This is a genomic window from Nocardia sp. NPDC051833 (assembly GCF_040681225.1).
In the GTDB taxonomy this organism is placed as follows: Bacteria; Actinomycetota; Actinomycetes; order Mycobacteriales; family Mycobacteriaceae; genus Nocardia.
Map to the genome: position 1 here is coordinate 1 of NZ_JBFAYK010000003.1, position 178050 is coordinate 178050.

A 178050-nucleotide genomic window follows, 5' to 3' on the forward strand; every position below is an offset into this window, starting at 1 on the left:
TGTGTGTAGGTGACTGGTACTAATAGGCCGAGGGCTTACTATCGAAGGTGTTACGCGTCCACTGTGCGGTATCTGAAACAACAGACACTGCAGCACACCAGCTGAGAGAGCAATTCTCGATGTTGGGAGCGCTGTCTAGTTTCATAGTGTTACGGCGGTTATAGCGGTGGGGAAACGCCCGGTCCCATTCCGAACCCGGAAGCTAAGGCCACCTGCGCCGATGGTACTGCACTCGACAGGGTGTGGGAGAGTAGGACACCGCCGGAACATCCTTCGCGATAGGGGACCCAGAATTGGGTCCCCTATCGGCGTTTGTGGGCCGTGACGGCCCCGGCACGCCGGGCGGACGATGCCCCGTCCTCCGCCCGTGGTTGAATTCTTGTAGGCGGGGCCACGACAACACTCCCCGAGGTCGGGGAATCTAGAAAGGGATCGCCGTGTCGGAACACAACGACGGACGGAAGCCTTTCCGCCGGGACGGTGACGCCCGCGGCTTCGGCCGGCGCGGCGAACCGACCGATCGCCCCCGTGGCGGACACGGTGACCACCGTGGCGAAGGCGGCGGATTCCGCCGCAACGACGACAATCGTGGTGGCCGAGGCGGTTCCGAGGGCCAGCGTGGCGGCTTCAACCGCGACGATCGTGGCGGTGACCGTGGCGGTTTCCGGCGCAGCGACAGCGGTGACCGTGGCGGTTACCAGCGTCGCGACGACGCCGGTCGCGGCGGCTCGGGTGACCGGGGCGGCTTCCGGCGCAGTGACGACGACCGCCCCCGTGGTGGTGGCGATCGCGGCGGTTACCAGCGTCGTGACGACGCGGGCCGTGGTGGCTACCAGCGTCGCGACGACAACGACCGGGGCGGTTTCCGGCGTGGCGACAGCGACCGTGGCGGGTACCAGCGTCGCGACGATGCTGGCCGCGGCGGCTCCGGCGATCGTGGTGGCTTCCGCCGCCGCGATGAATCCGACCGTCCCGCGGGTGGTTTCGACCGCGGCGGTGATCGCGGCGGATACCGGCGCAATGACGACGACCGCCCCCGGGGCGGGTCGGACCGTGGCGGCGATCGTGGCGGATTCCGGCGCAACGAGGGCGACGACCGCTCGCGCGGCGGTTACGACCGCGGCGATCGCGGCGGCTTCCGTCGTGACAACGATGATCGTCCCCGTGGTGGCTCCGGCTTCCGCAGGAACGAAGGCGACGACCGTTCGCGCGGTGGTTCCGACCGTGGTGGCGATCGCGGCGGTTTCCGGCGCAGCGACAGCGGTGACCGTGGTGGCTACCAGCGTCGCGACGACGCGGGCCGTGGCGGTTCCGGCGACCGGGGCGGCTTCCGCCGCGGTGACGACGACCGTTCGCGTGGCTCCTCCGATCGTGGTGGCTTCCGGCGCAACGAGGGCGACGACCGTTCGCGCGGTGGTTCCGATCGCGGTGGCTTCCGGCGCAACGAGGGCGACGACCGTTCGCGGGGCGGCTCGGACCGTGGTGGCTTCCGACGCAACGAAGGTGACGATCGTTCGCGTGGTGGTTCCGACCGTGGCGGGTTCCGGCGCAACGAGGGCGGTGGTTTCCGCCGCGACGACAGCGACGATCGTTCGCGTGGTTCCTCGGATCGTGGTGGCTTCCGCCGTGGCGAGGGCTCCGATCGCGGTGGATACCAGCGGCGTGACGACAACGCTCGCGGCCCCCGCCGTGACGACGATCGCGGACGCGGTGGATTCAAGCGTGGTGGCGATTCCGGTGGGAAGCGCTACGTCGGCGAGGACGGCGCACCGCTGGACGGCACATACCGCGAGAAGCGGCGCGAGCGTGAGGGCGATGTCCTCGGCGTCGTGTCGTCGGCCGCGAACGCCGATGCCGCAGAGAGCGATTCGGCCGACATCGATTCGACGGTGAGCGACGACAGCGCCGCGTCCACTGAGCAGTTCGACGACACCTCGTCGGCCGAGGATCGCGCCGCGGACGTGGCGGACAGCGATCGGGCGGAGTTCGCGGACGACGACGATCGCGCCGAAGCCATCGAGCGGGCCGAGTCCGCCGACGAGCGGACCGAGTCGGCGGCCGTCGAGTCCGGTGACCGCGACGACTCAGCGGACCGCTCGGATCGTCGCGGCGATTCCGGCTACGGCGCCCGTGGCGGCGACGATCGTGACGACCGGCGTCGTGGCGGCGAGGGTGCCAGGACCGCGGGCGGACGGTCGTCGGACCGGCGTGCCGCGCGTCCGGACGAGCCGGATCTGCCGGAAGACGTGCAGGCCTCCGATCTCGATCCCGCGGTGCGCCGCGATCTGCTCAGCCTGGACAAGAACAACGCCGAGACCGTCGCCCGGCACATGGTGATGGCTGTCGAGCTGCTCGAGGACGATCCCCGCCTCGCCTTGGCCCACGCGCGGGCCGCGCGGCAGCGTGCGGGCCGGATCGCCGTGGTCAGGGAGACCGCAGGCGTGGTGGCCTATCACGCCGAAGAATGGGCGGAAGCGCTCTCCGAGCTGCGTACCGCGCGCCGGATGTCCGGAGGTTCCGGGCTGCTGGCGGTGATGGCGGACTGCGAGCGTGGTCTGGGCAGGCCGGAACGGGCCATCGAGCTCGGCCGCAGTGACGAGGCGCAGGCGCTCACCGGTGACGAGGCCACCGAGCTGCGGATCGTGGTCGCCGGTGCGCGAATGGATCTGGGGCAGTTCGACCAGGCCGTCGTGACGCTGCAGACCCCCGATCTGGACCCGGCGCGCACCGGCTCGGCCGCCGCGCGCCTGTTCTACGCCTACGCCGACGCGCTGGTCGCGGCGGGTCGCACCGACGACGGTCTGCAGTGGTTCCTCAATGCCGCCGCCGCCGATCTCGACGGCGAGACCGACGCCGAGGACCGCGCCGCGGAACTCACCGGCGACGCGTAATCCGGTAGCCAAGGGCCGCCGGGCCGGGAACCCCCGCAGGTTCCCGGCCCGGCGGCCGTTTCGCGTTCGGGGGTCAGCAGTCGCCGAACAGCGGACCGGTCTCCTTCCGGAACGGGTGCTCGAACGGGCACGTCGGCACCAGGAAGGCGGCGAGCAGGAGGCGGGGTGACGGGAATCACCGCACCCGGCGACGCGCGCGAGGGCGGGCGCCGAAAAGCGGTACACCGTGCACGGACGGTTTCCGCATGCTCGATCATGAAGGGTGCGAGCGCGATTCGGCGGTTCCGTGGACGCGGACCTGTCGGTGGCCTCGCCTAGGGTCGGCGCAGGTGCTCGGCCCGGCATGACGACGGAGTGAGGGTGTGTGAACCGGCTACGCGATCAATACGACGCTTTGCTGCTCGACCTGGACGGAACGCTGTACCGCGGTCCCGAGGTGATCGACGGCGGCCCGAAAGCGCTCGCCCCGGACGGTGAATCGGCGCAGCGGCTGGTCTACGTCACCAACAACGCGGCCCGTGGGCCCGGTCCGGTGGCCGAGCACCTGGCGGAGCTGGGTTACCCGGCGACCACCGACGACGTGGTGACCAGCGCGCAGGCCGCGGCCGGGATGCTGGCGCATCGACTGGCTCCCGGTTCCCGGGTGCTCGTCGTCGGTACCGACGATCTGGCCGCCGAGATCACCGCGGTCGGGCTGGAGCCGATCCGGCGCTTCGGCGACACCCCGCCCGACGCCGTCGTGCAGGGCCATTCGCCCACCACGGCCTGGCCCGACCTCGCCGAAGCCGCCTACGCGCTGCGGGCGGGCGCGCTGTGGATCGCCGCCAACACCGATCGCACCCTGCCCAACGAGCGCGGGCTGGCACCGGGCAACGGCTCGATGGTCGCCGCGCTGCGTACCGCCTCCGATCGGGAGCCGCTGGTGGCGGGCAAGCCGTTCGCGCCGCTGATGGAAGACGCGCTGGAGCGCGCGGGCGCCCGGGCCGCGCTGGTCGTCGGCGATCGTCTCGACACCGATATCGAGGGCGCCAACGGGCTCGGGCTCGACTCGCTGCTCGTACTCACGGGTGTCAGCACGCTAGAGGATGTCCTGATCGCGCCGCCGGCCCAGATGCCCACCTTCATCGCCACCTCGCTCGACGCGCTCAACGACGACATCGTGCCCGAGGCGGTCGCGCCCGCAGCGGTCGCGGAACTGTTGCGACAGCACCCCGGCCGGGCGGTACGCGTGCGCGCAGTCGATTCGGAAATCCGATAGCGTTGACGACACGATGAGTACTCCGAGTTCACCGACGCCCGGCGCGCCGCAGCCACCCCGTCCCGGGATCCCCCTGCCCGGCAGTCACCTGCCCGGTGGTCAGGCGCGGCAGGAACCGGCCGACCCGCATCGGATCAAGGCCGAGGTCGACGCGCTGCTGGCCGAGCTCGGCCCGGTACCGGTCGCGACCGGACCGGCCGAGAACACCGAGACGGGAGCCGACATCACCCGGCGTGCGCGCATTCTCGAGCAGGCGCACGACGTACTGGTGGACGCCCTGGCGACAGTGGACAAGATCTGAGGTGGCCAGGCGAGCGCGTGTGGACGCCGAACTGGTTCGCCGGGGATTGGCGCGATCGCGAGAACACGCGGTCGAGCTGATCAGCGCGGGCCGCGTCCTGATTGCCGGCACCGTGGCCGTGAAACCGGCGACGGCGGTGGAGACCGGAACCCCGCTGATCGTGCGGGAGGAACCCGACGAGGTGTCGTGGGCGTCGCGCGGGGCGCACAAGCTGCTCGGCGCGCTCGATGCGTTCGAGCCGCAGGGCCTCAGCGTCGCGGGCAAGCGCTGTCTGGACGCGGGCGCGTCGACCGGTGGATTCACCGATGTGCTGCTCTCGCGCGGCGCGAAGGAGGTGGCCGCGGTCGACGTCGGGTACGGCCAGCTGATCTGGCGGTTGCAGAACGACGACCGGGTCCGGGTGTACGACCGCACCAACGTGCGCAACATCACCCCCGAGATCATCGGCGGCACAGTCGAATCCGTCGTCGGTGACCTGTCGTTCATCTCGCTGGGCCTGGTGCTGCCCGCGCTCGCCGCGTGTGCCGCCGACGGCGCCGATCTGCTGCCGATGGTGAAGCCGCAGTTCGAGGTCGGCAAGGAGCGGGTCGGTTCCGGCGGGGTGGTGCGCGATCCTGCCCTGCGCGCCGAGGTGGTGGGCGAGGTGGCCGCCGCGGCGGGCGCGCTCGGGCTGCGCACGCAGGGCGTCGTCGCCAGCCCGCTGCCCGGTCCGTCGGGCAATGTCGAGTACTTCCTGTGGCTGCGCAAGGTCGGCCCGTTCGACTACGACGCCGCGGCGGTGGCAGCGCTGGTCGCCCGCGCGGTCGAGGAAGGTCCCCAGTGAACACGCACGACGGCGGCAGGGAGATCCTGCTCGTCGCCCATCCCGGCCGCGCGGAGATCATCGAGACCGCGCACCGGGTGGCGAAGATCTTCGCCGAGGCGGGCATCTGCCTGCGGGTGCTGGCCGACGAGGCCGACAGCACCCGGTTCGAGAACGAGCCCGCCGGTTACCCGGTGCGGGTGGTGCCGCACAGCCCCTCCGCGGCGATCGGCTGCGAGATGGTGCTCGCGCTCGGCGGCGACGGCACCTTCCTGCGCGCCGCCGAACTCGGCCGCCCGTCCGGGGTGCCGGTCCTCGGCATCAACCTGGGCCGCATCGGTTTCCTCACCGAGGCCGAGGCCGAGCATCTCGACGAGGCGCTGGCCCAGGTGGTCGACCGCGACTACCGCGTGGAAGACCGGATGACCATCGACGTCACCGTTCGCGTCGACGACTCGATCGTCGAACGCGGGTGGGCGCTCAACGAGGCCAGCCTCGAGAATGCCCAGCGCATGGGCGTGCTCGAAGTAGTGCTCGAGGTCGACGGCAGGCCCGTGTCGTCGTTCGGCTGCGACGGCATCCTCATCTCCACCCCCACCGGGTCGACGGCCTACGCGTTCTCGGCGGGCGGGCCGGTGGTGTGGCCGGAACTCGAAGCGATGCTGGTCATCCCGAGCAACGCGCACGCGCTGTTCGCGCGGCCGTTGGTGACCAGCCCGGAATCGCTGATCGCGGTGGAGACGGTGGCGACCGGGCACGACGCGATCGTGTTCCTCGACGGCAGGCGCACCCTGGCGCTGCCGCGCGGCGGCCGCGCCGAAGTGGTCCGCGGCGAACGACCGGTGCGGTGGGTGCGGCTGGATTCCGCGCCGTTCGCCGACCGGATGGTGCGGAAGTTCCAGCTGCCGGTCACCGGCTGGCGGGGTAGACAGCGAACGGAGAACAGCCGCGATGCTGACAGAGATCAGGATTGACGGACTCGGCGTCATCTCGACGGCCACCGCGCAGTTCCATGCGGGCCTGACCGTCCTCACCGGTGAGACCGGTGCGGGCAAGACGATGGTGGTCACCAGCCTGCATCTGCTCAGCGGCGCCCGCGCCGACGCCGGGCGGGTGCGGCTCGGGGCGGCCAAGGCCGTGGTCGAGGGGCGATTCGTCATCGACGACGTCAACGACGCGGCCCGCACGGCCGTCGGCGAGGTGCTGGAATCGGCTGCCGCCGAGGCCGACGAGGACGGCAGCGTGATCGCGGTCCGCACCGTCAACAGTGACGGGCGCTCCCGCGCGCACCTGGGCGGCCGCGGCGTGCCCGCCGCGGTGCTCGGTGAGTTCACCTCCCGGCTGCTGACCGTGCACGGCCAGAACGACCAGTTGCGGTTGCAGCGGCCCGAGCAGCAGCTCGCCGCGCTCGACCAGTTCGCGGGCGACGGCGTCGCCGGGCTGCTGCGCAAGTACCAGGTGCATCGCCGGACGTGGCTCGACGCCCGCTCGGAACTGCTGGAGCGGACCGCGCGCAGCCGGGAGCTGGCGCTCGAGGCCGACCGGCTCAAGCATTCGCTGGCCGAGATCGACGGCATCGCACCGGAACCCGGTGAGGACACCCGGCTCGTCGCCGAGATCCGCAGGCTCAGCGATCTGGATTCACTGCGCGAGGCCGCGGTCGCCGCGCACGAGGCGCTGTCCGGTCCGGCCGACTCCGCCGCCGACGGTGGCGGCGTGCTCGATCTGCTCGGCGGTGCGCGGGCCCGGCTGGATTCCGCCGACGATCCGGGGCTGACCGCGCTCGCGCCGCGGCTGGGCGAGGCGATCGCGGTGGTCGTCGACGTGACCACCGAACTCAGCGGCTATCTCTCGGAACTGCCGTCGGACCCGGGCGCGCTCGACTCGATGCTCACCCGCCAGGCCGAACTGAAGTCGCTGACCCGCAAGTACGCCCCCGACATCGACGGCGTGATCGCCTGGGCCGACGAGTCCCGCGCACGCCTGGATTCGCTGGACGTGTCCGAGGACGCGCTGGCCAAACTCGCCGGCGAGGTGGAGACCGCGGCGGGCAAGGTGCGCGAGGCCGCGCGCAAACTCAGCGCGGCGCGCGCGAAGACCGCGGGCAAGCTGGCCTCGGCGGTGAGTACCGAACTCGGCGGGCTGGCGATGGGGAAGGCCCGGCTCGAGGTGCAGGTGCGGCAGCTGCCTGCGAACGCACAGGACTCGGCGCCGATCGAGATCGACGGCGCGCGGCTGCACGCCGGGTCGCACGGCGTGGACGAGGTGGAGTTCCGGCTCTCGGCCCATTCCGGCGCGCAATCGCTGCCGTTGAGCAAGAGCGCCTCCGGCGGTGAGCTCTCGCGGGTGATGCTCGCGCTCGAGGTGGTGCTGGCCGGTTCGGATCACGGCGCGACGATGGTGTTCGACGAGGTCGACGCGGGGGTCGGCGGCCGGGCGGCGGTCGAGATCGGAAAGCGGCTGGCGCGGCTGGCGCGCACCCATCAGGTGATCGTGGTGACCCACCTGCCGCAGGTGGCCGCTTTCGCCGACACCCACCTGGTGGTGAACAAGTCCGACGACGGAAAAGGCAAGGTGGACAGCGGAGTTCGCACGCTGACCGACGACGAGCGGGTGGTCGAACTGGCGCGCATGCTCGCGGGCCTCGACGACACCGAGACCGGCCGCGCGCACGCGGAGGAACTGCTGGAGACCGCGCGCGCGGAGCGCACGCCGGCCTGATCGCGCGGGTGGCGTCGCCCGCGCGAGACGCGGGCGACGTCGACGCGATCTACTTCAGGGCTTTGCGGACGCCGCCGATGAGCTGGTTGGTCAGCTGACGCAGGCCGAATTCGAGGACCGGCGCAGGCACGGGCAGCGACGGCTCGGACTCCATCGTGTAGACCACCCGGGTGCCGCCGGAGCTGGTGTCGGCGAAGGTGATGATGCCGACGTGGCGCTTGACCGGCGCGCCCTTGACGATCTTGTACTCCATGCGTTCGCCGGGGACCAGCGCGGTGATCTCCTCAGTGACGCCCGCCTTACCGAAGCCGAGCACGTGCTGTGCGCCGACGCCGGTGGCCGGGTCGCCCTGCTTGATCAGCTTGACCTGGATCGGCAGGTAGGGGCTGACGGCCTCACGCTCGGTGAAAAGGCGGTAGACGATGTCACGAGGTGCGTCGAAAACCGTCTCGACGGTGCTGCGGGGCATGGATGGTCTCCTGTCCGAGGTATCTGTGACCCGCAGCATACGGGTAGATCTCAGCCCCGCTCCGACCTGGCCGCCATCGCATCGAAGAACCAGTGGTATTTCGTGTTGTGGAACGCGGCGAAGCGCCACGCGCCGTCCTGACGCACCGCGACATAGATGTTGTCCTTGGTGTTGCGCCGGGTGCGCGTGCGCTTGCCCTTGACCACCGCGCCCCGGCCGTCGACGACCGCGACATCGGGGGTGAGGAAGCGCAGCCGGGTGATCTCGCCGTCGAGCCGGGTGTTCTTCAGGTACGTGGCGAACAGGTCGGCGTGACAGGCCTCGATGGCGTCGCGACCGGTGTAGTGGCGGCCGAACCAGGTGACGTAGTCGGCGTCGTCGGTGAACGCGGCGGCGAAGGCGCGCGCGTCACCGGCGGCCCAGGCCTCGCTCGTCGCCGTGAACAGGGCGCGGATCGCGCTGTCGTCGGATCGGGTCTCGGTCATGACATCCTCCGGAAACTAGGATCGATCGGTCAGAGGTCGATCCGGGAAGTAGTGTCTTCAGTAATTATCTTACTAAGGAAGATGATTACGGGCGGAGTGGAAGGTGTCAAGAGATGGCCGACAGGAGGGCCGAGCTCGCGGCCGCGTTGACGGTCGCCGCGCAGCGCAGCGCGACCGACGGCGTGATGCTGCACCTGGCCGTCGCCGACAAGCTCGGTCTGCACGTCACCGACCTGCGCTGCCTGAACATGCTGCGGCTGGGCGGGCCGGCGACCGCGGGGGAGCTGGCCGCGCAGACCGCGCTCACCACCGGCGCGGTCACCAAGATGGTCGACCGGCTGCTGGCCGCGGGATATGTGCGCCGGGAACACGATGTCGCGGATCGGCGGCGGGTGATCGTCACGGCGATCCCGGCGCGCATCGACGAGATCGCCCCGCACTACGAACTGCTCGCGCGCAGCTTCGCCGCCGCGCTCGACGACTACTCCGACGAGCAGCTCGCCCTGGTGCTCGACCTGTTCGATCGCCTGCACGCCACCTCGCTCGAGGTCGCCGGGAAGTTGCGGGAGAACGAGGAGGCGTAACCCTCGCGCGGCGGTGTCCGACATACTGACCGGAGATCGTTGGTTAGCCGAACTTTGTGGAATGTCCCCGCCCCGGCGGTGGGCCGACCGAGAGGAAGCGCGAGACGATGCGATGGATCAGCAGGATCGGCGGAACGGCCGCGGTCGCCGCGGCGGCAGTGCTCGGCGCGACCGGCCTCGCCGCCGCCGAGCCGGTGACCACCACGTTCCCCGGGGCCGCGGCCCTGTGGGGCTGGAGTATGAACGGACCCGGCACCGACCACGTCACCGTCACGGCGACGACGGGTGAGCAGCCGGGGCAGACGTCCTTCGGCGTCACCGCCGTGCTGCCCTACAAGGGCGACGGTTCCCCGTGGTTGCGGGCCCGTGTGCAGTGGCTCAACGTGACCACCGGCGAATCGGGGATCGCCGACGTTCCCTATATCCACCCGTGCACCGAGCCCGCGCAGTGCCCGGTCGGTCCCGTCGCAGTGCGCACCGGCGCGGGCCAGGTCGTCGCCGGTGTCTACTCGGTGTCCGTCGGCGGCAATATCGGTCCGAGCGTGACCGTGCTGCCCGGCTACGGCACCTTCCAGGCCCGCTGAATCCTCACTCGGCGACGATGCCGGCGGGTTGCTGTGTTCGCGGATCACAGTGACGAATGTGACCGGTGATTCGGCGCGCCTCCACCAAAGGTTGAGGGTTTGCCCGCATCATCGGCCACATGAAGATGCCGGCGTTGTTGTCGAGGAACACCGAAACGCTGCCCGGTGTCACCGGGATCGCCCGGGTGGATCGCAACACCCGGCGATTGCTGCGGCGCGTCGGTCCCGGGGATGTCGTGGTCCTCGACGAGACCGACCTGGACCGCCACACCGCCGACCGGCTGGTCGAGGCGGGCGTCGTCGCGGTGATCAACACCTCGCCGTCCATCTCCGGTCGCTATCCCAACCTGGGCCCGGAAGTGCTGGTGGCCAACGGGATCGTGCTGATGGACGCGGTGTCGGCCGACGCTTTCGGCAAGATCAAGGACGGCATGAAGGTCCGCATCGACGAAGGCATCGTCTACGCGGACAAGCTGACCAAGAAGGAACCCGAGGTCCTGGTCGAGGGTATCGAGTTCGACGAGTCGGCCATCGCCGACCGGATGATCGAGGCACGCAACGGCCTGGCCGATCACCTCGACGCGTTCGCCGGCAACACCACCGAGTTCGTCCGCACCGAGAGCGCGCTGCTCATCGACGGCATCGGTGTCCCCGATATCGAGCTGGAGCTGCGCAATCGGCACGTGGTCGTCGTCGCCGACGGGTCGGGGCACCAGGAGGAATTGCAGCGGCTCAAGCCGTTCATCAAGGAGTACGCGCCGATCCTGATCGGTGTCGGCCGGGGCGCCGACACCCTGCGCAAGCTCAAGTACAAGCCGGATCTGATCGTCGGCGATCCCGACGAGATCAGCACCGAGACCCTGCGATCCGGTGCCGAGATGATCCTGCCCGCCGACACCGACGGGCACGCCAAGGGCCTCGAGCGCATCCAGGACCTCGGCATCGGGGCGACCACATTCCCCTCGTCGGGCTCGCCGACCGATCTGGCGCTGATGCTGGCCGATCATCACGGCGCGTCGCTGATCGTGCTGGCCGGCGCGCCCGCCTCGCTGGAGGACTTCTTCGATCGCGGTCGCCGTGACAGCAATCCGGCGACCTTCCTGACCCGGCTCAAGGTCGGCGCGAAACTCGTCGACGCCAAGGCCGTCTCCACGCTGTACCGGCAGCGGTCCTCCGGCGCCGCGCTGGCGCTCGTGGTGCTGGCGGCACTGGTCGCGATCGTGGTGGTGATCCTGGCCTCGCACAACGGATCCGAGGTGCTGGACTGGGCCGTCGAGTACTGGAACCGCTTCGTCCTGTGGGTGCGTGGTCTGCTGTGATCTCGCTGCGTCACCATGCCATCTCGATCGCCGCGATCTTCCTCGCCCTGGCCGTCGGGGTGGTGCTCGGCTCGCAGACCCTGGCCTCGGACATGCTGTCCGGGCTGCGGTCGGACAAGGACGACCTGCGCGGCCAGGTCGACGCGCTGAGCGCGCAGAACGACCAGCTCACCGCCCGCCTCGACGCCGCCGACCGCTTCATCGCCGACTCCTCGGGCAGGCTGCTCGGCGGCACCCTGGCCGACCGCAGCGTGGTCGTGTTCACCACGCCCGACGCCGATCCCGGCGACATCGACGGGGTGAGTAGGGCGCTCGAGACCGCGGGCGCGCAGGTGACCGGCCGGATCGCGCTCACCGACGCCTTCGTCGACGCGGGGGAGGGCGACCGGATGCGCTCGGCCCTGACCAATATCGTCCCCGCAGGCGCGCAGCTGCGGACCGGCGCCGTCGACCAGGGCAGCATGGCGGGCGACCTGCTCGGCCTGACCCTGCTGCTCGACCCGGCGACCAACCAGCCGCGCAGCACCGCCCCCGAACTCGCCCTGGTCCTGGAGACCTTGCGCGGTGGCGGTTTCCTCGCCTACGGCGACACTCCCGTGCGACCCGCGCAACTCGCCGTCGTGGTCACCGGCAACGGTGTCGCATCCGACAGTGGGCAGGGCGCGACTATCGCCCGCTTCACCGGCGCGGTCCGTGCCAGGGCGGCGGGCACGGTGCTCGCCGGGCGCGCCGGAGCCGCCGAGGGCAACGCCGCCATCGCCCACGTCCGGGCGCAGGCTCCGCTGGCGACCACGGTCACCACGGTCGACAATGTCGACCGCGAAATCGGCAGGGTCACAACAGCTCTCGCCTTCACCGAGCAACTCTCCGGCGGCGCGGGCCGCTACGGCACCGGCCCGACGGCGACGTCGTTGACGATGGTCGCGATGCCTCGCTGAATCGCTGCTTCAGGCGACGGATCGGGACAGCTGATTTCGATGGGACATGGGTAACTCGCCGGGTACGCCCAGAGGTCCGCGACCGCTGAACCGCCGGCCCGACGCGCGACACGCCCCCTCGCAAACGGCACGCAAAATACTCGGGGAGGCGGACCTGTTACTCTGGAGTTCCGTGGGTCAAACACGGAATCAGGCTCGAAATGCCACCAAGCACATCTTCGTGAGCGGTGGCGTCGCCTCCTCTTTGGGTAAGGGTCTCACCGCCTCCAGCCTCGGTCAGTTGCTGACCGCGCGTGGCATGCGGGTGACGATGCAGAAACTCGACCCGTATCTGAACGTCGATCCGGGCACCATGAACCCGTTCCAGCACGGCGAGGTGTTCGTCACCGAAGACGGCGCCGAGACCGATCTGGATGTCGGCCACTACGAGCGGTTCCTCGATCGCGACCTATCCAAGGACGCGAACGTGACCACCGGGCAGATCTATTCGACGGTCATCGCCAAGGAGCGCCGCGGCGAGTACCTGGGCGACACGGTCCAGGTGATCCCGCACATCACCGACGAGATCAAGAACCGCATCATGGCGATGCAGGGTCCCGATCTCGAGGGTCAGGTGCCGGATGTGGTGATCACCGAGATCGGTGGCACCGTCGGTGACATCGAGTCGCAGCCGTTCCTCGAGGCGGCGCGCCAGATCCGCCACGACGTGGGCCGCGACAACGTGTTCTTCCTGCACGTGTCGCTGGTGCCGTACCTGGCGCCCTCGGGCGAGCTCAAGACCAAGCCGACGCAGCACTCGGTGGCCGCGCTGCGCAACATCGGCATCCAGCCCGACGCGCTGATCCTGCGCTGCGACCGCGAGGTGCCGCAGGGGCTCAAGAACAAGATCGCGCTGATGTGCGACGTCGACGTGGAGGCGTGCATCTCCACCCCGGACGCGCCGTCGATCTACGACATCCCGAAGGTGCTGCACAGCGAGGGCCTCGACGCCTACGTGGTGCGCAAGCTCGGCCTGCCGTTCCGCGACGTGGACTGGGCCGTGTGGGGCGACCTGCTCGACCGCGTGCACTCCCCGCGCGAGACCGTCGAGGTGGCGCTGGTCGGCAAGTACGTCGACCTGCCCGACGCCTACCTGTCGGTGACCGAGGCGCTGCGCGCCGGTGGCTTCGCGCACCGCTCGAAGGTGAACATCCGCTGGGTGCCCTCCGACGAGTGCGAGACCGAGGCGGGCGCCCAGGCTGCGCTGCGCGACGTCGACGCGGTGCTGATCCCCGGTGGTTTCGGTATCCGCGGCATCGAGGGCAAGCTCGGTGCCATCCGGTACGCCCGGCACCGCGGGATCCCGCTGCTCGGCCTGTGCCTCGGCCTGCAGTGCGTGGTCATCGAAGCGGCGCGCTCGGTCGGCATCGAAGACGCCAACTCGGCCGAGTTCGAGCCCGACACGAAGAACCCGGTCATCTCGACCATGGCCGACCAGGAAGACGTCGTCGCGGGCGAGGCCGATCTGGGCGGCACCATGCGCCTTGGCGCCTACCCGGCCACCCTGCAGAAGGGCTCGGTCGTCGCGCAGGCGTACGGCTCCGAGCACGTCTCCGAGCGGCACCGGCACCGGTTCGAGGTGAACAACGCCTACCGCGACGCCATCGCCAAGAGCGGGCTGGTGTTCTCGGGCACCTCGCCCGACGGGCACCTGGTGGAGTTCGTGGAGTACCCGGCCTCGGTGCATCCGTTCTTCGTCGCCACCCAGGCGCACCCGGAGCTCAAGAGCCGTCCGACCAGGCCGCATCCGCTGTTCGCCGCGCTGATCAACGCGGCGTTGAAATACAAACTGGCCGAACGCCTTCCCGTAGACTTCCCGGAGGAAGAGCTCGCGGAGCAGGCCGCGGATCTCTGAGAGAGAGCAGCGACGTGAGCCAGCCCGGTAGTCATGACTTCGAGACGGTCGCCAGCCGGGTGCTCTACAGCGGCGCGATCCTGGCCCTGCGCCAGGATCAGGTCGCGATGCCGGACGGGCGGGTCGCCGAGCGTGAGGTCATCGAGCACCACGGCGCGGTCGCGGTGCTCGCGCTCGACGCGGACGGCAATGTCGTCCTGATCCGCCAGTACCGGCATCCGATCGGTACCCGGCTGCTCGAACTGCCCGCCGGGCTGCTCGACATCGACGGCGAGGACCCGCTCACCGCGGCCAAGCGCGAGCTGGCCGAGGAGACGGGCCTGGCCGCCGCCGAGTGGTCGGTGCTGGTGGACGTCGCGTTGTCGCCGGGATTCACCGACGAGGCGCTGCGGGTGTTCTTCGCGACCGGGCTCTCCGCCACCGACCGGCCGGAGCCGGAGCACGAGGAGGCAGATCTCGAGCTGGTCCGGATGCCGGTCGCCGAGGCGGTCCGCGCGGCGCTGGCCGGGGAGATCGTGAACGCGACGGCGGTCGCCGGGGTGCTCGCCTACGCGGCGGCCGCGGCGGGCACCGTGCCGCTACGCCCGGCCGACGCGCCGTGGCCGGGTCAGCCGACCGCCTTCCTGCGGCGCAAGGCCGCCGAGGCACGCGCCGGAAGCGGATCGTGACAGTGGTCGGCGGGGACTAGGCGGCTCGGGCGTGCTCGCGCGGGAGATCGACGCCTACCTCGACCATCTGGCGGTCGAGCGCGGAGCCGCGCGCAACACCCTCGGCGCCTACCGGCGGGACCTGGCCCGCTACCGCGCCTTCCTCACCGGACGTGGCATCGCGAATCTCGCGGCCGTCGCGCAGGGCGATGTCGCTGAGTTCACCATGGCGTTGCGGTCCGGCGGCGAGGATCATCCGCCGCTGGCCGCCGGGTCGGTGGCCAGGGCCTTGATCGCGGTGCGTGGCCTGCACCGCTTCGCCGCGGCCGAAGGTCTCACCGACACCGATGTGGCGCACGCGGTGAAACCGCCGGCGCCGGGTCGGCGGCTGCCCAAGGCATTGCCCTACGACCAGGTGCTGCGGGTGCTCGAGGCCGCGGGTGGCGACGGTGATTCGGGTGGGGCCGACGGCGGACCGCGGGGATTGCGGGACCGCGCCCTGCTGGAACTGCTGTACTCCACCGGCGCGCGCATCTCGGAGATGGTCGGCCTCGACGTCGACGACCTCGACGCCGAACAGCGGTGCGTGGTGCTGCACGGCAAGGGCGGCAAGCAACGGCTCGTCCCCATCGGCAGGCCCGCGCTCGCCGCGGTCGATGCCTACCTGGTACGCGGTCGCCCGACCCTGGCCGCGGCCGGAAAGGGTTCCGGGGGAGCCCTTTTCCTCAACGCGCGCGGCGGCAGGCTGTCGCGGCAGAGCGCCTGGCAGGTATTGCAGACCGCCGCCGAGCGCGCCGGGATCGGGGCGACGGTGTCGCCGCACACCCTGCGGCACTCCTTCGCCACCCACCTGCTCGACGGCGGCGCCGATGTGCGCGTGGTGCAGGAACTGCTCGGGCATGCTTCGGTCACGACGACTCAGATCTACACCCTCGTGACGGTGAGCACGCTGCGCGAGGTGTGGGCGACCGCGCATCCGCGGGCCAGGTGAAAGCGGCGGTGCGCGGTCGCGTCCAGCGGGTATCGTGCGAACACGCCCGGCGTTGCCATGCTGTACCTCACCGGTCCGAGCGGTAGCGTCTACCCCCAAGAGCTGGACCGTACGAAAGCGAGTCCGGGCCCGAATCGGCCTCGCTACCCTCGACAGGGGTTACCGGTAGGACACGTATAAGGAGCAGCGGATCGTGACGACAGCGGAAACACCGTGGGACGGTGGACCGGACGAGGTCGCCGAGGCCGTCGAGATGGGCCCGACCGGGCGCCCGCTGCGACTGGTACCCGAGCCGCCGCAGGTGCAGCGTCACGGTGACGCGCTGGTGGTGGCCATGTGCAACCAGAAGGGCGGGGTCGGCAAGACCACCTCGACCATCAATCTCGGTGCGGCCCTGGCCGAATACGGCCGCCGCGTCCTGCTCGTCGACCTCGATCCGCAGGGCGCGCTCTCGGCCGGGCTCGGTGTGGCCCACCACGATCTCGACCTCACCGTGCACAACCTGCTGATCGGCGGGAAGGCCACCGTCGACGACGTCCTGCAGACCACCAAGGTCGACGGGATGGACCTGTTACCCAGCAACATCGACCTCTCCGCGGCCGAGATCCAGCTGGTCAACGAGGTGGGCAGGGAGCAGTCGCTGGGCCGGGCGCTGGCGGGCGTGCGCGACCGCTACGACTACATCCTCATCGACTGCCAGCCCTCGCTCGGTCTGCTCACCGTCAACGCGCTGGCCTGCTCGGACGGCGTGATCATCCCGATGGAGTGCGAGTACTTCTCGCTGCGCGGCCTCGCGCTGCTCAACGACACCGTGGAGAAGGTGCGCGACCGGCTCAACCCGCGCCTGAGCCTGTACGGCATCGTGGTCACCATGTTCGACGCCCGGTTGCTGCACTCCCGCCAGGTGATGTCGCGGGTGGTCGAGGTCTTCGGTGACCTGGTCTACGACACCGCGATCTCCCGCACCGTGCGGTTCCCCGACGCCAGCGTCGCCGGTGAACCGATCACCACCTGGGCCCCGAAATCGGCGGGCGCCGAGTCGTATCGGGCGATGGCACGCGAGGTCATCCACCGGTCGGGCCGGTGATCGACGCAACACCCGAGGTGCGTGAGGATCGGCAAGAAGCGGCACCCGCCGCCGAGAACACCGGGTTCCACCTGCGGCTGAAGAACTTCGAGGGGCCGTTCGACCTGCTGCTGACGCTGATCAGCTCGCGCAAACTCGACGTCACCGAGGTCGCGCTGCATCAGGTCACCGACGAGTTCATCGCCTACACCAAGGCGCTGACCGCCGAGCTCGCCGAGAACACCAAGCTGCGCGCGGACAAGATCCTCGACCAGACCACCGAATTCCTCGTCGTCGCTGCGACGCTGCTCGACCTGAAGGCGGCCCGGCTGCTGCCCTCGGGCGAGATGACCGACGCCGACGACCTCGAACTGCTCGACGCACGCGACCTGCTGTTCGCCCGCCTGCTCCAGTACCGGGCGTTCAAGCAGGTGGCCGAACTGCTCGCCGAGCTGGAAGCGGCCGCGCTGCGCCGGTATCCGCGCTCGGTGGCGCTGGAGGAGCAGTTCGAGGGGCTGCTGCCCGAGGTGACCCTCGGCGTCGACATCAGCGCGTTCGCCGAGATCGCGGCGGCGGCGTTCCGGCCGCGCCCGGTCCCGCAGGTCGGCCTCGCGCACCTGCACATGCACACCATCTCGGTCGCCGAGCAGGCCGAGCTCGTCCTGGCCCGGCTCAAGGAACGGGGGCCCGGCGGCTGGACGACCTTCGCCGAACTGGTGGCCGATTGCACGGTCCCGGTGGAAATCGTCGCCCGGTTCCTGGCGTTGCTGGAGCTGTACCGGGGCAAGACCATCGCGTTCGACCAGCCCGATCCGCTCGGCCCGCTGGCCGTGAGCTGGCTCGGCGAGCTGGATCCCGATGCCGAAGCGGCGGCGTTGACGTTCGAGGAGGACTACGGATGATCGAGGTAGTGGCGGAGTTCACTTCCGAGCCGCTCGACGAGGCGGAATTGCGTTCGGCGCTCGAGGCGATGTTGCTCGTCGTCGACGCTCCCGCGCCGGTAGAACAGCTGGCCGCGGCCCTGGACGACACCGCCGAGCGGGTCGAGACCACCCTGCGAACCATGTCGGCGGAGCTGACCGCGCGGGGCAGCGGCATCGACCTGCGTTTCGTCGGCGACGGCTGGCGCTTCTATACTCGACAGGAGTACGCGCCCTATGTCGAGCGTGTACTGCTCGACGGGGCTCGGACGAAGCTCACCCGGGCCGCCTTGGAGACCTTGGCGGTGATCGCCTACCGCCAGCCGGTGACCCGGACCAGGGTCAGCGCGGTTCGCGGGGTGAACGTCGACGGAGTGATGCGCACACTGCTGGCCAGGGGCTTGATCGCGGAAGCGGGTCAGGACCCGGAGACCAACGGCACGCTGTACCGCACCACCGAGTTGTTCCTCGAACGGATCGGGCTCGCCTCACTGGGCGACCTGCCACCGCTGGCGCCGCTGCTTCCCGGCGTCGACCTGATCGACGAGATCAGCGAGAGCCTGGAGACCGATCCACGGTTCACCAGGCTGCAGAAACCGGCCGAGTCCGACATGGACCTCGGCACCGACGATTGACAGGACAGATGAATACTTCCGCTCGCCGAGATGGCACACCGGACCGAAGAAAACGCAGCGACCAGCCCCGTAGCGGCGCGAACCGGACCGCGGGAACTCGCGGCGGCACCGCGCGCACCGGGCAGTCGGGCAGCCGCGGCACCGGCGGATACGAGCGTGGTGAGTCGACCGGCCGCCGCAGCTCCTCGGGTGGCTTCACCCGCGGCGCCGACGATCGGCGCGGATCGACGGGACGCGGCTACCAGCGCGGCGCGACCGACGATCGGCGTGGCGGCTACGACCGCGGTGGCGACGACCGTCGCGGCGGCTACGAGCGCGGCGGCGACGACCGTCGTGAGGGTGGCTACCAGCCGCGCGGCACGCAGCGCGCGGGCAGCACCGCCCGCCCCGCGACCTCGCAGGCGCCCGTGCGCAAGACCAAGTCGGCCAAGCCGCAGCGCAAGGTCGTCGCGCCGACGATCCTGAACAACGCCAAGCCGGCCCGCCACCAGCACGCCGAGAACACCGAGGGCCCGAAGAAGCTGCCCTGGGGCGAGGGCGAACGGTTGCAGAAGGTGCTCGCCAAGGCCGGGGTGGCCTCGCGCCGCGCGGCCGAGGACATGATCGCCGCCGGTCGCGTCGAGGTCGACGGCAAGATCGTGCGCGAGCAGGGTCTGCGCGTCGATCCGGAGAACGCGGTCGTGCGCGTCGACGGCACCCGCGTCGTGGTCCGCGACGAACTCGTGCACCTGGTGCTGAACAAGCCCAAGGGCTGGCAGTCCACGATGGCCGACGATCTGGGCCGCCCCTGCGTCGGCGACATCGTCGCCGAGCGGATCGCCGCCGGACAGCGCCTGTTCCACGTCGGCCGCCTCGACGCCGACACCGAGGGCCTGCTGCTGCTCACCAACGACGGTGAGATGGCGCATCGCCTGATGCACCCCTCCTTCGAGGTCCCCAAGACCTACCTGGCCACCGTCAACGGCGAGGTCAACTACCGCCTGGTGGGCAAGCGGCTGCGCGAGGGTGTCGAGCTCGAGGACGGCCCGGCCAAGGTCGACAAGTTCATGCTGCTCGAGGCCTACGAGGGCCGCTCGCTGGTCAAGCTCGTGTTGCACGAGGGCCGCAAGCACATCGTGCGTAGGCTGCTCGACGAGGTCGGCCACCCGGTGATCCGGCTGGTGCGCACCCACATCGGCCCGGTGGCGCTGGGCGACCAGCGTCCCGGCACGCTGCGCGTGCTCGGCCGCGACGAGATCGGCAAACTCTACGAGGCGGTGCAGCTGTGAACGGAGTGGATTTCCCGGTGGAGTTCGCCGGCGACCGGATGACCGGTGACGGCACGCTCGTCGTCGCGATGGACGGCCCGTCGGGCACCGGCAAGTCCAGTGTGTCGCGTCGGCTGGCCACCCGCCTGGGTGCCCGCTACCTCGACACCGGCGCCATGTACCGGGTCGCGACGCTGCGCGTGCTGCGCGCCGGGGTCGACCTGGCCGATGCCGACGCGATCGCGGAAACCGTTGCGGCGCTGCCGTTGTCGATCGGCACCGACCCCAGCCGCGAGGTGATCGAGCTCGACGGTGAGGACGTCTCCGCCGAGATCCGCGGCGACGCCGTCACCAAGGCCGTCTCCGCCGTGTCCGCGGTGGCGCAGGTGCGCGAGCAGCTCGTCGCCCTGCAGCGCGAGATCGCGGCCGTGTCCGGGCGCATCGTGGTGGAGGGCCGCGATATCGGCACCGTCGTGCTCACCGGCGCCGACGCCAAGATCTACCTCACCGCCTCCGCGGAGGCCCGCGCCCAGCGGCGCAACGCCCAGAACATCCGCGAGGGCCGCGGCGACGACTACACGGCCGTGCTGGCCGATGTGCAGCGCCGCGACACCCTCGACTCCACCCGCACGGTGTCGCCGCTGCGCCCCGCAGCCGACGCGGTGCTCGTCGACACCAGCGACCTGACGATGGACGAGACCATCGACGAGCTCTACCGCGTGGTGGCCCAGCAGCTTTCGGCCACGACAGGAGGGTCGCGATGATCGACGAAGAGGTTCTGGTCGGAGACGGCACCTGGTCCGACGAATCCGATTGGGAGATCGCCGATCTCGAAGGCGAGCACGAAGGCGACGAGCATCTCGCGATGCCGACGGTCGCCGTCGTCGGCCGCCCGAATGTGGGCAAGTCGACCCTGGTGAACCGCATCCTCGGCCGCCGCGAGGCCGTCGTCGAGGACATCCCCGGCGTCACCCGCGACCGCATCTCCTACGAGGCCAGCTGGGCCGGTCGCCGATTCCTGGTGCAGGACACCGGCGGCTGGGAGCCCGACGCCAAGGGCCTGCAGCAGCATGTGGCCCGGCAGGCCGAGGTCGCGATGGCGACCGCCGACGCGATCCTGCTCGTCGTCGACGCGACCGTCGGCGCCACCGCCACCGACGAGGCCGCGGTGCGCAAGCTGCGCCGCTCCAAGATCCCGGTGATCCTGGTGGCCAACAAGGTCGACGACCAGAAGGTCGAACTCGAGGCCGCCAGCCTGTGGTCGCTGGGCCTCGGTGAGCCGCGCATGGTTTCGGCCGCGCACGGCCGTGGCACCGGCGATCTGCTCGACGACGTGCTCGGCGCGCTGCCCGAGACCCCGCGCGAGGGCACCGGGACCGCCGGACCGCGGCGCGTTGCGCTGGTCGGCAAGCCGAACGTCGGCAAGTCCAGTCTGCTGAACAAGCTGTCGGGCGACGAGCGTTCGGTCGTCCACGATGTCGCGGGCACCACGGTCGACCCGGTCGACTCGCTGGTCGAATTGGGCGGCAAGGTCTGGAAGTTCGTCGACACCGCCGGTCTGCGCCGCAAGGTGTCCAACGCCTCGGGCACCGAGTTCTACGCCTCGCTGCGCACCAAGTCGGCGCTGGAGGCCTCCGAGGTCGCGATCATGCTGATCGACGCCTCGGTGCCGATCACCGAGCAGGACCTGCGCGTCATCAGCCTGGTCGCCGACTCCGGTCGCGCGCTGGTGCTGGCGTTCAACAAGTGGGACCTGGTCGACGAGGACCGCCGCTACATGCTCGAGCGCGAGATCGACCGCGATCTGGTGCGGGTGCCGTGGGCCCAGCGGGTCAACATCTCCGCCCACACCGGCCGCGCCGTGGCCAAGCTGGTGCCGCAGATGGAGACCGCGCTCGAGTCCTGGGACAAGCGCATCTCCACCGGCCGCCTGAACACCTGGCTCAAGGAAGTCATCGCGGCCACCCCGCCGCCGATGCGCGGCGGCCGCCAGCCCCGCGTCCTGTTCGCCACCCAGGCGGGCACCCGCCCGCCGACGTTCGTGCTGTTCACCACCGGCTTCCTGGAGGCGGGCTACCGCCGCTTCCTGGAGCGCCGCCTGCGCGAGGAGTTCGGTTTCGACGGTTCGCCCGTGCGCATCTCGGTGCGCGTGCGCGAGAAGAAGGAACGCAAGAAGTAGCGCGTCACCACGCGAGCCCCGGGTCGACCGACCCGGGGCTCGCGGCGTCTCCGGACCCGTGCCGTAGTCGACGAGTTGTGTGGCGACGAGGCGGACGCGCCTGCGCGCTCCGGTGCGGCGGAGGGCTGATAATCGGCTGAGAACCATCGGGGCGGGACACTTCGGCGCGGGCTGGCGCGTTGATCGGGGTACGAGGCCCTGTGCGGCTTCCTAAGGAGTGCGTCATGAGTCTCATCGGAACCGTGGTCGGCTACGCGCTGACGGTGTTCATGTTCGTGTTGCTCGCGCGCATGGTGCTGGACTGGCTGGCGGTGGCGGGGAAGGGTCCGGACTGGGTGGGGAAGGCGCGGCAGGTCACCCATGCCGCGACCGAACCGGTGATCGCGCCGGTGCGGCGGATCCTGCCGCCGGTCCGGATGGGCGGGCTCGGCATCGACCTGGCCTTCACCCTGGTGTTCATCGCCGTGCTGGTCCTGCGCGCGATCGCGTTCAGCCTGTAGCGGCCCTCGCCTCGGCGAGTCGAGCTCAGGCGTCGACCACCCGGTCGAGCAGGTGCTCGACGAGTTGTGGTGCGCGCGCGGCCATGCCGTGGTCGGTGAGCATGCCCTGGGCCAAACCGGCGATCGTGAGCAGCACGACCTCGGCATCCGCGCGGATCGTCGGCTCCGCCGCCGCGGGCCCACGGAGCTCCCGGAGCTGGGTGGCGACCGCGTCGATGATGTAGTTGGGCGTGTCGGCGGTGTCGGCGGATTCGAGATCGGGTCCGGTGAGCGTGGCCGCGTGGAAGATGCCGAGCAGGACGGCATCCTGCCTGCTGGCGTCGTCGAGCGGCAGCAGGCCCATCAGCACCGTGCGGACGATGTCGCGCGGGCCCGCTTCCGGGCCGAGTGCGGTCAGGGCCCGGTGCAGCCGGGCACCCGAGTCCGCGACGACCGCACGATGTGTCGCGAGCAGGAACTCCCTCTTGGTGCCGAAGTAGTACTGCACCGACCGCACCGAGACCCCGGCCTCGGCGGCGACCGATTGGAACGTCGCGGCATCGAGCCCGCCCCTGGCGATGACGCGCCGCGCTGCCCCGGTGATGGACCCGCGCCGTTCCTCGTGATCGGCCAACCGTGGCACACCCGCCTCCTTCTGCTCCAGCTCGTCCCCTCCGATTCTTGATGGTACGCCCATATCATCTTTGTGGTACGTTTATATCACCAACGAAGTAAAGGGGTGGTCATGGCCAAGATCGGGCGGTTCAAGAACGACAAGGCGCGCGAGGAGTACCTGCGGGCCTATCGGGAGCTGGAGAAGTCGCAGCCGATTCCGTCGATTACCGTCGACGTGCCGACGACCTTCGGCACCACCCGGGTCCGCACCTTCGGTCGCGGCGACGGCGTGCCGCTCGTGCTGCTGCACTCGCTCGGCGGAAACAGCCTGTCCTGGAACCACGTGATCGAGGATCTGGCGCGCGATCGGGTCGTCCACGCGCCCGAATTCCTGGGCACGCCCGGTCTCAGCGTCCAGACCGCGCCGATCGACGAAACACGGTTCGGCGCGTGGTTCACGGAGCTGCTCGACGGACTCGGCGTCGACCGGGTGCACCTGGTCGGGTATTCGCAAGGCGGCTGGGAGGCGATGGCGATCGCGGCGGGCGGCGCGCCACGGCTGGCGAGCCTGACGGTGATCGAACCCGGCGGCACCTTGGCGAAGATCCGCTGGGGCGTGCTGTGGAAGATGATCACCGTGGGCGCGCGCCCGACCGACAAGAACCTCCGCAAGCTGAACGCCTGGATGAACCCCGGCGTCACCCTGTCCGACGCCGAATTCGCCGGTGTGAAAGCCGCGTTGGGCTACATCCCCACCATCGGCTACCCCCGGTTGTTCACCGACGAGCGGCTGGCGACGATCACCGTCCCGACCCTCGGCCTGTTCGGCTCGGAATCGATCGCCGCCGACGCGACCATCGCCGCCGGACGCCTGCGCGACAACGTGCCCACCTGCGAAACCGAGATCTACCCCGGGGCGGGCCACGGCATCTTCCATCAGATCCCGAAGCAGGTCACCGCGAGCATTCTGGACTTCACCCGCCGCTACGAACCGACCGAGGCCCGGCGCGGGGAGTGATCGACCGCTGACCCGGAACACATTCGGCGACAGCGAATCTCACGGCTGTACCGCGGGCCCGATTCGCTGCCGCCGGTCGGTATCGAGCAGGCGGAGGCCTTCGCCGATGGCCGCGTCGATCCGGAGTTCGGCGGTCCACCAGGTCGCGGTTCGCAATGGCAGACCACGCGGCCGGTACTTGCGCATGATCTCGACGTGGTCCGGGAGCGAGACGAATCTCCGCAGCCCGGTGTCGTCGGTCCAGATCGACAGTGACCCGACCTGGCGACGGGCCGGGCGCAGATAGGTCATCACGCCGACGGCGCCGTCGATCTTCGCCAGTTGATCACCCAAACTCTCTGCGGCGAGCCAGATATCGGGAATGTCGGTCAGCCGCCGCGGCGTGTACTGGGTCACGCTGATCAGGTAGGGGCCGTGTGCCGAGTCCCGCGGTCCGCTCTTCCACGCCGAGCCGAGCGTGAAGTCGGCCGCGGGCGCGCCGGTCGTGAGATGCCGGCGCCCGCTGCGCAGCAGCAGGGCCGGGGCATGGACGATGTCGGTCCAGGGGATTCGTCTCGTCGTCATCGTTGCCCCAGGTGGTCGATGAGGGTGCCGTCGGCACCGAACAATTCGGTCGTCCAGTGGTCCAGGAGTGCGGTGTTGTCGGTGTCGTCGGGGTGGAAGCCGCGCTGGGTGTAGGCCCGCATCCTGGCGCGGACTTCACGCGTCAAGAACGGCGAGTGCCGAAGCGCGGCGAGGCTGCGGCCCAGCCGGATCGGGTGATAGGTGGCGCGATCGCCGAGGGCCGACAGCGTGGAGTAGGCGATGACGCTCGCGAAGAAGGAGACCATGATCCCGCGCATCGCCCAGATTCGTCTGCGCTCGGTTCCGCCGGCCGCGCGGTAGACATCGAAAGCGACCGCGCGGTGCTCGGATTCCTCGATCGCATGCCAGAGCAGCATCGATCGAACCTCGGTGGCGCCGAGCAGGGCCTGCGCCCGTTCGTCGCCGAGCAGTGTCTCCGCGAAAACGGCGGTGAAGTGCTCGAGCGCGGCGGTGATCGCCAGGCAGGTCAGTGGCGAGGTGAAGCGCTCGTACCGTCCGAGAACGCGGCGCGTCGCGCGATCCGCCCGTCCCATGGGGTAGCCCATCCGCTGCAGGCGTTCGTTGAGCGCGCGGTGCTCCCGGCCGTGGGTGACCTCCTGGCCGATGAAGCCCTGCACCCGCGACTTCAGCTCGGGATCGGTGATCTCGCCGGCGAAGCGGCGAACGGAACGGACGAAGAAGTCCTCGCCTTCCGGAAACGTCGCCGACAGGTGGGCGACGACGTGACTCATCACCAGATCGCCGTCGACGTAGTGGCGGTCGAGTGATCCGGACGGATAGTCGAAGTGGATGCGACGAGCGCGGATGAGACGTCTCGCCGGGTCGGTGGCGTTCATGGAAATCCCCCTCGGTGCGTTGCGGTATGCGGTTGTGCCGGAACAGATTCAGTCGGTGGTCGGTGGTTGTGCGGTAGCGCCCAGGGTGGCGCGGATCATCGTCTTGAAAGCGGCGAGGACGCTGTCGGCCCGCATCGGCTCGTAGCCGTCGATGGACCGCGCTGTCGCCAGGCCGGTGAGCAGCGCGTAGACGACGTGCAAGCCCACCGCCCGATCCGGCGCCGGGTCGGTGCCCGCGTCGACGGGGAACAATTCGGTGTAGAGCCGTTCGCTGGCCCGCATGAACTGCCGGTCGATCTCGACCACGGCGCAGGCCAGTTCCGGATCGGTCCGCGCGGCCACCCACAATTCGTGCCACGCGGTGAAGGTGGGGCGCGCGTACATCGACCACAGCAGGTCGATCGCCGCGTCGAGCCTGTCCGCCGACGGGTCGAGCGCCGCCATCAACTCCCCGTACTCCTCGATCCGGCGCGCGAACGAGTGCGTGACCGCGCCGGTCAGGAGATCGGCTTTGGTGGGGAAGTGGTGCAGCAGCGCCCCCAGTGACACACCGGCACGCTGGGCGACTTCGGTGGTCGTCGTCGCCTTGAAACCCACCTCCACCAAGGCGTCGAACGTCGCGTCGAGCAGTGCGCGTCGCGTTTCGGCTGTGCGCTCGGCTTGTGTTCGGCGGCCGCGAGGTGGCATGTGCCGAGTGTGACGCACAAACCATAAACCGTCAATGTTTCTTGTAAGTGCGAAAGATGCTCCGCACGTAGGGGTTCCGGCTCAGTCGTCGGTGCCCTCGATGCGCCAGCGGGTCGACACCGCGCGGACGCAGGGGGCGTCGGCGAGGGCGTCGATCGTGTCGGTGACGGCCGACTCGCGGGCGCGGTGGGTGAGGACGATCAGGTGGGCGTCGGGGCCCTGGTGCTCCTGGCGGACGCGCGCGATACTCACGCCGTTGTCGGCGAAGACGGCGGCCACCTGGGCCAGGGCGCCGGCGTGGTCGGTGACGCGCAGGTTGAGGTAGTAGCGGGTGGGGGTGTCGCCGAGGGGAGCGATGGGGAGCTGGGCGTAGTGCGAGGCGCGGGGGGCGCGGCCGCCGTGGACGCGGTTGCGGGCGGCGGTGATCAGGTCGCCGAGCAGGGCCGACGCGGTCGCGGTGGTGGCGGCGTCGCCGGAGAACATCAGCCTGCCCGCGCCCTCGGCGTCGACGGCGACCGCGCTCGACGGCGCCTCGACCCGGGCGAGCGGATCGGTCACCGGGAGCAGTGCGGGGTGGACGCGGACCGAGATCTGTTCCTTGCCACCGTCTTCGGCGATCCTGGTGCAGACGGTGAGGGTGCGTAGGCGCAGACCCAGCGCCGCGGCGGCGGCGAGGTCGGCGGCCGCCGCGGGCACGGACTCCTCGAAGTGCACGTCGCCGACCTCCACCCGGGTGTGGAAGGCCAGGGTCGCCAGGATCGCCGCCTGCGCGGCCGCGTGCCTGCTGTGCTCGGCGGGGAACACCCCCAGCACCTGGTTCACCCGGTCACCCGAGAGCGACTGGGTCAGCGGCCGGACCACCGGAACACCGCCCGCCACCGCCGCTTCGAAGCACAGATCGGCGCCGTGCTGCTCGGCGGCCGCGGCCAGCCGGTGCCCGTGCTCGGCGATCAGCGCGGTGTTCGCGGTGATCACCGACCGTCCCGCGCGCAGCGCGTCGAGCACCGCCGTCACCGCGCCGACATGCTCGGTCGCGTCCACCACCAGCTCCACGGGCCCGGCGAGCACCAGCTCCGCACCGGCGCGTTCCCGCAAGTCCCCGCCCGTGTCGCGGATGATCCGCACGACCTCGGCGGCGAGTGCGCCGGTGCCGAGAACGGCGACCCCGAACGAGCCGCGTGGGGAACGAAAGAGCTGATTGGTCATGGGAATTCGCCTCACCGCCGAGAACTGCCGAGCCGGGAACGAACGCCGTGGCCGCCGCCCCCGCCCAGCCAGTATCGCGGCCGGATCGACTCGGCGGCAGCCGTTTTCACCACGAAACAGGACAGCCGTGCCAGAAATGCCGGGATACTCGGAGGGGTCACCCGCGGGTCGCGCGCGGGCGAGCAGGGGAGAGGACGAGGAATGGCCCTGGTTGTGCAGAAATTCGGCGGATCGTCGGTGGCGAGCGCCGAGCGGATCCGGCGGGTCGCCGAGCGGATCGTGGAGACGAAGAAGCAGGGTCACGACGTGGTGGTGGTGTGCTCCGCCATGGGCGACACCACCGACGAACTGCTGGACCTGGCGGGCCAGGTGGCGCCCGCGCCGCCGCCGCGCGAGATGGACATGCTGCTCACCTCCGGTGAGCGCATCTCGAACGCGCTGGTGGCCATGGCGATTCACGCCCTCGGCGCGGAGGCCAGGTCGCTGACCGGCTCGCAGGCGGGGGTGATCACCACCGGCGCGCACGGTAACGCCAAGATCATCCAGGTCGACCCCGATCGGGTCCGGCGCGCCCTCGACGACGGCGAGGTGGTGCTCGTGGCCGGATTCCAGGGCGTCAGCCAGGACAGCCGCGACGTCACCACGCTCGGGCGCGGCGGGTCCGACACCACCGCCGTCGCCCTGGCCGCGGCACTGCACGCCGATGTCTGCGAGATCTACACCGACGTCGACGGCGTGTTCACCGCCGACCCGCGGATCGTGCCCGATGCGCAGAAACTCGACCAGATCTCCTACGAGGAGATGCTCGAGATGGCGGCCTGCGGCTCGAAGGTGCTGATGCTGCGCTGCGTGGAATACGCGCGCCGCTATCACGTTCCGGTGCACGTGCGCTCGTCCTACACCGACGCGATCGGCACCACGGTGTTCGGCTCGATGGCCGACATCCCCGCCGCTCAGGCGGTGCTCACCGGCGTCGCGCACGACCGCAGCGAGGCGAAGGTGACCGTCGTCGGCCTGCCCGACGAACCCGGCTACGCGGCCCAGGTGTTCCGCGCGGTCGCCGACGCCGAGATCCCCATCGACATGGTCGTGCAGAACACCGGCACCGGCCGCACCGACATCACCTTCACGCTGCCCGCCGCCGACGGCGCCCGCGCGGTGGCCCTGCTGCGGGAACGTCGCGCCGATATCGGGTTCACCGATGTGCGCTACGACGATCGTGTCGGCAAGGTGTCGCTGATCGGCGCGGGGATGAAGAACCATCCCGGGGTCACCGCGACGTTCTGTGAGGCGCTGGCCGAGGCGGGGATCAATCTCGATCTGATCGCCACCTCGCAGATCCGGATCTCGGTGCTGGTCCGCGACACCGACCTGGACGCGGCGGTGCGCGTGCTGCACCGGGCCTTCGACCTCGGCGGCACCGAAGTCGCCGTCGTGCACGGCGGCACCGGCCGCTGACCAGATGATTGACGGGCAACTGAACCACAGGTAATTTACCCATCAGTCAATTAGGCCGTCGATCGACCGGAGGGTCCCTTGAGCAACCGACTGACCTCCTACACCCGGGTGGGACTGCGCTTCGACGTGGTGGACTCCGGTCCGATCGACGGCCCGGTCGTCCTGGCGCTGCACGGTTTTCCGCAGACCGCGAGTTCGTTCGGGGAACTCGCCGCGCTGCTCGACGCCCGCGGCTACCGCACCATCGCCCCGAATCAGCGCGGCTACTCGCCGGGCGCCCGGCCGCGCGGTCGCTTCGCCTACCGGATCACCGAACTGGTCGACGACGTCCTCGCGCTGATCCGCGAGATCGACCGTGGGCCCGTCCATCTGGTCGGCCACGACTGGGGTGCGATGGTCGCCTGGTCGGTCGCCGCCGCGCGGCCGGACCTGGTGCGCTCCCTGGTGACGATGTCGGTGCCGCACCCCGCCGCGTTCCGCCGTTCACTGCTCGGCAGCGACCAGCTCGCCCGCTCGTACTACATGGGGTTGTTCCAGATCCCGGTGATCCCCGAGCGGTTGCTGCACGCGCGGCCCGGGATTCTCGACCGCGCGCTGGCCGGCACCGGCATGACGCCGGAGATGATCGCCCGGGTGCACCGCGAGATCGTCGACACCGGCGCGCTCACCGGCGGGTTGAACTGGTACCGGGCGATGATCCTGCTCGGCCAGCGGGCCATCTCGGCGCCGGTCCAGGTGCCGGTGACCCATGTCTGGAGCTCCGGGGATACGGCGCTGGCCCGCCGCGGCGCCGAGCTCACCGGGAACTATGTCACCGGCGACTACCGGCTGGTCGTGCTGGACGGCGCCTCGCACTGGCTGCCCGAGGAGCGTCCGCGAGAGCTGGCCGAGATCATCACCGAGCGGATCGAGTCCGTCCGGGTCTGAGCCGTCAGCCGATCGGAGAGGCCAAGGGCCGCAACGCCTCGGCGGTGGCCGGGATCAGCGGGGCCCGCGGCAGCATGGTGCGGGCGGCGAGCTGCTCGGTGATCCGCAGCCGCACGCCCGCCCACTCGTCGTGCAGGATCGAATAGAACGCGGTGTCGCGGACCGCGCCGTCGAGCCCGCGCGAATGTGCCCGGCGCACACCGTCGCTCACCGCGCCGAGCCGTTCGATCGCGGCGCGGGAGCGCAGGTTGCGGGCGTCGGCGCGCAGGGTCACCCGGCGCACGCCCCAGCCGTCGAAGGCGTGGGTCAGCATCAGCAGTTTGCACTCGAGGTTCACCACGCCGCCGCGCACCGCGGGCGTCAGCCAGGTGTTGCCGATCTCGACGGCGTCGGGGATCGCCCCGCCGGGCAGCGCGGTGACGGGCTCGGCGGCCAGCGGCCAGCTCAGCGGGCCCTGCCAGTAGTCGAGCCGGGTGAACCGGGTGGCTCCGACGACGCAGTCGTCGGCCACGGTGACGATGGCGAAGGCCAGGGTGGTGCCGGCCAGCTGGGCGGACTCGGCCTGGAAGACATAGGTGCGAGCCTCCTGCTCGCCCTGCGGGACGATGGTGAATCCGGCCGGACCGAGCGCGACCGAGGCCGCGGCCAAGCCGGGAACATGGTGGGGTGCCAGGGGTTCCAGCCGTGCGATGCGGCCGTGGAGGATAACGGGTGCGGGCATGGTGACCGGCGTCCTTCGTCTGATGAGGGTCGCCGAAAACACGAGGCGTGGATCTCACGCGGCACGTGATTGCGGCGAAGCGACACGAACGATCCAGCAGCATCGAGAAAACTAGATGCACAAGATAGCGGAACGTGACGCGTTCACCCGTGCGAACAGACGAGATGTCGTGGCCCGAATTTCACCCGGGTCACCGACCCGGACGAACCGCCCTAACGCTTGTCGGCGATGGCCGCGACGATGAGTTCCTCCCACACCGAGAGCTCCCGATCGGGCGAGCCGATGCGCGCCGAATCGTCGTCGTCGGCGGGCACGTTCTGGTGCCAGCGGGCGGCCGCGGCGACGCCGGGCTCCTGCAGTTGCAGATCGCCGAACAGCGCGACGATCTCCGCGTCGGTGCGCCAGCGGCCACGGCCGAAGGTGGATTGCAGCTTGGCTTCGGCCTCGATGGTCTCGGCGTTGTCGCCGGAGCGGAAGTGCGAGATGAACACGCTGCTGCCGACCGGGATCTGCTCGGTCCAGTACTGCACGACCGCGCGCGGGTCCTCGTCGTCGTTGAGGTGGTGCAGGATGGCGCTGAAGATCAGGGCGACCGGCTTGTCGAAATCGATGAGCCGGTTCACCTCCTCGTTGGCGCGAATGCCGACGGAATCGCGGACATCGGCGTGCACGACGGTGGTGTTCTCGTTGGTCGCCAGCAGCGCGCGGCCGTGGGCGAGCACGATCGGGTCGTTGTCGACATAGACCACGCGCGCGTCGGGGTTCACCCGCTGGGCGACCTGGTGCACGTTGTCGGCGGTGGGCAGGCCGCTGCCGAAGTCGAGGAACTGGGTCAGGCCCGCCTCGGCCATCTCGCGGACCGCGCGGGTGAGGGCTTGCCGGTTGGTGAACGCGATCGCCACCGAACCGGGCAGGTTGAGCTTGAAGTGGTCGCCGATCGCGCGGTCGACCTCGTAGTTGTCCTTGCCGCCGAGCAGATAGTCGTAGACCCGGGCGATGCTCGGACTCGACTGGTCGATCACATTCGCGTTGTCGCTCATCGTCGACGACCCCTCACGCTGTTACCGGTGTGTGCCGCCGCCCATCGTAGGAGAACGACGGCGGGTCGGCATGCTTTCCCGGTCGGTGATACCCGAAAACCGTTCCGGGCGTGTCGGTTCCGGTGCGCGCCGGGGTTCGGTCCGGTCGGTGCCCCGGCGAGGTCTCGATGCGGGTAGCGGTGGTGTCGCAGTTTGCTCACGGCGCGTTTTCGCACGTCAGGGCCGTAACGGTTCGGTAAATCACAGGCTTGTCGGCATATTGAGCAAATGTCCAGTTGTGCACGGGTTTTGCCAGTTCCGAGGGGTGTTTGCCGGATATGTAACGTGCGTTATCGACCCGTGTCGCACGTATGTTCTATGTGATGCAGATCACATCGCCTGTCATTCGGCTACCGGGAGTGGCACGCTCGTAATTGCTGAACGTTAACCGTTTGTGATCAACGGCGAGGTCGACGCAGACCTTCCGTCACATTCGCCCTGTCCGTCCGCTCCGGCGTAGCGGGCCTCGAAAGATCCGGTATGGATCAGCAACCGGCCGTGTCGGGACGGCCACCCGGAAGGGGGCTCATGCTGATGAGCAGCATGTACTTCGAATCGAACAGCAATCTGTCAGTTACCGGCCGTGATGGTCGCGTCACCGCGCCCAGGCCCACCGAATCGTCGCTCGGCCCGCTGGGAATGCCCGGCTTGATCCTCGGCCTGCTCCTGCTCGGCCTGGGTATCGTCGCGCTGCTGCGCCTGGGGGAGTGGGCGGGCAGCTACGGCCCCGAGCTGGTCGTGCTGGCCTATGTCCTCTACATGGCCGCCGCGGCGTGGCTGGCCCTGTGGGGCGCGGCGACGGTGCGATCTCTGCACCGCCACTAGGTCCACCCCCGGTCAGCCGTCGTGCAGGATTAGCGCGGCGGCTGTCAGGCTGTCCGCGGACCCGACCACGATGAGGACATCGCCCGCGACGAAGGCGAATTCCGGTCCGGGGGAGGCGAGTACCGCGCCGGCCCGCATCACCGCCACGATCGACGCCTTGGTGCGGGTGCGCATCCGGGTGTCACCGAGTGTGCGGCCGTCGTAGGGCGAGTGCGCCGCGAGCGGGAACTGCCGGGTGCGCACGCCGTCGAACTCGCGATGCTCGGCCTCGAGCTGGGCGACCACCCGTGGCGCGCCGAGCAGGCTGGCCAGGGCCGCCGCCTCCGCCGCCGACAACGCGATCTGCTCGGTGACATCGGGATTGCCCGGCTTGCCGACGATCAGATCGATCGCGCCGTCGCGGTGCTCGACCACGCCGATGCGGCGCCCGCTCTTGCGCACCGCGAAATCCTTGCGTACCCCGACCCCGGGCAGCGGCGTCACGTCGATCTGCACCCTCTCCACTGTAACCGGGCAAAAGGGACGCGGGCTGGTCACAATTCCGCCGCCGGACGGTGTCGAACAGCTATCGCCGATCGGCCACGGGTGTGTCGCTGGATCAGCGCACCGCGGTGGCGGCGAGCTGATCCAGCGCACGGTGTCAGGCCTGCGGCGGGTCGACGAAGATGTCGTACTCGAGGGTGCCCGAGCCGCCGTAGCCGGACAGGTCTGTGATGCCCTCGGCCGCCAGCACGTCGACGTCGAGGAAGGTGTTGCCGGTGGTGGTGCGCGCGTCGCGGCCGAGGATGGCGACGGCGGCGTCGGCCACGATCTCCGGGGTGCGGGCCTTGGCGATGGCCTCGTCGCCGCCGAGCAGGTTCTGTACCGCGGCGGTCGCGATCAGCGTCTGCGGCCACAGGCAGTTCGCGGCGACGCCGTGCTCGGCGTATTCGGCGGCCCAGCCGAGCGTGAGCAGCGACATCCCGTACTTGGCGACCATGTAGGCCGGATGCCCGCCGAGCCAGTGCGGGGCCATGTTCAGCGGCGGCGACAGGCTCAGGATGTGCGCGTTCTCGCTGTTGCGCAGGTGCGGCAGGCAGGCGCTGGAGAGCAGGTAGGTGCCGCGCAGCTGGATCTGCTGCATGAGATCGAAGCGCTTGATCGGCAGTTCCTCGGTGGACGCCAGCGCGATCGCCGAGGCGTTGTTGACGCAGTAGTCGATGCCGCCGAACCGCTCCACCGCCTGGCCGACCGCGTTGGCCACCGAGGCTTCGTCTCGGACATCGCCCACCACCGCCAGCGCCTGACCGCCCGCGGCCTCGATCTCGGCGGCCGCGGTGTGGATGGTGCCCGGCAGGCGCGGATCCGGGACATCGGTCTTGGCCAGCAGCACGATATTGGCGCCCTGGCGCGCGGCGGCGACCGCGATCGCCAGCCCGATGCCGCGGCTGCCGCCGGACATGATCATCGTGCGCCCGGCGAGCGGGTGGGTAGCGGTCATGGGCGAGGCTCCTTGTCGTCGGCGACGCCGGAGAGGCGGCTGATATCCGGCAACGTTACATATCTGCGATGGCCGTGGCAATAGTGAAATATGTAGACTCGATCCGTGCAACCCCCTGTGACCGGCCCCGATACCGAGGTCCGCCCGGTGTCGGCCCGCTCGGCGCTGGTCCGGATTCTCATCGCCGCCGATTCGCCGACGATGACCTCACGCGAGATCTGTGCCGCCACCACCACCGTCGGCTACCCCGAGGCGACCGTCCGCGTCGCCGTGTCCCGCATGGTCGCCGCCGGTGACCTGGTGCGGGAGAACCGTGCCTACACTCTCATCCCCGCGCTGCGCGCCCGCCGCACCGAGCTCGCCGCGCCGGCGACGCTCCCGTGGACGGGTGACTGGGAGCAGGTCGTCGTCACCGCCACCGGCCGCCCCGCCGCCGACCGCGCCGCGCTGCGCGCGCGCCTGCTGTCGCTGCGCCTGGCCGAACTGCGTGAGGGTGTCTGGATGCGCCCCGCCAACCTGGACCGCGCCTGGCCCGCGGACCTCGACGACACCACCTTCCGCCTGCGCACCCGCCCGGTCGAGGAGCCCGCCGACCTCGCCGCCCGCCTGTGGCCGCTGGCCGACTGGTCCGCCCGCGCCAACGCCCTGCTGGCCGCCATCGACACCACCGACCCCACCGCCAGATTCGCCGCCGTCTGCGCCGGTCTCGACCACCTCACCACCGACCCCGTCCTCCCGGCCGACCTCCATCCCGCCGACTGGCCGGTGACCCGCCTGCGCACCGTCACCGCCGACTACCTCGCCTGGTTCGCCGCCCTGCGCCCGGAACCGGTCGCGCCGTAGGCGATCGGGCTCCACGATGTTGTCCGCGGTCGTCCGGGTGTGGTTGCGGGAGAGATCAGCTCGTCCCGTCTACGATGGACCGTGCCGTGCGACGTGGCGGCGCCGCATGGTGCATGGGGAAGGGCCCGCCCCGAGAGTTTTCGGGGCGGGCCGCACCGTCAGCGGGGGATGCCCAGGACGCCGAGGGCGAAGTCGGCGTAGTCGGTGGCGATCTGTTCGGGTGTGGCCGGACCGTCGAGGCGGAACCACTGCGGCAGGGCCGTGCACATGGTCGCGATCGCGCGTCCGGCGGCGCGCGCGTGTTCGGTACTCCGCTGCTGCTCGGTGAGCGCGCTGTCGATGTCGGCGTCGAGCAGATACTGGATCTCGTTGCGGGAGGTCGTGATCCGGCGCCGGTCGGCCGGTTCGAGACTGCGCATCTCGCTGGCGCCGATGAAGGCGAGTTCGCGCCGGTGGGTGTGGAACAGCGCCAGCGCCTCGACGACCCGCGTGACCCGGTCGCGGCCGGTGCCCGCCTCGCGGCGGGCCGCGTCGACCCGCCAGTGCAGCTCGTCCATGGTCAGGTCGAGTGCGCGCACGAGCAGGGCCTGCTTGTCGCGGTAGTGGTGGTACACGCCGGGCACGCTCATGCCGGCGCGCTGCGCGATCGAGCGCATGGTGGCGCCGTGGTAGCCGGTCTCGACGAAGGAGTCGATCGCGGCCGCGAGCACGGGATCGATGTCCAGTGGCGGGAATTCGCGCCACGCGCGGGCGTCCTGGTCCGCCGGGGCGGTACCGCGCGGCCGGGGTTCGGGGGCCCGCGCCGTCGGCTCGCCGATCAGCCACTGGGTCGTGGTGCCGAGTTCGGTGGCCAGCGATCGCAGGCGCGGGACCGAGACGCCGGTCTTGCCGGTCTCGATCGCGCTGAGCGTGGCGGCGCTGACCTCGATCCGGCGGGCGGTCTCCCGCAACGACAGGCCCGCCGCGGTCCTCGCCGCACGCAGGCGGGCGCCGAGCCCACCGTTCGATGTGTTCATGGTGTTCAGAATAGCTGAACATAGCGGCCGGAGGGAATCTGTCGATTGACAGCAGTTATCGGGTCGTGTCACTGTCGTAGGCGTCCGATGCCGAGCGAACGTTCGGCCAAGTGAGTCGAGGAGTGGATCCGTGGCGATCGACCTGTCCCAGCCGCCCGAGGTGCAGCGTCTGGCCGAGCGCACCCGCGCCTTCATCCGCGACCGGGTCCTCCCGCTCGAGGACGCGCACGACGGCGACATCACCGCCGCCGGCGGCGAGGCACTGCGCGTCGACCTGCAGCGCGAGGCCCGCGCGGCCGGGGTGTTCGCGCCGCACGCGCCGATCGAATTCGGCGGCCACGGCCTCGGCATGTCCGACCGCGCCCCGGTCTTCGAGGAGGCGGGCTACTCCCTGTTCGGTCCGACGGCCCTGAACATCGCGGCCCCCGACGAGGGCAATGTGCACATGCTCGCCCACATCGCCGACCCGGAACAGAAGCAGCAGTACCTGGCGCCGCTCGCGCGCGGCGAGGTCCGCTCGGCGTTCGCGATGACCGAGCCGGCGCCCGGCGCAGGCTCGGATCCCTCGGCCCTGGCCACCCGCGCGGTGCGCGCCGAGGGCGGCTGGCGGATCACCGGCCACAAGTGGTTCATCACCGGCGCCGACGGCGCGGGCTTCTTCATCATCATGGCCCGGACCTCGGGTGAACCCGGTGATCGTGGCGGCGCGACGATGTTCCTCGCCCCCGCCGACACCCCCGGCCTCCGGGTCGGCAGGCATATCGACACCCTGGACCGGTCGATGCTCGGCGGCCACTGCGAGGTGTTCTTCGAGGACCTGCTCGTCCCGGATTCGGCGGTGCTCGGCGCGGTCGACCGTGGCTTCGAGTACGCCCAGGTGCGGCTCGGCCCGGCCCGGATGACGCACGTGATGCGCTGGCTCGGCGCCGCGCGCCGCGGCCACGACGTGGCGGTGGACCGGGTGGCGCAGCGGCGCGGATTCGGTTCGCGCCTGGGCGATCTCGGCATGATCCAGCAGATGATCGCCGACAACGAGATCGACATCGCGGCGACCCGCGCGCTGCTCACCCGTGCCTGCTGGGAGCTCGATCGCGGCGAGTCCGCGGCGAACGCGACCTCCATCGCGAAGACCTTCGCCGCCGAGGCGATCTTCCGGATCATCGACCGCAGCATGCAGATGTGTGGCGGTCTCGGTGTCGCGGCGGACCTGCCGCTGGCGCGGCTCTCGCGGGAGGTCCGGCCGTTCCGGATCTACGACGGTCCCTCCGAGGTGCACCGGTGGGCCATCGCCAAACGCGCGGTGAGCGCGGCCGAGCGAGCGCACCGGGACGCCGAATGAGCCTGCCCGGAATGGATGTCGCGGCGCTGACGCGATTCCTGCGCGACAGCGGCGTGCCGGTGCGCGGCGAACTGCGCGTGGAACTGATCAGCGGCGGGCGCTCGAACCTGACGTTCACGGCCGCCGACGACGTGTCGACCTGGGTGGTGCGGCGTCCGCCGGTCGCCGGGCTCACACCGTCCGCGCACGATATGGCACGCGAGTTCACCGTCACCGACGCGCTCCAGGATTCGGCGGTGCCGGTCGCGCGCACGGTCGCCTTCGACGAGCGGGGCACCGCCCTCGGCGCGCCGATGACCGTCGTCGAGTACATCGACGGCCGCGTGATCCGCGACCAGGACGACCTCGCCGCCCTCACCGACGAGCAGGTCGCCGCGAGCGCGACCGAACTGGTCGACGTGCTGGCCCGCCTGCACGCCGTCGACCCGGCGGCGGTGGGTCTCGGCACGTTCGGCAGGCCCACCGGTTTCGTCGAACGCCAGGTGAATCTGTGGGCCTCCCAATGGGATCGGGTGAAGACCCGCGAGCTCGCCGACGTGGCGGTGCTGCACGCGGCGCTCGCCGAGGCGGTGCCGAGTACCTCGGCGGCCTCGATCGTGCACGGCGACTTCCGCATCGACAACACCATCCTCGACGCCGCCGACCCGGGCCGGGTGCGTGCGGTCGTGGACTGGGAGATGTCGACCCTGGGCGACCCGCTCACCGATGTCGCGCTGATGTGCGTGTACCGGTCGCCGATCTTCGACCTGGTGCTCGGCTCGTCGGCCGCGTGGACCAGCGACCGCATGCCCACCGCCGACGCCCTCGCCCAGTCCTACGCGACCGCCTCCGGTCGCGACCTCGGCGACTGGGGCTTCTACCTGGCGCTGGCCAACTTCAAACTCGGCGTGATCGGCGAGGGCATCACCCACCGGGCACTGCGCGGCTCCGACGCGGGCGCCGCCGCCGAGCGCGCCGCGGAGGCCACCCCGGAGTTCATGGCCGCCGGGCTGCGCGCACTGAAAGGGCACCGGAAGTGACCGCGAGCAAGTCCGCCCTGATCACCGGCGCGTCCCGGGGCATCGGCCTCGGGATCGCGAACCGGCTTGCCCAGCAGGGGTATTCGCTGACCATCACCGCCAGGGACGCCGACCGGCTGACCGCGGTCGCCGCCGATCTGCGGGCGCTCGGCGCCCCCGAGGTGGTCGCCGTCGCCGCCGACATGGCCGACGAGGACGGCATCGCCCGCCTGCTCGCCGAGCACGCCGACCGGTACGCGACCCTGTCCGCGCTGATCCTCAACGCCGGTGTCGGCACCGCGGGCGCGCTCGCCGACTCCTCGATGAAGCGGTTCGACAAGACCGTCGCGGTGAACGTGCGCGCTCCGCTGCAACTCGTGCAGGGCGCGTTGCCGATGCTGCGCGCGGCGGCGGCCGCCGATCCGGCCCACGGCGCGAAGGTCGTCGCGCTGTCCTCGATCACGGGCGTGTACGCCGAGGCGGGCCTGGCGGTCTACGGCGCGGCCAAGGCGGCGATGATCTCGCTGCTCGCCACGCTCAACGCCGAGGAGTCCGGCAACGGCGTCACCGCCACCGCCATCGCGCCCGCCTACGTCGACACCGACATGAGCGCCTGGATCCACGACCGGATCCCGCCCGAGCGGATGCTCGCGGTGAACGACGTCGTCGAGATGGTCGACTCGCTGCTGCGGCTGTCCGCCCGCGCGGTGGTCCCGACGATCGTCATGTCCCGCGCCGGCACCGACGGCTACCGCGCTTAGGCGGTGCGGCGGTCGGGCTCGCTGCGGTAGCGAGCCTGGCCGCCGTCGATCTTCAGCAGCTTCCACAGCGGCCTGGTCACCGGGTTCAGCAGGCCGAGCTCGCCGGCCAGGGCGCGCATGTCGCCGAAGAATCCGCTGAGGATCTTGCGGGAGGCCGGGCTGCGCCAGAACGCGTCCTCGAATACCTCGTCCGGGATGTCGAACTTGGTGGCGAACGACTTCGACGGCTTGACCAGTTCGTCGGCCAGCCAGCGCATGGCGATCGGGAAGGCCACGGCGCAGACAGCGGTGCTCACCGGATTCATCCGCGCGAGGTGGTTGCGCAGGAACTCGTTGGCGAAGGAGATGTGCCGGGCTTCCTCGGCGATGTGGATCTCCATGATCCGCAGCAGCGTCGGCTGGGTCGCGTTGCCGGACCGGATCAGGGCCTTCTGATAGTGATCGATCGGCTCCTCGCCGCCGAGGATGCCGATGAACAGGATGGCCCAGAAGTAGCCGCCCGCGACGCCGATGAACGGCGAGGCGACCCGGAACAGCGGCCGCATGCCCGGCACGTCGTCGCCGATGCGGTTGACCAGTTCCTGGAACATCTGGATGTGGTTGCACTCCTCGGTCATCTCGTGGAGGCAGTACCGGAACTCGGGCGACCCGTTGGGCAGGGCCATCGCGTATTGCATCATCCCGCGGATGAGGATGGACTCGAAGGCCAGCCCGACCTTGGCGGCATTGGCCTGGCGCCAGCGGCCGATCTCGATGCGGCGCTCGAGCGGCAGCGACTGGTACCACGCGGTGGCGCCCAGCGGATCGAGCTCGGCCGAGAGCACCCAGCGCGGGTCGTCCCGGTCGATCGCGAATTCCGGTGCGTCCCAGTCGATATCGAGGAAGGGATCGAATCTGCGGTGGACCGACCCCTCCGACAGCGTGAGCAGGGTGTCGGCGTAGTCCGGATCGGCGGCAGCGGTCTTCGAGAACGTCATTGTTTCTCTCCATCGTCACAGGGATCGCCGTCGAGCCGACTCTCCCTGATTTGAATGTAACGCACTGTCTCACCTAAATCCAGGGCTGATTTCCCCGCTCAATCGGCCCGCGGAATCCGGCCGTCGACGTCGGTGAATCCGTACTCGACCGCGAGGTCGGCGACCTTCCACGCGCCGCCGCCGCGGGTCAGCCGAGCTGGGTCGGCGGCCAGCGCGACGACCGCGCGACCGGGGAAACGCGGGGTCTCGGCGGCGTTGAGGTCGAAGGTGCCCTCGCCGGGCAGGGTCACCTCGCGGCGCCCGTTCTCGTCGGCCGGAACCATCTGCAGCAGTTCGGTGTCGACGATGCCGGGCCAGATCGAGACCGCGGTCGCGCCGGTGCCGAGCAGGTCGTGGGCCAGGTCGGCGGTGAGCCGGTCCAGCGCGGTCTTGGCGACGCCGTAGACGGCGTTGTGCATGTACCGCTGGGAGCCGGGGGAGGAGACGTTGACGATCAGCCCCGCCGACTCGATCAGCAGCGGCGCGGCGAACACGCTGGCCACGTAGTGCGAGCGGACGCCGATGTCGAAGGTCTCGTCCCAGGCCTTCGGCGGGACGTCCCAGAACTTGCGGCCGAGCCAGCGCGCCGCGGCGGGGGAGTTGTAGACGTTGTTCACCAGCACATCGAGCCTGCCCTGCTCGTCGCGCACCTGGGCGAAGAGCTTCTCGACCGCCGCGTCGTCGGCGTGATCGCAGACCACGGCCACGCCGTGGCCGCCCAGTGCGGTGATCTCCTCGGCGGTCGCGTGCACGGTGCCGGGTAGCCTGCCCGCGGTGGTGGTGCGGCCGGTCACGTACACGGTGGCCCCGGCCGCGCCCAGTTCCTGGGCGATGCCCTTGCCGATGCCACGGCTGGCGCCGGTCACCACCGCGACCCGGCCGGCGAGAATCTTGGGTGTTCCGCTCATGGCCTCCAGACATTACCGTCAAAAGAGGAACACGTTCTAGAAACGGAGACGGTAGTGGAGCTGACCCAACGATTCCTGGACACCGGCGGCGTCCGGATGCACGTCACCGAGCGGGGGCAGGGGTATCCGGTCGTCTTCTGTCACGGATTCCCGCACACCGGCTTCGTGTGGCACCGCCAGCTCGCGGCGGTGGCGGGCGCGGGCTTCCGCGCCATCGCCCCGGATCTGCGCGGCTACGGCCGCACCGACGCCCCCGCCGATCCCGCCGCCTACACCAACGCGGCGGTGATCGGTGATCTGCTGGCGCTGCTCGACGACATCGGCGCGGAGAAGGCCGTCTTCGTCGGCCTCGACTTCGGCGCCCAGCTCGTGTGGGAGCTGGCACTGCGGGCGCCCGAGCGTGTGGATGCCGTTGCCGTCCTGAACAATCCGTTCTCGCCACGTCCGCCGCGCGCGCCGTCGGAGTACTGGACCAAGGCCGCACAGCGGCACTTCCTGCACCTGGCCTACTTCCAGGAGCCGGGCGTGGCCGACGCCGAACTGGCCGCGCGTTCCCGCGAATTCCTGGCCAGGGTCTACTACTCGCTCTCCGGCGACTACCACTACCTCGACACCTGGAAGAACCCGCCGGGCCTCGGCTACCTCGATGTCCTGCCGCAGGCCCCCGAGCTGCCCTGGTCCTGGCTGAGCGAGGCCGAATTCGACACCCTGGCAGCGGAGTTCGATCGCACCGGCTTCACCGGCGGCCTGAACTGGTACCGCAATCTCGACCGCAACTGGGCGCTCACCGAAGCCTTCGCCGGTGCCCGGGTGCCGGTGCCCACCTACTTCCTCTACGGCGAGAACGATCCGGACATGGAGGGGTTCAGCGGCCGTGACCCGCTGGCCGTGCTGCGCGCGAACGTCCCGGATCTGCGTGCGGTGGTGAAGGTTCCGGGTGCGGGTCACCTGGTGCAACTGGAACGCACCGACGCCGTCGACGAGTTCCTGATCGCGGCTCTGCGTGATCTCGGCGTCGGCGCGCTGCCGAGCGGTCAGCGCACTCGGTCGTAGACGAGCGCGACCTCGCCGAGTTCGCCCACCGCGTGGTGGGTGACGGTCCACCGGGTGGCGGGCAGGCCGTCGTCGAACAGCCGTGCTCCGCCACCGGCGATCTCGGGGCAGATCAGCAGGTACAGGCGGTCGATCAGGTCGGCCGCCAGCAGGTCCGCGATGACGCTCGGGCTGGAGTTGACCAGGATGTCGCCGGTGCCTGCGGTCTTCAGTTCGGCGATCACGTCGGCCGCGGGTGCGTTCACCAGCCGGGTCCGCTCCCACGGCGCGTCGGTGAGTGTGGTCGAGAAGACCACTTTGTCGGTGTCGGCCAGCCACTTCGCGTAGGCGCGATCACGCGGGTCGGCGGCATCGTCGGAGGCGACGGTGGGCCAGTAGGCGAGGAAGCCTTCGGCGTTGCGGCGGCCGAGCACCGCCGTCGTCGCGTCGGCCCAGAGGCGGGAGAGGTGCTCGCGCGCGACCTCGGTGGTCGCGTAGCGCACGATCGCCGCCGCGTCGGTGGGGCCGCCGGGTCCGTGATAGCGCCCGTCGAGGGTGAGGGCGAGATTGGCGGTCACGGTGCGTTCGGTCATGACTGTGCTTCCTTCGTCGTGGTGCCGCCGATCCGGGCGGCGAGATTGTCGAGAACCTGGCCCCAGCCGGTGCCGATTCCCGCGATGTACGGGACGGCCTCGACGGAGGTGTCGGTGATGGTCAGCCCGAGCCGCAGGCGGGTGCCGTCGCGGACGGGGTCGAGCGTCAGGTCGTAGCGGCCGGTGAACGACACCGCCCCGGACTCGTCGAGGACCGCGAGGTCGAAGGCGAGGTGCTCGGGTTCCGTTGCGGCGCCGACCTTTCCCGCCGAGCGGTAGTGGCGGCCTTCGGGGTCGCGATAGTCGAGGACGGCGCGACCGCCCGGCCTCGGTTCGAGCGCGCACTCGGTGATCGTCATCGAGGGCGGGGCCAGCCACGAGCCCAGCAGGTCGGCCTCGACCCAGTGCCGCCAGACGACCTCGCGGGGCGCGGCCAGGGTGCGATCGAAGGTGAAGGCGCGGCCGTCGGCCCACCGATCCCGTTCGGCGACCGCGGTTTCCGCGTCGATGGCCGCGCGGTAGCGCTCGACCACGTCACGCTCGTCGGCGTTCGCCTCGACGGTCTCGACGAGCAGGCGCAGCGCCCGTTCGAGCCCGGTGAGCGGCCCGGCCTCGAGCGCGTAGACGCGCCGCTGCCCGAGTGGGAACACGGTGACGAGACCCGCGCGGGCCAGCGTCTGGAGGTGCTTGGTGGTCTGCGGCTGCCGCAGGCCGGTCAGCTCGGCCAGTTCCCCCACCGAGCGGGGTCGTTCGGCGAGGAGTTCGACGATGCGCCACCGCGCGCCGTCGCCCAGTGCCGCGGCGATCTCGTCCATGTCCAGAAGTATTCCTTGATTGGAATATTCCTGTCAAGGAATACTTATCGGTGGTCGCCGATGATCTCCGGCGGGAGGAACATCGTGGCCAGCTGGGCGGCGATGGCGCTGGTGTGGTCGATGATGCGGTCGGCGTCGACGTCGAGGACGCCGGTGCGCCAGGCCGAGAGCAGTTCGATGAAACCGCCGATGCCGGTCAGGGTGCTCATTCGGATGTCGGTCTCGTCGACGCCGGGGCGCAGGTAGGGCCAGGCGGCGGCGATCAGCAGATCGGTGGCGTCGGTGAGCATGGTCTTGCGGCGCTGCTCGAGTACCGCGCTGCCCGCGTGATCCGCGAGCAGGATGCGGGCGCGACCGCGCGGATCGGCCTGCAACTCGACCGCGCGGGTGATCGCCGCGCGCATGACTTCGAGCGGCGTCCGATTCTCGGTCTCGGCGAGCACACAGGCCAGATCGGCGAAGACCTCGGCGCACACCTCGTCCCAGACCGCCGCCAGCAGTTCGTCGCGGTCGGCGAAATGCTCGTAGAAGTAGCGGTCGTTGAGGGAGGTCCGCTGGCAGACACCGCGCATCGTCACCGCGGCCCAGCCGTTCTCCAGCCAGATCGTCAGGGCGGCGTCGACCAGGCCGGCGCGTCGCTGCGCCCTGCGCTGGTCGGCGGTCAGCCCGCCCCAGGTTCGTGCCGGTGCGCGCACATCCATGGTTGACAAAGTACTCCGTCGCGAGCCTAATTGGTGTCAGGTGCGGCCAATGGTGGCAGATGCCACCAATTCGAGTCGTACCGGGTCGACCCGGGAGTTGCCATGCGACTGTTTCCCTTCGGCGGACGCCGCCGGACCACGAGCGCCGACGCCGTGGTGACCGGCGCGGGCAGCGGCATCGGGCGGGCCTTCGCCGTGGAACTGGGCAGGCGCGGCGGCCGCGTGGTCTGCTCCGACCTCGACCCCGACAGCGCGGCCGAGACCGCCGGACTCGTCGAGGCCGCGGGCGGGAAGGCGATCGGCACCGCCTGCGATGTCACCGCGATCGCCGAGGTCACCCGGCTCGCCGCCACCGCCGAGGACTGGTTCGGCGGCGCGCCCACCGTCGTGGTCAACAACGCGGGCATCGGCGCGGGCGGCCCGGTGATCGGGGAATTCGCCCTCGACGACTGGCAGCGCACGCTCGGCGTCAACCTGTGGGGCGTGATCCACGGCTGCCACGTCTTCGCGCCGATCCTGCGGGCGGCGGGACGCGGGGCCATCGTCAATGTCGCCTCGGCGGCCGCGTTCGGCGCCGCGCCGCGGATGGCGGCCTACAACGTCAGCAAGGCGGGCGTGCTCGCGCTCTCGGAGACCTTGTCGGCGGAGCTGGCAGGCACCGGCGTCGGCGTCACCGTGCTGTGCCCGACCGGCGTGAAAACCAATATCATGCAGGCGGATTCGCCGATGGACGAGACCGCCGAGCGGCTCGGCGGACTGCTTCTGCGCTGGACCGGCCGCGCGCCGTCGACCATCGCCCGCGCCGCCCTCGACGCCGTCGACCACGGCGAGCTGTACGTGGTGCCGCAACTCGAGGCCAAGGTGCTCTGGCAGGCCAAACGCTGGATGCCCGCGACCTACACCCGTTCGGCCGGCCTGCTGGAGCGGGTCGTGCGCTGATCCATCACCGAAGGAGATCGAACAATGACGTTCGCCTATCCCGACATGCTCGCCACGGTGCGCGCCAAGCAGTGGGCGCTGGCCGACATCGACTGGGACGCACCGGGTGCCGACACCATCACCGACGAGCAGCGCCCCCGGCTGGCCACCTTCATGGCCGATCTGGTGTGGATCGAACACGTAGGCGCGCGCGGGTTCGCCGCCCTGGTGCACCAGGCACCGCCGGGCCCGCTGCGCGAGATCTACCGGTACTTCCACGCCGAGGAACAGAAGCACGCCAACGCCGAACTCGCGCTGATGCGCCGGTGGGGGATGCTCGACGGCGACGCGATGCCGGTGCCCAACAAGAACATTCGCCTGGTGATCAGCTGGCTCGACCGCTACGCCGATCAGCTGAGCCTGCCGGTCCTCGGCACCGTCATCCCCTCGCTGGAGACGGCGCTGGACGGCGCGCTGGTGAAGTTCCTGCTCGACGAGGTCGACGACCCGGTGTGCCACGAGGTGTTCCGCCACATCAACAACGACGAATCCCGGCACCTGGCGGTCGGTTTCCAGGTGCTCGAACAGCTCGGGGCCGGTCCGATCCGCCGGATCGCCATCGAGACCGCCGGTTTCGCCGTGCGCCCGTCGTTCGTGCTCGGCGCGCTGCTGTACGCGCCGCTGCTGTCGCGGATGTCGACCAACATCATCGCCCTCGGGCTCGACGAGGAGAAGCTGTGGCAGGCGGTGCGCCGCTACGAGAACGTCGGCGAGCGCAGTCCCGCGATCCGGCGGGTGCCGCTGTATCACGTGGTGAAGACGCACGGTAAGGCCACGATTCACCGGCGCCAGCCGTTCCAGCTGCTGGCCGACGTGTCCAACGCCTGCATCGACCGGTTCCCGGTCCGGATGCTGGGCCGCAGGCCGTCCTGGTCCGACGAGCTCACCTACGAACCGGTGGCGAAATGACCACGCTCCGTTTCGCCGAGACCTTCACCGGCCGCCAGCTGCACCGCACCACCTTCGTCCCGCGCCACGAATTCACCGGCAGGCGGGTGGCGATCGTCGGTGGCGGGGCCGCGGCCGCGCGTCTGCTGCCCGGCATCGCCGCGGAGGCCGCCCGGGTGACGGTGTTCCAGACCGACGCGGTGTGGATCCTGCCGCGCGCGCCACTACCCGGCGCCACGGTCCTGCGCGGGCTGCCGGCGCCGGTGGTCCGCCTGGCCGCGCGGATCAATCTGCGTGTCCAGGTGCGTGATTCGTGGCTGCGGCATCGGCTCACCCCGGACGAGGACGCCGGCGTCGCCGTGCACAACAGCTACTACCGCACGCTGCGTCGACCCCACTGCGCCCTGGTGACCTGGCCGATCGCGCGGCTGGTCCCGCTGGGCGTGCGCACGGTCGACGGAATCGAGCACCGGGTCGACACCATCGTCTACGCCGAGGACACCGGACACGTGGTCCGCGTCCTCGCCCGGCGCGGCCGCACCCACTACTCGCCCGAATTCGCCGGCACGACGAAGGAGATCGCATGACCACCACCGGGATCGACCACGAGATCGTCATCGTCGGGGCCGGATTCTCCGGCATCGGCGCCGCGATCGCGTTGCGCAATGCCGGATTCGACGACTTCCTGATCGTCGACGAAGCCGACGGCGTCGGGGGAACCTGGCACTGGAACACCTATCCCGGTGTGGCCGTGGATATCCCGTCGTTCAGCTACCAGTTCTCGTTCGAGCAGCGCACCGACTGGTCACGGGTCTACGCGCCGGGCCGCGAACTCAAGGCCTACGCCGAATCCTGCGTGGACAAGTACGACCTGCGGCCCCACATCCGCTTCGGCACCACGGTGACCGGGGCCGACTTCGACGAGCGGGACCGGCGCTGGGTGCTGCGCACCGCCGACGGCACCGAGCTGACGGCGCGGTTCGTGATCAGCGCGACCGGTGTGCTCACCCGGCCCAAACTGCCCGATATCCCCGGTGTCGAGGACTTCGCCGGGGTCACGATGCACACCTCGCGCTGGGACCACCGCCAGGATCTGCGCGGCAAGCGGGTCGCGATCATCGGCACCGGCGCCTCGGCCGTGCAGGTCGTTCCCGAGATCGCCCCGGCGGTCGAGCGGCTGACGGTGTTCCAGCGCACGCCGATCTGGTGCCTGCCGCGACCCGATATGCCCCTGCCGCTCCCCGCCCGCCTGGCGCTGAAGGTGCCGGGCGGACGCACCCTGACGCGGCTGGTGAGCCAGACCTACGTCGAGTTCACCTTCCCCCTCGCCGCCCACTACCACCGCTCCCTGCCGACCGCCGCGATCGGCGAACGCGCCGGCCTGGCCCATCTGCGCAGACAGGTGAAGGACCCGGCGATCCGGGAGGCGCTGACCCCGAAATACGCGCTCGGCTGCAAGCGGCCCAGCTTCTCCAACGACTATCTGTCGACCTTCAACCGCCCGAACGTGACCTTGGAGACCACGGCGATCAGCGCGATCACGCCCACCGGGGTGCGCACCGAGGCGGGCGTCGAACACCCCGCCGACGTGCTGATCCTGGCGACCGGCTTCAAGGTGATGGAGTCGGGCAACATGCCGACCTACGACCTGCACGGCGTCGGCGGCCGCGATCTGGAGACCTGGTGGGACGAGAACCGCCTGCAGGCCTACGAGGGGGTCAGCGTGCCCGGCTTCCCCAATTTCTTCTCCATCATCGGCCCCTACGGCTACAACGGCGCGTCCTACTTCACCCTGATCGAGAATCAGACCCGCCACATCCTGCGCTGCCTGCACCACGCCCGCAGTACCGACGCCGAGCGCATCGAGGTCACCGAGGAGGCCAACGACCGCTACTTCCGGGAGATGCTCGCCCGCCGCGGCGGTCAGGTGTTCTGGCAGGACAGCTGCGCCACCGCCAACAGCTACTACTTCGACAAGCACGGCGACGTCCCGCTCCGGCCCGCCTCTACTCTCGAAGCCGCTTGGCGCAGCGGCCATTTCGCCCTCACCGACTACGTCTTCAGCTAGCGGACGGCGCCGCGGCCGCAGGCGGGGCCGCGGCGCCGTGCCGACGTATGCGATGCTCGGGGCGGATGACGCCGGGGGAGCGTCGGAACGGAAAGGGGTGCCCATGCCGATCCGCGGTGTGCTCTTCGACGTCGACGACACGCTGTTCGACTACTCGTCCTCGGAGGCGGCCGGGCTGCTCGCGCACCTGCGCCAGGACGGCTCGCTCGACCGGTTCGCCGACCCCGCGGCGGCGGTGGCGCTCTGGCGCGAGATCACCGAGCTCGAGTACACCCGGTTCGTCGTCGGGGAACTCTCCTTTCCCGAGCAGCAGCGGGCCCGCGCCCGCACGTTTCTGTCCCGGCTGCGCGGCGTCGCGCCCACGGCGGTGACCGATCCCGACGCGCTGGCCTGGTTCACCGGGTTCGCCGCCCATCGCCGGGCCGCCTGGTCGGCGTTCCCGGACGCCGAGCCGGTCCTGCGCCAGCTGGCGCCCGGCTACCGGCTCGGCATCGTCTCGAACGCCGCGGTGCCGCAGCAGCAGCGCAAGCTCGCGGCCGTGGGACTGCTCGACTACTTCGGGGACCGGGTGGTCTGCAGCGAGGAGCACGGCGCGCCGAAGCCGGAGCCCAGCATCTTCCTGGCCGGCTGCGCCGTGCTCGGGCTCGCGCCGGACGAGGTCGCCTACGTCGGCGACAAGTACGCGGTCGACGCCGTCGGCGCGCACGACGCGGGCCTGCGATCGTGCTGGCTCGACCGCGCGAACACCCACTCCCACACCGAGATCCGCGACGGCATCCACGTCATCGCCACCCTCGAACACCTCCCGCCCCTGCTGACGGGCTAGGTCCTCAGCTGCGGAAGTCCGCGAAGTCGAACCCCGGCGCGACAACACAGCTCACCAGGACCTCCTCGTCGGCGGCGGGTCGCGCGGCCTGCCAGTGACCGCCCGGGACCACGTACTGCACCTGCTGACCGGCGTCGACCAGCGGACCCAGGGTCACCACCGTCGCGGTGCCCGGCGCGTCGCCGTCACCACCCAGGCTGAGCTCGAGCGGCCCGCCCCGATGCCACAGCCACACCTCGTCGGAACGCACCGCGTGCCAGATCGAGTGTTCGCCGGGCGGGAGCAGAAACAGGATCCCGGTCGCGGCCGCCCGGGCGCCCGGATAGCCGGCGGGCGCGAAGGTGTGCGCGCTGCGCCAGGTCTCCCGATACCAGCCGCCTTCCGGATGCGGTCGCAGATCCAGTGCCGCCGCCGTCGACGGCCGACGCAGCACCTGGGTGTGGCGTCCGTCCGGTCCACGCCGCACCCAGCGCACGTCCTCGACGGCGTCGACCGGCACGCTCTCGGCGGCCGACCCGAGCCCGGGCACGGTCAGCACCAGCACCTGGGCGGTCGTTGGCAGGGTGTCGGCGGCGCGCAGCGCGGCCGCGTCGTCGGCGGCGTGGAGGACCTCCGCGCCGATCCGCAGCCGGTCATCGGCCGACTGCCACCTCTCGCGGGTCGTCACGATCATCAGAGCTGTCCTGCTGTAAAGAGTCGGGCTGTTTCCATGGTGCGCTCCGGCGCGTGTTCGTGCACGCCGGCGACCGGTCGGCTCGCCACGGCAGCCACCAGTTGGCGGGGCCCATCAGCTGCACGAGGGCGGGGACGAGGAGCATGCGGACCAGCGTGGCGTCCAGGACCAGGGCGATGATCATGCCGAGGCCGAGGAAGCGCATCGGCGTCAGCGGCGAGAGCGCGAAGGCTCCGGTGACCAGCACGAGCAGGACGGCGGCTGCGGTGATGACGCGGGCGGTCTTCACCGTGCCGACGCGCACGGCGGTCGCGGTGTCGGCGCCCGCGCGGTGCGCCTCGGCCATCCGGGAGAGCAGGAACACCTCGTAGTCGGTGGACAAGCCGAAGACGACCGCGATGATCAGCACCAGCATGCCCGCCGGGATCGGCCCGGCCGTGATACCGAGCGGTCCGGCGAGATGGCCGTGGTAGAAGATCATCGTCAGCACGCCGAAGGTGGCCGCCAGGCTGAGGAACGCCATCGCGACGGCCTTGAGCGGCAACATGATCGAGCGGAACGCGACCGTCAGCAGCACCATCGTGGCCAGCACCATCACCGCGATCATCAGCGGCATCCGCCCGACCGTCGATGCCACGGTGTCGACGGTCGACGCGGTATCGCCACCCACCGCCAGCGTCGTGCCCGCCGGTGGTTCCAGCGCCCGCAGGGCGTGGACGGTGGCGGTCGCGTCCGCGCTGCGGTCGGCGGCGGTGAGGAAGGCGTGCAGGACGACGACATCGTCGGCGCGCCCGACCTGCACGACATCGCCGACGCCGGGGACGGCGTCGACCTCGTCGAGCACGGTGGCGACCGCGGCCGACTGCGGCGGGCCGTCGATGCCGCGGAGCAGCACGGTCGCGCCGCTCGCCGCGGCCGGGAAGGTCGCGGTGAGCTCGTCGACCGTGCGGCGCATCTCGCTGTCGGGCGGCAGGGCGCGGTGGTCGATGTCACCGAGGCGGATGCCGGTCAGCGGTGCGGCCAGGGCGAGCAGGATCGCGCCGACGACGACGGTGACCACGCCGGGGCGCCGCAGCACGGCGTCGACCACCCTGGTCCAGAAGTGCTCGGTGCGGGTCGTCGGCCTGGCCCGTCCGATCCGGGTGCCGAACAGCGCCAGCAGGGCGGGCAGCACCGTCAGCGACAGGCCGGCGGCCATGGCCACCGCCGCGATGGACCCGATGCCCAGCGACCGCAGCACCGCCTGCGGGAACACGAAGGTGCCCGCGAACGCGCACATCAGCAGCAGCGCCGACAGTGCGACGGTGCGCCCGGCGGTCGCGTAGGTGCGGGCGATGGCCGCGGGCACGTCGCGGCTCTCGGCGTACTCCTCGCGGAATCGGTTGACCAGGAACAGCCCGTAGTCGATGGCCATGCCGAGGCCGAGCAGCGAGGCGATGTTCACCGCGAAGGTGGTCACCTCCGTGGTCTCGGTGAGCAGCCGGATCACCCCCAGGGACCCGGCGACCGCGAGCGCGCCCACCAGTACCGGCAGGGCACCGGCGAGCAGCCCGCCGAACACCAGCACCAGGATCAGCAAGGTCAGCGGCAGGGAGATCGACTCCGCCACCACGAGATCACGCTGCGAGCGCGCGACGATCTCGGAGTTGAGCGCGCTGTAGCCGGAGAGTCGGGTATCGACGCCGGGCACCCGGAGCGCGTCGGCGATCGCGGGAAAGGCGGCGATGCGCGCGGTGTCGTCGCCCGCGGCGAACACCACCGCCACGGCGTGGCGCCGATCCGGCGAGACCAGGAAGTTCCGCATCGGCGCGGCGGCCTGCCAGTAGCTCTGCGTCGGCCGCGCCAGCAGGGCCGGGTCGATCCGGTCCAGTGCCGCGGTGACCTGCGGCCCGATCTCGTCGACGGTCCGGCCGTCCGGCGCGGTGTAGAGCGCGATCACATCGGGACTCTGCGGACCGAACTGCGCCGTGACCACCCGGTCCACCAGCGCCGACTCGCTGCCCTGATCGGCGAAACCCCCGGCGCTGAGTCGCTGGGTGACATCGGCGCCGAAGGCCGCGCACAGCCCGACGACCACCACGACGACGGCCAGTACCGCGCGCGGCCGGGCGATGACCAGGCGGGCCAGCACCGTCACAGCGTTCGGTCCAGCCGGGCCGGTGCGGATTCGAGCATCGCCACGATCCGGTCGAGCAGTGCCTCGAGCCGGGCCTCCACCCCGTCGCCGTTGCGCGCCGACACCGTCAGATCGGTCCGGCCGTCGAATTCGGTGAGCCCGAACAGCAGTGGCATCGCGACACTGTGCTGGGGCAGTACATACAGCCCCGTCGGCCGGAAGCCGGGCACGGCCAGCTCGTCGGCGGTGAAGCGGCCCATGTGGGACACGGTGGCCGAGGCCAGGTTCCGGCCGAAGCGGGCACCGAGCCAGTTCGTCGTGTGCAGGACACCACGATTGATCGGGTCGGGCACCAGGGTGATCCGGGTATTCGCGAGCTGGTTCAGCTCGCGCCGTTCGCGCAGGCCGGTCGTGATCTGCTCCTTGATCGACGTCCAGTCGCTGCCGGACTCGATATCGAGGAACAGCGGCAGGGCCAGATTGGCGGTCGAGCGCAGCGCCGGATCGTGCCTGCGCAGGTCGACCGGCATCATGATGCGCGAGGTCCCCGGCGTCTCGGCGGCCAGCAGCGCGCAGACCCGGGCCAGCGCGCCGGGGGCCGCGGCGTCGATCCGCCGGTGCCGCAGCAGATGCCGCGCCACACCGCGTCGCTGCCTGCCCCGGCCGGTCGCGCTGCGGTAGCGCGGCACCATCGCCGCGGGCTTGCCCGGTGCCCCGACCCGATCCACGAGTTCCTGATCGGCCACCGGGTCGAGCTGGGGGATCGGATCCTCCCCGCGCAGCGCGCGCAGGACGTTGGTCACCCACAGCACCATGCCCATGCCGTCCATCACGCCGTGGAAGACCCGGAAGACCAGCGTCACCGGTGCGCCGGTCAGCAGCAGCACCTCGACCGTGGTCTCCGGCGTCGGTCCGATCGGGCTGGTGAGCACCGGGTCGGACTCGAGGACGGTCGCGGGGAGCACATGGCCCGGCACCACCCGGACCGCGGGCGCGGTACCGGCGTCGACCCAGTCGGTGCCGCGACGCACCAGTCGCGCGCCCGGGGTCACCGTCGCGGCCAGCGCCACCGCGCGGCGCAGCCGGTCGGGGTCGAGGTCACCGTCGCCGGGGACGACCAGCTGCATGAGGAACGGCGGCGCCAGGTCGCGCATGGGGAAGTACATGCGCTCGGTCGTCGAGATCGGGCGACGGAAGGTGCTGCTGCCGTTCATGATTGCCTCCGGTACGTCGGTCGTGCGGTGACTACCGCAGGTCCCTGGTGAGCGTTTCGATGCCACCCTGGGCATCGAGCCAGGTGAGGAATCCGGCCAGCCCGGTGTCGCGATCGATGACCGGCGTGTAGCCGAGATCGCGGCGGGCGGCGCCGGTGTCGTAGGTGGCACTGCGGGTCATCAGCGCGACGGCGTACCGCGACAGCGGCGGCGACCAGCGAGTGGCCACGGCCGGGATCCGCCACACGGCCTCGACGGCCGCCACGACGGCGGTGAGCACGCGACGGTTCGGCCTGCGCGAGGGCGGCGCGTAACCGAGCCGGGTCGCGACCGCGCCGAGAAACGCCCACACATCGGTCTTCTCGGCATCGGCCACGAAATACGCCCGGCCGCCGACGGATTCCGCCGTGAGCGCGAGCACGCACGCGCGCACGATGTTGTCCACGTGGCACAGCGACGCCTCGACCGTGCGGCCGTAGGACAGATCCGGCAGCGATCCGGTCGCGGTCCGGCCGAGCAGCCGCACGATCGGTCCCGAACGGTCACCCGCGCCCCAGATCGCCCGCGGCCGCAGCGCGACGGTGGTGAAGCTGTCGGTGTTCGCGGCGAGCACGGACCGTTCGGCGGCGGCCTTGGTCTCGGAGTAGAAGTTCAGGTAGCGGTGCGGGTAGGGCAGTGCTTCGTCGACGTCGAGCTGGTCGCCGCCGTCGCGGTCCATCAGCGCGCTCGGACTGGACACGAAGACGAACCGGGCCGCGCCACCGCGCCGGGCCGCGTCGAGCAGCGTCTCGGTGGCGGTCACGTTCTCCGCCCAGAAGCGGGCCCTGGTGCCGCGTTCGTCGACCCGGGCCGCGCTGTGCACCACGACGTCGATGCCCGCGGTCGCGCGGGCCAGCGAGGCCGGGTCGGCGAGGTCGCCGTACACGACCGTGACCCGCTCGCGGGCCGGGCCGAGATCGTCGAGCACGCTGGTGGGCCGCGCCAGGATCGATACGTCGTGGGCGCCCTCGGCGACCAGCGCGCGCACGAGCGCGCCACCGAGGAACCCGGACGCGCCGGTGACCAGGACCTTCATCGTCGTGACTCCTGTTTCTTCGCCGCCCACCTGGCGAGTTCCTCACGACCGATCTTGGCGTTGTGCCGGATGTCGACCGGGAACCCGGGATGGACGAGGAACTCGGTTACGGGCGCCGTGATCTCGAATTCCACGGCGCGGGTGCGCAATCGGGTCAGGGCGGCGGCCGGGTCGGCACCGGGTTCGAGCTCGACGCACAGCACCGGCCGCTGGATACCGCGCGCGCCGAGGCCGACGAGCGCGGTCCGCGCGACCCCGGGCACCACATTGAAGACCTGCTCGACCTGCACGGTGAACATCGGCCCGCGCGCGGTCTCGACGCGCTGACTCTTGCGCCCGCAGAACCAGATCCGGTCCTGCTCGTCGATCCAGCCCAGGTCGCCGGTGCGGTGCCAGGTGCGGTCGCCGTCGGCGATCTTGCCCGCCGCGTTGGCCGCCGCGGGCCAGTAGTACCGGGTGCTGACATTCGGGCCGGTGACGACGATCTCGCCCACCGCGCGTGGCCCGGCCGGGCGAACCGCCTCGTCCCAGTCGGTCACCGGATCGTCGGTGATGGCGAGCAAGCGCACCTCGACCCGATCGGCGGCGCGGCCGATGCAGGTGCCATCCCCCTGGTGGGCGCGCTCGACCAGTCCGTCGAGCAGTTCCCTGGACTCGATGGTCGACATCGGCAGCGCCTCGGTCGAGCCGTAGCCCGCGTAGATCTCGGCGTCGGGACTCAGGACTTCGCGCAGCCCCGCGACGCACCAATCCGGCACCGGCGCACCACCGGAGAACACGCTCGACAGCGTGCTCAGCTCGGCCGGGTGCGCGCGCAGGTGCTCGAGCAGCGGAATGAGCAGGGCGGGGGAGGCGAACATGGTGCGCACGTCGAAGCGGTCGATCGCGTCCACCACGTGCGCCGGATCGGTCGACCCGACCTTGCTCGGAATCAGCGGCGGCAGCACGCAGCGCGCGCCGAGCAGCAGATCGAGCACGCCCACCAGCGGCAGGGTGATCAGCGAGGTCCCCGGCGGGGTCCCGCCGCGGGCCGCGTGCACCTGCTCCACCATCGCGGCCAGGTTGCCGTGGGTCAGCTCCACCGCTTTGGCCGGACCCGTACTGCCGGTGGTGAATCCGATGATCAGCACGTCCTCGGGTGCGGCGGCCACCCGCTCGGGCAGCGGGCCCGACGGTGTCCGGCCCCAGGCCCGCAGCGTGGGTCCACGCCAGAACCAGCGGCGTCCCACCGTCAGCGTGGTGCGCACGCGACGGAAGCTGCGCGGGAACAGCACTCGCAGCGCGTGCGCCGGGGGAATCCCGATGAACGCCTCCGCCTCGACCGCGCGCAGGCAGTGCACCATCCGGCGCACCCCCATGCCCGGGTCGATCACCACCGGCACCGCGCCGATCTTCAACAGCGCGAACAGGATCGCGTACAGCTCCGCGCTCGGCAGCACCAGCACGATGGTCCTGGTCCCGCTGCCCACGCCCGAACCGAGGAGCTGCTCGGCGATCGCGTCCGACCACAGATCCAGCTCCTGATAGGTGATCCGCCGGTAGTCGGGCAGACCGGCGGCGGTCTGCCCGTCGGGGTAGATCACCGCGGCCCGATCGGGTTCGGCCTGCGCGAAAAGCCGGAAGTCGTCGATGGTCCGCCAGTAGGTCGCCGTCGTCACGCGGTGGTCTCCGCGGGTAGTCGGTACAGGGTGGCGGCCGCCGACGGACCCGCGCCCGCCGCGACGAACAGCACGTGGGTGCGGCCGGTCAGCGAGCGCTCGGCGATCGCGCGGTCGTAGGCCAGCGGCAGCGCGGCGGTGTGCGGGTCGCCGTCGGTGAGGTCGGGTGTGCGCACCGCGTCCTGGTCGATGCCGAGGGCATCGGCGAGCCGCTTCGGGAAGTGCGGGGTCGGCGTCGAGGCGATCAGGGCCAGGCCGGCCGGGTCGATCTCGGCGGTGGCGATGGCGGCGCGCGCCGCGTCGCAGGCGACGGCCAGGATCCGGTCCTCGAAATCGGCGTCGCGCTCGATGGTCATCAGGCTGCGGCCGATCGCGCCCATGGTCGCGGTGTCGACATAGGCGACCTCGGCGGGACTGCCCGTCGACCGCGCGGAGTGCACCGGCCCGAACCCCTCCGGGCCGTCGACCTGCTCGAGCAGCAGCGCGGCACCGGCGGTGGCATAGGGGAATTCGGCGTCGGCGGTGCCGCGGGTGAGCGAGGGATGGGTGTCGCCCGCGACGACGAGCACGTGCTCGGTGCTGCCGGTGGCGAGCACCGACTCGGCGACCCGGACGGCGTCGAGTACCCCGACGGCGCCGTTCATCAGGTCGAAGGAGAAGGTCCGCGGATCGTCCCTGGTGTAGTCGAGGCCGATGCCCGCCGCCTTCTGGATCAGCGCGGAGACCGCCGGTTCGACCGTGTTCGAGTCACGGAAGATCCCGGTGTTGATCAGCACGCCCACCTGCTCGGGCCGGATATCGGCTCGCTGCAGGCATTGCCGCGCGGCGCGGCCGCTGTGCTCGACGATGCTGTGGGTGTCGGCGGCCCTGCTGGCGCCGGTGGCTCGGATACGCACGCCCATGACGAACCTCAGACCTTCAGCGAAGAGATGGTGGTGGACAGGAACCCGGCGACGACGCCGGAGGCGGCCGGAACCATGAGGAGCTTGGACCCGGCCTCGATGCTCTGCTCCGACAGCTGGTCGTGCAGCACGATGAAATGCGAGGTGGTCGAGGTGTTTCCGTACTTCTCGATCACATTCAGGTCCGGCGGCATCGGGGTGCCGAACTCGCGGGCCGCGACGCCGTTGATGTACGGCACGGCCGCCGCGCCGAACTGGTGATGAATGATGTAGTCGAACTGCTCGTCGGCGAAGGTGCGGCCCCGCTGCTCGAGGAAGGTGCCCTGCGCGTCCGGCCACAGCATGAACCTGGCCTCGTTGTGCATCTTGCGATTGTCGGTGTAGAGCGCGACACCCGCCGACTTGTCACTGGGCATGCCCAGGCACAGGTGCGAATGCTCGGCGGCGGTGAACAACTCGACGTAGTGGATCATGTCCGCCTCGTCGACGGCCTGGTCGAGCACGACCGCGCACCCCGAGTCGCCCACCGACAGCGAGGCGAACTGCAGGTCGTACTTCTCGGAGATCTCGTTCACGGCGGTGTCGGCGATCGGGGTGATCGACTCACCACTGACGACCATGCCGTTGCGCACCACACCCGCCCGGATCATCCGGTCGAGAATGTAGGTGCCGGTGAGCATTCCGGCGCAGGCGTTGGACACGTCGAAGGTGATCGCCGCGTCGGCGCCGAGCGCCTGGGCGATCGTCGAGGCGAACGAGGGCTCCATGTACATGCGGGTGCCCTGATTGCTGCGGGTGATCGAACAGGAGATGATCACGTCCAGTTCGCTCGCGGCGTAGCGCGACCTGGTCAGGCAGTCCTGCGCGGCGTGCACGGCCAGCGCGAACGAGTCCTGCATGGCGTCGGGCGCGGTGTCGCGCACGCGCCGTTCCTTGATCCCGGTGATCCGCTCCAGGTCGAACGAGGGCGGTACTTTCAAACGGGAAATCAATTCGGCGGTGGAGACGATATTCGACGGAAGATATGCGCCGATCGACTCGAAACGTGAATGCAACACGTGAACTCCTCCAACGTCTGTAAGTGCGCCTGGGATCATTTCCGACCGTCGGTGGGACGGAACCCTACCGGAGAAAAAGCATTCGCCCGGAAGCGATCTGAACGGCCGTGGACGGACGCACGACCATCGATGCACCTATGTGTGACCGAAAGTCTTGGCTATGCGGCTATCGCTGGAGAAGTGATGTTGAGCAGCGGTGATGCAGTCGTTTACGGCGTATGGGCAGAGGGTGGCTATCGCTCCGGTGTGCAGTCGCGGGCGGGTCGGGTGCCGAGTCGGCGAGGGTTCGGAGTGAGGGACCTCACGAATGAACTCCGGACGGAATGTATCGCCGAGGCCACACCTTTTGTCACCGGGGCAAAATGGCCGCCGGGAAGTTTGTCGTGAGAGGAAAACCCGCCGCGCCGACAAACTCTGTGGCCCAGCACACCATCGGCGGCGTAGCCTCGTCGGCACCGTACGGGCGCGGCCCGGTGGCAGCTGTCCTGACCATCGGCCGCGCGATCAGGAAGGGGCTGCCGCGTGACCGGGTCGCTGCCACAGGTCATCGTTCTTCTCACCGGGATCCAGGCCGCGGGGAAGTCGACCATCGCGCAGATGCTGGCCGAGCGGCTACCCCGCTCGGTGCATGTGCGCGGGGATGTCTTCCGGCGCATGGTGATCAACGGGCGCGAGGAGATGGCGCCGGAACCGTCCGAGGAAGCCGTGCGGCAGTTGCGCCTACGGCACCGGCTGACGGCGGCGACCTGCGACGAGTACTTCCGGGAGGGCTTCACGGTGCTGGCCCAGGACGTCGTCCTCGGCGAGCACCTGCCGGAGATGATCGAGCTGATCCGGCATCGGCCGCTGCTGGTCGTGGTGCTCGCGCCCCGGCCGGACGCCATCGCGGCCAGGGAAACCGCCCGGGGCAAGGACGCGTATCACCGGTGGACCATCGACCTGCTCGACGATGGTCTGCGCAACCACACGCCCCGGCTCGGGCTCTGGCTCGACACCTCCGAGCAGACGCCGGAGCAGACCGTCGAGGAGATATTGGCGAGGGCGTGGACCGAGGCCGCGGTCGGCTGATCAGTGGGCGGCGGAACGCAACCCCGCCAACCGCGCCAGCCGCCGATGCGAATCCAGCCGTGCCGTCCGATCGAAAGTGCTCGTGTGGACGAGGATTTCCTCGGCGCCGGTCTGGGTAATCAGGTGTCCCAGCGAGTCGGCGACTTCGGCTTCGGAACCGTGGATCTGGTCGTCGAGTGCTCGCTCGAAGAGCTCACGCTGACGGGCGGTCATCGTCGTGGCGTCGATCTCCTCGGGGGAGAGCAACGCCGGGAACTCGCCCCGGGTGCGTGCGTACGCGCTCGACCACGCCTCGGGGAGCAGGAGCCGGTGTGCCAGCGCGGTCGTGTCGGCGATCATCACGGTCGCCGACACGATCACATAGGGCTGCTCGGCTCGTGCCGACGGCCGGAACTCGGCGCGGTAGCGCTCGATCGCCCGCACCATCGCCGCCCGGCCGCCGACCTGCGCGATGACCAGCGGCAGCCCGAACCTGGCCGCCCGCTCGGCGCCCGAACCGGTCGCCAGCAGAAAGGTCGGCAGGTGCGCGCCCTCGGCCGATCCGGCGTGCACGCCGAAGCGGCCCGCGTCGAAATAGTCGAGTAGTTCGCCCAGGTCGGCGTCGAAATCCTCGGCGTCGGCCCGATCGTGGGCGAGCGCCCGGCGCACGCCGTCGGTGAAGCCCACCGAGCGCCCCAGACCCATATCGATCCGCCCGGGGAACAACGATGCCAGCACACCGAACTGCTCGGCGACGACCAAGGGCTGATGATTGGGCAGCATGACACCGCCGGTCCCGACCCGGATCCGAGCGGTGGCCGCCGCGACCGCCGCGGCCAGCACCGTCGGTGCGGTGCCTGCGACACCGGGCACGCTGTGATGTTCGGCGACCCAGAACCGGTGATATCCCCACCGCTCGGCCAGCTGGGCGAACTCGACGGTGTCGCGCAGCGCGTCGGCGTGAGACTGGCCACGCCGGACACGCGAGCGATCCAGGATCGAGAGGCGGGTCGCCTCGGGTATCGGGGTCATTTCCCTGTCAACGCCGCGTGTCGCGGGGGATTCCCCGGCGGGTCGCGGCTTCGCAAGATTCGATCGGCACCAACGTTGGACCAACCTTGCCCACCCATAGTGTCTGGCGACCCCGACAACCGAGATCTTCCCGAGGAGCGCACCATGCCTTACCAAGCCGGGTCCGGACGCCGTGAGCGGCCTCCGTACGTTCATGCCGCGAACCACCGTCATCGAGCCATCGACACGACCGAGGACGCCCGTCACGTGCTGCAACTGCTGACCGCCATGCACGGACCCGTCGTCCTGTACCTCCCGCCCGACTCCGACGGTCACACCCCGATCTGTGTGCGCCGCACCGATTTCCACGCCGGCGCCGACGACGTCCTGGCGGGCCAGACCGCCTGGCACACGGAATTCTGGCTGGCCGAACGCTTCCACGTCGGGCTGGAGGACCTCGACGTCGGCATCGATGTCCGCACCGCGCCCGCCGCCGATCGCCGGAGCACCTCGCTGGAATCCTCCTGCGGCTTCCGCTTCACCCTGCGCATCGAGAGCGCACAGGCGACGACGGACCTCGTCGAGGAGGCCTCCTAGCACTGCGACGGCCGACGGGGGGTTGTCGGTGGGTGTGGTTACCCTGCCGGGATGGTCGGACTGGACCCGGCGTTGCGCCGGTTGACGCGGGATGTGGGAAAGCTGCTGCAGCCGTATGGTTTTCGTGGATCCGAAGCCAGATGGACGCAGGTGGCGGCGGGTGGGGTGGCGTCGGTCGGCCGCGGCCGGGTCCAGCGGAGCTGGACCGACGGTCAGCAGGAGGTCCGATTCGGGCTGGAGGTGAACGCGACGCCGACGGCGTGGTGGGAGTTCGGCGACTGGTGCGGGCAGCGGCTGGGTGGTCCGCCCACGACGCTCGCGGACGCGACCGGGCCCGGACTCGTCGAACTGCGGGGGATACCCGCCGAATGCACCGAACCGTGGTCGCTGCGCGTCGATCCCACGGTCGACGGACAGCAGGTACGGCAGTCCGACATCGAGGCGCTGCGCGCGGAACTGCCGCGCCGGGTCCACGTCTACGCGCGCCGGGCACTGCGCTTGCTGGAGCCGGACCGCTATCTGGACGAGTTGCTCGCCGACCCTGATCCGGGGCTGCGCACCTGGGAAGCGGTCGTGGTGTTGCTGGCCGAGCGCGGCCCGGGGGACCGGCTCGACGAGGCGCTGGCGCGGTACGAGACGTGTCTTCGGGCCGAGGACGCCCAGCTGGCGCCTGTGAATGCCCTTGCCTACGTGCGTGATCGCGTCGCCACCGCCTGAATGCCGCTGTCGCCGAGTCCCTGCGACCTGTCGGGCGTACCGGTAGCATCGCTAACCGAATCGGAAGGTTCAGTCCAGCAGTATGTTTCGATGCGATCGCCTGCATTGGGGTCCGGGAAACACCGGTGATCGAGAGGTTCATGGTGGAATCGGTAGCGAGTCGGTTGGTAATCGATACAACAGGGGAAGACATCCAGGGGGAGAGCGCGCGCATCCGGGAGCAGGGCCCGGCGGTGCTGGTCGAGCTGCCCGGCGGGGTGCCGGCGTGGTCGGTCACCGACCAGGCGCTGCTGGAGAAGCTGCTGACCGATTCGCGGGTCTCCAAGGACGCCTCGCAGCATTGGCCGTCGTTCGTCGCGGGCGAGATCCCGCCCGACTGGCCGCTGTTCCTGTGGGTCGCGGTGTCGAACATGTTCACCGCCTACGGCGCCGACCACCGCAGGCTGCGCAGGCTGGTGGCGCCCGCGTTCACCGCACGCCGCACCGAGGCCATGCGCGAACAGGTCGAGCGGATCACCACCGACCTGCTCGACGCGCTGGCCGAGACCCCGCCGGGCGAGGCCGTCGACCTGCGGGAGCACTTCGCCTATCCGCTGCCGATCCAGGTGATCTCGGAGCTGATGGGCGTGCCCGAATCGCTGAACCCGGGCCTGCGGACGTGTGTCGACGGCATCTTCGACACCACGCTCACCCCGGAGCAGTCCCAAGCCAACTACCTGGAGATGTACCGGATCCTCGGTGAGCTGGTGGCCTTCCGCCGCGAGCACCCCGGCGACGACATCACCAGCCTCCTCATCTCGCAGCGCGATGAGGACGAAGGCGGCGCGCTCACCGAGGAAGAACTGATCGGCACCCTGCTGCTGGTCATCTCGGCCGGTCACGAGACCACCGTCAACCTCCTCGATCAGGCGATCATCGCGCTGCTCACCCGGCCCGCGGTGCTCGCCGAGGTCACGGCGGGCACGATCACCTGGGCCGACGTCGTCGAGGAGACGTTGCGCTACGAGTCACCGGTCGCGCACCTGCCGTTGCGGTTCGCGGTGTCCGACATCGACATCGACGGCGTCCACATCGCCCAGGGCGAGGCGATCCTGGCGAGTTACGCGGGCGCGGGACGTGACCCCAAGCGGCACGGCGAGACCGCCGACGAGTTCGATCCGACCCGGGCCGACAAGTCCCACATGGCGTTCGGCTACGGCGTGCACCACTGCCTCGGCGCGCCACTGGCCCGGCTCGAGGCGCTGGTCTCGCTGCCCGCGCTGTTCGAGCGTTTCCCCGCGATGAGTCTGGCGGCGCCGGTCGGCGAACTCGGCACCGTGCCCAGCTTCATCTCCAACGGGCACAAGCACCTGCCGGTGCGCGTGCACGGCGAGTAGCCGGCGGTGGTCCCTGCTCGGACACCCGAGCAGGGACCACGTTCACCGCGTCGGCGTCGCGAGCGGCGGCGTCCTCGGGAATCGCACCGGCAGGGCGGCCAGCGCGCGGTGGAACGGCCCGGGACGCCAGACCAATTCGGCCTCGGGCACCGCCAGCTCCAGCTCGGGCAGCGCGTCGAGCAGCTGATCGATCGCCTCCTGCGCGATCAGGTAGGCCGGGGACTTGGCCGGGCAGCCGTGCGGGCCCGTGCTCCACGCCAGATGCGCCCGGTTGTCCAGGAAGTCACCGCTGCCGATCGAGGGATCGTTGTTGCACGCGGCCATGCTGATCACCACCGGCTGGTGGGCGGGCAGCCACACGTCGTCGACCAGAATGGGCTGGCGCGGGTAGGTGGTGCAGAAGTTGGCCATCGGCGGATCGGTGTAGAGCACCTCGTCGAGCGCGTCGCGGGTGGACAGGCTGCCACCGAGCAGGCTGCCCGCGAAGCGGTGATCGGTGAGCATCAGCCGGATCGTGTTGAGGACCAGGTTGAGCATCGGCTCGATCCCGGCGCCGTACATGGTCAGCAGCTGGTTCATCAGCTCTTCGTCGTTGAGCTGCTGCGGGTGCTGCACGAGCCGGGTGGTGATGTCGTCGCCGGGGGTGGCCTGTTTGAGCCGCACCAGGTCGTAGAGCGCGTCCTCGAGCATCTGCGCGCCGCGGACCGCGGTGTCGCCGCCCTCGAACATCTGGGCCATCCCGGTGGCGACCCGTCCGCCGATCTCCTCGGGGACGCCGAGCATGGCGTTGATCGTCGCGAAGACGACCGGGAACGCGTACTGGCTCAGCAGATCCGCCGTGCCGTCGGCGCAGAAGCCGTCGATCACCGGCATCGCGATCTGTTCCACGGTCCGGTGCAGCCGATACAGGTCGACGCCCGCCAGCCCGGCCACGGTCACCTGCCGGTACCGGACGTGTTCGGCGCCGCTGGTGCGAATCGCGTTGGGGCGGTAGCGCATCATCGGATACACCGGGCAGTCCACGGGGATCTCGCGCTGCCACATCCGCGGATCCGCCGGAAAATGGTCGGGATCGTTGAGAATCTGTACCGCCGTGCGATAGCCGATCACCAGGGTGGCCGGCACACCGGGCACGAGATCCACCGGCACCAGCGAGCCGTAGCGGTGCCGCATGGCGCGATAGGCGCTCTGCGGGTCGGCCGCGAATTCCGGCGAGTACAGCGGGACGCGATCCTGGCCGTCGCGCGAGTCCGGTGACACCGGGCAGCGGGCCGGGGCGAGGTCGAGCGGAACGTCGAGCGGCACCGCGGGTTCTCCTCTCGGTGGTACCAGGAAGGGCGTCGGGTCGGCCGTCACGCGGGCGACCGATCGCCACGCCGCGGTGCCGTGCCCAGTTCGCGGCCGACCCGGGCCGCTAGCTCGTTCATCCGGTGCGCGACCAGGGCTAGGTCGACGTCGCTGCTCGTCGCGACCCCGAGCAGGGTGCCGGCGCCACCGGCGGTGATCAGCACCATGCCCTCCTCGTACTCGGTCATGTTCTGGCGCACCGGATTTCCTGGCTTGCCGCAGAACTCGCCGAGCGCCTTGCCCAGGGACCGCAGTCCGGAGGCGGCGGCCGCGAAACGCTCGGCCTCGTCGCGGGTGACACCGGCGGAGTGGGCGATGCGCAGCCCGTCGTCGGACAGCAGCACCGCGAAGCGCACACCGTCGAGCTCGAGGTCGTCGAGTAACCAGGCGAGCCGGTTGGTGCTGTCTGCGAGGGGAGTGCTCATCGGATGTCCTGCCCTTCCGTCGATTGCGCGGCCGCGGCGCGGCCGTGTCGGGAACCGCTGTGCCAGGCGGCGGCGAGTTCGGGCCTGCCCGGGGTGTCGGCGGTGTTCGCGCGGTCGTCGAGCGGGGCGACGTCTCGACGCCTGCGTTTGGGGAGCCCGCCGGTGGTCCGGCTGTCGGCGAGATCGTCCGGCGCCGGCGCGGCGGGCAACGCTGCGGCGGGCCGGTGCCGACCGGTCGTCTCGGTCGCGGCGGCGAGCGCGGGCTGTTCGCGCACTACGGGTTCCGGGTCGATGGGGCGTGGCTCGGCGACGACGAGCAGCGCCGCCGGGATGAAGACCATCGCCCGCGTTCCGCCGTAGATGTTGGGCCCGTCGACATAGGCGGCGAAGCCGTAGCGTCGGGCCAGCGCGGCGACACCGGGGAACCCGACGCGGGGCGACGGACCGAGCGAGTTGATGTCGACGGCGCGCTCCCCGGAGAGCACCTGACGCGCCTCCTCCATCTGCTCCTGGCTCATCCGCACGCCCGCGTCGTCGATGATCAGCGTGACGCCGTGATGCCCCTCCTGGAAGGAGATGTCGACGAACGAGGACGGCGGCGAGTAGCGCAGCGCGTTGTCGAGCAGCGTGGCCACGGTGTGGACCAGCGGTTCGACGGCCCGGCTCACGATCACCTGATCGCAGTTGCCCGACCGGATCCGCAGGTAGTCCCGCACCCGGCTGGTCGCGCCGCCGATCACCTCGTCGACGGTCTGCTGCGGCCAGCGCCTGCCGGGCAGGCCGCCGGAGACGATGACATAGGACTGCGCCTGCCGGATCATCTGCTGCACGGTGTGGTCGATCCGGCTCAGGATCGCGTAGACCTCGTCGTTGCGGTTCTCCCGCAGCGCGTTGCTGACCACCTGGCCGACATCGGCGCCGAGGCTGACGACGGTGGTCCCGAACGAACGGACCGCGCTGTTGGTGGCCGCGCGCGCGTCGCCGGCGACCTGTGCGCGGGTCGCCGCCTCGGCCGCCTCGACCCGCGCGGTGGCCCGTTCCTCGGCGGCCGCTTCGACGGCGGCGGTGGTGTCGTGGCGGACCTGGCGCAGGTCGGCGGCATGACCGACCGCGATCCTGGCCACCTTCTGCGCGAACGGCGAATCCTGGAGCAGGGCGGGAACTTCCGCGGTGACGATCGGTTCGGTGTGCTGGCGGATCGCGTCGGTGATGCGCGGCAGGGTGAGCTCGGCCAGCCGCGTCATCGCCTCCTCGTGGGCGTAGAGCTCACGTTCGGCCGCGTCGAGGCGATGGCGGACGCGGCGTTCGTTGCGCAGCGCCAGGACCGCGACGGTCACCGCGCCCAGGAGCACCAGAGTGGCAAGAGAGAACAGGAGCACCGCGATTGTCGGAGTCATCGGTTCCTTCGTCGTCACCGACCGAAGAGCCCACGTGGCCGGCACCCCGCCGGTCTCTCCGGCGAGCCGCGTCGCCGACGTTCACTGTCCGAAGTGGTTGTACCGCTGCACCATTCGAGACGAACATGTGCGAACTCGGTTCCTGCCCGAGCTCGCTGCCCTGCGCTGTCCGGCGATCCCGGACACCCTAGCAGTGCTTTGTTGGACTATCGAAATATGTTGACGGCGGCCGGTATTCAGCGCACCGGCCAGATCGGCAGGCGCAATGCGGCAGCGGCCGTGGCGGGTACCACCGGACGCTCGGGTGCGATCGGCGCGATGCGCTGGTAGGGCGCTCCGGCCGGTGGGCGCGGGTCGGGCGCACCGTTGTTGGGCCACAGCGCGGCCGCGCGCTCGGCCTGGGCGGCGATCGTGAGCGAGGGGTTGACCCCGAGATTGGCCGAGATGGCCGACCCGTCGACGATGCTCAGGGTGGGATAGCCGTGCACGCGGTGGAACGGGTCGATGACGCCGGTCGCCGCGTCGGCCCCGATGACGCACCCGCCGAGGAAGTGCGCGGTGACCGGAACGCCGAACACGTCGGGCCAGGTGCTGCCCGGGGTGGCGCCGAGTTTGCCCGCGACGCGGCGGGTGGCCTCGTGGCCCGCCGGGATCCAGGACGGATTCGGTTCGCCGTAGCCCTGTTTCGAGGTGAAGCGGCGGCCGAACAGGCCGCGCCGGGTGTAGGTGGTGATCGAATTGTCCAGGCTCTGCATCACCAGCAGGATCAGGGTCCGCTCGCTCCACCGGCCGGTGCGCAGCAGACGCGGCGTCAGCAGCGGATGCCGCAGGGCGGTGAGCAGGACCCGGGCCCAGCGCGGTGCGCGATGACCGCCGTCGACGAGGTAGGTCTGCAACAGGCCCATCGCGTTGGACCCCTTGCCGTAGCGCACCGGCTCGACGTGGGTGTCCGGGGTCGGATGGAACGAGGAGGTGATCGCCACGCCCGTGGTGAGTTCGCGCTCCGGGTCGACGGTGGTCCGGCCCGCGCCGAGAATGGCCTCGGAGTTCGTCCGGGTCAGCACGCCGAGCCGGTCCGACAGGCCGGGCAGGACGGCTTGGTCGCGCATCCGGAACAGCAGGTTCTGGGTGCCCCAGGTGCCCGCCGCCAGCACCACCTGCCGCGCCGACAGCGTGCGGCGATGCTTGCGTACCCAGGCGCCGGTGCGCCGGGTGTCCACGCGCCAGCTGCCGTCGGGTCGCGGGCGGATCGCGTCGACGGTGGTCAGCGGAAGTACCTGCGCGCCCGCCTGTTCCGCCAGCCCGAGATAGTTCTTGACCAGGGTGTTCTTCGCGCCGTGGCGGCAGCCGGTCATACACTCGCCGCACTGGAGGCAGCCGGTGCGGTCGGGTCCGGCGCCGCCGAAGTAGGGATCGGCGACGGTGCGGCCCGGCTCGCCGAAGTACACGCCGACCGGCGTCGGGACGAAGGTCTCGCCCACGCCCATCTCCTCGGCCACCTCCCGGATGACGGTGTCGGCGGGAGTGAGATGCGGATTGGTGACGACCCCGAGCATCCGGCGGGCCTGGTCGTAGTGCGGGCTGAGCTCGTCGTCCCAGTCGGTGATGGCGGCCCACTGCCGGTCACCGAAGAACGCCGCTCCCGGCTTGTAGAGGGTGTTGGCGTAGTTGAGTGAACCACCGCCGACCCCGGCGCCCGCCAGAATGAAACAGTCGCGCAACCGATGCACGCGCTGGATGCCGAAACAGCCCAGCCGCGGGGCCCACAGGTAGCGGCGCATGTCCCAGTTCGTCGCGCCGAAATCGGCATCGGCGAAACGGCGGCCCGCCTCGACGATGCCGACCCGGTAGCCCTTCTCGACCAGCCGCAGCGCGGTGACGCTGCCGCCGAAGCCGGAACCGACGATCAGCACGTCGAAGTCGAACCCGGCCGCGGTGCCGTCGGTGGTCTGTTCCAACACCGTCCAGACACTAGGGCCCGGATGTCCGCGGAAAGGAAACGTCACAGGTCGTTGGACGAATTCACCATGGCGGGCCGGCCGATCTGTCACGTGGAACAGCGCGCGCGGCCACCGCGCGATGGAGGGTTCTCCTATTCTGGGGAGCGCTTCAGCTCCCGGGCGTGAAAGGTGGAGGTCGAGGAATGCCGCCCAAAGGAACCCACCGACGGAAGCAGCCCGGTCAGCTTCGCCGCCAGCCCTCGCAGGATCGCGCGAAGGAGACCCGGGATCTCATTCTCGACACCGCCGCGGAACTGTTCGGCTCGCTCGGTGTCGCGCAGACCTCGACCAATCGCATCGCGGCCGAGGCCGGGGTCAGCATCGGCACCCTGTACCGGTACTTCGCGGACCGCTCGGTCATCGTCGACGAACTGCTCGATCGCCTGCTGGCCGATCTCGAACAGGGCTTCACCGCCCGGGCTTTCGAGTTCTCCGGCTCGGGTGGCGACGCCACGGCCGAGTACTGCACGCGGATCGTCAGCGAGATCCTCGGCATCTTCAGCGACATCCTGGTCGCGAATTCCGCGTTGCTGCGGGCCTTGATCGGCGGCGTGCAGTTCTACAGCACCGGGCTGCCGCAGTTCGAACAGCGGCTGCGATTGCTCGTCAAGGTGGTGCTGATCCAGGGACTCGGGCCCGCCGACGACGGCTACCTCGACACGGTGACCTTCGTCTTCATCAATACCGGTTTCGCCGCCGTGGTGCGGGCCGCCGCGGTGGAGGTCTCCGCGCCGGAGCGCGCCGACGCCATCGCGATGACGGCGCGCATGATGGGCACCTGGCTGGCGGCCGAGGTCGCCGAGCGGGACCGGGCGGACGCTCAGGCCGCGCGCATGGCGCGATAGACGGCCGCGCCGACGAAGGCGCCCAGCTCGTCGGGCTCCCACCCGGATCCGTCGGTGAACAGGGTCCGCACCGCGCCCTCGCCTGCCGAGACCCACAGTTCCACCAGGGCGGGGAGCTTGTGCTCGGCGTCGGCGGTGCCCCAGGCGTGCAGCGTCGGGCGCAGGAGTTCGGTGCAGCGCGCGATCGCCAGGGTCCGGCCCCGGCCGAAGGACGCGGCGACCGCGGGATCGGGATTGCCGTAGAGCAGCCGCCACGCGGCGGGCCTGCTCGCCACCTTGTGCAGCAGCGCGCGGTAGCCCTCGACGAAGACGGTCTCGTCGGCGTCGGTCGTGCGTGGCGGCAGGACATCGAGCACACCGGAGACCAGGAACGCCTCCTCGCGCTCGATCAGCGCGTCGATCAGCTGGACCCGGTCGGGGAAGCAGGCGTAGACGACCGGCCTGGTCACGCCCATGTGTTCGGCGATCGCGCCCATGGTCACCGCGGCGATGCCCTCCTCGGCCGCGATCGCCAGCGCGGCGTCGAGGACCTGGGGGCGTCTGCGCTCGGGCCCGAGATGTGCCGCCCGTTCTCGCCGCTGAACGGCCGACTCACTTCCCATCGGTCCACGATAGCAACCGCCGACAGGTTCCTACACAGATGTAGAAAAATGCTACATTGATGAATGAAGCGCCCGACCACGCTGGACGCCCGCACGAGGAGCCGACGATGCCCCAGGTCCTGTTCAACCCGAAGAACTGCGATTTCGCCCAGTTCGACCCGGAGACCCGCAGGCTGCTGCACGCGGTCGTCGACTGGTTCGAGGCCCGCGGCAAGGCCCGGCTGCTCCAGGACGACAAGGAACAGGTCTGGCCCGCCGACTTCCTGGACTTCGTGAAGCGCGAGCGCCTGTTCGCGACGTTCCTCACCCCGGCGGCCGAGGCCGACGGCGATCCGGACAAGCGCTGGGACACCGGCCGCAATGCCGTGCTCAGCCAGATCTTCGGCTTCTACGGCATGACCTACTGGTATGTCTGGCAGGTCACCATCCTCGGGTTGGGCCCGATCTGGCAGAGCGGCAACGCCGCGGCCAAGAAGAAGGCGGCCGCGCAGCTCGATTCCGGCGAGATCTTCGCCTTCGGGCTCTCGGAGAAGGAGCACGGCGCCGACGTGTACTCCACCGACATGATCGTCGACCCGCAGCCCGACGGCGGGTACTCGGCCACCGGCGGCAAGCACTACATCGGCAACGGCAACCTGGCCTCGATGGTGTCGGTGTTCGGGCGCCGCTCCGACAAGCCCATCATCGACAGCGCGAAGGCGCTGACCAGCAAGCCGACCGAAGCGGATTACGAGGGGTATCTGTTCTTCGTCGCCGACAGCCAGCACCCGGCCTACAAGCTCCAGCGCAATGTGGTCAACAGCCAGATCTACGTCGCGGCCTTCGAGCTGGACAACTACCCGGTCGCCGAGGCCGACATCCTGCATCGCGGCGAGGACGCGTTCCACGCGGCGATGAACACGGTGAACGTGGGCAAGTTCAACCTCGGCTTCGGCGCCATCGGCGCGTGTGAGCACTCCTTCTACGAGGCGATCGACCACGCGGAGAACCGGATCCTGTTCGGGCACAAGGTGACCGAGTTCCCGCAGGTGCGTTCGCTGATCGCCGACTCCTACGCGCGCATCGTGGCGATGAAGCTCTACAGCGAGCGCGCGATCGACTACATGCGTTCGGCCTCGCCGCAGGATCGCCGCTACCTGCTGTTCAACGCCATCGAGAAGATGTCGGTCACCCGGCAGGGACAGCGCGTCATCGAGGATCTGGCCGACGTCATCGCCGCGCGCGGCTTCGAGAACGACATGTACTTCCCGGTCGCCATGACGGCGATGTTCGGCCTGCCGCGACTCGAGGGCACCGTGCACGTGAACATGGCGCTGTCGCTGAAGTTCATGGCCAACTACATGTTCCATCCGGCCGACGCGGGACTGGCCGCGCTGCAATCGATTCCCGGCGCCGCGGTGGCCCCCACCGGTGCCGCGCGGGCGGTCACCGGCGCGCTGAGCTGGTCGAGCCGCAAGCTGGCGCCGCGACTCGGCGCGGTGGTCAAGCCGCTGCGCGCCGAATTCGCCAGTGCCAGTTACGCTCCGGTGCCGACCCGGCGCGACACCGCCGACGACGAGTTCCTGTTCCGCCAGGGTCCGAGCAGCGGCCTTGGCCGGATCCGGTTCGCCGACTGGCGCCCGGTCTTCGAGAGTTTCCGTGCCGTGCCCAACGTGGCGGTGTTCCTCGAGCAGGTGCTCGCGCTCCAGGGCCTGCTGGCCGCCGCGGCGCCGACCGCCGCCCAGCAGCAGGACGTCGACTTCCTCTTCGCGCTCGGCGAGCTGTTCACCGCGGTGCCCTACGCGCAGCTGATCCTGGAACAGGCGCGCATCGACGGCACCGACCCCGCCGTGCTCGATCAGATCTTCGACGGCTTCGTGCGCGCCTTCTCCGCGAACGCGGTGACCCTGCACAACAAGCCGACCGCGACCCCCGCCCAGCAGCGCCGCGCCCTCGACCTCGTCCGCAGGCCCGTCCACGACGGGACGCGCTTCGACCGAGTGCTCACCGAGGCCCGCGCACTGGCGGGCACCTACCGGATGAACCCCTAGCCGGAAGGCGCTGTCCGCGAACGTGAATTATGTTGCTGTGCAACATTATTGCTAGGGTTCGTGGCGGTGGTGTGGCCGATGGATCCCGCAGACCCGTTGCGCCGCACCACCTCTGGGGAGACAGGGATCAGGAGCCGGTGGGGACCGGGTCCCAGTGCCGCAGGATCCAGCGGTTCTTGCCGAGTGCCTTGGCGGTGTAGAGGCAGTTGTCGGCGGCGGTCATCAGGTCGCGGGGCTCGGCGCCGGCGATCCGGGAGACGATCGCGCCCAGGCTGATGGTGATCTCGATCTCGTGATCGGCGACGACGAAGGGTTCGTCGACGGCGGCATGGAGCAGGTCGACGGTGCGCTGGATGCGCGCCGCGTCGGCCGGCGGCGGCAGCACCGCGATGAACTCGTCGCCACCGATGCGCGCGAGCAGATCGGTCTCGGGATCGAGGCAGGCCTGCAGGCGGGCGGCGACCTCGATGAGCAGGCTGTCGCCGACGGTGTGGCCGAAGGCGTCGTTGATCTCCTTGAAGCCGTCCATGTCCAGCGCGCACACCGCGGCGACGTCGTCCGGCGCCGCCGCGGTGATCAGCGTGTCGAGGTGGGCGAGCAGGTGCCTGCGGTTGGCCAGCGCGGTGAGCGGGTCGTGGTGGGCCTGCCAGTGCAGGCGCTCGGTGGTGGTGCGCCGCTCGGTGGTGTCCTCGCCGAAGCCGAGCAGATAGAGGCCGCCGGAGGCGGACACGCACCGGGTCACCGTCCAGCTGGCCCAGCCCTCGGTGCCGTCGGGGCGCTCGTACTCGCCTTCGATCCGGATGGTGCCGGTCTCGGAACGCTCGAGTTCGCCGTGGACGCGTTCCCTGGCGTGGTGTACCTCCTCCTCGGCCAGGTCGAAGCCCGAGGTGCCCTGGAGTTCGGCCAGCGTCTTGCCGGTCAGCCGTTCGAAGGCGGGATTGGCGTTGATGATGTTGCCGTGCGCGTCGCCGATGGAGATGGCGATGGACGCGTGCCGGAACGCCGTCTCCAGGCCCTCGGTGGCCGGGGCGGCCGCCTCGGCCAGTGTGTGGGCGAAGCCCTGCCCGAATCCGCCCGCGACGATGCCGAACGCGGCCGGACCCGCGCCCGCGGCCTCGCTCATGGCCTGCAGGACCGGCATCGACCGGGCGATGGCCACCGGGTCGGCACAGCCGAGGTCGTGTACGGCGGCGCCGGCCCGCTGGGCGACGACGGGGTCGGGATGTCCGGTGGCGAGGGTGGTCAGCAGCCGCTCGGTCCAGGTCTCGAGCTCGGTCACGAGGCACTCCGGCGGTGCGGCGTCGTCGACAGTGGCGGTCAGCTGCGCGGCCCAGCGCGCGGCGAATGCGCGGGACATGTCGGCTGACCACCTCCTGGCCGAGTGGGGATCGCTACCAGCTATGGGCTGGCAATCGAACCTACCACCTGCGGAAAGTGTCGAGGCCGAGGTTGGCGAACTCCAGGTCGATCGTCCGATAAGTTCGCCCGGACGGCCGGTCGACCGCCGGTCGGCGGAGTGCCCGGTACCGGTCGGATCGGTATCCGATCAACCCAACCGGCGCAGGGCGCGCTCGGCCGCGTTGACGCCACACATGCCGTGCGCGCCCGGACCGGGCGGGGTCGCCGCCGAGCACAGGTAGTGGCCGGGAATGCCGATGTCATACGGCTGCAGGGTCTTTCGTGGGCCGAAGAGCAGCTGGGGGATGTCCTTGGCGCCGGTCATGATGTTGCCGCCGACATAGTTGGCGTTGTAGTCGGCGAACTCCGTCGTGGTGCGGGTGGTCGAGCCGACCACGCGGTCCCGGAACCCGGGCGCGAAGCGTTCGATCTGGGCGATGATCGCCGCGGTGGCGTCGCCGGTGTAGCCGCGCGGGACGTGGGCGTAGGTCCACACGGGGTGCACCGAGCCCACCGACCGCTGCGGATCGGCGAGATACTGCTGACCCACCAGGACGAACGGGCGCCGGGGCAGCCGACCCGCGTGGATGTCGCGTTCGCCCGCGGCGATCTCGGCGAACGAGCCGCCCAGATGCACCGTGCCCGCGCGCCGGGCCGCCTCGGCGGTCCACGGGACGCCGCCCTCGACCGCGAAGTCGACCTTGAACGCGCCGGGCCCGTAGCGGAAGCGCCGATAGGCGCGGGCGATCCGGGGCGGGAGGCGGTCGCCGACGATCTCGGCCACCGCCGTCGGCGCGACGTCCCAGACGGTGATGTCGGCGATCGGCAGATCGGCGAGCGAGCGCACCCGCACGCCGGTCTCGATCTTGCCGCCGTGGTCGGCCAGCGCCGCCGCCATGCTGTCGGCGATCCGCTGTGAGCCGCCGACGGCCACCGCCCAGCCGTAGCGGTGACCCGCGGTCAGGATGCCCAGCCCGATACTGGCGCTCAGCGGCCGCTCGAGCGGATGGAACGCGTGCGCGGCGACCCCGCCGAACAGCGCCCGTCCCGGCTCGGTGCGGAAGGCCCTCGCCAGCAGCGTGGCGGGCGCCGTGGCGGGAATGCCGAAGCGCGCCAAGCGGAGTGGATGCCGGGGTAGTCGCAGCAGCGGCCGCATGATGTCGGTGCCGGTCTCGTCGTAGCCCGCGACCGTCCGCTCGAACAGGGTGCGCCACAGCCGTTCGTCCGCGCCGAGGCCCGCGGCGGTCGCGGTGACCGACCGGTGCAGCACGCCCGCGCTGCCGTCGTCGAGCGGATGCACGCAGTCGAGGTCGGCCCACGCCCAGCGCAATCCGTATCGCTCGAGGTCGACGCGTCGCAGGAACGGCGACCCCACGGCCATCGGATGGATGGCCGAGCAGTGGTCGTGCAGCAGGCCGGGCACGATCGCCTCGCTCGAGCGGGTGCCACCGCCGATCGTGTCGGCGGCCTCGAGTACCGTCACCGTCACGCCGGCCATGGCCAGGGTGACGGCCGCGGCCAGGCCGTTGGGGCCGCTTCCGACCACTGTCGCCGTTGTCATCGACTCGTCCTCTCCTACTCGGCCGACTGGGCCACGGTGTCGTGCTGCGGGGCGATCGTGGTGACGTCGTCGCGTCGCCAGGTCACCCGGTGCGGGATGGGCCCGTCGGGCAGCCACGGCAGCGCCGCCACCGCGTCGGCGACCTCCCAGGTGCCGCGTTCGAGGACGCCGAGCGCGGCGTCGACCACCAGGTACCGCTGGGTGCCGCGGTGGATCGGCTGCGACTCCACCCACACTACGATCCATTCTCCCGGCGCGAACCCGACCCGGGCCTGCACCGCGGCGATCAGGTCGAGACCGTGCAGGTGACCGTCGCCGAAGTTGAACCCGATCAGCGAGTTGCAGGCGAACTCGGCCTCGCGCACCGTCCAGCTGTCCAGCGCCGGAATGTGCTTGTACAGCAGGGAGAACAGGCCGCGGCCCTGACTGTGCATCGACCGCCAGGCGATGGTCTGCTGCATGGTGATCTCGGCGACCGCCGGCGGGTAGCCCATGGCCAGCAGCTGGTCGATCTGGTTGTCGGCGGGCCGGTGCGCGATGGTGTTCAGCTTCGCCTCCGCGCCTGGGGCGAAGGCCCACAGCGCCGAGGCCCAGTTGCCCGCGTACTGGCGCATGGACGGCAGGAACGAGACCAGATCCGGGCGCAGATTGCCCAGCACCGGGAAGAACGCGAGACCCGCCGCGATCGCCACCGTCAGCCACGGGGAGGACATGTCGAACACGCCGTAGCCCTCGGCGTTCGGGAACCCGAGGAACAGGAACACGGTGAGATAGGCGAACAGGATGTTCCACTCCAGCGGCACCGCCAGCGGGAAGGTGGAGGTGATGAACAGGTGGAAGACCACCATCATGGCGACACCGGCCAGGTTGAGCCAGTGATTGTTGGTGAACAGCAGCACGATCGGGGTGACCACCTCGACGGTGGTGCCGCCGACGTGGGCCATGAACGAGGCCAGCCCCGACGGGCGGATGTCGTGCGGGAAGTCGCGGTAGTGCGCGCGCTTGATCGACCGGAACGGCATCGCCGGGCTGTTGGACACCATCGGCGGCACCACATTGGTGAAGTGCTTGCCGAACTTGGACACCCCGGCGCCGACCCACACGATCACGATCAGCAGCTTGGCCGCGATGATCATGTCGGTGAACGGCAGCACCGCGAAGAACAGCAGCGCGGGCAGGTACTGCTCGCCCCGGGCCGCCAGGAAGATCGTCTTGTCACGCAGGCCGCACAGCACGTACAGCACGATCGGCGCGACCAGCAGGGCGGGAGCGACCAGCCCGGACGTGTTGTCCGGCAACGCCGCCAGCAGCGAGGCGGTGGTCTTGCCCGGTGCCAGCAGCGCGACCAGCAGGGACGCGAGGAAGCCGAGGTAGAGGGCCACGTCCAGCAGGGTGCGCGAGTCACCGTCGGTGAACGGCACCCGATGCCACGGTCGCAGGCGGATGGCGCCGCGCCGGGCGAAATACAGCGCGCCGCCGGTCATCGGCTTGAACTTGCCTGCCAGCGGCCCCCACGAGCCCGCGACGCCGATGGCCTCGAGCAGGACCGTCCACAGCACCAGCTTCTGGTAGACGATCGGCTGGTTCCACCACTGCGCGACATCCCAGAACGGCCCGGTGCCCGAGGTCGCGGTCGCCAGCACGACGCCGCCGAGGACATAGACCACCAGCAATTTCAGGATGTAGATGGTGTGGATCATCTTCGGCGTGCCGAAGCCGTATTCCGCCCAGTGCAAGGCCAGCGTCCGAACACGGTCGCGCAGTGGCAGATCCAGAAATGTCTCCGTATCCACCGGCGGGAAATCTCCCGTCTTGAAGCCCATGGCCCGATTCCTTTCTTCCCGCTCGCGGACGCGGCGGACCGCGACCGAAAGTCCGACTTTCGTTCGAATTGATGTGTGGCGCAGTAGTGTTCAGACGTGCGTGGCGAGTGCCCGCAATTGTTTCTTGTCGATCTTGCCGACCGGATTGCGCGGCATCTCGGCCGTGAGCAGGATCGCGACGGGCACCTTGAACGCGGCCAGTTCCGCCCGGCAGTGCTCGGTCAGCTCCGCGGCGGTGATCCTGGCCCGCGGCGCGGCCACCACATGGGCCACCGGTACCTCGCCGAGCACGGCGTCGGGTACCCCGACCACCGCGGCCTCGTGGACCGCCGGGTGCCGGTAGAGCGCGTTCTCGATCTCCTTGGGGTACAGGTTCTCCCCGCCGCGGATGATCATGTCCTTGATCCGGTCGACCAGCACCAGGTAGCCGTCGGTGTCGAAGTAGCCGACGTCGCCGGTGTGCAGCCAGCCGTCCACCACGGTGGCGGCGGTCTCGGCGGGTTTGCCGAGATAGCCGCGCATGACATTCGGTCCGCGGACGACGACCTCCCCGGGTTCACCGGGCGCCACCAGCGCGCCGTCGGGGTCCATGATCGCCACCGCCTGGCCGGGCAGCGGCAGCCCGACCGTGCCCGGTTTGCGCTGTCCCGCCACCGGATTCAGGGTCGAAGCGCAGGTGCCCTCGGACAGGCCGTAGCCCTCCACGATCGGCACGCCGTAGCGCTGCTGGAAGCGGTCGATGAGCTCGGCGGGGGTGGGCGCCGCGCCGCAGATCGCCAGTCGCAGCGAGGACGCGTCGGGGTGCTCGCCCTCGGGCTGGGCCACCAGCATCGCGTAGATCGCGGGCACCGCCGAGAAATAGGTGGGCCGGATCCGCGCCACGGCGTCGAAGAATCCCGACGCGGAGAACTTGCCGGCGATGGTGGTGCGGCCGCCCGCCAGCAGCGGCGACAGCACGCTGACCACGATGCCGTTGACGTGGAACAGCGGCAGGATCAGCAGGCTGTGGTCGCTCGCGTCCAGGCCGAGCGCGCCGATGATCATCGTGCACATGGCGGCCAGGTTCTCGTGCCCGAGCAGCACGCCCTTGGGCCTGCCCGTGGTGCCGCTGGTGTAGATGATCAGCGCCAGGTTGTCGACGGGCGCCGCGGCGGCGACCGGGCCCGCGGACCGCGCGAGGTCGTCGACCGCGAGGGTGACCCCCGCGCGCCCGGGTTCGCCGATCACCACCCCGGCGCCCGAATCCTCGATCTGGTACCGGATGTCGTCGTCGGTCAGGCCGGGGTTCACGGGCGTGACCGCGGCGCCGAGCCGCCAGGCGGCGAACAGGACCACCACGAGCTCCACCCGGTTGGGCAGCACGACGGCGACGACATCGTCGGCCCGGACACCCGCCCGGTGCAGGATCGACGCGGCGGCCTCGACCCGCGCGTGGAACTGCGCGTTGGACAGCGTGGTCGAGTCGTCGGCCAGCGCGGGTCCGTGCGGGTCGGCGGTGGCTCTGACCTCGGGCAATTCGGCGATGTGTCGCATGATTCCTCACCGGAGACTGATGTGATCTGGATTACATGTCTCAAGGTAGGGCGCGGATCCGGCGCCGCCTACGGGCCCGCAGCCCAGCAATGCGACGCGGTGTTGTGCCCCGGGCACAAACCGCGCCGTCGGCCCCGGCACCGGGGGTACTGTCTGCGCCCATGGCCCCTGACAACGACCCCCTCGTGCGGACGGTGGCGGGCCGGATCAAGGCGGACCTGGACCGGCTGGCCCCGACGATGACCTCGATGTTCACCGAGGTCATCCCCGAATTCCGGCACGACGACGAGGTGCGCAGGCTGATGGTGGCCAGCACCGAGTCCAACCTCGCCGCCATGCTGGACATGCTCACCCTGGCCATCGGCATCGACGACATCACCGTGCCGCCCGCCGCCGCCGAATACGCCCGCCGCTTCGCCCAGCACGATCTGTCGCTGGAGGCGCTGCTGCGGGCCTACCGGCTCGGCGAGCACATGTTCGTGCAGTGGACGATGACGCTGCTGGCCGAACTGAACCCGCCCACCGACGTCGCCCTGGCCGCGGCCGCCCGCATCGCCGACATGGTCAACAGCTATATCGACCAGGTGATCGAGGGCCTGATCGACATCTACGAGAGCGAACGTCGGCGCTGGGACGCGCGCACCGACGCCGCCCGCGCCGCCCAGGTCCGCGCGGTGCTCGACGCCGACGATCTGGACCTGGCCTCGGCCGAGCAGATGCTGGGGGTCTCACTGCGCGGCTGGCAGCAGTTCGCGGTGCTGTGGACGCCACCGGGCACCCGCGATCCCGGCGCGATCCTGCGGGCGGGCATCGCGCTGATGGCCGCCGCGACCGGCAAGACCCCGATGACCGTCGAGGTCGACGACTACAGCCGCTGGGTGTGGATCTCCTCGGCCGGGAAGCCGGTGCTCGACACCGAAGGGCTCGTTCGCGGTTTGCGCGGGCAGCCGAAACTGTCGGTGGCACTGGGGGATCCGGCCACCGGCCTGGACGGCTTCCGGCAGACCTGCCGCGACGCTCAGCGGGCCCGCACCGTCGCCCTGGCCACCCGGACGCACGGGCTCACCGGATACGCCGACGTGGCGCTGTCGGCGCTGTTCACCGACCGGGTGCCCGAGGTGCAGGAGTGGGCGAGCCGGGTGCTGGGCGGGCTGATGGGGGAGGACGAGACGGCCGCGCGGTTGCGCGAGACCGTAAGGGCGTTCCTCGACGCGCGCGGCAGCTACACCGATGCCGCCGCCCGGCTGCACGTGCACAAGAACACCGTGCACTACCGGGTGCGCAAAGCCGAAGAGCTGCTCGGTCATCCGCTCACCGAGCGCAGACTCGACCTCGAGGTGGCTCTGCGGGCCTGCGCTCAGCTGGGTCTGCCGAAGTCGTGATCCGGGCGTGATCCGCTGTGAATGCCCACAGCGTTGGGCCGATCCGCGGGCGGATTCGGTCAGGGGCGCCGATGGTGGAGGGATGGGAACGCGATTCCCATACCGAACGACGCACCACTGGGGTATCGGAATGAACGCACCGGACGACCATCGGAAAAGAACAGCGCGGGAATGCCTGCCGAGCACCACGCGCCGGAATATCGACTCCTATATCCGGTCGGAAGTCGCGAGAATTCACGAGAATTGGCTCGACGACGCCGAATTCACGACCTCGGCCGCCGATCGCGCCGCCCGCGTCGACGCCGAGGCGGCCGAGCTCACCGGCCGGGTCGCCGTCGCCGAAGCGGCCATCCTCGACGACCTGCGCGCCGACTGGCGCGCGATCCACGGCAGCGGGCTCCCCGCCGCCAGGACCGTCGCGGCCCTGCGCGGCACCGCGCGCGAGGACGCCCGCCATGCCGTGCTGTGTGAACACCTGTATCCACGGGTGTCGCAGGACATGCTCGCGGAGCGCCGCCGCGCCGAATACGCGGCGGCCGACCGTCGCCTCAACGCCGCGGTCCACACCGACCTGCACCGGTGGCGGCGCCGGGCGGTCCACCCGACCGCGCCGACCCGCGCGATCGTGGCCAGGACCTGGGGCACCATCCGGTCCGCGGAGTTCCTGGTCCTGGCGCACGCCCTCGTGCAGACGCGCGTCGAGGACGGGCTCCCGGTGCCGGTGACACCGCTGGATCCGCTGACCGAACAGCTCACCGAGGCCATTCGTGATCAGTTGATGTCCGACGGCCTGCTGCCGGTCTGAGGGTTCGCCGGGATCGGGCGGCGGGCTCGAGTTACCGTGACCACACCACGACGAGGTGGTGTGGGGAAAAGGAGGCATCGCGGATGCCACGTCTCGATATCGGTGGAACGTCGATCGCCTACGACGAGGCGGGATCGGGGCCGCCGGTCGTCTTCCTGCACAATCTCGGCGGCGATCGCACCATCTGGCGGGCGCAGTACGACGCGCTGCGGTCCGCGCACCGGGTCGTCGCCGTCGACCTGATCGGCTACGGCGAATCGGAGGCCCCCGACGCGGGGTACACCCTGGAGAACTACCTCGCCATGGTCGAGGCGGTCTTCGCCGAACTGGATCTGCGCGAGGTGACGCTGGTCGGGCACTGCTTCGGCAGCGCGCTGTCGCTGCTGTTCACGCAGGCGCGTCCGGACCTGGTGCGGTCGCTGGTGCTGAGCAGCCCGCTGACCCCTGCCACCGTGAAGCCGACCCGGACCGGCTGGGCCGCGCTGCTCGGCAAGCACGTGCGCCTGGACTCGCTGCTGTCGATGGTCCGCATCCCCGGTCCGCTCGCCGGGCTCATCGTCGCCGAGCAACTCGGCGCGGGTGGCGCCCACACCGACGCGACCGCCCGGCATCTGCGGTCGAGCTGGACCGAGCCGCGCAGGCTGATGGTGACCGCCGCGATCGCCCGCGAGATCCCGCGCCTGGCCACGCTCGACGAGTTCGTGCCGCCCGAGGATTTCCCGCCGATCACCACCGTCTGGGGCGCGCGCAATCGCGTGCTGTCGGCGCGCGCGGGCGCGCAGCTGAACCGGACGCTGCGGCCGGTGCGCGAGATCGTCGTCGACGACGCCGGGCACCTGGTCATGGTGGAGGCGCCCGAGACGGTCACCGCCGCGGTGCTGTCGGCGATCGAGCACGCCGACCGGCCGCACTGAGGAGTTCGCCGGTGGGCGGTGCCACCGGCGAAGACCCACTGACTCAGGCGATCTCGGCGGGCGCGGACAAGGCGGCCTGCATGGCGACGCCGTCCACGTAGGTGTGCTTCTCCTTCACCGCGCCGTCCTCGACGAGCACCATGTCCGCGATATCCACATCGACGACGCCGCCGGTGACGGAGGTGCCGGACAGCTTCCAGCGCACCACCCAGAAGTCGTCGCCGACGCGCAGATCGACCTGGGTGAAGGTCAGGTCGGGGACCAGGGCGAAGGTTTCCGCCGCGGCGACGCGGATCTCGTCGCGTCCGTGCGCTGGCGCGCCGCCGGAATGCAGGTGGAAGATCGAATCGGTGGTGTGCAGAGCGACGATGCGATCGGGGTCGCGGTCGGCCCAGCAGGCGTGGTAGCGCTCGAACAGATCCTTGGTGGCATCGGACATGTGGCCGGCCCCTTCCGAGATACAAACAGGATGACTGTATGTTCCCGGAGCGGGGGTGCCCGGTCAAGGGGGCGAAGGGCCTCGATCCGCCATGGCGGCGGTGCTGCCCTAGACTTCGACGTCGCCATGAACCCTGATCGCCGAACCCAAGCCGAGCGCTCGGCCGCCACCCGCGCCGCGGTCGTCCGCGCCGGACGAGAACTGTTCGGGCAGTTCGGATACGGTGCGGTGAGTACCATCGCGGTCGCCGAGGCGGCGGGGGTCAGCCGCGGCGCGCTCTATCACCAGTTCGCCGAGAAGAAGGATTTGTTCGAGGCGGTCTTCGAGGACCTCGAACGCAGCCTGGTGGAGGTGATCGCCACCGCGGTCGCCGCGGCGCGGGCCGCGGATCCGATCGCGAGCCTGATCGTCGGCTGCCTGGCCTGGTTGCAGGCCTCCACCGCCACCGAGGTGCGGCGGATCGCGCTGCTCGACGCACCGGCGGTGCTCGGGTGGAGCCGGTGGCGCGAGATCGAGTTGCGGCACACCATCGGCCTGGTGGAGAACGCGCTGGCCGGGGCGATGGCCGCCGGGCGGATCAGGAAGCAGCCGGTGCGGCCGCTGGCGCTGGTGGTGGTGGGCGCGCTGGACGAGGCGGCGCAGTACCTGGCGAACTCCGACGATCCCGAGGCGACGACGGCTGTCCGGGGCGTCATCGAGCAGCTCATCTCGGGCCTGGCGGTCGACTAGGGGAGTGCTGACGGAAGGTTAGTAGGTTAGCCTTGCCTAATGGCTACCGAGACTGTGTCCCGTACGACCATGGTCTACGCGCCGCTGCGGGTCCGCCGCGCGGTGCGGCTGACCCCGCGCATGGTGCGTGTCACCCTGACCTGTCCGGACCCGGCCGCCCTCGGGGACACGGGACCGGATCAGTACACGAAGCTGTTCTTCCCGCTGCCCGGTCAGCGGCGTCCCGTCGTCCCGCCGCCGCTCGACGACGCGGGCAGCGTGATGAGCTGGTACCAGCGGTATCTCGCCATGGCCGACGAGATCCGCCCGCCGATGCGCACCTACACCATCCGGGCGCAGCGGCCCGAGATCGGTGAGCTGGACATCGATTTCGCGCTGCACGCCGAGCACGCCGGACCCGCGTCGGAGTGGGCGACGACCGCGGCGCCCGGCGACGAGATCGGCCTGCTCTGCCCGCCGCACGCGCTCTACACCCCGCCGCCGAATCCGGCCTGGCAGTTGCTGATCGGCGACGAGACCGCGATTCCGGCCATCGGCGCGATCGTCGAACGCCTCGACGCGGGCGCGACGGTCCTGGCGTTCATCGAGGTCGCCGGTCCCGCCGACGAGCAGCGGTTCGACACTCGCGGTGACGTGCGCGTCCGGTGGGTGCATCGCGGCGATCGCCCGCACGGCGCGGCCGTGGTGGACGCGGTGTGCGCCGCCGAATTCCCGCCGGGCGCACCGTACGTGTGGATCTCCGGCGAGGCCGAACTGGTGAAGCTCACCCGCCGCAATCTCGTGCGCGACCGCGGCATCGACAAGCGCGCCATCACCTTCACCGGGTACTGGCGGCAGGGGCGCACCGAGGAGGACAACGGCCGCGAGAAGGTTCGTCGCGCCGCCGCCGGGGAGCCGCTCGTCGACGAGGAGTGATCCCCGGCCGCCGGTCTGTGATGCCACTAATAGTTATTGCACTAACTATTAGTGGCATAATAGTGTGTGGACGAAGGAAGGCGGTGGATCATGCAGGAGCTCGATGACCCGTTGCGGCTCGACCGGCAGGTGTGTTTCGCCCTGGCGGTGGCCAACCGATCGGTGCTGGCGGTCTACCGACCGCTGCTCGAACCGCTCGGCCTGACCCATCCGCAGTACCTGGTGATGCTGGCCCTGTGGGGTGAGGCGCCGATGTCGGTCAAGGCGGTCGCCGAGGCGATCCAGCTCGACTCGGCGACGCTGTCGCCACTGCTCAAGCGGCTCGAATCCGCCGGCTTGATCACCCGCCGTCGCGATCCGCACGACGAACGGACCCTGCACATCGATCTCACCGCGGCGGGTCGCGACCTGCGCAGGCAGGCCGAGGAGATTCCGCCCGCGGTCGTCGAGCGGCTCGGCGTGAGCCTGGCGGACCTGGAAGAATTGCGCGATGTCCTCGGCCGGGTCAACGCGGCCGCGCGGCGCGCATCGGACGTGAGGGAGCACCAATGACCGCCTCGACCCCCAATCTCTGGCAGCGCGTGCGCTACGTCACCGGCGGCACCCTGCCGCCGGAGATGGCGGACTGGGTCCTCGCCGATCTGACCGGTCCCGGCGCCACCCGCCGCTACCTGATGCGCTTCCTGCTCCCGGTGCTGCCGATCCTGTGCCTGTTCCTGCTGGTCCCCGGCCCGCTCTGGATGGGCCTGTCGATGATGGCGCTGCTCTACCTGCCGCTGGTCTACTTCACCGTCGCCCTGGTCTACGTCTACCGGCGGCACCGCCTGGTCAGCCACGGCTTCGACCCCGAACTGGCCGACGAGGCCGAACGCCGCCGCGCCGACGCCGAGCGCGCCGCCTACGAGAGCCGTCACCAGCGCGGCTGAGCGCCGCGTCAAGTCTGGGGGAGACCCTGGGAGATTGCGGCGAGGGTTTCGACCACGGGTTGGTCCGGGTCGACGGTGACACCCTTGCCGCGCAGGAAGCCATCCAGGAGCTGGCAGACCGAATCGGTGCTGCGCTCGATGAATTCCCTGGTGGCGGCGGGATCCGGCGTGCCGGGCACGTCGAGCCAGAGATCGGTGACCGCGACGAGGAAGCCGACGATGCCGCGCGCGAGGTGCTCGACCCCATCGGTGTCGAGACCGACCGCGGCGAACAGCGTGCTGGTGCGTTCGGCGAGATCGCCGGACAGGCGCCTGCCCACATCGAGCGGGCGGGCCGTGCCGTCGCCGGTCGGGACGCTCTGGGTGATCGCGACGTAGCGGAACACGTTCGGGTACGTGAGCACGACCTCCGTGGCCGCGGTCAGGAACTGGTGCACGGTCGTCCGGCGGGTCTGCATCATCAGCGACAGATCCGGCGCCACCGCCCGGTAGATCTGGTCGACCAGCCAGTCCGCGACGGCCCGGTCCAAGTCGGACTTGTCGGTGAACATGCGGTACAGCCGTGGTTTCGCGACGCCCACCTCGGCCGCGATCGCCCCCATCGTCACCTGCGCGCCGTCGCGGCCGATGGCGCGGATCGCCCCCTGGACGACATCGTCGCGCGAGAGGATCCGCGCGGCCGAACGCCCCGATGTCATCGACATGTCCCTGTTCTTCCGCGTCGCCCCAAGCCGTATCGGCAGCATACCGGCAGTTCCGGTGGTGATTGCCCGGTCGTGCTTGACAGGGTCGCCACCGGCCCGGGAAACTCTCCACCGGTACCAGCGGTACCGTGTAAGAGAACTCGGAGTACAACGTGCAGTGGCGCACGCGTCCAGAAGGAATTCCCATGGCGGCTCACCTCGACCATCAGCCCAGTGTCCGGCCCGAACCACGGCGACAGCACCGGGTCAGCAACGGTGAGATCGAGCTCGCCGTCTTCGAGTACGGACGGCCCGACGGTGTACCCGTGGTACTGGTCCACGGCTGGCCGGACACCCACCACCTGTGGGACGGCGTGATCGCGCTGCTGGCGGACGACTACCGGGTGCTGGCCTACGACACCCGCGGGTACGGGGAGTCCAGCGCGCCGCGCCCGGTGTCGGCGTATCGCCTGGACCGGCTCGCGACCGACTTCTTCGCCGTGATCGATCAGCTCAGCCCGGAGCAGCCGGTGCACGTCGTCGCGCACGACTGGGGCTCGGTGCAGGTCTGGGAGGCCGTGTGTGAGCCGGGCGCCGAGGAATTCGTCGCGTCGTTCACCTCGATCTCCGGTCCCAACCTCGACCATCTCGGCACGTTCCTGCGGGCACCGCTGCGCAGGCCGACGCCGCGCGCGGTGTGGAACACGCTGGCCCAGGGCCTGTCCTCGGCCTACACCGGGTTCTTCATGCTGCCGGTGCTGCCCGGCCTGTTCTTCCGGGTGGCCGGTTCGGCGCGGCTGTGGCGGCTGTTCCTGCGCCTGGTCGAGGGCATCCGGCCCGAGCAGGTCACCGTCGCCGACAGTCTGCGCCGCGATATGGTCTCGGGCCTGCGTTTCTACAAGGCCAACATCATTGCGCGGATGGTCGCGCCGCGGGACCGCCGCACCGCCGTGCCCGTCCAGCTGATCGTCAACACCCGCGACATCGCCGTGCGCCCGGCCGGCTACGACGGCTACGCGGACCGGGCCGACGAGCTGGTCCGCCACGACCTGCCGCGCGGCCACTGGCTGCCCTTCGCCGACCCCGGCGCGATCGCGGACTACGCGGAGAAGTTCATCGCCGCGCACTCGACCGACACCGGAAAGTAGTTCTCCCATGACCGATTTCGATCTCGTCATCACCGGCGGCACCTGGTTCGACGGCACCGGCGCCCCCGCGCAGCGCCGCCATCTCGGCATCACCGACGGCGTGGTTCGGCGGGTCTCGGCCGAGCCGCTGCCCATCGGACCGAACACCGAGGTGATCGACGCCGACGGCAAGTGGGTGCTGCCCGGCTTCGTCGACGTGCACACCCACTACGACGCCGAGGTGCTGATCAAGCCGGAGCTGTCGGAGTCGTTGCGGCACGGTGTCACCACCGTCGTCATCGGCAACTGCTCGCTGTCGACGGTGCTGGCCTCCAACACCGACTGCGCCGACATCTTCAGCCGGGTCGAGGCCGTGCCCCGCGACGCCGTCTACGACACGCTCGACCGCACGCGAACCTGGTCGGGTCCGGCCGAATACGCCAAGGCGATCGACGAACTGCCGCTCGGGCCGAATATCGCGGCGTTCCTGGGGCATTCGGATCTGCGCACCCATGTGCTCGGCCTCGGTCGCGCCGTCACCAGGGACACCAAGCCGACGGCCGCGGAGCTAGAGCGGATGCGGGAGCTGCTCGGTGAGGCGATCGCGGCGGGCTTCCTCGGCCTGTCGTCGATGTCGAACCCGCTCGACAAGATCGACGGCGACGAGTACCGCTCCCGCTCGCTGCCCTCGACCTACGCCCGCGGCAAGGAGGTCCGCGCGCTCAACCGCGTGCTGCGCCGCCACCGCCGCATCCTGCAGAGCGCGCCCACGGTGAGCCTGCGCCCGAACATCGCGAAGTTCTTCCTGGCCAGCGCCGGGATCGGACGTCGTCCGCTGCGCACCTCGCTGCTCTCGGCCGCCGACTCCAAGGCCTATCCGCCGCTGGTGTGGTTCATGCTGACGGTCGCGCCGCTGCTGAACCGCTTCGCGCGCACCGACTTCCGCTGGCAGCACCTGCCCGTGCCGTTCACGGTGTACGCCGACGGCATCGATCTGGTGGTCTTCGAGGAGTTCGGCGCCGGTGCGGCCGCGCTGCACCTGAAGGACCAGGTCGAGCGCAACGAACTGCTGCGCGACGAGTCCTACCGGCGCTGGTTCCGCAAGCAGTACGACAACAAGTTCACCCCGCGCATCTGGCACCGCGACTTCTTCGACGCCGAGATCATCGCCTGCCCCGACACCGCCGTGGTCGGCAAGACGATCGGCCGGGTCGGCGCGGACCGTGGCCTGCACCCGGTCGACGCCTACCTCGACCTGGTCGTCGAACACGGCTCCGCGCTGCGCTGGCGCACCACCATCGCCAACGACCGGCCCGGCTACCTGAACAAGCTCGCCGCCAGCAGCGGGGTGCAGATGGGCTTCGGCGACGCGGGCGCGCACCTGCGCAACATGGCCTTCTACAACTATCCGCTGCGCCTGCTGGAACGCGTGCTGCGCGCGCAGGAAGCGGGGAAGCCGTTCCTCAGCGTGGAGCGGGCCGTGCACCGGCTCACCGGTGAGCTCGCCGACTGGTTCCGGATCGAGGCCGGTCACCTGCGCGAAGGCGATCGCGCCGACCTGCTCGTCCTCGACCCCGCCGGCCTGGACGCCCGGGTGCACGAGCTGCACGAGGCGCCGCTACCGGAATTCGGGCTGGACCGGATGGTCAACCGCAGCGACGACGCCGTCCTGGCCACCGTCGTCGGCGGCAAGCGGGTGTTCGCGCGCGGCGAGTTCGCCGACGGGCTCGGCACCACCTGGGGCGCCGGCCGTTTCCTGCGCGCCGGTACCCCGGCCACGGAGGAGGTCCGATGAAACTGCCCCGTCGCCGCCGGAGCGCACCCGCGCCGGTCGCGCTGCACGCGCGCAATGTGCGGTTCGACTGGACCGACACCGCCCTGCGGTGGATGCCGGACGAGCCGGTCGCCTCGCACGTCGTCAACTCGCTGAATCTGCTACTGCCCGAAGGGGAGCGGATGTTCTGCGCGGCCTACAGCGAGGCGCTGCCGTACGTGCGCGACGCCAAGCTGCGCGAGGACATGCTCGGCTTCATCGGCCAGGAGTCGATGCACGCCGAGACGCACCAGAAGGTGCTGGCCGGGGTGCTCGCCGCGCACGGCATCGATACCGCGCCGTATGTGCGGCAGATGGAATTCGTCTTCCGCAACACCCTCGGCGCCCGGGACGCGGGGACCGCGGCCACCGAGGTGCGGATGGTGGAGCGGTTGACCTTCATCGCCAGCCTCGAGCACTTCTTCGCCTGGCTCGGTGACTGGATCCTCAACGCCGACTTGGAGAAACACCACGCCGATCCGCGCATGCTCGACCTGTTCCGCTGGCACGGCGCCGAGGAAGTGGAGCACCGCAATGTCGCCCACGATGTCGCGATCTACTTCGGCGCGGGCTATCTGCGGCGCGCGGTGATGATGATGATCGTCATCCCGATCCTGCTCGTGCTGATCCTGCGCGGCACCCGCTACCTGATCAACCAGGACCCCGGCATGCCCGACATCGGCTATCCGATGCTGCTGTGGCGGATCCTCGGCGCCATGCGGCGCGGTGCGCTGCCGCGCCTGCGGGCGCTCGCGCTCAGCGCGCTGTCGACGTTCGATCCGCGCTATTCGCCGAACAGTGTCGGCTCGACCGAGCAGGCGATCGCGTATCTGGCGAAGTCGCCCGCGGCCAGGGCGGCGCACCCGTGACCGGGCCCGGTGTCCCCGCCACGCTGCCGCCGGACCTGTACGGCAAGCACGACCACGACCCGACCACCCGGGTGATCGACCGGATCGCCACCGCGAAGGTGAGCCTGTCGACGCTGATCAACCGGCGCAGGCTCGAATCCGGCGTGGACGACCGCCGTTTCCCGGTCGTCGTGACCGAGCGGTCGATCGTCGCGGCTGACGCCGACGTGGTGAGCCTGCGCCTGGAGTCCCCGTCGGGGCGTGCCCTGCCGCGCTGGCAGCCGGGCGCGCACATCGACCTGGAACTGCCCTCGGGGCGCGTCCGCCAGTACTCGCTGTGCGGCGATCCGGCCGACCGCGGCGTCTACCGGATCGCGGTGCGCCGCATCCCCACCGGTGGTGGCGGGTCGATCGAGGTGCACGACGACCTGCCGGTCGGCGCGGAGCTGACCGTGCGCGGTCCGCGCAACGCCTTCCCGTTCGCCCCGCCCGGGCGCGGATCCACCGCGCGCCGACTGCATTTCGTGGCCGCGGGCATCGGCATCACCCCGATCCTGACCATGGCCAGGGCCGCCGACCGGCTCGGGGTGCCGTGGACGATGGTCTACTGCGGGCGCACCCGCGCGACCCTTCCGTTCCTCGACGAGATCGCCGAGTTCGGTGACCGCGTCACGGTGCGCACCGACGCCGAGCACGGCATCCCCACCGTCGCGGAACTGCTCGCCGGTGTCGACACCGACACCGCGATCTACTGCTGCGGACCGACCGTCCTGACCGCCGCCCTGCTGGACGCGGTCAGGCAGCGCGACGGCATCGAATTCCACGCGGAGCGTTTCTCGCCCGCGCCCGTCGTGGACGGCGCGCCGTTCACGGTGCGACTGGCGAGCAGCGGTGAGTCCGTGGATGTCGGCGCGGACGAGACCATGCTCGCCGCGCTCCTGCGCGTGCGGCCCGACCAGCCGTACTCCTGCCGTCAGGGCTTCTGCCGGACCTGCGTGGTGCGGGTGGTGGCCGGTGACCCCGACCATCGCGACACCGTGCTCACCGACGCCGAGCGGAGCGAGGGCAAGGCCCTCGCCTGCGTATCACGGTGCGACAGCGGGACTCTCGTCCTCGATCTGTGAGGCCGCGCGGCCGGTCGCGGCGCCGAGCATGGTCTCGAGCTCGGCGAGCACCTCGTCGAGCGGCTCGGTGGAGCCGTCGACCCGGCACAGGATGACCGCGCCCTCCACGGCCGCGATCGCCATCGTGGCCAGCCGGCCCGCCCGCGCCGGGTCGACGCCGTCGGCGGTCAGGGCCGCGTCCAGGGCGCGATGCCAGCGGCGCAGGATCTCGGCGATCTCCGGGCGCAGGTGCCGGTCCTCGGAGGAACCGCCCACCGCGACCGAGACCACCGGGCAGCCCGCCTCGTATTCGGAGGAGCGCAGGATCGCGGTCCAGAACTCGCCGATGCTGCGCAGCGCCGTGCGCGATCCGCGCGCCGCCGCCTGATCGATGATCGTGCCGATCGTGTCACCGGCGAGGGTGAGCGACTCGGTCATGATCTGGGCCCGGCCACCGGGGAAGTGGTGGTAGACCGACCCGCGGGGCGCGCCGCTGCGGGCCAGCACGGCATCGACGGTCACCCCGGCCGCACCGCGTTCGCGCAGCAGTTCCACGGCGCTGTAGAGCATCTTCTGCCGGGTGTTGGTGCGGGCTCCCACGGGGACGGTCTCCTTCGGCGATCTCGGGTCGGGCAACTGTCATGGTAGGCGCCCGCTCCCTATGTTATGTTGCATAGCATACTACTCGGGTGTGACGGCGATCTCCGTTACCGCGGCGAAGGATGTCCCATGGTGGAAACGCAGCCGAAGGCGACCGCGTGCGTCCTGTGTGAATGCAACTGCGGCATCACCGTCGAACTGGACGGGCGCAGGCTGGCGAAGATCCGCGGCGACAAGGCCCACCCGGCGTCGGAGGGCTACACCTGCGAGAAGGCGATGCGCCTCGATCTGTACCAGAACGGCCCGCATCGCCTGACCACCCCGCTGAAGCGGCAGGCCGACGGCAGCTATCGCGAGATCGACTGGGAGACCGCCCTCGACGAGATCGCCGCGCACCTGACCGCGCTGCGCGACGCGCACGGCGGCGACACGATCTTCTTCTACGGCGGTGGGGGACAGGGCAATCACCTCGGCTCGGCCAACGCCCTCGCGCTGCGGGGCGCGCTCGGCTCGGGGTATCACTCGAATGCGCTGGCGCAGGAGAAGACCGGCGAGATCTGGGTCGACGGGCGCCTCTACGGCGGCCACACCAAGGGCGACTTCGAGCATGCCGAGGTGCTGGTCTTCGTCGGCAAGAATCCGTGGCAGTCGCACAGTTTCCCGCGGGCGCGGCCGATCCTCAAGCAGGTCGCGGGCGATCCGGCGCGATCGATGGTGGTGATCGATCCGCGCGTGAGCGAGACCGCGGCCATGGCCGACTTCCACCTGCGGGTGGCGCCGGGGCGCGACGCCTGGCTGATGGCGGCGCTGGTCGCGGTGATCATCCAGGAGGACCTCGTAGACGCCGAGTTCGTCGCCGCGCACACCGCGGGCTACGACGAGGTGCGAGCGGCGTTCCTGGACATCGACATTCCCGCGTTCGCCACCATCAGCGGCGTCGAGGTCGACCGGATCAGGGCCGCCGCCCGCCGGATCGCGACGGCGTCGAGCGTGTGCGTCTACGAGGATCTCGGCATCCAGCAGGCGCCCAATTCCACGCTGGTGTCATATCTGAACAAGCTGTTGTGGATCGTCACCGGCAATTTCGGGCGGCCGGGGACGATGTTCCTGCACTCGTCGTTCGCGCTGCTGGCCGGGGGCTCGGGGACGCCGTCGGGCCGGCGCAAGCCGCCCAGCGCGCTGGACAAGGTGCGCAAGAAGGCGATGGCCCGCACCGCCACCACGGTGGCGGCGGCCGTCGGGACGACCCTGCCCACGCTGGCCCGCGTCGGCGCGCTGCGGCCCGGCCTCGAGGCGGGCGCCGCCGCACTGCTCGACGCGGTGGTGCCGCTGGCGGGTGGACTGCTCGCCGGAGGTGGTGGCGGTGGCGGTGGCCGGGTCACGCCGGTGACCGGAGCCAAGATCATCGGCGGGCTGGTGCCGTGCAATTCGATCGCCGACGAGATCCTCACCGATCATCCGAAACGGTTCCGCGCCTTGTGGATCGACTCGTCGAACCCGGCGCACTCGCTGCCGGACTCCCGGCGCTTCCGCGCGGCGATGCGGGCCACCGAGCTCTCCGTCGTCATCGATGTGGCGTTCACCGAGACGGCCAGGCAGGCCGACTACGTGCTGCCCGCCGCGAGTCAGTTCGAGAAGCCCGAGGCCACGTTCTTCAATTTCGAGTTCCCGCGCAACGTCTTCCATCTGCGCAAGCCGCTGCTGGAACCGCTCGCGGGCACCCTGCCCGAACCGGAGATCTACGCGCGGCTGCTGCGCCGGATGCGGGTGGTCGACGACGCGACCGTCATCCGGCTGCGGCGCGCGGCCGAGACCGGCCGCGACACCTTCGGCGCGAGCTTCCTGGCGACCGTGGCCGCCGACCCCGCACTGGGCAAGGTCGTGCCGTTCCTGCTCTACGAAACACTCGGGGCCACCCTCGATCCCGCGGTCCGCGGGGCCGCGGTGCTGTGGGGCGTGAGCCAGCTGTGCGCGCTGTCGAACCCGAAGGCGGTCGGTCGTGCCGGATTCACCGGCGGCGGCCTGACCCCGGGGAACCGGCTGTTCGACACGATCCTCGCGTCGCCGTCGGGCGTGGTGTTCACCGAGGACACCTGGGACGACGTCTGGCACTACGTCAAACGCAAGGATCGCCGGTTCACCCTCGACGTCGACACCCTGCTCGACGAGGTGCGCGCGCTGCCCACCGCGCGCGCGGCCTGGACCACGCCCGAGTTCCCGCTGGTCCTCGCCGCGGGCGAACGCCGGTCCTTCACCGCCAACACCATCTTTCGTAACCCGGATTGGCGCCGCCGCGATCGCGACGGGCACCTGCGGATCAGCGCCGACGACGCCGCCGCGGCGGGCGTGTCCGACGGCGACCTGGCCCGCCTGGTCACCGAGACCGGAACGGCCACCGTGACGGTCGAGATCAGTGACATGATGCGGGCGGGCAATATCGCCCTGCCCAACGGGCACGGTCTCGACTTCCCGGCCGGCGACGGCACCACGACCAGCGCGGGCGTGTCACCGAACGAACTGACCAGCACCACGCACAAGGACGCCTTCGCGGGCACCCCGTGGCACAAACACGTCCCGGCCCGGCTGGAGGCGCTGTAGCGGAATCTCTTGTGTGGCTAGGGGATCCGGGCCATGCCGCACAGCATCGAGACCGCTTCCTTGCGCGGATGCGGACGCCATTCGGTGGGGCGCCAGTCGATCACCGAGGTGATGCCCGGCGAGACGAGTTCCAGGCCGTCGAAGAAACGGGTGAATTCGGCGGTCGAGCGGAGGCGGAACGGGACGCCGCTGCGCTCGTTGGCGGCGATGGTCGCCTCGAGGTCCTCGGCCGAGAGGTGGTCGTCGGTGGCGTGGGTCATGGTCAGGTAGCTGCCCGAGGGCAGCGCGGCGCACAGCTCCCGCACCACGTCGTAGGGGTGCATCTCGTCGGTGAGGAAGTGCAGTACCGCGCAGAGCATCAGGGCCACCGGCTGCTCGAGGTCGAGGGTGCCGCGCAGGGCCGGATGCTCGAGAATCGAGGTGGGCTCGCGCAGGTCGGCGTCGATATAGGCGGTCGCGCCGGTCGGGGAGCTGACCAGCAGGTCACGCGCGTGGTAGAGGACGATCGGGTCGTTGTCGACGTAGACCACCCGGGCTTCGGGGGCGATCGCCTGGGCGAGTTCGTGGACATTGCCCGCGGTCGGCAAACCGGTGCCGATGTCGAGGAACTGGCGGATGCCCACGGTATCCACCAGGTAGGGAATCGCCCGGCGAAGGAAACTGCGGTTCTCCAGAACGGCGAAATGGATGGACGGGAATGCCTCGGCGACCGCGTCAGCGGACTTGCGGTCCGCTTCGAAGTTGGCGCTGCCGCCCAGCCAGTAGTCGTACCGGCGGGCGGGGTGTGGTTTGGTGACGTCCACCCGGTCGGCAGCGGCGTCGAAGTCCACGGCGCACTTCCTCTCTCTCGACTACGGTCGTCCCTGTCAGCCCGACTCGAGACCGGTGGTGGCGTGGCTGGTCCCGCCGCCGCGAAAGGCACGGCCATGCCCCTGCAGTTCAGCCCCTACGACTTCGCTGTCCATGCCGATCCGTATCCGTACTATGCCAGGTTGCGCAGCGAGGCCCCCGTCTACCGCAACGAGACCGACGACTTCTGGGCGCTGTCGCGGCATGCCGACGTGCGGGCGGCGTTGCGCGATTCGGAGCGCTTCTCCAGCGCCAACGGCCTGCGCATGGAGCCGGCGTTCTGGGGTCCGCAGGCGGAGAAGTTCTTCTCGTTCGTGGCGATGGACCCGCCCAAGCACACCCGGATGCGCGAGCTCGTCGTCCGGGCGTTCACCCAGCGCCGGGTACAGGGCCTCGAGCCGCGCCTGCGCGAGATCGCCCGCAACACACTGCGACCGCTGCTCGAGCAGGGCAGCTTCGACCTGATCGCCGACTTCGCCGGGCCCTTCCCGACCGATGTGATCTCCGAGCTGGTCGGCGTGCCGGAGGAGGACCGCGAGCTGCTGCGCAAGCTCGGCATGGAGATCATGTACACCGACGCCGAGTCGACCGATCTGCGCCCGGAGGCGATGGCCGCGATCGGGGCGCTGGTCGGCTACTACACGGAGCTGACCATCGCCCGCAGTCAGCACCGGACCGATGATCTGCTCTCGGGTCTGCTCGACGCCGCCGACGGCGACGACCGGCTCACCCCCGAGGAGATCGTCGGGGTGCTGATCCTGCTCGTCGGAGCGGGCATCGAGACGGTCATGCTGACCCTCGGCAACGCCTGGCACAGCGCCGCGCTGCACCCCGATCAGCGCCGCGCCGCCTTCGACGGCCGGATCGACGACTGGATCGCGGAGTCCATGCGCTACGACCCCGCCACCCAGTCCCAGCTGCGCACCACGACGACCCCGATCGAGCTGCACGGCGTCGAGATCCCGGCGCAGGCCCGGATCCTGCTGCTGAGCGGCTCGGCGCACCGTGACGAGGCGGTCTTCGTGAACCCCGACACCTTCGATCTGGACCGCGACACCAGCGCCTCGCTCGCCTTCGGCGCGGGCCGTCACCACTGCCTCGGCATGAACCTGGCCCAGCTGGAGCTGCGGGTGGCGTTGCAGGAGATCGTCGCCGCGGTGGCCGACTACGAGATCGATACCGACAACCTCGTGCGCGTCCACTCGTCCAACAACCGCGGCTTCGCCGCGCTGCCGACCACCGTCACGCTGCGCTGATCCGGCGTCCGGCCGTCGCGGCGGCCGGATCGTACCGGTTGTCCCATGCTCGGTCCCGCGGTTGTGTGATCGGTCCCAATATCGGGGTGAGGTGGTTGCGCCGTGCCGGGAAGACGTCGAGGGTGAATACCTGGGAAGAGCAGTCTCACACACCAGTCGGTCGGGTTCTGTGACGGCCGAGTCGGCGGGAATCGACATCGGAGTCGGTATGAATGCTGTGTTCGAGTGTCATCACGGATGGGTCGTCGACATCGTCGACGGCGACGACGCGCGCGAGCCGATCGGCTGGCGCGCGCAGTGCTCCTGCGGCCGATGGCGTGGGCAGCCGTGGCGACGCTCGGCGCACCCGCTCGGGCACGATCCCGCCGAGCGCCGCCTGCACAGCCCGTCCGGCCGGCTCGACCCCACGCTGACCCGGCTGGTGCTCGAGGACTGGGAGTGCCATCAGTTCGAGACGCGGGCGCTGATGCCGGTCCGGCTTGCCTTCCAGGATTCGGAGTCCGCGCGGCAGCGGCTGGTCGAGGCCGTCCGCTTCGTCCGGGCGACGGGCGCGTCCTGGGAGTCGATCGGGCACGCGCTCGGTACCGACTCGGCGGAGCTGGCCGAGCAGTGGTTCGGCACCGGCGCCACGGTCTGAGTCAGAACCCGGCCAGACCCGAGGCGAGATCGCTGATGTCGAGGGTGGCCAGTACCTGGTCGCGGACCTCCGGGCAGCGCTCGATGGTGACGGTGTCGATCGCGCCCCGGTTGAGCGTGATCGCGGTATTGATGGCGCCGTTGCGCAGCGCCCAGTTGTGCACGGTGCCGTTGTAGGACACCCGGGCGATAGCGGGCCCCTGCTGCTGCCAGTTGCCGATCTCGGCGGCCATCATGTCGCACAGCTGATCGGCGGCCGCGGTGCCGATCTCCGGTATCTGGGTGGGGGTGGGGCGAGTCGGGTCGACCGGCTCGGTACTGGTGCCGCACGCGGCGAGCGCGGCGGCGGTGAGAACGATGAGAACGAGGCCGGTGTGCCGCCGGGAACGTCGTCCGGATGATGAGCTGGACATCAGAACCTCCTGATCGGGACGATCCGGATAAATCCAGGGTGCCACATCCGGCCGGGCGAAACGCGGCGCGGCCTACCCTCGAAGTATGGCCGCCCAGGTGCGCCGGATCAGCGGGTTCGTGGTGCTGCCGCCGGAGTGTCCGCGGACCACGGCGCGGATCGTCGTCGAGCTGCGGGACGTGACCTACCTCGACGCCGCGGCCCCGCTCGTCGCGGAGGTGGTGACGACGGGCGTCGCGATCGGGCCCGGCGTGCGGTGGCCGTTCACGGTGGACGCGCCCGCCGGGACCGGGCTGGGGTTGGCCTGTCACGTCGACCTGGCCGGCGACGGTGTCCTCGTGACCGGGGACCTGGTGTCGGTCCAAGCGGTCCCGGTGCCCGCGCAGGGAGCGGTGTCGGACATGAGCATTCCCGTTCGCACCGTCTGACCGGCCCCGTCATCGGGTAGCGCGCTACGCGTGTCGCGCGGGCGCGCGCGGCCGAGACTTCCTGCACGGCCACCGAACATCCGAGGAAGTGCAGCCATGATCATCGACGACACCGTCCCGGCTACCGTCGAACAGGACGACACCGGTGAGTTCCGTTCCGGCCCCGAGGCCGGGACGACCCTGATCCCGAGCGCCACCCGCGGACTCCGGGAAGTGCCCTACGCGGCGGTCGACGACCTCGCCGTCTTCGAGGGCGACATCGTCCTCGGCACCCTCGCCGAGATCGCTGCCCGCCGCGAGCAGGAAGGCATCGTCATCTCGGGGGCGGGTTTCCGCTGGCCCAATGCGGTGGTCCCCTTCGAGATCGACCCGGCGCTCCCCGGGCAGCAGCGGATCACCGACGCGGTGGCGCACTGGAATTCGCGCACCCGGCTGCGGTTCATCCCGCGCACCGCCCAGCACGCCGACTTCGTGCGGTTCGTGCCGAGCACGGCCAGCCGTTCCCCGGTCGGCAGGCAGGGCGGGATGCAGACGATCGAATTGACCAGTGGCGCACCGACCGGCACCGTCGTGCACGAGATGGGCCACGCGATCGGCCTCTGGCACGAACAGAGCCGGGAGGACCGCGAGACGTTCGTCGAGATCCGCCTGGCCAATGTGAGCGCGGACAACCGGCACAATTTCGCCCAGCACATCACCGACGGCGACGACGTCGGCGGCTACGACTTCGGCTCGATCATGCATTACCCCGCAACGGCTTTCAGCACCAACGGGCAGGACACGATCGTCCCGCGTGTCGCGCTGCCGCCCGGGGTGACGATGGGTCAGCGCACGGCGCTGTCGGCCGGGGACGTCGGCGCCGCGCACGCGATCTACCCGAACTGGTCCGGGGCGGGCGACCGCTGGCGCGGGATCGGCGGGTTCTTCCCGCGGACCGCGCCGGTCACCGCGACCGCCCGGCGCACCGACCACCAGGATCTGTTCATCACCGGCAACGACGGGCGGGTGTACACCTCGTGGTGGCACGCGGGCTCGGAATGGTCGGGCTTCGGCGACCGGTGGCGGAATATCGGTGGCGTCTTCCCGGCGGGGGCGGCGGTGGCCGCGGTGGCGCGCACGTCGACCACTCTCGATGCGTTCACCGTCGGCAACGACGGCCGGGTCTACACCTCGTGGTGGCAGGCCGGGTCGGACTGGTCGGGGATCGGCGACCGGTGGCGGAATATCGGCGGCGTCTTCCCGCGCACCGCGCGGGTGTCCGCGACCGCGCGGCGGTCGGACCATCTCGATCTGTTCATCACGGGCAACGACGGCCGGGTCTACACCTCCTGGTGGCATCAGGGCGGTGACTGGTCGGGCGTCGGGGATCGGTGGCGCAATATCGGCGGGGTGTTCCCGGCGAGCGCGCGGGTGGCCTCGGTCGCCCGGACCGCGAACAACCTGGATCTGTTCATCACCGGTAACGACGGGCGCGTGTACACCTCGTGGTGGCAGGCCGGGTCGGACTGGTCGGGCATCGGGGACCGGTGGCGCAATATCGGCGGGATCTTCCCCGCGGGCGCGCCGGTGACGGTGGTGGCGCGCACCGCCGATCATCTCGATCTGTTCATCACGGGCAACGACGGCTGCGTCTACACCTCCTGGTGGCATCAGGGTGGTGACTGGTCGGGCATCGGCAACCGGTGGCGCAATATCGGTGGCGTCTTCCCGCCCGGAGCGCCCGTCGCCGCCGTGGCTCGCACCTCGAACAACCTGGATCTGTTCATCACCGGTAACGACGGGCGCGTGTACACCTCGTGGTGGCAGGCCGGGTCGGACTGGTCGGGTATCGGCAATCGGTGGCGCAATATCGGTGGCGTCTTCCCGGCTGGTGGGCCCGTCGCCGCTGTGGCCCGGACCCCCGGTGAACTCGACGCGTTCACCACCGGCAACGACGGCCGGGTCTACACCTCCTGGTGGGAGCAGTAGCCCGGAAATTCGAGTGGTCCGCTACTCGTGTCCGGCACCCGGTCACCCACCCAGGCTGAGGAGACCAGCAGCATCCTTCTCCGGGCGAGGTGACCCATGGATACCGAGAGCGAAACCCGCACCGCCGCATGGCGCGAACAGATGGACGCGGCGTCGCGCCGGTTCGCCGACAGCGCGGCTGAGCGCGACGAGGTGACCCGTAAACGCCGGGTGGCGGAATCCGATGTCGTCGACACCGAGGAACAGATCCTCGCCAGGGCCGACCGGCTGCTGGTCACCGGCGAGGTGCCCGCCCAGGCCGTCATCGAACTGGGCAGGCAGGACCCGCTCGACAGCATCGGCTCGCTGGAGCGGGTCATCGGCTTCGCCAACGACCTGCAGGCCGTCAACTTCCTGACCCGCGGCACCCGCGCGGCCGCCGCCGTCGCCCGGATCTCGCTGACCGACCACGGTCGCCGGGTGCCGATCGGCACCGGGTCGCTGGTCTCGCCGCAACTGCTGCTCACGAACAATCACGTGCTGCCCAACGTCGACGTCGCCGCCTCGGTGCTGATCGAATTCGCGGCGGAGGCGGGCATCGACAACGTGCCGACCCAGACGGTGCGTTTCGATCTCGCGCCGGGCGACTTCTTCGTCACGAGCAAGCATCTCGACTACACCCTGGTGCGGGTGAAGCCGGGCGTCGACGGCACGGCCGCGGGCGACACGTTCGGCTGGAATCCGCTGATCGCCAAGCCGGGCAAGATCGTGATCGGCGAGGCGATGAACGTCGTCGGCCATCCGCTGGGCAGGCTCAAGGAGATCTCCATCCGCGACAACCGGCTCGACCTGCAGCTCGACGACTTCCTGCACTACACCTCCGACACCGAGCCGGGGAACTCCGGCTCGCCGGTCTTCAACGACCAGTGGGAGATCGTCGCCCTGCACCACGCCGGCGTGCCCAAGAAGGACGACAAGGGCCGGGTACTGCGCAAGGACGGCAAGGCGTGGCAGGGCGGCGACGGCGACGACGCGATCGACTGGGTCGCCAACGAGGGTGTCCGGGTGAGCGTGCTGCTGGCCGATCTCGGCTCCCGCGTGTTCGATCCGGCGCAGCGCGCGCTGCTCGACCAGCTCGGCCCCGCCGCGGGACTGTCCGCCGAGACGGTCGTCGTCGACACGACCGCCGTTGCGCCGCAACCGGAGTCGGCCGCGGAGACGATCGTGCGCGGTGCCAACGGCAGGCCGACCGCGTTCGGCGGCAAGCGCAGCGTGGTGTTCCTGCACGGCCGCAGGCAGGAGGGCCGCGATCCGGCCGACCTGCGCCGCGTCTGGACCGCGGGCCTGAACAAGGGCCTCACCCTCGCGGACCTGAGCCCGATCGATCCCGCCGATGTCTATTTCCCGTTCTACGGCGATCAGCTCGTCGCGAGCCTGAGCGCCCGCGAAGCCGCCGTCGAGACCGGCTCGGAGCTGTACGAGAGCCTGGTCGCCGAAGCGGCCCAGCGCTTCGGGATGCCGAGTGCCGAGGAGGCGCCCGCCGACCCGATCGCGCAGGAGCGCTTCGGCTTCGGTTCGGTCGTGCTGGGCCGGGTGCGCGACCAGCTCGGCTGGATCGCCGCGCGCAGCGGCCTGGACTCGCTGCTCATCGGGGCGATCTTCAAGGACGTCGCGGCCTATCTCGACGACGAGAAGGTGCGCAAAGGAGTGCTCGACACCGTGCTCGCCGACATGCCGACCAGCGGTGAGCTCGTGCTGGTCAGCCACAGTCTCGGCACGGTGGTGGCGATGGATCTGCTCACCCAGCTGCCCAGGGAGGTGACCGTGCGCCTGCTCGTCACCGCGGGCAGCCCGCTCGGGCTGGACGGGGTCTACGGCAAGCTGCTCAGCGGTGGGCCGCACCGGCCGGACAGGGTCGGTGACTGGCTCAACACCTGGTACGCGGGCGACCCGATCGCCATCGGCTGCCCGCTGCGACAGGCGTGGGGCCAGCGGCTGCGCGATCTCCCGGTGGAGAACCCGAAGGAGCGGGCGCACGACATCGCCGAGTACCTCGCCCACCCGGCGGTGGCGGCGACGATCGGCCACACGCTGACCGACTGAGAACACCCCGGGGCGGGTGCGGCGATCGCCGCACCCGCCCCGAGCCGTTCACGGCGTGAACGGGCGCTGCTCCAGGAACGCGGTGTCGGCGTTGATCGTGAACAGGTTCGGAACCTGGTCCGGCGGCATCAGATTCATGATCCGCTGATGGAACTGCCGGTAACCGGCCGTGAACGCCCCGTCGCCCCACACCCGCAGCAGCGCACCGGTGAACTGCCCGTTGACCGGTCCGTCATAGGACAGCTGCGAGTCCTGGCACCCGGCCAGCAGCACCACGCCCGCCTCGACGACGGCCCGCGCGCTCGGCCCGGCCAGCTGCTGGACGAAGGCGTACATCGCCGCGCGCTGCTTGTTGTCCTCGGCCTGCACGTCCAGCGGCATCGCCTTGGCGCTGCCGTGGACCACGGCGCCCAGATCGTCGCCGGGATAGTCGCGCGCCGCCAGATCGACGATCGCCGTTCGGGTCTCGCGGGTGAACGCGTCGCGGACCACCGTGCCGCTGTGGCAGCTGTCCGAACAGACCACCACCCGCACGCCGGGGGCGAACCGCGACCACATCCGGTACAGCTCGTCGTCGACGATCTGGCGGTCGAACGCCACCCAGGTCTCGTCCTGGCGGTCGTCCTCCTCGCCGTCGACGTCCCTGGTCTGGCCGCCGTGGCCGGAGTAGGTGATCAGCACCAGATCACCCGTGCGCGCCGTGCCGGCGAGCCGGGCGATCTCGCCGATGATCGCGAACGAGGTCGCCGCGCCGTCGAGCAGGACGCGCGGGGTGGCGAAGCCCTGCGCGGCCGCCAGCGCGGCCATCGCGTTCGCGTCGTTGACACAGCCCGCGAGTGCGCCGTCCCAGCCGCCGTAGGCGGTGGGATCGACCCGGTTCAATCCGATGTGCAAGGAATATCCGCTCACTGTCGTTCCCTCCGTCTGGGATGTCCGATCAGGTGTGCCGGGGGAGTCCCGGCGCGGATCAATTCTTCGGCGGCCGTACCTGTCTCGATAGCGTGCGGCACTACCCCAATCGGCGAAATCGCCGCGCCGAGGTGGAGTAGTGCGGTACGCGTTCGGAACGGGTACCGGATGCGCGACCATAGCGATGTGGGAATCTCCCCACTCTTCGGAAGGACAGGGAGATGTTCGATTCGGATACCGAGGACGCGGTCCTGGCAGCCAGCCCGGACACCGAGGAGGAGTGGTTCGAAACGACGAAGGCACCGGCCGGCGGTCCCGACAACGGCGTCGGGACGAGGGGAATCGACCGGACCAACGTCTCCTCCCTCTTCTGGGCCCAGAAGGTGCTCCGTACCCATGGAACGGGCGCCTGGGTGTTCGGTTTCCCGAACGCCACGGTGCTGGCCGACAGCCAGGTCTCGGTCAGCCTGACCGAGGTCGACGCCGACGGCACCCCGTTCCTCGGACCCGCGACGATGCAGGTCCTCAATGTCGTCCCGCACGCCGACGGCACCATGACGGTGCGTTACCACGTCGGCTGGGACGCCAACCTGCGGGTGCTCTTCAACTTCATCATCGTGAACTGACCGCCATGACCACAGCCGAACAGCACGCCGGATCGCCCGTGCGGGCCAGCGGTGACCACGTCACCTCGGGCCTGGCGACCATCGAACAGGTCGGGCGGGGCAAGGTCTTCGTGTCCACCACCGGCATCGTGGTCTTCCTCGTCGCGGTGCAGGCGACGATGGCGTTCCCGCTCGGCGCGCGCACGCCGCAGGAATGCCACACCGCGGGGTTGCTGGCATTGCTGGTGGGCGCCATGATGGCGATCGCCGCGCCGACGGCGACCTACCGGTACTACGTCTACATCTATTCCCTGCGGCTGGACCCGAAGTACGCCCGGTTCGCGAAATGGGTGTTCGTCGGCTCGCTGATCCTGTCCGCGGGCGACGGCGTGGTCGACCTCGTGCTGGCGATCCAGCTGACCGGCGCGCCCGCCTCGTGCGGTGGCGCCACCGTCATGGCGCTGCGCGCCCAGGCGGGGCTGCACCTGTTCTTCCTGCTGCTGGCCCTCGTGATCACCGCGATCATCTGGTACAGCGGCACCAAGAACCGCCTGGCCGGCGACGACCCGTCGCAACCGAAGTACGCCCAGACCCCGGCCGCCGCCACGGCGCCCGATGGACTCGTCATCTGCTGCTCCGGCGGGGGTATCCGGTCCGCGTCGTTCTGCCTCGGCGCGTTGCAGGTGCTGCGTGACCGGGGGCGCTACCAGAGCGCGGCCGCCGTGGTCGGGGTGAGCGGTGGCGGCTACATCGCCGCGGCAATGCACATCGTGCACCGCAACTTCACCGATCCGTACGCGCTCGAATCCTCGGAACTGGCCTATCTGCGCCGCCGCACGCGCTACCTGATGCCGCGCGGCACCGACAAGTTCCGCGCCGTGTTCTCCCTGCTCTACGGCATCGCCGTGAACGCGACACTGGTCGGGATCGCGCTGCTGGCGGTGTCGTGGTGGCTGGGCTGGCTGCTCGACGACATCGATGTGCTCACCCGCGACGGCGATCGGCTGGAGCTGCACCTGGTCCCGGCGGGCGGGTACTGGTATCTGGCGATCGCGCTCGGCCCGTTCGCGCTGGCGCTGGCGGCGTTCGTGCTGGAAAAGGCCTGGGACCGGCTGACGATGGTGCCGGACCGGATGCGCAACATCCTCGCGAAGGCATCGCGGGTGCTGCTCGGGATCGGGGTGCCGCTGGCCGTGCTGCTCGTCGGGGTTCCGGTCGCGCTGTACGCGCTGAGCCGGGTGACGGACGGGTCCGGCGGCGCGGCGACGACGCTGCTGGTCGGGCTCGTCGACCCGGGCGGCAAGGGCGCGCTCACCTTCACCGCGACGCTGATCGCGGTGATCGGGCTCGGCCGCTCGGCGTGGAAGGGCCTGCACACCGGGGAGGGATCGAGCGGCTGGTACGGACGCGTGCTCGCGGTGATGCGCAAGCAGGTCGCGCCGTGGCTGGGCAGCGCGCTGATCGTCGCGGTCGCGGTCGTCCTGCTGCTGCGCTGGACGACGGTCTTCGCCACCGACGCGCACGCCCGCTCGAACTGGACGCTGGCCTGGTGGATGATCGGCATCGCCGTCGCGATCAAGGTGTTCACCGACGCCAACCGCACCTCGCTGCACACCTACTACCGGGAAGCGCTGTCGAAAGCCTTTCTCGTGGACAAGGATCCGCGCTCGCACCAGGCGGTGCCGCTGCCCTACAGCACCGCGCTGCGCTACTCCGACTACGGCAGGCCGGTCGGGCACGGGCCGCGGCTGGTCATCGCGGCCGCCGCCAACGCCAACGACGTCGCCTTCGTGCCCACCCGGCGTGGCTGTGTGCCGTTCGTCTTCGATCCGGAGCGGATCGGTGTCGTCGGCGACCGCGCGCTCACCCAGGACGGCCTGCGCCCGACCGGGACCTACGAGCAGCTGGCCGACTACCGGTATCGCGATGTCACCGTGCCCGCCGCGATGGCCATCAGCGGCGCCGCGTTCAGCCCGCTGACCGGCCGCGAGAGCGCTCGCACCCGGCCGGTGCGGATCCTGCTCGCCCTGCTCAACGCGCGCCTGGGGGTGTGGCTGCCGAATCCGTACTGGCAGCCCGTCCCGCAGGGCAAGCTCGCCGCGAAGCTGCCCGCGCTGTACAGCTGGGCCGACAAGCCGGGACCGTATCGGCTGCTGCGCGAGGCGTTCGGCAATCCGTCGCTCTACGACCGCTGGCTCTACGTCACCGACGGCGGGCACTACGACAACCTCGGGCTGGTGGAGGCGCTGCGCAGGCGGCCCGCGGCGGTCATCGTCCTCGACGCCAGCGGCAGTCCCGACGACCGGTTCTGCGCGCTGGCCGAGGCCATCGCGACGGCGCGCATGGACCACTGCGTGCAGATCAGCGTCGACCTGCGGCAGATGCTGCGCGGCGACCGGAAGCGAGCACACAAGGCGTGGGCGCGCGGTGTCGCCACGCATCTCGACGGCGCCACCACCGACATCTATTACGTCAGGTCGCAACTGGTCGACGACCTGAGCTGGGACCTGGAGAACTACAGCAGGGCGCATCCGGACTTCCCGTACACCTCCACCGGCGACCAGCTCTACAGCGAATGGGATTTCGAGGCCTACCGCGCCCTCGGGCACGAGGTGGCCGAGCGGGCCCTCGACGATCCGGTCTTCGCCGGGCTGCGCGGAGCGCGCGCGGCCGGGGCACCGGACACGGACGGCGAGACCGGCAAGCCGCTGGTGACCCGGCCGGGGTAGCGCCTACTCGACGACCGAGCTCGTCTCGGCGAGCAGGGTGAGGACCTGCTCGGTCTTGGTCAGCTCGGTCGAGATGGACAGCCCGTAGCCGCGGACGGCGGTGTGCAGCGCGCGCTGCACGTCGAGGGCGCGCGCGTGCAGGTCGGTGGCGGACTCGCCGGGCCAGGGGGTCACTCGCAGGGACAATTCGAACAGGTCGAGGCCGCCGACGGTCCACCGCTCGGCGTCGACCGCCAGCTCGCCGACGGCGACGTTCGTCCACTTCGTCGACGCCACCGGGCCCATCGCCCGCAGATGATCGACCGCGACACCGGGGGGCGTGCAGCTGACCAGGAACTGACGCTGGGCCGAGTCCAGCGCCTCGGTGACGTCCTCGCCGCACAGGGCGGCCACCCGCAGCGAACCGGCCGGGCGCCTGCTCACCACCGAGGCCGACAGCACCCGGCGGTCGCCGCACCAGTCGCCCTCGACGCGGTACTGCATCCCGGGCTCGGTGAACGGCGTCGCCCAGCGGCCGACCAGCTGCGCGGCGGTGCACGGCCGCAGTTTGACGGTCAGGTCGTCGTAGTCGCCGCTGCGCAGCCGGATGGCGATCCGGCCCGCCAGCAGGGCGGGCGCGCCACGGGCGCCGGGGACCCTGGGTTCGGCGAACCACACATCCCGGCTGATCGCGGCGGCGTTGGTACAGCCGAGCCGGGTTTGGGCATCGACGAGGTCCCCGTCGACATTGACCTTGATTTCGATCGGAGTATTCACCCGAGCAGCGTCGCCCATCGCCCCACCGCTCGGCGCGCGTAATTCGCTACTCGATTGCCGCGGGCCGGTTCACGGCGCCACGGCGGTATTCCGGACACGGGCCGGTCACGGCCATGAGTAGTGCACTACTCATGACATAGGTCACGTCGGAGGAGGAAACTGATCTTCGACCACTTCTCGTACATCGCGGTTCGAGCCAGTCAGCTATGTGGAGGTTCTCGATGGTCGAGGCAGAGCCGGCGATTCCGCCGCAGTCGTCGCCACCCCACCTGTCGTTCGTCGCCCGCGCCGCGGTCGAGGCCGCCGAAGCGCTCGACCGGCGGGTGGGCTGGTTCCGGTTACCGACGCCGCTGGGGCTGGCCGTGCTGGTCGGCCTGCGCAGCAGGCTGCGTTCCCGCAATCTCTTCGACACCGGCCGACATCCGGCCGGACCACTGCCACCGGACACGACCGGCGAACACCGTGCCGCGCGCACCATCGACGGCTCCTACAACAACGCCGACGATCCGCGCACCGGCTCGGTCGGCTGCCGGTTCGGACGCAATTTCGCCCCCGAGCACAGCCATCCGGAGGACGCCGTCCGGATCCAGGAGCCCAACCCGCGCCAGGTCAGCCTGCGCCTACTGGCCCGCGACCGCTTCCAGCCAGCCACCACACTGAACCTGTTGGCGGCGGCCTGGATCCAGTTCGAGGTGCACGACTGGTTCAGTCACACCCGCACCGACCGCGAGCCGTTCCGGGTGACCCTCGACGAGCACGACCCCTGGCCCGAACGGCCGATGACGATCCAGCGCACCGCAGCGGTTCCCGGTGCCGAACCGGGCGATCCGCCGAGCCATGTCACCGAGGACTCGCACTGGTGGGACGCCTCCCAGATCTATGGCAGCACACCGGCATTCGCCTCCGCCCTGCGCTCGGGCAAGAACGGCGAACTGGTGATCGACGAGCTCGGCCTGCCCCCGCTGGACGCGGCGAGCCTGCTCGCGCTCTCGGACGCGGCCGCCAACGCCTGGGTCGGCCTGGCGCTGCTGCATTCGCTGTTCCTGCGCGAGCACAACGCGATCTGCCGCCGCCTCTCGCGCCGCTACCCCGACCTGGACGACCAGCAGCTCTACGACACCGCGCGCCTGATCAACGCGGCGCTGATCGCCAAGATCCACACCGTCGACTGGACCCCGGCGATCATCGCCCACCCCACCACCGTCGCCGCCATGCGCGCCAACTGGTTCGGCGTCCTCGGTGAGCGCCTCTCGCGCCGGTTCGGCCGCCTCGTCGGCAACGAAGTGCTCTCCGGCATCCCGGGTTCCGCGGTCGACGACCACGGCGTGCCCTACGCGCTGACCGAGGAGTTCGTCTCGGTGTACCGGATGCACCCGCTGATCCCCGACGACCTCGTGGTGCGCAGTCTCACCGACGACCGGGTGCTGGCCGAGCATCCGTTCCCCGCGCTGGGGGTCGCCCACATCCGCGAGCGCCTCGGCGAGACCCCGATGGACACGCTGTTCTACTCCTTCGGCCGCGCCCATCCCGGCGCGCTGACGCTGCACAACTATCCACGCCACCTGCAGGAGCTGGCCCGTCCCGGTCAGCCCCTGATCGACCTCGCCACCATCGACATCCTGCGGGTCCGCGAACGAGGGGTGCCGCGCTACAACGAGTTCCGGCGTCAGCTGCGGCTCCCGCCCGCCGCCTCGTTCGACGAGCTGACCGACAACCCACAGTGGGCGGCTGAGCTCGAAGAGATCTACGGCGATGTCGACGACGTCGACCTGATGATCGGCCTGTACGCCGAGCCCAAGCCACCCGGTTTCGGCTTCAGCGACACCGCCTTCCGGGTCTTCGTGCTGATGGCCTCGCGGCGGCTGTCGGCCGACCGGTTCTTCACCACCGACTTCCGGCCCGAGATCTACACCGAGGCCGGCATGGCCTGGGTGCGCGACAACAGCATGCGCACCGTGCTGCTGCGGCATTTCCCCACGCTGGCGCCCGCCCTGGAGGGCGTCGCGAATCCCTTCGCCCCGTGGAGGACTCCGCGATGACCTACCTTCGCTTTCGCGACGACCTGGAACAGCCGCGCCCCGACGAAGAACAGATCATCGACAAGATCATCGCGGTCCTGCGCGACAACAACGAACGCGCCTATCGCAAGTACAAGCGCGGCCTGCGCGACGCGCACGCCAAGAGCCACGGCATCCTGCGCGGCGAACTGACCGTGCCCGCCGGCCTGCCCCCCGAGCTGGCCCAGGGCCTGTTCGCCCGACCGGGGACGTATCCGGTCATCGCCCGGCTGTCGAGCACCTCCGGGGTCATCCGCAGCGATCAGTTGCGTGGTGTGCGCGGCCTGGGCATCAAGGTGCTGGGCGTGCACGGCCCACGCGCGATGGCCGGCGACGAGGCCACCACCCAGGACTTCATCATGGTGACCCACCGGGAGTTCCTGTTCGCCGACGCGCACGCCTACCTCACCCAGGGCATGCCGACCGCCTGGGTGCTGGCCCGGCTGCCCGACGAAGTCCTTCGCACCGGCAGCGATCTCGTCGCGGCCCTGGACAAGCACGTGCTGCGGCGGATCGGTAAGCGGGTGCCGCCGAATCTGGGGGTGTTCGTCGCGCCCAACACCCACATCCTCGGCGAGACCTTCTACACCTCGGCGCCGATCCGCTACGGCGACTACGTCGCCAAGCTGCTCTACGTCCCGGTCTCACCGGAAGCCGCTGCGCTGCAAGGGCAACCGGTGAGCACGGCGGCCGGGGTCAACGCCCACCAGGACGCGATCATCGATTTCTTCGGCGCGCACAGCGCCACCTACGAACTGCGCGCGCAGCTGTGCACCGACGTGGCCGCCATGCCGATCGAGGACGCGACCGTGCCGTGGCCGGAGGAGGCGTCTCCGCATCGCACCGTCGCGACCATCCGGTTCGACGTCCAGGATCCCTACACCCCGCAGCGCCGCGCCTACGGCGACGACGTGCTGTCGTTCAACTCCTGGCGCGGCCTGGACGCGCATCGCCCGCTGGGGTCGATCAACCGGCTCAAGAAGCGGGTCTACGAGGCGTCGAGCGACTACCGCCACGACGTCAACAACGCGCCGCGGCTCGAGCCCCGCGACGCCACCGAGCTGCCGCCATGACCACTGCTCCGATCCGTTGTGGGGGAGCCGGTCGCGAACTAGAATTTTGGTGTATGGGCGAATTGTGGCAACTGCTCGATCGCCCCGCCGAATTCGATGCCGTCCGTACGGCTTTGACGAACACGAACACCGGCGGAGTGATAGTGGTCGGCGCCGCAGGCATCGGCAAGACCACGCTGGCCCGGCTGGTCACCGCGGTGCTCGCGGAGCCGGTCCGCTGGGTGGCGTGCACCGCCTCATCACAAGCCATTCCGCTCGGCGCGTTCGCCCCCTGGATCGCCGCCTCGGCCTCGCGTGATCCACTCGCCCTGCTGCACTCGGCGCGGGAAAACGTACTGGCGCAACCGGATACGGTGATCGGTGTCGATGACGCGCACCTGCTCGACACCCTCTCCGCCACCCTGGTGCACCAGATCGCCGTCGACCGCAGCGCGCGCATCGTGGCCACGGTCCGCTCCGGCGAGCCCGTGCCCGACGCGATCACCTCACTGTGGAAGGACGGGTTCCTCGCCCGCGTGGAACTCACCCCGCTGTCCAAACCGCAGTGCACCGCCCTGGTCGAGACCGTGCTGGGCGGGACGCTGGAGGGACTCAGCGCCGATGTCATGTGGGAGGCCTCCGGCGGCAACCCGCTGTTCCTGCGCAACATGGTCGAGGGCGCGGTCGAGGCGCGCACGCTGACCGACGTCAACGGGGTCTGGCAGCTGCGCGGTCCGACCGCGGTGCCGTCCGGTCTGGTCGACCTGCTCGACGAGCGGTTGACCAGGGCGGGCGAACCGGTGCTCGACGCGCTGCGGATGCTGTCGGTCTACGAGCCGCTCGACATCGACATCCTCACCGAGCTGGTGGGGGTCGACGCCGTCGACGCCGCCGAGCTCAGCGGTCTGATCCGGGTCTGCCGCCACGGCACCTCGGTCGACGTCCGGTTCAGCCATCCGCTGCTCGGCGAGGTGGTCCGCCGCCGGATCGGCACCGCCGCGGCCCGCTCCCGGCGCGGCCGCATCGTCGAGACCCTGCGTGACCGGGCGCTGGACACGCCGGCGGAGCGGATCCGGCTGGCGCAGCTGTGCGTTGACAGCGATCAGCCGATCGACATCATGCTGCTGATCAACGCCGCCAAGGACGCGATCGCGCTGGCGAACCTGCCGCTGGGCGAGCGGCTGGCCCGCGCCGCCTGCGAGCGCTGCGGCGGCCTGCGCGCGGCCGAACTGCTGTCGCGGGCGCTGCTGTGGCAGGGCAAGCCGCACGAGGCCGACGAGATCCTCGCCAGGTTCGACCCGGACCGGCTCGATCCGCTGCAGGTGGTGCAGTGGGGCCTGCCGCGCGCGAGCCTGCAGTTCTGGTCGCTCGGCGATGTCGACCGGGCCCACCAGGTGATCGACCTGGTCGCCGCCCGCGTGGAGCATCCGTCGCTGCGGCTGCTGGTCGACGCGGTCCGGGCGGCGATGGCGGTGCACGAGAACCGGCTCGCCGTCGGCGTCGCGGAGGCCGAGCGGGTGCTCGCCGATCCGGACTCGCCCCGGCAGGCCGCCGACTTCGCGGCGTTCACCCTCGGGCTCGCGCTGCCGTTCGTCGGCCGCGGTGCCGATTTCGCTCCGATCGCGGCGCGGATCACGGCCGAACAGAAGTCCACCGACGGCCTGATCCGGGTGATGGTGCGCTACGGCGACGTGATGGCCCTGACCATGATCGGCGACCTGGACCAGGCCGAACAGCGGGCCTCGGAATACCGGGAGTTCTCCTCGGCGGGCCAGTTCGCCGGCTGGGCCATCGCCCGCATCGCGATCGGCGTCGTCGCGACCTATCGCGGCCGGTTCCGGGCCGCCATCACCGCCTTCGAACAGGCACTGGCCGCGCTCAACGCCGACTGCACGCTGCCCTGGCAGCTGCCAGCCCGGCTGGTGCTGGCCCGGGCCTACGCGGCGGTGGGCGAGGTCGACCAGGCCGAGCGGGTGCTCGCCGACGCCGAGGAGCACAGCGGCCCGCACATGGCCCTGCACGAGCCGCAGCGGATGATCGCCCGCGCCTGGGTGGCCGCGGCCGAGCACAGCCAGCACGCCGCGATCGACCTGGCCCGCAAGGCCGCCGACCTGGCCCACCGCACCGGTCAGTTCGCGCAGGAGGCGGAGGCGCTGCATCACGCCGCCCGCTTCGGCGACCGCTCCCTCGGCACCCGGCTCGCCACCGTCGCGGCCCGCGTGCAGGGACCGGTGGCCGACATCTACGCCCGCCACGCCGCCGCCGTTGCTCACGGCGACACCACGGCACTGGCCGCGGTCAGCGTGGAGTTCGAGGCCGTGGGGATGCTGCTGGCCGCCGCCGACGCCGCGGCCCAGGCCGTCCCGATCTTCGACCACGCGGGCCAGCGCCGCCCCAGCGCCCAGGCCGCGGCCCGCGCCACCGCGCTCGCGGCCCGCTGCGACGGTGCAGGCACGCCTGCCATCACGGCGGCGGCCCGCCCGCTCCCGATCACCGAGCGCGAGCGCGAGATCGCCGCGCTGATCGGCCGCGGGCTGTCCAACCGGGCCATCGCCGAACGGCTCTGTGTCTCGGTCCGCACCGTCGAGGGCCACATCTATCGCGCGTGCATCAAACTCGACGCCACCGACCGCGACCAGCTCGCCAAGCTGATCTGACACCATGGGTGGGGTGACGACCGGTCGCCGACGAGCTGTCCTCGGCGCCGCGCTGGTGGTCGCCCTCGCGGGCACCGCCTGCGCGAGCGACGAGCCGGACCGGAGCGCGCCCACCGCCGCCGTGTCCTCGACCGCGCCGAGCACGCCGACGGGCAGCCCCGCGCTGGGATCGGCCGAGGAGATCGCGCGCGGCCTCGACGTGCCGTGGGGGCTCGCGTTCCTGCCGGACGGCGCGGCCCTGGTGGCCGAGCGGGACTCGGGCCGCGTCCAGCGCGTGACGCCCGGTCGTGCGCCGGAGCCGGTCCATCAGGTGTCCGGCGTCGTCGCCCGCGGCGAGGGCGGACTGCTCGGTCTCGCCGTCGCTGCGGACTACGCCGAGACCCGGTATGTCTACGCGTATCTCACCGCGGCCGACGACAATCGCATCGTGCGTTTCCGGCCGGGGGAACCGCAAGAACTGGTCTACGGCGGAATCGCGAAGGCGGGCAACCACAATGGTGGCCGGATCGCCTTCGGGCCGGACGGCATGCTGTACGTCGGCACCGGCGACGCGGCCGAGAGCGCCCGCTCGCAGGACCCGGCGAGCCCGAACGGCAAGATCCTGCGGCTCACCCCCGAAGGCGCACCCGCGCCGGGCAATCCGACTCCGGGGTCGCCGGTCCTGAGTCTCGGCCACCGTAATGTGCAGGGCCTGGCCTGGGACCGCGCGGGCACCCTCTACGCCGCCGAGTTCGGTCAGAACCGCTGGGACGAGCTCAACCGGATCGAGCCGGGCCGCAACTACGGCTGGCCCGTCGTCGAAGGGGCGGGCGGCGCGGACCGCGGCTTCACCGAGCCGCTGCTCACCTGGACGACCGCCGAGTCCTCGCCCTCCGGCATCGCCATCGCGGGCGACACCGTGTACGTGGCCGCGCTGCGCGGGGAACGACTCTGGACCGCGACGCTGTCCGCGGGTGACGCGACGAATCCGGTGGATTTCCTGCGGGAGTCCTACGGCCGCCTGCGCACCGTCGCGGTGGCCCCGGACGGCGCGCTGTGGCTCACCACCTCCAATACCGACGGCCGCGGCGACGTCCGCGCGGGCGACGACCGGATCCTGCGGTTCCCGGCCCGCTGATCACCGTGTCCGCGCCACGGCGCCGCCGCCGGGTGGGGCTACGGCGTGCCGATCTGTTCGACGTAGCCGGTGCCGGTGACGGGGCGGCCGCGGAAGGTGCCGGTGTAGCGGTAGCTGCCGACGTAGCCACCGGCCATGCCGTAGATGTAGTCGTCGTTGGCGACGGCGTCGATCTCGATCAGCCGGTCGCCGTTGTCGTCGTCGACCGCCCAGGTGAACGCGGTGCCCAGCGTCATCTCCCGGCCCTCGGGTGTCCGTCGTGGCGTGGGCTCGTACCGGGTGATCTGGTACCGGTAGCCGTTCTCGTAGGCGCCGCCGTGGTCGGTGCGGGACCGCACGTACACCGTCTGCTGGAACGGAACCCCCAGTGGCCCACGCACTTCCACCATCAGCACCTGGGTGTCGGCGTCGATGTTGATGATCTGATAGGTGAAGAAGTCGATGAACAGGTCGACCGAGACGGCGCGGGCGTATTCCAGGGTGTTGAGCCCGGACAGCGCGTAGCGGGTGCCCTGATGCTCGACGGTCCCCTCGTACTCGCACAGCAGCGACCAGTGGTCGTAGAGCCCGCCGCGAATCTTGGCGAAGTGCGCGATCTTGTCGGTGGCGCGCACCCGCAGATCCGCGCGGAACTCCGGATTGCGGTAGGTGACCAGGAAGTCCGGATGGCTGCCGCGCAGCGCGAAGTCCTCGCCGAACCGGATCAGGCTCGCGTCCGGCGCCAGCTCCAGATCCCGGGCGACCTGGTAACCGCGGAACTGGCCGGGGAAGCGGACCGCCGTGCCCGCCAGCAGGTTCGCGGTATCGGCCGCGGTGGTCTCGATCAGGTGCGCGTTGCGGAACGCCCGTACCTTCGGCTGCCCGATCACGGTGATGAAGTCCAGGAAGTTCAGCGGCGCGGGCAGGCCGGGGAACATCAGGCCGTAGTGCACGGTGCGGTAGCGCCCGCGGGGCGGATGGAACGGGGTGCTCGGGTCGTACGGGGTGCCGTTCACCGCGTGCGAGCCGGAGACGGTGCGTTGAATGCCGTGGAGCAGGGGAGTCGTGATCGCCATGGATCGGCGCCTTTCGCTGGACGTCATCGAGCTGACCGATGGGGAAATTACCGTTTGGTCAATTCGGCGTCAACCAGCTGTGCGCCGCGCCCGAGATGGACGCCCGCTCAATTGACCGTCTTCGGGGAGGCAGTAAATTACCTGGTGGCCGGACACGGTCAACCGGGTGAAGGAGGGCGTGATGGGCACCGCGGGAACGAAAGGCGTGCCGCGCGCCGAGCGCGAACAGCAGATCCTCGACATCGCCGGCGAGCAGATCAGCCGGGTCGGCTACGCCGGGCTGTCCCCGGGCGCCGTGGCGACCGCGGCCGGGGTCTCCAAACCCATGGTGTTCCACTACTTTCGCAGCAAAGAGGGGCTCTACGCCGCGTGTGTCGAACGGGCGGCCGACACGGTGTGCGGTGCCATCGAACCGGTCTTCGACGGCACCCCGGGGATCGAGATGGCCGAGCACACACTCGAAGTCGTCATCGCCGTGCTGGCGCGCCGACCACACGACTGGAACGTGCTGCTCGACCGGTCGTACCCACCGGACGGTGTCGCGGCCGAGGCCTCGCACCGGGCCGAACGCCGCCTCGCCGAGCAGGCGTATCGCGGCGCCGCCGCCCTGCTCGCCGAACGCGGCATCACCGACCCCGCCGACCTGTCCGCGCTCACCGATGTCTGGATGGGTGTGGTGACGGCGCTGGTGAACTGGTGGCTGCGGCACCCGGACGAAAGCGCCGAGGCGATGATCGCCCGCTGCACCCGGCTGCTCGGCGCGTTGTTCTGAAAACCTTGCCGGACAGGCTGTTCGGTCCGTACGGTCGGTGGATGGTTCCGCTTCCGAATCTGCTCGCGTTCCTCGCGGCGGCGTTCGTCATCGTCGTCGTGCCGGGGCCGGGCGTGCTGTTCGCGGTCGGCCGGGCGCTGACCTCGGGGCGGCGGGCCGCGCTGCTGTCGGTGTTCGGGCACGCCATGGGCGTGCAGACGACGCTGGTGCTGGTCGCGGCCGGTCTCGGCACCGTGCTCGCCGTCTCGGCGCTGGTGCTGACGGCGGTGAAGATCATCGGGGCGCTGTATCTGCTGCACCTGGGCGTGCAGGCCATCCGGCACCGCCGGGAGTTGTCGGCGGCGCTGGCGGCGGGCGCGGCGCCGGTGGCCGCGACGAAACTGTTCCGGCAGGGCTACGTCGTCGGTGTCACCAATCCGAAGGCCATCGTCTTCTTCGCCGCGGTGCTGCCGCAGTTCGTCGATCCGGCGGCCGGGTCGATGGTCGGGCAGCTGGTGGTGCTCGGGACGATCATGGCCGTGCTGGCGCTGGTGCTCGACAGCAGCTGGGCGCTGCTCGCAGGCACCGCGCGCAGCTGGTTCGCGCGCTCGCCGCGCCGGCTGGAGGCGGTGGGCGCCACCGGGGGCGCGATGATCATCGGACTGGGCGCTTCCGTCGCGCTCACCGGCGCCGTCAAGTGACGTCGGGACGCGCCGGGTAGCGCACTACTCTCGGCCGGTCGCGCGATCCGGAGGACACTGGAAGTACCGCCTGCGGCCGGTGCCGTCCGCGCGCGCCGAGGCACGCCGGGAACCCCGCACTGACCGGGGCGGGATGTGACCGACTCCAACAATACGTGCGGGTAACCCTTGGACGCTGTTCACATATACGGAGTAGAGGTGCACACTGCCCTGGAACCGGAGTTCGAATTCGTACCCGTCCGGGCCACACAACTCGGTATTGGAAAGGAGTCGGCGAGTGTTCAGCCGCATCGCCATCGTCAACAGGGGAGAGGCCGCCATGCGGCTCATCCATGCCGTCCGTGATCTGGCGGCGGCGAGCGGGCTACCGATCGAAACGGTCGCCCTGTACACCGACGTCGACCGCAACGCCACCTTCGTCCGGGCCGCCGACGTGGCCTACGACCTCGGTCCGGCCTCGGCCCGCCCGTACCTGGATCTGAAGGTACTCGAGCAGGCCTTGGTGGCCACCAAGGCCGACGCGGCCTGGGTCGGCTGGGGCTTCGTCGCCGAGGATCCGGCCTTCGCCGAGCTGTGCGAGCACATCGGCGTCACCTTCATCGGCCCCAGCGCCGACGCCATGCGCAAGCTGGGCGACAAGATCGGCGCCAAGCTGCTCGCCGAGGAGGTCGGGGTCCCGGTCGCGCCGTGGAGCCGCGGCGCGGTCGACACCGTCGAGGACGCCATCGAGGCCGCCGCCGAGATCGGCTACCCGCTGATGCTCAAGGCCACCGCCGGTGGTGGTGGGCGCGGTATCCGCGTCATCACCAACGAGGCCGAGCTGGTCGACGCCTACGAGCGCACCAAGCAGGAAGCCGCGCGCGCCTTCGGCAGCGGCGTGGTCTTCCTGGAGCGGCTGGTCACCGGCGCCCGCCACGTCGAGGTCCAGGTGATCGCCGATGGCCAGGGCACGGCGTGGGCGCTCGGCGTCCGCGACTGCTCGGTGCAGCGGCGCAACCAGAAGGTCATCGAGGAGTCCGCCTCGCCCGTGCTCAGCGCGGAGCAGACCAGCGAGCTGAAGGCCTCCGCCGAGCGCCTCGCCGTCGCGGTCGGCTACTGCGGCGCGGCGACCGTCGAGTTCCTGTACCACCCGGGCGAGGAGCTGTTCGCCTTCCTCGAGGTCAACACCCGCCTGCAGGTCGAGCACCCGATCACCGAGTGCACCACCGGTGTCGATCTCGTGCACGCGCAGCTGTCGGTGGCCTCCGGCACCAAGCTCGAGGGCACCCCGCCGGTCGAGCGCGGCCACGCCATCGAGGCCCGGCTCAACGCCGAGGACCCCGACCGCGACTTCGCGCCAGCCCCCGGCCGCATCGTGCGCCTCGACCTGCCCGCCGGCCCCGGCATCCGCGTGGACACCGGCGTCAGCGAGGGCGACACCATCCCCGCCGACTTCGACTCGATGATCGCCAAGATCATCGCCTACGGCCGCGACCGCAACGAGGCCCTGGGCCGGCTGCGCCGGGCCATGGCGCAGACCCGCGTGGTCATCGAGGGCGGCGCGACGAACAAGAGCTTCGTCCTCGACCTGCTCGAGCAGCCCGAGGTGATCGACGCCAGCGCCGACACCGGCTGGATCGACCGGGTCCGCGGCGAGGGCCGCCTGGTGACCCACCAGCACTCCGCTATCGCGCTGGCCGCTGCCGCGATCGACGCCTACGAGGACGAGGAGCGCGCCGAGCGGCACCGCCTGCTGTCCACCGCCTCCGGCGGCCGCCCGCAGGTCCAGCACGAGAGCGGCCGCCCGCTCGACCTGAAGCTGCGTGGCGCGAGCTACCGGGTCCGCGTCGCCCGCATCGGCGCGCACCGGTTCCGCGTCGGCATCGAGGCCGGGACCGAACTGACCACCGCCGACGTCGATCTCGAGCGCTTCGATCAGCACACCGGGCAGATCGTCGTCAACGGCACCCGCTACCGCCTGATCACCGGCACCCACGGACCGACCCACCTGGTCGACGTCGACGGCGTGACCCACCGGATCAGCCGGGACGAAGGCGGCGTCGTCCGTTCGCCCGCACCCGCCCTGGTCGTCGGCACCCCGCTCGAGGTCGGCGCCGAGGTCGAGGCAGGTGCCGCGGTGCTGGTGCTGGAGAGCATGAAGATGGAGACGGTGCTGCGCGCGCCGTTCCGCGCCCGGCTCAAGGAACTCGCCGTCTCGGTCGGTACCCAGGTCGAGACCGGCGCGCCGCTGCTGCGCCTGGAGCCCCTCGCCGACGACGACGAGGCCGGCGAGGCCGAAGTGGTCGGGACGGTCGAACTCGACCTGCCCACCGAGCCCGCGCCGCGGCAGCCGCACGAGCGGCTGGCCCGCGGTCTGCAGGACCTGCGCAGCCTGCTGCTCGGCTTCGATGTCGACCCGCACGACGACCGCCGCGTCCTCGACGAGTACCTCGCGGCTCGCCGCGATTCCGTCGCAGGCGATCACCGCCCGCTGGCCGAGGAACTCGAGCTCGTCCAGGTCTTCGCCGATCTCGCCGAACTGAGCCACAACCGCGCGGCCGACGACGAGCAGAGCGTCGGCCACCTGCACAGCGCGCGCGAGTACTTCCACACCTACCTGCAGAGCCTCGACGTCGAGCGGGCCGGTCTGCCCGAGGCGTACCAGGCCAAGCTGGCGCAGGCGCTGAGCCACTACGGCGTCACCGAGCTGGACCGGTCGGCCGATCTCGAGGCCGCGGTCTTCCGGATCTTCCTGGCCCAGCAGCGCCCGACCGACACCGTCGAGGTCATCACCACGCTGCTGCGCGAGTGGCTGCGCGAGCCGATGCCCGACCAGGTGCTGCGCGAGCCCGTCGGCCTTGCGCTGGAGCGCTTGGTCGCGGCCACCCAGGTGCGCTTCCCGGTGATCGCCGACCTGACCCGTGGTCTGGTCTACGGCTGGTACGGCCAGCCGCTGCTGCGCCGCAACCGCGCCCGCGTCTACACCAATGTCCGCAAGCACCTGACCTACCTGGACGCGAACCCGGACGCGGCCGATCGCGCCACCCGCATCGCCGACATGGTGCGCAGCACCGAGCCGCTGGTGCGGCTGCTCGGCCAGCGGCTCGAGCGCGACAAGCCCGAGCACACCGTCCTGCTCGAGGTGCTGACCCGCCGCTACTACGGCAACAAGGGCCTGACCGGTGTGCGCGCCGAGCAGGTCGGCGGCACCTCCTTCGTCGTCGCCGAGCGCGACGGCGCGAGCCTGGTCTCGGCCGCGGTGAGCTTCGGCGAGCTGGGCACCGCGGTGCGCGGCCTCGGCGAGCTGGCGGGCGGCGCGTCCTCGATCGACGCCGACATCTACCTGAGCTGGGAAGCCCAGCCCGAGGACTCCGACGCCATGGCCGCGGCCCTGCAGGAGGTCCTCGGCGGCTACCAGCTGCCGCAGCAGGTGCACCGGATCACCGCGACGGTGGCGGGCAGCAACGGCGCGGTCATGCACCACCACTTCACCTTCCGTCCGTCGGCCACCGGCATGGCGGAGGAGCGGCTGATCCGCGGTCTGCACCCCTACATCGCGCAGCGGATGCAGATGGAGCGGCTGCGCAAGTTCGACCTGACCCGCCTGCCGTCCTCGGACGACGAAGAGGTCTACCTGTTCCGGTGCGTCGCCAAGGGCAACCCGTCCGACGACCGCCTGATCGCCTTCGCCCAGGTCCGCGACCTGGCCGCGCTGCGCGAGCACGACGGCAGGCTGCTGGCCCTGCCCACGGCCGAGAGCACCATCGCGACCTGTGTCGACTCGATCCGCCGGGCGCAGTCGCGGCGGCCGTCGGCCAAGCGGCTCAACACCAACCGCATCGTGATGTACATCTGGCCGCCGATGGATGTCACCAGCGAGGAACTGGCCACGATCGGCGGACACGTGCTGCCGACCGCCGTCGGTGCCGGGCTGGAGGAGATCCTGCTCATCGCCCGGCAGCGGGACCCGAACACCGGTGAGCTGACCAAGGTCGGCGTCCGGATCACGATCGGCGCGACCGGCGGCTCCGAGGTGACCGTCGGCGAGCTGACCGACGAGCCGGTCGAGCCGCTCGACGAGTACCGCCAGAAGGTGCTGCGCGCCGCGGGCCGCAACACCGTCTACCCGTACGAGCTGACCGGCGTGCTGGGCGATTTCGCCGAGTACGACCTCGACGCCGACCACGTGCTGGTCCCCGTCGACCGGCCGAAGGGCCGCAACAAGGCGGCGATCGTCGCCGGTGTGGTCAGCACCCCGACCATCCAGCATCCCGAGGGCGTCACCCGCGTCCTGCTGCTCGGCGACCCGACCAAGTCGCTGGGCGCGCTCTCCGAGCCCGAGTGCCGCCGCGTGATCGCCGCGCTCGATCTCGCCGAACGCCTGCAGGTGCCGCTGGAGTGGTACGCGCTGTCCTCCGGCGCCCGGATCTCGATGGAGTCCGGCACCGAGAACATGGACTGGGTCGCCGCCGCGCTCAAGCGGATCGTCGAGTTCACCCAGGACGGCGGCGAGATCAACATCGTGGTCGCCGGCATCAACGTCGGCGCGCAGCCGTACTGGAACGCCGAAGCCACCATGCTCATGCACACCAAGGGCGTGCTGGTGATGACCCCGGACTCGGCGATGGTGCTGACCGGCAAGCAGTCGCTGGACTTCTCCGGCGGCGTCTCGGCCGAGGACAACTTCGGCATCGGTGGCTACGACCGCGTGATGGGCCCCAACGGCCAGGCGCAGTACTGGGCGCCGAACCTGACCGCCGCCCGCGACGTACTGATGGCCCACTACGACCACACCTACGTCGCGCCCGGCGAGCAGTCGCCGCGCCGCTCGCAGACCGTCGACCCCAGCGACCGCGACATCTCGAGCTTCCCGCACGTGCTCGCGGACAGCTCCTTCGCCACCGTCGGCGAGATCTTCTCCGCGGCCGCCAACCCGGACCGCAAGAAGCCCTTCGACATCCGGACCGTGATGCGCGCGCTGGCCGACCAGGATCACCCGGTGCTGGAACGCTGGGCGGGCATGGCCGACGCCGAGACCGCGGTGGTGCAGGACGCGCACCTCGGCGGTATCCCGGTGTGCCTGCTGGGTATCGAGTCGCGCAATGTGCCGCGGCGTGGTTTCCCGTCGACCGACGGCCCCGACACCTACACCGCGGGCACCCTGTTCCCGCGGTCGTCGAAGAAGGCCGCCCGGGCCATCAACGCGGCCAGCGGCAACCGGCCGCTGGTGGTGCTGGCGAACCTGTCGGGCTTCGACGGCTCGCCGGAGTCGATGCGCAAGCTGCAGCTCGAGTACGGTGCCGAGATCGGTCGCGCCATCGTCAACTTCGAGGGCCCGATCGTGTTCACCGTGATCTCGCGGTACCACGGCGGCGCGTTCGTGGTGTTCTCCAAGGCGCTGAACCCGAACATGACCGTGCTCGCGCTGGAGGGCTCGTTCGCCTCCGTCCTCGGTGGCGCCCCCGCCGCCGCGGTGGTCTTCGCGGGCGAGGTCAACTCCCGGACGGCGGCCGACCCGCGCGTGCGCGACCTGGAGACCCAGGCCGCCAACGCGTTCGGCACCGACCGGGCGACCCTGACCGCGGAACTCGACGAGGTCCGCTCGTCGGTGCGCGCGGAGAAGCTGGGCGAGGTGGCCGCGGAGTTCGACGGCGTGCACAACATCCAGCGCGCCGTCGAGGTCGGTTCGGTCGACGCCATCGTCAGCGTTCCCGACCTGCGCCCGCGCATCATCGCCGCGATCGAGGCGGGCCTGCCGAAGTAGGAAAACCCGCACGACGAACCGAGCCGCCCACCCCGGTCCGACCGGGGTGGGCGGCTCGCGCGTGGGACACTGCACGGGTACACAATCCTTCTCGTCACCTCCGGAAGCGGGTGCGCGATGCGGAAACAACAGCGGGTGCGGGCCGGGGTCGTCGATCCGGGGCTGCACAGCCGGTTCGTCCCGGATTTCACCCATCGCAATGCCGAGTTCCTCGCTGCCGTGGCGGGCGCGGACTCGCTGTGGTCCGTCGACCACCTGATCGGGCTGTTCCCGGCGTCGGTGTGGTCGGCGCGGCACGCGGGCGGCGCCCGGGTCGCGCCCGAAGCCGACGCCTATTACGAGCCGTGGACGATGCTCGGGTACGCGGCCGCGCGAAACCGCCTGCGACGGTTGCGCCTCGGCATCGGGGTGACCGACACCGGCCGTCGGCATCCGGCGGTGACCGCGCAGGCCGCGGCGACCCTGCACCTGCTCACCCGTGGGCGGGCGATCCTCGGCATCGGCCCTGGAGAGCGGGAGAACAACGAGCCCTACGGGGTCGACTGGCGGCGTCCGGTGGCCCGGTTCGAGGAGGCGGTCGCCACGATCCGGGCACTGTGGGACTCCGGTGGCGAGCCGATCACCCGCGATTCCGAGTTCTTTCCGTTGCGCGACGCGATCTTCGCACTGCCGCCGTATCGCGGCACCCGGCCGGAACTGTGGATGGGCGCCCATGGACCGCGGATGCTGCGAGCGGCGGGCCGGTACGCCGATGCCTGGATGCCCGCCTTCCCCAGCAGTCCCGCCGACTATCGCGCCAAGCTCGACACCATCCGCGCCGCGGCCTCGGACGCGGGCCGCGACCCGTCGGCGGTCCGGGCGGCGGGGTGGTTCTTCGTCATCGCGGGCAGGTCGGCGGCGACCGTCGAAGAGATCCTCGACTCGCCCGTGGTCCGTGCCTACGCGCTCATCGGGTCGGCGCAGGCCTGGGCGCGCCACGGTGCCGAACATCCGCTTGGCCCCACCTTCGCCGGCGCGCAGGACATCCTGCCGCAGACCATCGACGAAGCCACGGCCATCGAGTACGGCCGCCGCGCTCCCGCGTCGTTGATCCGGGAGATCTTCGTGGCCGGGACCCCGGACGAGATCCTCGAGCAACTCGCAGTCCGCCGCGATCATGGCCTGACCTATGCCGTGATGGTCGACCTCGGCGCCTGCCACCCGCACCTGGGCAAGGGGCTGCTGACGGCGTCGTCGTTCGCGAAGGTGGTCCGCGGTGTCCGGCGACTGTGAACGGCGGGCTGAGCGGGCCGGTCAGCTCCGGCGTCTGGACGGACGGGCCGATCGAGCGCCGCGTGCCGGGGGAGGGGGAACGTTCCTGTAGCGACTCAGGAAGGTCTCGACGCCGTCGGTGACGAGCCGGTCGGCGAGGTCCGGTGGCAGGGCGGTGCCGATCGAGCCGGTGATCAGGTGCGGGTAGATCGTCAGGCCGAAGAACTGGACGACCGCCACCTCGAGGTCGGGAACGACGAGGTGGCCGCGGGCGCACAGGTCGGTGAGGAGTTCACCCATGGCGACGGCGGACTGGGCGGGGCCCTGCGCGTGGTAGGCGTGGCCGAGATCGGGGAAGCGGCGCAGTTCGGCGGTGACGAGGTTGCGCAGCGCGAGTCTGGTCGGGTCCGTCGCCGCGGTGACCAGGGCGCGCGCCGCCCGGAGCAGGGCGTCGCGGACGTCGTCGGTGTCGGCGAGCTCGCTGCGGACCTGCGCCATCGTCGCGTGCGCTGCCCCCATGGCCTCGCCGATGACCTCGGTGAACAGGTCCTCTTTGCTGCTGAAGTGGTTGTACACGGTCACTTTCGACACGCCCGCCGCGGCGGCGATCCGGTCCATGCCCACGTCGAATCCCTCGGCGATGAACACCGCGCGGGCGGCGGTCACGATGGCGTGCCGACTGCGCTCGGCGCGGGCCCCCGAAGGTGGCGCCGGTCTGGTTCTCGCTGTGCCCACGCTCCGCATGGTAGCGCAACTGAACTCTTGAGTTCAGCTGTAACTTTCCTGTACTGTTCAGTTCAGTTACCGGCAGGGAGTGGAGGCTGACGTGAGCGAGATCTGGACGGTGGTGCACGCCGAGCGCGCCGCGCTGATCGCGGACCTGGCGGACCTGCCCGCGGAGCGGTGGTCGACGCCGTCACTGTGTCCCGGCTGGGACGTGCACGACGTCGTGGCGCATCTGACCGACGACGCGAAGACCACCCGGCTCGGCTTCGTCGTCCACTTCGCCGCTGCCCGTTTCGATTTCGACCGTTTCAACCAGGCGGGTGTCGCGCGGGAGCGCGCCGAGGATCCCGCGCTGACCTTGGCCGCGTTCCGGGCGGCGAGCGGGCGGACCACGGGTGCCCCGGCGCCGAAGGCGACCCGGTTGATCGAAGCGTTCGTGCACGGCGAGGACATCCGGCGCCCCCTCGGCCTGCATCGCGACTATCCCGTCGCGCCCGTGGTGACGGCGGTCCGTCATCAGCTCGATACGTCGGTGAAGGTCGGCGGTGGAAAGGAGCGCGCGCGGGACCTGCGCCTGACGGCGACCGACGCGGATCTCGATGTCGGGGACGGCCCGCAAGTGCGCGGCTCCGCGGTGGCCCTCCTGCTCGCTCTCTCCGGAAGAGCCCTCGCGGCAGGGGAATTGGATGGCCCGGGCGCCGCGACGCTGACCGCGTAGGCGCACCTCGGGTGGGCGCCGCGTCGCTGGGGCGGTCGCCGATACTGCGGAGCCGCTACCCGGGCGTCAGTGAGGCGCGTGCCGCCCGCATCGGGTCCGAGCGGCACGGGCTGGAGCGGGAGGCTATGGTTACGAGACTGATAGTTTCGTAACTGGAGGCCCCATGTTCGACACCTGGCCGCCCGAGTGCTCGTCTCGCACCCGGCGCATCCGTGAACTCCCCGCGGTGACGGAGGCGAGCGAATGACCGCTCTGGCCGACCCACCCGTGCGCACCGGACGGCTCTACACCGCATGGCGGACGGTGCATACGCCGGTTCCGGGAGTTCCGCGATGGGCCACGATCGCCGCCTTCGCTGTTCCGTTGACGGCGCTACCGTCCAGTCTCTGGCGGATCGGCGTGGCCTTCCTCGACGACGACACCGCGGGCAAGCGCGGGGATCTCCCGTCCTGGCTCCCCGGCGAGCTGTATGTGATCGCCTTGTCGATCGTGTCGGAACTGGTGGCGTTCACCGCCGTGGGACTGGTCGCGGCCTGGGGTGAATGGTTCCCGCGCTGGATTCCGCGGTTGCGCGGGCGGCGCATCCCCACTCCGGTCGCCGTGGTCCCGGCCGCGCTCGGCGCGGCGACGCTGACGATCATGTGGACCGCCGCCTTCGTCACGGAGTTCGCCGGCGTCACCCTGCGTGGCGACCCGACCCCGGCGGACTTCCCCTCCCGCGCCGGTGGTTGGGAGTCGGCCGTCTACTACCTCTGCTACGCCCCGCTCCTGCTGTGGGGCCCACTGCTGGCCGCCGTCACCTTCGCGTACTACCGGCGTCGCCGGGTCGGGATCGTCGCGGGGTTCTCGGCCGCGGATCGCGTGTCCCCGTGACGATCACCGCCTCGCCACTAGGCGAGCTGCACCAGCGCGCACCCGGCGATCAGCGCCACGAGACCGGCCAGGCGCCCGCTGGTCACCGGCTTGCTCGGCAACTGGAACCAGCCGCGATGATCGATGGCCGCCGACACCAGCTGCTGCCCGGTGACCGTCAGCGCGATGGTGGTGGCGGCGCCGATCTCCGGGATGACCGTGAACGTGACGGTGACATAGGCCGCCGCCGCGACCCCGCCCAGCCACCCCCACCACGGCACCGTCCGCAGCGGGGCGAGCCGAGGACGCGGCGTGCGGCCGGTGATCACGAGGACGATCAGCGCCACCGCGATGGTCGCCGTCGCCACCACGAACGACCACAGCCCGGTGACGAACGGATCGTCGAGCGCGCGGCGCAACGCGGCATTGGTCGCGCCCTGCACCGGAAGGACCGCTCCGGCAACGAGTCCCAGCGCGATCCAGCCGATTCGCGCCGCCGCGGAGGTCTGCCCCTGGCCATCCGTGAGCTGGCTACGGATCACCACCACGATTCCCGCCAGCACGACCACGGCGCCCAGCAGCATGCCCGGCCCCAGCGGTCGCCGCTCGACGCCGAGCAGCCCGCCGACATCGAGCGCGATGGACGCGAACATCTGCCCGGTGACGAACAGACCGACCGAGGCGAGCGCGCCGAGTCGCGGGAACAGCAGGATGGCGCTGGTGATGTAGACGGGCGAGGCGATGCCGCCCACCAGTTTCCACCACTCGACGTCACCGAGCCCGGCGAGCGCGCCCCAGCCGCCCGCCACCGCGGCCACGACCGCGAGCAGCACGGCCGAGACCGCCAATTGCACGGTGGCGGCACCGTACGGGGTGCCCACCGCCTTGCCCAGTTGCAGGTTCACCGAAGCCTGCAGGGCGAGCAGGCCGCCGACGGCGAGCGCGGCGGCCAGAAATACGAGCGTCAATGGTCTCTCCCAAAAGCGTGACGAATTCGGCACATTCACCATGTCGGTGGATGACGTCGCTGATCAACGCCAGTTTTCGGAACGAGCCATGACCGTCGGATCATGATCATGGAGGCATACCCGTGGAAATGCGGGACATCGAGATCTTCCTGACCCTCGCCGAGGAATTGCACTTCGGCCGGACCGCGCACCGGCTGCGCATCACCCAGTCCCGGGTCAGTCACGCCATCAGGAAACAGGAACGCCGTATCGGCGCCCCGCTGTTCACCCGGACCAGTCGTTCCGTCGCACTCACCCCCATCGGCGTGCAATTGCGCGACGAGCTGCGGCGCGGCAGTCAGCTGATCGAATCGGCGGTCGCGCGGGCCAGGGCCGCGGCGCAGGGCATGAGCGACGTGCTGACCGTGGGAATCATGGGCGCGCTCGGCCACGTCGTCGCCCCGGTGCTGCGCTCGTTCACCGACGCCTACCCCGGCGTCGAGCTGGTCCTGCGTGAGGCGCACTTCGCCGACCCGTTCGGCCCGCTGCGCGCCGGGACGGTCGATATCCAGCTGCTGTGGCTGCCGGTCGAGGAGCCCGACATCACCGTCGGCCCCACCGTGCTCGTCGAACCGGTCCGGCTGGCGGTGCGGGAAGGCAGCGAATCAGCCACGCGGACGACGATGTCGGTGGAGGATCTCGGTGATCACACCCTGTGCGACATCGGAACCGACGCGCCGGGCTACTGGGCCGACGAGCTGATCCCGCCCCGTACACCGGCCGGTCGCCCGATCCCGCGTGGTCCCCGCGTGCACACCTTCCAGGAGATGCTGGCGGCCATCGCCGCAGGCCGGGCCGTCGCGCTGGTCCAAGAACACTGCGTGCGGTACTACGCCCGCCCCGGCATCGTCTACGTCCCCCTGCCGGACGGCCCCCGCTGCCGCTGGACCTTCGTCTGGCGCACCGCCACCGAGACCGCGCTGATCCGCGCGTTCGCCGCCGTCACCGGTGATTTCGCGGCCGCCGGACCCACGTCGTCCGGCGTCACAGCGGCTGGATGTGTTGTGCATGAGGCATAATGCGTAATAACCGACCGGAAGGACCGACGCCATGGAGACCACTGTGCAGGGTCTGCCGCGCAGCGCGGGCAGGCAGCGTCATCAGCTCTCGGAGGACGTCGCGACCTATGTGCGCGAGCTGATCATCTCCGGCCGGGTCCGGCCGGGGGAGTTCCTGCGGATCGAACCGGTCGCGGAGGCCGTCGGAGTCAGCAATACGCCGGTGCGGGAGGGGCTGCTGCTGCTCAGCGGCGAGGGCTTCGTCGAGCTGGTGCCGCGCCGTGGCTTCATGGTCTCGGAATTCACCAAACAGGATGTGCACGACCTGTTCTGGGCCCAGGCGACGATGGCGGGGGAACTGGCGAGCCGCGCCGCGAAAGCGATCTCGGTGGCCGAACTCGACCGGCTCGCCGGGGTGGTGGCGGCGCACGCGCGCGCCGCCGAGGTCGAGGCCGACGAGGACCTCGTCGTCTACGGTCACGAGTTCCATCGCTCGGTGAACCTGGCCGCGAACTCCCGGCGGTTGGCGACCCTGCTCGGCACGGTCGTCAAGCAGCTGCCGAACCGCTTCTACATCAGTATCGAAGGCCACCGCGAGGACACGCTGCGCGACCACCCCGCGATCCTCGAGGCGCTGCGGCAACGCCGGGCCAAGGCGGCGGGCTCGCTGATGCGCGATCACATCATGTCCAGCGCCGACGAGCTGATCGCCATGCTGGAGAAGCAGGGCATGTGGTCGGTGGACGCCCGCAAGTCCACCGCCTGACCGGCGGGTCACCGCGGCCGCCGACGCCCGACGCTCGACCGAAACGCCCATGGATTCTGAATGCAAAATATAGTATATATAATTAAGCGTTGCGTGCGTCACAGTGGCGTGGCGACTTCAGATCCGAAGGGTTTTCATGACGAAGTCAGTGGTGGCCGGTGTGCTGCCCGAACATCCCGAGGCGTCCTACATCGATGGCGACTGGATCCCGGTGTCCACGTCCGAGGTCTTCGATGTGCTGAACTGCAGCACCGAGGAGGTCGTGACGGCGGTCGGCGCGGCGGGCGTCGACGACGTGGACGCGGCCGTGGCGGCGGCCCGCAGGGCCTTCGACCAGGGGCCGTGGCCGCTGCTGTCGCCCGCCGAACGCGCCGGCTACCTGCGCGCGATCGCCGCGGAACTGACCGCGCGCGGTGACGATTTCGCCCGGCTGTGGTCCATCGAGTCCGGCATCGCCTACTCCCTGGCCAAGGCCCGCCTGCCGCTGTTCCTGAATGGGGCGTTCAACGCGTACGCCGACCTGGCCGAGACGTTCGAGTTCCGGGAGGCGCACACCCCCGCGGCGGGCGGCGCGGGTCTGCTCGTGCGCGAGCCGGTGGGCGTGGTGGCGGCGATCGTGCCGTGGAACGGTCCGGCCGGGCTGATGGCCTACAAGTGTGCCCCCGCGCTGCTGGCGGGCTGCACGGTGGTGCTCAAGCCGCCGCAGGAGGCGCCGACCTCGGCCTACCTGTTCGCCGAGATCTGTGCGAAGGTCGGCCTGCCCGCGGGTGTGCTCAATGTGGTGACGGCCGATCGTGCGGTATCGGAGTCGCTGGTCCGCCATCCCGGCGTCGACAAGGTGACCTTCACCGGCTCCACCGTCGCCGGCCGGGCGATCGGCGCCATCTGCGCCGACCGGATGGCCCGGTGCACCCTCGAGCTGGGCGGCAAGTCGCCCGCCCTGATCCTGGACGACTACGACCTCGGTACCGCGGCGAAGGTGCTGGCCGGGGGCATCAGCTACCTGGCCGGGCAGGTGTGTCACAGCCTGACGCGCGTCATCGTCAGCGAGCGGCGTCACGACGAGCTCGCCGAGGCGCTCGGCGCGGCGATGAGCGCGGTGCGCGTGGGTGATCCGTTCGACGAGACCGTCACCATGGGTCCGCTCGCCTCGGCGCGTCAGCGCGAACGGGTCGAGGGCTACATCGCGGCGGGAAAGTCGTCGGGTGCCCGGCTGGTCACCGGTGGCGGCCGCCCGGCGCATCTGGACCGCGGCTTCTTCGTCGAGCCGACGGTCTTCGCGAACGTCGACAACCGGTCGGTGATCGCGACGGAGGAGATCTTCGGTCCGGTCCTGGCCGTCATCGCGGCGAAGGACGAGGACGACGCGATCGCCCTGGCCAACGACAACCCCTACGGCCTCAACGCCGCGGTGTTCACCGACGACGCCGACCGGGCCTACCGGGTGGCGCGCAAACTGCGCACCGGCACAGTGGGGCACAACGGCCCGCGCACCGACTTCTCCATCGCCTTCGGCGGCTTCAAACTGTCCGGCGTCGGTCGTGAGGGTGGCACGGAGGGGCTGCTGCCGTTCCTGGAGACCAAGACCCTGGTGCTCGAGCAGCCGCCGACCGATGCCTCGGGCTTCGGCAACTGACACTGCCCGCACCCGGCGTTCTCGGCACCCGATATCGGAGGGGATTGCCGCGAAAAGGCCCCGTCGACCCAGGTCGGCGGGGCCTTTCGCGTCGTCGCGGCGAAAGGGAAAATCGCTATTCCCGAATTGCGATGAATGTCCACATTGTTGGACATTCGGGCCGCGGAGTTCTGTTTACGCTCGCAAAGGGAAAGGGGCACAAGGTAATCACTCCCTTTCTTATTCATCAGCGCATGTCGCGCGCGTTCTATTCGGCCAGGGGGGCAGTGGTGCCCGTCTGGCGGCTGGAGGTTGTACAGATGTTCCGCAGCAAGCGTTTTCGTCCGCGGCGGTGGGCCGCGGGTCTGGCGGTCGTGCTCGCCCTCGGGTCGGGTGCCGGGCTGGATTCTGCTGTCGCACTGGCGGATTCGGGTGCGCGGTACCTGGTGATCACCGGCGCCGGGTCGTCGAACATCAGCGTGCTCGGTCTCGATCGCCTCGGCACCCTGTCGAAGGTGGCGGGGTCGCCGTTCGCCTCCGGCACCGGCGCGCTGTCGGTGACGATCACCCCGGACGGGCGGAAGGTCTACACGGCGAACACGGTGTCGGGGACGGTCGAGGGATTCCACCTCGGCACCGACGGCACGCTCACCCCGATCGCCGACGCCCACCTCGACCTGGGTGGCCCCGGCGTCGGCGTGCTGGCGTCGCCGGACGGGCGGACGGTGTTCGTGACCACCGGCGTGGCGACGAACGAGATCCGCGCCTACGCGATCACCGGCTCGGGCGGGCTCGTGCCCACCGGGGCCGCGCCGGTGCGGATTCCCGGGCTCAGCGGGCTGAGCATGCCCGCGATCACGCCCGACGGCCGGTTCCTGTTCACCGCGGGCTGGCTCGAGGCGACGGTGTTCAGCTACGCGGTCGGCCCGAACGGCGCGCTGACGCAGGTGGACGCCGTCCCGGCCGGGCTGATGTCGACGCTGCCCGGCATCAGCCCCGACGGCCGCTTCCTCTACACCAGCAACGAGGCCGACGGCAGCATGTCGGGCTACGCGATCGGGGCCGACGGCAGGCTGACGCCGATTCCCGGATCCCCCTTCCGCACCGGCCTGATGCCGCTGCCGCACGGTGCGATGTTCACCGCCGACAGCAAGCGCCTGTACATCGCCGAGGCGATGGCCGGTGACATCGCCGGTTTCCGGATCGCCGACAACGGCGTGCTGAGCCCGCTGCCTGGTTCGCCGTACCCGGCGCCCGCGGGGACGCTGCCGGGCCGGGTGCTGGTGGATTCGGTGTCGGAACGGGTGTTCCTGATCGACACGCTCACCCTTCAGGGCACCTCGCGGGTACACACCTACGCGATGGCGGCCGACGGATCGCTGTCGCGTACCGGGGTGCCGTCCGTCGACACGGGTCTGCTCTTCTCCGACGGTCCCGACGCGTTCGTGGCCACGCAGTGACGTTCGTGGCGAACCCTTCGCTTGAGGGAATATTACATATATTATATTCAGGAAGGATCTGAACTGCACTCGCCAAGGGAGGCACCCCGATGAAACCGTACCGCTCGATGCTCTTCGTCCCAGGTCACAAGGCCGCCTGGGCGGACAAGGGCGTCGCCTCCGGTGCCGACGCGCTCATCCTCGACCTGGAGGACTCGGTCCCCGCCGCCGAGAAGATCGAGGCGAGGGCGACGGTCGCGGCCACGATCGACCGTCTCACCGGCGTCGGTGTGCGCCCCGACCTGTGGGTCAGGGCCAATCCGGAGGTGAGCGGCCTGCTCGGCGGCGACCTCGAGGCCGTCGTGCGGCCCGGCCTGGCCGGCCTGTTCCTGGCCAAGGTCTTCACCGCCGACGAGATCGTCCGCTTGGACGCGGTGCTCGGCCACATCGAGCAGCGCGAGGGCATCGAGGTCGGCACGGTGCGGCTGATCGTCTCCTACGAGACCGCGACGTCGATGGCGCACTGCGAGGAGATCGCCGCGGCCAGCCCGCGGGTCGCCTCGCTGCTCGGCGCCACCGGCCCGAACGCCGATGTCGGCCGGGAACTCGGCTTCGAGTTCACCCCCGGTGGGCTCGAGACGCTGTACCTGCGCAGCCGGATCATCCTGGCGGCGCGTTCGAACGGGCTGCACCACCCGGTCGCGGGCGTGTGGCAGGACATCAAGGATCTCGACGGCGCGCGGCGCTTCTGCCTGGACAACCGCCAGCTGGGTTACCGCGGACTGGTGGCCATCCACCCGTCGCACGTGGCGATCGCCAACGAGGTGTTCTCCCCGTCGCCGGAGACGGTCGACTTCTACCGGCGCATGATCGAGGCATACAAGGAGGCCGAGGCCGCCGGTAGCTCCGCGGTGGACTTCGAGGGCCAGCACATCGATCTCGCCCACGCGAAGACCGCGGAGGGTGTCATCGCCTTGGCGGACGCGTTGTCGGCCAACGCGTAGGGACCGACAGCGAAACGGGGGGTGGCCGCGGCCACCCCCCGTTCTTCGTATGTGTGGGTCAGTCGACGATCAGTACAACCGTCTCGGCGACACAGGCCGGTTTGGCCTCGCCGCCGTCGAGCACGTACTTCGCGGTCACCAGCGCCCCGGCCGGGGACTCGGTGACGTCGGTGATCGTGACGGTGGCGCGCAGTTGCGACCCCGCGCGCAGCGGTGCCGGGAAGCGAACCTTGTTGACGCCGTAGTTGACCCGGGCCGCGCCGAAGGCGAAGTCCAGCAGTTCGGGCCGGAAGTGCGAGACCAGCGACAGCGTGAGGTAGCCGTGCGCGATGGTGCCGCCGTAGGGCCCGTCGGCGGCGCGCTCGGGGTCGACATGGATCCACTGCTCGTCGTCGGTCACGGCGGCGAAGGCGGCGATCCTGGTCTGGTCGACGAGAAACGGTGTGCTCGGGCCGATCGGTGCGCCGATCGCGGCGCGAACATCGTCGAGCGTGCGGAAGACGCGGGTCACGAGATCTCCTGATGGACGGTGAGGTCGACGGTGGCGTTCGGTCCGGCGGATTCGCCACCGGGACCGAACAATTCGAGCGCAACGCCGTCCGGCACGGTGGTGGCGAGCAGCCGCGCGGGCTGACCGCAGAACAGCGGCGCGCGGCCCCGGTGCCGGAGCTCGCGCACCGGTGCCCCACCCCGCAGCCGGTGGACCTCGGCCAGCGCGATGGCCTGGAGGGGGCCGTGCACGACGAGTCCCGGATAGCCCTCCACGCCGGTGGCGTAGGGCCAGTCGTAGTGGATGCGATGGGCATTCGCGGTGGCCGCGGAGAACCGGGCCAGCAGCGACGGATCGGTCCGCAGCGCCCAGGCGTCATCCGCGGTCCGGTGCAAGGGCGCCCCGGGAACGAGGTCCGCGGCCGGAACGGCGGCGGGCTCGGCGGGCGGCGGTGCCGCCTCGCGGTAGATCAGGTTCTGCGACTCTTCGATCGCGAGGGCGCCGGTGTGGTCGAACAACCGGATCTGGACGTCGACCACGACCAGCGCGCCCGAGCGGCCGTTCTTCTCGGTCACCGAGACCACCTCCGCCTCGCGCCGGACCCTGCTGCCGACGAGAAGCGGTGCGTGGAAACGGATCTCACCACCGGCGAACATCCGCCGCGGCAGGGCGACCGGCGGCAGGAACGAGCCGCGGCGCGGGTGCCCGTCGGCACCGAGGACGCCCGAGGCGGCCCAGCGTGGCAGGGCGACCCAGTGCCACAGCGGCGGGAGCGGGTCGCCTGGCTCCGGGGTGGGCAGTCCGTCGTCGAGCAGCGCGGCGAGCGCGGCGACGGGGGCCGGGTCGAGGAGCTCGGTGCTGGTCTCGAGGTGCGGTTCCCAGGCGGACTCGGTCACATGAACCGCCCGCCGGTCACCTCGAGCACGGTGCCGGTCATGTACGAGGACAGGTCCGAGGCGAGAAACAGTGCCACCGAGGCGATCTCGTCGACCTCGCCGGCGCGGCCCAGCGGGATCTCGCCCATCTTCTGGTCCCACACCTTCTGCGGCATGGCCTCGGTCATCGCCGTGCGGATCAGCCCGGGCTGGATGGCGTTGACCCGGACACCCAGGTGCGCGAGCTCCTTGGCGGCGGCCTTGGACAGGCCGACGATGCCCGCCTTGGCGGCGGAGTAGTTGGTCTGGCCGGGCAGGCCGATCTTGCCCGAGAGCGAGGACATGTTGACGATGGCGCCGCTGCCGCGTTCGCGCATCACCGCGCCCGCCAGCCGGGTGCCGTTCCAGGTGCCCTTGAGGTGCACGTTGATGACCTGGTCGAAGTCGTCCTCGGTCATCTTGCGCATGGTCGCGTCGCGGGTGATGCCCGCGTTGTTGATCATGACGTCGACGGGGGAGAAGGACTCCGCCGCGGCGTCGAGCAGCGCCTGGACGTCCGCGGCGCTGGTGACGTCGCAGCGCACGCCCCGCGCCACGGCCGCGCCGCCAAGCTTCTCGGCGGCGGCCTCGGCCGCGGCGCCGTCGATGTCACCGACGACGACGCGGGCGCCCTCGGCGATGAACCGCTCGGCGATGGCGTAGCCGATCCCCTGGGCGGCACCGGTGACGACGGCGGTCTTGTCGGCGAGCAGTGGTCCGGTCATGGCAGTTCCTTACTGTCGGTGGTGGTGTCGAGCTGCGCCAGGATGCGGCGGGCGCGGTCGACCACGGGCTTGTCGACCATGGTGCCGTCGACGACGGCGACACCCGAGGTCTCGGTGGTCGCTTCGAGAATCTTTCTCGCCCAAGCCTGTTCGTGCGCGGTGGGCCGGAACGCGGTCGTGACCGGTTCGAGCTGGCGCGGATGGATGCAGAGCTTGCCCGCGAAGCCGAGTCGGCGGCCGTAGCCGGCGTCGTCGTGGACGAGGTCGGCGTCGTCGACCACCCCGGTGACGCCGTCGATCGGACCGGGCAGCCCGGCCGCGGCGGACGCCAGGACCACCGTGTGCCGGGTGCCTGCCAGTGCGTCACGGTCGACCGGATCGACACCGATCTCGGCGGCGAGATCGAAGGTGCCGATCGCGAGCCGGTCCACCCCGGCGGTGGCCGCGACGGCCGCGGCATGCACAACGCCCGCGGCGGTTTCGATCAGGGCGATCAGCGGCGCGGGGGTGTCGACCTCGCCGAGGGTCGAGGCAGGGTGGGTGCTTCCGCGGTCGGCTCGCCCGGCGGTGAGGGTCGCGATAACCGCCGGGAGAACGCCGATCTCGGCCTTGGGCAGCATCACTGCGCAATGCAGCGGTGCCAGGGCCGCCAGGTCGTCGTCGTGCCAGCGGGTTCCGGCCGCGTTGATCCGGACGGCGCATTCGTTGCCCGCCGCGATCCAGGCGACGGCGTTGTCGCGCGCGGCGTCTTTGGCCGCGGGCGCGACGGCGTCCTCCAGATCGAGGACGACCAGACCCGGGTTCGCCGCGGTGGCCTTGGCGAAGCGTTCGGGACGATCGGCGGGGACGAACAGCAGGGTGGCGGCCGAGCGGACCCGGGTCGCCAGGTCGACGGCGGTACTCGTCCTCACGCGCGCTTCTTCGCTTCGCGCACGAGCCCGCCGCCGATGATCAGGCGCTGGATCTCACTGGTGCCCTCGTAGAGGCGCAGCAGCCGGACGTCGCGATAGATGTGCTCGACGGTGACCTCGCGCATGTAGCCGCTGCCGCCGTGGATCTGCACCGCGTTGTCGGCGACCCGGCCGACCATCTCGGTGCAGAACAGCTTGGCCACCGAGGGGGAGATCCGGCGATCCTCGCCGGAGACGTACTTGGCCGCGGCGTCGCGCACCAACGCGCGACCGGCCATGACGCCGGTCTGCATGTCGGCCAGCATGGCCTGGACCAGCTGGAAATCGCCGATCGGGGTGCCGCCCTGGGTCACGGTCGCAGCGTAGGCGACCGATTCGTCGAGCGCGCGCTGCGCGGTGCCGACGGCCAGCGCGGCGATGTGCACGCGACCGCGTGAGAGCGAGGCCATCGCCGCCTTGTAGCCGACGTCCTCCGCGCCGCCGACGAGCGCGTCGGCGGGCACCCGGACATCGGTGAAGGTGACATCGGCGGTCCAGGCACCCTCCTGGCCCATCTTCGCGTCCTTGGGGCCGACGATCACGCCGGGCGTATCCGCGGGCACCAGGAAGACCGCGATGCCGGGCCCGTCCGGACCGGGCTCGGCGGTGCGGGCGAAGGTGACGAACAGGTCCGCGAGCGGGGCATTGGTGATGAAGCGCTTCTGACCGTCGATGACCCAGTCGTCACCGTCGCGCCGCGCGCGGGTGCGCAATCCGGCCGGGTTGGACCCCGCGCCGGGCTCGGTGAGCGCGAACGACGCCAGCACCTCGCCCGCGGCGATCCGCTCGAGCCACTGCTTCTTCTGCTGGTCGGTGCCGTAGTTCACCAGCACCTGACCGGCGATGCCGTTGTTCGTGCCGAACAGCGAGCGCAGCGACAGCGAGGTGTAGCCGAACTCCATCGCCAGTTCGACGTCCTGGGTGAGGTCGACGCCGAGCCCGCCCCACTCCTGCGGGATGGCGTAGCCGAACAGGCCCAGCTCCGCCGCGGCCTGGCGGATGTCGGCCGGGATGGCGTCGGTGTCGAGGATCTCCTGCTCGCGGGGCACCACCTTGGTGCGGATGAACGTGCGGACATGGGCCAGGATCGGCGCGAAGTCCTCGGCACTGAGTTCGGACACTCTCGGCTCCTTCTCACGGAATCTAGATATAATATATGATGATATAATATACGATAACCGGCGAGAGAGAGTTACGATCACTCTGTCGGTTCTCAGTACATAATATATTTGAAGGGATGTGCACATGCCGGGCCTGTACTTCGAGGAGCTCGAACCCGGGTTGGTCATCGATCACCCGACCCGCCGCACGGTCACCGAGGCCGACAACACCTTCTTCAGCGTCATGACGCTGAACCTGGCGCCACTGCACCTCGACGCCGAGTACAGCAAGAACTCCATCTACGGGCAGCGTCTGGTGAACAGCCTGTTCATCCTCGGTCTGGTCTCGGGCATCACCGTCCCGGAGACCACGCAGGGCACCACCCTGGGCAACCTGGGCTTCGAGCAGATCAAGTTCCCCAAGCCGGTCTTCCACGGCGACACCATCCATGTGCGGACCGAGATCGAGGCGCGCCGGGAATCCAAGAGCCGCAACGATTCCGGAATCGTGACGTTCCGCCATCTGGGCATCAACCAGCGCGACGAGATCGTCTGTGACGCGCTGCGGGTGGGCCTGATGATGAAGCGCCCGGCCGAGCAGGCCTGACCCCCGCCGCGCACCATCAACGAGGAGGACACGTCATGGTGGACGTTGCGTCCGTCGCTGGGCCCGCGTGGGTTCCGGACGAGCGGATACGTGAGCGCAGCAGGCTGCTCGCGGCGATGCGCGCCTGGGAGCTGGGCGCCGACGCCGCCGCGGTGGCCGAGCTGAACCAGCGCGCGATCGAGGATCCCGAATGGTTCTGGCGGGCCGCGGTGGCCGACCTCGGGGTCGACTTCACCGCGCCGTTCGAGCGGGTGCTCGACGACACGGACGGCAAGCCGTTCCCGCGCTGGTTCCCGGGCGGGCGGATCAATATCGCCCAGCTCACAGCGCACCGGCACGCCGAGGGCGCGGCCGCGGACCGGACCGCCGTCGTCTACGAGGGCGACGAGGGCCTGCGCCGGACGCTGACGTTCGCCGAGCTCGACGCCGAGGTCCGGCGCTTCGCCGCCAACCTCACCGCGCTGGGTGTGCGGCGCGGCGACCGGGTGGTGCTGTTCATGCCGGTGGTGCCCGAAGCGGCGGTGGCGTTCCTGGCCGTCGCCATGATCGGCGCGGTCTCGGTGCCCACGTTCAGCGGCTACGCTCCCGACGCGCTGGCCACCCGCCTGCAGGATTCGGAGGCGGTGCTGCTGGTGACCGCCGACGGCACGACCCGGCGCGGCAAGCGGGTCGAGCTCAAAGCCACCGCGGACGCGGCGCTGGAGTCGGCCCCGACGGTCCGCTCGGTGGTGGTCGTCCGGCACCTGGGCACCGAGGTGCCGATGCGGTCGGGCCGCGATGTCTACTACGACGAGCTCGACGCCGATCCCGCGCCGGTGCCCACCGCCGACACCGAGGCCAACGATCCGCTGACGATCGTCTACACCTCCGGCACCACCGGCCGTCCCAAGGGCATCGTCCACTCGCACGGCGGTTTCGCCGTGAAGACCGCGGTCGACTTCGCCTACGGCTTCGATGTGCACGCCGGGGACGTGGTCTCCTGGATCACCGATCTGGGCTGGCTCGTCGGCCCCATGCTGATGACCGGACCGCTGCAGCTCGGCGCCACCATCGTGATGATCGAGGGCCTGCCGACGCACCCGACCGCGAACCGGATGTGGGAGATCGTCGAACGCAACGGCGTCACCGTCGCCGGCATCGCGCCCACCGCGGCGCGGGCACTCAAGGCGGCGGGCACCGTCGCGCCCGAGATGCCCAGCCTGCGCACCTTCGTCTCCACCGGCGAGGCGTGGGACGAGCCCACCTGGTGGTGGCTGTTCGAGGAGATCGGCGGCAAGCGGCGCCCGATCGTCAACTACAGCGGCGGCACCGAGGTCGGCGGCGGCATCCTGATCGGCTATCCGTTCCTGCCCGCCGAGGCGGCCGCGTTCACCGGCGCGCTGCCGGGCGTCGACGCGGCGGTGTTCGGTGAGGACGGCACACCGGTCGCCGGTGATATCGGAGAACTGGTGGTGCGCAACACCTTCCCCGGCATGACGCACGCGTTCTGGCAGGACCGCGACCGCTACCTCGAGACCTACTGGAACCAGTGGGACGGGGTCTGGGTGCACGGCGACCTGGCCAGCGTCGACGACGCGGGGATGTGGCGCATCCACGGCCGCTCCGACGACACCATTAAACTGTCCGGCCGCCGGGTCGGGCCCGCCGAGATCGAAGCGGCGCTGCTGCGTGACGGCCGGATCGCCGAGGTCGCCGTGATCGGTGTCCCCGACGAACTGCGCGGACAGCGCGCGGTGGCCTTCGCGGTGCTGCGGGCGGCAGGCTCGACGCCGGACGACCTGCAGGACACCGCGACCGGCAACGCGGGGCGCTCGTTCGCGCCGACCCTCGTTGTCGTGGCGAGCCTGCCCAAGACCAAGAACGGCAAGATCATGCGCCGCGCGATTCGGTCCCGGTATCTCGGGGCGCCGACCGGGGACATGTCCTCCCTCGACCCCACCACCCCACTCGAAGCGATCCCCGTGTCCGCGGGCGACGAACAGGAGTAGTACATGACCTCCGCTACCGGCACCGACGACAACGTCGAAGTCGTCCGGCAGGCGACGCGCGAGCTCGCCCGCAAGTTCGACAACAACTACTGGCTGGAGAAGGACAACAAGCACGAGTACCCCTGGGAATTCGTGAAGGCCTTCGCCGCCGGCGGCTGGCTCGGCGCGATGATCCCCGAGGAATACGGCGGCATCGGTCTCGGGCTCAAGGAAGCCGCGGTCATGCTGGGCGAGATCTCGGCCTCCGGCGCCGGCATGAGCGGCGGTTCGGCGATCCACTTCTACGCCTTCCCGCCCGCCCCGATCGTGAAGTACGGCTCGGAGGCGATGAAGCGCGAGTACCTGCCCCAGCTCGCCTCGGGTGATCTGCTGATGGCCTTCGGTGTCACCGAACCCACCGCGGGCGTGGATACTTCGCGGATCAAGACCAAGGCCACCAAGGTCGACGGCGGCTGGGTGATCAACGGGCAGAAGGTGTTCATCACCAACGCTCAGAACGCGCACAAGATCCTGCTGCTGGCGCGCACCTCGCCGCGCCGCGAGGACAAGCCGCTGTGGGGCATGTCGCTGTTCCTGGCCGACATGGATCGCAGCCGGGTCACCGTGCGCGAGATCGACAAGCTCGGCCGCGCCGCGATCGACACCAACGAGCTGTTCATCGACAACCTCGAGGTGGCCGACGACCGGCTCGTCGGCGAGGTCGACAAGGGCTTCTACTACCTGCTCGACGGCCTGAACCCCGAGCGCATCGTGGTCGGCATGGAGGGCATCGGCCTGGGCCGGGCGGCGCTCGAGATCGGCGCCGAATACGCCAAGAACCGGGTGGTGTTCGACCGTCCGATCGGCCAGAACCAGGCCGTCGCGCATCCGCTGGCCGACTCCTGGATCCGGCTGGAAGCCGCCGAGGGCATGGTCATGCGGGCCGCGGAACTGTTCGACGCGGGCCTGCCGTGTGGTCCGGAAGCGGCCGCCGCCAAGTATCTCGGCGCCGAAGCCGGTTTCGAGGCCTGCGACCGGGCGTTCTCGACGCTGGGCGGCTACGCCTACGCGAAGGAGTACCACATCGAGCGGCTGTGGCGGGAGGTGCGGCTGCTGCGCAACGCCCCGTTCTCGCAGGAGATGGTGCGCAACTACATCTCCCAGCAGGTGCTCGGCCTGCCCCGTTCCTACTGAGAGGGATTCGCACACATGACGGGACCATTGGCGGGCGTGCGCGTGGTCGTGCTGGCGGGTATGGGGCCGGTGCCCTATGTCTCGATGTTGCTGGCCGACATGGGCGCCGACGTCGTCCGGGTGGTGCGGCCGCCGCACCGCTCGGCGCGGGAACTGAGCCAGACCGTCGGCCTGACCGAGGAGACCGATGTGGTCAATCGCGGTGTCGGGTCGGTGGCGGTGGATCTGAAGGACCCGGCGGGCCGCGCAGCCGTGCTGCGGCTGGCCGAATCGGCCGAGGTGTTCATCGAGGGCTATCGCCCCGGTGTCACCGAGCGGTTGGGGCTGGGTCCGGACGAGGTCACCGCGCGCAATCCCCGCCTGGTCTACGTCCGGCTCACCGGCTATGGCCAGCGCGGGCCGCGGGCACTGGACGCCGGACACGACATCAACTATGTCGCCCAGTCCGGCGCCCTGCACGCGCTCGCGTCCGAGGGCGGCGCGCCGCGGCCGCCGATCAACCTGCTCGGCGACTACGCGGGCGGGGGCGCGATCGGCGCTTTCGGGATCGCCTGCGCGCTGGTCGAAGCCGGGCGCACCGGCCGGGGCCAGGTGATCGACGCGGCCATGGTCGACGGTGTCGCCGTGCTCACCGCGAAGTTGCAGGGTCTGCGCGCGGCCGGGCTGTATTCCGACGAACCGGGGACGAACTTCCTCGACTCGGGCGCCCCGTTCTACGACACCTACCGGTGCGCCGACGGCCGCTACCTGGCGGTGGGCGCGCTCGAGCCCGACTTCTACCGGCAGTTCCTCGACCGGCTCGGGGTCGACACCACCGACTGGCCCGGCCAGGACGACCGGGCCGAGTGGCCGCGCCTGCGCGAGCTCATCGCCGACGCGGTGGCGCGGCGCACCCGCGACGAATGGTGGCAGGTCTATCAGGGCACCGACGCCTGCGTGTCGCCGGTGCTCACCTTCGACGAGGCCGCCGAGGACCCGCACAATGTCGAACGTGGCGTGTTCGAACGGGTTTCGGGTGTGCTGCATCCGGCGCCCGCGCCGCGGTTCGACCGGACGCCCGCCCGGCCGCCGTCGGTGCCGCCCGCCGGGATCGGCGACCTCGACGAGCTCCTCGCGCGGTGGGCGAGGACCGCGACCCCCACCGGCGCCGACGCGGTGTCGGTCAGCGAATGAAAGGACGACACGTGCCCGGCTACGAGGACTTCTCGGCATTGACGATCGACCGCCCGTCCGAGGGCGTGCTGCGCATCGTCCTGGACGGTCCGAACCTGAATTCGGTCGGAGCCGAGGCACATCGGCACCTGGCCGATGTCTGGCCGGTGATCGCGCTCGACGAGAGCGTGCGCGCGGTGCTCATCCGGGGTGCCGGCGAGCGGGCGTTCTCCGCGGGCGGCAGTTTCGACCTGGTCGAGGACATGATCGGCGACTACGCGGCGCGCACCAGGGTCATGCGGGAGGCGCGGGATCTGGTGCGCAACATCATCGAGGTGCCGCAGCCGATCATCTCCGCGATCAACGGCCCGGCCGCGGGCGCGGGCCTGGTGGCGGCGCTGCTGGCCGACATCTCGGTGGCGGGCCGCCGGGCCAAGATCGTGGACGGGCACGTCCGCCTCGGTGTCGCGGCAGGCGATCACGCGGCGATCTGCTGGCCGCTGCTCACCTCGATGGCCAAGGCCAAGTACCACCTGCTCACCAACGAGGTGCTGACCGGCGAGGAGGCCGAGCGCATCGGCATGGTCTCGCTGTGCGTCGACGACGACCAGGTCCAGGACCGGGCGATGGCGATCGCGCGGAAGCTGGCCGCGGGGTCGCGGGCGGGCATCCAGGGCACCAAGATGGCGCTCAACGGCTGGTATCGCCAGGCGATGCCGATCTTCGACGCCTCGCTGGGCCTGGAGTTCTACCACTTCGGCGGCCCCGATGTCGCCGAGGGCGTCGGTTCACACCGGGAGAAGCGGGAGCCGAAGTTCACATGAGCACCGAACGCGCGCGCGGCCCGCTGGCCGGGGTGACGGTGATCGGCCTGGAACAGGCCATCGCCGCCCCGCTGTGCACCCGTCACCTCGCCGATCTCGGGGCCCGGGTGATCAAGATCGAACAACCGGGATCGGGCGACTCGACCCGGCACTACGACACCGTGGTCGGTGGGCTGTCGGCCCACTTCACCTGGCTCAACCACGGCAAGGAATCCGCGGCGCTGGACCTGCGCGCGGCCGAGGACCTCACCTTGCTCGAGCGCATGCTCGAGACCGCGGACGTGCTGGTCAGCAATCTCGGCCCGGGCGCGCTGGACCGTCTCGGGCTCGGCGTCGACGAGCTCGCGCGCCGCTACCCCCGGCTGATCATCGTCGACATCTCCGGCTACGGCCGCGGCGGTCCCCTCGACCACAAGCGCGCCTACGACCTGCTGATCCAGGCCGAGGCCGGTTCGTGCGCGATCACCGGCACCCCCGACCATCCGGCGAAGCCCGGCATCCCGGTGGCCGACATCGGTACCGCGCTGTACTCGTACTCGGCGGTGCTGGCCGCGCTCTACGACCGCGAACGCACCGGGCACGGCGCGATCGTGCCGGTCGCCATGCTCGACGTGGTGTCGGAGATGATGGGCTTCGCGCTCAACCAATTCCTGCACACCGGAACCGAACCCGTGCCGGTGGGCATGGGTTCGCCGATGATCGCGCCCTACGGGTCGTATCCGACCGCGGACGGGCAGGTCGCCGTGCTCGGCACGACCAGCGATCGCGAGTGGCGCAGGCTCACCGAGCTGATGAACCGCCCCGATCTCGCGGCGGACGCGCGCTACGCGCACAACGACGACCGCGTCGCCTGCCGCGCGGAACTCGATGTGGCGGTGGGGAAGTGGTGCGCCGAGCGCACCCTCGCCGAAATCCAGGCCGCCGCCGACGCGGCGGGCATCGGCAATGCCCGGCTCAACGGTGTGCGTGAACTCGCCGAGCACCCGCAACTGCGTGACCGCGGGCGCTGGCGGGAGATCGGCACCCCCTCGGGCCCGGTGCCTGCCCTGCTGCCGCCGGGCACCGCGCTCGGCTGGCCCGCCGTACACGGATCGGTCCCGGCGCTCGGCGCCGACACCGCCGCGCTCCGCGCCGAATTCGCGCCCGAGTCCGCCGATGTATGACGGCGCCCCGCGCATCGGGCCCGCGCTGAGCCTGAAGAGCACCGCGGCACAGGAGATCCGGCGACGAATCTTCGCCGGCGAGCTGCGCCCGGGCGACAAGATCGACCAGAGTGAGATCGCCGAGTCGCTCGACATCAGCAAGCTGCCGGTGCGCGAGGCGCTGATCGCCCTCGACGTGGAGGGCGTGGTCGACATGCCGCCGCGGCGCGGGGCCTACGTGGCGCCGATGAGCCGCGACGACGTGCGCGATCACTACTGGCTGCTCGGCGTGGTGTCCGGGCTGGCCGCCGCGCGGGCGGCCGGCCGGATCTCGGCGACCACCCTGGACCGGCTCGACCTGATCCTGCGCCGGATGGAGGAGTCCGGCGCCAGCGCGGAGCGGGAGGCGCTGAACTTCGCGTTTCATCGAGAGATCAACCGCGCCTCCGGATCTCGCCGCCTGATCTCCGAGCTCAAGGTGCTCGGCAGCGCGGGACCGCACGGCTTCTACGAGGCGCACGACGACTGGCCGGAGACCGCCGATCGCGACCACCGCGAGATCGTCGCCGCCCTGCGCGCCCGCTCGGCCCCGCTGGCCAGGCAGGCCACCGAGGAGCATTTCCAGCACGGCGGGAACCGGGCGGTGGAAATGCTCGAGTCCCGCGGATTCTGGCAGTGATATAATATTTTATGTACAAACTATGGGAAGGTGGCAGGTAGGCATGAGTCTCACGGCCGACGAGCAGCAGATGGTCGACCTGGTCGCGGAATTCGTCGATCAGCGGGTCAAGGACCGGGTTCGCGAATTCGAAGAGGACGACATCTATCCCGAGGAATTCATCGAGGAGATGAAGAAGCTCGGGTTCTTCGGGCTGCTCGCGCCCGCCGAGTACGGCGGCGTCGACGTGAGCACCGCCTGTTTCGCCGGGGTCACCGAACAGCTGGCCCGTGGCTGGATGAGCCTGGCGGGCGCGATCGGCGGTCACTCGGTGATCACCTACCTGATCCGGACCTTCGGCACCGACGAGCAGAAGCAGAAGTACCTGCCGAAGATGGCCGAGGGCGCGATCCGCGCGACCATGGCGCTCACCGAGCCCGGCGGCGGCAGCGACCTGCAGGCCATGCGCACCGTCGCGGTGCGCGACGGCGACCAGTGGTCGATCTCGGGCTCCAAGACCTGGATCTCGAACGCCGCGCACTCCGGCCTGATCGGGCTGCTCTGCATCACCGACAAGGACGCGAAGCCCGCGCACAAGGGCATGAGCGTGATCCTGGTCGAACCCGGTGACGGGATGATCATCTCCAAGAAGCTGCCCAAGCTCGGCTACCGCGGCGTCGAGGCCTGCGAGCTGGTGTTCGACGGTCGCAAGGTCGGCGACGACGCGATCCTCGGTGGCGTGCCGAACCAGGGCTGGTCGCACATGATGCGCGGACTCGAGGTCGGGCGCATCCAGGTGGCCTCGCGCGCGCTGGGCGTCGGCCAGGCCGCGCTGGACGCCGCCGTGCGCTACGCGCAGGAACGCCAGTCCTTCGGCAAGCCGATCTGGAAGCACCAGTCCATCGGAAACCTCCTCGCCGACATGGCGACCAAGCAGCGCGCCGCCCGTCTGCTGACCCTCGACGCGGCGCAGAAGCTGGACGCGGGGGAGCGGGCCGACATGGAGGCGGGCATGGCCAAGCTGTTCGCCTCCGAGACCGCGATGCAGATCGCGCTCGACGCGATCCGGGTGCACGGCGGCTACGGCTACTCCAAGGAATACGACGTGGAGCGGTACTTCCGCGACGCGCCGCTGATGATCGTCGGTGAGGGCACCAACGAGATCCAGCGCAATGTCATCGCCGCACAGTTGATCGCGCGCAACGCGATCTGATCGGAGCCATTCGGATGTCAACCCTGCGCAGGGCCGCGATCGTCGCGCCCACCCGCACTCCCGTCGGTACCTTCGGCGGCTCGCTGCGTGACGTCCCGGTCGAGGACCTGGGCGCCACGGTCGTGCGGGCGGTTGTCGAGCGTTCGGGCATCGACCCCGAACGCATCGACGACGTCGTGTTCGCCCAGTCCTACGCCAACTCCGAGGTGCCCTGCGTCGGCCGCTGGCTGGCCTTGCACGCCGGTTTGCCGATCACCGTGCCCGGCATGCAGCTCGACCGCCGCTGCGGCGGTGGCCTGCAGGCCCTGGCCACCTCGGCGATGATGGTGCAGACCGGCGCGGCCGACGTGGTGCTGGCCGGCGGCGTGGAGTCGATGAGCCGCATCGAGTACTACTCCACCACCGCGCGCTGGGGCGCGCGGGCGGGCACCGTGCAGCTGTTCGATCGGCTCGACCGGGGCCGCGAGCGGTCTCAGCCGGAAGCGCGCTTCGGCAAGATCTCCGGGATGATCGAGACCGCCGAGAACCTGGCCCAGGACTACGGCCTGATGCGCGAGGAGGCCGACGCCTTCGCCGCGCGCAGTCATCAGCGGGCCGCGGCGGCGTGGGCCGAGGGCCGCTTCGCCGACGAGGTGGTGCCGGTGACGGTGCCCCAGCGCAAGGGCGATCCGATCGTCTTCGCCGCCGACGAGGGCATCCGGCCGGAGTCCACCCCGCAGACCCTGGCGAAGCTGCGCACCCTCACCCCCGGCGGCACCGTCACCGCGGGCAACTCCAGCCAGCAGAACGACGCCGCCGCCGGGCTGCTCGTCGTCGCCGAGGACCAGCTCGACGCCCTCGGCCTGGAGCCGATCGGGTTCCTCACCGGCTGGGCCGCCGCGGGGTGCGAGCCCTCGCGCATGGGCATCGGCCCGGTGCCCGCCGTCGCGAAACTCGCCGCACGCCTGGGCACCGAGACCACGGCGCTGCTGGACTCGATGGACCTCGTCGAGGTCAACGAGGCGTTCGCGGTGCAGGTGCTGGCGGTGCTGGAGGGCTGGGGCTGGCGCGATCACGACAAGCTCAACGTCAATGGTTCCGGCATCTCGCTGGGCCATCCGATCGGCGCCACCGGCGTGCGCATGGTGACCACCCTGCTGCACGAGTTGCGCCGCCGCGGCGGTGGTCGCGGTCTGGCGACCATGTGCATCGGCGGCGGCCAGGGACTGGCCGCCACCTTCGAGACCGCCTGAAACACCCGTTCAGGCAACGACTGTGCCCCGGCGAACCGAACAGGCCCGCCGGGGCACGGTCATTTGTCCCCCGATCCGAGCGAGGAACGATGAAGCAGCAGGCCAGGACCCCATGAAGCCCGGGAAGCGATCACCGCTGCCGGAGGAACCCGACATCCGTCTGATGGTCCAGTTCGCCACCATCAGGATGGAATTCGCCGCCTGTCTCACGGCCGCGCTCGTCTTCGTCCAGGACATGGCGGCCGGTTGTCGTCCGTGCACCGTCTCGGTCGCGTCCGGACACTGCGCCGGGCTGCCCAGGTTGCCGAACGAACGCCTGTACCTGTTGCCCTGAATCGGTGGCAGACACCTCGATCGACGAACCGCAGGAACGGCCCGGCATCGGCCACGAGCGGCCTGGGCCGGTGACGGCCGACCTGAGCGCCTGCCGGGTGCGGCGCGGACGACCAACCCCTTCGGACCCGAATCGCGCTGGGCGGTTCGGGTCCGAAGGGGTTTCGTGGTGGATCAGACGCGCAGGAGTGCGGCGAAATCGGTCGCCGGGGTGGCGGGATCGCCCGCCGTGATCGCCCCCAGCAGGGCTTCACTGCGCTCGGCGCCCAGGTCGGTGACCGTGAGTTCGCGGAACTTGGCGTCCAGATCGGCCTGCGACATCGGGTTCTCGGCGGTGCCGCGCGGGTTGTCGACGAAGACGTGGCGGGTGCTGCCGTCGCGGTAGGTGACCGTGATGTCGGCGATCCAGCGGCCGGGGTATTCGGCGTCGAGGGCGGGGTCGACCTCGATCTTCACCCGGCGGGCCATGGTCGCGACCTCGCTGCCCTCGCTCAGGTCGAGGCGGCCCGCCATGTAGTCGTGGTGGGTGCGGAAGCCGTTGCCGCGGCCCAGGATCGCCAGCGCGAACTGGAACGGCAGGCTGTACTGCAGGTGCTCGATGATCTGCGGGGCGTAGGCGTTGGCGTTCTGGTTGCCGATCACCACGTCGCCGCCGGACTGGATGCCGAGGCGGATGGTGTCGATCTCGCCCGCCCGCGCGGTCAGCTGCTGGGCGCCGTCGATGTAGGCGTGGTTGATCCCGCAGCAGCAGTACGGCTTGATCCACACCCGGGTGATCTCGAACGACGCGTCCGGCGCGAACAGGGCTGCGGCGGCCGCTTCGTCGACCGGTCGGCCGACGAAGCTGCGGTAGAAGCCTTTCCGGCCGCTGAGGAAGGTGGTCGGCCCGGTGATGCCCGCGGCGGCCATCTCGGCGGCGCGGATGCCGTTGCGGGTGCCGATCCCGGAGTGCAGCCGCTTCACCGAACCGCCCGAGGAGGTGTACTCGGTGGTGCCCGAGCTGTGGCTCATCGCGATCGAGAGCGCGTGCACCGTGCGCTCGAGGTCGAAGCCGCGCATCTTGGCCACCACCGCCGCGGCGCCGAACGCCGACAGCAGACCGTGCGGATGGAACCCGCGCTCGAGCAGCTGCGGCGCGGCCAGGATGCCGATGCGGGTGTAGACCTCGTAGCCTGCCACGATGCCGGTGATCACCTCGGCCATCGAGGAGCCCAGCTCCTCGCCGACCGCGATGGCGGCCGAGACGACCGCGCTGCCGGGATGGCTGGAGCTGGACCGGTGGGCGTCGTCGTACTCGAAGCCGTGGCCGTAGGTGGCGTTGACGAACGCCGCGTCGGCGGCGCTCATCGCGTCACCGGAGGCGGTCACGTGCGCGCTGCCCGGCGCGTGCGAGGCCTTGGTCAGGTCGAGCACGGCCCGGCTCCACGACAGCGAGGCGCAGGCGATCTGCACGCCGAGCTGATCCTGCATCAGTCCGCGCGCGCCCGCGAGCGCGTCGGCCGGGATCGAGTCGAAGTCGAGCTCGGTGACCAACCGGGCGACGGCGGCCTCGAGCGGGGGAAGGGAAGACATGGCGAACCTTTCGGGTGTCTGCGTCAGGCCAGGGTGTCCAGCAGCGGCTGCGGCAGGCCGTAGGACTTGAGCTCGACATAGGCGTCGAAGCCCTCGATCCCGGCCTCGCGGCCGATGCCGCTGTTCTTGAATCCGCCGATCGGCGCGAAGAAGCCGGCGGGGGTGCCGTTGAGTTCGACGGTGCCGGTACGGATGTGCCGGGCCACGGCCAGGGCGTGCGCCGGGTCGGCGGCGAACACCGAGCCGTTGAGGCCGTAGCTCGAGTTGTTGGCGATCTCGATCGCCTCGGCCTCGGTGTCGAAGGTGTGCACGGTCAGCACCGGACCGAAGACCTCCTCCTGGGCGATCGCGGCGTTCGGGTCGACGTCGGCGAAGATCGTCGGCTGGACGAACCAGCCGCGGTCCAGGCCCTCGGGCCTGCCGCCGCCGGCCAGCACCTGGTTGCCCGCGTCCCGCGCCGCGGCGATGTAGCCCTCGACCCGGTCCCGCTGCGCGCGGCTCACCAGCGGGCCCACCTCGGTCGCCGGATCGAACGGATCGCCGACCGGCATGGAGCCGATCATGTCGCGGAGCCGGTCGTAGAGGTCGTCGCGCAGCGAACGGGCCACCACGATGCGGGTCTTGTTGCTGCACACCTGGCCGCTGTTGCGCAGCGAGAGCGCGCGGATGACCGGCACGGCCGCGTCCAGGTCGGCGTCGTCGAGCAGCACCGCCGCGGACTTGCCGCCGAGCTCCAGGGTGACCCGGCGCAGGTCCTCGCCGCAGATCGCGGCGATCCGCCTGCCCGCCGCGGTGGATCCGGTGAACGAGACCTTGTCGATGCCGGGGTGACGCACCAGGTGCTCGCTGACCTCGCGCCCGGCGACCACGACATTGAGCACGCCCGCGGGCAGCCCGGCCTGCTCGAAGATCTCGGCCAGCAGGTAGGCCGAGAGCGCGGTCTCCGGTGACGGCTTGAGCACCACGGTGCACCCGGCCAGCAGCGCGGGCGCGAGCTTGATGATCGCGATCTGCAGCGGGGCGTTCCACGGCACGATCGCGGCCACCACACCGACCGGCTCACGAGTGACCAGCGCGTTGCCGGTGACCGAGCGGCGGATGTCGGACCACTGGTACTGCGGCGCGAGCTCGAGGAACGCGTCGAGCAGCATCCGCGTGCCCATCGACTGCATCCTGGTGGACAGCGTGATCGGGCAGCCCATCTCCGCGCTGATCAGCCGGGCGACCTCGTCCTGGCGCGCGGCGAGCCCCTCGCTCACGCGGGTGAGCACGGCGATCCGCTCGGCGAGCTCCAGGCGCGGCCATGCTCCGCGGTCGAACGCGGCCCTGGCGGCCGCGACGGCGGCGTCGATATCGGCTTCGGCTCCGTCGGCTACGCGGGCCAGCACCTCTTCGGTGGCGGGCGAGACGACCTCGAACGTGCGGTCGGTGGCCGGGGCCACCCACGCGCCGCCGATGAACAGCTTGTCGAACTGTCCTTGCCAAAGCTCTGTCTGAACACTCATGGAGGAGACCTTCTTGTTCTCTATGGCGATGGTTGCCGACCGGAAAAGACCTGGTCGGCGGCGGTGCCACGGGCCGGGCCGCCGATGGCCTGTGACCGGAGTCATGTAAATTATATGATATAACGTAGCTCACCGGCCGACTTCGCTGTGTCGGGGACCACTTCCCCGAGTATGGCGATCGCCTGGCTCATCTTCTGTCGCCGGTAATCCGCCCCCTGTGACCGCCACCACGATCGGTCATGCGATAATATATAATATGAGCCAGTGAGAGAGGGAGACAGGGCTATGCAGCACAAGCCACTCGACGGCATCCGGATCCTCGAGATCGGGGGATACATCGCGCTGCCGTTCGCCACGTCGATGCTGTGCGCGCTCGGCGCCGAAGTGGTGAAGATCGAGCGCCCCGTCGTCGGCGAGGATTTCCGTCGCCACCAGAACGACGGCAGCCCGTACTTCCGTCAGTACAACACCGGCAAGCGCAGTCTCGCGGTGGATCTCAAGCGTCCCGAGGGCGTCGCCCTGGTGAAGGCGCTGGTGCCGCACTTCGATGTGGTGCTCGAGAACATGCGCCCCGGCAAGGTGGCCGCCATGGGTCTCGGCCCAGACGAGTGCCGGGCACTGCGTCCCGACATCGTCTACGGCTCGGTGACCGGCTTCGGCAACGGCGGTCCGCTGTCCAACCGGCCCGCCTACGACACCATCGGCCACGCCTTCGGCGGCCTGTACTCCCTGTTCGGCGACGAGGGCAGGCCGCAGCTGACCGGTGGCCTGAGCGCCGACCTGGTCACCGGCCTGAGCACCGCCGCGGGCGTGCTGGCCGCGCTGGTCGGCCGGCTGCGCACCGGGGAACCGCAGCACGTGGAGACCTCGATCATGGAGGCCGTCAGCGTGCTCGCCACCGACGGGATCACCCAGGCCTTCGAACTGGGCGCCGACCCGACCCGCGAGAGCAGGCATCCGCAGGCGCAGAATTTCTGTGTGAAGACCGCGTCGGGGGAGTTCCTCGCGGTGCATCTGTCCTCGTCGCAGAAGTTCTGGCAGTCGCTGTGCCGGGCGATGGACCGCCCGGACCTGGCCGAGGACCCGCGCTTCGCGGAGTACCGGCCGCGCGAGGCGCACTACTTCGAGCTGGCCAAGATCGTCGAGGCGGAGTTCGAGCGGCGCACCTTCGCCGAATGGGAGGCGGCGCTCACCGCGCAGGATGTCCCGTTCGCGCCGGTGCTGTCGATGACCGGCTATGTCGACCACGAACAGGTCGACTGGCTGCGCATGGTCGAGCCGCAGGACGACGGCCTCGCCCTGGTGCGCCCGCCGTGGCGGTTCGACGGTGAACGCCCCGATCGTCCCGGCGCCGCACCGCGCGTCGGTGCCGACAGCCGGACCGTCGCCGCCGAGGTGTACACCGCCGAGCAGATCGAGGCCCTGATCGCCGCCGGTGTGGTTTCGGTGGAGGACTGAGGATGACCGAGACCACCGACACGCTGGCCGAGGCACCTGCCCTCGCGCAGAACGGGGATCGTTCCGCCTACCTGGCCGAGCTGCTGACCAGCCGCTGGAGTTGCCGCGCCTACGACCAGCGCGAGGTGCCGCGGCCGGTGATCGAACGGCTGCTGAGCCTGGCGCAGCGCTCCGCGTCGTGGTGCAACACCCAGCCGTGGCAGGTCATCGTGACGAGCGGTGCCGGGACCGAGCGCTTCCGCGCGGGGCTCGCCGAGTATTCGGCGGCGCACGGGGCCGACCACGGTGACGAGTTCGAGTTCCCGCCACCCGGCGCCTACACCGGGGTGTACCGCGAGCGGCGCCGCGCCAGCGGCTGGCAGCTGTACGAGGCGGTCGGTGTGGCACGCGGCGACCGGGAGGCGTCGGCCCGCCAGGCGTTCGAGAACTTCCGGCTCTTCGGCGCCCCGCACGTCGCGATCGTCACCACCGACGCCGAACAGGGCGTCTACGGCGCGGTCGACGGCGGCCTGTACATCGGCACCTTCCTGCTCGCGGCCGCCAGTCTCGGGCTGGCCGCCGTCCCACAGGCCGCGCTGGCGGGCCGCTCCCGGTTCATCCGCGAGTACTTCGACATCCCGGCCGACCGCAAGATCCTCGCCGGGATCTCGTTCGGCTATGCCGCCGCCGATCATCCGGCCAACAGCTACCGGACCGCCCGTGCCCCGCTGAGCGAGGTCGTCAGCTGGCGGGATCAGTAGACGGAGACAGTGTCGTCTCCGGCCCGCCCCGGCTGTCGGTGCCGGGGCGGGGCTCAGCTCAGGCGCCGAGCCGCCAATCGGTGGGCGTGAACTGTTCGATGTGCACCCGCTCGGCGGGGAGGCCCGCGGCGGCCGCCTGTGCGCGGATCGCGTCGAGGAACTCGTCGCCGCCGCACACGTAGATCTCGGCGTCGTCGGGCAGCGTGACCGCCGACAGGTCGAGACGGCCACGGTGCGCGCCGTCGGTCGCCTCGGCGTACCAGAACGCGACCTCGGCCCGTTCGAGCCGCTCGACGAGGGCGAGCACGCGCGCCCGCAACGGGTGGGTGCCCGCGCTGTGATCGGCGTGCAGCACCTGCACCGGCCTGCCCTGGTCGCGCGCGGCCAGGTGTTCGAGGATGCCCACCATCGGAGTCGCGCCGATACCGGCGGAGATCAGCACCAGCGGGGTGGTGGCGTCGGGATCGATGGTCAGTTCGCCGAACGGCAGCGAGATCTCGAGCTCGTCGCCGACCGCGACCCGCTCGTGCAGCCAGGTCGACACGGCCCCCGCCGGGCAGCCCGGCCGCGCCGCGACCCGCTTCACCGCGAAGCTCAGCGTGCCGTCCCCGCCCGCGCCGATCAGACTGTACTGACGCAACTGCCTGGCACCGTCGGGCAGCCGCACGCCGACCGAGATATATTGTCCGGCAACGAATCCGGGTAGCTCGTCGGCCGGGTCGACGGCCCGCACCCGGAACACCGCGACCCCGGCCGGATCATCGGTGCGCGCGGTCACGGTGACGGCTCGCCAGACCTGCCCCGGCTGTACCCCGGCCTCGATGTAGAGCTGTTTCTCCAGGTCGATGAGTGCGTCGGCCATCAGCCAGTACACCCGGTCCCAGGCCGCTGCGACGGGCGCGGTGACCACGTCGGCGCCGAGGACCTCCACGATCGCGGCGAACAGATTGTCGTGCACCACCCGGTACTGATCGGCGGTGACGCCGAGCGAGGCGTGCTTGTGCCCGATTCTGGCCAGCACGGCCGACGGGTGCGGTAGCGCGGGGTCGACGAGGTAGGTCGCGAAGGTGGCGATCGCCGCCGCGAGCGCGCGTTGCTGACTGCCCGCTGCCTGGTTGCCGTGATTGAACAGCTCACGCAGCAGCTCGGGATGGTTGCCGAACAGCGTCCGGTAGAAGACGGTGGTGATCTCGTCGACGGCGTCGGCGATCACCGGGAGCGTGGCGCGCACGATCTCGGCCTGTGCCGGGGCGAGTTCGGGGTGCGAGCGGGTGGTGGCGGTCATCGGGGGAACTCCTCGGCGTCGGCGGGCGAGCGCTGCGGCGGATGAGCGCGCAGCGGCAGCAGCTGTCCGGCCGCACCGGCGACGAGATCGGCCACCGTGAACCGGTCGAGCTCGCGATAGAACGCCTCGGTGGCCTGCGCCAGCGCATGGCGCAGCCGACACCCCGCGATCATCGGGCACGACGGCGGTCCCGCGCAGTCGACGACCTCGGGGCGCTGTTCCAGTTGCCGGATCAACGTCCCGAGCCGGGTCGAGCGCGCGGTGCCGGTGAGCATCAACCCACCGCCGCGGCCGCGGCTCGTCGCGATCACGCCGATCTCGACGAGCCGGGCCACCACCGTGGAGACGGTGCGTTCGGAAGCGCCGACCTGGTGGGCGATCGCCTTGATCGTCACCCGGTCGCCGAGCTGGTCGGCCGCGGCCAGGCGCATCACGGCGCGCATCCCGATGTCGGTGGACGCGGTCAGCTGCATGGCTCGACGCTACCGCCCGGCGAACCCGGTATTCGCCCTGATCAGCGGTGTCTTCGATTACGCACAGCGGTGCGTAATTGCGGTCACAACCGGGGAGTCACACCCGCGTGCCGTCGCCGAGGACGCCCGCGGCGCGGAGTTCGGCCAGCTCGCTGTCGCCGAGCCCGAGCACCTCCGCGAAGACCTGGTCGGTATCGGAGCCCAGGGCCGACGCGGGGCCGACCGGGCCGTAGTCGCTGTGCTCCCGGATCGGGCTGTGCGCCGAGATGACCGGACCGATGCCGGGCTGGTCCAACTCGGTCAGCACACCGCTCGCCGTGCCCGCCGCGAAATCGGCCACCACGTCGCTCATCTGGCGATAGCGGCTCCACAGCACGCCGGCCGCGGTGAGTGCCGCGCCCGCGGCGTCGACGGTGAGCTCGGCGAACCAGGGGCGCATCACCGCCGCGATGGTCTCCCGGTGGACGTAGCGATGCGCCTCGTCGGCGAAGTCGACACCGAGTGTCGCCTCCAGCGAGGCGATGACCGTCGCCGTCCCGGTCGCGGTGCACAGGGCCTGCCATTGGCGCGGCGTCAGCGCGACGACCATCACCCGGCCGCCGTCGGCGGTCACGAAGTCGGCGCCGAACGAGCCGTACATGAAATTGCCGTGCCGCGGCCGGTCGCCGCGTTCCCGAACCTCGCTGAGCCAGCCCAGATTGGCGACACCCGCGAGCGCGACGTCGGCCAGCGCGATCTGCAGATGCGCGCCGTCGCCGGACCGCTGCCTGCGATGCAGCGCCGCGAGCAGTGCGGTGGTTGCGGTCATCCCGGCGATCAGATCCCACGCGGGCAGCACATGATTGACGGGTGTGCGGGAGTCGGCGGGCCCGGTCAGATCGGTGACGCCGACCTCGGTGTTGACGGTGTAGTCCACCGCGGGCCCACCGCCCGCCTGGCCGCCGATGTGCACCTTGATCACGTCGGCGCGTCGGGCCGCGAGCGCCTCATAGGAGAACCAGGGTCGCCCGACCGCGTTGTCGACGACGATGCCCGCGTTCGGGCCCGGCGCGGTCGCCAGCGCCAGCACCAGTTCCCGGCCCTGCTCGCTGCGCACATCGACGGCCACCGACCGCTTCCCGCGATTGAGCGAATTCCAGTACAGGCTCTCGCCGTTGGCGCGCGCCACCGGCCACCGCCGGTAGTCCGGCCCGCCGCCGAGCGGGTCGATCCGGATCACCTCGGCGCCGAGCTGGGCCAGCGTCATGCCCGCCGACGGACCCGCGACGAAACTCGCGAACTCGACGACCCGCAGTCCATCGAGCGGGCCGCTCATCCGCGTGCCGGGTGCGAGGTGGCCGGGCTCGTGCATCGCGTCTCTCCTTTGTTCGCGGCGAACCGCCTATAGTTCGAATATAATATATCTAGATGCCGCACCTGGCGGATGCCGTCGATCAACCGGCGTGCCGGTAGGTATCGTATATTAAATATTAATCATCGATGGATTCGGCTACCGAGTGCTGGGAGTGCCCGTGGTGTTGCTGGTCGACCGCTCCGAACCGGGCGTCGTGCAACTGACGCTGAACCGGCCCGATCGTCTCAACGCCCTGGACGGACCCCTGGTCGACGCGCTCTCCACGACCCTCGCGACGCTCGACGAAGAATGGCCCGAGACGCGCGTGATCGTCCTCGCCGGAGCGGGACGCGCGTTCTGCTCGGGTGTCGACCTCCACTGGGTGAACTCGGGAGTCCTCCAGGACCCCGGACGGCACAATGCCTTTCACGAGCAGCTCAACCAGCTGTGCCACCGGCTCGAGCGGGCCCGCGCGGTGGTCGTCGCGGCGGCGCACGGGTACGCCGTCGCGGGCGGGTTCGAGCTGCTGTTGGCGTGTGACCTGCTCGTGGTCGCGCGGGATGCCCAGGTGGGTGACAACCACATCCGGCACAACCTCCTGCCCGCTGCCGGGGGGAGTCAGCGACTGCCCCGGAAGGTGGGGATCCCACGCAGCCTCTATCTGCTGCTGACCGGCCATCGGATGGACGGCGACGAGGCGGTGCGATCGGGGTTGGCATGCGCCGGCGTCGCCGAATCCGAGCTGCGATCGACCGCGCTGACGCTGGCCCGCGGCATCGCCGGCGCCGACCCGCACGCCACCAGCACCCTGAAAGCGTTGGTGCGCAGAGGAATCGAACTGCCACTGGCGGAAGCATTGTGGCTGGAACTGCACGAACAGTACCGCTACCGCAGCGCCTCGCCGGCGCTCGAACACGGAGTCGCCGGCTTCACCGGCCGCGGGCAGGCTCCGGAGGAGGCACCATGACCGAGAACCCCCCGACCCCCACGCGGGCCCAACGACTGATCGGTGACTTCGCGCCGAAGCTGGTCTCGCTCACCGATGACGTTCTGTTCGGCGACATCTGGGCCCGGCCCGAACTCGGTCCCCGCGACCGCAGCCTGATCACGTGTGCGGTCCTGGTCGCCGGTGGCGACACCGAACAGCTGCGTGGTCACCTGACCCGGGCGGTCGACAACGGGGTCACCGAGGCGGAACTGGTCGAGATGATCGTGCACTCGGCCTTCTACGCGGGCTGGCCGCGAGCGGTGTCGGCGATCCTGGTCGCCAAGGAGCTGTTCGGCGGCGACGCCGAGTAGCCGAGCCCGGATCGGATCCGATGTCAGCCGACGGGATCAAGGCGCAGGGTGGTCGCGGCCGCGGTGTCGGACACCATCGTGTCCAGGGCGCTGCCCTGGCCTCGGTACTTGGTGCGGTAGGCGGTGGCGACGGCATCCTCGGTCGCGGGATCGGCGACGGCGGTCAGTCGCACGTCGGCGTCCACGGGTCCGGCCGAGATGTGGGCCCGGCCGTCGTCGGCGGTGGCGTGGCGATACCACCCGCCCTGGGTGCCGAAGGCTGAGCGGACGTACAGGTCGTCACCGACGCGCACCACCCAGATGGGAAGCGCGCGCCGTGGCGATCCATCGGCCCGGAAGGTGTTGATGTGCAGTTCGGCCGTCCGTCCCAGCCGATCGAGCTGATCTGCGGTCCATGTCATGGGGTCACGCTCCTGTTCGAGTGGTGTTGTGCGGGAAGGGAACTCCGGTGATCAGGCGTATTGCAGGTCCGCGCGGGGGATGCGGCCGCCGGTGATGGTGAAGTCGAAGCTCGCGCGGAAGTCGCCGCCGCTGTTGCGGTCGACCCGGACCAGCAGGCGCTGTCCGTCGGCGCGGCGCTCGCCCACCTCGAGCACCTGGACGGAGTAGCCGGTGACCTCGGGGACGGCGAACCCGGTGCGAATCTGTTCGCGTCCCTCGAAGCGGCGGTCCGCATCGATCAGGACGGCGTCGTCGGTGAACAGCGCGGCCATCGCGTCGGCGTCGCGGGCGTTCCACGCGTCGACGAACGCCGTGGCCACCGGGTCCATCGCGGCCGCCGATGCCGGCGCGACCGCGGACGCCGCGGGGGCGGGGGAGGGGTCATCGCTCGAGGTGCAGCCGGTGACGGCGATCAGCACGCCGAGCCCGATCGCGGGGATGAGGCGCCGCGCCCGGTGCGGAGCGCGGAGGTGAGCTGTCGGCATGTCCTCTTGTCCTTCCCTGGAGTGCGTAGGCCCAGGTTACGGACGAATCGGAGGGCGAGGGAGAGCCTGGCGGTACCCCTGACGGGCAGGGTGCCCTGCCCGCGTTCACCTCAGGAGGCGGTCATCCGCCGCATCGAGACCGGCGCGCGCCAGCCGCACGGCAGGCCGCAGGTGGCGACGACTTCGCGGTCGGTCGAACCGTCCGCGAACCGCCGGGTGACCAGCGAAGCCGATGCCGGGTAGCCGCAGGCGCCGCAGCGCCCGAAGTAGTCGAGCAATTCGTGAACGGTGGCGTGGGTGGGCGCTGACACAGCTGTACTCCGGCGTCGAGAGAATGGGTCCGTCGGACGGCTGACCGACAAAAGATTATGCATAATATATTTCCAGAAGGCGGCGAAATCCGCCACCGGCGTGACTGCTCACACCGGGGCGGCCGCTCAATGGGGGTGTTTCACTCGCTCCGCGTCGGCGGTGGGTGCCGCCCAGGACATGAGGATGCGCAGTTTGTCATGCGAGCTGGTACCGGGATCGGCCGACCACAGCACCAGCTGTTGGTCGGTGTCGCCGGTGTCGCGGAAGGTGTCCCAGTTGAGCGTCAGCTCGCCGACCTCGGGGTGGATCAGCGTCTTGGTGCCGAACTCCTGCCGCGCGACGTGCCGCGCCGCCCACCACTGCCGGAACTGCGAGTCGGCGATGGACAGTTCGCCGACCAGCGCGGACAGCTGCGGGTCGGTGGGATTGGTCGCCGCGTCCATGCGCAGGATCGCCACGCAGGTGCGGGCCACCGATTCCCAGTCGGCGTAGAGCGTGCGCATCGCGGGATCGGTGAACACCATCCGGACGTAGTTGCGCTGTCGCGGCGTCATCGCCGAGAAGTCGGTGAGCAGCGCGGAGGCCAGCGGGTTCCAGGCCAGGATGTCGAGATTGCGCCCGAAGATCAGGGCGGGGGTCTCGGTGAGCTGGTCGAGCAGCCGCTGCAGCTGCGGACGGATCGGTTTCTGCCCGCGCCGGGCGGCGCGGCGGTCGCTGCGCTTGGCCAGGTTCTCGGCGTAGTCGCGCTGGTCGTCGTCGAGGTGCAGCACGCGCGCCAGGGCGTCGAGGACCGGTTCGGACGGCGCGAGCCTGCCCTGTTCGATCCGGGTGTAGTAGTCGTGGCTGATCGCGACGAGATCGGCGACTTCCTCGCGCCGCAGCCCGCTCACCCGGCGTGGGGTATTGCTGTGCACGGTGAGGCCGACGTCGGCGGGGGTGAGCTCGCCGCGCCGTGCCTTCAGGAATTCACCCAGCTCGCGCAGGTGGGGGGCTCGGTCGCTCATGTACTCGAGGATAGGTCGATCCCGGGGGCGCTGCCTGGGAGTATTCGTTCCCAGGCAGCGGCACGGGCTGGTTTCGCCGATATCGCGGACGAGTGACCAAATTGTGTATAAAATATTTCTTGTCGGAGATCACAGACTCAACCGCGGTGCATGACGCGTCGGGACAGGGTGGTGTTGGCGTGACCACGAACTCGCTGCAGGCTTACACGGAGACCTCGTCGCGGGCCGACATCCGGGCGTCCTGGACTCGGTCCCGCATGAGCGGCTTGCGCGAGGACGTCCTACCTCGCCTCGACATCGACGACAAGACCACCGACGGCGGGCTGGCCCGCGCCGCGTACCCGGTCCTGCGGCGCACGCTCTCCGAGATCGACGGCAGCCGGGTGGCGCTGATGCTCGCCGATCAGTCCGCCCGGGTGGTCGAGGTGGGCGGAGCGACCGCGGCGATCTCCACGGCCATCCGCCGGGTCGGTCTGGTTCCCGGGGTGCGGCTGAGTGAGGACCGGATCGGCACGAATGCCCTCGGTACCCCGGTGGAGATCCGGCGCGGCCTGCTCGTGCGCGGTCCCGACCACTACATGACGGCCTTCCGGGACTTCACCTGTTACGGGCACCCGATCTTCCATCCGGTCACCCGCAGGCTCGAAGGTGTGCTCGGGATCGGCGGCGAGTTCGAGGAGGACTACCGGCTCTCGGCGCCGCTGGCCCGGCGCATGGTCCGCGATATCGAGGACCGGCTGCTGCAGGACTCGCCACGGGCGCAGAGCAGGCTGATGAGTGCGTTCCAGGCCGCGGCCAGCCGCCGTGGCAGGCCGATCGTGGTCATCGGCGACGGGCTGGTGCTGGCCACTCCCGCGGCGTTGGACCTGCTCGAACCCGCCGATCACGCTGCCGTTCGGGCGTGCGCCGAGGAGATGGGCGCGGCGGCGGCGCAGAGCCATCGCCTCACCCTCGCCTCGGGGCGTCAGGTCCGGCTGACCTGCGAGCCGATCGACGGCGCCGACGGCGTCCTGGTCGACATCGCCCCGGATCGGGTGATCCGGCGGGCGGAAGCGGCCGACCGGACCCTGCGCTGGCCGCTCCTGGTCGTCGGCGAAGCCGGCGCGGGCCGCACCACCGAGGCGCGCACCGCGAGCGGTCCCGACGCGATCGCGCTCGACGCGACCGAGATCGTGCTGATGGGTGAGCAATCCTGGGCGACCCGGATGGAGCTGGCCCTGACGTGCCGCGGGCCCGCCGTCATCGTGGAGAACATCCAGTTGCTCTCCGAGCCGCTCACCGCGCTGCTGGCCCAGCGGCTGCGGGAGACCGAACGCCACGTCGCGCTGACCTCGACGCCCGGCGACCACCTCGACGACATCCACGCCGCCCTGCCCGCCGTGTGCAACGACCGCAGGGAACTGCTGCCGTTGCGGCGGCGCAGGCACGAGATCCCCGCTCTCGCACAGCATCTGCTCACCGCGGTGTCCGGCCACACCAGGACCAGGTTCACCGCCGAGACACTGCGGGTGCTGGCCGCCCAGCCCTGGCGCGGCAATATCGCCGAACTCCGGCGGGTGGTCGAACTCGCGGCGAACGCGCGCTCGGCGGGCGACATCATCCCGTCCGATCTGCCCGCCTCGCATCGCGGCGGACCGGCGCCCAGTTCCCCGTTCCACGAGGCCGAGCGCGACGTCATCGTCGCGGCCATCGAGGCGGCGGGCGGCAACAAGCAGCAGGCCGCCAGGGCGCTCGGTGTCAGCCGGTCCACGCTCTACAACCGCATCCGGGCACTGCGTATCGCCTAGCCGTACGCGACGACATCGGCACGCACCGTGGGGGTGTGTGCCGATGTCGTTGCGTACGTGCAGAATACGAAGGGGCCCCGCCCGTGTAGGGGGCGGGCGGGGCCCTTCTCGGTGAGCTCAGTCGTTCGGGGCGAGCAGGCGCATCACGGTGCCGAAGTCGTCGATCCGATCGACGCCGAGGACCGCCTCGACGACCTGGTCCATCCGGGTCTTCGACAGCACTCCCTCGGCGTTGACGCGGAACTTGGCTACCAGCTCGTCGGTCGTCATCCTGGTGCTCGGATCAGGGGAGGGGCTGCCCTTCGGGTAGGTGCGCTCGGCGCTGAACGTCGTACCACGAGCGTCGACCTCCACCCGGGTCGGCCGGGCCGAGGGGTGTGCGGACAGTGCCTGGAAGTAGTCCGGGTGCGGCGCGAAGGTGACCTTGTCCATCAGGCCGAGGACCGAGTCGCTGAACACCAGTTCCGGTGCGTGCCAGGCCCGGCTGGGCACCACACGGTGCGCGCCGACCGACAGGCCGTGCGCGATGTCGAACTGCGCGTCGTGGGTCTTCTCGATGACGCGGCTCTGCCACAGCGGATGCATCACCGCGGCCTCGCCCCAGCAGCGGATCGCGTCGATCTCGCCGGGCGCGATGTCGTTGGTCTCGAGGATCTCGGTGAGCGCGTGCAAGGGGCCGTGCAGGATCCGGCAGTGCGGGTACGGCTTGTAGGACTGCTCGGCCAGGAAGCGCCATTCGGTGCCGAGCGCGTCGGTGATGTTCGACGGTTCCCAACGCCGGGTGCCGATGTACTTGCGGAAGCCGACCTCGGCGTCGTCGAGGATCTCCAGGTCACCGGTGTGACCCAGCTGGGCCATGTGCACCGCGGTGAGCGTCGCCTGGGTGAGGGTGCCGGCGAGCAGGTACTTCAGGGTCGAGCTCGGGGCGTGCTTGATCCACGGCCGCATCGCGTTGACGGGTGCGGTCGCGGCGGCGATGCCCAGCGCGTGCGCGAGGGTCTCGGTGGACTGGCCCGCGAGCTTGCCCGCGGCCGCCGTGCCACCGAAAACGGTGACGCTGTACCCGATCACGGGGGACAGGTCCATCGAGTCGTTCTGCACGTCGCGCAGGTAGTCCATCGACTTGTAGAAGCGATAGGACATCTCGTGCGAGAGCGCGACGGCGGCCAGCACCTCGCGGCCGGACCGGCCACGGCTCTCGGCCATGGCCATCGTGGTGGGCAGCACGTAGGGCGAGACGTGGCCGGGCGGGAGCACGGCGTCGAAGTCGAGGGCGTTGATCAGCTCGCCGTTGGCGAAGGCGGCGCCGAAGATCGAGACCCGGTCGGTGGTGCCGATGATCGTGGCGTCACCGTCGGTGCCGCCGGTCAGCCTGCCGTACTCGATGCCGATCTTGCCCTTGGGCTCCTCGACCGCGCCGAGCGCGCAGCCCATCGCGTCGAGCAGCAGTCGTTTGGATTCCTCGACCGCCTCGGGCGGCAGGGTGTCGAAGTCGGCGTTCGTGGTGAACTGCGCCAGCTGCTCGACGATCGTGTCGGCCATGAGTGTCCTCTCGCGGGGCGCGGCAGGCCACGGACCCACCGCTGGGCTCTTCTCGTATTATATAATATATGACGAGCGGAGTGGTGAATTCCGGCGGCCGCCGCGGTCAGCGGGGAGTGGGCCGGCGCAGCCAGTAGGCCACGGCCTCGGCGCGGTTCGCCGCGCCGAGTTTGCGCAGGATATGGGTGATGTGGGTTTTCACCGTCGCCTCCGAGATCGCGAGTTCGCGCGCGATCTGGCGGTTGGCCCGCCCCCCGGCCAGTAGGTCGACGACCTCGATCTCGCGCGCCGAGAGTGTGGGTGGCGCGGTGCTCGGCACCGGTCCCGGGCTCAGTATCCGGTCGAACCCGGCGCGCATCGCCGTCAGTCCGTCGAGCAGCAGCGTGCCCGCCATGGCCTGGCCGAGGCCCTCGGCGAACACCGCGAGCATCGCGCGCGCGGTCGGGTCGACCTCGCGCCGCTGGAAGTAGAAGTCGCCGTGGACCAGCCCGGCCACCGCGCCGTTCACGATGAGCGGGGCGACGGCGTAGGAGCTGCAGCGGGTCATCGTCACGATCGGCCGGACCACGCGGGGATTGTGCTGGACGTCGAAGACCAGGCCAGGTCGGGCGCGGGCGACGATGTCGCTCTCGACGAGCTGCCCGTCCAGGGTCGGCGGCGCTTCGCGTCCCGCGGCGACGATCTCCTCGGCCCACCGCTGATCGTCGGCGATGAACATCGTGTGCATGTTCCACGTCGGGCCGTCGGTGGTCGAGACGAGGGCGCGGTCGAAACCCATGGCCCCCACCGATTCCGCCGCGCGGGTCAGCAGCTCGTCGGTGCTGTTGGCACCGCGCAGCAGCGCGATCGCCTCGCCGGTGCGCCGTAGGTCGGCCGCGCCGTCGGGGGCGCGCGCGGCGGCCAGTTCGGCCTCGACGGCACGAATGCGCGCGAGCAGCGCGGTGGCGCGGGCCAGGTCGGTGGCCGTCGCGGGTTCGGTGACGATCGCGACGACCGCGTCCCAGATCTGGTTCAGCAGCTGAGCGACGCCGGCGAGGGAGCGGGGGCCGGAGGCGGGGATCCGGTGGCCGAGTACCTCGCCGGCGTCGGTGAGCACGGCGGACAGGCCGGGCACCGGCTCGACGTCGAGCAGTGTGTCCCGCCGGGGTGTCATCGTCTCGATCGCCACGTGCCAGCTCCCTGTCTTTACCACTATTGTGCAGAATATTCAATGCATCTGTCGATGTGGGGGTCTTTGCCCGAATCGTTGTCGAACCTGTCCGTTCGCATCGGCCGCTGGTCGGAGTGGAATGCGACTTCCGGGTGACTGTCCAGGCTAACCCTTGTGATGCGCGCCACCGCGTACTTAATATTCTGCCCACCGCCACTGAAGTGACCTGAGTCTCATCGGCGCTCTTCAAATATATCAAGCATTGTGCGTGGCATGGTCTGGGTAAGGAGTAACAACTATGCGGGGTGTTGTGTTCAACGGGGATCGCGACCTCGAGATCGCCGAATTCGACGATCCGGCGCCGGGTCCCGACGACGCCGTCGTGGCGATGAAGGCCTCCGGCATGTGCGGCAGCGATCTGCGGTTCTATCGCGCCCCGGCGGGCGACGCGCTGGCGGCCTTCGGCCTGTCCGGCGACGGCGGCGGCATCATCGCGGGCCACGAACCCTGCGGGGTGGTCGTCGCGCTCGGTGCGAACGTCGACCAGCGCGCGGTCCGCGTCGGCGACCGGGTGATGATCTACCACTACGACGGCTGTGGCACCTGCGATCGGTGCCGCACGGGCTGGACCCAGATGTGCCAGCGCGGCGCGACCATCTTCGGCGCCACGGCCAACGGCGGCCATGCCGACTTCATCAAGGTGCCCGCGCGGACCCTGGTGCCGCTGCCGGACGAGGTGAGTTTCGCCGCGGGCGCGGCGATTTCGTGCGGTACCGGCACGGCCTACGGCGCGCTGCGCAGGCTGCGGCTCGACGCGTGCGACGCCATCGCGGTCTTCGGCCTCGGCCCGGTCGGGCTCTCGGCGGTGCAGCTGGCCGCGGCCATGGGCGCCGAGGTGATCGCCGTCGACGTCCAGACCGACCGGGTCGCCAGGGCGAAGGAATTCGGCGCCGCCCACACGATCGACTCGGGCAGCGTCGACGCCGTGGCGGCGATCCGGGAGCTGACCGGCGGCGCGGGCGTCAGCTGCGCGCTGGACTGCTCCGGCGCACCGGTGGCCCGCGCGGCCGCGGTCAAGTCGGCCGCGCAGTGGGGACGGGTCGCCTTCGTCGGCGAAGGCAACGACGTGACCCTCGACGTGAGCCCGGATGTCATCCGCAAACAGCTCACCATCCTCGGCTCGTACACCTTCTCGATCACCGGACAGGCCGACTGCGCCCGCTTCGTCGCTCGGCACGAGCTCGACGTCGACCGGTTGTTCACCGATCGCTGGCGGCTCGCCGACGCGGCCGTCGCGTACGCGGAGTTCGACAAACAGGCAGGCGGCAAGGCCGTCATCGAGTTCTGAACGGGAGCATCATGACGACGACAACCACCGCGGCGCCCAGTACGCCGCGCCCCGGCCTGCGCGACCGCCTCGGCCGCGCGGAGCAGGCCTATTTCGTTCTCGGCATCACCGTGGTGCTGTGCGTGGTCGGCGCCGCCACCACGCCCGGCTTCCTCACCGCGGGCAACTTCGCCAGCCTGCTGCGGCTCTCGGCTGCGTTCGGGATCCTGGCCGTCGGCGTGGCGATCGTGATCCTGGGCAAGGGCATCGATCTGTCCATCGCCGGTGTCGCGCTCGGCTGCGCGCAGGCCACGCTGGCGATGATGTCGCAGGGCCGACCGGAATGGCAGGCCATCGCGGTGGCCGCGGCGGTCGCGCTGATCGTCGGCCTGGTCAACGGCGTGCTGGTGGCCTACGTCGAGGTGCCGTCGCTGTTCGTCACGCTGGCCACCGGTCTGCTGGTGATCGGCGGCGTCGACGTGTTGCTGCTCGACAGCAACTACTACGCCCTGCCCGGCGGCTCGTGGATCGCCGAACTGAGCAACGGCTCGGTCTTCGGCGTGCCGCGGCCGGTGGTGATCGCCGCCCTGGTCTTCCTGCTGGCCTGGCTGTTCGTCACCTACACCGCCGCGGGCAGGCTGATCCGGGCGATGGGCGACAACTTCGCCACCGCCCGCGCCACCGGCGCCCCGGTGCGTCCGCTGCAGGTGCTGACCTACGTGATCTCCGCGCTGCTCGCGCTGCTGGCCGGCTACCTGACGGTCTCCATCCAGGGCAGCGTGCAGACGACGGTCACCTCCTTCGACCCACTGCTGTTCACCGCGCTCACCGCCGCCGTCATCGGCGGCATCTCCCTGGCCGGTGGCCGCGGCTCGATCCTCGGTGTGCTCGCCGGCGCGCTGTTCATCGGCGTGCTCAACAACCTGCTCGTCCTGCACGGGCTCACCTCCGCCGTCCAGGACCTGATCCGCGGCGGCGTCCTGATCGTGGCGATCGCGCTCGACGCCTGGCTGCATCCGCGCGACGAGGAAACCGCCAAGAGCGGCGAACTGTGATGTCCGCCTTCGTACCACCCCGTTCTCACAAGGAGTCTTCGACGATGAAGAAAAGAATGATCGCCCTCGCTCTCGCCTCGGTCTCGGCCGTCGTCCTCGCGGGCTGTTCCACCGGCGGGCGCACCGCGGCCACCGGACCCGTCGGCGGCGGCGAGCAGGCGTTCGGTGAGAACGTGCAGCTGTTCGACGCGACGCGGCAGGTGCACGAGTCGATGGCGGGCAAGAAGGTCGCCTTCGTGCCCATCCTCTACAAGGGCTACAACCTCACCATGAACTGGGGTGCCTCGATGGAGCGCGCGTTCGGCAACCTCGGGGCCGACTTCCAGGTCTACGACCCCAATTTCGACACCGACAAGATGACCAGGATCATCAGCGACCTGATCGCGCGCAAGGCCGCCGACGTGCTGATCCTGCACAACCCCGACGTGGGTGTGCTGTCCAAGCAGATCGAGGACGCCCAGCGCGCGGGCATCTACACGATCGTGGTCAACATGATCTCGAGCCGCCTCGGTGACGCCTACATCGGCGTGGACAACATCGCCGCCGCCGAGGACATCAGCAAGCGCGCCGTCGCGGACTGCGAGAAGCGCGGTGCCCCCAAGCGTCTGGCGATCATCGACGGCCCCGGTAACGACGCGGCTTCGCTGCTGTGGTCCAAGGGCGTGCACAACGTGCTCGACCCGGCCGGTTTCGAGGTGGTGACCACCGCGCACACCCAGTGGCAGAACTCGCTCGCCCAGCAGGCCGCCGAGTCGATCATCCAGCAGCAGAAGAACAACTTCTGCGGCTTCCTGGTGACCTACGACCTCAACTCGGTCGCCGTCGGTGACGCCGTGCAGAGCGCCGTCTCCCGTGGCGTGATCCCGGCCGACTCGCTGGCCACCTACACGATGGCGACCGACACCCTGTGGTGTGACGCGTTGCGCCAGAACAAGGTGACGGCCTCGGCGTCCTACGACGTGCAGGGCGTCGGTACCGCCGCGGTGGTGACCGCCCAGCAGCTCGTGCAGACCGGCGCGGCCCCCGGCAGCACGCACACCGTGGCCTTCGTCCCGCACACCATCGTGGATCGCGGCAACGTCGACAACACCACGATCGCCTGCTACAAGGGGCAGTGAGCATGGCCCGCGGAATCGACGCCTTCGGGCAGACCGGCGGCACCTGGCGGGACCGGTTCGCGCCGGCCAGGTCGCTGTCGGACCTGTTCGAGAAACGCTGGATGGAAGGGGCTGTGCCGCTGGGCCTGGCCCTGCTGCTGAGCCTGCTGTTCGTCCTGCTCACCCCGGTCGGCCCGGCCGACACCCCGATCATCATGGACGAGGTGTCGGAGAAGGGACTGCTCGCCATCGGCCTCACCGTCGTGCTGGTGGCGGGCGGGATCGACCTGTCGGTGGGCTCGATGGTGGGGCTCACCGCGATCGGGGCGATGGTGGCCTCGCGCGCCTGGGACTGGCCGATGGCGGTCGTCGCGCCGGGCACCATCGTCTTCGGCGCCCTGCTCGGCGGCGTGAACGGCTACTTCATCGCGTTCCGGAAGATGCGGCCGTTCATCACCACGCTGGTCACCCTGGTGGCCTTCGGCGGTGCGGCCGCCGCGCTGCAGTCGGCCTACAGCTTCGACCTGAGCATGCCCAAACCCGATATCGTCTGGGACTTCCTCGGCGAGGGCACCATCGCGACCGTGCCGACCGGGTGGGTGTTCTTCCTCGCGGTGCTGGTCGTCGTCCACGTCGGGCTGACCCGGTCGCGGTGGGGCTGGTGGGTCTCCGCGGTGGGCAGCGACCGGCGCTCCGCGCGCCGCAACGGCATTCCCGTCGACCGGGTGACCTTCCTGGTCTACGTGCTCTCGGGCACGCTGGCCGGGCTGGCCGCGCTGCTCACCTCGGCGCGGGTCGGGCGCACCGACCCCGACATCGGGCAGGGCTGGGAGATCATCGCGCTCACCGCGGTCGTGCTCGGCGGCGTGAGCCTCAAGGGCGGGCGCGGTTCGGTCCTGCGGGCCACCGTCGGCATCATCGTCGTGCAGGTGATCCAGCAGGCCACCGTCGCGATGCGGCTCGAAGGTTCCTACTACACCGTGATTCTCGCGACGGCACTGCTCGTGTTCGCCGTGCTGGATCTGCAGTGGGGCAAGTACCGGCAGCGCACCGCCGACAAGCTGAAGATCGATCCCGGCCGGATCACTCTCGGCCCGCTGGTCGACGTCACCGCGCCGGGCACCGTCTGGACGATCAACGACAAGATGACCGCCGCCCCGCCCATCGGCCTCGGCAAGATCGAGGGCGCCGAGGACTGCGCCGTCGACACCGAAGGCAACGTCTACTGCGGTGACCGCCGCGGCTGGGTGTGGAAATTCGGCCCCGACAATCCCGACGAGGGCGAGATCTTCGCGCGCACCGGCGGTTTCCCGCTCGGGCACGGCTGGGACCGGGACGGCCGCCTGCTGGTCGCGGTCGGCGGCATGGGCGTCTACCGGCTCTCGCCCGACGGCGAATCCGAGCCGGTGGCCACCAAGGTCGCGCGCAGCCGGTTCTCGCTGCTCGACGACTCCGGTCTGCGCGCCGTCGACGATCTCGATGTCGCGCCCGACGGCTCGATCTACGTCTCCGACTTCTCCACCCGCACCAACGCGGCCGAATACCTGGTCGAGCTGGTGGAATCGCGGGCCAACGGCCGCGTGGTCCGAATTGATCCGGACGGCAGTGCCGAGGTCGTCGTGTCGAACAGCGTGTTCCCCAACGGCATCTGCACCGCGCACGACGGCCAGTCGATCCTCATCACGAGCACCGGCCTGTGCCGGGTCGACCGGCTCTGGATCGCGGGGCCGAAGCAGGGGCAGCTGGAACCGGTGCTGGAGAACCTGCCGGGCAATCCCGACAACCTCAACCGATCCTCCGACGGCAACTACTGGCTGCCGTTCGTCTCGATGCGGACGCCGATGTCGGACCTGCTCAATCGCTATCCGGCGGTGCGCAGGCGGATGACCCAGGAGGTGCCGCTGGACAGCTGGGTGGTGCCGCAGCTCAACGTGTCCTGCGTGATGAAGTTCAACGATCGCGGCGAGATCCTGCAGGTGCTGTGGGATTCGTCGCTGGCGAACTACCCGATGGTGACCGCCGTCAAGGAACGCGCCGGACAGCTCTACCTGTGCGGCGTCAGCAACAACCGCATCGGCAGGCTGACCCTGGACCCCGGCGAGGTCGGATCGATCGATCCGGCCGCGGTCCCCGGTCTGCTCGTGCCGGGCCGATCGATGGCGGAGGTCGAGGGATGAACCGCACGCTCAGCACCCTGAAGGAATGGCTGAACCCGGACTGGGCACGGCACCGCACGGTGCCGCCGTTCGAAGCGGGACTGCGGCCGAACCGCAGGCTCGACGAGGGCACCGCACTGCTGCCCGCCGGCGACTTCGAGCCCGACGATCTGCTGATCCGCGCATCCGGTGACGTCGTGTTCTCCAGCGGTGACACCGTTTTCACGCTGACCGGCGCGGTGGTCACCCCACTGGCCGCCCTCGGTGGGCAGGTCGGCGCCCTGCTCGCGGTCGGCGCGAGCGTGATCGCCGCGGTCGACGGCGTCGGCCTGGTCACCATCGACGCCGCGGGCACCGCCCGCGACCTGTGCACCGACCCGCTCGTGGCGTCGTGTGTCACCGACCTGGCTCTGCTGCCCGACGGCACCGTGCTGGTCACGGTCGGGTCGAGCACGGTCGGGGAGTGGGCGGCCGCGCTGGTCGCCGACGACCGGACCGGGCGCGTCGTGCGCGTCACGGGTGCCAGGGCCGAGCTCGTGGCCGACGGCCTCGGCTGGCCCGCGGGCATCGAGAGCGCCTCGGACAGCGAGGTACTGCTGTCGCTGAGCTTCGAGCACCGCATCGAGCGCCGCGCGACGGCGGCGCTGGGCACCCGGGGCACGCCGGTGGGTGCGAACCTGCCGGTCTATCCCGGCCGGATCACCGCGACGGCCGACGGGTGGTGGGTCGCGGCGCCTTACGCGCGCAACCGATTCACCGAACTGCTGCTCGACGAACCGGAGCTGCTCCACGAGATGACCGCGACGATCCGTCCGGACCAGTGGTTCGTCCCCCGGCTGCGCTGCCCGAACCCCTACACCGACACCCTGCAGCTCGGTCAGCTGCGGGTGCTCGGGGTGATCAAACCCTGGGCTCCGGCCCGGTCCTACGGCTTGGCGTTCCGGCTCGACCGCCGGGGCCGGATCGCCGAGAGCGTGCACTCGCGCGCCGACGGCGACCGGCACGGGATCACCGGCGTCGCGTCACGTGACGGCCGAATCCTGGTGGCGGCGCGCGGTTTCCGCAACGTGCTCGAGCCGCAGACAGCGAACGAAAGGTGAGTACCGTGACGCAGAGCGACACCGCTGTCGCCGCGGAGCCGGTCATCCGGCTCACGGGGGTCAGCAAGCACTACAGCGGAACGTACGCGTTGCGCGATGTCGACTTCGAGGTCGAACCGGGGGAGATCCACGCCCTGCTCGGCGAGAACGGCGCGGGCAAATCCACCCTCGTCAAGGTGATCTCGGGAGCGATCGGGCACGACTCGGGCACCCTGCTCGTCACCGGGCGGATGCGCAACTTCACCGCGCCCAAGGAATCCGCGCAGGCCGGGGTCGCGATGGTGTACCAGGAGGGCTCACTCGTCGAGTCGATGACGGTGGCCCAGAATTTGTTCCTGGGCGACGAGAAGCCCTTCAACAACCTCTCGCAGCTCAATGTCGTGGCGCGAGAACTGCTGGAGTCGCACAACTTCCACATCCGGCCCGAGGTACCCGCGGGTGCGCTCGGCATCGCACAGAAGCAGATGGTCGAGATCGCCCGCGCGGTGCACCGCGACGCCAAGGTGGTGATTCTCGACGAACCGACCGCCTCGGTGACACCGGAGGAACGGTTGCAGCTGTTCCTGTCGATGCGCAGGCTCAAGCGCCAGGGCATCGGCGTCGTGTTCATCACCCACATGCTCGACGAGGCGTTCGAGGAAGCCGACCGGATCACCGTCCTGCGCGACGGCGAGGTCCAGGGCACCCTCGACAAGCCCGACTTCGACCGCGCCGAGGTGGTGCGGATGATGGTCGGGCGCAGCGTGGAATATCAACGGGTGCCACCGAATCGGGAGCCGGACCCCGCGCCGGTGCTCGAGGTCGACGACATCACGCTGCTGCCGGTGGTGCGCAATATGTCGTTCTCCGCGCATCCCGGCGAGATCGTCGGCATCTATGGTCTGGTCGGCGCCGGGCGCAGCGAGACCGCGATGATCGTCGGCGGGGTGGTCAAGCGGCGGCGCCTGCGGGGCGGCAAGGTGCGGCTCGCAGGCCGGGAGGTGCGGTTCCGCACCCCGCGGCACGCCCGCCGGGCCGGCATCGTCTACATCACCGAGGACCGCAAGGCCTCCGGCTTCTTCGGCCACTTCTCGATCGCCGACAACATCTACTTCGGGCACCTGTGCAGCGCGGCCAGGCTGCCGCTGCTGGTGCGCCCGGGGGACCGCAAGTCGGTGGCGCAGCGGTTCGTGGAACGGTTCCATGTCCGCACCCTGCGCCCGGACCGCGCCAAGCTCGAGGAGCTCAGCGGCGGCAACCAGCAGAAGGTGGTGCTGGCCAAGGGCCTGACCCGCCAGCCACTGGTGGCGATCATCGACGAGCCGACACGCGGCGTCGACCTCGGCACCATCACCGAGATCCACGCGATGATCCGGGCACTGGCCGACGACGGCGTCGCCGTGGTGGTGATCTCGTCGTATCTGCCCGAGATCCGGGCGCTGTCGGACCGGATCCTGGTCGCCAAGCAGGGCAGCATCGTCGCCGAGTTCGATCCGGCCGAGGCCGACGACTCGAAGCTGATGTTCGCGGCGGTGCACTGAGAGGGGGAAGGATTCCTCCCAGGAACAGAGTCGTCCTGTTCTGTGGGGTGCGTGCTGCCGAGACTGAAGTCATCGACCAGCTACCGATCGAAGGACGCACAGTGCAGAGCATCGAATTCCGCAACGCCACGGTGACCATGGTGGGCAACCTGTTCCTGCCCGCCGACTTCTCCGCCGACCGGTACTACCCGGCGATCGTGTGCGTTCATCCCGGTGGCGGCGTCAAGGAGCAGACCGCGGGCCTGTACGCCGAGAAGCTCGCGGCCCAGGGCTTCGTGACCCTGGCCTTCGACGCCTCCCACCAGGGTGAGAGCGGCGGTATCCCGCGCCGCCTGGAAGACCCGTTCGCCCGCGTCGAGGACATCCGCGCCGCCGTCGACTACGTCTCCACCCTGGACTTCGTCGACGCGGACCGGGTCGGCGCGTTCGGCGTGTGCGCCGGCGGCGGCTACGCCATCGACGCCACCAAGACCGACCGCCGGATCAAGGCGGTCGGCACGGTGAGCCCGGTGGACATCGGCGCCACCTTCCGCCGGGGCTGGGACGGTTCGCTGACGCTGCAAGCCCAGCTCGCGACCCTCGACGCGGTCGCCGGACAGCGGGCGATCGAGGCTGCGGGCGGCGAGATCGCCGAGGTCACCTATGTCCCGGAGACCCCGGACGAGACCACCCCGGCCGACCTGGTGGAGGCGCACGAGTACTACCGCACCCCGCGCGCCCAGCACCCGAACGCCGAGAATCGGATGCTGTTCACCAGCAGCGTCACCCGGATCTTCGACTACGACGCCTTCGCCGGCGTGGAGTTCCTGACCCAGCCGGTGCTGCTGGTCGCGGGCAGCGCGGCCGGTTCGCTGTGGCAGGCCGAGAACCTGAACAAGCGCCTGCCGGAGAACACCGAGCTGGTGGTGGTCGAGGGCGCGGGGCATGTCGGCCTCTACGACCGCCCGGAGTACGTCGACCAGGCGATGGCCGCCCTGACCCCGTTCTTCACGGCCACGCTCTGACAGCAGGCGAGGAGGCCCGGGAATCGACCATCGATGCCCGGGCCTTTCGTGTGCCGTCATCCCATCGATGTCAAGAAAAAGTATTACGGATCATATATTATACGATATTGTGACCTGCATCGCTCGGCATAGCCGCCGTCGTGGAGCGTTGAAGGAGAACAAGATGGTCCGTCCCACCCCGCGCAGACGCAGCGGCCTGTTCGTGGTCATGCTCTGCTTTCTCACGATCGTGGCCGACGGCTACGACCTGATCGTCTACGGCGCCACCGTGCCGAGTCTGCTGGAGGAACCCGGCTGGAATATGAGCAAGGGGACGGCGGGCCTGATCGGCAGCTGGACCCTGTTCGGCCTGATGGTCGGCTTCCTGGTGGCCGGTCCGCTGGCCGACCGGATCGGCCGCCGCAAGATCATGATGGCGGGCGTCGCCTGGTTCTCCCTCGGCTGCGCGATCTGCGCGGTCGCGACCTCACCCGAATTCCTCGGCGCCGCACGGTTCTTCACCGGCATCGGGCTCGGCGGCGTGGTGCCGTCGGCGGTCGCGCTCACCATCGAGTTCGCGCCGCGTCAGCGCAAGCAGATCTACAACGGGCTCATGCTCACCGGCTACTCCTTCGGCGGCATCATCGCCTCGCTGGCGGCCATCGCGCTGCTGCCCGACCACGGCTGGCGGGTGCTCTACGGGATCGGCGCGCTCTGCGTGATCGTGCTGCCGGTGATGTACTTCTGGCTGCCGGAATCGGTGAACTACCTGGTGGCCCGTGGACGGGACGAGGAGGCCGCCGACCTGGCCGCCACCTACGGGCTCGACCTGGACGCGGTGCGCGCCGAACAGCGCGGCCAGGTGGCAGTCGCCGCCGCGGGCGCCGAGCAGACCGGCGGCTACCGTCAGCTGCTGACCCGCACGTTCCTGCCCTCGCTGCTGCTGTTCGTGATCGTCTGCTTCTGCGGCCAGCTGATCGGGTACGGCCTGAGCACCTGGCTGCCTCAGATCATGCGGCAGGCCGGGTACCCGCTCGGCTCCTCGCTGCAGTTCCTGCTCGCGTTGCAGGTGGGCGCGATCATCGGCATGGTCGGCGGCTCGCTGCTGGCCGACCGTTTCGGCTCCAAACGCGTGCTGGTGCCGTTCTTCCTGATCGGCGCGATCTCGCTGCTGGTGCTGAGCCGCAAGGCCGACACCGCCGTGCTGATGGTGGCCGTCGCGGGCGCCGGGCTCGGATCCATCGGGTCCAGCTCGCTGACCTACGGCTACATCGCGGCCCGCTATCCCGCCTCGTGCCGTGGATCCGCGGTCGGCGCGGCCATGGGCCTGGGCCGGGTGGGCTCGATCCTCGGCCCGATGATGGGCGGCTGGATCCTGGGATCGTCGCTGGCCGCGCACTGGAACTTCTACGCCTTCGCGGTCCCGGCCGTGCTGGCCGCCGTCATCGTCATCCTGCTGCCCGCCGCCTCCTCGGCCGCCGCACCGGAGCGGTCTCCCCAGCCGCAGCCCGGCGCCCGTGACCTGGTGGTCGAAGCGGGCTGACCGAGGGCCCCGCGCGGCCGTCAGGCCGCGTCGGTGGGCAGGCGGGTCAGGCCGAGGCGGTCGCAGCGCCGCACCAAGGGTGCGCGGACGCGGTCCGCCTCGGCCGCACGGCCCGCCTGGTCCAGCGCGCCGGCGAGCAGGAGACCGGCGCGCAGCGCGGCCAGCGGTCGGCGCTCGGCATCGATTCCCGCGACGAGCGCTTCGGCACGCTCGACCGCGAGCTGGTGGCGGCCGTCGGCGCGCAGCAGCCGGATCGCCGAATCCTCGTCGAATTCGTCGATGGCGGTGGCGATGCCGTCCTCGCGCCGGATCGTGCGCGGGCGGGTGAGTTCGGCGGCCACCGCGGGGTCGATGGGCACGCCGAGTCGCACCTGTTCGTTGCGGAGGCGGGCGGTCAGGCGGGGCAGGCGCAGGCGTTCGGCGTGGGCCAGGCCCTCGTCGAGCAGAGCGAGCGCCCCGTCCCGATCGCCGCGCAGCGCGCGCACCCGCGCCCCGGTCGCGTAGGTGGCCAGGATGAAATCCACCCCGCCGCCACCTTCGGCGGACAGCTCCCTGCTCTGTTCCAGCAGTTCGGCGGCGGTGTCCGGATCGCCTGTCTCGTAGCGGAATTCACCGAGGACGGCGCCGACGAGGCGGGTCGCGTGCGCGGCCGGTCCCATCGTCGACCGCGCGGTGTCGAACGCGGTGGTGAACAGTTCCTCGGCGCCGGCGACATCGAGTTGCTCCCAGGCGGCGAGCCCGGCGTAGCAGCGTCCGTAGACCGACAGGAACGGACCGCTCGCCTCGTGATACGGCGCCGCCCAGAGCTGCCAGCGGCGGGCCTGGTCGAATTCGAAGCTGTGGATCGCCACGTAGGTGGCGATATTGGCCGCCACGCCGGGAATCCGCGGGGAGAAGTCGTCGGGCCTGGCCAGCGCGTCGCCGATCAGACCGTCCACCGCCGAGATCCGGTCGGCGAACATCTCGCCGACGCTGATCGCGACATCGGCCTCGGCGCGCATATCGCTGCGATCCGGCTCGGCGGGCGCGGCCGCGGCCAGCGCGGTCTCGAACCGGGTGATCGAGGAGGTGGTGGCCACGGGGCGCCGCAGCACCAGATCGATCCAGACGCCGAACAACTGGATCCGTGGCCTGGTCCGGCACACGCCGGCGGGCAGCTTGGCCAGGATGCCCTGCAGCATCATCATTCTCGATCGTTCCAGCAGATAGCCAGCACCCTCCTCGACGAAATCGGCCGCCCGCTCCGGGGCGCCTGCGGCCAGCGCGTGCTCGACCGCGTCGTTGAGCAGATGATGGCGCGCGAACCAGGCCGCCGCCCGCAGCCGCAGCGCGGCGACCTCGTCGGGGCGATTCTGGGCCAGCCTGCGGCACAGGTAGCCGGCGAACAACTGGTGGTAGCGGTACCAGTCGTGGTCCGGGCCGGTCGGCAGCAGGAACAGCCCGCGGTCGGCGAGATCGGCGAGCAGTTCGGCGGCGTCGGCGCGTCCGGTGAGCGCGGTGGCCAGGCCGCCGCAGACGCGTTCGCTGATCGAGGTCGTCATGAGGAAGTCGAGCGTGTCCGGATCCAGGGTGTCGAGCACGTTCTCGGCGAGGAACGCGCCGATGTCGGGATGCTGGGCGAGGCTGTCGAGCAGGCGCTCGGGGTCCTCGCCCGCGCGCAGCGCCAGCACGGTCAGCTGGAGCGCCGCCACCCAGCCGTCGGTGGCGCGAGCCAGCCCGGCGATCTCGTCCGCGGTCAGGTGCACGCCGCCCGCCTCGGCCAGGAAGGCCCGCACCTCGTCGGAGTCGAAACGCAGGGTGGCGGCGTCGATCTCGGCGAGCTCGCCGTGGATGCGCAGCCGGCTCAACGGCAGGTCCAGCCGCTCGGTGCTGGTGACGACCAGGGGCAGGTGGTGGCAGCCGTGTTCGAGCAGGAAGCGGACCGCCGCCACCGACGCGGGCGCGGTGACCCGCTGCCAGTCGTCGAGCACCAGCGTCACCCGCTGGTCGCCGGCGTGCAGGCCGTCGACGAGTGCGGTCAGCACGGCGCGGGTGGGGTCGTCGGCATTGGCCTCCAGCAGCCGGTCCAGCTCGTCGGCGAGCTCGGGGACGGTGGGGCGCAGCGCCTCGGCCAGATGGGTGAGGAACCAGGCGACATTGTCGTCGTCCTCGTCGACGGTCAGCCACGCGACCGCGCCCCCGTGCTCGATCAGTTCGTCGTGCCACTGCGCGGCCAGCGTGGTCTTACCGAAACCGCTGGGCGCGTGGATGGCGGTGAGCCGGGTGCGTTCGCTCGTGCGCAGGTGCTCGAGCAGCCGTTTCCTGGCCAGGGTCGCGCGCGCGGGAGTGGGCGGGCGGTACTTCGTCGCCGGCGTCGGTGGGGCGGTGGTGCGTTCGTGGACGCGGGGCGGCAGCGCGACCGGCGCCGCGGGCCGCAGGGTGCTCGGAATCCGGGGGATGTCGACCTCGCCACCGGTACTGCGCTGGGCCGCTTGCAATTCCGCGCCGAGCGCCGCGGCGCTGCCGGGCCGGTCGGCGGGATCGGCGGCCATCGCGTGTTCGATGACGGCCCTGACCTCGTCGGGCACGTCCTGGTCGGTGAGGTCGGGTCCCGGCTGCGCGGACACCCGAAGGAACTGCGACAGCACCTGCTCGCCGACCCGCCGCTCGTAGGCGACATGGCCGGTGAGCGCGCAGAACAGCGTGGCACCGAGACCGTAGACGTCGGCGGCGGCGGTGGCCTGCGCGCCACGCAGCACCTCCGGCGCGGCGAAGGCGGGGGAGCCGGTGACGACGCCGGTGGTCGTGTGGAATCCGCCCTGGATCCGGGCGATGCCGAAATCGGTGAGCTCCGGCTCGTTGTACTCGCTGAGCAGGATGTTGGACGGTTTCACGTCGCGGTGCAGGATGCCTGCCCGATGCGCGGTCTCGAGCGCCCCGGCCATCTTCACGCCCAGGCGCAGTGTCGCGGCCCAGTCGAGCGGGCCGACGGAGTGGATGCGCTGCTCGAGCGAGCCCCGCGCGTGGTAGGGCATCACGAGGTAGGGGTGCCCGCCGCGAGTGGTGCCCGCCTGGAACACCGCCACGATGTGCGGATGGCCGGACAACCTGCCCATCGCCTGCTGTTCGCGGACGAAGCGTTGCAGTCCGTCGGGGTCGAGTTCGGCGGTGAGGACCTTGACCGCGACCACGCGGTCCAGATCGGGCTGCGCGCACCGGTACACCACGCCGAAACCGCCACGCCCGATCTCCTCGGCGTCCTCGAAGCCCTCGGCGGTCAGCTCCGCCGCGATCCCCGAGGCCGAGCTGCGTTGCGTCGGCAAGTTGTCGGCCATCTCGGCTCGATTCGGTCACGACCCTCCGGCGGTGCGCCTGCGGGCTCGCCTCTACCGAGGATAGCCCCGGAATCGACCGTGTTCGACGACGTCAGGCGCGGTTCGGCCGGAAGTGCAGCCAGCGGTATCTGGCGCGCTCACGCGGTGTCATCCCGCCCCAGATGCCGTGCGGTTCGTTCGCCGCGACGGCGTGGTCGCGGCAGTGGGTCAGGACCGGGCAGCTCGCGCAGATCTGCTTGGCGGCCAGCATCTTCCGTGGTTCGTGGCCGGTGTCGTAGAAGTCGTTGACATCGTAGGCCCGGCAGGTGGCGTGCATCTGCCAGGCCCAGGTCTCCGCTCGCGGCGCGGGCAGCTGCAACGCGTACACGCTGATCCGGCTCATCCCCGGTCTCCCGCGGCGACCTGCCGCGCGCGTAGCTGCGCCGACGCGGCCAGCTGGTGTTCCCTGGCGCTGTCCGGCCCGCCGAGCCCGGCCAGATGCTCGTGCAATCGCGCCTTCGCCGTGTACCAGGCGGCCAGCGACTCCGCGCCCGCCCCGCGGGTGGGGCGGGTCAGGCACAACGCGGTCATTTCGATCAGCACGTTCATAGTCGGTTCCTTCGACTCGCGGTATCAGTCGTCGACGACGGTGCTACGCGGGTGCCGTCGTCCGAGCCCTCGAGGACGGGGTCGCCGGAGTGGTCCACTCCTACGGCAACTGATATTACGCATAATATTTTCTTCAGTGTCGCATGGTCGTGACCTGCGCGTCAATGATTCGGCTCCGGGTGAACGGACCTGTCGCGAGGTGCGGACCTAACTATTCGTCGCCGGTTCCGCGAAGAACGTCGGCAGGTCGACCGCCTGGTGCGCGTTGGCCAGCGCCGACACCGTCGCGGTCCCGAAGACCCCGCCGCGATCGAAGGCGGCGGCGGTGCCGACCGCGATGCCCGCCTGTTCCCTGCGCTCGATGGCGGCGAAGCCCACCGCGTCGCCCACCGGCAGTCGCGCCAGGGCCAGGGTGATGTCGGCGTTGATGAACTCGAGGCCGTTGGCGCCGAGGTTGGCCGCGACATTCACCACGTCGGCGATGCCGGCGGCCAGCTGGAACGGGCTGATCGATTCGCCGTCGACGACCGGGATCGGCTCGTGCCAGACCTGGGTGCGCGTGTCGTTCTGGGCCTGTGCCGCCTCGCCCCAGCCGGTGCGCTCGCTGAAATACAGCCGGTGCTGGCCGGGCAGCATCGGCGTGCCGGGGGCGGGTGGCTCCGGGTGCGCGCCGCCCGACCAGACCGCGCCCGCAGGACTGTGGCTGGGCGCGAGGAACAGGGCGGTGCCGCGGGCGACCGGCCTTCCGTCCTGGTGCAGGAAGGTATCGATCAGGCACAGCCGTCGGCCTTCCCGCAGGGTGGCCGCCGAGGTCGTGCAGGGGAGCCCCATCCTGGCGGGCCGGAACAGGTCGAGGGTCCAGCGGACCGGCTGCAGATCGGGCCGACCGAGGCGCTCGATGGCGTGTTCGGCTTCGCGGGCCAGCGCCGAGCTGACGGCCAGGCCGCGCAGTTGCCCCTCGCCCCACCCACTCGCCGCCTCGGCCTGGGGGATCAGGGCGAGGCCCGCCGGACCGGTCTCGGCGCGGAAGAAGGCTGACGTCATGGGTGCTCCTCCTGGAAGTTGGTCGGGATATTAAATATATGATATTGTCGATCAGGTAGCCAACGAACCTCCCGAGGTCCTGCTGCCCCCTGCCAGGGGGCCTCGGGCCGCGGCGTCGATCACCGGTGCGCTCTTCCGTTCCCGCGCCCACGATCCGGTGATCGACGCCGTTTCCATGGGTCGGCGGTGCGCGATCGCGCGTTCGAGACGCATAATGCATAACGTGCCGAACGACAACGACCGACTCCTGCCGGATTCGACCACGCGGGATCTGCCCCGCCGCGCGAATTCGCAGCGTCAACAGCTCTCCGAAGACGTCGCCAGTTACGTTCGCGAGCTGATCATCTCCGGGCGGGTGCGCTCGGGTGAGTTCCTGCGCGCCGAGCCGATCGCCGAGGCCGTCGGCGTGAGCAACACGCCGGTGCGGGAGGGCCTGTTGCTGCTCAGCGGCGAGGGCTTCGTCGAGCTCGTGCCCCGGCGCGGGTTCATGGTCTCCGCCTTCAGCAGGCAGGACGTGCGCGACCTGTTCTGGGCGCAGGCCACCTTGGCCGGTGAACTCGCCGCGCGCGCGGCCAAGTCCATCTCGCCGCGCCAGCTCGCGCATCTGGCCGACATCGTCGCCGAACACGAGCAGGCGGTCGCCGACGGCGCCGACCTGGACCGCATCGTGGCGCTCGGCCACGAATTCCACCGCACGGTCAATCTCGCCGCCGACTCGCGCCGGCTCGCGTTGCTGCTGCGCTCGATCGTCAAGCAGTTGCCGAACCGCTTCTACGGCAACATCGAGGGCCACGCCAACGAATCGCTCGACTTCCACCCGGCGATCCTCGAGGCCCTGCAGAAGGGGCGCGCGAAGGCCGCGAGCAGCCTGATGCGCGACCACATCATGTCCGGCGCCGACGAGCTCATCGCGATGCTGGAGAAGCAGGGCATGTGGTCGGAGCCGGCGAAGTCGACCGCCTGAGCGGACGTGTCCAGAAATCTGGACAGTCGTCCTGCCGGTACGCGCGCAGCATGGGTGACGCAGCACACCACTGCAGCGAACCGGACAGGAAAGGCACCGTTCAACGATGAGCAGCACCCCCGATCAGGCCACCAAGGATCTCGCCGAGAACTGGATCAAGGCCCTCACCAACATCGATCTCTTCATCGAGATCAGCACCGCCGACTGCCTCGTGTGGCACAGTGCCGACGACAAGTGGGTCACCGTCGCCGAGGCGGTCGCCAACGTGTACGAGCGCTCCGGTGACGGCGCCATCCCGACCTTCGTCTCGGTCGGCATCACCTACACGGAGAAGGGCTTCTTCCACGAGTGCACCACCGAGGTTTCGATCGGTGGTCAGGAGATGAAGCTGCATCTGCTGCAGGCTGTCGAGGTCGC

The 178050-nt window shown here is 70.4% G+C and carries 163 protein-coding genes and 1 rRNA gene; 100 read left to right on the forward strand and 64 right to left on the reverse strand.

The window, feature by feature from the left end; all coding sequences use genetic code 11:
• The first annotated feature begins 150 nt into the window (after positions 1-150).
• From rrf to recN, 8 genes are all read left to right on the forward strand, one after another.
• Positions 151-267, forward strand: a 5S ribosomal RNA gene (rrf, locus tag AB0L91_RS24595).
• A 273-nt stretch (positions 268-540) separates the two neighbouring features.
• Positions 541-1893 carry a hypothetical protein gene (locus tag AB0L91_RS24600; protein WP_365013765.1) on the forward strand — a complete coding sequence of 451 codons (1353 nt, stop codon included), beginning with the start codon at positions 541-543 and terminating at the stop codon, positions 1891-1893.
• Complete coding sequence (locus AB0L91_RS24605; RefSeq protein WP_365013767.1) at positions 1890-2891, forward strand: hypothetical protein; 1002 nt, start codon at positions 1890-1892, stop codon at positions 2889-2891. Before AB0L91_RS24600 ends, AB0L91_RS24605 begins: the two co-directional genes overlap by 4 nt.
• Before the next feature lie 364 nt (positions 2892-3255).
• Positions 3256-4149, forward strand: coding sequence for an HAD-IIA family hydrolase (locus AB0L91_RS24610; RefSeq protein WP_365013768.1), 894 nt, complete (start codon positions 3256-3258; stop codon positions 4147-4149).
• Positions 4150-4162: 13 nt separating this feature from the next.
• The gene (locus tag AB0L91_RS24615; protein ID WP_365013770.1) at positions 4163-4450 is read left to right on the forward strand and encodes a hypothetical protein; all 288 of its coding nucleotides are present in this window, start codon (positions 4163-4165) and stop codon (positions 4448-4450) included.
• A 1-nt stretch (position 4451) separates the two neighbouring features.
• On the forward strand, positions 4452-5273 hold the full coding sequence (locus tag AB0L91_RS24620; RefSeq protein ID WP_365013771.1) for a TlyA family RNA methyltransferase: 822 nt from the start codon (positions 4452-4454) through the stop codon (positions 5271-5273).
• Entirely contained in the window at positions 5270-6226 is a 957-nt protein-coding gene (locus AB0L91_RS24625; RefSeq protein ID WP_365013773.1) for an NAD kinase, read from the forward strand. Before AB0L91_RS24620 ends, AB0L91_RS24625 begins: the two co-directional genes overlap by 4 nt.
• A complete protein-coding gene (gene recN / locus AB0L91_RS24630) occupies positions 6204-7973 on the forward strand; it encodes a DNA repair protein RecN (protein ID WP_365013775.1) in 1770 nt (589 codons plus the stop codon). Before AB0L91_RS24625 ends, recN begins: the two co-directional genes overlap by 23 nt.
• Positions 7974-8022: 49 nt before the next feature.
• Here recN and AB0L91_RS24635 read toward each other — a convergent pair whose 3' ends face one another.
• The gene (locus AB0L91_RS24635) at positions 8023-8442 is read right to left on the reverse strand and encodes an SRPBCC family protein (protein ID WP_355281035.1); all 420 of its coding nucleotides are present in this window, start codon (positions 8440-8442) and stop codon (positions 8023-8025) included.
• Between the two features lie 50 nt (positions 8443-8492).
• Positions 8493-8927: an SgcJ/EcaC family oxidoreductase gene (locus AB0L91_RS24640; RefSeq protein ID WP_365013777.1), complete on the reverse strand. Its 435-nt coding sequence runs from the start codon at positions 8925-8927 to the stop codon at positions 8493-8495.
• A 113-nt stretch (positions 8928-9040) separates the two neighbouring features.
• Between AB0L91_RS24640 and AB0L91_RS24645 the strand changes: the two genes are divergently transcribed.
• The 14 genes from AB0L91_RS24645 (at position 9041) to AB0L91_RS24710 (ending at position 22431) form a co-directional block, all read left to right on the forward strand.
• Complete coding sequence (locus AB0L91_RS24645; protein ID WP_365013780.1) at positions 9041-9511, forward strand: MarR family transcriptional regulator; 471 nt, start codon at positions 9041-9043, stop codon at positions 9509-9511.
• 107 nt (positions 9512-9618) lie between these two features.
• Positions 9619-10095, forward strand: a complete 477-nt coding sequence (locus AB0L91_RS24650; RefSeq protein ID WP_365013782.1) for a hypothetical protein — start codon at positions 9619-9621, stop codon at positions 10093-10095.
• A 119-nt stretch (positions 10096-10214) separates the two neighbouring features.
• Entirely contained in the window at positions 10215-11414 is a 1200-nt protein-coding gene (steA, locus tag AB0L91_RS24655) for a putative cytokinetic ring protein SteA (protein WP_355281043.1), read from the forward strand.
• Positions 11411-12352: a copper transporter gene (locus tag AB0L91_RS24660; RefSeq protein WP_365013784.1), complete on the forward strand. Its 942-nt coding sequence runs from the start codon at positions 11411-11413 to the stop codon at positions 12350-12352. The genes steA and AB0L91_RS24660 overlap by 4 nt, the downstream gene beginning before the upstream one ends.
• A 172-nt stretch (positions 12353-12524) precedes the next feature.
• The gene (locus AB0L91_RS24665) at positions 12525-14246 is read left to right on the forward strand and encodes a CTP synthase (RefSeq protein WP_365013786.1); all 1722 of its coding nucleotides are present in this window, start codon (positions 12525-12527) and stop codon (positions 14244-14246) included.
• A 14-nt stretch (positions 14247-14260) separates the two neighbouring features.
• The gene (locus AB0L91_RS24670; RefSeq protein ID WP_365013788.1) at positions 14261-14914 is read left to right on the forward strand and encodes an NUDIX hydrolase; all 654 of its coding nucleotides are present in this window, start codon (positions 14261-14263) and stop codon (positions 14912-14914) included.
• 31 nt (positions 14915-14945) lie between these two features.
• Positions 14946-15884 carry a site-specific tyrosine recombinase XerD gene (gene xerD, locus AB0L91_RS24675; RefSeq protein WP_365013789.1) on the forward strand — a complete coding sequence of 313 codons (939 nt, stop codon included), beginning with the start codon at positions 14946-14948 and terminating at the stop codon, positions 15882-15884.
• Positions 15885-16137: 253 nt separating this feature from the next.
• Entirely contained in the window at positions 16138-16971 is an 834-nt protein-coding gene (locus tag AB0L91_RS24680; RefSeq protein WP_355281243.1) for a ParA family protein, read from the forward strand.
• 17 nt (positions 16972-16988) lie between these two features.
• Positions 16989-17852, forward strand: a complete 864-nt coding sequence (locus AB0L91_RS24685; protein ID WP_355281245.1) for a segregation/condensation protein A — start codon at positions 16989-16991, stop codon at positions 17850-17852.
• On the forward strand, positions 17849-18505 hold the full coding sequence (scpB, locus tag AB0L91_RS24690; protein WP_365013791.1) for an SMC-Scp complex subunit ScpB: 657 nt from the start codon (positions 17849-17851) through the stop codon (positions 18503-18505). The genes AB0L91_RS24685 and scpB overlap by 4 nt, the downstream gene beginning before the upstream one ends.
• A gap of 8 nt (positions 18506-18513) precedes the next feature.
• Positions 18514-19773: a pseudouridine synthase gene (locus AB0L91_RS24695; protein ID WP_365013792.1), complete on the forward strand. Its 1260-nt coding sequence runs from the start codon at positions 18514-18516 to the stop codon at positions 19771-19773.
• A 38-nt stretch (positions 19774-19811) separates the two neighbouring features.
• Entirely contained in the window at positions 19812-20516 is a 705-nt protein-coding gene (gene cmk / locus AB0L91_RS24700) for a (d)CMP kinase (protein ID WP_365015271.1), read from the forward strand.
• Positions 20513-21931, forward strand: coding sequence for a ribosome biogenesis GTPase Der (gene der, locus AB0L91_RS24705; protein ID WP_365013793.1), 1419 nt, complete (start codon positions 20513-20515; stop codon positions 21929-21931). The genes cmk and der overlap by 4 nt, the downstream gene beginning before the upstream one ends.
• Positions 21932-22155: 224 nt before the next feature.
• Positions 22156-22431, forward strand: coding sequence for a YggT family protein (locus AB0L91_RS24710; RefSeq protein WP_355281058.1), 276 nt, complete (start codon positions 22156-22158; stop codon positions 22429-22431).
• Between the two features lie 25 nt (positions 22432-22456).
• Here AB0L91_RS24710 and AB0L91_RS24715 read toward each other — a convergent pair whose 3' ends face one another.
• On the reverse strand, positions 22457-23053 hold the full coding sequence (locus AB0L91_RS24715) for a helix-turn-helix domain-containing protein (protein ID WP_365013795.1): 597 nt from the start codon (positions 23051-23053) through the stop codon (positions 22457-22459).
• A gap of 102 nt (positions 23054-23155) precedes the next feature.
• Between AB0L91_RS24715 and AB0L91_RS24720 the strand changes: the two genes are divergently transcribed.
• Complete coding sequence (locus AB0L91_RS24720; RefSeq protein ID WP_365013798.1) at positions 23156-24043, forward strand: alpha/beta fold hydrolase; 888 nt, start codon at positions 23156-23158, stop codon at positions 24041-24043.
• A 39-nt stretch (positions 24044-24082) separates the two neighbouring features.
• Here the strand turns inward: AB0L91_RS24720 and AB0L91_RS24725 are convergent, their stop codons facing one another.
• The 4 genes from AB0L91_RS24725 to AB0L91_RS24740 all read right to left on the reverse strand — a co-directional run bounded on the left by AB0L91_RS24725 (position 24083) and on the right by AB0L91_RS24740 (position 27357).
• On the reverse strand, positions 24083-24607 hold the full coding sequence (locus AB0L91_RS24725; protein ID WP_365013800.1) for a hypothetical protein: 525 nt from the start codon (positions 24605-24607) through the stop codon (positions 24083-24085).
• A complete protein-coding gene (locus AB0L91_RS24730; RefSeq protein ID WP_365013803.1) occupies positions 24604-25464 on the reverse strand; it encodes a metal-dependent hydrolase in 861 nt (286 codons plus the stop codon). The genes AB0L91_RS24725 and AB0L91_RS24730 overlap by 4 nt, the downstream gene beginning before the upstream one ends.
• A 48-nt stretch (positions 25465-25512) precedes the next feature.
• Entirely contained in the window at positions 25513-26151 is a 639-nt protein-coding gene (locus tag AB0L91_RS24735; RefSeq protein ID WP_357348529.1) for a TetR/AcrR family transcriptional regulator, read from the reverse strand.
• Positions 26152-26232: 81 nt separating this feature from the next.
• Positions 26233-27357: an ACT domain-containing protein gene (locus AB0L91_RS24740; RefSeq protein ID WP_365013806.1), complete on the reverse strand. Its 1125-nt coding sequence runs from the start codon at positions 27355-27357 to the stop codon at positions 26233-26235.
• Between the two features lie 201 nt (positions 27358-27558).
• On the opposite strand from AB0L91_RS24740, the gene AB0L91_RS24745 reads away from it, so the two are divergent.
• Complete coding sequence (locus tag AB0L91_RS24745; RefSeq protein WP_365013809.1) at positions 27559-28815, forward strand: aspartate kinase; 1257 nt, start codon at positions 27559-27561, stop codon at positions 28813-28815.
• 78 nt (positions 28816-28893) lie between these two features.
• Positions 28894-29742 carry an alpha/beta fold hydrolase gene (locus AB0L91_RS24750; protein ID WP_365013812.1) on the forward strand — a complete coding sequence of 283 codons (849 nt, stop codon included), beginning with the start codon at positions 28894-28896 and terminating at the stop codon, positions 29740-29742.
• A gap of 4 nt (positions 29743-29746) precedes the next feature.
• On the opposite strand, the gene AB0L91_RS24755 is transcribed toward AB0L91_RS24750, so the two are convergent.
• The gene (locus AB0L91_RS24755; RefSeq protein WP_365013814.1) at positions 29747-30463 is read right to left on the reverse strand and encodes a GNAT family protein; all 717 of its coding nucleotides are present in this window, start codon (positions 30461-30463) and stop codon (positions 29747-29749) included.
• Positions 30464-30675: 212 nt separating this feature from the next.
• Entirely contained in the window at positions 30676-31503 is an 828-nt protein-coding gene (locus tag AB0L91_RS24760) for an SAM-dependent methyltransferase (protein WP_365013817.1), read from the reverse strand.
• A 573-nt stretch (positions 31504-32076) separates the two neighbouring features.
• Between AB0L91_RS24760 and AB0L91_RS24765 the strand changes: the two genes are divergently transcribed.
• Entirely contained in the window at positions 32077-32367 is a 291-nt protein-coding gene (locus tag AB0L91_RS24765) for a hypothetical protein (RefSeq protein ID WP_365013820.1), read from the forward strand.
• A gap of 12 nt (positions 32368-32379) precedes the next feature.
• On the opposite strand, the gene AB0L91_RS24770 is transcribed toward AB0L91_RS24765, so the two are convergent.
• Positions 32380-32862 carry a TrkA C-terminal domain-containing protein gene (locus AB0L91_RS24770; protein WP_365013823.1) on the reverse strand — a complete coding sequence of 161 codons (483 nt, stop codon included), beginning with the start codon at positions 32860-32862 and terminating at the stop codon, positions 32380-32382.
• A gap of 145 nt (positions 32863-33007) precedes the next feature.
• Positions 33008-33847 (reverse strand): NAD(P)-dependent oxidoreductase, encoded by an 840-nt coding sequence (locus tag AB0L91_RS24775; protein ID WP_365013826.1) that lies wholly within the window; start codon positions 33845-33847, stop codon positions 33008-33010.
• Positions 33848-33952: 105 nt separating this feature from the next.
• Between AB0L91_RS24775 and AB0L91_RS24780 the strand changes: the two genes are divergently transcribed.
• Positions 33953-34690, forward strand: a complete 738-nt coding sequence (locus AB0L91_RS24780; RefSeq protein ID WP_365013827.1) for a PaaX domain-containing protein, C- domain protein — start codon at positions 33953-33955, stop codon at positions 34688-34690.
• A 158-nt stretch (positions 34691-34848) separates the two neighbouring features.
• Here AB0L91_RS24780 and AB0L91_RS24785 read toward each other — a convergent pair whose 3' ends face one another.
• Positions 34849-35706, reverse strand: a complete 858-nt coding sequence (locus tag AB0L91_RS24785; RefSeq protein WP_365013830.1) for a TetR family transcriptional regulator — start codon at positions 35704-35706, stop codon at positions 34849-34851.
• A gap of 130 nt (positions 35707-35836) precedes the next feature.
• On the opposite strand from AB0L91_RS24785, the gene AB0L91_RS24790 reads away from it, so the two are divergent.
• The 3 genes from AB0L91_RS24790 to AB0L91_RS24800 are packed head-to-tail and all read left to right on the forward strand — an operon-like array spanning position 35837 to position 38804.
• A complete protein-coding gene (locus AB0L91_RS24790) occupies positions 35837-37045 on the forward strand; it encodes an acyl-CoA dehydrogenase family protein (protein WP_365013832.1) in 1209 nt (402 codons plus the stop codon).
• The gene (locus tag AB0L91_RS24795) at positions 37042-38064 is read left to right on the forward strand and encodes a phosphotransferase family protein (protein ID WP_365013834.1); all 1023 of its coding nucleotides are present in this window, start codon (positions 37042-37044) and stop codon (positions 38062-38064) included. The genes AB0L91_RS24790 and AB0L91_RS24795 overlap by 4 nt, the downstream gene beginning before the upstream one ends.
• Positions 38061-38804 carry an SDR family oxidoreductase gene (locus tag AB0L91_RS24800; RefSeq protein WP_365013836.1) on the forward strand — a complete coding sequence of 248 codons (744 nt, stop codon included), beginning with the start codon at positions 38061-38063 and terminating at the stop codon, positions 38802-38804. The genes AB0L91_RS24795 and AB0L91_RS24800 overlap by 4 nt, the downstream gene beginning before the upstream one ends.
• On the opposite strand, the gene AB0L91_RS24805 is transcribed toward AB0L91_RS24800, so the two are convergent.
• Entirely contained in the window at positions 38801-39781 is a 981-nt protein-coding gene (locus tag AB0L91_RS24805) for a diiron oxygenase (protein WP_365013838.1), read from the reverse strand. The two genes, AB0L91_RS24800 and AB0L91_RS24805, sit on opposite strands and share 4 nt — an antisense overlap.
• 98 nt (positions 39782-39879) lie before the next feature.
• Positions 39880-40728, reverse strand: coding sequence for an SDR family NAD(P)-dependent oxidoreductase (locus tag AB0L91_RS24810; protein WP_355281083.1), 849 nt, complete (start codon positions 40726-40728; stop codon positions 39880-39882).
• A 54-nt stretch (positions 40729-40782) separates the two neighbouring features.
• On the opposite strand from AB0L91_RS24810, the gene AB0L91_RS24815 reads away from it, so the two are divergent.
• On the forward strand, positions 40783-41781 hold the full coding sequence (locus AB0L91_RS24815; protein ID WP_365013840.1) for an alpha/beta hydrolase: 999 nt from the start codon (positions 40783-40785) through the stop codon (positions 41779-41781).
• On the opposite strand, the gene AB0L91_RS24820 is transcribed toward AB0L91_RS24815, so the two are convergent.
• Genes AB0L91_RS24820 through AB0L91_RS24830 form a run of 3 tightly spaced genes read right to left on the reverse strand, consistent with a single transcriptional unit; the run spans position 41763 to position 43869 of the window.
• Entirely contained in the window at positions 41763-42353 is a 591-nt protein-coding gene (locus AB0L91_RS24820; RefSeq protein WP_365013842.1) for a dihydrofolate reductase family protein, read from the reverse strand. The two genes, AB0L91_RS24815 and AB0L91_RS24820, sit on opposite strands and share 19 nt — an antisense overlap.
• Positions 42350-43168: a metalloregulator ArsR/SmtB family transcription factor gene (locus tag AB0L91_RS24825; protein WP_365013843.1), complete on the reverse strand. Its 819-nt coding sequence runs from the start codon at positions 43166-43168 to the stop codon at positions 42350-42352. Before AB0L91_RS24825 ends, AB0L91_RS24820 begins: the two co-directional genes overlap by 4 nt.
• Positions 43169-43212: 44 nt before the next feature.
• Positions 43213-43869 carry a TetR/AcrR family transcriptional regulator gene (locus tag AB0L91_RS24830; RefSeq protein ID WP_357348564.1) on the reverse strand — a complete coding sequence of 219 codons (657 nt, stop codon included), beginning with the start codon at positions 43867-43869 and terminating at the stop codon, positions 43213-43215.
• 102 nt (positions 43870-43971) lie between these two features.
• On the opposite strand from AB0L91_RS24830, the gene AB0L91_RS24835 reads away from it, so the two are divergent.
• The 5 genes from AB0L91_RS24835 to AB0L91_RS24855 all read left to right on the forward strand — a co-directional run bounded on the left by AB0L91_RS24835 (position 43972) and on the right by AB0L91_RS24855 (position 48629).
• Positions 43972-44808 carry an SDR family NAD(P)-dependent oxidoreductase gene (locus AB0L91_RS24835; protein ID WP_365013845.1) on the forward strand — a complete coding sequence of 279 codons (837 nt, stop codon included), beginning with the start codon at positions 43972-43974 and terminating at the stop codon, positions 44806-44808.
• A gap of 24 nt (positions 44809-44832) precedes the next feature.
• A complete protein-coding gene (locus tag AB0L91_RS24840) occupies positions 44833-45756 on the forward strand; it encodes a ferritin-like domain-containing protein (protein WP_355281093.1) in 924 nt (307 codons plus the stop codon).
• Positions 45753-46322 carry an NAD(P)/FAD-dependent oxidoreductase gene (locus AB0L91_RS24845; protein ID WP_365013846.1) on the forward strand — a complete coding sequence of 190 codons (570 nt, stop codon included), beginning with the start codon at positions 45753-45755 and terminating at the stop codon, positions 46320-46322. The genes AB0L91_RS24840 and AB0L91_RS24845 overlap by 4 nt, the downstream gene beginning before the upstream one ends.
• The gene (locus AB0L91_RS24850; RefSeq protein WP_365013847.1) at positions 46319-47803 is read left to right on the forward strand and encodes an NAD(P)/FAD-dependent oxidoreductase; all 1485 of its coding nucleotides are present in this window, start codon (positions 46319-46321) and stop codon (positions 47801-47803) included. Before AB0L91_RS24845 ends, AB0L91_RS24850 begins: the two co-directional genes overlap by 4 nt.
• A 103-nt stretch (positions 47804-47906) precedes the next feature.
• Positions 47907-48629, forward strand: coding sequence for an HAD family hydrolase (locus AB0L91_RS24855; RefSeq protein ID WP_365013849.1), 723 nt, complete (start codon positions 47907-47909; stop codon positions 48627-48629).
• A gap of 4 nt (positions 48630-48633) precedes the next feature.
• Here the strand turns inward: AB0L91_RS24855 and AB0L91_RS24860 are convergent, their stop codons facing one another.
• The 7 genes from AB0L91_RS24860 to AB0L91_RS24890 form a co-directional block, all read right to left on the reverse strand.
• Positions 48634-49062 carry a cupin domain-containing protein gene (locus tag AB0L91_RS24860; protein ID WP_365015273.1) on the reverse strand — a complete coding sequence of 143 codons (429 nt, stop codon included), beginning with the start codon at positions 49060-49062 and terminating at the stop codon, positions 48634-48636.
• 199 nt (positions 49063-49261) lie between these two features.
• Positions 49262-51439, reverse strand: coding sequence for an MMPL family transporter (locus AB0L91_RS24865; protein ID WP_365013852.1), 2178 nt, complete (start codon positions 51437-51439; stop codon positions 49262-49264).
• Positions 51436-52632 (reverse strand): peptide synthetase, encoded by a 1197-nt coding sequence (locus tag AB0L91_RS24870; RefSeq protein WP_365013855.1) that lies wholly within the window; start codon positions 52630-52632, stop codon positions 51436-51438. The genes AB0L91_RS24865 and AB0L91_RS24870 overlap by 4 nt, the downstream gene beginning before the upstream one ends.
• 31 nt (positions 52633-52663) lie before the next feature.
• The gene (locus tag AB0L91_RS24875; protein ID WP_365013857.1) at positions 52664-53707 is read right to left on the reverse strand and encodes an NAD-dependent epimerase/dehydratase family protein; all 1044 of its coding nucleotides are present in this window, start codon (positions 53705-53707) and stop codon (positions 52664-52666) included.
• Positions 53704-55365, reverse strand: coding sequence for a fatty acid CoA ligase family protein (locus AB0L91_RS24880; protein ID WP_365013860.1), 1662 nt, complete (start codon positions 55363-55365; stop codon positions 53704-53706). Before AB0L91_RS24880 ends, AB0L91_RS24875 begins: the two co-directional genes overlap by 4 nt.
• Positions 55362-56267: a hypothetical protein gene (locus AB0L91_RS24885; RefSeq protein WP_365013863.1), complete on the reverse strand. Its 906-nt coding sequence runs from the start codon at positions 56265-56267 to the stop codon at positions 55362-55364. The genes AB0L91_RS24880 and AB0L91_RS24885 overlap by 4 nt, the downstream gene beginning before the upstream one ends.
• An 8-nt stretch (positions 56268-56275) precedes the next feature.
• On the reverse strand, positions 56276-57325 hold the full coding sequence (locus AB0L91_RS24890; protein ID WP_365013866.1) for a 3-oxoacyl-[acyl-carrier-protein] synthase III C-terminal domain-containing protein: 1050 nt from the start codon (positions 57323-57325) through the stop codon (positions 56276-56278).
• A 522-nt stretch (positions 57326-57847) separates the two neighbouring features.
• Here AB0L91_RS24890 and AB0L91_RS24895 point away from each other — a divergent pair.
• Entirely contained in the window at positions 57848-58393 is a 546-nt protein-coding gene (locus tag AB0L91_RS24895; RefSeq protein ID WP_365013869.1) for an AAA family ATPase, read from the forward strand.
• Here AB0L91_RS24895 and AB0L91_RS24900 read toward each other — a convergent pair whose 3' ends face one another.
• Positions 58394-59404: an MsnO8 family LLM class oxidoreductase gene (locus tag AB0L91_RS24900; protein ID WP_365013872.1), complete on the reverse strand. Its 1011-nt coding sequence runs from the start codon at positions 59402-59404 to the stop codon at positions 58394-58396.
• A gap of 246 nt (positions 59405-59650) precedes the next feature.
• On the opposite strand from AB0L91_RS24900, the gene AB0L91_RS24905 reads away from it, so the two are divergent.
• From AB0L91_RS24905 to AB0L91_RS24915, 3 genes are all read left to right on the forward strand, one after another.
• A complete protein-coding gene (locus AB0L91_RS24905; RefSeq protein ID WP_365013875.1) occupies positions 59651-59980 on the forward strand; it encodes a DUF779 domain-containing protein in 330 nt (109 codons plus the stop codon).
• Positions 59981-60031: 51 nt separating this feature from the next.
• Entirely contained in the window at positions 60032-60697 is a 666-nt protein-coding gene (locus AB0L91_RS24910) for a hypothetical protein (protein WP_365013877.1), read from the forward strand.
• Between the two features lie 140 nt (positions 60698-60837).
• Positions 60838-62073 (forward strand): cytochrome P450, encoded by a 1236-nt coding sequence (locus AB0L91_RS24915; protein WP_357348591.1) that lies wholly within the window; start codon positions 60838-60840, stop codon positions 62071-62073.
• A gap of 42 nt (positions 62074-62115) precedes the next feature.
• On the opposite strand, the gene AB0L91_RS24920 is transcribed toward AB0L91_RS24915, so the two are convergent.
• The 4 genes from AB0L91_RS24920 to AB0L91_RS24935 form a co-directional block, all read right to left on the reverse strand.
• Positions 62116-63333, reverse strand: a complete 1218-nt coding sequence (locus tag AB0L91_RS24920; RefSeq protein WP_357349086.1) for a cytochrome P450 — start codon at positions 63331-63333, stop codon at positions 62116-62118.
• Between the two features lie 92 nt (positions 63334-63425).
• A complete protein-coding gene (locus AB0L91_RS24925; RefSeq protein WP_355281117.1) occupies positions 63426-63845 on the reverse strand; it encodes a roadblock/LC7 domain-containing protein in 420 nt (139 codons plus the stop codon).
• Positions 63842-65242 (reverse strand): ATP-binding protein, encoded by a 1401-nt coding sequence (locus AB0L91_RS24930; RefSeq protein ID WP_357348593.1) that lies wholly within the window; start codon positions 65240-65242, stop codon positions 63842-63844. Before AB0L91_RS24930 ends, AB0L91_RS24925 begins: the two co-directional genes overlap by 4 nt.
• A 236-nt stretch (positions 65243-65478) precedes the next feature.
• Entirely contained in the window at positions 65479-67203 is a 1725-nt protein-coding gene (locus tag AB0L91_RS24935) for a GMC family oxidoreductase (RefSeq protein WP_365013881.1), read from the reverse strand.
• 182 nt (positions 67204-67385) lie between these two features.
• Between AB0L91_RS24935 and AB0L91_RS24940 the strand changes: the two genes are divergently transcribed.
• On the forward strand, positions 67386-68087 hold the full coding sequence (locus AB0L91_RS24940) for a TetR/AcrR family transcriptional regulator (RefSeq protein ID WP_357348597.1): 702 nt from the start codon (positions 67386-67388) through the stop codon (positions 68085-68087).
• Here the strand turns inward: AB0L91_RS24940 and AB0L91_RS24945 are convergent.
• A complete protein-coding gene (locus tag AB0L91_RS24945) occupies positions 68063-68689 on the reverse strand; it encodes a TetR/AcrR family transcriptional regulator (RefSeq protein ID WP_355281125.1) in 627 nt (208 codons plus the stop codon). The two genes, AB0L91_RS24940 and AB0L91_RS24945, sit on opposite strands and share 25 nt — an antisense overlap.
• 107 nt (positions 68690-68796) lie before the next feature.
• Between AB0L91_RS24945 and AB0L91_RS24950 the strand changes: the two genes are divergently transcribed.
• Positions 68797-70719, forward strand: a complete 1923-nt coding sequence (locus tag AB0L91_RS24950; RefSeq protein ID WP_357349088.1) for an acyl-CoA dehydrogenase family protein — start codon at positions 68797-68799, stop codon at positions 70717-70719.
• A gap of 127 nt (positions 70720-70846) precedes the next feature.
• Here the strand turns inward: AB0L91_RS24950 and AB0L91_RS24955 are convergent, their stop codons facing one another.
• From AB0L91_RS24955 to AB0L91_RS24970, 4 genes are all read right to left on the reverse strand, one after another.
• Positions 70847-72076 carry a sensor domain-containing diguanylate cyclase gene (locus AB0L91_RS24955; RefSeq protein WP_365013885.1) on the reverse strand — a complete coding sequence of 410 codons (1230 nt, stop codon included), beginning with the start codon at positions 72074-72076 and terminating at the stop codon, positions 70847-70849.
• 189 nt (positions 72077-72265) lie between these two features.
• On the reverse strand, positions 72266-73678 hold the full coding sequence (locus AB0L91_RS24960; RefSeq protein WP_365013888.1) for an NAD(P)/FAD-dependent oxidoreductase: 1413 nt from the start codon (positions 73676-73678) through the stop codon (positions 72266-72268).
• A 14-nt stretch (positions 73679-73692) separates the two neighbouring features.
• Positions 73693-75501, reverse strand: coding sequence for a DUF3556 domain-containing protein (locus AB0L91_RS24965; protein ID WP_365013891.1), 1809 nt, complete (start codon positions 75499-75501; stop codon positions 73693-73695).
• A gap of 90 nt (positions 75502-75591) precedes the next feature.
• On the reverse strand, positions 75592-77034 hold the full coding sequence (locus AB0L91_RS24970) for an AMP-binding protein (protein ID WP_365013893.1): 1443 nt from the start codon (positions 77032-77034) through the stop codon (positions 75592-75594).
• Positions 77035-77195: 161 nt separating this feature from the next.
• On the opposite strand from AB0L91_RS24970, the gene AB0L91_RS24975 reads away from it, so the two are divergent.
• The 3 genes from AB0L91_RS24975 to AB0L91_RS24985 all read left to right on the forward strand — a co-directional run bounded on the left by AB0L91_RS24975 (position 77196) and on the right by AB0L91_RS24985 (position 80135).
• The gene (locus AB0L91_RS24975; RefSeq protein ID WP_365013896.1) at positions 77196-78416 is read left to right on the forward strand and encodes a helix-turn-helix domain-containing protein; all 1221 of its coding nucleotides are present in this window, start codon (positions 77196-77198) and stop codon (positions 78414-78416) included.
• A 130-nt stretch (positions 78417-78546) separates the two neighbouring features.
• Positions 78547-79221 carry a hypothetical protein gene (locus AB0L91_RS24980; protein WP_365013897.1) on the forward strand — a complete coding sequence of 225 codons (675 nt, stop codon included), beginning with the start codon at positions 78547-78549 and terminating at the stop codon, positions 79219-79221.
• An 83-nt stretch (positions 79222-79304) separates the two neighbouring features.
• Entirely contained in the window at positions 79305-80135 is an 831-nt protein-coding gene (locus tag AB0L91_RS24985; RefSeq protein WP_365013900.1) for an alpha/beta fold hydrolase, read from the forward strand.
• Between the two features lie 43 nt (positions 80136-80178).
• Here AB0L91_RS24985 and AB0L91_RS24990 read toward each other — a convergent pair whose 3' ends face one another.
• A complete protein-coding gene (locus AB0L91_RS24990) occupies positions 80179-80574 on the reverse strand; it encodes a nuclear transport factor 2 family protein (RefSeq protein ID WP_365013903.1) in 396 nt (131 codons plus the stop codon).
• A gap of 126 nt (positions 80575-80700) precedes the next feature.
• Here AB0L91_RS24990 and AB0L91_RS24995 point away from each other — a divergent pair, with 126 nt between their 5' ends.
• The 4 genes from AB0L91_RS24995 to AB0L91_RS25010 all read left to right on the forward strand — a co-directional run bounded on the left by AB0L91_RS24995 (position 80701) and on the right by AB0L91_RS25010 (position 83144).
• Entirely contained in the window at positions 80701-81303 is a 603-nt protein-coding gene (locus AB0L91_RS24995; RefSeq protein ID WP_355281142.1) for a TetR/AcrR family transcriptional regulator, read from the forward strand.
• 39 nt (positions 81304-81342) lie between these two features.
• On the forward strand, positions 81343-82218 hold the full coding sequence (locus AB0L91_RS25000; RefSeq protein ID WP_365013906.1) for a siderophore-interacting protein: 876 nt from the start codon (positions 81343-81345) through the stop codon (positions 82216-82218).
• Positions 82219-82308: 90 nt separating this feature from the next.
• On the forward strand, positions 82309-82770 hold the full coding sequence (locus tag AB0L91_RS25005; protein WP_365013908.1) for a MarR family transcriptional regulator: 462 nt from the start codon (positions 82309-82311) through the stop codon (positions 82768-82770).
• The gene (locus tag AB0L91_RS25010) at positions 82767-83144 is read left to right on the forward strand and encodes a DUF5313 family protein (RefSeq protein WP_355281148.1); all 378 of its coding nucleotides are present in this window, start codon (positions 82767-82769) and stop codon (positions 83142-83144) included. The genes AB0L91_RS25005 and AB0L91_RS25010 overlap by 4 nt, the downstream gene beginning before the upstream one ends.
• Before the next feature lie 8 nt (positions 83145-83152).
• Here the strand turns inward: AB0L91_RS25010 and AB0L91_RS25015 are convergent, their stop codons facing one another.
• On the reverse strand, positions 83153-83842 hold the full coding sequence (locus AB0L91_RS25015; protein ID WP_365013911.1) for a TetR/AcrR family transcriptional regulator: 690 nt from the start codon (positions 83840-83842) through the stop codon (positions 83153-83155).
• A 191-nt stretch (positions 83843-84033) separates the two neighbouring features.
• Between AB0L91_RS25015 and AB0L91_RS25020 the strand changes: the two genes are divergently transcribed.
• Genes AB0L91_RS25020 through AB0L91_RS25035 form a run of 4 tightly spaced genes read left to right on the forward strand, consistent with a single transcriptional unit; the run spans position 84034 to position 88739 of the window.
• Entirely contained in the window at positions 84034-84975 is a 942-nt protein-coding gene (locus AB0L91_RS25020; RefSeq protein WP_365013913.1) for an alpha/beta fold hydrolase, read from the forward strand.
• A gap of 7 nt (positions 84976-84982) precedes the next feature.
• Positions 84983-86749 carry an amidohydrolase family protein gene (locus AB0L91_RS25025; RefSeq protein WP_365013916.1) on the forward strand — a complete coding sequence of 589 codons (1767 nt, stop codon included), beginning with the start codon at positions 84983-84985 and terminating at the stop codon, positions 86747-86749.
• On the forward strand, positions 86746-87636 hold the full coding sequence (locus tag AB0L91_RS25030) for a metal-dependent hydrolase (RefSeq protein ID WP_357348625.1): 891 nt from the start codon (positions 86746-86748) through the stop codon (positions 87634-87636). Before AB0L91_RS25025 ends, AB0L91_RS25030 begins: the two co-directional genes overlap by 4 nt.
• Entirely contained in the window at positions 87633-88739 is a 1107-nt protein-coding gene (locus AB0L91_RS25035) for a PDR/VanB family oxidoreductase (RefSeq protein WP_365013919.1), read from the forward strand. Before AB0L91_RS25030 ends, AB0L91_RS25035 begins: the two co-directional genes overlap by 4 nt.
• On the opposite strand, the gene AB0L91_RS25040 is transcribed toward AB0L91_RS25035, so the two are convergent.
• Positions 88701-89318: a TetR/AcrR family transcriptional regulator gene (locus tag AB0L91_RS25040; protein WP_357348629.1), complete on the reverse strand. Its 618-nt coding sequence runs from the start codon at positions 89316-89318 to the stop codon at positions 88701-88703. The genes AB0L91_RS25035 and AB0L91_RS25040 overlap by 39 nt on opposite strands.
• Before the next feature lie 129 nt (positions 89319-89447).
• Between AB0L91_RS25040 and AB0L91_RS25045 the strand changes: the two genes are divergently transcribed.
• Entirely contained in the window at positions 89448-91916 is a 2469-nt protein-coding gene (locus tag AB0L91_RS25045) for a molybdopterin-dependent oxidoreductase (protein WP_365013922.1), read from the forward strand.
• A 17-nt stretch (positions 91917-91933) separates the two neighbouring features.
• Here AB0L91_RS25045 and AB0L91_RS25050 read toward each other — a convergent pair whose 3' ends face one another.
• A complete protein-coding gene (locus AB0L91_RS25050; RefSeq protein ID WP_365013925.1) occupies positions 91934-92746 on the reverse strand; it encodes an SAM-dependent methyltransferase in 813 nt (270 codons plus the stop codon).
• Positions 92747-92842: 96 nt separating this feature from the next.
• Between AB0L91_RS25050 and AB0L91_RS25055 the strand changes: the two genes are divergently transcribed.
• Both AB0L91_RS25055 and AB0L91_RS25060 read left to right on the forward strand, forming a co-directional pair.
• Positions 92843-94021, forward strand: a complete 1179-nt coding sequence (locus tag AB0L91_RS25055) for a cytochrome P450 (RefSeq protein WP_365013928.1) — start codon at positions 92843-92845, stop codon at positions 94019-94021.
• Between the two features lie 208 nt (positions 94022-94229).
• Complete coding sequence (locus AB0L91_RS25060; protein WP_365013930.1) at positions 94230-94658, forward strand: hypothetical protein; 429 nt, start codon at positions 94230-94232, stop codon at positions 94656-94658.
• A 1-nt stretch (position 94659) separates the two neighbouring features.
• Here AB0L91_RS25060 and AB0L91_RS25065 read toward each other — a convergent pair whose 3' ends face one another.
• Positions 94660-95070 carry a hypothetical protein gene (locus AB0L91_RS25065; protein ID WP_357348639.1) on the reverse strand — a complete coding sequence of 137 codons (411 nt, stop codon included), beginning with the start codon at positions 95068-95070 and terminating at the stop codon, positions 94660-94662.
• 85 nt (positions 95071-95155) lie between these two features.
• On the opposite strand from AB0L91_RS25065, the gene AB0L91_RS25070 reads away from it, so the two are divergent.
• From AB0L91_RS25070 to AB0L91_RS25080, 3 genes are all read left to right on the forward strand, one after another.
• Complete coding sequence (locus tag AB0L91_RS25070) at positions 95156-95497, forward strand: hypothetical protein (protein WP_365013931.1); 342 nt, start codon at positions 95156-95158, stop codon at positions 95495-95497.
• 96 nt (positions 95498-95593) lie between these two features.
• A complete protein-coding gene (gene legP, locus AB0L91_RS25075; RefSeq protein ID WP_365013934.1) occupies positions 95594-97465 on the forward strand; it encodes a Dot/Icm T4SS effector Zinc-dependent metalloprotease LegP in 1872 nt (623 codons plus the stop codon).
• Positions 97466-97561: 96 nt separating this feature from the next.
• Positions 97562-99547, forward strand: coding sequence for a serine protease (locus AB0L91_RS25080; protein ID WP_365013936.1), 1986 nt, complete (start codon positions 97562-97564; stop codon positions 99545-99547).
• Between the two features lie 48 nt (positions 99548-99595).
• Here AB0L91_RS25080 and AB0L91_RS25085 read toward each other — a convergent pair whose 3' ends face one another.
• On the reverse strand, positions 99596-100441 hold the full coding sequence (locus AB0L91_RS25085) for a caspase family protein (RefSeq protein ID WP_365013937.1): 846 nt from the start codon (positions 100439-100441) through the stop codon (positions 99596-99598).
• Between the two features lie 236 nt (positions 100442-100677).
• Here AB0L91_RS25085 and AB0L91_RS25090 point away from each other — a divergent pair, with 236 nt between their 5' ends.
• Positions 100678-101082 (forward strand): hypothetical protein, encoded by a 405-nt coding sequence (locus AB0L91_RS25090; protein ID WP_357348648.1) that lies wholly within the window; start codon positions 100678-100680, stop codon positions 101080-101082.
• Between the two features lie 5 nt (positions 101083-101087).
• Entirely contained in the window at positions 101088-103790 is a 2703-nt protein-coding gene (locus AB0L91_RS25095; protein WP_365013939.1) for a hypothetical protein, read from the forward strand.
• Positions 103791-103793: 3 nt separating this feature from the next.
• Here the strand turns inward: AB0L91_RS25095 and AB0L91_RS25100 are convergent, their stop codons facing one another.
• Positions 103794-104546 (reverse strand): hypothetical protein, encoded by a 753-nt coding sequence (locus tag AB0L91_RS25100; RefSeq protein ID WP_357348651.1) that lies wholly within the window; start codon positions 104544-104546, stop codon positions 103794-103796.
• A gap of 221 nt (positions 104547-104767) precedes the next feature.
• Here AB0L91_RS25100 and AB0L91_RS25105 point away from each other — a divergent pair, with 221 nt between their 5' ends.
• The 4 genes from AB0L91_RS25105 to AB0L91_RS25120 are packed head-to-tail and all read left to right on the forward strand — an operon-like array spanning position 104768 to position 111429.
• Positions 104768-106585 carry a peroxidase family protein gene (locus AB0L91_RS25105; protein WP_365013942.1) on the forward strand — a complete coding sequence of 606 codons (1818 nt, stop codon included), beginning with the start codon at positions 104768-104770 and terminating at the stop codon, positions 106583-106585.
• Positions 106582-107676 carry a catalase family protein gene (locus AB0L91_RS25110; RefSeq protein WP_365013945.1) on the forward strand — a complete coding sequence of 365 codons (1095 nt, stop codon included), beginning with the start codon at positions 106582-106584 and terminating at the stop codon, positions 107674-107676. The genes AB0L91_RS25105 and AB0L91_RS25110 overlap by 4 nt, the downstream gene beginning before the upstream one ends.
• Positions 107677-107729: 53 nt before the next feature.
• Complete coding sequence (locus AB0L91_RS25115) at positions 107730-110312, forward strand: LuxR C-terminal-related transcriptional regulator (protein ID WP_365013948.1); 2583 nt, start codon at positions 107730-107732, stop codon at positions 110310-110312.
• 13 nt (positions 110313-110325) lie between these two features.
• The gene (locus AB0L91_RS25120) at positions 110326-111429 is read left to right on the forward strand and encodes a PQQ-dependent sugar dehydrogenase (RefSeq protein ID WP_365013950.1); all 1104 of its coding nucleotides are present in this window, start codon (positions 110326-110328) and stop codon (positions 111427-111429) included.
• A gap of 38 nt (positions 111430-111467) precedes the next feature.
• On the opposite strand, the gene AB0L91_RS25125 is transcribed toward AB0L91_RS25120, so the two are convergent.
• Positions 111468-112484: a DUF6670 family protein gene (locus tag AB0L91_RS25125; protein WP_365013952.1), complete on the reverse strand. Its 1017-nt coding sequence runs from the start codon at positions 112482-112484 to the stop codon at positions 111468-111470.
• 181 nt (positions 112485-112665) lie between these two features.
• Here AB0L91_RS25125 and AB0L91_RS25130 point away from each other — a divergent pair, with 181 nt between their 5' ends.
• The 4 genes from AB0L91_RS25130 to AB0L91_RS25145 all read left to right on the forward strand — a co-directional run bounded on the left by AB0L91_RS25130 (position 112666) and on the right by AB0L91_RS25145 (position 120951).
• Positions 112666-113256, forward strand: a complete 591-nt coding sequence (locus AB0L91_RS25130; RefSeq protein ID WP_365013955.1) for a TetR/AcrR family transcriptional regulator — start codon at positions 112666-112668, stop codon at positions 113254-113256.
• A gap of 41 nt (positions 113257-113297) precedes the next feature.
• Positions 113298-113936, forward strand: coding sequence for a LysE family translocator (locus AB0L91_RS25135; protein WP_357348665.1), 639 nt, complete (start codon positions 113298-113300; stop codon positions 113934-113936).
• A gap of 277 nt (positions 113937-114213) precedes the next feature.
• Positions 114214-119679 carry a carboxyl transferase domain-containing protein gene (locus AB0L91_RS25140; RefSeq protein ID WP_365013957.1) on the forward strand — a complete coding sequence of 1822 codons (5466 nt, stop codon included), beginning with the start codon at positions 114214-114216 and terminating at the stop codon, positions 119677-119679.
• 117 nt (positions 119680-119796) lie between these two features.
• Entirely contained in the window at positions 119797-120951 is a 1155-nt protein-coding gene (locus AB0L91_RS25145) for an LLM class flavin-dependent oxidoreductase (protein ID WP_365013960.1), read from the forward strand.
• Positions 120952-120972: 21 nt separating this feature from the next.
• On the opposite strand, the gene AB0L91_RS25150 is transcribed toward AB0L91_RS25145, so the two are convergent.
• Positions 120973-121665 (reverse strand): TetR/AcrR family transcriptional regulator, encoded by a 693-nt coding sequence (locus AB0L91_RS25150; protein WP_365013962.1) that lies wholly within the window; start codon positions 121663-121665, stop codon positions 120973-120975.
• Between the two features lie 91 nt (positions 121666-121756).
• On the opposite strand from AB0L91_RS25150, the gene AB0L91_RS25155 reads away from it, so the two are divergent.
• Both AB0L91_RS25155 and AB0L91_RS25160 read left to right on the forward strand, forming a co-directional pair.
• Complete coding sequence (locus AB0L91_RS25155) at positions 121757-122374, forward strand: maleylpyruvate isomerase family mycothiol-dependent enzyme (RefSeq protein WP_365013964.1); 618 nt, start codon at positions 121757-121759, stop codon at positions 122372-122374.
• Between the two features lie 243 nt (positions 122375-122617).
• Positions 122618-123247, forward strand: coding sequence for a hypothetical protein (locus AB0L91_RS25160; RefSeq protein WP_365013967.1), 630 nt, complete (start codon positions 122618-122620; stop codon positions 123245-123247).
• A 17-nt stretch (positions 123248-123264) separates the two neighbouring features.
• Here the strand turns inward: AB0L91_RS25160 and AB0L91_RS25165 are convergent, their stop codons facing one another.
• Positions 123265-124194, reverse strand: coding sequence for a DMT family transporter (locus AB0L91_RS25165; protein ID WP_365013969.1), 930 nt, complete (start codon positions 124192-124194; stop codon positions 123265-123267).
• 128 nt (positions 124195-124322) lie between these two features.
• On the opposite strand from AB0L91_RS25165, the gene AB0L91_RS25170 reads away from it, so the two are divergent.
• From AB0L91_RS25170 to AB0L91_RS25190, 5 genes are all read left to right on the forward strand, one after another.
• Positions 124323-125252 carry a LysR family transcriptional regulator gene (locus AB0L91_RS25170; RefSeq protein WP_365015276.1) on the forward strand — a complete coding sequence of 310 codons (930 nt, stop codon included), beginning with the start codon at positions 124323-124325 and terminating at the stop codon, positions 125250-125252.
• Positions 125253-125283: 31 nt separating this feature from the next.
• Positions 125284-125997 carry a GntR family transcriptional regulator gene (locus AB0L91_RS25175; RefSeq protein ID WP_365013972.1) on the forward strand — a complete coding sequence of 238 codons (714 nt, stop codon included), beginning with the start codon at positions 125284-125286 and terminating at the stop codon, positions 125995-125997.
• A gap of 136 nt (positions 125998-126133) precedes the next feature.
• Positions 126134-127633 (forward strand): aldehyde dehydrogenase, encoded by a 1500-nt coding sequence (locus AB0L91_RS25180; RefSeq protein ID WP_365013974.1) that lies wholly within the window; start codon positions 126134-126136, stop codon positions 127631-127633.
• Between the two features lie 299 nt (positions 127634-127932).
• Complete coding sequence (locus AB0L91_RS25185) at positions 127933-129072, forward strand: beta-propeller fold lactonase family protein (RefSeq protein ID WP_365013977.1); 1140 nt, start codon at positions 127933-127935, stop codon at positions 129070-129072.
• A gap of 89 nt (positions 129073-129161) precedes the next feature.
• Entirely contained in the window at positions 129162-130055 is an 894-nt protein-coding gene (locus AB0L91_RS25190) for a CoA ester lyase (RefSeq protein ID WP_357348683.1), read from the forward strand.
• A gap of 58 nt (positions 130056-130113) precedes the next feature.
• Here the strand turns inward: AB0L91_RS25190 and AB0L91_RS25195 are convergent, their stop codons facing one another.
• From AB0L91_RS25195 to AB0L91_RS25215, 5 genes are read right to left on the reverse strand one after another with little or no spacing between them, the layout of a single operon-like run.
• Positions 130114-130566, reverse strand: coding sequence for a MaoC family dehydratase (locus AB0L91_RS25195; RefSeq protein ID WP_357348685.1), 453 nt, complete (start codon positions 130564-130566; stop codon positions 130114-130116).
• Complete coding sequence (locus AB0L91_RS25200; protein ID WP_365013980.1) at positions 130563-131441, reverse strand: MaoC family dehydratase N-terminal domain-containing protein; 879 nt, start codon at positions 131439-131441, stop codon at positions 130563-130565. Before AB0L91_RS25200 ends, AB0L91_RS25195 begins: the two co-directional genes overlap by 4 nt.
• The gene (gene fabG / locus AB0L91_RS25205; protein ID WP_357348688.1) at positions 131438-132184 is read right to left on the reverse strand and encodes a 3-oxoacyl-ACP reductase FabG; all 747 of its coding nucleotides are present in this window, start codon (positions 132182-132184) and stop codon (positions 131438-131440) included. Before fabG ends, AB0L91_RS25200 begins: the two co-directional genes overlap by 4 nt.
• A complete protein-coding gene (locus AB0L91_RS25210; RefSeq protein WP_365013983.1) occupies positions 132181-133095 on the reverse strand; it encodes a CoA ester lyase in 915 nt (304 codons plus the stop codon). Before AB0L91_RS25210 ends, fabG begins: the two co-directional genes overlap by 4 nt.
• Positions 133092-134255, reverse strand: coding sequence for an acyl-CoA dehydrogenase family protein (locus AB0L91_RS25215; RefSeq protein ID WP_365013986.1), 1164 nt, complete (start codon positions 134253-134255; stop codon positions 133092-133094). Before AB0L91_RS25215 ends, AB0L91_RS25210 begins: the two co-directional genes overlap by 4 nt.
• Before the next feature lie 124 nt (positions 134256-134379).
• On the opposite strand from AB0L91_RS25215, the gene AB0L91_RS25220 reads away from it, so the two are divergent.
• From AB0L91_RS25220 to AB0L91_RS25265, 10 genes are all read left to right on the forward strand, one after another.
• Entirely contained in the window at positions 134380-134841 is a 462-nt protein-coding gene (locus tag AB0L91_RS25220) for a MaoC family dehydratase (protein ID WP_357348694.1), read from the forward strand.
• Between the two features lie 35 nt (positions 134842-134876).
• Positions 134877-136829, forward strand: coding sequence for an AMP-binding protein (locus AB0L91_RS25225; protein WP_365013989.1), 1953 nt, complete (start codon positions 134877-134879; stop codon positions 136827-136829).
• A gap of 3 nt (positions 136830-136832) precedes the next feature.
• Positions 136833-138002 carry an acyl-CoA dehydrogenase family protein gene (locus AB0L91_RS25230; protein WP_355281213.1) on the forward strand — a complete coding sequence of 390 codons (1170 nt, stop codon included), beginning with the start codon at positions 136833-136835 and terminating at the stop codon, positions 138000-138002.
• Positions 138003-138017: 15 nt separating this feature from the next.
• Entirely contained in the window at positions 138018-139175 is a 1158-nt protein-coding gene (locus AB0L91_RS25235; protein ID WP_365013992.1) for a CaiB/BaiF CoA-transferase family protein, read from the forward strand.
• 11 nt (positions 139176-139186) lie between these two features.
• Positions 139187-139978 (forward strand): enoyl-CoA hydratase/isomerase family protein, encoded by a 792-nt coding sequence (locus AB0L91_RS25240; protein WP_365013995.1) that lies wholly within the window; start codon positions 139187-139189, stop codon positions 139976-139978.
• On the forward strand, positions 139975-141141 hold the full coding sequence (locus AB0L91_RS25245; RefSeq protein WP_365013998.1) for a CaiB/BaiF CoA-transferase family protein: 1167 nt from the start codon (positions 139975-139977) through the stop codon (positions 141139-141141). Before AB0L91_RS25240 ends, AB0L91_RS25245 begins: the two co-directional genes overlap by 4 nt.
• Positions 141134-141799 carry a GntR family transcriptional regulator gene (locus tag AB0L91_RS25250; RefSeq protein WP_365013999.1) on the forward strand — a complete coding sequence of 222 codons (666 nt, stop codon included), beginning with the start codon at positions 141134-141136 and terminating at the stop codon, positions 141797-141799. Before AB0L91_RS25245 ends, AB0L91_RS25250 begins: the two co-directional genes overlap by 8 nt.
• A 43-nt stretch (positions 141800-141842) precedes the next feature.
• Positions 141843-142991 carry an acyl-CoA dehydrogenase family protein gene (locus AB0L91_RS25255; RefSeq protein WP_365014001.1) on the forward strand — a complete coding sequence of 383 codons (1149 nt, stop codon included), beginning with the start codon at positions 141843-141845 and terminating at the stop codon, positions 142989-142991.
• Between the two features lie 14 nt (positions 142992-143005).
• Positions 143006-144223, forward strand: coding sequence for an acetyl-CoA C-acetyltransferase (locus AB0L91_RS25260; RefSeq protein ID WP_365014002.1), 1218 nt, complete (start codon positions 143006-143008; stop codon positions 144221-144223).
• Between the two features lie 112 nt (positions 144224-144335).
• The gene (locus AB0L91_RS25265) at positions 144336-144557 is read left to right on the forward strand and encodes a hypothetical protein (protein ID WP_357348708.1); all 222 of its coding nucleotides are present in this window, start codon (positions 144336-144338) and stop codon (positions 144555-144557) included.
• Between the two features lie 173 nt (positions 144558-144730).
• Here the strand turns inward: AB0L91_RS25265 and AB0L91_RS25270 are convergent, their stop codons facing one another.
• Positions 144731-146128 (reverse strand): MmgE/PrpD family protein, encoded by a 1398-nt coding sequence (locus AB0L91_RS25270; protein WP_365014005.1) that lies wholly within the window; start codon positions 146126-146128, stop codon positions 144731-144733.
• Between the two features lie 23 nt (positions 146129-146151).
• Positions 146152-147633, reverse strand: a complete 1482-nt coding sequence (locus AB0L91_RS25275; protein WP_365014008.1) for an aldehyde dehydrogenase — start codon at positions 147631-147633, stop codon at positions 146152-146154.
• A 285-nt stretch (positions 147634-147918) separates the two neighbouring features.
• Between AB0L91_RS25275 and AB0L91_RS25280 the strand changes: the two genes are divergently transcribed.
• Both AB0L91_RS25280 and AB0L91_RS25285 read left to right on the forward strand, forming a co-directional pair.
• On the forward strand, positions 147919-149091 hold the full coding sequence (locus AB0L91_RS25280; RefSeq protein ID WP_357348712.1) for a CaiB/BaiF CoA-transferase family protein: 1173 nt from the start codon (positions 147919-147921) through the stop codon (positions 149089-149091).
• Between the two features lie 2 nt (positions 149092-149093).
• On the forward strand, positions 149094-149831 hold the full coding sequence (locus AB0L91_RS25285; RefSeq protein WP_365014011.1) for a nitroreductase: 738 nt from the start codon (positions 149094-149096) through the stop codon (positions 149829-149831).
• A 58-nt stretch (positions 149832-149889) separates the two neighbouring features.
• Here AB0L91_RS25285 and AB0L91_RS25290 read toward each other — a convergent pair whose 3' ends face one another.
• The 3 genes from AB0L91_RS25290 to AB0L91_RS25300 form a co-directional block, all read right to left on the reverse strand.
• A complete protein-coding gene (locus AB0L91_RS25290; RefSeq protein ID WP_365014014.1) occupies positions 149890-151116 on the reverse strand; it encodes a globin domain-containing protein in 1227 nt (408 codons plus the stop codon).
• Positions 151113-151589, reverse strand: coding sequence for an Rrf2 family transcriptional regulator (locus AB0L91_RS25295; protein WP_365014016.1), 477 nt, complete (start codon positions 151587-151589; stop codon positions 151113-151115). The genes AB0L91_RS25290 and AB0L91_RS25295 overlap by 4 nt, the downstream gene beginning before the upstream one ends.
• 97 nt (positions 151590-151686) lie before the next feature.
• Positions 151687-152940 carry a CoA transferase gene (locus AB0L91_RS25300; RefSeq protein ID WP_365014018.1) on the reverse strand — a complete coding sequence of 418 codons (1254 nt, stop codon included), beginning with the start codon at positions 152938-152940 and terminating at the stop codon, positions 151687-151689.
• A 160-nt stretch (positions 152941-153100) separates the two neighbouring features.
• Between AB0L91_RS25300 and AB0L91_RS25305 the strand changes: the two genes are divergently transcribed.
• On the forward strand, positions 153101-153889 hold the full coding sequence (locus AB0L91_RS25305; RefSeq protein WP_365014020.1) for an enoyl-CoA hydratase/isomerase family protein: 789 nt from the start codon (positions 153101-153103) through the stop codon (positions 153887-153889).
• Positions 153886-154221: a carboxymuconolactone decarboxylase family protein gene (locus AB0L91_RS25310; protein WP_357348723.1), complete on the forward strand. Its 336-nt coding sequence runs from the start codon at positions 153886-153888 to the stop codon at positions 154219-154221. Before AB0L91_RS25305 ends, AB0L91_RS25310 begins: the two co-directional genes overlap by 4 nt.
• Positions 154222-154244: 23 nt before the next feature.
• On the opposite strand, the gene AB0L91_RS25315 is transcribed toward AB0L91_RS25310, so the two are convergent.
• The 4 genes from AB0L91_RS25315 to AB0L91_RS25330 all read right to left on the reverse strand — a co-directional run bounded on the left by AB0L91_RS25315 (position 154245) and on the right by AB0L91_RS25330 (position 156463).
• Entirely contained in the window at positions 154245-154622 is a 378-nt protein-coding gene (locus tag AB0L91_RS25315; protein ID WP_357348725.1) for a DUF2255 family protein, read from the reverse strand.
• Between the two features lie 51 nt (positions 154623-154673).
• Complete coding sequence (locus tag AB0L91_RS25320) at positions 154674-155147, reverse strand: nuclear transport factor 2 family protein (RefSeq protein WP_365014022.1); 474 nt, start codon at positions 155145-155147, stop codon at positions 154674-154676.
• A gap of 110 nt (positions 155148-155257) precedes the next feature.
• A complete protein-coding gene (locus AB0L91_RS25325) occupies positions 155258-155458 on the reverse strand; it encodes a hypothetical protein (RefSeq protein WP_365014024.1) in 201 nt (66 codons plus the stop codon).
• A 126-nt stretch (positions 155459-155584) separates the two neighbouring features.
• Positions 155585-156463, reverse strand: coding sequence for a helix-turn-helix transcriptional regulator (locus tag AB0L91_RS25330; RefSeq protein WP_357348731.1), 879 nt, complete (start codon positions 156461-156463; stop codon positions 155585-155587).
• 179 nt (positions 156464-156642) lie between these two features.
• Between AB0L91_RS25330 and AB0L91_RS25335 the strand changes: the two genes are divergently transcribed.
• Positions 156643-158250 carry a helix-turn-helix domain-containing protein gene (locus AB0L91_RS25335; protein WP_365014028.1) on the forward strand — a complete coding sequence of 536 codons (1608 nt, stop codon included), beginning with the start codon at positions 156643-156645 and terminating at the stop codon, positions 158248-158250.
• A 117-nt stretch (positions 158251-158367) separates the two neighbouring features.
• Here AB0L91_RS25335 and AB0L91_RS25340 read toward each other — a convergent pair whose 3' ends face one another.
• Positions 158368-159792 (reverse strand): MmgE/PrpD family protein, encoded by a 1425-nt coding sequence (locus AB0L91_RS25340; protein WP_357348735.1) that lies wholly within the window; start codon positions 159790-159792, stop codon positions 158368-158370.
• A 106-nt stretch (positions 159793-159898) separates the two neighbouring features.
• Positions 159899-160960, reverse strand: a complete 1062-nt coding sequence (locus AB0L91_RS25345) for a response regulator transcription factor (RefSeq protein WP_365014030.1) — start codon at positions 160958-160960, stop codon at positions 159899-159901.
• Positions 160961-161240: 280 nt separating this feature from the next.
• Between AB0L91_RS25345 and AB0L91_RS25350 the strand changes: the two genes are divergently transcribed.
• From AB0L91_RS25350 to AB0L91_RS25385, 8 genes are all read left to right on the forward strand, one after another.
• A complete protein-coding gene (locus tag AB0L91_RS25350) occupies positions 161241-162290 on the forward strand; it encodes a zinc-binding dehydrogenase (protein WP_365014032.1) in 1050 nt (349 codons plus the stop codon).
• 11 nt (positions 162291-162301) lie between these two features.
• Positions 162302-163324, forward strand: coding sequence for an ABC transporter permease (locus tag AB0L91_RS25355; RefSeq protein ID WP_365014034.1), 1023 nt, complete (start codon positions 162302-162304; stop codon positions 163322-163324).
• A gap of 44 nt (positions 163325-163368) precedes the next feature.
• Positions 163369-164442 (forward strand): substrate-binding domain-containing protein, encoded by a 1074-nt coding sequence (locus AB0L91_RS25360; protein ID WP_365014035.1) that lies wholly within the window; start codon positions 163369-163371, stop codon positions 164440-164442.
• A gap of 2 nt (positions 164443-164444) precedes the next feature.
• On the forward strand, positions 164445-166598 hold the full coding sequence (locus tag AB0L91_RS25365) for an SMP-30/gluconolactonase/LRE family protein (protein ID WP_365014037.1): 2154 nt from the start codon (positions 164445-164447) through the stop codon (positions 166596-166598).
• Entirely contained in the window at positions 166595-167677 is a 1083-nt protein-coding gene (locus AB0L91_RS25370; RefSeq protein ID WP_365014040.1) for a hypothetical protein, read from the forward strand. Before AB0L91_RS25365 ends, AB0L91_RS25370 begins: the two co-directional genes overlap by 4 nt.
• Before the next feature lie 5 nt (positions 167678-167682).
• Positions 167683-169197: a sugar ABC transporter ATP-binding protein gene (locus AB0L91_RS25375; RefSeq protein ID WP_365014041.1), complete on the forward strand. Its 1515-nt coding sequence runs from the start codon at positions 167683-167685 to the stop codon at positions 169195-169197.
• A gap of 101 nt (positions 169198-169298) precedes the next feature.
• Positions 169299-170201, forward strand: coding sequence for an alpha/beta hydrolase (locus AB0L91_RS25380; protein ID WP_365014043.1), 903 nt, complete (start codon positions 169299-169301; stop codon positions 170199-170201).
• Positions 170202-170364: 163 nt separating this feature from the next.
• Positions 170365-171723: an aromatic acid/H+ symport family MFS transporter gene (locus AB0L91_RS25385; protein ID WP_365014044.1), complete on the forward strand. Its 1359-nt coding sequence runs from the start codon at positions 170365-170367 to the stop codon at positions 171721-171723.
• 20 nt (positions 171724-171743) lie between these two features.
• On the opposite strand, the gene AB0L91_RS25390 is transcribed toward AB0L91_RS25385, so the two are convergent.
• From AB0L91_RS25390 to AB0L91_RS25405, 4 genes are all read right to left on the reverse strand, one after another.
• Positions 171744-175037 (reverse strand): protein kinase, encoded by a 3294-nt coding sequence (locus AB0L91_RS25390; protein ID WP_365014046.1) that lies wholly within the window; start codon positions 175035-175037, stop codon positions 171744-171746.
• A 91-nt stretch (positions 175038-175128) separates the two neighbouring features.
• A complete protein-coding gene (locus AB0L91_RS25395; protein ID WP_357348755.1) occupies positions 175129-175419 on the reverse strand; it encodes a WhiB family transcriptional regulator in 291 nt (96 codons plus the stop codon).
• On the reverse strand, positions 175416-175625 hold the full coding sequence (locus AB0L91_RS25400; RefSeq protein WP_357348757.1) for a hypothetical protein: 210 nt from the start codon (positions 175623-175625) through the stop codon (positions 175416-175418). The genes AB0L91_RS25395 and AB0L91_RS25400 overlap by 4 nt, the downstream gene beginning before the upstream one ends.
• Before the next feature lie 207 nt (positions 175626-175832).
• On the reverse strand, positions 175833-176669 hold the full coding sequence (locus AB0L91_RS25405) for an acyl-CoA thioesterase domain-containing protein (RefSeq protein ID WP_365014050.1): 837 nt from the start codon (positions 176667-176669) through the stop codon (positions 175833-175835).
• A gap of 247 nt (positions 176670-176916) precedes the next feature.
• Here AB0L91_RS25405 and AB0L91_RS25410 point away from each other — a divergent pair, with 247 nt between their 5' ends.
• Entirely contained in the window at positions 176917-177633 is a 717-nt protein-coding gene (locus AB0L91_RS25410) for a GntR family transcriptional regulator (RefSeq protein WP_357349094.1), read from the forward strand.
• The last annotated feature ends 417 nt before the right edge of the window (positions 177634-178050 follow it).

Excerpts from the sequence above, each read along its gene's own strand:
- AB0L91_RS24740 (WP_365013806.1), bottom strand. The coding sequence starts at position 27,357 with ATGACCAATCAGCTCTTTCGTTCCCCACGCGGCTCGTTCGGGGTCGCC.
- AB0L91_RS24710 (WP_355281058.1), top strand. The coding sequence starts at position 22,156 with ATGAGTCTCATCGGAACCGTGGTCGGCTACGCGCTGACGGTGTTCATG.
- AB0L91_RS25340 (WP_357348735.1), bottom strand. The coding sequence starts at position 159,792 with ATGGCCGACACGATCGTCGAGCAGCTGGCGCAGTTCACCACGAACGCC.
- AB0L91_RS25370 (WP_365014040.1), top strand. The coding sequence starts at position 166,595 with ATGAACCGCACGCTCAGCACCCTGAAGGAATGGCTGAACCCGGACTGG.
- AB0L91_RS24635 (WP_355281035.1), bottom strand. The coding sequence starts at position 8,442 with ATGCCCCGCAGCACCGTCGAGACGGTTTTCGACGCACCTCGTGACATC.
- AB0L91_RS25095 (WP_365013939.1), top strand. The coding sequence starts at position 101,088 with ATGACCACAGCCGAACAGCACGCCGGATCGCCCGTGCGGGCCAGCGGT.
- AB0L91_RS25350 (WP_365014032.1), top strand. The coding sequence starts at position 161,241 with ATGCGGGGTGTTGTGTTCAACGGGGATCGCGACCTCGAGATCGCCGAA.
- AB0L91_RS24755 (WP_365013814.1), bottom strand. The coding sequence starts at position 30,463 with ATGCCCGCACCCGTTATCCTCCACGGCCGCATCGCACGGCTGGAACCC.
- AB0L91_RS25300 (WP_365014018.1), bottom strand. The coding sequence starts at position 152,940 with ATGCACGAGCCCGGCCACCTCGCACCCGGCACGCGGATGAGCGGCCCG.
- AB0L91_RS24725 (WP_365013800.1), bottom strand. The coding sequence starts at position 24,607 with ATGACGACGAGACGAATCCCCTGGACCGACATCGTCCATGCCCCGGCC.
- AB0L91_RS24645 (WP_365013780.1), top strand. The coding sequence starts at position 9,041 with ATGGCCGACAGGAGGGCCGAGCTCGCGGCCGCGTTGACGGTCGCCGCG.
- AB0L91_RS24965 (WP_365013891.1), bottom strand. The coding sequence starts at position 75,501 with ATGGGCTTCAAGACGGGAGATTTCCCGCCGGTGGATACGGAGACATTT.
- AB0L91_RS24810 (WP_355281083.1), bottom strand. The coding sequence starts at position 40,728 with ATGAGCGGAACACCCAAGATTCTCGCCGGCCGGGTCGCGGTGGTGACC.
- AB0L91_RS24805 (WP_365013838.1), bottom strand. The coding sequence starts at position 39,781 with ATGACGTTCTCGAAGACCGCTGCCGCCGATCCGGACTACGCCGACACC.
- AB0L91_RS25180 (WP_365013974.1), top strand. The coding sequence starts at position 126,134 with ATGACGAAGTCAGTGGTGGCCGGTGTGCTGCCCGAACATCCCGAGGCG.
- AB0L91_RS24855 (WP_365013849.1), top strand. The coding sequence starts at position 47,907 with ATGCCGATCCGCGGTGTGCTCTTCGACGTCGACGACACGCTGTTCGAC.
- AB0L91_RS25310 (WP_357348723.1), top strand. The coding sequence starts at position 153,886 with ATGACCGAGAACCCCCCGACCCCCACGCGGGCCCAACGACTGATCGGT.
- AB0L91_RS25250 (WP_365013999.1), top strand. The coding sequence starts at position 141,134 with ATGTATGACGGCGCCCCGCGCATCGGGCCCGCGCTGAGCCTGAAGAGC.
- fabG (WP_357348688.1), bottom strand. The coding sequence starts at position 132,184 with ATGACCGGACCACTGCTCGCCGACAAGACCGCCGTCGTCACCGGTGCC.
- AB0L91_RS24945 (WP_355281125.1), bottom strand. The coding sequence starts at position 68,689 with ATGGGAAGTGAGTCGGCCGTTCAGCGGCGAGAACGGGCGGCACATCTC.
- AB0L91_RS24735 (WP_357348529.1), bottom strand. The coding sequence starts at position 26,151 with ATGCCACCTCGCGGCCGCCGAACACAAGCCGAGCGCACAGCCGAAACG.
- der (WP_365013793.1), top strand. The coding sequence starts at position 20,513 with ATGATCGACGAAGAGGTTCTGGTCGGAGACGGCACCTGGTCCGACGAA.
- AB0L91_RS25175 (WP_365013972.1), top strand. The coding sequence starts at position 125,284 with ATGGAGACCACTGTGCAGGGTCTGCCGCGCAGCGCGGGCAGGCAGCGT.
- AB0L91_RS25170 (WP_365015276.1), top strand. The coding sequence starts at position 124,323 with ATGCGGGACATCGAGATCTTCCTGACCCTCGCCGAGGAATTGCACTTC.
- AB0L91_RS25245 (WP_365013998.1), top strand. The coding sequence starts at position 139,975 with ATGAGCACCGAACGCGCGCGCGGCCCGCTGGCCGGGGTGACGGTGATC.
- AB0L91_RS25015 (WP_365013911.1), bottom strand. The coding sequence starts at position 83,842 with ATGACATCGGGGCGTTCGGCCGCGCGGATCCTCTCGCGCGACGATGTC.
- AB0L91_RS25135 (WP_357348665.1), top strand. The coding sequence starts at position 113,298 with ATGGTTCCGCTTCCGAATCTGCTCGCGTTCCTCGCGGCGGCGTTCGTC.
- AB0L91_RS25010 (WP_355281148.1), top strand. The coding sequence starts at position 82,767 with ATGACCGCCTCGACCCCCAATCTCTGGCAGCGCGTGCGCTACGTCACC.
- AB0L91_RS24870 (WP_365013855.1), bottom strand. The coding sequence starts at position 52,632 with ATGAACGGCAGCAGCACCTTCCGTCGCCCGATCTCGACGACCGAGCGC.
- AB0L91_RS24970 (WP_365013893.1), bottom strand. The coding sequence starts at position 77,034 with ATGCGACACATCGCCGAATTGCCCGAGGTCAGAGCCACCGCCGACCCG.
- AB0L91_RS24650 (WP_365013782.1), top strand. The coding sequence starts at position 9,619 with ATGCGATGGATCAGCAGGATCGGCGGAACGGCCGCGGTCGCCGCGGCG.
- AB0L91_RS24680 (WP_355281243.1), top strand. The coding sequence starts at position 16,138 with ATGGGCCCGACCGGGCGCCCGCTGCGACTGGTACCCGAGCCGCCGCAG.
- AB0L91_RS24985 (WP_365013900.1), top strand. The coding sequence starts at position 79,305 with ATGCCACGTCTCGATATCGGTGGAACGTCGATCGCCTACGACGAGGCG.
- AB0L91_RS24795 (WP_365013834.1), top strand. The coding sequence starts at position 37,042 with ATGAGCCTGCCCGGAATGGATGTCGCGGCGCTGACGCGATTCCTGCGC.
- legP (WP_365013934.1), top strand. The coding sequence starts at position 95,594 with ATGATCATCGACGACACCGTCCCGGCTACCGTCGAACAGGACGACACC.
- AB0L91_RS25045 (WP_365013922.1), top strand. The coding sequence starts at position 89,448 with ATGGTGGAAACGCAGCCGAAGGCGACCGCGTGCGTCCTGTGTGAATGC.
- AB0L91_RS25270 (WP_365014005.1), bottom strand. The coding sequence starts at position 146,128 with ATGTCTTCCCTTCCCCCGCTCGAGGCCGCCGTCGCCCGGTTGGTCACC.
- AB0L91_RS24775 (WP_365013826.1), bottom strand. The coding sequence starts at position 33,847 with ATGACCGCTACCCACCCGCTCGCCGGGCGCACGATGATCATGTCCGGC.
- AB0L91_RS25005 (WP_365013908.1), top strand. The coding sequence starts at position 82,309 with ATGCAGGAGCTCGATGACCCGTTGCGGCTCGACCGGCAGGTGTGTTTC.
- AB0L91_RS25145 (WP_365013960.1), top strand. The coding sequence starts at position 119,797 with ATGCGGAAACAACAGCGGGTGCGGGCCGGGGTCGTCGATCCGGGGCTG.
- AB0L91_RS24760 (WP_365013817.1), bottom strand. The coding sequence starts at position 31,503 with ATGAGCGACAACGCGAATGTGATCGACCAGTCGAGTCCGAGCATCGCC.
- AB0L91_RS25070 (WP_365013931.1), top strand. The coding sequence starts at position 95,156 with ATGGCCGCCCAGGTGCGCCGGATCAGCGGGTTCGTGGTGCTGCCGCCG.
- AB0L91_RS25000 (WP_365013906.1), top strand. The coding sequence starts at position 81,343 with ATGGCTACCGAGACTGTGTCCCGTACGACCATGGTCTACGCGCCGCTG.
- AB0L91_RS24975 (WP_365013896.1), top strand. The coding sequence starts at position 77,196 with ATGGCCCCTGACAACGACCCCCTCGTGCGGACGGTGGCGGGCCGGATC.
- AB0L91_RS25065 (WP_357348639.1), bottom strand. The coding sequence starts at position 95,070 with ATGTCCAGCTCATCATCCGGACGACGTTCCCGGCGGCACACCGGCCTC.
- AB0L91_RS24640 (WP_365013777.1), bottom strand. The coding sequence starts at position 8,927 with ATGACCGAGACCCGATCCGACGACAGCGCGATCCGCGCCCTGTTCACG.
- AB0L91_RS25330 (WP_357348731.1), bottom strand. The coding sequence starts at position 156,463 with ATGAGCGACCGAGCCCCCCACCTGCGCGAGCTGGGTGAATTCCTGAAG.
- AB0L91_RS24825 (WP_365013843.1), bottom strand. The coding sequence starts at position 43,168 with ATGGACGAGATCGCCGCGGCACTGGGCGACGGCGCGCGGTGGCGCATC.
- AB0L91_RS24940 (WP_357348597.1), top strand. The coding sequence starts at position 67,386 with ATGCCGCCCAAAGGAACCCACCGACGGAAGCAGCCCGGTCAGCTTCGC.
- AB0L91_RS25285 (WP_365014011.1), top strand. The coding sequence starts at position 149,094 with ATGACCGAGACCACCGACACGCTGGCCGAGGCACCTGCCCTCGCGCAG.
- AB0L91_RS25390 (WP_365014046.1), bottom strand. The coding sequence starts at position 175,037 with ATGGCCGACAACTTGCCGACGCAACGCAGCTCGGCCTCGGGGATCGCG.
- AB0L91_RS24835 (WP_365013845.1), top strand. The coding sequence starts at position 43,972 with ATGCGACTGTTTCCCTTCGGCGGACGCCGCCGGACCACGAGCGCCGAC.
- AB0L91_RS25295 (WP_365014016.1), bottom strand. The coding sequence starts at position 151,589 with ATGCAGCTGACCGCGTCCACCGACATCGGGATGCGCGCCGTGATGCGC.
- AB0L91_RS25260 (WP_365014002.1), top strand. The coding sequence starts at position 143,006 with ATGTCAACCCTGCGCAGGGCCGCGATCGTCGCGCCCACCCGCACTCCC.
- AB0L91_RS24695 (WP_365013792.1), top strand. The coding sequence starts at position 18,514 with ATGAATACTTCCGCTCGCCGAGATGGCACACCGGACCGAAGAAAACGC.
- AB0L91_RS24885 (WP_365013863.1), bottom strand. The coding sequence starts at position 56,267 with ATGGGCGTGCGTATCCGAGCCACCGGCGCCAGCAGGGCCGCCGACACC.
- AB0L91_RS25080 (WP_365013936.1), top strand. The coding sequence starts at position 97,562 with ATGGATACCGAGAGCGAAACCCGCACCGCCGCATGGCGCGAACAGATG.
- AB0L91_RS24875 (WP_365013857.1), bottom strand. The coding sequence starts at position 53,707 with ATGAAGGTCCTGGTCACCGGCGCGTCCGGGTTCCTCGGTGGCGCGCTC.
- AB0L91_RS25025 (WP_365013916.1), top strand. The coding sequence starts at position 84,983 with ATGACCGATTTCGATCTCGTCATCACCGGCGGCACCTGGTTCGACGGC.
- steA (WP_355281043.1), top strand. The coding sequence starts at position 10,215 with ATGAAGATGCCGGCGTTGTTGTCGAGGAACACCGAAACGCTGCCCGGT.
- AB0L91_RS24980 (WP_365013897.1), top strand. The coding sequence starts at position 78,547 with ATGAACGCACCGGACGACCATCGGAAAAGAACAGCGCGGGAATGCCTG.
- AB0L91_RS24995 (WP_355281142.1), top strand. The coding sequence starts at position 80,701 with ATGAACCCTGATCGCCGAACCCAAGCCGAGCGCTCGGCCGCCACCCGC.
- AB0L91_RS24950 (WP_357349088.1), top strand. The coding sequence starts at position 68,797 with ATGCCCCAGGTCCTGTTCAACCCGAAGAACTGCGATTTCGCCCAGTTC.
- AB0L91_RS25230 (WP_355281213.1), top strand. The coding sequence starts at position 136,833 with ATGACCTCCGCTACCGGCACCGACGACAACGTCGAAGTCGTCCGGCAG.
- AB0L91_RS25020 (WP_365013913.1), top strand. The coding sequence starts at position 84,034 with ATGGCGGCTCACCTCGACCATCAGCCCAGTGTCCGGCCCGAACCACGG.
- AB0L91_RS24730 (WP_365013803.1), bottom strand. The coding sequence starts at position 25,464 with ATGAACGCCACCGACCCGGCGAGACGTCTCATCCGCGCTCGTCGCATC.
- AB0L91_RS24915 (WP_357348591.1), top strand. The coding sequence starts at position 60,838 with ATGGTGGAATCGGTAGCGAGTCGGTTGGTAATCGATACAACAGGGGAA.
- AB0L91_RS25355 (WP_365014034.1), top strand. The coding sequence starts at position 162,302 with ATGACGACGACAACCACCGCGGCGCCCAGTACGCCGCGCCCCGGCCTG.
- AB0L91_RS25280 (WP_357348712.1), top strand. The coding sequence starts at position 147,919 with ATGCAGCACAAGCCACTCGACGGCATCCGGATCCTCGAGATCGGGGGA.
- AB0L91_RS24900 (WP_365013872.1), bottom strand. The coding sequence starts at position 59,404 with ATGACCCCGATACCCGAGGCGACCCGCCTCTCGATCCTGGATCGCTCG.
- recN (WP_365013775.1), top strand. The coding sequence starts at position 6,204 with ATGCTGACAGAGATCAGGATTGACGGACTCGGCGTCATCTCGACGGCC.
- AB0L91_RS25190 (WP_357348683.1), top strand. The coding sequence starts at position 129,162 with ATGAAACCGTACCGCTCGATGCTCTTCGTCCCAGGTCACAAGGCCGCC.
- AB0L91_RS24745 (WP_365013809.1), top strand. The coding sequence starts at position 27,559 with ATGGCCCTGGTTGTGCAGAAATTCGGCGGATCGTCGGTGGCGAGCGCC.
- AB0L91_RS24820 (WP_365013842.1), bottom strand. The coding sequence starts at position 42,353 with ATGACCGAACGCACCGTGACCGCCAATCTCGCCCTCACCCTCGACGGG.
- AB0L91_RS25115 (WP_365013948.1), top strand. The coding sequence starts at position 107,730 with ATGGGCGAATTGTGGCAACTGCTCGATCGCCCCGCCGAATTCGATGCC.
- scpB (WP_365013791.1), top strand. The coding sequence starts at position 17,849 with ATGATCGAGGTAGTGGCGGAGTTCACTTCCGAGCCGCTCGACGAGGCG.
- AB0L91_RS25320 (WP_365014022.1), bottom strand. The coding sequence starts at position 155,147 with ATGCCGACAGCTCACCTCCGCGCTCCGCACCGGGCGCGGCGCCTCATC.
- AB0L91_RS25220 (WP_357348694.1), top strand. The coding sequence starts at position 134,380 with ATGCCGGGCCTGTACTTCGAGGAGCTCGAACCCGGGTTGGTCATCGAT.
- AB0L91_RS25235 (WP_365013992.1), top strand. The coding sequence starts at position 138,018 with ATGACGGGACCATTGGCGGGCGTGCGCGTGGTCGTGCTGGCGGGTATG.
- AB0L91_RS25055 (WP_365013928.1), top strand. The coding sequence starts at position 92,843 with ATGCCCCTGCAGTTCAGCCCCTACGACTTCGCTGTCCATGCCGATCCG.
- AB0L91_RS25090 (WP_357348648.1), top strand. The coding sequence starts at position 100,678 with ATGTTCGATTCGGATACCGAGGACGCGGTCCTGGCAGCCAGCCCGGAC.
- AB0L91_RS25060 (WP_365013930.1), top strand. The coding sequence starts at position 94,230 with ATGAATGCTGTGTTCGAGTGTCATCACGGATGGGTCGTCGACATCGTC.
- AB0L91_RS25255 (WP_365014001.1), top strand. The coding sequence starts at position 141,843 with ATGAGTCTCACGGCCGACGAGCAGCAGATGGTCGACCTGGTCGCGGAA.
- AB0L91_RS25110 (WP_365013945.1), top strand. The coding sequence starts at position 106,582 with ATGACCTACCTTCGCTTTCGCGACGACCTGGAACAGCCGCGCCCCGAC.
- AB0L91_RS25275 (WP_365014008.1), bottom strand. The coding sequence starts at position 147,633 with ATGAGTGTTCAGACAGAGCTTTGGCAAGGACAGTTCGACAAGCTGTTC.
- AB0L91_RS24930 (WP_357348593.1), bottom strand. The coding sequence starts at position 65,242 with ATGACTCCGACAATCGCGGTGCTCCTGTTCTCTCTTGCCACTCTGGTG.
- AB0L91_RS24925 (WP_355281117.1), bottom strand. The coding sequence starts at position 63,845 with ATGAGCACTCCCCTCGCAGACAGCACCAACCGGCTCGCCTGGTTACTC.
- AB0L91_RS25395 (WP_357348755.1), bottom strand. The coding sequence starts at position 175,419 with ATGAGCCGGATCAGCGTGTACGCGTTGCAGCTGCCCGCGCCGCGAGCG.
- AB0L91_RS24850 (WP_365013847.1), top strand. The coding sequence starts at position 46,319 with ATGACCACCACCGGGATCGACCACGAGATCGTCATCGTCGGGGCCGGA.
- AB0L91_RS25290 (WP_365014014.1), bottom strand. The coding sequence starts at position 151,116 with ATGACCGCCACCACCCGCTCGCACCCCGAACTCGCCCCGGCACAGGCC.
- AB0L91_RS24955 (WP_365013885.1), bottom strand. The coding sequence starts at position 72,076 with ATGTCCCGCGCATTCGCCGCGCGCTGGGCCGCGCAGCTGACCGCCACT.
- AB0L91_RS25360 (WP_365014035.1), top strand. The coding sequence starts at position 163,369 with ATGAAGAAAAGAATGATCGCCCTCGCTCTCGCCTCGGTCTCGGCCGTC.
- AB0L91_RS24910 (WP_365013877.1), top strand. The coding sequence starts at position 60,032 with ATGGTCGGACTGGACCCGGCGTTGCGCCGGTTGACGCGGGATGTGGGA.
- AB0L91_RS25185 (WP_365013977.1), top strand. The coding sequence starts at position 127,933 with ATGTTCCGCAGCAAGCGTTTTCGTCCGCGGCGGTGGGCCGCGGGTCTG.
- AB0L91_RS25400 (WP_357348757.1), bottom strand. The coding sequence starts at position 175,625 with ATGAACGTGCTGATCGAAATGACCGCGTTGTGCCTGACCCGCCCCACC.
- AB0L91_RS25130 (WP_365013955.1), top strand. The coding sequence starts at position 112,666 with ATGGGCACCGCGGGAACGAAAGGCGTGCCGCGCGCCGAGCGCGAACAG.
- AB0L91_RS25105 (WP_365013942.1), top strand. The coding sequence starts at position 104,768 with ATGGTCGAGGCAGAGCCGGCGATTCCGCCGCAGTCGTCGCCACCCCAC.
- AB0L91_RS25160 (WP_365013967.1), top strand. The coding sequence starts at position 122,618 with ATGACCGCTCTGGCCGACCCACCCGTGCGCACCGGACGGCTCTACACC.
- AB0L91_RS24785 (WP_365013830.1), bottom strand. The coding sequence starts at position 35,706 with ATGAACACATCGAACGGTGGGCTCGGCGCCCGCCTGCGTGCGGCGAGG.
- AB0L91_RS24765 (WP_365013820.1), top strand. The coding sequence starts at position 32,077 with ATGAGCAGCATGTACTTCGAATCGAACAGCAATCTGTCAGTTACCGGC.
- AB0L91_RS25385 (WP_365014044.1), top strand. The coding sequence starts at position 170,365 with ATGGTCCGTCCCACCCCGCGCAGACGCAGCGGCCTGTTCGTGGTCATG.
- AB0L91_RS24845 (WP_365013846.1), top strand. The coding sequence starts at position 45,753 with ATGACCACGCTCCGTTTCGCCGAGACCTTCACCGGCCGCCAGCTGCAC.
- AB0L91_RS25030 (WP_357348625.1), top strand. The coding sequence starts at position 86,746 with ATGAAACTGCCCCGTCGCCGCCGGAGCGCACCCGCGCCGGTCGCGCTG.
- AB0L91_RS25225 (WP_365013989.1), top strand. The coding sequence starts at position 134,877 with ATGGTGGACGTTGCGTCCGTCGCTGGGCCCGCGTGGGTTCCGGACGAG.
- AB0L91_RS25365 (WP_365014037.1), top strand. The coding sequence starts at position 164,445 with ATGGCCCGCGGAATCGACGCCTTCGGGCAGACCGGCGGCACCTGGCGG.
- AB0L91_RS24720 (WP_365013798.1), top strand. The coding sequence starts at position 23,156 with ATGGCCAAGATCGGGCGGTTCAAGAACGACAAGGCGCGCGAGGAGTAC.
- AB0L91_RS24615 (WP_365013770.1), top strand. The coding sequence starts at position 4,163 with ATGAGTACTCCGAGTTCACCGACGCCCGGCGCGCCGCAGCCACCCCGT.
- AB0L91_RS24960 (WP_365013888.1), bottom strand. The coding sequence starts at position 73,678 with ATGACAACGGCGACAGTGGTCGGAAGCGGCCCCAACGGCCTGGCCGCG.
- AB0L91_RS25405 (WP_365014050.1), bottom strand. The coding sequence starts at position 176,669 with ATGACGTCAGCCTTCTTCCGCGCCGAGACCGGTCCGGCGGGCCTCGCC.
- cmk (WP_365015271.1), top strand. The coding sequence starts at position 19,812 with ATGACCGGTGACGGCACGCTCGTCGTCGCGATGGACGGCCCGTCGGGC.
- AB0L91_RS24830 (WP_357348564.1), bottom strand. The coding sequence starts at position 43,869 with ATGGATGTGCGCGCACCGGCACGAACCTGGGGCGGGCTGACCGCCGAC.
- AB0L91_RS25265 (WP_357348708.1), top strand. The coding sequence starts at position 144,336 with ATGAAGCCCGGGAAGCGATCACCGCTGCCGGAGGAACCCGACATCCGT.
- AB0L91_RS24990 (WP_365013903.1), bottom strand. The coding sequence starts at position 80,574 with ATGTCCGATGCCACCAAGGATCTGTTCGAGCGCTACCACGCCTGCTGG.
- AB0L91_RS24840 (WP_355281093.1), top strand. The coding sequence starts at position 44,833 with ATGACGTTCGCCTATCCCGACATGCTCGCCACGGTGCGCGCCAAGCAG.
- AB0L91_RS25125 (WP_365013952.1), bottom strand. The coding sequence starts at position 112,484 with ATGGCGATCACGACTCCCCTGCTCCACGGCATTCAACGCACCGTCTCC.
- AB0L91_RS25315 (WP_357348725.1), bottom strand. The coding sequence starts at position 154,622 with ATGACATGGACCGCAGATCAGCTCGATCGGCTGGGACGGACGGCCGAA.